The sequence below is a fragment of the Mycolicibacterium novocastrense genome (assembly GCF_001570485.1).
Classification (GTDB): Bacteria; Actinomycetota; Actinomycetes; order Mycobacteriales; family Mycobacteriaceae; genus Mycobacterium; species Mycobacterium novocastrense.
Genome location: NZ_BCTA01000038.1, coordinates 1 through 211,643, shown reverse-complemented (window position 1 = coordinate 211,643; position 211,643 = coordinate 1). Strand labels below are relative to the sequence as shown.

Here is a 211,643-nt window from a genome sequence, read left to right as displayed (position 1 = left end):
GCCCGGACAACAGGCCGGCACCCCAGCGCGCGCACACGACTCCACCCCAGAAACCGCCACCTCAACCCGGCCATCAGCTGAGATGCTCAAGCACCACCGCCGCACAAGAAGGGGCAGCCCACCGTTGACCGAGCCGCCACACATCAAGCTCTCCGAAGTCGCCCACACCACCGGCATCCCCGCCGACATCCTCAAACTCATGGTCACCGACGACCTCCTCGCCGGCGCCATACGCGGCCGCGGCGGACACATCTACTTCCGCAACGACCAAACCCCCACCTGGAGCGACTGCATCGAGCTGCTCCGCGAACAACGCGACCGCCACCTACGCCGCGCCGCATCAGCGCTACGCCGCCTGGAGACCGAGCTGGAGGCCGTGCGCAACGACATCAACGAAGCCCGTGAACATCCCCGAGACGCCCTCGGTATCGACATGATGAGCTTCGGGCACTGGCCCCATGACCGGATCCAGTCGTCGCTGCGCGGCCAACCGCTCATCACCGCAGTTCTCGAACAGTTCACCATCGAGCGACTGGCGATCATCCGGTACCACGATGCGTACCTCGACGCACTGGCTTCCGAGAGCAAGCTGCCGCCGGCCGACGACTGATCTCCGGGCCTTGCGGGCCGGATGGCCCCGATTGAGATCACAGGGCCCCTGAGGTTCGCAGCGGCACGGTTCTACCCCTTTAACGCGGGTTTGGGCTCTCGGGCTGTCTGCACTCAAGTGCCGGTCGTCGGTGTAGGTGGCCTGTCTGGGCACAAGTCGGGTGCTCCAGCTTGATCCAGCCTCTGCCACGGAAGTCGGCACCGGCATCTCGCACCGACCCTGCCGAATGGGCCCGTTCGACCTCGAATTCATGGACCACATCTCAACTGGGCACACCACGTGGTCAGCGCTCCAGCTTGCCCGTCAGGAGCGTCGTCATGAACGACATCACCATCATCGTCCTGGTCGCCATCATCGCGCCGTGCGCCACCGTGGCATTCATCGTCGCGCAGACCGGATCCACCGATGGAATCGCCGAAATCCTCCAGGCCCTCGCAGAGATCCTTCGTGCGTTGTTCTCCTGGGGCAACGACAGGTAAGCGGCTGGAATGCCAAGTGCCAAGCCGGGCCGTTCAGGTCCGGCGGTGCTGGCGATCGCGTTCAACGCGCACGTGGAGCACCCAGCCCACCCACCACGCGGGACCTGGCTCCCTGCGCAACACGTTCATCTGATGGTGTGTCAGCCCGGCCGGGTGGCCGGCCTCATGGCCTGTGACAAGAGCTGGTCCCCGTAGGAGCGGGACGGTGCGCGCGGAGAAGTCCGACGCGGCGAGCAGGTTGAGCGTGGCCATGCGGTTCACCGCTCGGATGCCTGCTCCGGCGTCGAACCAGAACACAAGCCCATCGGTGGTGGTGACTGACTCCGCTGAGGCGCCGACATGTTCTTCCACGACACCGTGGGTGACGTGGACCAGGCGCATGGTTTCGTCGATCGGCATCAGAAGACCGACCGGGACTTGCGCCTCCAGGAGCGCGACGTCCTCAGGGCTGAGGTCACTCACACAGTGACCCTCACCCGCGGGGCCGCCGCCGCACGGTGTAGCTGGTCCAGTCGCTGAATTCGCGCATGACGACGGGCTCGCCACCGGCCTGGGTGCTGAGCACCTGCAGTACACCGTTGCGGGCCACAGCGACCACCTCGACCTCGGCCGGCAGGTAGCGAGTGCCCGCGATGATCTCGGTGCTGTGATCGTCGAGATGGACTTCGACGCTGCCGGCGCCGGTGATCTGGCACTCGCGGTAGTAGTCGACGGGCATCTCTTCCAGCAGCTCGGCCGCGGGATGGTTGAAGATGAACAGCTTCGTCGTGCTGCGCGCGGTGGTGGTTGTCATCGGGGTAGTCCTTTCATCTGTCCGGCGACGAGATTCGCGCGGATGGTCCTACCGTAGGAAATGACCGTGCACAGATTGTGCCAGAAACGCTCTGAGCAGCGGTTATAGCGCGCGGTAGCTATCGTCGAGGCCTACTGTTGTTTTGGGCTCGCGAACATTTCCAACGTCGAGACGACGCGTTCGGACACGCACCACAGGCCCCAGAGATGGGGCTGAACGTGCAACGTGGTGCTGTCCACCAGGTTGGGAAAGCGCACTTCGACGTCGACGAACTCCCCCGGCTTCGCCGCCTTCAGAGCAGCTTCCGCGCTCTTCGCGCCGTCTTCGGTGTTGTCGGCCAGCGCGTACAAGAGGAACTCGTTCGGCCTGGCGGTGGTGCCCTGCAACGCCAAGAACCACACGTTCATCGTCTCAGGAAAGCTCTGTGTCATGACATCTCCGATGCGCTGGCTGCTTCGATGACCTCGAATTTATTGGGCCGGGTGATCACCGTCTGGTCGACATCCCGGTAGGTCTCATGGGCCTTGACGGTGGCCGCGGCGATGGTGAACCGCTGGCCGGACTCGATGTCCAGCGCGCGGTGCGCTTTCCACACAAGCATGTGTCCGTCGTCGGCGATCGCCACCAGGAAAGTGGTTGTGCCCCAATTGCCTTCGTCGTACTTGACAGTCTTGGCGGTGGCCGCGATGTCCTTGATGCGTTCACCGACCTCTCCGAGGTAACCGGCGACGACGGGGTGGGCTTTGCGTTCGGCCTCGATCTGCTGCTGCCGCGCGTAGACCTTGACCAGGGATCCGAGGATGCCGACGTTCTTGCCGGTGACGCTCTCACCAGCGAGCAGGATGCGCAGGTTGCGGCCGTAGTCGCTGTCTTCGGAGGTCTCGACCACGGACGCCTTGATTGCGGCGATGAGGTCGGTGTCGGCCAGGTGGCCGGCCGCTTCGACGGCCTTGTCGCGGTAGTAGCTGCGGTCGGGATCCTTGAGCTTGTTGATGTCGAAGAACAAGCTGGTACGGACCATGCTGACGGTGGAGGTCTCGGAGTACATGCCGGACGGGACGTAGGCGCGGCCCTTGTCAGAGTGGGCGAACGCGTAGGCCAGCACGATGTCGACCGATGCACCGTAATGCCGCGGCCCGAACCCACCCTCGACGTCGTTGCGAGTGAAGGCTTCCAGCTCCTCGTCGAAGGTCAGCGACCACAACCCCTTGGGGCTGACGCCGGTGTAGAGCTCGATGCACGAGTGCCCGAGCTGGATGATGGTGCCGTCGCGATCGTCGCGGACGAGGTAGAGCCGAGACCGGCTGCGCTCGACCTGGCAGTGGTCGCAGGCGTTGTCCCCGCGGGGGCTGTAGCCGCCGAGTTCTTGTCCGGGTGCCGAGTGAACCGTGATGCCGGCTTCCTCGGGGACCAGGCGGGCAACGAACGTGAAGTGGCCATGGCGCAGGGTCAGCGGGCCGGTGAGCGTCGCGCGGATCCACGGTTCGTAGACGTAGACCGGGGCGTGGTTGCTCACCACCGCCTGATCGGCCTGGGTGACGTTCTTCTGGCGCTCGAACTCTTCGTAAGCAACGTCGAACCGGGCGTCGAGGCCCGCTCGCGCCAGCCGCTTGTTGGCCTGGGCGATCTTGGCTTTGAAGGCGTCGAGTTTGTAGGCCGGAATCTCCCACTCGTGGGTCTCAACGGTCTGCAATTCCATGGCGATCATGCTGTCCCCCTAGGGGATTGGGTGACCTGACGCGCACGCCCGGCCGGCTTGTCTGTTGTAAACCACTTTACACTTTCGGCCACCGTTTGGCTAGCGCCTGATGCACCTCTCCCCCGATTCTGCTGGAAGAACGCACGAGCTTCGGCCCGGGTAGCTGCACTGGCCGGTACCACCACCTCGGTATCGAGGTTGGGCGCCGCCGGCTGCACCGTGCGCGCCACCACTGGCCGCTGAGGCAGCCGGCGAAGCCGAGATGCCAGGAAGGCACCCGGACGGTCGATGCGGTTCGGCCAGGACCACCCGCGTTGGCGCATATCGGCGTTGAGCGCTGCGGTGATCTGCGCCGCTGTCCAGGCATCGAGGTCCAGGCCCGATCGGGTCAGCGCATCGCAGATGTGCCCGATGTGCCCACGGGTGAGACCTCCGCAGAGTCCTCGCCGGCCGTACTCGTTGCCAACCAGCTCGTCGGCGAGCTTCTGCACATGCAGGGCCCGCGGCGCGAAGCGCCGGGCCCGCTGTGCGGGTCGTTCCGAAGGAGATTTCCGTGATTGCGGCGCGCGCTTGCGCGTGCTTGGTGAGTTCTTACCAACGTGAGTTACCCGCCTATCCCTACGGGATGGCGGTAGGTCGCAAACGGCCGAGTTATCCACAGGCGCTTTGCGGCTCACCAGATGCCAGACCGAGGGCCGCCGCAGATCTATCGGCGCGTGGGCCGACCCGGTGCCGCGGCGGATCTCCACGGCCAGTCCAGCTTCGGCGAGCAGACGGCGCACCGTCGTCACCGTGCGCGCCGAGCAGCCGGCGGCCGTGGCCGCAGCAGCGTTGGTCACGGCGCAGTGCCGGCCGCTGCCGTGATCAGCATGGGCGGCCAGGACCTCGGCGACTCTCAGCAGCAATGCAGGCCGTAAATGTGCGCGGCCGCGAGCGGCATCGCCCTCGTCAGTAGCCAACCACCGCTCGAGTTCGTCGAGCCAGCCGGCCCGGCTGACCCACACCGGCATGGAGGCCGGCGCCTGCCCAATCTCAACAATCCAGCGGCGCCGGGCACGACCCTGCTTCGCGCGCAATGAACGCGGGGTGTGCGGTAACGGAATATCACGATTTAGCTCACGAAATAGCGCGTCCTGTAGCCCTGATTTTGGGTGTGCGCTACCGTGGCACCTGTCCGCCAAGACAAGTCCCTTCGGGGAAGGGCGCAAGCCCACGAGACGAGTTCGTAGCTCGGCTCGACAACTTCAGATCGAAGCCCTTAGCCCTGCCAGGCTGAGGGCTTCGATATTTCTCAGACCCTCCGTTGAGCGTGTGGGGTCTTGCGCCGCGTATTCAGATGTTCGTTTGGCCCCTCTGCCAGAAAGGGCCCACACCTTTTACATCGCCAGCGGCAAGCCCTCCTTGCGTCCGAGTTCGACAACGAGATCCTCGCGGCCGACATGCATCGCCAGCACATCAGCGACGTACTGGCTGACCGAAGACACTCCGGCCCGCTTCTGGCGTTCGTGAACCGCGGTCCACACCGCGCGGTGCGGACGCGTCTGCACCAGAGTGCGCCGACCGGGGTACGGGCCCGCCTGGGCCTCGGTGTCCTGATCGAGCGGTAGAGACTGCGTGTGTCCGAGTTCGGTCACCAGATCCTCGCGGCCCACGTGGATCGCCAGGACGTCGGCGAGATACGGGCTCAGCTCCTTGATGCCGGCAGCGTGCTGCCGACCGATGACGAGATGAAGCACCTCGTCGTACGGGCGAGTCTGGATGAGCGCCCGGTCTCCCTTATGTCGTCGGCCAGCCATGGCGTTCACCCTCTCACTCAAGATCGCAAATCTGATTCGGACACGCCGGAGACGGGCCCTGCAATCCGTAACATCACGCGCCTCCACCGCAGGTCCGGCCTCCTGCAAGTTCGCGCCCATAGGTGCCCTCTCACGGGAAAACGCACCCGGAGTGCAGAGTGCTCTGCACCCCACCCTGTTGGAATCGGCACGAGCTTTTCCAATACGTGCCACCTCGCGAATCGCACGGTGGCCGCAGAGCCCCCAACGGGACTCCGCGCGAACCGACCTTCCAGGAGGATCTCGTGGCCAAGACCCCGAAGTCTCGACCGTTGTTCACCGTGCGGACCGCCGTGGTGCTGCTGACCGCTCTTCTGCTCGCCGTGGTCGCCGGTGGTCTTACGTTCGCCGGCACCGGGAACCCGCCCTTCGCCGTGCTCGCCGCTGTCAGCGGGTTCCTGGGCGGGACGCGGTGGGCCCACCGCGTCATCGAGTGATGGCCGGGGCCGGGCCGCTCCCCTGCTCCTCGCGAGCGTTGGGACAGCCACTGTTGGCTTGCTGAAGCGCGGTGCTGGCCTGCCCGTACCCGCCGGGTGGGCTGATCTGTTCATGGCATCCGGGGCAGAACACCGACCACGTATGCAGCCCGCGGTATCGCGTGGGCACGACGCGAGGCTTGTGCACGCCGGCGGAGTATTCCTTCGCCATCTGGTCCGCCTCGGCGGTGGACATCGGGGCGTACGGCTCGTCAGCACCGATGCCGGCCAAGACCGCTGGATCCGGCGCACAGTCCGAGGCCGCATAGGCCTGCGCCCACTGGTGAGCATCGGCGGGACTGGTGAAGCCCCCCTCCGGCGTCACGAAGCGATCGCACCCGCCGCAGTGCGCGCCGAACGTGCGCAACCCGTACCACCTGGTCTTCAGCACCTGAAGGGTGTGCCCTGCGGCCGATGTCATCGGCTCGAACAGTGACTCGTCGGCCTCCACGCGCAGTGCGGCCTCTACGCGCTTCAGCGCTGATAAGTCGGCCGTCGATCGCTCCAGCGTCGCGCGAGCATCGCCACTGCATCGCTTCGGGCCGCCTGTTTCATGGGCTGCCTTGCACATCAGTACTTCCCCTTCCTGCTGTCCGCCCTCCAGCAAGGAAGGTGTCGAACAGGAAGTACCTGCCGATGACGCTGATTCCGTCAGCAGAATCAGGCCCAAGTGGGTGTCGCGCGCTTACCCGTTTGTCCCGAGGAGTGGATGGTCGAGACAAGTGATCTCGGAGATCGACGTCGACGCATACGCGCGCAGAGCCGCGCGCGCGTGCGCGGCGGCCTCGGCCAAGTCCACCGCGTCCCGGTCAGCGCCCGCGACGGCCGCAACAAGCCAGCCGCGGTAGAGGGCAGCAGGCTGCTGAACCTGTTCCCGCGCGCCCTCGTATGCAGTGGCCCACCCTGTGACGCCGGAGTTCAGGTGTGCGGCGGCGCCGGCGGCGTCCGTCTCAATCCACCCCGCGAAGCGATTTAGCATCGCAGCCGGCCGATCCCCGCTGCTCATCGCCGCGCGCAGAGTGCGCGCGCTGGCGTGCAGCGCGGAGGCGGCGGAGCGCAGCTGTACGACGTCGACGACGGGTGACTGTGCGCGAAAGTCTGCTCCCTGCGCGAGAAGCAACGCCTGGCTCAGCACGGCATGGAGGCCATCGGGCATACCCGGGGGCGGGGCAGGGGTGCCGGCGGAGCGCGGCGTTCGCCTGATGCTGGGATCGCTGGACGGTTCGAATTCTCCGATCTCAAGTCCCATCAGGGCCAGCTCTGTCCGCCGAGCGAGGGTCGCGCCGTCGTGGGCATAGGCGAGGATGGCGTGATGCCCATCGGCCCGTTCCTGGACGCGTCCGAGCAGTCCATCCGCACCTCGGTCGAGGTGAACTTCTACGGTGTCCTGACCGGCAGCCAGCTGGTGCTGCCGGAGATGGTGAAGCGCCGCAGCGGCCACATCATCAACATCGCCTCCCTCGCCGGGCTCATCGCACTGCCCGGACAGGTGGTCTACGCCGGCACCAAGTTCGCCGTCGTGGGTCTCACCACTGCGATGGCCGACGAGTTCGCCCCGCACGGCGTCAATGTCACCTGCGTCATGCCGACCTTCACCAACACCGACCTGACCTCGGGCACCAAGAACACCGGCGCCCAGAAGCCGGTGCAGCCGGAAGAGATCGCCGCGGGTGTGGTCAAAGCGCTCGACAACCCCAGGATCACCCACCTCTCGGTGCCGGGACCGCTGCGCTTCGTCGGGCTGCTCACCTCGTTGTTGCCGCCCAGGGGCAGGCGCTGGCTGACCAAGAAGTTCGGCAACGACGACGTGTTCCTCAAGTTCGACGCCACCGCCCGCGCCGCCTACGAGCAGCGCGCGCAGACCGCCATCGGGGTGGTCGAGGACTGATATGGGAGCAGTTTTGTCAAGGGGCAGGGTGAAGCGGCGTCCTCGACCGTCGCCGGGGACGCCGCTTCGTTGACCGAACAGAATGTGGTTGGGTGGCAAGCGTGTCGTTGTCGACGCGTCGTCAAGTCTGATATTCGCGGGTTGGATACCGCAGGACGGACTGTTCTGCTGGAGTGGATCGCTGGTCTAACATCGAGCGTGATTCATGTTGCAGCACAACTGAATTGCTCATAGTCCTATCGCGGGTCACTCCCAGGCGCTGCCGCCACCACCGGGTTCGTTCGGACAGTTATGTTGGCAGACTCAGGTGTCGAGCACTGCCAGCGACCAGCACCAGCCGGCCAACTCGCGAGCTATGGCGGTGTTGGCCACCACGGGCCGTTTCTTGCGGGCGTCGAAGACCTCCCAGCGGTGGTGTAGCCGGCGGTTGGCCACCTGCCCGCGGGCTCGTGCCGCTGGCGATGCGGCGTCCCAGCGCCGCCGCAGATCCACTCCGGGCCGATAGGGCTGGCGGTGATGCCAGGCCGCTTCGATCAACAGTCGGCGGGCATGCCCATTGCCGGTTTTGGTGATCGATCCCTGCGAGCGCGAATTCCCCGAGGAGTATTCGGTGGGGACCAGGCCGAGGTAGGCGCCGATGGACCGGCCGGTCAACCGGTCCCAGTCGCCGATCTCGACAGCGAGCCCGAACGCGGTCAATGTGGAGACTCCGCGCAGGCAGCCCAATCGGGTCACCACCGGCGTGTAGGCACTGTCGGCAGCCAACTCCGCGATCGCCTCATCGAGACGGTTACGCCGGTCGACGGTGGCCAGCATGGTGTCCAGCGCGGTGTCAAAGGCCAATTGCAACGGCATCGCGTCGAAGCGCTGCGTTCGTAACCACACCTGGTGCTTCCCGGTCCACGTTCGGCCGCCGGAATAGACGACTCCCTGTCGTAGAAGCAGTTTCGACACGCGATGCCGCGCGCTCATCAGATCGCCGCGGCAGTCCTCGCGCGCGCGTACCAGATCACGGGCTGCTTCCTGCCCGGCGGAGGGGATCGCCACTTCCACGATCTGCCCCAGGTGCAGCAACCGCGCCAGATGCGCGGCATCACGGGCATCGGTCTTGACCCGATCCCCAGACGCGCGCTGCAGCTTCGACGGTGCAGCCACCAGACACGCCATCCCGGCCGCGATCAGGAACCGAGCCAGCCCGAACCCGGTCGGGCCAGCTTCATAGGTCACGACGACCCGGCCCGGCAATGACCGTAGCCAATCCAGCATTTCCCGATAATCCGGCGTCAACCGGCGTTCAAACACCTCACCGGTCTCCCCGTCAAGAGCACATCCGACAACCGAACGTGCGTGCACATCCAAACCAACACTCGTACGATGACGTTTCACTGGGGCCTCCATCCACATCTGTGGCTCTACCGGCCAGGACCTCATTCCTGACGGCAACCCACGTTCACATGTGGCGAGGCCCCAGCCTCCCCATACCGTCTAACGGGCTGTGCCGTTGCCGCCGCGGCGCAGGATCTCGGCCAGCTCGTCGCGTGACGAGGCGCCGACCCGTTGGCAGGCGCGGTAGATGTGCCCCTCGACGGTGCGCACCGAGCTGTAGGTGCGCTCGGCGATCTGCTTGTTCGACAACCCCGCCACCACCAATTCGGCCACCTCCCGCTGCTTGCCGGTCAACGGCGTCGGGGTGGGCGGAGTTCGCGTGGCGGGGGTCGACAGCCCCCCGCAGTCGGCGGCCAGTTGCGTGGCGATGGAGGCGGCGAACAACCCGCGGCTGCGGGCCTGGGCGCCGGTGAAAATCACGGCAGCCTGCGCGGCGGCATCCGCTGCGGTGGCGCGGTCGCCCAGTTCCGCGTAGGCCTGCGATGCCCGCAGCAGCCCTTCGCCGTCTCGGCGCTGCAGCGACTCGGCGTGCAGCGCAACGGCATCGGACAACGGCAGCCGCAGCAGCCCGGCCAACGCCCGGGCCCGGACCGCGATCTCGGGCAGGTGCTCGGTGGCGCCCCACTGGGTGGCGGCCTGCAGGCAGGCCAGTTCATGGGTGAGCTGGCCCCGGTCGGCAGCCACCTTGGCCTCGGCCAGCACGGTGTCGATGGCCTCCGAGAGCGCGCCGGCCGCTACCAGAGCCCAGCCCTTCGCGGTGGCCAGACCCGTCTGCATGAACAGGAAATCCGGCCGCACCACTTTGGCCGCCTCGGCCAGCATTTCCGCAGCCGCATCGGCCTGTCCCAGCTTGGCGTGGGTCTCAGTCAGCGCGAACGTGCACGCCGGCCGCAAACCCGTTGTGATGCCGTGGTTCTCGACACCGGCCAACGCTTCGTGCAGCAGTCGCGCGGCAGCCTGCAGGTCACCGCGCATCAGCTCGGCGCTGCCGAGCAGAAACACCAGATTTGCATACGCCAGCCCCGGCATGTCCCGGGCCAGCTCCGAGAGCACCTCTGCTGCGCGCGTGCAGTCCTCGATGCGCCCGGTCAGACGGCACGCCCGCGCGTACACCCCGCCGAACCAGAACCGCATGTGGGCACTCTCATGGGAGTTGGCGGCACGGTCCAACGCGGCCCTCGCCGCTGGAGTGATGTCCTCGGCGTGGCCCAGCGCACCGCAGGCCATCATCAGGGCCACCGAGGCCAGCATGTGTTCTGAATCCGAGAGCAGATCCGAATCCAGTGCAGCCCTTGCTTTCTGCTCGGCGTCGCTACAACGGGCCAGTACCGCGTCCAGCCCGGCTTCCACCGAGTAGCGCGACATCCGCTCGGTGTCGGTCTCCGGCCCGGCCGCCAGTGCCGCCAGGATGTCCTCCGCCGCATGCGGATCGGCCATCATCCAGATCGAATTGGCGGCCCGCAGCACCGCCCAGCGGTGACGGTCCCGTTCACCGTCGCCGCTCAGCGCGCGCAGCAGCTCCTCGGCGTCGGGCCCGCGACCTGCCAGAAACCGGTTGACGGCCCGGATCTCGACCGCCTCCCCCACACCCGCTTTCGCAGATTCGGCGGCAAAGCGTTCGGCCAGGTCGAGATCCAGCAGCCGCATGGTGTGCCGCGCGGCCTCCAGGTACAGCCCGGGGTCGGGCGGCAGGTCGGATTCGAGAGTGAGCAACGCTCGGCGCACCACGGTCTGCGGATCGTCGTCCGCGGACAGCCGGCAGGCCAGCCTGCCGCGAACCCTCGACAGGTACATCTCCCCCGCGCGCGCCCGCCGTAACTCGCCGAACAGCGGATGGGCCAGCCGCACCAGCAGCGCAGCCCCGGTGCGCTCGACGGTGATCAGGTGCATCTGCTCGGCGATCTCGAGGTTCCCGCGGCCCACCAGGGCGGCCAGCAGCTCCACCTCCAGCGGCTCGCACTGCGACAGGCTGTCCACCACCGTGGCCAACTCCGCCGGCAGCTGGTCCAATTGGGTCCCCACCAGATCGCTCATGCTCTGCGAGACGGCCACCGGGCCGGGCCAGCTCCACACCCCGGCAACCTGACGCAGATGGCCCGCGGAGGCCTGGTCCTTGACCAGTTGCTGGAGGAACAGTGCATTACCTCCGGTCAGCTTCCAGAACCGTGCCGCGCTGCGCGCATCCAGGGGTCCACCCAGGATGGACTCCACCATCAACCTGGTGGAGTCCGGTGACAGCGGCTCGAGGTCCAGGCGGTCCAGCAGGCCGTCCTTCCACAGCGCCTTGATGGCGTCCGGGGCCGGCACGCCGGAGCGCACCGTCACCACCAGTCGCGCCTCGCGGGTCTGGGCCAGCTGGTGCACGACGTGTGCGGAGAATCCGTCGAGCAGATGGGCGTCATCGATGCCGATCAGCACCTTGCCGGCGCGCTGCCGGCCCATCAGCGCGGTGATCACCCGCCGGACACTCGGGGCCGGTTCGGTGATCGTGTCGCCCAGCTCTGCACTGAAGGCCCCCAGCGGGATGGGCCGCGCCGACGCGGTGCCGACAATCCAGCGGGTACGCACACCGGTGATGGCGGCCTGCGCGAGTTGCTCACGGGCCAGCCGAGTCTTGCCGACTCCGGCGGCACCGGCGATCACCACTCCGGCGTGGTGGCCCGCGCCGCCGAGTGCGCGGCGCATGGCCGTGAGTTCACTGTCCCGCCCGGTCAGCGCGTCACCGCTGAACACGCGCTCAGGATAGACGCCGGGCGCCGGTCGGTGTGCCGGACTAGGTCAAAGCCTGGTCCAGATCCTTGATCAGGTCGTCGGTGCCTTCCAGCCCCACCGAAATCCGCACCACGCCGTCGCCCAGGCCGATGGCTGCCCGGCCCTCGGGGCCCATCGCGCGGTGTGTGGTGGTGGCCGGATGGGTGATCAGCGACTTGGCGTCGCCCAGGTTGTTGGAGATGTCGATGATCTGGAGCTTGTCGAGCACCTCGAAGGCGCGCGCCTTGGTGCCCCCGTCGAGCTCGAAGGTGACCACCGTGCCGCCGCCGGACATCTGGCGCTGGGCCAGGTCATACTGCGGATGCGAGGGCAGGAAGGGGTACTTGACCCAGTTCACCGCCGAATGACCTTCCAGGAACTCGGCCACCCGCTGTGCCGAGGCGTTCGCGTACTGGACGCGCACGGCCAGGGTCTCGAGCCCCTTGAGCAGGGTCCAGGCGTTGAAGGCGCTGATGGCCGGGCCGGTGTGCCGCATCAGGGTCTGCACCGGGCCGTCGATGTAGTCCTTGTCGCCCAGGATCGCCCCGCCGAGCACCCGGCCCTGGCCGTCAATGTGCTTGGTACCCGAGTACACCACCACGTCGGCACCCAGCGGCATGCCACGTTGCAGCAGTGGGGTGGCAAAAACGTTGTCCAGCACCACTTTTGCGCCCGCCGCGTGCGCCAACTCGGCCACCGCGGCGATGTCCACCAGGGACTGCATCGGGTTCGAGGGCGTCTCGAAGAACACGGCCTGGGTGGGCACCGACAGTGCCTGCTCCCACTGCGCCAGGTCCTCGCCGTCGACGAAGACGGTCTCCACACCCCAGCGCGGCAGGATCTCGTTGCACACCACGAAGCACGAGCCGAAGAGGCTGCGGGCGGCCACCAGCCGGTCGCCCGCTTTCAGCAGCGCACCGAGCGCGGTGAACACCGCCGCCATGCCGGTCGCCGTGGCGAACGCCGCGGGCGCTCCCTCGATCAAGCGCAACCTCTCCTCGAACATCGAGATGGTGGGGTTGCCGTAGCGGGAGTAGACGTAGCGGTCGATCTCACCGGTGAAGGCCTTCTCGGCGTCGGCGGCCGAGGAGTACACGTATCCCGACGTCAGGTACATCGCCTCGGCGGTCTCCTGGAAACCCGACCGCAGCAGCCCACCGCGCACACCGATGGTGGCCTGACCGACCCCGTCGGGCAGCGGCGCCGGGATCCGCACGCTGGGCACGTCGGCCTTGTCGCCGCTCATGACTGCACCCACGGCAGACCGAGCGCACGCCATCCGGTGGTTCCGCGGTGGCGATGCTCGTCGAGGTTGCCCTCGAACCCGTCGAGTACGTTGTACGACGGTCCGATCCCGGCGGCGGTGGCCGCCTCGGCGGCGCCGATGGACCGGTTGCCGGAGCGGCACAGGAAGATGACCGGACGCTCACCGGGTTCGATCCCGGCGGCCACCAGGTCGTCGACGAAGTGCTCGTTGTGGGTGCCCGCGTAGGTGTTCCACTCGATGAAGACGGTCTGGCGGCCCAGCCCGCTGAGGTCAGGCACCCCGACGAACTTCCACTCGGCGTCGGTGCGACAGTCCACGAGCACCGCGTCGGGATCGTCGTTGAGAATCTTCCACGCCTCTTCGGGGGTGATATCGCCGGCATAACTCACGGAAACGAGTTTTCCACACCGCCGCGGCCGCCCGCGTCACTGTGCCGGCGTGCACACCTTCCACCGGCCGTCCTCCCGAACGAACGTGGTGGGGATGTCCACTTTGTCGTCGGGTGTCTTGTCGAAGTGGTAGGTGACCGTGCCGGTGGCCGTGTCGCCGTCGATGGTGACTCCGGAGATGCCGTCGATGTAACGCTGCCCGTCGATGGCCACCGAACGTTGTTGAGCGTCCAGGACTTTCGATTCCTCCCCGACTTCGGCCGCACAGGTGTAGGTGGCGTAATCGGCGAAGTCGGCTCGTTGCAACGCGTCGTTCTGGGCGATCGCGGCCTGAGCCACCACATCGACCTCCGGGATGTCGTCACCGTCGAGCCAGCGCACGACCGCGATGCCCCCGATCACGATCACGATGATCGTGAGAGCGATCAGGAAGGGCCACGGAGTGGACCCCACCGAGTCGGCCGGCTCGTCCTTCGGGGCCATCGTCATCTCTCCCAGAGTCGTCGCAGTGCCGTGGACACCTGTTGCACACGGTCCCTGGCGGTGGTCACGTCGGCGGCGGTGGACAGTGCCAGGCTCAGTCGGTGCCGGGCCGTCGTCGCGGGCGCCTGCGTCGCGTACACCCGGGCGTCGCTCTCGGGAACCTGCAGCGCCGTGGCCAGTCCGGCCACCAGGGCGGCGCGGTCGAGGTCACCGGTGCCGTAGACCAGCTCCGCAGCGGCCGGCGAGATCATGATGGTGTCCACCGGGAGTCCCAACACGGCCCGGGCGTGCAGCTCGTAGACGTCCAGGCGCTGGGAGCGCACCGTGACCACCGCACTGTCGGTGGGCCGGGCGGTGACGTCGGAAAAGTAGACCTCGTCCCCGCGGACCAGCAGTTCGACCGCGAACACCCCACGTCCGCCGAGCGCGTTGACCACCCGGGCCGCGATGGACTTCGCGGCATCCAGCCCGGCCGTGCCCATCGGTTGGGGCTGCCAGGACTCCACCACCAGTTCACCGGCGAAACCGTCCACCTGGCGGTGGCCGATCGGCTCGCTGAAGTGCAGCCCGGCCGGGCCGTCGCCGGTACGCACCGTCAGCAGGGTCACCTCGTAGTCGATCTCCACGACCGTTTCGGCGAGCACCCTGTCGTGGGGGAAGCGACCGCCCGCCGAGACCGCGCGCTCCCAGGCCGGTTCCACGTCGTCGGGCCGCAACAACACCGACTGGCCTTCGCCGGGCAAAGCCACCAGGGGTTTGACCACCAGCGGGAACCCGGCGTGATCGGCGATGGCCTCGAGCTCGGTCACCGAGCCCGCGAACCAGAACGGCGCCGTCGGCAGCCCCAGCTCATCGGCGGCCAGTCGCCGCAGCCCCTCGCGGTCCAGAGACAGCCGGGTGCTGCGCGCACTGGGTACCACCTCGATGCCGGCGGCTTCGGCCGCCTCCAGCGCATCGGCCGCCACGGCGTCGGTGGCACTCACCACGTAGTCGGGCCGCACCGCCGCGATGAGTGCGGACAGCTGCTCTCCGTCGGCCAGTTCCACCACCCGGGCGTCGTCGGCGACGGCGTGTGCGGGCGCGTCCGAGTGGGTTTCGGCGGCCACCACGGCAGCGCCCAGATGTTGCAGTGCCACCACCAGGTCATGGCCGTTCTCCCCGGCGCCCAACAGCAACACCGTCGGAGAACTGTGTGCCCGCGGATCGTCGGCGACCGTGGCTTCGGGTTCGGTGCCGGACGCGGGCTCGGCCGCGGCGTCAGCGTCCGACGACACCGGTGCCAACTTCCCCCTGGCTCACGCGCACCTCCTGGCTGTGTCCTGCATGCTGTGCGTCCAAGGATAGGTTGCGGACTCCAGGGGGTCGGTCGGACGTGGGTGCCCAGACGGTGGCCGTGCTCCTCGTCGCGGTGGCGGTGGCTGCGCTGGCCCGCCGGCGGGGCGTGTCGGCACCGCTGCTGCTGGTCGTGGTGGGCCTGGTGGGCGGGCTCATCCCCGGGGTGCCGACGATCACCCTGGAGCCGGATGTGGTGCTGTTCGTGCTGCTGCCGCCGCTGTTGTGGTCGGCGGGACTGGAGAGCTCGTATGTGAACCTGCGGCGAAACGTCCACCCGATCGGCATGCTCGCGGTCGGCCTGCCCCTGGTCACCACCTTCGCCGTCGGGGTGGTGGCCTTCGAGCTGGTGCCCGACCTGACGCTGGCCGCCGCCCTGACGCTGGGGGCCATCGTGGCGCCGCCGGACGCGGTGTCGGCCACGGCGATCGGACGCCGGCTCGGGCTGCCGCGCCGGATGATGACGCTGCTGGGCGGCGAGTCGCTGCTCAACGACGCCACCGCCCTGACCGCCTACAAGGTGGCACTGGCCGCGGCGATCGGCACCGCGACGGGCTGGGACCGGACGCTGGGCACCTTCGCGCTGGCAGTGGTGGGCGGCGTACTGGTGGGCGTGGTCCTGGGGCGGTTGATCGACGCGGCCCGGACCCGGCTCGACGACCCGCTGGCCGAGAGCGCGCTGGGACTGGTGGCGCCGTTCCTGGTCTATCTGATCGCCGAACAGGTGCACGGCTCCGGGGTACTGGCCGTGGTGGCCGCAGCACTGGTGGTGGGGCAGCGCTCCACCTCGGCGAGCTACGCCACCCGACTGCAGGACGACGCGGTGTGGAAGGCGCTGCAGCTGTTGCTGGAGTCGTTCGCGTTCCTGCTGATCGGGCTGCAGCTGCCCACCGTGATCGGCGAGCTGGCCGGCATCTCCGCGGCGACCCTGGTGGTGGCGTCGGCGGGTGTGCTGGCCACGGTGATCCTGGTGCGGATCGCCTGGGTGTTCCTGATCGCGTACACGCCGCGGCTGTGGGGAAGGTCGACCGCGCCGGCGTCGCATCTGTTCATCGTGGCGTGGGCCGGGATGCGCGGCGTGGTGTCGCTGGCGGCGGCCTTCGCGGTGCCCGTGACGACGCTGCCCGGCGACGCGTTCCCGGGCCGTCCGCAGCTGGTCTTCCTCACCTTCGTGGTGGTGATCGGCACGCTGCTGCTGCACGGGTTGACCCTGCCGTGGCTGGTCCGTGCCCTCGGGGTGGGCGGTGGAGAGGCCGAGGTCGACGCGCAGCGGGCGGCCATCGCGCAGTACCGGGCCAGCACCGCGGCGATCGAGCGGCTGGAGCAGCTTCTCGACGAGCAGCGCCGCAGCGACCGGCCTTCGGAGGTGCACGAGCGCGCCGGGGAGGTGCTGCGCCGGTGGAGCACCGCCCGGGGCGATGCAGCCCTGCACCCCGGGGACACGGCGGCGCCGGTGTTCCGCGACCTGCGCCTGCAGATGCTGGCCGCCGAGCGTGCCGCACTGATCCAGGAGCGCGACGACGGCCGCATCGACGACGAGGTGCTGCGCACGCTGCTGCACGGCCTGGATCTCGAGGAGGCCACCCTGAACCGGGAGTGAGGTCAGCCGGCTTCGAGCCCGGTCTGGAATGCGCGCATGGCTGCGATCAACGCCGTGATGACGCGGTGCGCCGCGGCCAGGTCCTCATCCGGCAGATCGACCAGTGCCGCGCGGGTGTGCTCGGCCAGCGGGGTGAAGAAGTCGCGTGCGACGGCCATCCCGTGTTCGTCGTAACGCAGGATCACCTTGCGCCGGTCCTCGGGGTCGGACTCGCGACGCAGATGACCCGAGGCGATCATCCGCTCCACCAGGTAGGTGATGGCACCACCGCTGAGCCCCATCCGCTTGCGCAGTTCGCCGGCGGTCAGCGGTGCGCCGAAGTCGTCGGCGACCAGCACGTGCACCAGGGCCCGGAAATCGCCGGCCGACAGGTCGTGCTGGCCGGCGAACGTCCGGCCGATCTGTTCCGACTCCGCCGAGAGCGCGCGTACATCGGCAGCCAGCAGCCCTTCCAGCTGCGCGCGGTCGGTCATGGTCCGATCATAGTTCACTTGCTAAATGTTTCAGTAACTGAAATAGTTTTGAGCATGAGTTGGAACCGCTTGGCCGACATGGTGACCGGCCGTCGCTCGTGGATCCTCGCCCTCGTCATCGTCGCTCTGTCAGGACTTCTGATGGGACTGGCCGGCAACGACGAATCGGCGGGCCAGTCCCCCGTTTCACTGCCCCCCGACGCCGAAGCAGCGCGAGCAGCGGCCCTGCAGACCGAGTTTCCCGGCGGCGACCAGGCTCCGGCCGTCGTGGTGATCACCCGCACCGACGGCGGCGTCCTCGATCCCGCCGACCGGGCCGCGTCCGGAGCGAGCATGTTCTCCGAGGACGGCAAGGCCGGTCTGTCGGTGGTCCCACTGGACGGTGAGCTGTCCGGGTTCGCCCTCGACGACGCCATCAGCTCGCTGCGGCAGACCACCGCGGAGAATCTGGCGCCGCAGCTGCAGGCCGAGGTCACCGGCGGGCCGGCCTTCGGCGCCGACATCGCCAACGCCTTCTCCGGCGCCAACATCACCCTGCTGGCCGTGACGGCGGCGGTGGTGGCACTGCTGCTCATCCTGACCTACCGGTCGCCGGTGTTGTGGTTGGTGCCGCTGGCGGTGATCGGTTTCGCCGACCGGTTGGGATCGGTGGTCGGGGGTCGGGTGACCGCGCTCGCCGGGCTGATCGCCGATGGGTCGACGGCGGGGATCACCAGTGTGCTGGTGTTCGGGGCGGGCACCAACTATGCGCTGCTGTTGATCTCGCGCTACCGCGAGGAACTGCACCGCGACGCCGATCACCGCGCGGCGCTGCGCACCGCCGTGCGGACCGCGGGCCCGGCGATCGTCGCGAGCAACGCCACCGTGGTGCTGGCCTTGCTCACCCTGCTGTTCGCGGTGTCGCCGAGCACCCGCAGCCTCGGACTCCAGGCCGCATCGGGACTTGTTGTCGCAGCGGTGTTCTCACTACTGGTGTTGCCGCCGCTGCTGGCATTGTGCGGGGTGCGGCTGTTCTGGCCCTTCATCCCGCGCAGCGGCGGCCCGGAACTGGTGGAATCCGGCGCCTGGCACCGGGTGGCCGCGGCAGTGGCGCGGCGGCCGGTGGCGGTGCTCACCGCATCGGTGACCGCATTGGCGGTGCTGGCGTGCGGCCTCATCGGCCTGCACATCGGACTGTCGCAGACCGAGCAGTTCCGGGTCGAAGCCGAATCCGTGAGCGGGTTCGAGACCCTGGCCGCCCACTTCCCGAGCGGCCTGACCGACCCGGCGACGGTGATCGGCAGCGGTGATCTGAGCGCCGCCATCGCGGACACCCCCGGCGTCGTCTCGGTGAACGAGGCGGGCCGGTCGGACACCGGCCTCACCCGGTGGTCGGTGGTGCTGGATGCCGCGCCCGCCACCGATGAGGCGTTCGACAGCGTTGCCGCTCTGCGAGATTCGGTGCGATCGGTGGATCCCAGCGCCGTGGTGGGCGGTTCCGACGCTCAGGCCCTGGATGCCCGCGACGCCGCCGTGCGCGACCGATGGGTCATCATCCCCGCCATCCTGGCCGTCGTCTTGGCGGTCCTGCTGGTCCTGTTGCGTGCGGTGGTGGCCTCGGTACTGCTGGTGGGTGTGACCGTGTTGAGTTCTGTTGCCGCCCTGGGTCTCGGCGGCTGGCTCAGTGTCCACGTATTCGGGTTCCCCGCTCTGGACAACAGCACCCCGCTGTTCGCCTTCCTGTTCCTGGTGGCGCTCGGCGTCGACTACACCATCTTTCTGGTCACCCGCGCCAAGGAGGAGACGGTGGGACACGGGACCCGCGCCGGAATCGTGCGGGCGGTGTCCGCCACCGGTGCGGTGATCACCAGCGCCGGCATCGTGCTGGCCGCGGTGTTCTGCGTGCTCGGCGTGCTGCCCCTGATCGTCTTGACCCAGCTGGGCATCATCGTCGGACTGGGAATCCTGTTGGACACCTTCGTGGTTCGCACGGTGGTGATCCCGGCCCTGTTCACATTGATCGGTCCGCGTATCTGGTGGCCGGCTCGACTGGACGCCGCCTGAGCGGCGCCCGAGAGAGCACTCAGGGTAACTTCTTGGCGATCTCCGCAGCTCCTGCGATCACCTGTGCCCCAGCGTGTTCCAGGCGTTCGGGCGTCAGCCGGTGGGTCAGGAAGCTGATGCTCAGGGCGTAGCGGGACGGCCCGCCGCCGGCCACCGGCACCGCCGCGGCCACGCAGGTCAACTCCTCGGCGGCTTCCTCCCGATCCACCGCGAAGCCGCGTTCACGGACGTCGGCGATCTCGGCCGCCATCTTCTTCATGGTGGTGATGGTGTGCGGCGTCAACTCCGGCAGACCCGCTGACGCCACGATGTCGCGCCAGACGCTGTCGGGCATGGTGGCCATCAGCGCCTTGCCCAGCGCCGAGGCGTGCCAGGGGTCCGACTGCCCGACGTTGCTCAGCTTGGTGACCGCGCGCCGGCCCTCGACCACCTCGAGGATGACCACGCTGCGCTCCTTGTTCGCGGCGAAGTTCACCGTTTCGTTGAACTCCAACATCAGCCGCTCCATGGTGGGCAGCACCGCGTCTCCTGGGACCTGCCCGGAGAAGGCACGTTGCCCCAGCCGGAAGATCTCCCAGCCCAGCCGGTACTGCGCGGTGTTGAACCGCTCCACGTATCCCAGTGCGGCCAGGCTGTTCAGATAGCGCAACACCGTGGCCTCGTTGAGGCCCGTCCGCCTCGCGATCTCGGTCAGGTTGCCGTTCTCCGCATCGGCGACCGCGCTGAGGATCCGGGCGGTGCGCTCCACGCCGATCAGATTCGACCCCTTCTCGGCTTTGGCCTCGTTTTTCACCCAGTGAAGGCTACCAGCACCCAGCGAGAGGCCGGTTCGGTTGCTTCCTCTTGACAGCCGGGTAGCCATCTTCTAAATTTTTCATTCAGCGCAGTCAAATGTCACTCAGTGAAATTGCGCTTCGCACCGCCGCTTCCCCGAAGGAGAATCCATGTCCCCCGCAGCCGAGCGCCGCACATCCGAGGTGAACGGAGCCGGCATCCTGGCTTCCCAGGGCCTCTTGTCGGCCGATGAGTACACCCTGGCCACCTCGTCCGCATCGTTCGACGACGGAGGCAAGTACCGTCTGGAAATCTCTGGCGTGGAACGTCTTTCGACGCTGGAGGTGCTGCTGGACGAAGCCGCCAAGCAGGACGTCTTCATTCACCGCATCATCGCGTTCGGCGGTGGCACCACGCTGTTGAACACCTCCGAGCTGCGTGACGTCGGCACACTCGCCGCGGAGAACGGCATCGAACTCATCGCCGTCCCCGGCCCGCGGACGGGTTGGGACACCGGCCGTCAGGCGCTGAGCACCGAAGGCCAGGCCGGCGGGCGTCGAGTCCGGGGCCTGGACAACATCCGGTATCTGCTCGACGACTACCTGCGCATCTTCTCCACCGGAATCCGCGGTGTGCTGGTCTGGGACGAAGGGGTGCTCGACATCCTCAACAAGGCCCGCGACGCGGGCCACATTCCGGCTGACGCGAAGTTCAAGATCTCCGTCTACGCCGGCCACGCCAATCCCGCCTCGATCAAGATCCTGCAGGAGCTCGGTGCCGACAGCGTGAACCCGGTGGGCGACCTGAGTCGGCCCATGCTGGGCGCCATCCGCCGCAATGTCGATGTGCCTCTTGATGTCTGGGCCGAGACCTTCGAGTCGTTCGGCGGGATGAACCGGCTCTGGGAGGCCGGCGACATCGCCCGCGTCGCCGGCCCGGTCTACTTCAAGATCGAGCCAGGTGAGTCCGAGGCCGTGATGTACAACGGCTGGGTCCGGCCCGAGTTCCACGAGGAACTCATCCGCCACAAGGTGCGGCACGCCGCCATCCTCAACGAGCTGGTCGCCACCAGCACCCCCGGCGTCGCCGTCTCGCCCCGGCCCCGCCTGGCCGCTGCGGCGCTGACGAACTGACGTCACGGATGCACACCACGCGAAGGCGCCCCGCTGCCGCCGTCATCGGCTCCGGGAACATCGGGACCGACCTGATGTACAAGCTGCGACGGTCGGAGGTGCTCGACATCGCCGCCATGGTCGGGATCGACCCGCGCAGTGACGGTTTGGCCCGGGCGGCAGGCCTGGACGTGGCGACCACCGCCGACGGGGTGGAGGGTCTGCTGGCGATGAACGTCTTTGATGACATCGACGTCGTGTTCGACGCCACCAGCGCCTACGCCCACCGCCACAACGACGCCCGGCTGAAACCCACCGGCCGGCTCGTCGTGGACCTGACCCCCGCCGCCGTCGGCCCGTACGTGGTGCCCGCGGTCAACCTGTCCGGGCTGGCGGGTCGGCGCAATCTGAACATGGTGACCTGCGGCGGCCAGGCGACGGTGCCGATCGTCGCCGCGCTGTCGCGGGTCACCCGGGTGCACTACGCCGAGATCGTCGCGTCCATCTCGTCGCGGTCGGCAGGCCCCGGCACCCGGGCCAACATCGACGAGTTCACCCAGACCACCTCGCGCGCACTGGAAACGGTGGGCGGCGCCGCGCGCGGCAAGGCGATCATCGTGCTGAACCCGGCCGAACCGCCGATGATCATGCGCGACACCGTGGCCGCGCTGGTGTCGAGTGTGGACCACGCGGCGATCAGCGCGGCGGTGACCGCCATGGTGCGCGACGTCGCCCGGTATGTCCCCGGTTACCGGCTGCGCCAGGACGTCCAGTTCGCCGCCGTCCCCGCAAGGGATCCGCGCAGACGGCTTGTCGCCGAGCCGGATCGGGCAACCGAGCTCACCCACGTGACGGTGTTCCTGGAGGTGGAAGGGGCCGGCGACTACCTACCGCCCTATGCCGGAAACCTGGACATCATGACCGCGGCCGCGGTTCGGGTGGCCGAGCATGCGGTCTCCGGGGCGGGGGTGGCGCTGTGAACGGGCTCTACATCCAGGACGTGACCCTGCGCGACGGGATGCACGCGGTAGGGCACTCGTTCACGCTCGACGACGTGCGTCGTATCGCCCAGGCACTCGACCAGGCCGGTGTGACCGCCATCGAAGTGGCCCACGGTGACGGCCTGGCCGGCGGCAGTCTGACCTATGGAGCCGGTGCCCACAGCGACGCCGAGTGGATCAGCGCCGCCGCGGAGGTCATCGACAACGCCCGGCTCACCACTCTGTTGTTGCCCGGGATCGGCACGGTCGACGACCTGCGCGCCGCCGTGGATCTCGGCGTCACCTCGGTGCGGATCGCCACCCACTGCACCGAGGCCGACATCGCCCGCCAGCACATCGGCACCGCAGTCGACCTGGGTCTCGACGTGGCCGGCTTTCTGATGATGGCGCATCTGACCGATCCGGGAACACTGGCGGCACAGGCAAAGATCATGGAGGACGCCGGCGCGCACTGCGTGTACGTCACCGACTCCGGCGGCCGGCTCACCATGGCCGGTGTGCGCGACCGGGTGCGGGCCTACCGCGAAGTTCTCGACCCGACCACCACCATCGGAGTGCACGCCCATCACAATCTGGCTCTGGGCGTGGCCAATTCGGTCACCGCCGTCGAGCAGGGTGCCCACCGGGTCGACGCGTCCCTGACCGGGCTGGGCGCCGGGGCGGGCAACTGCCCGCTGGAGGCGTTCATCGCGGTCGCCGAACTCAACGGCTGGCTGCACGGCTGCGACCTGTTCGCTCTGATGGATGCGGCCGACGACCTGGTGCGCCCGCTGCAGCAACGGCCCGTGCGGGTGGACCGCGAGACCCTCACGCTGGGCTATGCCGGGGTGTACTCGAGTTTCCTGCTGCATGCCGAACGGGTTGCCGCCGACATCGGTGTCGACACCCGGGACCTGCTGGTCGAGGCCGGCCGCCGCGCGATGGTGGGCGGCCAGGAGGACCTGCTGACCGATCTCGCGCTGGACATGAGGAGGTGAACAGTCGCTTTCTCCACCGTGCTCAGCGATCGGTCGCCGGGCACCTGGAAACGGATCCAACGCGGATCCGCCCCCCTACGATCGTCCCAAGCCACGAGAGATGAAACACCATGGAGAATGTCACCGCGCCTGTACCTGCCCGACGGCCGACCACGACGGCGCCCCCCTCCCCCGAAGCCGGCGGGCGCCGTAACCACGGCCTGAAAGAGAACACCCTGGGTGTTCCGAGCATCTTCTTCTACATCATCGCCGCCGCATCCCCGCTGACCGTGGTGGTGGCGCTGTTCCCGATCATCATCGGCGCCGGCAACGGCGTCGGCATGCCCGGCGCCTTCGTCATCGCGGCGGTGGTGCTGATGATCTTCGCCGTCGGTTATGTGGCGATGAGCCGCCACGTCACCAACGCCGGCGCCTTCTACGCGTACGTCACGCTGGGGCTCGGCCGCGTCGCCGGCCTCGGATCGGCATCGCTGGCGATCTTCGCCTACAACGCAATCCAGGCCGGCCTCTACGGCGGGTTCGGGTACTACGCAGCCGAACTGCTGAACCCGGCACTGGGTATCAGCCTGCCGTGGTGGGTGTACGCCTTCGTCGGGCTGCTGCTGTGTCTGGGCCTGGGTGTGCAGGGCGTGCATTCCGGCGCCCGCGTACTCGGGGTGTTCATGACCCTCGAAGTCCTCATGATCACCGTCCTGAGCGTCTTCAGCCTGTTCGGCGACGCGGTTCCGGTCTCGGAGTTCAGTTTCGAGCCCTTCAACCCAAGTGTGGTGCTGGCCGGCGCTCTCGGAGTGGCGCTGATGTTCGCGCACGCCTCCTTCATCGGTTTCGAGGGTTCGGCCATCTACGGCGAGGAAGCCCGCGACCCGGCCCGGACCATCCCCCGGGCCACCTACCTGTCGATCGCATTCATGGGCGTGCTCTACGCCGTGTCGGGCTGGCTGATCATGAACGCCCTGGGGCTGAACGACGTGGTGGCCATCGCCACCGAGACCGGCGGCAACTTCATCTTCGTGGCCAGTGACACCATCATCGGCCACAACATCTCGCTGCTGTTCCAGATCCTGATCGTCACAGCCACTTTCGCGGCAATCGTGACGTTCCACAACAACGTCTCGAGGTACCTGTTCTCGCTGGGTCGCCAACATCTGGTGTGGAAGCCGCTGGGGTGGACCCTGCCGCGCCGGCAGACGCCCTGGGTGGCCTCCATCGTCCAGAGCCTGATGGTGGGTGTGGTCATCGTGGCGTTCGCCATCGCGGGCCAGGATCCGTTCGCCACCCTGTTCACCTGGGCCACCGGCATCGGCACCATCGGCGTCATCGCCTCGCAGCTGGTGGCCGGGATCGCGATCTTCGTGTTCTTCCGCAAGTCGGATGTGGACAAGCGGCCGTGGAACACCGTGATAGCTCCGCTGCTGGCGATCGTCGGGCTCAGCGGGTTCTTCATCCTGACCCTCAACAGCCTCGACGTGCTGCTCGGTGTGCAGGGCGCCACCGCGGTGCTGATGGTGTCGCTGGTGTTCCTGGCCCTGCTCGGCGGGGTTGCCTACGGCCTCTACCTGCGCTTCTTCGCGCCGGATCGTTATGAGCTGGTGGGCAAGGCGCTCAACGAGCGCGACCTCGAGGACCCCGCTCCCGAGGCCGTCTAGGACAGGTTCAGCGGAAACCGAGCACGCCGGGGCGTCGATAGGTACGTTTGTCCTTATCGATACGTACAGACGTTCCTAAAGGAGGGTCCGATCATGGCCACGGCTCCCCGACGCGCTCGCCGCCACGACCCCGACAGAAAGGAGCGCATCGTGGAATCGGCGCTGGCGGTGCTGGCCCGCGATGGAGTCGCGGGCATCACCCACCGCGCCATCGGCGAGGCCGCCGACGTTCCCCTCGGTTCCATCACCTACCACTTCAAGACACTCGACGACATCGTGCAGCTCGCCTTCCGGACGCACGTCGACAAGTTGGCCACCCGCTTCGAAAACCGGCTGGCGGCCTGCGATTCGGAGTCGGATCTGATCGAGTGCATAGCCCTGGCCATCACCGACGATCTGGCCGCCAACCCCAACGAGCTCGCCGTCACCTTCGAACTGTACGGCGACGCGGTGCGCCGAGCTGACACCAAGCGCATCACGCAGGAGTGGATGGAGCGGGCCGAGGATGCCCTGGCCCACCACTTCGACCGCGCCACCGCCCGCCTGATCGACGTCGTGGTCGAAGGCCTGATGGTGCACATGTCCATTGCCCAACAACCGATTTCGAGGGACGCGGTACGCGCCCTGCTGATCACGGCCGCCAACCCCGGCCCGAACTGAACTGGAGCCATCATGACCTTTCACGACAAGATGTTCGTAGGCGGAACCTGGACCGAAGCCTCCGGAGGAGCAAAAGACCAGATCCTGGCACCCGCCACCGGTGAAGCGTTTGCGGAGATGGCCCACGGCACGCCCGCCGACGTCGACCGCGCCGTCGCCGCCGCCCACGCCGCATTCCCGGACTGGGCCCGCACTCCCGTCGGCGAACGAGCCCGCGCCTTCCTCGAACTCGCCGACCGCATCGAAGCCGACGCACGCACCCTCGCCGAGATCGAGTCCCGCAACGCCGGCAAGCCCATCAGCGGCGCGCTCGAAGAGATGGAGATGATCCCCGACCACCTCCGGTTCTTCGCCGGGGCTGCCCGCACCACCGAAGGCCGCGCCGCCGGTGAGTTCGTCCCCGGCACCACCAGCATCATCCGGCGTGATCCTCTCGGGGTGGTCGGCTCGGTCGCCCCATGGAACTTCCCGCTGTTGATGGCCATCTGGAAGATCGCCCCCGCCCTGCTCACCGGAAACACGTTGGTGCTCAAACCGTCTGAGCACACCCCGTTCTCGGTGCTGCGGCTGGCCGAGCTGGCCGCCGACCTGTTCCCCGCCGGGGTCCTGAACATCGTCACCGGTGACGGCGAGGATGTCGGTGCGAGCCTGGTGTCGCATCCGCTGGTGCGGATGTCCTCGCTCACCGGTTCGGTCGAGACCGGCCGGTCGCTCCTGCGGGCCTCCGCAGATTCCAACCTCAAGCGTCTGCACCTCGAACTCGGTGGCAAGGCACCGGTGCTGGTGTACCCGGACGCCGATGTGGCACTCGCGGTCGAGAAGATCATGCAGGGCGCGTTCGGTAACGCGGGCCAGGACTGTATGGCAGCCTCGCGCATCTACGTCCATGACTCCCTGCACGACGACCTGGTGTCCGGACTCGAGAAGGCAGTCAAGGAATTGAATCTCGGCGACCTCGCCGACGAGAACACCGTCATGGGTCCGGTCATCTCCGCCGCGCACCGCGACCGCGTGGAAGGCTTCGTCTCCCGCGCGAAAGCCACCGGCCACACCGAACTGCTCCAAGGCGACAATCCCGGTACCGGCTTCTACACCGCCCCCACCGTGGTGGTCGGCACCAAGCAGGACGACGAGATCATCAGCGCCGAGGTGTTCGGGCCGGTCACCTCGGTGACCCGGTTCGGTGACAACGACGACGTGCTCGCCTGGGCCAACGACACCGAATACGGCTTGGCGGCTTCGGTGTTCACCCGCGACGTGGGTCGAGCCATGGTCACCTCCGGTGCGCTCCAGTTCGGCACGGTGTGGGTCAACGACCACGCTCCGGTGACGCCGGAGATGCCACACGGCGGCTTCAAGCAGTCCGGCCACGGCAAGGACATGTCGGTGTACGCACTCGAGGCCTACACCGAGATCAAGCACGTGATGATCAACCACGCGAGCGCCTGACATGACCGTCAGCGCCATCAACACGTTCCGCCTACGGCCGGGTGTTCCGGTCGCCGAGTTCGAGCAGTTCTCCGCTGAACTCGACCGCCCGGTGTGCCTGCGTTTCGACGAGGTGCTGGGGTTCGACGTCTATCTCTCCGACGACGGCGTGGTCGTCGAGGTGATGACGGTGACCTCCTGGCCCGACTGGGAACAGTTGCGCGACAACGCACCCGAGCTCAAACCCGTCGTCGCACGCTTCGACGAGCTCGTGGAACCGGGCAGCGTCAGCACCGTCTTCACCCGCCATTCCCCACTCAGGAGTTCCGATGCCCACTGACTACGACGCCGTCATCATCGGCGCCGGCCACAACGGCCTCGTCACCGCCAACTACCTGGCCCGCGCCGGCAAGTCGGTGCTGGTGCTCGAGGCCCGCGACCTGGTAGGAGGCGCCTGCGTCACCGAGGAGCTGATCCCCGGCTCCAAATGGTCGTCATGCGCCTTCATCGCCGGCCTGCTGCGTCCCGAGATCATCACCGAACTGGAGCTGGAGAAGTACGGCCTGGAGCTCTACCAGGGAGATGCCCTGTCCTTCAGCCTCTTCCGCGACGGCACCTCCTTCACCATGTGGAAGGAGACCGACCGGACACTGCGGGAGCTGGAGAAGCTCAACAAGAAGGACGCCCAGGCGTTCCTCGACTTCGGTATCCGGTTGCAGCGCTTCGCCGGACTGGTCACGCCATACCTGCTGAAGCCGCCGCCGGAACGCTCCGAGGTGTTCGCCGCCTTCGAAGCCGCCGGAGAGCAGACGCTGTTCGACGAGTTCACCCTGCTCTCGGTGCGGGATCTGCTGGATCGGTACTTCGAGGACGAGCGGCTCAAGAGCATGCTGACGTTCTTCGGCATGGTGTCGATCTTCGGCGGCCCCTCCACACCCGGCACCGCCTACACCTACGGCCACCACTCCTGGGGTGAGTTCAACGGCAACTTCGGCCAGTTCGGGATGGCCCGCGGCGGCATGGGTGCCATCAGCGAGGCGTTGGCGGCCTCGGCGCGGGCACACGGGGCCACCATCCGCACCTCGGCGCCGGTGGACCGCGTGCTCGTCGAACGCGGCGTCGCCACCGGGGTGCGGTTGCGGGACGGCTCCGTGATCACCGCCGGGCAGGTGTTCTCCAACGCTGACCCCAAACGATCCCTGCTGCAGTTGCTGGAACCAGGCGTGCTGGCACCCAAGCTGGTGCGCGATGTGCAGAACATCGACACCCGCGGTTCGATGGCACGGATCCACCTGCTGATCGATGAACTGCCGCAGTACCTTCCGTTCACCGACGCCGCAGAGGGACCCCAGCACCACGGCCACCAACTGCTGGGCCCCAGCCGGGAGGCGTTCGAGGAGGCCTACGAAGCGCAGCGACGCGGCACGTTCCCCAGCACCTTCGTCATCGAGGCCGTCACCCAGTCGGTCACCGACGACACACTGGCCCCCGCCGGACAGCACACGATGACGCTGGGCATCCAGCAGCTGCCGTCGGAGCTCACCGGCACCACCTGGGCCGCGGAGAAGGAGAAGTGGGCCGACCTGGTGCTCGAGGACCTGTTCACCTACGCCCCGAACCTGCGTGAGCACATCCTCGACCGGGTGATCATCACTCCCGATGACCTGCACAACGAGTATCTGATCACCGACGGGAACATCTTCCACGGTTCGATGATGCTCGATCAGCTGTTCGGCGCCCGGCCCATCCCCGAGCTCGCGAATTACCGCACGCCCGTGCGTAATTACTACCTGTGCGGTTCGGGCACCCATCCCGGCGGCGGGGTGATGGGGGCCAACGGCCACAACGCCGCCAAGGCGGCACTGGCCGACGCCGACGGTGTGGCGCCGGCCGCACCTCTGCGCCCGGTCGGGACCAGAGCACCCTGGCAGCAGCGGATGGTCGGCACCCTGATGGGCACCAGACCGGGCCGCTGGTTCGGATATCAGGCCGCACGCCAGCCGGCACTGCGCAAGATCACCGCGTACGCCGCCCGCGTCCGATGAGTCCGCTACGTAGCGCCAAATGGTTTGCTGGACAGGATGTTCCCGGATTCGTGCACCGCTCGGCGATGCGCGCGTCCGGGTTCTCCCGGATGGCGTTCGAGGGCAGACCCATCGTCGGGATCTGCAACTCCTGGTCGGAAGTGGTCAACTGCAACATGCACTTTCGCGGGCTGGCCGACTCGGTGCGCCGCGGGGTGCTGGCCGCCGGCGGGTTCCCGCTGGAGTTCCCCACCATCTCCCTCGGTGAGCAGTTGATGAAGCCGACCACCATGCTGTTCCGCAACCTGATGGCCATGGACGTCGAGGAGTCCATCCGGGCGTATCCGTTCGACGCCGTGGTGCTGCTGGGTGGCTGCGACAAGACGGTGCCTGCGCAGCTGATGGGTGCGGCCAGTGCAGACGTCCCGGCCATCGTGCTCACCGGAGGGCCCGCCGCACCGGCGGTGTTCGACGGCAAGCAGATGGGCGTGGGTACCGACCTGTGGCAGTACATCGACGATGTGCGGGCGGGCCGGATGTCGATGGTCGACTACGAGCGTCTCGAGGCCGCGGCCGGCCCGTCCCGCGGGCACTGCCCGGAGATGGGCACCGCATCCACCATGGCCACGATCGTGGAGGGGCTGGGCATGACACTGCCCGGCGCCGCCGCGGTTCCGGCCATGGACTCGCGGCGGTTGCAGGTGGCCGAAGAGGTGGGTGCGCGTGCGGTGGGCCTGGCCGCCGAGGGGGTGCGGCCGTCGCGCGTGCTCACCGCTGAAGCGTTCGACAACGCCATCACTCTCATGCTGGCGGTCGGCGGGTCCACCAACGCAATCGTGCACCTGCTGGCCATCGCCGGCCGCGCCGGGGTGCCACTGACCCTGGACCGCTTTCACGAATTGTCCTCGCGTACACCATTGATGGTCAACGTGCGGCCTGCCGGCGAGCACCTGGTGGAGCAGGTCTTCCACGCCGGCGGCATCCCCGCGGTGATGAAGTCCATCGAGACCCTGCTGCACACCGACGCACTGACCGTCAGCGGCAAGACCGTCGCCGACAACCTGCCCAACAGGATCTCCACCGCCGCGGACGTCATCGCGACCATCGACGCCCCGTTCCAACCGCCGCAGGGTCTGGCCGTGGTGCGCGGCAACCTGGCACCCACCGGCGCGGTCATCAAGTGCAGCGCGGCCACCCCGGCGCTGCTGGTGCACCAGGGACCCGCGGTGGTGTTCGACGACATGCGCGACATGATGGCCCGCTTCGACGACCCCGATCTGGAGGTCACCGCGGATTCAGTGCTGGTGCTGCGCAATGCCGGCCCGCGCGGCGCGCCCGGCATGCCCGAGTGGGGCCAGCTGCCCATCCCCAGCAAGCTGCTGCGCCAGGGCGTCACCGACATGGTGCGCATCTCCGATGCCCGAATGAGTGGAACCGCCTACGGCACCTGTGTCCTGCACGTCAGCCCCGAGTCGGCTGCAGGTGGTCCGCTGGGCCTGGTACGCGACGGCGACATCATCGCGCTGAACGCACACGCAGGCACACTCGACCTGCTGGTCCCCGACGATGAACTGGCCACGCGCCAGATCCCATCGCCGCGCAGCCGACTGCCCCGTGGTTACGCGGCGATGTACGTCGACCATGTCCTGCAGGCCGACCAGGGATGTGATTTCGACTTCCTGGTCGGCCGCTCCGAGCATCCCGAGGACGAGCCGGACGCCATCTTCGACGGCTGGGTCGGCGGCTGGTGAGCTGATAATTTCTTGGCGATCCCGCCCTGGTCAACCGCCTGATCGACGATTTCCCAACACAGGCCCAACAGCCCCGCGTGTAACGTCGACACCATGACCCAGGCACCTGCCTCACCCCCGCTGCACATGCAGCGCGTCGACTTCGACCCCATCCCCACCCTCGGCGAGATCCGGGAGACCGAGGGGGTGCGCACCGTCCTCAACGCCTTCGGCATGCCGGTGTACCTGGTGACCCGCCACGACGACGTGAAGACCGTGCTCTCAGACCCGGAACGGTTCTCCAACGAGCGTCCGCCCGGATTCGTCGTTCCCGGCGCACCCGAGGTGTCCGAGGAAGAACAACGCGCCGCCCAGTCCGGCAATCTGTTGGGCCTGGACCCACCCAGGCACACCCGGTTACGCCGCATGCTCACCGGCGAGTTCACCGGCCGCCGGATGAAGCGCCTGGAGCCCCGGATCACCGAGATCGTGACCCAGCATCTGGACGCCATGGAAAAGACCGGTCCACCACGTGATCTCGTGTCCGACTTCGCGTTGCCCATCCCGTCACTGGTGATCTGCGAGTTGCTGGGCGTGCCGTATGACGACCGCGACGATTTCCAGCACCGCACCAGCCGCCAGCTCGATCTGTCCATCCCGATCGAGGAACGCTTCGAGCTGCAGCGCGCCGGGCGCACCTACATGCAGGCGCTGGTGGCCGGCGCCCGCCGTTCCCCCGGCGACGACATGCTCGGAATGCTGGTGCGCGAGCACGGTTCCGAGCTCACCGACGATGAGCTGGTGGGCATCTGCAACCTGCTGCTGCTGGCCGGCCACGAGACCACCTCCAACATGCTCAGCCTCGGCACCCTGGCTCTGCTGCAGCACCCGGATCAACTGGCCCTGGTGCGCGATGACCCCGATGCTGTGAGCCCGGCAGTGGAGGAGCTGCTGCGCTGGCTGTCGATCGTGCACTCCGGCATCCCCCGCATCACCACCACCGAGGTCGAGATGGCCGGGGTGCAGATTCCCGCCCACCAGCTGGTGGTCGTCTCGCTGCCGTCCGGCAACCGCGATCCGGGCTTCATCGACAACCCGGAGGCATTCGACGTCCGCCGCGGCGCCATGGGACATCTGGCGTTCGGCCACGGCGTCCATCACTGCCTGGGCGCACCGCTGGCACGGATGGAGATGAAGATCGCGTTTCCTGCTCTGCTGCAACGCTTCCCAACCCTGCGCCTCGACGAACCCTTCGACGACGTCGCCTTCCGATCGTTCCATTTCATCTATGGGCTGCAGTCGCTGCAGGTGGCCTGGTGAGGGTGCACGCCGACCGCGACGTCTGCATCGGCGCCGGGGTCTGTGTGATGAACAGCGAGGCGGTCTTCGATCAGGACGACGACGGGATCGTGGTGCTGCTGGTCGACGACGTGCCCCCATCCGAACAGGACAACGCGCGGAAAGCCGTGCAGCTCTGCCCCTCTGGAGCGCTGAGCATCGTCGAGTGAACGAGCGTTGACACTGCGCTCACCGTGACAAAGTGCGAGTGACCGTCGCGGTGAGTGCAGTCTCGATGAAGCACCAAAACCCCTGTGTCACTTGAGCATCTGATGCAACATCGGCGCATTTTCTGTCGGTGGTCACCTATATGTTCGAGTCATGGGTTCCCCAGCTGTCGCCGATCGTGAGGCGATGCTGGCTGCCCTGGCCCAGATCGAAGAGCTGACCGCGCAGATGAACGGGTTGTCGATCGACGCGTTCACCGATGCCGAGTTGCTGGCCTTGCAGCAGCGCCGCGAAGCCGTGCACCGCGCCCAGCCGGTGCTCGATCACCGGGTGTATCAGCGAATCACCTCCCAGAGTTCACCGATATCTCTGGGTGCGAAGAGTTACGCCTCAGTGCTGTCGCAGCGGCTACGGATCTCCACCTCGGAGGCGCACCGGCGGCTGGAGGAGGCGGCGTTGTTCGGCCCCCGCACGTCGATGACCGGTGAACCGATGGTGCCCACGATGCCGAGTTTCGCCCGCGGTCAGGTTCAGGGGTTGATCGGCGCCGAGCACATCAAGCACGTGCGCTGGTTCTTCGGCAAGCTGCCGGTGTCGGTGGACTTCCAGACCCGGGAGAACGTCGAAGTCCAATTGGCCCAGCACGCCTGCGAACTCGGACCCGCCGAGTTCCGCGCCGCCGCCGCGCACCTGCTCTACCTGCTGAACCAGGACGGCGAACTGTCCGATGAGGACCGCCAAGCCCTGGCCTACCTCCGGTTCGGCAAACAGCGCCCCGACGGCATGCGCCCCTTCGAGGGACTCCTGACCCCGGAAGCCTGGGCCGCCCTGGAGCCGCTGATGGAGAAAAACGCCGCCCCGGGGATGTGCAACCCCGCCGATGAAACCCCATGTCTTGAGGGCGAACCGTCGGAGGAGCAAATACGCAACGACACTCGCACGGCGGGTAAGAGGAATCACGATGCGCTGCTGGCCCTCTGCAAACGCATGCTCACCACGGCGACCGGCACCATCAACGGCCTGCCCGCCACCGTGGTCATCACCGCCAGCCTCACCGATCTGGAGAAGGGCACCGGCCACGGCCTCACCGCCGGCGGCACGAGGCTGCCGATCACCGACGTGCTCAAGTTCGCCGCCCACTCCCGCCCCTGGCTGGCCTCCAGCGCCCTACCCAGCTCGTCGGCCGCCGACTCCAGAAGGTAGGCAAGCCGACGTGACTCCACGCTCACGCCGCGACTCAGGTGGATCGTCAAAGCGTCTGTGGCGGGCGGCATCGTAGGTACTCGCAGGCGTATCGCCTGAAGTGCCAGGAGGCCAACGACCTCCACGACCCGAGTTGCGACATCGCGTACTGCCGCCATGTCGAGCTGTAGCGTGGTGGACATGAGCCCTATCTTGCCCCTTCAAGGGTCACGGATTGCTCTCTGCCGCCCTACCAACCTGCACAAACAGCGACTCACAACGCATTCACAAACATTGTGAATCGTCCGTGAACAACGACTCACGAACAGTGAATATGATGATCACGCAGGCTTCACGTCGGGACATCATCGGCCTAGCAACGACATATTGTTTACTTCATCATCGGTCTATGTCGCCATCACGATAGGCACTCATCATTTGTACGTAGAGACCATGATTTTGTAGCAGGAAAGTCATGCTCAATTGATGTACAGCTGGGGTGACATAAACATTGAGGTTGCGTAATGCACACGTAGGAGGCACGTGTGCAGAACGTATTGATCGCGTAGATCTAACATCAGAGGAATGTTGGTGGCACGTGAGGTCTGCGTCATGGTCATGCGGACTACACAGCACGTTCACCAAACAAAGGTGCAATGACCACATCACACGCATGGCAGGTTCACATCAGAATCGCATTACATCCACATCAGATGATCACAGCGCGATCCGTCACTGTGACAGATCGCCGCCATTCATGCTTCATATGAGAATCACGCAGACTGCGCGATCGCTTTACGGAAATCTGATGTCGAGCACCGGTGAGTCGTGCGCAGATTGCTCGCACAGCGCGCTCACAATCCGCGCACAATTTATGTGTGCTGCAGAAAGACTGTTAGGCACTCTGAACTGCGCGTATCGTTCGCCAGCGAGTTAGCTCGCGGAATCGTGAAGGCCCGTATTGCCGCCTTGTGAGGCCGCTGCGGGGCGCCAGGGCGGTAGGGGGTGTCGTTACATGCGGATGGCCGTTCTAGGCCCGCTACGGGCCTCTCAGGGCCGGTTTTCTTCGGCGTCCACAGTTGTCGTCCGAGTCACTTGACGCTTCGGTCGCGGCGAAGTCCGGTTTTGGCAGCGACCAAACAAGCCTTCTAGCAGGACGAATGGCGAGAATTAGGCTTTGGCGTTGCGCCGTAACGCGCGTGCCAGCGTCTCGCGGATGCTGCGTTGTGCTTCTAGGCGCGCCGGGGAGGGCTCCGCCGGCGGTCGCGGTGTGGGGGAGTGCCAGGGGTCGCCATCGTTGGCGGTAGTAGTCACTGGGCGGGGCAGGTCGGCCGGTGGCCGCGAGGGGAGATGGCGAAGACGCTGCGCGAGGAACGGTCCGGGACGAGTGATCTGATCCGGCCAAGTGAACCCGCGCTGCCGCATGTCCTCGTTGAGCGCCTGGACGAGCTGGGGCCCGGTCCATGCATGCAGATCCAGGTGGCTGGCTTGCAGTGCGTCACAGAGCTGTCCTACGACGTGATGCCCATTGCGTGCTCCAAGGCCGGTCGCGGTCGATGCAAGCCAACCGGCGAGCCGCTGAGTGTGCAGCGGCCGTGGTGCTCGGCGCTGTCGGTGCTGCTTTTTGGGAGATTGATCTCGCCGCGGGGCGCTGTGCGCCTCGCTTGGTGTCTTTGAACTCACAGGACTAGACCCCGTAACCCTTCGGGAACGGGGTAGGTCGCAAAATCCCGCTTTATCCACAGGCTGCCGGCGCGAGGTGAGGTGCCACACCGAGGGTCGGCGCTGGTGAACCGGGGTGCTGGCCGATCCGGTGCCGCGCCGCACCTCGACGGCGAAGTCCGCGGCGGCGAGCACGCCCCGCACGGTGGTCACGGTGCGCGGGCTGCAGCCGGCCGCCAGGGCGACGCGAGCGTTGGTGACGGCACAGTGACGGCCGCTAGTGCCGTCGGCGAAGCGTGCCAGGGCTGCGGTGACGCGGCTGAACAGCCGCTGGGTGAGGTGGACGTGGCGCAGCATCTGATGCCCGGCAGTACTGGCGGCCCAGGCGGCGACTTCGCAGGTCCACGAGGTTCGAGAGGTCCACATCGGTGTGCTGGGGGAGACGGCACCAGCGGCTCGAATCCACTCGCGGCGCCGGATCCGGTAATTGGCCTGTTCAAGGCGGGTGCTGCGGGCCTTCGGAGACTGCGTGGCGAAGTTCGATCCGTGACGGTCCTGTGACCGCGCGGACGCATTTTCGTCGCATCCAACGTTTGCCAAACGTGCTGGTAGCACGCTAAAATGGCGGTGTCGCCAAGACATCCGCTTCCCTTCGGGGGAGCCCGCCGGTTGGTAGTGCCAGCTACCAACCGGTTTTTGGTTTTCTGGGGTAGGTATTCGGTTGTCCGAGCGCTGCCAGGCGCCCGATGAACGCAAATCGTGCCATGAGTTACCAGTAGCGGCAATGTTCGTCGATGCAACCCCAACCCGTTCAGGGTGCCTCATGGCGCAAATCTGATATGCCTGACCAGCGCTTTTGGGTGCCTGTGACAGGAGTGAAATTAGCCCGTGTCGGCGTGTTGCGCCGTCTCGGTACCTGTGCCGGGAACATTGCGGCGGTTATAGTCAACGTGCCAGTAAGAGATCGTCGGGTCAGGGAAGGGAGACGCGCTTATGCGTTCCACGCCGGCAGCCATGCCCGGGGTCTTCAAGTACCGCAAAATGCAGGACCTGGCCAAGAAGCAGGGACTCACCAATCGCGCGCTCGCGGCCGCGGTTGATGTCAACCAGGGCACAGTTACTCGGTGGGTCAAGGGGGAGGCGGCGCCGTCGCCGAAGTACATTGCGCGGCTCGCGGAGCTTCTCGGCGTCGAGGCCAGCGAGCTGTACGTCGTCACCGAAACAGCCCGCAACCTCGCCTACTACCGCATCCTGGCTGGTTACAGCCTCGCGCAGCTTGCGCCGCTGATCGGCACCAGCCCGGTGCACCTGGGGCGGATGGAAGCCGGCCGCAGCTCGATTCCCCCGCAAGTGCGGGACAAGCTCAAAGAGCATCTCAACATCGACGAGGATCGTCTAGCAAAGGCAATTCGCCGATCGCAGACCCGTCGCCGCGCACCGGTCGCCCGCCCGTTGGAGCCGTACGAGTTCGTCCCGGCCGCTCAGCCAACCAGGCGCGAACTCATCGGCGCCTAAGTTAAGCCAGTCGCTAGCGCGGAGCCTTTCGGTCGCCGCGTTACTTCGTCATGCCATGAAGCGGGCGCCTCACCGTGGCGTCGCGGCCAGTGTTTCGACTTCCCAAGTTTCCCGTCAGCGGGGAACATCGTCAGCGACGGAATCCGCAGCAGGGAGTCGATGACCGTTGGCTGGAGTTGATCAGGATGCGCTGGCCGCGGCGATGCCCTGGCATGAGAACCCCTTCACGGTGGTCGACCCCGGCGACACGAGCGCCCGCGCGCAGATCCCGCCGGCCTGGTGGCCAATCCTGGACTGCGGTAGCCCCGCCGAACGCAGCAGCGCGGCACGCACCTTGTGGAACAACGAATTCCTCGCTCTAATACCACGATTCACCCAGGCGCTCGACAGTCGCCTTCTCGATGTACGGGTAGTTCGGCACGCCGGGCTGACGGCACCGGCGCTCGATTATGTGTTCGTGACCGACGCCGGCGGCCGCGAGGTGTGGATGGGGGAGAGTCCCGACACTTTCGGCCCTCACGACCCGCCCCTGTTTTCATCGCTACCGGCGCCGGTGCGAACGTTTCTGCAGCGCGTGCATGCCGGCTTCACCACGTGGGACGGAGAGTCTTGCGGGCTGGCCCCGCCAACGCTCATGCAGACCCTGGCATCGCGCCGCGACGACCATGGGGGGCAGGCCAGGATCGAGTGGTACGAGACAGCTCACGAACCGCCGACGATGCAGCGCCTGCTCCGGGTCACCGGCCGCGGCCCGCATGCCGACCTGTTCACCTCTCCGGACCTCCCGCCAGGTCTTGCGGTCACCTACTTCGAGCCTGATTTCGAGCTTCGAGCGTTCGGCGAGGCGCTGGACCTGTTCATGATGATGCCGCTTCAGGCCTGACCGTCGGTCTGGCTACTCCACCGGGGTGAGTGCCTGCGGTTCCACCCACAACTGCATACGCAGGCGAGATTGGCCGTTGGTACTTGTCGGCCAGCAAACGCATTGCGCGAGCCATCCGCCGTCTGCTCGCCGGATCCATGCGAGCTGACGGCCCGGGATCTGCAGCTCTAAACGTAGACCGCAGGCACGCACCCACAGCGGCAGCTCGTCCTGGCGCCGCGTGACGTCTCCCAGGCCGGGGAACGCTCGGGTGAGGTCGACGTACACCTGTCGGTCCACCTTGAACAGCGTGGGATACGTCGCCGAGGAGACCCACTGATCAAATGTCGGGTCCATCACGCTCCCGGATGGCGTCGTCCGGCTGCTCCATGGGCCGCTGATCCATCTCGCGCAGTTCGCACTGCCTACCAAGCGGCGGGAAGTAGGCCACGAAATCACACGAGCAGCACGCATGGGTGCGATGCATGTGCCCGCAAGCGCAGTGAGCTACTCCGACAAGCACCTGATACGGGCCCAGCGGGTGGCCGCATCGTCGGCAGGAAGTCGGCCGCGGCTCAGCCCACCCTCGACGTGTGCGACGCAGCTTCACAATCAGAAATCGTACATGTGTTCGAATGCGCCGATGGCTGCGTGAGGTGCTGCGAAACTGGGGTCCGTGAGATCGGCGTCGGGCGCGCCGTGGGGAATCGGAGGCCACCGAAAATGACGTCACCACCGGGGCGCCACCGCTATCGCCCGTCGCGCGACGTGATGAGAGCCGGCGGGGCGTTTGTCACCTTGATCGGGTTCGCCTCTGCCGCATACGCCTTCATGCAGGCCTTCGGCTGGCTGCGCGGGGGCCTGCTCCTCCTGGCAGCGGCGGCGCTCGTAGCCGCTATCAGCGCCTGTTTGTTCAGTGGCCCGACGATGAAGTCGAAGCCCACCCGCGGCGGTGCCGCGCTTGCTGGACTGTCCGTAGTCCTCGTCATCGCCAGCGTCGCTGCGTTCGTGCTCACGCACACCGATGCCACGCAGCGCCTCATGCAGGAGGTGGACGGCAAGTTCGCCAAAGACGTCGACGACGGGTGCGGCCAGGGCCTCGACGCAAGTGTGCCGGTTCCGGGCCTGAAACCAGAAGTCATCGGACCGGACGGCACGGCCATCGCCGAGATCCACCTACGCGAATTCTCGCGGCGGGACTGCCCGCCCGCGGTCTGGGCATGGGTGCCCTGGGGCGGGGACCCCGAGGTTAAGCGGCCGGTGCCGAAGGGCTGGACCATCCACGTAGTGATTCGCCGCGACAAGACCTCGACCAAGATCGACGACACCGAGTCGCATTCAGGGCTGCCGGTCCCATACCCGATCAGCAGAATCCTCATCGCCACCCCAGAGGCCGGATGCGTCGCAGTTGACGTGTACTTCACCAAAGATGACGGCACTGCTCCACCCACTCCGACGGCCACGACAGGATGCGTGACCGCCCACTAGCTGACCTCCCGGCCGCGATGGGATTCGTGCGGCGACGCGTCGTCGGCAAGGGGGAGCAAGTCGTCCTCACCGCGCCGCTGGAGGAACTCGTCCAGCTCGTGGAGTTGGCAGCCCACCGCGTGCGCCAGTGCGGCGCGGGGACTGGGTGTCAGTGTGCCGACCAGCGCGGCTAGGCGGCCGCGCCGGTCGGCAAGGGCGATCCGCTGCACGACTACGGTCGCGTCTCGCGCGTTGAAGACGAACACGAGAGTTTCGCCGAGCTGGGCCTCCAGGGCAGCGGCGATCGGGCGCAGCGATCCCACGCCGGCGCCGGTGGCGGAAAACAGCCTCCAGTACACGGTGACGTCGCAGGGTGTGCCAGTGAACGTCCGCTCGCTGCCGGGGTGCACTCCGAGGGCGGTCGCGGGTGCTGCGTGCAGCTTCTGCCCTGAGCCGCGCAGCAGGTCAGCGGTCACCGGGAACGCGATGCGAAACTCATCCGGACGGGGGTGAAAGACACCACGAACCGAGTTCAGCGGCGGCACCGGGGGCCACCCGTCGGCGGCGGTCCGCCGCCGCACCGTGCGCTTGTCGACGACGAAGGCCGGGGCGCCCATGTAGCTCCGTATGGAGCTTTCATTGACGTCCGGCACGGTGGCCGAGATGTCAGCGATGACGTCCGCCGTGGCGATGGAGCCGCCGGCCGCGTCGATCCGCGTGGCGATCTCGGTGAACAATCCGCCGTACTCGTCGAGGCCCCATCTCCTCAAAGCCCAGGTGGTGCGGGTGGCGCGGCTGAACCGGGAGTTGTCGTGCAGCGCCTGGCGTATTGCCGCCTCCGCGTGAAGAGCCCCGGTGAACTCGGCGATCGCCGCCGGTGACATCGGCTCCCCGCAGACGTTCAGTGCCGCCTGGGCCAGCTCGGCGGCGGTGGAACCCCACCGGACCCACTGTTCGCCGAAGCGGCGCAGGCCTGGTCGACTTTCGACGAACTCGAGTGCCGTTTCTGGCTGAATGCCTAAGCCGCCCAGCTTGGTTGTCAGCGTGGTGGTGGTGGGGGCACCCCAGCGGGTGAGCGCATCGTCGATCACGGCGATCGCCGAGTCCACGACGTCGGTGGTGGTCACCGCCAGCCACCCACCGTTGGTCTCGGCGTACGGGCCCGCCAGGTGCAGCAAGATCTGCCCGGCGTCACCTGACTGGTCCACACCGAAGCCCTGTAGCGCCGCCTCGGCAACGGGCCTTCGCGTCAACGTGCCAAGGAGCCGGCCCAGCTGTTCGGCGCACTCGGTGATGACCGCGTGCGCAAGCTCGGGGAGCAGACTCTTGAACCTGGCGTACGCCCGCGGGAGGTTGCGGGTCACGTTGATCTGGGTGACACCGAGCTGCTCGGCGGTCACCGGCACCGTCGTGGGATGCAGTGCCCAGCCCCGCGCTGCCAGCAGCTGGTAGTCGTAATCGGTCAGCCGATCGACGAGCAGCGACACTGCTGTGGTGACGTCCGCCGCGGCGTCGGGCGGCAAGATCGCCTGCGCGCGGGCAGCCGCCTCCCACCCCGCGATCAGGATGGCCCGAACGGTCCCGATGCCACCTTTCGGACGGTTGACCAACGACTCGATGGTCTCGTCCGCGAGATCGGACCACACCTGGAAACGGTCGCCGTAGAACGTCTCGGCGCGGCCAGGGAGCCAGTCGTAGGGCACAGGCAAGGGTGCGATCTGGTCGAAACCGTCGAGCAGCTCACGCACTGGGGTCTGCGTCGAATCGCAAACTGAACGCCACCACTGGGCTGCATCGGGACCGATGCCGGCGGCGGTGTTCACCGTGGCAATTCTTCCAGCCTCGCCCCCCTACACCCCGCCGTCGCCGAGCCGCCATTCATCTCAGTCCTTGGTGGCGGCCCACTCTTTAAGGCGCTCCGGTCGCAACCGACGTTTGTCGAACTGGAGCTGCTTGCCCTTATTCAGATCGAGCGCGATCTGCCGCAGTTCCTCGGGCCCGGCGCCGCCCCATTCGTTGCGCAGCGCCTCCACCATCAACGCGTCAGGATCGAGCTCAAACCCGCGGCCGCGCAAGTAGGTCAGCGCGTGGATCACTTCCGATCGCTCGCGCTTGTCGATTAAGCCTTGGTTGCCGACCGCGAGACCGGTGAGATCACGGATGGCCGCCCGCAGGGCTGCCGGCGCCGCCGCAACAGGCGCGATCTCTTGTCCACCGAGGTGTTCGGGGTTGAAAGCAGTCACCCACGGGCCGTGGTGCGGCACCCCGGGAAAGCGTGACGGTCCGTTCGCGTGAACAACGACCAGGCCCTCGATTCCGCCGCGGCGCTCGACCTCCAGGACCTCGGAAAGGTTCAAGAACGTCGCAACGACGGTGCCTTCCGGGCGGCCATAGAACCGCGACTTCGACGACGGCGACGTCACCCTGATCCCCATCTCGTGGAGGCGGTTCTCCTCGATGCTGCGGGTGTCGGGTGCGTGGATGGTGGCGCCGTCACCGGCCCATCGCAGAGCCTGTGCGAGGGCTCGGGGGAAGGGCTCATGGGATTCGACGTACGCGCGGCGCATCCCTTGACCCTAGAACCGGCCGCCGACACGGCCGTGACGGCTACGCGGCGCGGTGGCCGATGATGCTGATCGACGACACCGCGAAGTCGTTCAGGTCACCGGTCTTGGGGGTGTCGGAGGCAATGACACCACCTTGCCCGGGGATGGTCGTGGTGTCGGCAACCGGACCGGTGGGTGTGCCGAACTCGGTGACCGTGATGGTCATCGCAGATGCGAGAACCGGCGGCTGCACCGGCGTGACCACTTCATCGCGCAAGTTGTTGGTCTGCTGCGTCAACCGCGTCTCGTCGGGATCGTTGAACTGGTACTCGACGGTCGCCGCGGTTTTGTGCTTCAGCCACTCATCCGAGCCATCCGGATTGACCCGGTTCCAGCCGGGCACGATGGAGACACCGGTGACGACATACCAGTTGTCGAACTCCACACGCAGCACCGTGCCGGGAACTCCGTATGCCGGCACGCACATCCACGCGGTGTTCACGTCGGTGTCGAAGGCCTGCATCGGATCGGTCGATCCGGCGGTGCACCGACTGGCGGCGGACTTGATCCCGATGGGCCCGTCAGCAGCCGATGCACCGGGATCCGCCGGAGCCGGAGAGGCGGGCGGCTGCGCAGTCATTGTCGGCACCGAGTACGCCGGCGTCGTTGATGCGGTGGTCGACGATTGCTGCTCTGCACCACTCGGCAGGACCAGAACGACCACGACCAGAACAACCACCACCGCGGCGGCGATCGCACCGAGCCGATGCGAGCGCCGGCTCCCGTCGAACCACCCGAACTGCCACCACGGCTTGTCCTTGCCGCCATCCAGATCGACATCCCCAGCGCCCGGGTCAGGCACTGCAATGTCGTCGTCGTCGCGATGGACATAGGCGCCCCGGCCTGTTCCCGTCAACAGACCGTGATCGGCGGGACCTGTCATCACGCGGCCCAGCTCGGCCAGATCGGACTGCTCCTCATCGGTGAGGTCGCGATCGCGGCGATCATCACCGTCGTACGCCGCGTAGGCCGCGTCGTACTCCCCGGCACCAGCACCGAGATCGGCGTCATCGGTGTTCGGCATCCACTCGCCGTAACCTTCATCGGAGTTCGACGCGAACTCAGCGCTCACGTCCTCGAACAGTTCCGGGTCTGCGAGCAAGTCATCGGCGATCTGGTCTGCATGGCGGTGATACAGATCGGACATATCGACATCACTTTCGGGGCCTGGAGCCGCACGCCACTCCGAGTCGAGAGCGTTACCAGCGTCGGGAAATTTTATCCCGTCCGGCCCAGAGAACCCGGTCATGCGGCCGCACCAGTTCCGGCGAACGCATCGGCGTCGACGCGGCCCCACCGCGCCTCAACACAGGCCCGATCCAGATCGTCGCGGTCTGACTCCACCGCCTCGCGCAGTCGAGTCAGTGCGCGCCGCAGACGCGACTCCAGTTTGTTCTCCGTGACACCCAACACCGCCGCGACTTCACGCACCGGCAGTGCAGCGTCGCCACCGAACCGGATCTTCAGCGCACGGTGATCCTGCTCGACCAGAACACCGCGAGCCAGCGCCCAATCCAGGAGAACATCGGCGGTCAGGTAGGTGTCGACTTCGGCGTGCACATCCTCGCCGGCGACATCTTCGAACGACGGCTCCGCGGAGCACAGCGGCGCCTCATGCAGCTTCGTGACAGTGCGCAAAGTGATCCAGTACAGCTGCGCATCGGCATGCTTGTGCGTCGGCTTCACCGCCGGCAAGGCACGGGATAGGAACGCATCAACGGTGACCTGGAAGCGCTCCTCCAGGGAATCGCCGGGAGCGTGCCGCGCAACCGAGGACAGCATCACCGCCTTGGCTCCGAGCAGCACGGTCGCGGCCAGGCCGACGCCGCGGCGATGCTCAGCAAGAAGCAGCGCCGTCGATGTGGTGTCCCGGCCACCGAGTGCGTCGAAGAGTTGCTCGATGCTGACGACATCTACGGCGCGCAGCCAGTCGGTGACGTGCGCGCGGTGGGAGCGCATGCCGGCAGTGCGGAGCGCATGCTCACGAAGCGCGGCGGCCGGGCGGGGGAGGGCAAGAGGTTGAGTGGTCATCGCCAGTCTCCTGAAGGAGTCGTGGTGCGCCAGTGCGGCGCAGCTGATGACCACAGCCTCTGAACCAGTTGTGAGCTAACCGTCAGCTACGACGTGAGCGACGGCGTGAAAGCGCCCCCAGGGAACTTCTCACAGGTGTGATCTACACCACAAAACGAGGTGTCACACGCCGCTGAGCAGCGTGCATACAGTGCCTGAGGGGTGCGCGACCATAATTCCCAGTTCTCACGCGACGGAAAATCCGGGGCCCGATTTTCACGCTCACAGCACACTGATGATGGACGTGCGCCCAGCGTGCGCGTTGATGAGCGGGCGGCGTGCACCCGGTCGTGCGCGTCATGTGCGCGGAACGTGCGCGGCTCCGCTGATAGCTGGTCACGCGCCCTGTGCGCGGGTCGTGAGCGGTCGCGCACAATTCATGTGCGCGACCTGCGAGGAAGTTATCGGCAACGGTTGTGAGGTCACATTCACACGGTTGACCTGCGAAAATAGCGCCAGCTACGTTCCCTCGTGGGGGCACCGCTGTCCTTATCGCTCCGCTGCACGGCCAGCGTACCCCCCCTGTCAAGGGGGGTATAGCAAATCAGATTGTATTTCGTTAGGCGAACTAAAGACTTGCTGGGGACGCGCTATTTGCGATAGCGGGGTAGCCGCCTGGCTCCTGGCGGCCTAATTCACTCCACCCACACGCGACGGAAAGCGCCCCTGCGGTCGGTACTTCACGGATAGAGGCGGCACCCAGCCCCACTCCCATTCCGAGAAGGACACCCACCCATGGCGACCTCCGCATCAGCTCGCTCGCGCAACCTCGACATCAGCCCCGCGATCGCCGCAGTGCGCGCCTACTCACGCGACGTCAAGATCGCCTGCGACGAGCTGCACGACGACCCGTTCGACATGAACGCGCGCGCCGCTCTGCTCAAACTCATCGTCGATGACAGCCCCGAAGCGGACGCCGCATTCACCCGTGCGCTCGCCGAGAATGGCGCCGGGACTGTGGGAGACTGATTTACCGTGACAGGTAAACTTCCCTCTCAAAGGAAGCACTTCGACGAGCTGGTCAAGCCGCTCGATCGAGGCCTACTCCTGAACCGCGCGGTCAGTGTCCTCGGCGTCATCGGCGGAATCTTCGCAGTAATCACACTCCTCACATCACTGTGGCCCGATGCCGACCAGAGCGACCCCACACCAGGCAACACATCTGTGCCGGCGTCCACACTCGTCACCGGTTTCGCGCGCGATTACGTAACCACCTACCTCACGGCGAAAGCGGGCGACGAACAGAAACTCGCCCACTACGTGACGCTCAAAGACGTGAAGCTGCCGCCCATCGCCGGGCAGTTCACCGACACCGACGTGGCCTTCGCCAAGCAGATCACCACGACCGGCGACGGGGTGGCTCTGTGGACAGTCACGGTCTCCGGACTGGTCAACGGAGCGACCACCACCACACCGCAGCGGACCTACTACCGCGTGCCGATCACCGTGCTCGACGGCGCTCCGCGCGCTACCGCGCTGCCGATGCAAGTGGCCGGGCCCGGAGTCGGCGTCGACTTCCGATTGGGCTACCGCTACACCGTCGCGGCCGACTCGCCCCTGGCGATGACCGCCACCGGATTCGTCCGCTCCTACCTGACCGGCGGAGCCGACTTCGCGCGCTACGTCACCGCCGACGCCACCGACAAACCCATCCAGCCGGCCCCCTACGCCAAGGTCGACACCGTGTCCATCGACGCGGACGTCAGCGGCAACGGCAGCGGCGCCGACACCGCCGAGGTCTACATCACCGTGGCCGCGCGCACCAAGAACTACACCCTCACCCAGCTCGCCTACCCCCTGACACTCAGGTCAGTCGAAGGTCAGTGGCAGGTGGTCTCGATCGCCTCCGCGCCGCTGCTGCAGACACGGCCCGACACTCCGCAGGACGACAACACCACCACCTCCACATCGACGACTCCGCCGCCACCACCGACGCGCGGCTGAACCCTCCACCGAGATCGAAAGGAACACTCCAATGACCGACCTCCAGGTCCTCCTTGAGAACATCCGCGTCGTCGCCGTGGGCTGCGCCGGCACGCTGCTTCTGCTGTGGGGAATCTTCTACTTCTTCCGAAACCTGTTCGGCGAAGCGGGCCGCAATCCGGTGAAGATCGCCGTCTCGGCGTTGGCCATCACCGGAGCCGCCGGCGTCTTCGCCATGATCCCGTCACTGATCAGCGCCGGCAGCAACACCGGCGAGCAGATCGGCGGCGGTGGCGGCTACTCGATGCCCGCGCCGGCCCCGCTGCTGCCCGCGGCGACCGACCTGACCGGCGACCTGGCGGCCGCATGACTTGGGTGCGCTGGGTGCGTGTCGCCACCTCGGGACGACGCTTCCGGACCTACGTCGGACGCCTCCCCGGTGGGCGCCGACTCCCCGGCGGGGCTCGCCCCATCGAGCAGATCGTGGGGTTCACGGCGACTCTCGTCGCGACCATCTTCGCGACCCGGCTGCTGCCCTACAACGCGATCGCCGTGTTCGGAACCGGACTCCTGCTCGCCTTCGCGGTCACCGCGGCCCTGAGCCTGATCAAGTACGACGGAGTGCCCGTCCTGGGCAAGGCCGCCCGTGTAGTGAGCCTGATCGTCGACCGCAAGCCGACGGTCCTGGCCCGCGAAGAGCTGGATCGGCAAGCCTCAGCCAACCCGCACGCATTCGTCATCGACGACACCCCCCTCAACGCCAGCTGACCTCCACAACGCCACACCTGCATACGAAGGACCCGAGCGCACCGTGAAGCTCCGCCAGCCGACCGCAGCCCGCCGCCACCATCTGCAGTGGACCCACCACGGCGGCGTCTTCGCCACCTACTTCGTCGAGGCAATCGACTACGGCCTGCGCCAACCCGAAGACAAAGCCGGCGTCGCAGACGCGCACGAATCGCTCATCCTCAACTGCCCCGACAACACCTTGCTGCTGAGCCTGCAGGCGCCGCTGGATCTCGTCGACGTCATGAACCGATCACTCGATCGCGTCGACCTGCACCGCACCCCGGACTACATCAAGGAAACCCTCGCCGGCTACAAGCGCATCGCCGAGATCGCCCCGCTGACCCGCATCTACACCATCACCTTCCCTCTCGGGAAGAGCGCGCTTCGCGGAGAACCCTCCGCCCGCGACGTCGCCGAGCAGCTCGCCGCCGCCGAGGAGCTGCTCACCGTCATCGACCCCGAATCAAACTTCCGGTTGCAGCCCGTCCCCGAGGGGCTGCTGCCCTTCATCTGGAATCACAACCTCATGCGAGGATCGGCACTCGAACACGCCCCGCACAACCCAGCCAACGCCTCACCGAGCACGACGGCCCCCACCCCGTACTTCCTCCCAGGCATCCTCGACGAAGGCGCCCGCACCGAGAAGTCCTTCCGCCGCAGCTTCGACCCCATGCTCAAAGCCATGATCCGGCTCGACGAGGGCGAGGTCATCAACAGCTACCAAGCCATGTTGACCCCGATGTCGTTCCCGCCGGCGATGGGATTTCCCGGTCATTCCGAGTTTCTGTCCGTGCTCGACGGGATCCCCGATGTCAGCGTCGGCTGGGCCATGCGCGTGCGCCGCCGCGACCGAGAGTCCGCGATGCAACTCAACGAAAAGGTGCTCGGCAAGCTCGGCGTCCAGCTCGGCGAACGCGACACTGACGTCGGCTTCCACACCCAAGAGCTGCGACGCAAAGTCGACACCCTGGCTGCCTACAACGACAGCCTCGCCACCAACGAGAACGCTGAAGAGGTCGAGTTCACCACCGTCCTGGCCGTCGGCGCCCCCACCCAAGCTGACCTGACCCGCAGCATCGGAACGCTCAAAGCCAAATTCCGTCGCCTCGGCATCCGCGTCGACACCCCCCGCGGAGCCCAACGCAAGCTCTGGATGATGCTCAACCCCGGCGCGCCGACCGACAGCGTGTACACCGACTACCAGCACGTCACCGCCACCCCCGACTGGGCGGGATTCGTTCCCTTCACCACCGCGCGGCTGCTCGACGACACCGGCCCGATCATCGGCGTCAACCTCCTGTCAGGACTCTTCGAGCCGCTGCACTTCAACTTCCTGAACAAGGTGCTCTCCGACATCAGCCCGGCCATCGCCATCGCCGGCGAACTCGGCTCCGGCAAGAGCTACTTCACCAAGACACTGATCAGCATCATCGCCGACCTGCTCGGACAGTTCCTCGTCATCGACCGATCCCAGCAAGGCGAATACATCCCACTGCTGCAGTCGATCCCCGGCTCGGTCCTGATCACCCTTGACGACCCCCGGTTCACCCTCGATCCGCTGCGGCTATTCACCGACCCGCACAAAGCCCGACGCATCACCCTCGACACCATCCTTCCGCTGCTCAACATCCCGGTGGTTTCCGCGCCAGGCACGCTGCTGGCCGAAACACTGCAACCCGAACACCGCGCCGCCCACCAGCTGCGCTCCCTGGCCGACGTCCGCGACTACCTGGCCCGCCAGGCCGAGCGCTCCACAGGCCGCGACGCCGACGACCAACACGCACTCGTGCGCGCCATGGACGCCGTGGAAGCCCCAGTGCTCTTCGACCGGTCACTGCCACCCATGCCGCTCACAGCCACCGCGACCGTCGTGCGGACCCACACCCTGGCGCTGCCCACCGTCGACGAACTGACCTTGACCCACGCCTACGCGAACCTGCCGTGGCGCAAACGCCTCGGCCATACGCTCTACGAACTAGTCGGGCTCTTGGCGCGCGATCAGTTCCTCAAGCCGGGCCGCTTCGGCGCCCTGGTCGTCGACGAGGCCTACCACTTCACCGCCACCACCGTCGGCAAGCAGATCGTCGAAGAATTCGTCCGGGACGGCCGGAAACACGCCGCCGGCATCATCTTGTCCTCGCAAGATCCCAAGGCCGACTACGCCTCCACTGCGCACAACCTCATCCCCAACCGCTTCGCCTTCCGGCAACGCCACACCACCTTGGCGACCAACAGCCTGGAGTGGCTCGGCGTCGACATCGAACGCGACGCCTACCTCATCAAGCAGCTCCGCGAGAACACCTCGCCGCCAGTGGGACGCGGCGAGACCGTCGCCCCCAACCGCCGCGGCGAGTGCTTCATCGCCGACGGCCGCGGCCGCATCGGCCGGGGAAAGATCTTCGGACCCGCCCGCGAAGACCGCGCACGCGCGGTGTCCACCACACCCGAGCAGGTGACGATCTAGTGCTCGCCGCCGCCTTCTTCCGACCCGGCTGGGACCCCACCCTGCCCACACTCGGCCAGCTCTTCGCCCGCGGCTGGGCACTGTCGAATGCCACCCGCCTGCGCCGGTTCACCATGCTGCCGATCTACCTGCAACTGTGCCTGTGCCTGGTCGCGCTGATCTTTCCCGCTGAAGCGCACGCCGCGATCGGACCCCAAAGCCCCCTGCTCTACGTCCTCGGGGTCACCGACTCCTACGGCGTCCCGCTGTCGCGCTACGCCATCTCCACCGACTACGGATCCGTCCTCGACGGCGGGTCCCAAGCCGTCCTGGCCACCCTGCTCGAAGCAGAAGCCGGACTGTTCGTCGTCATCGGCGGCGTCGCCATCTGGTTCCTCATGTACGTCATCAGCTTCGGGTTCCTGCCCGACCTCGTGCAGCCCGTGGCATCCGTCGTCCAGGACTACGCCGGCCAGATCCTGCCCGGCGTCGCCGCGATCGCCGCGATCGTCGCCGCCACCTTCGTCGCGGTGAACATCCTGCGCGGAAACCTGCCCCGCGCCGCCTCCCAGGGCGCGGCCGCCGTGCTCATCGCCCTCATCGGCGGAGCCCTGGTCTACTCACCCATCAGCTGGGTCATCTCCGACTCCGGGCCCCTGGCCCAAGGACGCGACGTAGCGGTCAGCCTGGGCTCGAACTCCGTGGCAGGCCTCGACAACACCTCCGACACCCTCAACCGCCTCGAAGGGACGCTGGCCACCTCGTTCGTCCGCCGGCCACTGCAGACCTGGAACTTCGCCGGGCAGCCCGACAGCACGCCGAGCTGCGCGGCGGCCTGGAGCGAAGGAGTGAGATCCGGGGACCCCGACAACATCAAGGACGGCATCCGGGCATGCGGTGCCTCCGATTCGGCCGCGATGAAAGCGACAGCTGACAACCCCAGCCCCGGGCAGCTGGGCACCGGCGTTCTGATGCTGATGTTCATCGGCATCTTCGCGCTGTTCTGCGCCGTGCTCGGATTCCACATCGTTCTCGAGTTCTTCCGTGCCGTGGCCAACGCCTTCAAGCTGTTGTGGGGCTTCGCTGTCGGCGTCATCCCCGGGGGACCCCAGGCGTCACTGGTGAACACGTTCGTCGCCATGCTGTTCTCCGGCGTGGCGATGTTCGGCTACATCACCATGACGATCTTCATCGGCGAGATCGTGACCGTCGTCTTCCGCCAACAAGGCAACGGCGTCGTGGCGATGATGTCGGCCCTCATCCTGATGATGGTCGCCATCCGGCTGGTCTTCGCGATGTCCAAGAGCCTCAAGAAATCCAGCGCCAACGTCGCCTCAGGGGTCATCAGCAGCGTCGGCGCCGCACCACCCCCGCCGACCACGAACATCCTGCAGGAAAAGGCCGGAGGATTCCTTCGCGACAGCAGCGTGGTCGCCATGGGCCTCGGCGCCACCATGGCCGGCGGCGCGCTCGCCGCCCGCTCACCGTCGGCCTCGCACGCCCTGCACGTCGTCGCACCGTTCGTCCGCGGGGGACGCAGTTCGATGGTCCGCCATCTCGACCGTGGCGCCGACATCTACGAGAACAAGAAGGCCGCCGAAGCTGCAGCAGCCGAGAGGGCCGCCAGAGAGGCCGAGAAGGAGCAGAAGAAAGCGGCCAAGCAGGGCAGCGCCCCACCCACCGCGTCCACGGCGACGGCGCCGCCGGCGACAGCAGCATCTACACCCAGCAACGCGGCCCCCGCGGCGACCGGTAACGGTGGGGGACCAGCGCCAGCACCGCAGAGCGGATCGGCGCCGGCGACCACGCAGTTCAGCGCCGCACCCGACAGCGGGGACGTGGCATCGTCGCAGGCCACGCCGCTAACGGCCAACGACCTCCAGCCCCCGGCGCCCTCAGCGCCGCCATCGGCACCCAGCCCTGGGTACAGCCCGCCAGGAGGCAACCCCGCCGGCTCCGGGCCCCACGACGGACCACCCCCTGCGCCCAGAACAGGATCCGCGGCACCGCTTCCCGACTGGGGCAACGGTTCTACCAGCGGCGATGACACGTCCCCACCGTCGGGGCCAGCGCCCGGGCCCGCCGGCGCCGACGCGGCGCCACCCTCACCGTTCGAGCCGCCAGCGCACCCCGCACCGCCACCCGCTCCGCCGGTCACACCGCCTGCCACCGGATCCACCCGGCCCCTGCCGCCACCCCCAGGGCCCCGACACAGCGATGAAGGAGACGCCCCGTGACCTCACCGGACAACGAACCACGTCGCCAGTCGCCGCTACGCGGACTGCTCGGCGCCGCCGCCGTGCAGGGGACCCGCAAGGTCGCCGTCTCCGCGGGATCGGCCGTCGTCGGCGCCGTCGGATGGCCCGTGATCCTCGCCGTGGCCGCAGTCCTGATCCTGCTGGCCCTCGTCCTGGTCATCACTGCGATCGTCGCGCTCAGCCGCATGTCCGATCAGCAGCAAAACTTCGCCTACCAGTGCGAATCCCGGCTCGGCTACTCCGTCGGCAACACCGCGGCACTGGCCGTCGTCCCCCGCCTGGCCACCTCGGTGCCCTTCGATCAGGCCCCGGCGACAGCGTGGGAGACCACGGCGCTCCAGCCGGCGACGACCACCAGCGCCACCACCACGACCGCCACTCCGACGTCGACCCCCACCACGGCCACCACCAGCGCAAATAGCACGTCCCCCGCCAATCCGTACGCAACGCTGACCCCACCACCCACCGCGGACGCCAACACCACGGCATGCGCAAACGCCGTGCGTAACGGCGATGTCGTCGGGCCCCCGCTGACCACACCAGGCGATGAGATCGGCCGACAAGCGGCCACCCTGGCCAACAACCAGGTCGGCCTACTGGCAACCGACGCCGACGGAAGTACCGCTGGCCCCACGAATGAGGCCTTTTCGGCAGCTAACTTGGTCAGATACGCCTACTACCAGGCCACCGGGGGAGAGGTCACCTTGCCCAAGGACGTCGCACAACAGATCGACACTGGCGATCGCGTCGACCCGAGCGCGATCAGCCCCGGCGATCTCGTGTTCTTCAACTTCACCCCCACCCAGGGACCGACCGCCGTCATGATCGCCATCACGCCGACCCTCGGCATCGACGCCACCACCGTGAACCAGCCGATCGCCGTAGGAGTTCTGCCCACCGGCAACATCATCATCAAACGACCCCGCACCCAGACCCACCAGGAGGTGCCGACCCCGTGAGTGAAGAGCAGCTCGCCGAGACCTCCGCACCCCCGCTGCCTCCAGGCATCGGCACATCCCCTGACACCGGCCCCCGCGACAACCGACGGGCCCCGATCCTGCCGATCACGCCGCGCCTACCCGGCGGCCCGGCCGCACCACCAGCACAGCAGCAACCGCCGGCCACCACGCCGACCGCCCCCGCGGCCGCGCAACCCGCACCCACGAGTACACCCGCACCAGGACAAGCAGCACCGGTCCCGCCGCCGGGCACACCGGGCGCCGTCCCTCCGCCGGCCGCCGGCGACCCCACCGCCGCGGCCGACCCCGCCGGCGGCACCGACGATCACGGCCACGATCACTCAGAAGGCGCCGACGACGCAGCGGCCCCCGCCGACGACGCGGCGCCCGACGCCGCCAAGCCCCCGATCAACGCGCAGGACGCCGCCGGAATGCTCTCCGGCCTGGCTGAACCGCTAGCCAGCCTGCCGTCGGCACTGATGGGCATCGGCTCGGGCCTGCTCGCGCCGTTCGGCCAAATCCTCAACCAGTTCGGCCAAGGCAACCCGGCCATGCCGAACTCCAGCGGCTTCCCGCAAGGAGTCCTCGATCGACTCGGCTCCACCGATGCCAGCACCGGCATGCAAGGACAGGCCGGAGACGCCTACCAGTCCGACGTCGACAAACAAGCCAACCAGGCCCGCGCCATGGACAACCTGGAACGCAAACTACGCTCCTCCCTTGAAGATTCGGCGTCGAACTCCACACTCGGCCGCGACAAGATCGAACAGATCATCAACCAGGTCAAGTCCGCTCTGCAGGCGATGGGACCCATCGCCAACACCCCAATGGGCCAGTTCGGCGTCCTGACCACCATCGCCCAAGGGCTCCAGCAAGCTGGAGCGGTCCTTACCGACGCGATCGGCAAGGACTCACTGAACGCCGGCACCATCAAGTCGATGTCCGCGGACTACCTCAAGGACCTCAACGCCAGCGGGCCCGACGACCAGGAGCAGCAGCAGCTGCTCGCCGCCGGCGGACCCAAAGCCTGGGCGATCAAAGCGCTCGCCGCCAACGGCATCACCGACCCCCGCGCGGTCGCCAACTGGTTGCCCGGCCTGATGACCATGGGGCAGCGGGAGTCAGGCAACAATCCCCGCGCCGTCAACGGCTGGGACTCCAACGCCGCCAAAGGAACCCCGTCCATGGGGTGGATGCAAACCATCCGACCAACCTTCGAATCGCACTGGCGCCCGGGCACCTCGCAAGACATTTTCGATCCCGTCTCCAACGCCGCGGCCGCCATCCACTACATGATGAGCAGGTACTCGGTGTCCGCAGACGGATCAGACCTGATGTCCAAGGTGCAGCAAGCCAACCCCTACGCATCGCCGAAGGGCTACTGACATGCCCAAAATGGAAACAGCGCAACGTAACCCAGGGCTCGCCGCCATCGTCGCGGTGCCGGTGGTAATCGGCGCGTTGTGGTTCAGCGGCGCCGCCACCGCGACGTCGTGGGCACTGCGCAACGGATACTTCAGCTCCACCAACCCGCTACTGGCGCTGCCCGGAGCCAACCCCCGCGGAGCCGGCCCCACCGTGCTGACCGTCGCCGCACTGGCCGCCATCGCCATCGGCATCGTCGCCGCGGTCATGATCGGAATCCGGATGGCCGCACCAGTTCAGCACGACCCCGACGACCGCCGTCCCGTCCCGTCCGTGGCCGCCCCCGTCCTGGCCGCCACCGCGCTCACCGGTGGCGTCCTCATCCTCGCGCTGATCCCGTTCATCCCCGACCTGATCGCCGCAGCGATCGGAGTCATCGCGGCCTACGGCCTGGCCGACCTGCTCACCGAGAAGCTGCGCGAGCGCCGCGAACGCGCCCGCTACCTCAACGAAATCGAATGGGCGCTCTACCCGTATCTCGGCTACGACGAGCTGCCACGCCGACGCCTGGTCGCCATCACCGAATGGGACGAGGAAGTCGAAGGGCAACCCGAGAAACCCAAGACAATCCTGCTGGCCTATCGCGGCCGCCGCGAAGAACTCAAGCCCGAACTGAGCCGCCGACTCGACGATGCGGTCGGCTCGCACTACACGCTGTCCTACGCGACCACCGACCAACTGATCACCGCCAGCCTGGCCAGCGTCAACACGGAGTCCCCCACCGTGCGCGGACTTCGCGAGCAGATCGCCAGCACAGAACTGTTCGCCTCCGGCGCCACGGTCACCGATGTGCAGTACAGCGAAAGCGGCGACATACGCCAGTTCACCGTCCATCACCAGATTGGCGCGAAACTGTCTGGCACAGACCGCATTCGGTCAATCGCCCGCAAGATCAGCGACCTGCTTCCCGGCCGATGGCGCGCCACCCGCTGCGACCACCTCGCCGGTACCGCCGTCTTCGAACTGCGCCCCGAGCTGCCCACCAAGGTCTACCCGCCCGTCCAGGCGCCGGTGTCCACCGTGGAGCAAGCATGCGCTACGTACGACCACGCCGCGATCCCGCTGGCCGTCGACGAAGAAGGCACCGTCATCGAATGGAACCTCAAAGTCAACCCCCACATGCTGCTGATGGGACCCACTGGCACCGGCAAGACCGCCACCATCCACAACGCGATCGTGCAGGCCGCCCGCCTCGGTGTCCGCATCTTCATCATCGACTTCAAGGGCGGCGAATTCACCAGCTACCGCACCTATCCCAACGTCGTCGCCGTCCTCACCGAACCACACGAAGCGATCGCCTTGGTCAACACCATCTACAAGGAGATGCAGCAGCGCTACAACCTGTACAAGCGCAACCGCCGGGCCCTGTCCACCAAAGAGCCCTTCATGATCGTGTTCGACGAGTACACCGAATTCCAGGAAGCCATCAAGACCTTCTACGCCAACACCAAGGAGAAAGGCGCACCCCGGGACTGCCCGACGCTGCGACAGTTCTCCTCGCTGCTGCGCCTGGGCCGCACCAGCCGCTTCCACTGCGTAGCCGCCCTACAGCGCGCCGACGCCGACTTCCTCAAAGGTGAGGCCAAAGACAACTTCACTCAACGACTTTCGCTGGGCAAGCTGTCCACCCAGGCCGCGATGATGATCCACAACGACGCCAACGCCGGACGCACCGTCCCGATCGGCGTCCGCGGCCGCGGCACCGCCCTCAACCGCGCCGGCTGGCCCACCGAAGTGCAGGCCTTCTACGTCCCCGACCCCTCAGACCCCGCCGACGAGGACGAGAAGCAGATCGTCGACGAGCTGCGCCCCCCGATCGCGCTCTACGAACGCGGCATCGTCATGCCGCCGGAAACCGATCCCACCACCGAACCGGAGGGCTTCGGCACCTACCAGAACCTGCCCCTGCTCAAGGCCGCCGACTACCCCCACTTCGACCCGCACGCCGCCGGCTACGCACCGCCGGGATGGTTGGACTTCCAGGACCGCGGCGTGGAATCCATCTTCGGCAACGCCCCCGGTGGCCCCCGACCCGCGTCCGCTGCGGAGCTGGCCGAAAGCTACGTCGACCTCGACGTCGAAAGCCGACGCGTCGACGTCAGCGAGTTGGAGATCGGCGATTACCTCTGCCACCCCGAGACCGGGGACTGGGCCATCCTCGACGAGGAACCCAGCCCAGGAGAGGACCCGGACACCACCGTGCTCATCCTGCGCGACGCCTTCTCCGGCGAGCGCGAGGAAACCGAGGTCGCCAGCGACGCGACGATCGAGGTCAAAGACCTCGCCGAAACCCATCTGGCGGCCGTATGAGCCCCCCGACCGACTCGGCAAATCCAACCATCAAGAAAACACGCGTTGACGTGCAGAAAATTGCCGGGTATCGCCAATAATGGAAAAATCAGGGTTGATGAAAGGAGCCTCCACCGGTGGCTAAGCAGAACGACTTCACCAAACGCGCCAATGAGCTGCTCACGGCGCGGCTGGATCCGGTGAAACGCCTCGGCGAGCTGCTCGACGCCAAGGCCGAGAAGGAGGCCGAACTCAGGAGTCTGGACTCCGACATCGAGAAGGCCGCCCAGTCGTGCATCGAGGCAGGCTGGAAGCCGGCCGAGCTGACCGATCTCGGTGTCCCTCGGGCGGCCCTCCCACGCCGGCAGACCCGCACGGCGGCCCTGGAGCCGCGCACCGACAGTAAGGACCAGCCCAGCAGCGGTGAGGGCGCCGCCGCTGGCGGCCCCGCACCGAACCCCACCCCGTAAATGACGTCAGGCGGCGCAACTCGTGACGAGATCACAGCCATCCTCAACCAACTCCGAGGCCTCCTCGGAGAGGGGACACCTGTGACTGCGCCGCTGCCCTCGACCATCCCCGACGACGTTGGCCAACGCCTGGAGGCGCTGCCCAACGGCCTCGGCGACTTCATCGAAAACCTGGTGATCTCGCGGAAGAGTCAGGCCCAGATCAGTGCCGCGCTCGCCGAGGTCGACCCGTCACTGGTGCCGGTCGTCGACGAATCGGGTGCCCACGTAAACGCCGGCCGCGAGGACATCGACAACACCACCAACCAGTACGTCAGCCGCGACGACGCACTCACACCGGTGGAGAACACCCCGATGGGGGCCATGGCGTCGCTGCAGAACAAGGCCGACGCCGTGGCCAACGGCTCCAACGCCGTACGCACCCAGATGCCGCCGGCCGAGATGCGCCGTGTCCTCGTCGACGCCTTGGCCCAGAAGTACTACCAGCAGGCCAAGTCCGCCGGCTCTGGCATGCCGGGCATGGGAGGTGGCTCCGGTGGCGGCATGGGCGGCGGACCCGGTGGCGGCATGGGCGGCGGATCTGGAGGAGGCGGCGGTAACCCGCTCAGCGCCCTGTCCGGGCTGTCCTCAGCGCCGGCCAGCATGCTGTCATCGCTGTCGTCGGGCAAGGGCGGATCCGAGGGCACCCGCCTTGCCGCGCGGGCCACCCCAGACGGTGCACTCCCGCAAGGCGTGGCCCCCGAGAAAGGCCTGCAGCGCAACACAATTCTGCTGGCCCGCGCGATCAGCGCCGCGTTCCCTGAGATCTCCGACATCGGGGGCTACCGCCAAGACGCACTCAAGTGGCACCCCAACGGCCTGGCGATCGACGTCATGATCCCGAACTACTCCAGCGCCGAGGGCAAAGCGCTCGGGGACCGCGTACTGGCCTTCGCGATGCAACACGCATCCAGATACGGCCTGGATCATGCGATTTGGCGACAGACGATGTACACCCAGGGATCGTCGCCGCGGGGGATGGACAGCCGCGGGGGAGACACCGCGAACCATTTCGACCACGTGCACATCGCCACAGAAGGCGGCGGCTACCCCACCGGAGGGGAAACCTATGCCCTCTAACCGCTCCGCACTCCCCAGCTCCCGCGCTCACCGCTTCACCGCACCCGGAGGTATGTAGGCCCGTGACCGACAACAAGTTCAGTGACCTGACCCATTGGGAACCGCTCCAAAAGGTCGGCTTCGGGATGGGTTGGTCACCCGGATGGCGACCTGAGGGCCAGTCGTGGAACATCGGCACCAACGACACCTACTGGGACACCGTGCTCGGGCGCGCGCGAGAGGCGTACGGCGACCCCAACATCCGCTTCGACAACACCGACGACACCTCATCCGAGCGCCACCTGGTCTTCGGCGATGGCACCAGGCTGCCCGCCGACGGCACCCTGGCCTACCGGGACAGCGCCAGCAATCAGAACTGGATCAACAACGGTGACGGCACCTTCACCAAAGCCGACCAGAACTTCCAGCCGGTGGGACAACCGTTCCCGCCCGCGGGTTTCCGCAGGATGGCAGATGGCAAGTACGCGCCGGTGGATGCGCGTGGCAATCAGGTAGGCCCGCTCCACAGCCAGGCACCCCCCAACTTCCCCGGCAGCCCGGCCTGGCACCATTCACCGCTCACTGACGTCTTCACGCCGGTGAACGCCAACGGCGACTACTACGAAATCGATCCCGCCACCGGACAACACAAGTACTTCGACAAGAGTGGCAACCCGATCAGCAAGGAGAAGTACTCCGCCGGGGCGCCGTCGCCCCAGCAGACACCCAACGGACAGCCCGCACCCGCACCGGGCGCCAAGCCGCCGCTGCAGAGCACCCAAGTCAGCGTGCCCGAGGGCATGAGCACCCCGGAGTACCCCGCCTGGGCCACTGACGTCGACCCCGACGTCCCCAACCAGATGACCGGCGTCGTCGTGCGCCTCTATGAACTGTTCGGCAGCGGGACACCGGCCACCAGCGAGCTGCCCGAGTTCCCGTTCAGCACCGACACCGGCGAGCAATCCGGTATCGACGCCTACGACAACGTCAAACCCGACTTCAAGCGCATCGAGTCCGAATTCGACGCCGCAGCACAAGCATTCAAGACCGCGGTCCAGAACTCGGCCAACGTCACCCAGGCCGGCCGCGACGCCATCAACAACGCCATCGGCACCTTCAACTCCACCGCCAAGGCCCTCGACGAGGGCGACTGGGACGGCCTGCTGCAGGCCGAGTCCACTCTGCTGGACACCGTGAAGACCGCAGTGGAGAACGCCGCCAACACCCAGCAGAACGTGCCCTCCAACCCGGCCGGCGGCCCTCCCACGCCGATGGGCCCGGGAGGCGCACCCGCGCCGGGAATGCCACCCGCGGCGGGGGACCCCTCACTGAGCGCGCCGCCCGCCGACGACAAGAAGAGCCTGGAGGATCTCCTCAACGGAGGCATGGGCTCACCGTTCGGAGGCGGAATGCCGATGGGCGGCAACCCCTTGGGCGGACTCGGCGGCATGAACCCGCTGGGCGGGCTCGGCGGTGGCGGCAACCCGATGGGTGGCGGCGGCAACCCGCTCTCAGCACTGTCGGATGCGGCCAAGCCGCTGAGCAAGCTCTCCGAGACCGACACTGCCAAGCCCGACGACAAGAAGTCCCCGATCACCCCGCTCAACGCCGGGCCCCAGAACGCCCCTCCGCCGCCAGCTGCGCCGGGTGCAACGCCGGCCGAGCCGGCCGCGGTCGCCGGTGCCACCCCGGGACCGGCCGGCGCGAACAACCAGCCGGCCACCGCCACACCCGCAAGCAACCCCAGCGGAGCCAAGCCCACCGTCACCCTGCCCGACGGCAAGGTCATTGAGGCGCCGAACAAGCAGGCCGCCGACGCGGCCCAGAACGCCATCGACAAGGCCTCGCCGGGCGGAGACGCCGCGCAGAAGGCCTACAGCCCGACCGGTCTGGAGCTGCCCGGGGATGGCAAGAACCTCGGCGCCAAGGTCGACCCCTCCGACATGCAACCGGGGGACGTGCTGAAGTGGCAGGACAAGACCATGGTGGCGGTCGCGCCGGGTCTGGTCGCCGACCCGAGCGAAGCCGGCAAGATCCACACGCTGGAGGAAGTGTTCAAGGACCAGCAGGGTTTCGAAGGCGTCTTCCGGCCCACCGAAACCGACCCCACGCTGTCCACGCACACCTCAGCCCCACCGCTGACAGATCCCCAGGCCCCACCGCAGCAGCCGGGCCAAACCCCTCCGGAGCCCGCAGCGCCGCCATCGGACGAGGCGCCGCCGCGGCAGCCGCAGACGCCGCCGCCCACCTCGGTGCCGGCCGAGCCGCCACCGGATAGCGTCCCGCTCTCCGGCCCCGGGCCGGCCGGCGCCCCGGCACCCCAGCAGCCCGCGCCGCAGCCCAGCTCAACGGTGCCCCAGGCCGCGCCCCCGTCGCCGTTCGAAGACGACGCTCCGCCGCCGGCAACGCGCACCACCAAGCACGAACGCATCGCAGCAGGACTGGAGTAGAGCCCATGAACGCCATTGAAGATCGGAGAGAACTATGACCACCTTCGACATCGCTGACATCGTTGAGCTCGATCCCAGCGAGCTTGGCCCGACCAACTCCATGGAGCTGATGCCGGGCCTGTGGATCCCCGACCCCGGCGTCAACCAGATGAAGCCGGGTGTCGTCTCGGACGAGAACGTCCGAATGCCGCTCTACGCCAGCGACATTTACGTCACCACCCCTGGATCCCTCGGCCCGTACGGCATGCAGGAACTCGGCAAAGGGACCGGTGTCTGGATTCCTCACCCGCGCTCTAATGAGTTCCGGCCCGGCTCCTACACCCCACCCCAAGGGGAGAAGCCCATCCAGATCGAGGACATCAAGTTCCTCCCCCCGGGCGCGCTGGGCCCGCGCGGCTACATCCCCCTCGGTGACAGCGGGGCGTGGATCCCTGGACCCGACACCGTGAAGAAGGGGGTCCGCCCGGCCAGCAACACCACCGAAGAAGGCGAGAACGCACAGTCCGACAAGGATGTCTTCGCGGTCAACTACAACCAGCTGGAAGGGTTCGCACAGAATCATGACCAGCAGGCAGATCAGGTTGCGCAGTGGGCGAAGACCGACACCGACTTCGCGGAACGTCTACTGGCCACACACGGCAAAGTTGCCTACGCGACATACCTGAATGTGAAGGGCTACAACGAGAGTCGCGTGGTCGAGGCGGGCGCCTACGCTCAGCGCAACTCCGACACCGCTGTAGGCCTGCGCGGCGCGATCGACTCGACGAAAGCCACCGACGAGAACGCGGCCAGCGCCTTCCGCGCGCCGACCATCAATACCTAGACACCCGAGGATGTGAGACACGATGTCCGACAACGACTGGTTCGACTCGCCCAACTGGCATGACGCCAACGAAGCGATAGACCCGGGCGGCGCTGCTGCCGGCCCGGGCGCGATCGGCCCCGTCCCGGCCCAGCTGATCAGCAACACTGGCACCGGTGACTGGCACTGGGAACTCGGCGACGACGGCCTGATGAACTACGTGCAGGACATCGAGGACCCGGGCGGCGCCGGCCCCGGCCCCGGCGCGGGAATCGGGGGCCTGGCCCCGGTCAGCAACACCACCACCGAAGGCGGCCCCGCCGGCACCCCGGCAGCTGCCTCCGGAGCGCCGTTCCAGGTCAGCTACTCGGAGTTGGAGAAGTTCGCCCAGGAGCATGACCTCAACGCTGAAGAGTTGGCGCAGTGGGCATCCGGGGACCCGGATTTCGCCGAGCGGTACCTCGCCACGCACGGCAAGGTGAACTTCGGCACCTACCTCAAGATCAAAGAGTTCATGGCCAGCAAGCAGATCGCCGGCACCGCCTTCGCCGAGCACAACGCGCAGACCTCCAACGCGCTGCGCTTGGCCGTCGCCTCGACCAAAGCTCAAGAAGAGCGCAACGCGGCAGCCATCGATGCGACGAGGATGGTGTAGGAAACAACCATGGCCGTCATCCACCCTGATGTGAAAAACACGCTGGCGTACGCAGATACGGTCTATGACCACCTCCTCCGGCACATCGAGAAGATGAAAGGCATCGCCGCCGAACGCCTTTCGGAGGACAAGGACATCGCCGTCAAGGTCGACATGAACGGGCAGCTGCAAGACCTGTGGCTCAAGCCCGGGATTCTGGACCGCAAGACTGCCGCCGAGATCGCCAAGGAGATCACCCGACTCGTCACCACGGCCGGGCAGGAGACCGCCGACCAGATCGCCGCGATCTTCCAGGCAGCGCACGACCTCCCCGACTTCGACGAGGTGGTCGCCCAGCAGGAAAACGACCCCGGCGCGGAACCCGAAACGGCCCGTCAACCTCGATAGACTCACCTGCGTGAACGAGCAAGCAGCCAAGCTGACACGGTGGCTGCTTGCTGGGAACGGGGCGCTGAAGAACGTCGCCCAGCTACTGACCGAGGCGTTCGGGCCCGTCGGCGCGGTCGCGGCCTCCATCGACGCCTCGACAATCACCGCCTACCCCGTCGACCCGGCCACCGAGCCACAAGGGCAGGACTGGACCCGGACCGAGCAGGGGTGGACCCATCCGCTGCGCTCGCAGCTGCTGCCACGAAGCATCTCGGCCTCACACCACGTCGTCGCCGGCATCACCTCACGCAACGAAGTCCTGGTGATCAACCTGGCCGCGGCGGCCTACATCGGCATCGAGGGCGGCAACCCCACCTTGATCATGCGGTCCTGGCTCATGCAGGCACTGTCGAAGACACCTGCAGCGGTCGTCGCAGTCACTGACCCGGCGCTCGCTCTGCCCGGCGCCGAGCGGCTGCACCTCGTCGACGACCCGCAGCTGATCCCGGAGGGGACGTCGCTGCTCCTGAGCACGGAGCACACCAGCGCCCCCACCCCTGGGGAGCCTCACCCGATCATCGTGTCCTCGCAGGCCGTCGACGCTGCCAACGTCGTGCTCTGCAGCGAGGCGGTCGCCGGTATCTACCTGGCCAATCGCTACTGGCCGATTTGGCGGCGGATGGAAGTCGCCGATCAACAGTGGCAGCACCTCAAGGGTGTCCTGACCCCCACAGCGGCGGCGGCGCCCGAGGACCTCGACGCGACGTCGGCCGTACAGGGCGCGGCGTCCGCCGGCGCCGAGGGGATCCTCGAGGAGGGCCCGTCCACGCAACCGCCGGCTACCGCCTTGACCAGCGACGATGCCATGTCCCCAGCGCCGGTGGCCACCCCGATGTCGCCGTCGGCCGGTCCGCACCACAACCCCCTGACCAGCGGAAACGACACGTCCCTGGCGCCGGTACCCGACGAGGATCCCGCCCCCACCTTCACCGCCCACGCGGCGGCGCCGGGCCCCGCCGAGCCGCGCGAAGCAATTCCGGCAGATCTCGAACCCACACCGCAGCCCACCCCGGAAACAGCGCCCACCAGCACAAACGACACGTCCCCAAGTGTGGACGGCCCTGCCGTACCCGCGGTGACCCATTCGGCCGCGCCATCGGTGCCGGCACCCGGGGCGCCGCTGCTCGTCCCCGACGTCCCGGCACCGTTCGCCGACTTCACCGACGACGCCGACGACAGCCGCGTCGACGCGATCGCCGCGCTGCCCGGCCGGCCCGCCGAGGAACCCACCGAACCCGGCCTCTACGTCCTGGGCCCGGTGTACGCCCTTGGCCGCGACCCAGAGACCAACGAAGCGGTCAAGCACTCCGCGGTGACCCGTCAAGGCGTACGCAAACCCGTCAAAGCCCTGATGGCACTGGCCACCTCCAACGGCGTCACCTCCACGGAGTGGGAGGAGAAGATCCTTCAGGTCACCCCGTCCAACCGCCGGCAGCTGCGCACCCAGATCCGCAAGATGATGGGCGGAACCGACCCCATCCGCAACGACACCCGCGGCCTGCTCATCGTCGACATGTTCTGCGACTGGAAGGAATTCAACCGCCTCGTCGGCCAGACCCCCGAAAGCGCAACGACCGAAGCGCTCACTGCCGCAGTGCACCTCATCCGCGGCGCCCCGTTCGAAGATGTCCCCGACGAGGACTACGCCTGGCGATCCGTGCAGCTCCTCAAAGACGAACTCATCGACCGCTGCAGCACCGCCGCCACCGAACTTGCCCAACGCCAACTCGCAGCCGGCGCCCATGCCGCGGCCTACCAGACAGCCCGCCTCGGCCTACGGGTCTACGCCAAGCGCGAAGACCTCTGGCTCGTGGCCGCCGGCTCGGTCACCGACACCGAACGCAAGGCGCTGATCTGGGACCTCAAGCAAGCCATCCCCGTGCCCACCCACCCCGAACTGAAGCAGCTGCTCGCCGCTTCCCGCGCATCGTGACCCCCACCCGCCAGGAGACACCATGACCTCACCCAAGGATCAGACCCCGCAGCAGCAGGACCGCTACGAGATCTTCAACCGCAACCGCACCATCGGCGTCTCCACCGTCCCCGGCGGCGCCGTCAACGGCGTCTTCCTGCACGAGAGCGTCCGACAGATGAACGAACGCAACCTGACCCGAGAGATCCTCTCCGTCGCCAGCGTCGCCTCCATGCGCGGCCGCCTGGGCGTGCGCGAACGCATGGAAGCCGCCGCGGCCGCCAACGGAACCACCGTCCCCGCCTCAGCGTTCGAGGTCCTGCCCGACGCCCCAACCGCCGAGGAGTACGAGCAGTACAAGCGAGAAACGTTGCGGTACTGACCATGCGCCGAATACTGACCGCCCTGGCCGCCGCCCTGATGGCCACCATCACCGCGCTGGCCACCGCCACGCCGGCCAACGCACTGGCCATCACCGCCGGCTTCATGATCACCAGCGGCGGCCGGTGGTGCACGGTCAGCTTCCCCGACCCCCAGAACCCCACCATCGTCTACACCGCAGGCCACTGCTACAAAGACGGCATCACCGAAGTCAGCCTCGGGAACATCAAAATCGGACAGTTCATCCCCGAGATCCACGACCCTGCAACCGATCTGATCGCCATCCGGCTCTACTCCAACATCCCCAGCGAGTACAGCCTCATGTCACGCGAACCGCTGCTGAACCCCTGGGTGCCCAACGAAGGCTCCACGGTCTGCAAATACGGGGCCACTACGCAGGAGACCTGCGGAACCGTGCTCTCGGTCGACGACACCAAGTTCGCCGTTCAGATGCCGGCTGACCACGGCGACAGCGGGGCGCCCATCTACGAACGACTCAAGCCAGGCAGCAAGGGTGTCCACGTGGTGGGCACCGTCATCTCCGAAGACCCCCGCCGGCCGGGCGTCATCTACTGCTCCACCATCGGCGCCATCAACAATTTCCTGTCCCAGACCTGGGGCACCGACTGGGATATGGACTGACCAGCGCCGATAGCACGTCCCCACCCGCTCAGTACGCCGGCGAACAACCCTCTGACATCGGAAGCGGCAGCGGCACAACGGTTCCCCCGTTCTCCTCCGCGAAACTGCGGGCCTCGGCTTCCTCATCTGCAGTGAACGCCCGAAACGTGGCCGGCTTAGTCGGTATCCGCACCAACATGGTGAAATCTGCGACCGTCACCTCGGCGGAACGCTTGCGCGGGCCCTGGCGAACGTGGTGGCTAGTGGGTGCATCGGTCACGCCACTCATTGTCCCCGCCAGGTCCGACACCGACGTCGAGGCGCCGTCAGTCGGCGAGTTCGGTCAGCCACCGGCCGAGGTCGAGCACATCCACATGTGCGGCCGGGCCCGCGGTGAACTCTGCGATCGTCATCGCCGGGTCGAACCGCGCCTCGAACCGTGTCCGCGTGCTGGGAGCGGCACGGCCGAGCGCCCAACTCACCGTGGTTGTCGTGGTCTGCAAGAACCTGACCGGCCGGGCCCCGACCACGTAGAGCTGGGCGCGGCGCCCCGAGTCGTCGAGGGCCAGGTGGACCAGATCACTAACCAGCGTGCGCTTGCGCATGGTGTCCTTGCCCTTCCACTGCGCGACCTTGAATTCTGCGACGCGGCGGTCGGTTTCGAGGTCGAAGGGACGTGAGGCGTCGTTGCCGGCCCCGAGCGACGGCCGCACTGCGATCTGTTCGTCCGGTTCCAGGATGTGCGGCAGCGCCAGCGCGATGGTGCAGGCGTGGATGACGTCGTTGAGTCGGCCCACCTGCGAACGCACGGTTAGTGCCGCGGCGAGCAGCTCGCCGGTGAGCCCGCGGCCGGCGGCGGCCTCAGCTCCCGCCGTGCCGGAACAGCCCACCAACGCTGATTCGACTCCAGCCAGGCGCTCGGTCAGACCATCGGCACGCAGGAAACTCATCAGGGCGGCCACGGCCGCCAGGTCGTCCCCGTGCTCCATGCTCTCTGTCTACCGGCCGTTTGCAGCCGGCGCGGCGAGGAAGCTCTGAGCGGCTCCCGGCGCGTGGCGTAGGGCCTTGGCGTATCGGGGCTCGAACCGCGGGGTCATCTTCACCGCGGCCCAGTAGCTGGACCCGGTGTGGGCGGCACCGATGACTGCGCCGGCGATGCTTGCGATCGAGTCGGAGTCCCCGTTGCTGGTGGCCGCCCACGCGAGGCCTTCGCGGCCGTTGAGGGGTGCGCGCCGCCGCCCGGGCGCGGTGGCCATGTCTGCCACGAGCAGCCCGACCGCCACGGCTGAGCCCGATTCCCAGCCCTCGCCGATCCCGGTGCAGGGGTCGCCGTAGTCGGCGGGGGACAGGGTGACCAGCTCCTGCTTGACCGTGAAGGCGTCCAGCAGCGCATCGAGCAGCACGTCGCGCACGCCCTCGGCGAGCATGCCGGCGACGTCGGAGGTCATGGGGGAGAGCACGTCGAGCAGGAATTCGTCACGCAGCCAGGGGCTTTCGCCCGTCACGATCGACATGGCCGCGCTGATCGCGTGTTCGAGGAAGTGTCCGCGCATCCGTGGTGCCGATCGGATCGCGTCAGCGAGCACCAGCGCGGAGGCGATCGCGCGGGGATGCTTGTGGGTGAGGACGGCCTGCAGTGCGGTGATGCCGAGCCATACCGGCTCCGGGCACAGCGCCGCCGGCGTCAGCCGCATGACCGCCCCGCATCCGTATCGCGGCAGCGCCCCGTCGGCGTCATGCCAGTGCGCTCCGTGACGCAGCCGTGTCAGCGACCCCATGCAGGTGGCTCCCGGGGCACGGTTGTTGTCCGGGTCGACCTGCCACTCCAGGAACCGGGCGGTGATGGCCTTGGTCACGACGTCGATGTCGTCGAGCTGGTCGCCGGCGTCGACGAGAGCGTCATGCAGTGCCAACGTCATCTGGGTGTCGTCGGAGATCCGCCACACGTTCTTGGGGGCCGGCACGGGGTAGGCAGGCATCTGCGCGTACTTGCGGAACTCGACCTGATAGCCCCAGGCGTCGCCGGCGGCCAGGCCGATCAACGCGTTGCGGTACCGGGCCTGCGTCGCTGTTCGAGTCGTCATTGTGCACCTCACCTTCCTGCCACCAATGTAAAGCCCTTTACATCAGAATGCAAGTGGCTTACACATCTGGCGTGAACGGGGCGCCACGCTTCCCGGGGTCCCCGTGACGGAAACAGCCTTCCCGGCCGGTACTTCAGGGATAAGACGCACACCAGCTCTCCTTGCCGGGCTGGCGCTACTCCCAGTAGCGGTCCCCGCGTCCAGCCCGAGGAGGTACCAACCGTGTGTCGCGCCACCACAGACCCAGGAGGGCCACGCCGTTGCTCCGGTGACACCCGAGTCGCCTACAGCCACTCCGCCCACGCCGTCGAGGTCCTGGAAGAAGCCGAGGCAGTCCTCAAGACCGCACTGGCCGACACCGCGGCCGCGCCGGCGCCCACCCCACCCAAGACGGTGAGCTTCGCCGACAAGACCACCCGACTGGAAGACATCCGCCGCGAGATCGACGACGCGATCGCCAACCTCAACACCGGAGAGCAATGGCAGGACTGGCTGCACTACGCCAGCCAGTTCCACCACTACTCGCTGCAGAACCAGCTGCTCATCAAAATGCAGCGCCCCGACGCCACCTTCGTCGGCGGACTCAAGAAGGTCTGGAACAAGAAGTTCAACCGCAACCTCATCGCCGGCTCGAAGGCGATCTGGGTCCGCGCACCCCAGATCATCAAGAAGAAGAAGGCCGACGGCACCGACGAGGAAGTCCTGGTGGGCTGGCTCAGCGTCCCGGTCTACGACGTCGGTGACACCACCGGACCGCCCCTGCCGCAGCGCCCCGAGGTCACCTACACCCGCGAAACCGGCGTCGCACCTCCGGAGATGCACACCGAACTCGAGAAGCAGCTCGCCGCACACGGCTACACCGTCGAACGCGTCGAACTCCCCGAGGACGGCCCCGAGGCCTACACCCAGGACAAGCCCACCAAGAAGGTCGTCATCAGCACCCGGCACTCTGATGCTCACGCCGCAATGTGTTTGGCCCACGAGTTGGCTCACGTCCAGATGGGGCACATGGAACGCCACCACGACTACCACAGCGGCCCGGGCGGGCAGCGCCCCACGATGGAAGTCGAAGCCGAAAGCGTCGCCTACGTCATCGGCCGCCACTACGGACTCAAGCCCGGCGGCAGCGCCTTCGCCTACATCGACGGCTGGGCCAAGGGCGATCCCAAGAAGGTGCAGGAGACCGCCGATCGCGTCAACAAGGCCTGCAAGGCCATCATCGGCGCACTCCCGCAGACCGCTCCCGCGGTCGTGAAGTAGAAGGACACCCACCATGAGCACCCCCGATCAGCACGCCCAGGTTGAGATCGAGATCGAAGACCCCGACACCGGAGAGCGACACACCTTCACCGCGGCCACCGAAGAGGAGGCCACCGCCGCCGCCGAGGACTACTTCGGCGTCAACGAAGCCCAGGAGCGAGACAATGACTGACACCATGACCCAGGAACCCACCCGCGAAGAACTGCTGCGGGAACTCGGCAAAGTCCAGTCCAAGCTGGAGAAGGCCCGCCGCCGCCGCGACGCCGACGCGATCGCCTACGCCTCCACCCCCGACGGCGCCGCCGAAACCTTCCGCCGCTACGAACTCGCCCGCGACGACCGCGAACGCAAAGAACTCAAGACCACCTACCTGTCCGGGCTGGCCATGGCCGGCGAGGAGTACGAAGAACGACTGCGCCGCGGCAACGCCGGCGACAACGATGGACCCCTTGCCGTCATCCCCGTCGGCCCATTCCGCGACCCACTCACCAAAGCCCTCGTCGAGCAACGCATCATGGGAACGTTCCGCACCACCGCAGCATCAGTGGACTCCAACACCGTCACCGTCACACTGCTGCGTCTGCTGCCCGACCAACAGACCCGCAAGCGGCTGCGCCTGGACACCACCGCCGAACTCGGCGTCCTGACCGCAGACCTCACCGAGATCATCGCCACCGCCTGGACCGATCCGGCCACCCAAAAGCGCCTGACCGCGTTCCTCGACGACGCCGCCGCACCCATCGACACCGCAATCGCGCAGCGAGACCAGCGATGAGCACCGATCTCGTCTTCCAGGAACCCGGCATCGCCGAGACCCGCCAAGAGCGTGCCCTGCGCCGAGCCCAACAGCTGCAGAACGCCTTCCAGACGGCGTTCGAGGTGCTCGCAGAGATCTACCGCGACGAAGACTGGCGCTTCATCAACGACGGCGCCGGCCGCCCCTACACCGGCTTCACCGCGTTCGTCCAAGACCAACTCGGATGCGCAGCATCCAACGCCCGCCGCTACCAGCAGGGCATCGTCGGGCTCATCCTGCCCCTGCAAGAACTCACCGCCCCGGGAACCCGCATCCCCGTCACCTCCTCCGACGTCGCCCGCCTCGGAGTCACCGGCGCCCGCGTCGTCATCGAGCAAGCCCCCAGCGCCCTGGACGGCATCACCGAACCCGACGCCCAGACCGACGCCCTGCGCGAACTGATCGACTCCGTGACCCAACGCACCACCGACCCTGGCTTCGGACCCCTCAACGAATCCCTCGCCCCACCAATCGAATCCCCACTCGGCGCTCTGGTCCCAGCATCCGTCCCCGATGACGACGACCACGCCCCCAGCGCATCAGACAGCCATGGCTGGGATCAGCCCGCGCCGGATACACCGCCCTGGGACGACGACGAACCCGCCACCCCCGCCACACCCACCCCGGTCCCGGCCGCCCAGGAGCCCACCGCCCCAGAGTTCACGCCCGCCGCGTCGAACGAACCGCCCGCCGCGCCGCCCACCTCAGACCAAGCCGCTCCAGCTGCCCAGGTCATGATCGACCTGGAAGCCGCGATCGCCGCCGTCATGGCCGCCGGTGAACCCACCGCCCTCGCCGAGCAGCTCTCCGGCGGACCCGGCGCCGCCCTCGCCCCGAAGTGCCTGGCATCAGGCCAGCGCCTCGTCCGGCTCGGCCAGCTCCTGCGCAGCCTGACGTGAGGTGTTACACGGGCGCTTCGCCCCGGCCATTCGCCGCCGCGGCGCGAAGCACGATGGCCACGCGTTCGAGATAGAGCTCCAACTGCTCCTGTCCCGCGGGCGTGTCCAGAGACGGTTGTAGCCGGGCAACCTCAGCAGGAATGCTGCGCGAAAGCCACCCGCCCGGCAACATCCGAAGTGCCTCGAAAATCTCTGCAATGAAACGCAATTGCGATGCCTGCCTGTAAAGAATGGTCATGGCGGGCACCATATGAAGCCACGAGGTTCGGCGTCCACAACCGTAGGCAAGATAGCGGAAAACTATTCTCCGCCCACCCGTAGCCGGGCCACCGCGATCGGACCGACCGCGCGACGGGGACATGCCATCAGGCCAGCTAGCGCCTACAACGGGTTCCAGGATCGGCGATCGGGATCCCACGTGCCGGCCTGAACCCGCCCGTCGAGCACTGCCCCCACGAACCGGTCGGCCTCGACGAGCGCAGCATCGGCGTCCCGCAGCTCCGCCGGCAAGCCCGCCTGCGCAACCCGCGCCGGATAGCTGCGTCGCCACTGCTCGCTCGGCAGGGACAGGGGAGTGGGCACCACCAGCCCGCGGCGCTGCTCCTGCCCGCGTACCGCGGCCCGCAACTCCTCGGCGTCAACACGCGCGCACCGCGACAAGATCACGATGTCGGCCAGGTCGTGGGAGCGCGTCGACGGCGACTCGCCGCTGCTGCCATGCAGCTCGTACATCGCCGCGACCTTATCCGCGACGTGGGAACTGACCGAGTACGTCCGGACCGCCGACATCGGCCGCACATCGTCGATCGCCACCACGGGATCGGGTACCAGCGTGTCCGGCTCGAACGGAAACTGCCGTCCGGCAGCAACATCGAGCTTGGCCACCGAGAACCGCGACCCGTTGAGCAGGTAGGTGATCTTGCCGGTGAATGCTCCAGGCCCACTGCCGGGACTGACCGTCACCACGAACTCCCCGTGCTCGCCGGCGCGACGTCGAGCCGCCGCGGTCAACGCCGCCGTCAGGTCCTCGACACCGCGGGTCGCCGCCAGATCCAGATCCGCGGTCGCCCTCGCCTCGGCGGTGCGGTATTGCAGAGCCGTGCCGCCGGTCACCAACCACGACTCGGGATCCCGATCGAACAAGCGGGACACGAACTGCTGCAACGCAAAGCGTCGCGCCACCTCTGCGGAATCAACCCCGGTCGTCCGCGCGATCTCCCGGATCCGGGTGTTCAACGCAGCCCGGAACGCAGCCTCGGACCCGTAGGTGCGCCGTGCGTCGAGCAGCTCCCCGATCTCACGCTCACGTTGCTCCAGCGCCGCCACCCGGTCATGGGACTCCTGCGCCCGGGCCCGCATGTCGGCAGAGCAGCGTTTCGGTCCGCCGGGCTCGTTACTGGCCTTGCACATGCTCCGCCGCTACACCGACGACGACAGCCGCAACGGGCGCTCGGCGGCCGCGGCAAGCCGGTGCGCCAACGCGATCCCGTCCCGCTCACCCCACCGGCCGGCGAACGGCTCTAGGCGGGCACCCACCTCGGGCAGCGTCAACAGGCCCTGCTCCAGGACGTCGGCGATCACCGTGCCCTGATGGGAGCCATCCAGATCGTCTCGGGCCAAGTCGGCAATGATCCGACCGGGTGTGGCCACCGGAAGACCCTCGGTGATGTCCCAGTCGATCCCGCGGGCCCCGATGTCGCGCCGGTACGCATGCACCCGCGGCGATCGCGTGTTGATGCGCCGCGGGCTGGTCAAGAACAACCCACGCGAGACCAGCGTGCCCAGCTCGCGGATCACCGCCGCGCTGTCGTGGCTGATCACGCAGTCCGGATCCGCGCGCCGCCGCTCAACGTCGTCTTCCGGGCGCAGCGCCAGCCACTGGGCTGCCCAGTCCTCGAAAGCGAACATGCCGGCGGAATCCTCGGTGAACCCGTACACGCCGTGGTGGGCCCGAAACAGCTCACCGGAGTCGGCACGGCGAGCCAGCTCGTAGCGGGCGACACCGTGCTGGCGGGCCTGGGCTGCAGTGAACAACCCGAACTGGCCGGCGGCCAGAGCATGCAGCCGGCCCCACACCAGCTCGTCGGCCATGCAGCAATAGTAGCAATCGGGGGACGTGGTATCGGGGCTGCTCAGGGCTGCTTTCGCTAGTTGCCACAGCCGCCGCGACCTCACCCGCCGCTCCTGTTCCGCGGTCGGGTAGCTCCTTCGCCCAGCCAGGAATCCAGCGTCGGACGGGAAACGCCCAGCGCCTCGATGATCTCTCGCTTGGTCCGGCCCTCGTCGAAGTACTTCCGCGCCAACTCCCGGGCGGCCTGCTTCTCCGCGCCCAGCCGAGACTCGGCCTCCATCAGGCGTCGTCCTTGCTCGGCCAGCCTGCCCAGACTGCGCTCGACGACGCGGGCATGGACATAGGGCTCGCCGACGATCTCCGGGCCGCCGCGCTGCACGGGCTCGGCGCCGGCCGCGGCGGCCAGGACCTCGGCATCGCTGGCGCTGTCGTCGAGATCGGGCAGGTCGTACTCGGCGACCAACTCCGCCGGCGTCCGCACAATCACCCTCACAGCGAGCCTCCCGTTAGTGGGGCGCGCAGGCGCACCCGTTTCGCGGCCGGTCGACTACCCGGCGGCATCACAGTACTTCTCAACCTGAACCATGGAAGCCACTTTACAACAAATGTAAAGAGGTTTACAGTGGGGAAGACGAGAACTTGGGAGGCACGATGACCAACACCACCCCGCCCGCCGGCTGGTACCCCGACCCCACAGGCGCTGCCCAACAGCGGTATTGGGACGGACAGCAGTGGACCGAAGCCCTGGCCGCGCCCACCGTCGTCCACGTGCCCGTCGCGGCCCCACCGGCCAAAGACTGGTTCCAGCGCCATCCCGCCTGGACCACCCTCATCGTCTTCTGGGTCGCCTGCATGATCTGGCAGTGGGAATGGCTGGTCCCCGTCATCGCCATCGTCGCCGCCACAGTGTGGACCTTCCGCTGGATCGAGCGCCGCAATAACCGCCTCGCCGCCGACGCCGACCGCCAGAACAAACTCGCCGCCCTGGGCGACAAGCGCGGAATCTTCGGCGACTACCCACCCGCCGACGCGGCCTGACCCACCACCACAGGACAAGGAGTACTTCCCATGCCCAGCACCCCGAGCTGCCACTTCCGAGCCGGCGACTACCTCTACGCCGGCCAAGCCCACGACGACGCCATCGCCCGCCTCGACGGCTTCGACGACACCGCCAAGACCGTCGCCCGCAACTCCGTCACCGAACTCATCGACCTGCAGAACGGCACCATCACCTGCCACCAAGTCGCCGTCATCGCCAGCGCCATCGCCAACGCCCTCCAGGGCAACACCTACGGAGAGACCCTCTGATGACCGACCTCACCACCCAGACGCCCGCCCAAATCGACGCCTTCCTCAACGAGTTGGGATTCCAACGAGCCAAACTCATCGCCCACGCCGACAGCCTGCGCAGTTCCGCACACCACGCCCGCACCGGCCGCTACCCCGACCCGGCGCGCGCAGCCCGCCTCGACGCCCAGGCCGACGAGTACGCACCCAAGATCGCCGCGATCACCGACCAGATGCGCCCATACAACGACGAATACGACCGCCGAGGCGGCTGGACCCGAGCCTTCCTCGTCCAGAACACCGGCGGCCACGTCCACAGCTCCATGGGCTGCACCACCTGCTACCAGAGCACCCAATACGCCTGGCTCGTCGACTACAGCGGACATGATGAGGACCAGATCGTCTACGCCGCCGGCGAACTCGCCTGTACGGTCTGCTACCCCTCAGCCCCAGTGGAAGTCCTTGCCCGCGTAGGCGAAATCCGCCGACCCACCGACCTTGAGCGCGAACAACGCGCCGCCGAGAAGACCGCCAAGCACGCTGCGGCCGCCGCAGCCGCCGTGGTCAACCCCGCCACCGGCAAGACGCTCTTCAAGACCGAACGCGCCGCAACCAACGCGATCGCCTCAGCACTGGACAGCCTGCACTGGTACGGCGACGACCACCCCTCCGCGGTTGAATGGCAGAGCACCGTCGATACCACCGTCGCGGCCCTGGCCGCCAAACTCGGCCGCGACGCCGACGCCATCATGACCGAATGCCGCCAACGTGCCGACAAGAAGTTCGCCGGCACCGCCCGCAAGACGTTGCGTGAACTCAAGCGCCAGCGCGGCGACATCATCGTCGAAGACCTCATGCCAGGCCTGCAGACCTGGATCGAGCAGAACGGCATTCCCGCCTAAAGCGCTGTGGGCAAACGGGTTTCGCTGACGTGGACCGAGCGCAGCCCTTTCCAGCTCGCGTGGCGAAGACCTCGCCCCGGGGCCCACTCGCGGAAGGCCACCTCGCCCACGTGATGCGGCCTCACCCACCGCCAACCCTGCTGTTCACCAGGATTCACCACCGGGGGGACCTCGCACACAAGCGGATGCAGCGCCTCGAACAGCTGCCGACGCATCACCGCGCTAAACCCCGTGCCGACCTGGCCGACCAGCTCCAGGGCGCCATCGTCGCGGTACCCGGCCACCAACAACGCTCCAACCCGCCCAGGTGGACCGGCGAACGCCACCAATGCAAGCTCCGCTGTCTGCCGCACAGGGCTTTTCACCCACCAGGGCGAGCGACCCTCCCGATAAGGGGAGTCCACCCTCTTCGAGACAATGCCCTCCATCTGGTGCTCCCGGGCCACCTCAAGCATGTCCGCAGCCGGCACACCGAAGAACGCTTTCGGCACCGTCAACACCCCAGGCTCATCGGACACTAACGACTCCAGCGCCTCGCGTCGCTTCACGTACGGCTCGCCAGTGAGATCACGCCCGTCGGCCGAAATGACGTCAAAAGCCATAAGCCGCACAGGAACCTCACGCAAGAGGGTGGGTCCAGGCCGCCGCTGCTGCGGCCAGCGCCGCTGCAACCGCGTGAATGACGGGCGTCCCTGCGTATCGAGCGCGACGATTTCACCGTCGAGTACCACCGATCGCGCGCCGACGACCTGACTCACGGAAGTCAATTCCGGGAACGTACGGGTGATGTCAGCGCCGTTCCTGGAGAAGATCAGGACCTCGCCACGGTCGGCGATCAATGTGGCCCGTCTAGTTGACTGAACTTCGGCGAGCCTTCCGGTGGGGTGGGTGCGGCGGGCGGAGGATCCGGTTATGGGCGAGCTGGGTCGAGTGGAGTCAGCCGAGTCGGGCCTGCCGTGGCGGGTGATCTTCCCTGACGACGAGCACCTCGGCGCCTCGTCATACCTGCGGGAGCTGGCGGCTTCGGATTGCAGTCCACTCACAGTTCGAAGTTACGCGTTCGACCTGCTGCGGTGGTTCAGGTTCCTCCACGAGCGCCTGGTCAATTGGGAGCAAGCTGAACGCGTCGACGTCCGTGCCTTCGTCGAGTACCTCCGCGAGACGCCGAACCCGCAGCGCCTGCGCCGGCGCCCGAACAGACCTGCGCCCGGTTCGGTGAACGCTCTGACCGGCAAGGCCGAGCTGCCGGCGAAGTACGCGGCAAGGACGATCAACCATCAGCTCTCGGTGTTGTTCGGCTTCTACGAGCATGCTTGCGCAGCCAACCTGGGACCGCTGGTCAACCCGGTGCCCGCGCAGCGGACTCGTGGCGGCGGCCGTCCGCATTCGCACCATAATCCGATGCAGGACTTCGTCATTCACAAGCGTGCGAACTATAGGCAGAAGACGCCTCGTCCGGTCTGGCGGGGTATTCCGGACGAGGCCGCGACGACGCTGTTCGATGCACTGCGTAGCCACCGTGACCGCGCTCTGGTGAGTTTCTACCTGTCGTCGGGAGTTCGGGCGTCGGAGTTGTTGGGGCTGTGTCACGGCGATCTCGATGCCGGCCGCTATACGGTCACGGTGACCAGTAAGGGCAGCCGGGCGCGGGAGGTGGTGCCGGCGTCGGTGGACTCGTTCGTGTGGTTGGCGCTTTACTTCGCCGAGCAGCAGCCACCCATGAGTCCGGGCGGTCCGGTGTGGTGGACGCGGCGATCGAAGCCTGCGCCGTTGAATTATCACGCGATGCGCGCGGTGCTGCGCCGGGCCAATGACAGCTTGGGGACGAACTGGTCGCTGCACGACTTTCGCCATACGGCCGCGACGCGGTTGCTAGCCGATCCGGCGTTCACGTTGGTGGACGTGCAGACAGTGCTGCGGCATGCCAGCGTTACGACGACGCAGATCTACACCCAGCCGCGACTCGAGGATCTGGTCGGCAAGGTGCTTGAGCATTACGCCCGACCGCCGGTCACGGGGCCGACGATCGAACCGAGCTACGACGCGGCCGCCGTGCGCGAACTGCTTGGACTCCCGCTGTCGTGACGGCCGAGGACGAGGACACGCGGCTGCAGCGCAGTCAGCAGGCCGCGGCGACCCGCGCGGCGGCGGCTCCGTCGATTCAGCTGCTGTCACGGCCCGATTCGCCGCACCTGGCGGCGATCCCACCCGACGATCGGTTCGGACGCACCGGGCGATTGCGAATCATGAAGGGCTACGACGCAAGTCAGCCGCCACCCGAGCTGCCCGCCCAAGCTCACGGCGCCGCGATGCAGCACCGCACCGTGGATGAGCTGTGTGACGCTGTCCGCCGCCATCACCACTCCTACAACCAGAAACGCCGACAGGCGATCGTGCGCGGATCCCGGGCACTGCTCACCCGACTTCACGGCTACCCCGGTGACACCTGGGAGCAGCGCTGGCTGGCCAGCGGCTCGGACGCCGCCCCAAGGACCTGGATGGACCATGCGGACCTGCCCCAGTACAACCGGTGGTCACCCACCCTGCTTGGAATGAACGCGCTGCTGCAACTGCGTGTTCTCCGACCGTCCTACAGCTGGATGCTCGACTCCCGGACGAAGCTCAACACGGCCCAATTCATCGAGCACAACGGCGGCAACGCCCTCACCGAGTTGCGGCAGCTCGACGAGTATCAGTCAGCGCTACTGCGCCATCAACGCGACGCAGAAGCCGGTCTGTCGCGAGTGATGATCCGCACCGGCAAAGCCATCGAGCAGGTCACCGGCGACGACCTGCTCTACTACGCCGACGTGGTGAAGACCTCAGGGAGGCAACGCCGCGAACATCTACTGTGGGAACTGCTGGTGCGCCTCGGTCCGCTGGCCACTGAAGCCCCGACGTTGCGGGCCGCCTGGTCGGCAAAAGGCAATACACGACAGCACTCGACCGCCACCCTGGTCGACCGCTACGGCATTCCACCTTCGGGCGTACGGGATCTGCTGACGGATTACTTCGAAGAGATTCGCCCCGGCATGGATTACGGCTCGCTAGAAGGCTTGGCCTACCGGATCGTGCGTCTGTTCTGGTGGGAGATCCTACAGATCAACCCCGAGCAAGCCGACCTACGGCTGTCGGCGGACGTCATTACGGCGTGGCGTCAACGACTGTCCGTGACGACCGACGGGCGCGACCGCCGGGATGTCCACTCCGTTTTGTTCGCGATCCGCGGCTTCTACCGCGATTTGGCCGAATGGTCCCACGACGACCCAGTGCGCTGGGGCGTCTGGGTGGCACCTTGCCCCGTCCCGCGAGAACTGAGCCGAGCGGCTGCCAAGAACAAGCGGCGCCAACAAAGTCAGATGCAAAGCCGTACCCGCGTACTGACGCCGTTGCTGCCGACGTTCCTGACCGCCGTGAACGAACACAAGCAGCGCAGCGCGCTGTTCCTGGAGAAGGCTCGCGCCGCCGAGCACGATATCCAGTTCGAGATCGACGGCTACGTGTTCGTGCGGGATGCGCCGCCGGAGCGTCTGGCAATCGACGAGCGCGCGCGGGTGTGGGCCCGGCTGGCGCCGGGACAACCGCGACCGAACTGGATCCGCGGCGAGGCCAAGCGCATCGATGTCACCGGTGTGGAGGATGACGGATTTTGGTGCTGGGCGGTCGCCGAGACCCTGCGCCACACCGGTATTCGCGTCGAAGAGCTGATGGAGCTGACGCAGCTGTCGCTGCGCCACTACACCGCATCGACCACCGGAACACTGGTACCGCTGCTACACATCGTGCCGAGCAAGACCGACTGCGAACGACTGGTGCCGATGACCCCAGAGCTGGTGCAAGTGCTGCTGGCGGTACTGCGGCGAGCCAAGGGCGGCGGTGATCACGTGCCGCTCTCGGTCCGCTACGACGTCACCGAGAAGGTGCACGGTCAACCGTTTCCGCACCTGTTCTCCCGCAGGGTCGGCGCCCGCCAGGAAGTCCTCTCCGGGCACTACTTGCGTGGCATCCTCAGCCATTTGGCGGTAGTGGCCGGACTCAGCGATGCTGGCCAGCCGATCCGGTTCACCCCGCACGACTTCCGCCGCTTGTTCGCCACCGACGCCGTCAACGGCGGCCTTCCGCTGCACATCGCCGCTGCGCTGCTGGGTCACCTGAACCTCGACACCACCCGCGGCTATACCGCGGTGTTTCCCGAGCACCTCATCACCGCCCACCAGGCGTTCATCGAACGGCGCCGGCAGTTGCGCCCGATCGGCGAGGACCGGGTCGCCGAGGCCGACGAATGGTCGGAGTTCGAGAACCACTTCCTGCTGCGTCGGGTGGCCCTCGGTGAGTGCCACCGCCCCTACGGCACGCCCTGCGTGCACGAGCACGCCTGCACGAGATGCCGGTTCTTGCGCGTGGACCCCGCCCAGTTGGGGCGCATCAACGAGATGACCGAGAACGCCGAACAGCGCCTCGTGGAGGCGAAGGATCGTGCATGGCTCGGCGAGGTCGCCGCGCTCGAAGAGAGCATCAAGCATCTGCGCAGCCGGCAATCCGAGGCGGAGCAACGACTCTCAAACGGCAGCAACCCGTTCACCGAGCAGAGACCACAATGAGGCGATGAAGCTCCCCGTCATGCCGCCGGTCTCGCCGATGTTGGCCAAGTCGGTACCTACAATTCCTGCCGACGCCTCCCTATGACGAAGTGGTGTTGACGGCTTCCACTCGATCTGCTTCGGTCGCGAGGAAGTCGGCTAGGGTACTTCGCGACGCCAGAACGGTTCACCGATCAGCATCAGGCCACCGGGACGGAGACTCTTGCTCAGCAGTTCGACGATACCGGCCACACCGCCGCCGATCCAGGTGGCGCCCACGCACGCGGCGACATCGACCACCTTGCCCGCAACGAAGCTGGAAGCGTCGGAGTGCACGAAGGTGGCCTGGTCAGCGACGCCGAGTTCGGCGGCACGGACACGGGCTTGCTCAGTGAACACCGTGCTGATGTCCACCCCAATCCCGGTGACGCGGTGGTCGCGGGCCCACGTGCAGAGCATTTCGCACGACCCGCTGGCGAGATCCAGCACGCGCGTCCCGGGTTCCAGATGCAGTGCTTGGCCCAGGGCGGCGAGCTTGCTAGAGCTAAACGGGTTGTGGATCCGGTGGCTACTTTCGCGAATGGTGAAGATGCGTGGAAGATCCACGAGAGATACTCCTTGGGTTTGATTCAGTCCTGGCATGCGCGGAGGACAGTCGACCTGAGTCGGCTGCCGTTGCTCGGACCGTCACCAATACACCTCGTTCGGACGCATGGCTCTTCAACCGGATGAACCTAACCTTCCGTGTTAGACGTTTCCACCCAATATCTGAGAGATGGTCAATCCCGTGGAACGGGTCCGAGCACCGTCGCGAACGATCTCATCGAGCAGCGACCGCTGGCCGCCATCGCTGTCGTTGGCCTGCTGAACTACGGTGAGCATGGGCGTACCTTCCCAACCGGATGAGTGTCGCGGGGATCGATGGCCGCCTCGGTGGTTACGGCTGACCTTCGTTGAGCAACTGGACCATCTTTTTGATGACCACCAATCCGTCAGCGAGCGAGTCGATCTCGTTGTCGGAGAGCTGGTCGAGGATTCCCGCCAGAGCCGTACGCCGGGCCTTGCGGGAATTGTCGGCGACGCGCTGCGCATTGGCGCTGAGCCGCAGTCGGCCCACGCGCCGGTCCGTCGCGTCCACCTCGCGGATCACCAGACCGTCACCGGACAGCTTGGTGACCAGCGTGGAGGCGGTGTTGGCCGCCATGCCGAGTTCTGCCGCCGCGGCGCTCACCGAGATCCCAGGCTGTCGACCGATGAGCCGCACGAGGTCAGCTTGCGACTCGGGCAGTCCGGTGGTGAAGGCGCGACCGGCCGTCCGACGCACCTGACGACGGAAACGCCCGTGGGTGTCGAAGATGTCAGCTGCGATCTCGGAGTGGGTGGCCACACCTTGCATAATACCTCTGGGTCCGAGCTATTATGCGCATGGCTCGGTGTGTGCGTACCTAGGAAGGAGTTGCGCGGCCGCCCATCCAGAAGCCATGCCTACCGGGCGGAGACGCCATCGCTCGGTTCTTGCCGGCGCCCGTGAGTGGTGACTGCTTCAGCCGGTGCAGCGCGCCGTGCGCGCATGCACGGCGCTCGGCGTTGACCGTTCGGCAACGTGAAATCTCTTGACACAACCGAAGGAATCACATGTCATACCCTGATACCGAGACCCTGACAGTCACCGAGGGTGGCCAGCCAATCCAGTTCACCTTCGATGAGATGCTGCGATACCACGGCTTCGGCTTTCCCGGCGGGGTGGCCCATGCGTTCAAGGTCATGGAACGCGGCTTCCCGCTGTTGGACGACGGTAAGGCGCCCGAGCGGGCGGACCTGTCCATAGAGACTGCGTTCCCCGGTCCCGGAGGCCGCGACGCATTTGAGATCGTCACTCGGGTCGTGACCGGCGGGCGCTATCACGTCGACGTGGCGCTGGCCGGCGACGATATTCTGCAAAGTCCCAAGGGCAAGTATCTTTTCCGGTTGAAGTACCGGGGCCGGACCGTCGACCTCACGTTGCGTCCCGGACTTGTTGCCGACGAGTTCATCACGCTGGCAAGAAAAGTAGAACGTAGCCCTGAAGAGGAAGAGCGTCTCGTCTGGCTGAAGAAGGATATGGCTCAACGCCTTCTGAGCCACCCGGCAAAGGACGTCTACGACGCCACAATTCGGTGATGTGATCCTGTGCTGAAGGCGATCCGTCGGATGCCGGACCGTCTGGGGCAGTGCGCTTTTGGTGCGTGCGGTCGCCGCCGCCATCGATTTCGCGTTGCCGTGCCTGGCCTTGGACGGTCCGACCCGTCCGAGTGGAGAAGTGCCTAAACGCCGGACGTGATCCGGCAATACAGACTATTGACCTTCACACCGCTAGTTCTGCACCGCAATGACTTTCGCGTCGACACCCTGTCGGCCGGCACGAAGTTGCAAAGTGCGTCGGGCGGTGTGACGTGCTATTCGCGAGACAACTGTCCGGCTCTCCTGCGCGCGCAATTCAATTGGCTCCGGCCACCTTTCGTCTCTACGGAGAGGTAGCCGGAGCATTGTTCGCGTGCTAAACAGGACAGGTAGCTTCGCCTAACCTAAGGAAGTTGACTTGACCTGTTACCTCAGGCTGCATGAAGTCGCAATCGCAGTGCACCCGACGCCTGGGCCGGGCCAGAGCGGTGAGATGGACTGGGACGAGATCCACCGTTTGTGGACCCTCGCCGGCGGGGTCGACGGCCGCGATGCCGCGCTTGACGCGATGCCGGTCACGCTGCTCGACATGGACGACCTGCCCGACGCCGACCTGGAGGGGTTTGCCGGTCTGATCATCGCGGGTCGCGCGGACCAACTGCTGCTTGCCCGAATGAAACAGCGCATCGCCGGCCTGCTCGACCGGGGTGGTGTCGTGGTGTTCAGCGGCCAACTCGCGGAGGACTGGCTGCCCGAAACCACGACATTCGAGTGGCATCAAAGCAACGCGGACACCGCGGGATCGCCGGTGCTCGCCGACCACCCGGTCTTCGCCGGCGTCGCGCCCGCAGAGCTCGGGCACTCGTTCCTCTACGCCAATGGCTGGCATCGGCCACCGGAGCATGCCGAAGTGATCGCGTGGCGAGCCGACGAGACACCGGGCACCTACGTCGCGAAGGCGGGGAGCGGCACGGTTCTGGTGCACAGTGGCAACAACCTGATCGCGAACGGCGTCACCACCACCACGGCTGCACGGATCATGCCGCAGCTGGTCCAGTGGATCGCGGGAGCCACCCGATGACCGGACTGGTTGCGCTGACCAGCGGATCGGCCGCGGAAACTGCGACATTCGCCGAGCCGCACCACCGCGCACACCTCGATGCGGTGGTGTACACCGGCGCGACGGGATACCCGGCAATTGACGACGCGGAGGCGGTCTGGGTGCCCGAGGGGACCCCCAGACGCCGGTTGTCCCGACTGGCTCCGCAGCTGGAGGCATTGCTGAACCGCGGGGGGATCGTGCTGATGTTCGGTGAACAGCAAGGGGGATGGCCACATTCGCTGCGCTGGACCTTCCGTCCGGTCGGTGGCGCGGGACAGACCCGCATCGGCGGGACCTGGTCGCACACCGAGGTAGGCGCCGCCGGGCAGGCCCTGCACCACCACGGTGTGCTCGATGCACCCGATGGCGCCGAAGTGTTACTCAGCGCGCCCGACGGGTCGGCCGTCGCCTACCTGGAGCGGCCCGCCTCGGGCGGCACGCTGATGGTCAGCACCATCGATCCACTCGCGCATTACGGCCACACCAGGGCGCCCGCCAGCGCGCGGTTCCTGGCCGCCTTTCTGCCGTGGGTGACGACGACCCTGCTACCCGGGAGTGTGCGATGAAATACCGGTGGGGCGCACTGATGTGCGCGTCTGCGTTGCTGGTGGGCGGATGTGCCGATAAGGGCTCAGGACCCAGTGCCGGCCCGGACACGGTTGACCGGCTCACCGTGGCAATCCCGTTGGACGTCGGCCCGGTCAACGTCTTCGTCGAGCACGAGGAATGGATCAGCGAGTTGGTCTACGACAAGCTCGTCGCACCGTCTCCCTTTGTCGACGACCCGCAACCGTGGCTGGCCTCGGAGGTCACCATGGTCGATCCCAGCACCTGGGAAGTTACCGTCCGAGACGACGTCACCTGGCATGACGGGGAGCCGTTCACCGCCGCCGATGTGGAGTTCACCTTCGCCTACGCCCAAGAGGCCGACACCGGCCGCTGGACGCACCACATCACGGAGATTCCTGAGATCTCCTCGACGACCCGAATCGATTCCGACACAATACGTTTCGAATGCGCGTTTCCCTGCCCGGAGCTCGGCACGGTGACACTTGCCGACCTCCCGATCCTGCCCAAACACATCTGGTCGCAGATTCCGCCGGAGAGCGTCAAAAAGGTCACCGCACTGCCGATCGGCACCGGCCCATACCGGCTCGCCGAGTACGACCCCGTCACCGGTTACCGATTCACCGCATTCAGCGAATATTTCGGTGGCAAGCCGCGGGTGAACGAACTGGTGATGCCGGTCATCGAAGACCCCTCGGCCACATTCACCGCGTTGCGCGCGGGTGAGATCGACGTGGCCGCCCGTCAGGTTCCGCCGGAGTTGCTGGACGAGTTCGAGGCCTCCGACACGATCGAGGTCGTGAACACCACCCCGCTCGAACAGGTCGACCTCCGGATGAACTACACCAAACCGATGTTCGCCGACGCCCGGGTGCGCAGCGCGGTATCGCTGGCGCTGGACAAGGAGGAACTGCTCGACGTCGTTGTGTTGGGTCGCGGACGCGCAGCGACGATGGGACGCATGCATCCCGACTCACCGTGGGCCGATCCAGAGGCCTCCACGCCGACCGACCCGGAGCGGGCACGCGCGATCCTCGACGAAGCCGGGTATCGCGACACCGACGGCGATGGTCTCCGGGAGAGCCCCGATGGCGCTCCGCTCACGCTCACCGTGGAGGTGAACGGCGCCGAACCCACGCAGGTCCGTGCCGCCGAGGTGGTCGCCGAACAGCTCGGTGACGTCGGGCTGGCAGTCAATGTGCGGCCCCTGGACGCCGGCCGGCACGCTGCATCCGGCAAGGACATGGAGACCTTCGACCTCCTGGTGCGGGACGGAGTCCCGCATACCGTGGCCGACCCCACTCAGTATGTGCTGAGCCTGTTCTCGGGCTCCTCCTGGAACCTCGACGAATACCCGTACCCGGAACTCCAGCAGAAGATCGACCGCTGGAAGCAGACCGCCACGCTGGAAGACCGGCGCGAGGCAGGCTTCGAGATCCAGCGACTGTTGAACGAGGTGCCGCCGGTGGTTGCGCTCTACCATCCCGACAAGTACTTCGCCTACCGGATCGGTAGCTACGGCGGGTTCGTCGACTCACCGGGGTACGGCATCATGCACAAATGGTCGTTGATTCCGCGAGACCGGGCTGAGGCGGCCAACGCCGTGGTGACACCGTGAGGCACCCGTACCTGCCCGACGTAGCACGGACGACGGTCCCGGACGGATGAGGCCCGGCCGGCTACTGGCGAGGGCCGGGCAGTACGCGCTGGTGTTGTGGGTCGCGGCCACACTGAATTTCGCGCTGCCACACCTCTCCGGTGGCGATCCGGTCGTCTACCTGTACGGCGAGAATGGCGATCTGGCACCGGAACTATTGGAGGAGATCCGGGCCAGCTACGGATTGGACCGGTCCATCCTCGAACAGTACGGCGCATTTTGGGCTGACTTGGTACGGGGTGACCTGGGGACATCGGTCGAGTTCAACCGGCCGGTGGTCGACATTCTGCTGGACTACCTGCCCTGGACGGTTGCGCTGGCCGCCGTATCGATCCTGCTGGCTTTCGTCATCGGCACCCTCCTGGGCGCTTGGGCGGCCTGGCGGCGCGGCACCCGTCGCGACGCGGGCTCGGTCATCGGGGTCCTCCTGCTTGACGCCATGCCCAGCTTCTGGATCGGCATGATCCTCGTCGCAGTATTCGCGGTGCAGCTCGGGATCTTCCCGTCCTACGGTGCCGCGGCGATCGACGGCGACGGCCTCGGATGGCTCGCCGACGTCGCCGCGCGCATGGTGTTGCCGGTGGCCACGCTGGTACTCGCCACGCTCGGCGGATTCTTCCTGCTGGCCAGGGCGACGATGACAACCGTCCTGGACGAGCCCTTCGTCCGGCTCGCCCGGGCCAAAGGCCTCTCCGAACGACGGATCGTGATCACCCACGCCCTGCGGAACGCGCTGCTGCCGGTGTACACCAACGTGACGCTCGCCGTCGGGACGCTGGTATCCGGGGCTGTCGTCGTCGAAACGGTCTTTGCGTATCCCGGGATCGGCCGGTTGATCTTCAACGCGGTCACGGCGAGGGACTACCCCCTGCTCCAGGGCGGGTTCCTGTTGATCACGGTCGGCATCGTGGCGGCAAATCTGTTGGCAGACCTCACCTACCCACTCCTCGATCCTCGGGTACGACCCGAGCGGCGAGAGTCCGCCGTGACGACAACGGGCACCGCGGTGCCGTCATGAGGACCCGCTCGCGGCGGCTCGCGATGGTCGGCCTCGCCCTCCTCGGGGTGCTGGTATTCGTTGCCTTGGCGGCACCGCTGCTGGCGCCCTACGCGCCGAGCGATCGGGTCGGGCGGCCATTCTCGGCCCCGTCGGCCGCGCATCTGCTGGGCACCAACGACGTGGGGCACGATCTGCTGTCCGAGCTGATCTACGGCGCGCGCATCTCCCTGCTCGTCGGAATCGTTGCGGCGCTGGCGGCGACGGTCATCGGGGCGAGCGTCGGACTGCTCGCGGGCTACGCCCGAGGCTGGGTGGACACCGTATTGATGCGCTTCGTCGACGTGGTCTTGGCACTGCCGGTGCTGCCGTTGACCATCGTCATCGGGGTGTTTGCCGGGCCGGGCCTAATCACCCAGGTCATCGTCATCAGTGCCGTGATCTGGGCCGGTATCTCGCGCGAGCTGCGGGCACAGGTGCTTTCCCTGCGCGAACGTGACCACATCCAGGCCCTGCGCGCGATGGGCGCCGGAGCAGGCCACGTCCTCCCTCGACACATTCTGCCGGCGGTTGCCCCGCTGCTGGTGCCGCAGTTCGTCCTCGCCACTAAGTCCGCGATCCTCTTGGAAGCGTCCCTCGCCTTCCTCGGACTTGGTGATATCACCGCCAAGAGCTGGGGTTCCATGCTCTCGAACGCACACGCCCGCAGCGCCTTCCTCACCGATGCCTGGCTGTGGTGGGTGGTCCCACCGGGCCTCGTGATCGCACTCACCGTCCTGGCCTTCGCACTGCTCGGCTACGCGTTCGAAGAACGCGCCCGGCCCTCGCTGCGCGACGGTCAGCCGCCTCGATCCGCGCCCACCCGTGCTGCCGGCCCGGTCGACTTGGGTGCGCCGCCACTGGTGATCGAGAATCTGACCGTCACGTATCAGTCCGACCGTGGTGTCGTCACAGCCGTGGACGGTCTGAGTGTCACCGTCGAGGCAGGTGAGCTGGTCGGCGTGGTCGGGGAGTCCGGTAGCGGCAAATCCACGGTCACCGCGGCCGCCATCGCGCTACTGCCGCCGGCCGCGACGGTGATCGCGGGCACCGTCGCGGTACAGGGCCGAGACCTGGCGACGCTCACAGCCGAGGAGCTGCGGGCACTGCGCGGGGACCGGATCGCGTTGGTGCCGCAGGACGCGATCAGCGCGCTGAACCCGGTGCGCACTGTCCGCGCGCAGCTCGCCGAGGCAGTTCGCGCACACCGGTCGGTCACGCGGGCCACGGCACGCGCGCGTGCCGACGAGCTGCTGAACCTGGTCGGGCTCGACCCGGCTCGGGCCGGGAGCTATCCGCACCAGTTCTCCGGCGGCATGTGCCAGCGCGTCGTCATTGCGATGGCACTGATCAACGACCCCGCAGTGGTGATCGCCGACGAACCGACCAGTGGTCTCGACGGCGTCGTTCAGGGTGAGATACTCGACCTGCTCGATGACATACGTCACCGGCTGAATCTCGCATTGCTGATCGTGTCGCACGATCTGAGCGTGGTCGGGCGGATCGCCGATCGGATCGCGGTGATGCAGGCCGGTCGGATCGTGGAGGTCGGCCCGACCGAACAGGTGCTCACCGCATCCGCGCACCCCTTCACCCGAAGTCTGGTCGACGCGGTACCGCGCCTCACGACCGCGGGAACACCAGCGTGATCCGCGAGCAGTCACCCGCGCTCGACGTCAAGGGGCTCATCGTGAGCTTCGGTGCGGTGCGGGCTGTCGACGAGTTCGATCTCCAGATCGCGGCGGGGGAAACCGTCGGCCTCGTCGGCGGGTCCGGCGTCGGCAAGTCAACCGTCGCGCGGGCCGTCGCCGGACTCGTCACGCCCGACTCGGGAGCCATCCGGCTGGACGGGGTCGACCTCGTAGGACTGCGCCAACGGGCTGCGCGGCGCCAGCGGCGGCGGTTGCACCTTGTGTTCCAAGACCCTTACGCGGCCCTGCCCCCGACGCTGCGAGTCCTCGACATCGTCGCCGAACCGCTGGTCATCCACCGCATCGGCGACCGGGAAGAGCGCCGGGAGCGAGCCGCCGATGCTCTGAACGCCGTCTACCTGCATCCTCGCCACCTCACCCGATACCCGCATCAGCTGTCCGGCGGCGAACGGCAACGAGTGGCTTTCGCCAGGGCGCTGGTGACCGAGCCTCGGCTGGTGCTCGCCGATGAGCCCACCCGGATGCTCGATGCGACGCTGCGCCGCGACATCGTGGACCTGCTCAGCGAAATGGCCGCCACCAAAGGTGTCGCGATCCTGCACATCACCCACGACCTCGCCCTGGTCGGGCACGGCTGTGAACGGGTGGCCGTCATGCGGCGGGGCCGGGTCGTCGAGCATGGGCGCACCACCGAGGTGTTCGACGCGCCTCAGCACCCGTATACCGCCGCGCTGATCGCGGCCGCTCAACGCAGGAGGGCGAAGCAATGACCTTCGGAATTCTCGGCATGGACACCCATTCAGCGAAACGGCCCGCTCCGCGGATGTGTTGCAGCAGCTTCGTGGCTTCGACGGTCGCGTCACGGTGAACCGTCCGCTTCCTGCTGCACTCCCGCTACCACGCCTGAGGCGAGTTGATGTTTCTACGCCGCCGCCTGCTCGAAGACTTCTCTAGCTAGTTCTCCAGTCACCAAATCGGGTTGACAAGTTCAGTGAAGCTGGCCGTCGAACTTCCATTCCACCGCCCACTGGTCGCCGGTAGGTGGGGGACCGAGGGTGGCCAGCATCGGCGCCGGCGTCGCCCGCCGGCGCACTACAGAACGCGCAGCGGCCACCTATCGACGCTACCCACCGCCAGCCGAACCTGGTCTGCGCTTCGCAGCGGGCTAAATCCCCAGCTCACCCGGTCGAGCGCCCCGAGGCGAAGTCGAAGTCGGTCAGCACATCAGGGCCCTGGACCCGCCGCACCCCGTCCCACCGTCCACGCGTGCGCAGCGTCCCGCGGCCGTCGCCGCGGTTGAAGATCGCCGCCGTCGTCATGCTGGCCAGTAGCCCGTTGCCCAGCGTCGCGGTGTGCACGACGCGTTCGAGCACCCACGCTGGGGACATGTCATCCGCCGAGGTCAAAGCGGTGGGCGGGGCGATCGGCGTCCCCACCACGAGGTTGATGCCGGCCGACCGACTCACACGCAACCAGCGCGCCAACTCCTGCGAGCGCGCCCAGATGCCGTCACGGTCCTCGACCAGCACCACCGTCGTGGACGCCTGATGGCCGTGCTCACGCGCGTCCTCGATGTCGCGCGCGCCGATCGACCGGAAGAACTCGTACCGCGACTGCAGCAGCTCGTCGACGAATGCGGCCAACTCGCCGGCGTCGACCCGGCGGTGCGTCACCTGTAGCTGCACGTCCTCGTCCGCGCAGAGCACCAACTCGAGGTCACTCGGAGCTTGCCCGGCGGCGAGCCCGGCGGCCAGCACGGTCAGCAGGGACGACACCTCATCGCCGACAACGACGCAGTGTGGACCGCTCCCGCCGCGGCTCTCCCACTCCAGGTTCACCTCGACCGCCTGGCCGTCGAGGCCAGTGCCGAGAACAGCTGTCAGGGGCCGCCGGATCCGCCCGTGCGACACCTGCCGCAGAGCGCGGGTGTAGGACGTGCCCGGATTGGCTGCCTGAAACTCACGCGCAGCACGCTTACGGGACTCGTTGTCAGACAAGGGAATCTCCCATCCAAAGTCGTTTCTTCCGCGTCGCCCACATCTGCGCGGAAGTGCCTTTGCTGGGTAGCTACACGGAACCCGTGGGGTCTTGTCCCGGACTGGAGTGACTGTCCGATGTGGGCGGGTGCAGTCGATGCCGGGATTCACGCCACCGCGTGCGGCGATACGCAGAGTCTAGGACCGGCGCTGGCACGAAGAGGTGGCCGCCGCCCAGGAATCTGAGCGGGAAATGGTGCGCCCCCAGCCGCAGGGGGGGAGGAGCGGCCAGGGGCGCGGTGACGTCCTCCGGGGGGTCGAGGACGTGCCTCCACGCTAACAGCGGCCAGAGCCAAAATCCGGCCCCGAAACAGCCCTTTTCCAGGACCAACCGAAGGCCAGGGAACCTGCCGCAAGCTCGGCGACGGAAACCGCGCCGCCGGCAGGTACTTCTCCATCGAACGACCACAGAAGGAGAACCCCGGTGTCCGGCGACCGCGACGCACCCCAGCACTGACCATGTGCCTGGCCACCAATGACCCCGGCGGACCCCGCCGATGCTCAGGCGACACCCGCGCCGCCTACCAGAAGTCCGCGGTCGCCGCCGACGCCCTCACCGCGCAGGCCCAGCAGCTGCACACCGAACTGACGGTCCGCACGGTCACCGAGCACCTCGGCGCCGCCCACGGCCCCCAGCGTGACGAGCTGCTCGCCACCCTCACCGACACCGACGTCGACGCGCTCATCACGGCATGCCGCGCAGACATCCGTCCAGACGTCGACGCCGCCTTCGCGGCCCTGCCACCGCACCTGACCGGCGCCGTACGTGACACCACCATCGCTGAGCACGCCCAGATCCCCATCCACCGTCCCGGCGGCCTCGTCGACACCACGCCGGCGACCCTGCTCGACGCCAACACTGCGGTGTACCGAACCCGCCGCGGCGACTACGCCATCGCCTACCGCGACGGTGAGGCCTACAAAACCCTCGCTACCGCCTCCAAGTACAAGACCGCCATCACGATGGCCAACCGCATCCCCGTCCTCACCCCACTCGACCACCCCCCAGGCGGCATCGACGATCTCCAGCAGCAGGCGTACCAATCCCACGCCGACACCGCGCTGCAGCTGGCCACCCAGGCGGCCTACGGCCGGCTCCCCAGTCCCGACGAGCAGCAGGCGTTCCTGGCAGAACACCTGATTCATGCCCGGGACGAGATCGTCGATGCCGCCGCCACACCGCTGCGCACCGAGCTGCTCGACGCCACCGCCCGACACCACCACCGCCAGCGCCTGGCCGCCGCAGAAGCCGCCGGCCAGGCCGCCCGCGAGGCCGCTACACAGTCAGGGGACGACCCCGAGCAGGCCTACGCCACCGCCTACCACCACGCCCTGGGCGCACCGACCCGCGGCGGCGCACGCATCCCGCACTTCGCGCACCACACCTTGCCCGCACCCAGCCTCGGCGACGCCACACACAATCTGCTGCAGCACAGCGGAATCCGCTCCTATGGCACCGAATCCGCCCGCGACTACACCGTCATCACACGCCGGGGCGGGGACCTGAAAGCCTGGGAACTGCACGATGTCTACGGCACGCTGCGCACCACCCCGATCGGCGACCTCGCCAAGACCCACGCCCGCTTCGTCAACACCGTTCTCACCGCCGACGAACGAGACGCGCTGCGCACGTACACCAGCGGCCGGCACATCGGATCCGGGGCCTACATCCAGATCAACGACGTCTTCACCGGCCGCACCACCTCACCCACGCCAGCGATCGCCAACACCTGCACCCACCTGCGCAGCGCATTCGACAAGTACGCCCGCCACAACACCACCCGCGAACCCGTCACCGTCATCCGCGGCACCCGCGTCCCCACCGACTACACCGGCACGCCGGCCGACTACCTCGCCACCGCGTTCCCCGTCGGCGCCAAAGTCGAACTGGGACAGGTCGCCTCAGCCACCACCCGCACCGCCACGGCCACCCGATTCGCCGACCGCGGGCCCGGCTCCTACTTGATGGCCATCCGCACCCGTGACGGACTGCCGGTGAAGGCGATCTCCGCCAACGCCGGCGAAGACGAGGTGATCATTCCGCCCGGCACCGCACTGCGCTGCGTGCGCGTCGAGCCAGCGTCCGGCGTCGAGCGTCGACCGACGGTGTACCTGGTCGCCGAGGACCTAGTGGCCGAGGCCGAATCCCAGGCCCTCAAGAGCCGCCAAAAAGCATCCTGAACAGCGACAACGACACGTCCCCGCGTCATCGTCAGCCACGTTCGCCCGCGGCCCCGCCGACTACCCAGGCGCCGGGCGCCGGGCTGCGGCGCTGGGAGCTGCCGCCGGCGGCAGGGACATGTCATCACCCCAGCTCAGCGCATTTACGGGGCAAGCGCGAGTGGGGGAGCGCCGCGGCCGCCGGCATCCAACAACGCCACCAACACCTCGCCGGCAGCCCCACGAACCTCCGACGGCCGGCCACACCGCTGCCACACCTGGTGCTCGGCCGAGTACCGCCACGGCCGGCGGAAGAACTCGACGACATCGACAGGGGACACCAGGAAGCCGGCCGCGGCGAGGATCTCGGCGAACCCACACAGCTCGTCGAAATCGGCGAACCACCGTCCATCCAGCTGCGCCGCGATCGAACGGGCCTGCTCCACCAACACCGCGTCATCGCTCACCCCGATCACGCAACCAGCAGCGCCGCCCGGCACGCCACCCCAGCACTGATAAGTCCACTAATCGGCGGGCATGCCAGACCGCCGAACAGCGGTGATGCCACGTCCCCACCTTCCGCATGCGCCCGCAGCCCTATCCTTGAGCCCATGCCGCCGGCGTGCGGCTGCACTCCTCGAACGGACGCCCCACACCGGCACCGCCTCCAGGACAACGCCCCCCGGGCGCCGCGCCCGAGATGCCCGTTGCACCGCGGCCGCCGCGGAAGGTGTGGATCCGCACCCACGGCCGCGCGCACAACGAGGAGATCCGCCATGACCCCCAACGCGCGCAAGAACGCCGCACGCGCCTACCAGCGCCGACACCACGTCCCCTACACGGAAGCGCTCCGCGCGGTCACCCCCGCCGGCGCCCTCGACGACAACGCCCCCCACCGCGGCGTCCCCTCTCCCGACCGCCGGCTCCTCGACGCCCTCCAGATCGCCGATCCCGCGACCCACACCCCGCAGGCCGCCTGGCACCAGCACGCCGCCGACCGAGACCTGACCCTCCCGATCGCCACGGCGATAAACGAACCCACCACCGCGGCGACCCTGCACCTGGACGCCGCCAACAGCGTCATCGCCCTGCTCGCCATCCCCGGCACCGGCAAGACCGCCGCACTGAGGACCATCACGCTGGCACTGTGCGCCCACTACCCGCCCGAGCGCGTCACCTTCGCCTGCGCCAGCGGCAAATGGGGCTTCCTGCACGACATCACGGCACTTCCACACCTCGCGGTCCAATGCTTCGACACGTGGGACTACCGCAACGACGTACACCCCGACGTCGCGCAGTGGTGCGCCTACATCGACGACGAAATCGATAGACGGACCACCACAACCCGCGCGCGCCTCGAACCCGAACTCGTGGTCGTCGTCGACGACCTCGACGAATTCCTCGAACCCAACCCCGCGGCCGCCGCCACCGTGCAGCGGATCATCGACCGCGGCCGCCACCTCGGGATCCGCCTCATCGTCTCCATCAAGCAGCTCCACCACAACGACGACGGGGACCTCTGGACCGTGCCCGCCGTCGGCCCGGCAGTGCGCTTCCGGCCGGACACAGTGGTCGCCTTCTCCACCTTCCGACGCGAGGAGTCGATGGCCGCCCTCGGCCACCCGGGCGCCTGGAGCCTGCAGCGCGGCCAGGGCCACGCCTACATCCGACCCGCCACCGAACTCGGCGACACCCCGGCGCACATCCTCACCGTCAACAGCGACGACGCGGCGACCCTCTCCGCGCAGATAGCCGCCTACCAGCGCGGATAGCACGTCCCCGGCCTCCGGCCCGGCGCCCCGGGCCGCTGGATCGAGTTGAGACGGCCAGCCACCCCACCAAAGTCCGCCACCTCGACGCCCACACTCCGCAACCCTCTGACCATGGCAAACGACACGTCCCGCGCCAAGCCGTTCCCAGCTGACCACCGCGAGATACGTTGACGGTGCGCACCTTCGACCGACGGACAAAGGGCCCGACCATGATTCAAGTACTTCACGCCAGCCACAACGACGAGCTGTACAAGCGCCGCGTCCTGTCCGTCGACGACATCGCCGACCTCATCCGCGAGACCAGCCTGGAGACCCTGACCAACACGGCGGGCATCGACTTCTGGTTCACCCCCTCCACTCACCGAGCACACCAGCGAGTCAACCGCAGCGCCACCGAACTCCTCCTGGCCACAACGCGATTCACCGCCTCGAACGTGCCGCTGATGCGCGGCATCGTCGTGCTGGCAGCCCATGACGGCGCCGGCGAGCTGGCCGGCCTGAGCGACGCCCAGATCAACGGCCTGGCCGACACCCTCCGCCGCCTCTCCTGGCGCGAGGACCTCGTGCTGTCCCGCCGCATCGCCCGGGACCAGCGCAGCCAACTGCGCGCCAGCCGCACCGCCTCCAAGGCCGAAGCCGCCAGCATGTCGTGGATGGCATGAACCCAGAAGCGCCCCAGCTGGTGCGCCAGCTCGCCGATCAGCAGCCCGAACAGGCGCTGCAGCTGGTCACCCAGAACGCCCAGCCGGTGACTCAGGCGACCTGGTGGCGCAGCTACTGAAGTAAACCGCCGCTGAGCTGCGGAGATAGCACGTCCCCCCGAGTGGTCGCGCGTGGTCGGCGCCCGTCGGCGTCGACGATCTCGAACTGCCCGCCCATGCACGTGACCTGCGGCGATGGCATGGCCCCCATCCCCGGACGTCATACGTCGAGAGACCGCCCAGCGCAAGGGGCAAATTTCACTCCTTGGTGAAACCCCGGAGATAATCACCGCCATTGGTAAGTTTCCCGCACCAGGTAAAAACCTGGGATCCCGCCCGCTCGCAGGAGACCCCTATGTACGCCGCCGCTTCCCGCCGCTCGCCCCTTCCCGCCCTCGCCCTGACCACCGCCGCAGCCCTCACCCTGACCCCACTGGTGCTGCCCCAGCCGGCAGCACCGCTGCACCTGTCGCTGCCCCAGGTCTCGGCCCCGCGCCTGGAGCTGACCGCCGCCATCAACCCCGCCGACGTCACCGCGTTGATCAACAACCTCAACGCCGCCCTGGAGTCCGCCTCCACCACCGTCACCGGCCTCGTCGGAACCCCCGGCCAAACCCTGGCCAACGCCCTGGCCTCGGCCGCCACCCTCAACGACAGCCTGTGGGACGGCCTCATCGACGCCACCGACAACCGGACCCTGGCCGCCATCCTCACCACCCTCAAAGACACTGCAGGCAACGGCCTCTCACGCCTGTCGAACTCCGTCGACGCCGCCAACGGCACCATCGTGCTGACCACCGGGCAGCTCGCCGACCTGCTGACCTCCACCCTGACCGGCTCCCTCGGCACCGCCCTGCACGCCGTCGCCACCGTCATCAACAACCCGCTAGCACTACCCAGCTACACCGGCCTCATCAACACGCCCCTCGACATCGCCGGCCTCCTCGTCACCGGCGGCATCGGCGCCGTCAACAACCTCGGCGCCAACGTCCTCACCGTCACCAACACGGTTGTCACCGGAGTCACCGCCCAGGTCGACAACGCCCTCGACACCTTCAACGGCCTCCTCAGCGCCGGCAAGACCCTCACCGGCATCGGCCTCATCAACGGCCTCCTCACCGCCGTCCAAGGCATCGTCTCCGCCCCCGTCACCGCCGCCGTCGCCGGCGTCAACGGCGCCTCCACCACCATCACCAACGCCGCCGCCACCACCCTCGACAAGATCGCCGACGGCGCCTCCGACGCGATCGCCACCTGGATCGGCGACGGCACCCGCTCCGGCGCCATCCAAGAAGTCATCAACACCATCGGCTCCGCACCCCTGAGCCCCGCCAGCTACACCCACGCCGTCTCCGTCCTCGTCGGCGCCGGCATCACCACCGTCACCAAGGTCGCCCACACCGCAGGATCCCTGGCCTCAGTGCCATTCACCGCCGCCGCCGACATCACCACCGCCGCCGCCGACGTAATCACCGCGCTCACATCAGGATTGGCCACCGCCGCCAGCGGCATCATGCAAGCCGCCGGACTACCCTCCCTCGTCTACGGCCTACCCCACGCCATGGCCGCCACCGTCAACGGCCTCGTCAACGCCGCCGCCTTCACCACCGCCACCGGCCTGCGCACCATCGCCGCGGCCCTCGACTTCGGCTCGGCCATCACCGGAAACCTCACCTCGGCCGCCGCCCCCACATCCAGGGCAGTCACCCTCACCCTCGCCACCGACACCACCACCGCCACGGACGACGCTGAACCGACACCGGGGGACAGCGCCGCCGCAGAACCGGCCACCCACAGCACCGACGCGCCCGCGGCCTCGACCGAACCCGCCACCGATGCGGTCGCCGTCACCGAGCCCGCCGCCGAGACTCCTCCCGCGGCCGCCGAGCCCGACGCCGAAACCCCCGCGGCCGCCGAGCCCGACGCCACCACCGACATCGACGCCGAAACACCCGTCGCTGAGACCGAAGAACCCACCACCGCGCCGACCACGGACACCACCACGACGCCGGCCGCCGGATCCGAGACCGCGGAAACCGAGCCGGCCGCCGAGGCCAAACCCGCCGCCAAGGACGACGCCGCCACTGCCAACTCCGACAAGCCCGCCACCGCGGCGCCCAAGAAGAAGCCCCGCGGCACCGATCGCGCAACCGACACCGACGACGACGCCAGCGAATCGACCAGCGCCGCCGGACGCGCCACCCCGGACCGTGACACGACGTCCGCGACGGGCAGCAATTCGACCAGGACGCCCAAGCACGCCTCCGAGACCTCCCCGCGCCACGCAGCCGCAAGCACCGACGCCCCGAAGCACGCCGCCGCGGCGTAGCTACGGCTCGATCGGTTCCACGCCGACAAAGGCCGCCAGGTCGGTCACGTCACGATGGGCGTCGTAGGTGCGCAGCAGCGCAACGTAGCGCTGCTTGTCGAGGTCCCAGTCGTACTGCTCGACGGTCGGATCCTGCGCCGCCGCAAACACCAAGTCGGCGAGAAGCCGTGTGGTCCGGCCATTTCCATCAACGAAAGGATGAATGCGGACCGTCTCGGCGTGCACCGCGATGCCCAGCTGCCGAGGCGTCCAATCATCGGTATGCGCCCACCGATAGGAGATGGTGTCGAGTGCATTGCGCAGCTCGACAGCGATCTGTTCGGGAGCAACTCCGATGCTGACTTCCAGCTGTCGTTGCCGACCGCCCCACTGCCAGATAGGCCCGAACAAGGCCCGGTGGAGATCGCGGACGAAGTGGTCGCTCAGCAGCTCGTCGAGTGTGAGTGAGCCGTCGAGCGCGGCCGGCATCACCTGATCGAACACTTGCTCCTGGAGGCCTTGTTCCACGTCGTAGACGTCCGCGCGAGTGATCGGGGAGTCCAGGACCTCGACAATCTCGGGCAGCAGGGCATCAAGCTCGTCGTGCGGAAGAGGGGTTTCCCCGTACCCGGGGGACAGGGCCATCAACGCTTGGGTGGCTGCTGCTTCGCCAGATAAGCCTTGACCGCTGCGGACCGGCGGTGACCAGCGGGCACGACCCGGCCCTCCAACTTCGCCGACGCCTTGGTGGCACGCGCTCCGGCCTTCTTGACGGCAGCCTTCGACACCACCACCTTCTTCGGCGTCTGGCGTTCCATCACTGCACCTCCACGAGCGTCGACCGTCGCATCGATCCTACCGGCCCCGCACCCCCGATGACCACGGCGTTTACCTGCTCACCGCCGGTTACCGACGACCGCGTGACACCGTTCGAAGGCCGGGCCACGCCTCACCCCAGCAGAGCCGCCACCCACCGCTCCGGATCGAACAACTCATCCGCGGACAAGCCCGTAAACGATTGCAACGCACCGGGATACACCCGCTCATACATCGCATTCCACCGCGTCGCCATCACAGGCGGCGCCAGCATCCACTCCGCGGCCGCCTCGCCGAGATACCAGCGTCCACCCTCCCGCGTCGCCGAGATCAGACCCCGCCGGCACAGGCCCTCCCACAACGCCTCCAGCTGGCGCGTGCGCGGATGCAGCGGCTTCGCCAAACGCTCCACGTGCACCCGCCCCAAAACCCACGGCAGGCCCCACACCCGGGCCGCATGCGCACGATGAGTGCCACTCAGAACCTCATAGACCGGGCCCGCCGGTCCCTCCAACCGGTGCAGCAGCATCGGATCGTGGGCGAACATCTCCGCCATCCACCCATCAACCGTCCCGCCCGCGACCGCGGCGCGCAGCCACTCGGACACCTGCACGATCGTGTCCCGCCGCGGATTCCGGTCAATGTCTCCCCAGGCCTCGGAGTTCGTCGACGTCAACAACCGCGGCGGCACCCACTCCGCCCACGTCGCCCACCCACGCGTCGCCGCATCAGCGACACCGAGTGCGCCGGCATCGGCATCGTTGAACGGCGGCATGAACACCCGGTGCGAACCGACCTGCGGGGCAGCCGCATTCAACTCCGCCGCCCGGGCCCGCGCGAGGACCTCCCGCTCACCAGCGCTGCCCGGAATGCCGGCCGCCACCGCCCTCAGCTGCTCCGCCAGGCCATCCGGCCGACCGGAACCCAGCTGCCGCGCGAAATCCGCATCGAGGTCGGTCGCCGCCTCGGACGCCTCCGACGTCCACCCGAAGTCGACCACCTCGTGATTGGGCCGGGCCCGGTACACCGGGCCATCAGCCTCCAGAACCCCGCCCCGGCGCAGCAGCTCGGCCACGGCCTCGGCGTCACTGGCCACACCGCGCACCGTCACGCCATCGCAGCGCTGCGCTCGGAAGAAGCCATCGGCGCGCCACTGCAGCGCACCCTCGTCGTCGAGGCCTCGTAGGTCGGCGCATCCAAAAGTCAACTCCTGCAATGCCATACTCCGAATGTAGCACATGTGCTACCGTGGTGGGTATGGAAACCGTAGGAGTCCGCGAACTGCGCCAAAACGCCTCCGACCTCGTGCGCCGCGTCCAAGACGGCGAGGAAATCACCATCACCGTCTCCGGCCGCCCCGGCGCCCGCCTCGTCCCCGCCAACCCCAACACCTGGCGCCAATGGACCGACATCGCCGACCTCTTCAACGGACCCGCAGACACCGACTGGGACACCGACCGCGACCTCATCGACCAACAGATCACCGACCCCTGGACACCACGATGAAAGCCATCCTCGACACCAGCGTCGTCATCGCCACCGACCTCCAACCCCTCGCAGGCGACCTCGCCGTCAGCGCAATCACCATGGCAGAGCTGCACTTCGGCGTCCTCGTCGCCAAGACACAACCAATCCGCGCCGAACGCCTCCGCCGCCTCCTCAAACTGCAGCAGGACTTCGACCCCATCCCCATCGACCAGGCCGTCGCCGCCAGCTACGGCCAGCTCGCCGCGGCCGTCGTCGACGCCGGCCGCCAACCCCGCGCCCGCGCCATGGACCTCCTCATCGCCGCCACCGCACACGCCCACTCCGCCCGCCTCTACACCCGCAACGCCGCCGACCTCCAAGGCCTCGAAAACCTCATCGACATCACCCCCGTCTAACCCCGCAAGGAACCCATGAAAACCGCCAAACTAACTGTGCGACAGCAAGAAGCGCTCGAACTCGTCGAACAAGGCCGCGTGCAATACGGCCACGAATTCCCCAACATGGCACGCCGCGGCCACGCCACCTACCCGGTCTTCCTCATCGACGGCCACGCCGCCTACAACCAGCAGGGCCACACCTTCGCCTCACTCGAAGAGCGCGGTCTCCTCGTCATCCGTCACGACCTCGTGCCGCGTGAACCCAAGCCGGCGACGACCAGGACATCACGCACACTCACCGGCGAAAGCACGATCACCATCCCCGCCCACGATGCCCCAGTCGACCCTGGCTGGCGCACCGCCGTCGAACTCGCAACGCCGGCCGACAGTGCCCAAGGGTGAGCGGAACCGGCGGCCGCAGCGGAAAGTGAAACTACGAAACGCTGTTTCAGCGACGGCGGACGATCTCGGCGTACCGCGAGTAGATCGCTTGATGCGAAACGCCAAGCGTCTTGGCGATAGCCGGGACGGTGACGCCGCGGCGGCGGGCATCCGCAATCGCGGGCGCGGGATCGCACACCGGAGCGAGGATCCGCACCACTAGCAGTGACCACGGCTTCTCGAACGCGTGCAGCAATTCGAAGCGCGGGTCCGTGTGGTCTGCAGCCAAGAGAACAGCCAGAGCATCCTCGGCGTTGGTACCTGCACCGGAGCCTGGGCCAGCCAGCAATCGCTCGGTGGCTTCCAGCCTGGCGGCGTTCAGGGCGGCCTGCGCAACAGCGTTCGATGCTGCGGCCAGCGCATCATCGGACAGGTCGTCGAACGCCACGCAATGACAGTATCCCCTTGGTGGCAACCATCAATGCAGCCACACCCGTAATGCAAGGATGACATGATGTACGCTGCAAGCACAGATTGCACTACGCGATGTCCCCGAGGGAGCGGTCCATGTCCGACCCACACACCACACAGATCAAAGTGGCCTGCGACGACCTGTACTGCTCACCCCTGGACCCCGTGGCCCAAGCCAACGCTCGCGATCTTCTCCGACAATCCACACCCGCCCTGGATGAGCGGAACCTCGCCCGCCGGATCCGGATCGCCTGCGACGAGCTGCACGACGACCCCAACGATCTCGATGCCCGCCACGCCCTCCTGGCCCTGATCGACCCGACATCCCCAGCGGCGAACCGCCCCGGTGTCACAGCCCGGACTTAGCATCACGAGCGATGGCTGATCAGTTGCGCGCGTACCGGTTCGCGCTGGACCTCACCGAGGTCCAGGCGTCTGCCGTCGCGCAAAACGCCGGCGCCGCACGGTGGGCCTACAATCACGCCCTGGCGGCCGGCCAAATTCGTCGCACTCGACGAGCGCCACACGGCCATCACACTGGCGGTGAACGCCGGTGCGGATCAAGCGGACGCAGCCAGGCGAGCGCCGAAAGTGCCTAACAAGCCTGACATTCAGAAGGCGCTCAACACGGCTAAGGGCGACGACCGACGCGGCGAGGACGGACTCTGCCCGTGGTGGCACACCGTCAGCACCTACACCTTCCAATCCGCCTTCGCCGACGCCGACCGCGCCTGGAAGAACTGGCTCGACTCGCGCACCGGAAGACGGAAAGGCCGCCGGGTCGGTCGCCCGCGGTTTAAGACCAAACACCGCAGCCGCGACAGCTTCCGCATCCACCACAACGTCAAGAACCCCAGCATCCGACCAGACGCCGGCTACCGCCGAATCATCCTGCCCCGCCTCGGCTCCCTGCGCGTGCACTCATCGACCAAACCGCTTTGCCGCGCCCTCGGCCGAGGGGCCGTCATCCAATCCGTGACGATCTCCCGCGGCGGCCACCGCTGGTACGCCAGCATCCTTACCAAGCAACCCCACACCGAGGCCACCTCCACGCACCGTCAACGCCAAGCCGGCATCGTCGGCGTCGACCTCGGCGTCCACACCCTCGCAGCGCTGTCTACTGGCGAGACGATCGACAACCCACGGCACCTGAACGCCGCACGAACCCGTCTCACAAAGGCGCAGCGAGCGCTCTCACGCACCCAAAAAGGCTCGAAACGCCGTCGCCGCGCAGCTCGACTCGTCGGCCGCCGGCACCACGAAGTCGCCGAACGCCGCGCAACGACGCTGCACACCCTCACCAAGACGCTGGCCACACAGTGGTCGATCATCGCGATCGAGGACCTCAACGTCGCTGGCATGACCCGATCCGCCCGCGGCACACTAGACCAACCCGGCCGAAACGTCCGAGCGAAATCAGGACTCAACCGCGCCATCCTCGACGCCGCCCCCGGACAGCTGCGCCGCCAACTCGAGTACAAGACCAACTGGTACGGCAGCAGCCTCAAGGTCATCGACCGGTTCTTTCCGTCCAGTCGAACGTGTTCAGCGTGCGGAGCGAAAGCCAAGCTCACCCTCGCTGATCGCGTATACCGATGCGCTGCATGCGGATTCACCGCAGACAGAGATGTCAACGCAGCCATCAACATCGCCGCCCAGGCGGCCGTCGCCCCCGGCATGGAGGAGACGTCAAACGCCCGCCGAGCCGACGACCACCCGCAACCCGCGGGGTCGAGGCCGTCGTCAGCAATGAAGCGGGAAGGCCGCCACACCATGGTGGTCACTCCAGCCCGGCAACAGGCTGGTCACCAATCCGAAGCGGAAACTGACCCGACCGGCGCGCCTTCGTGCTGGTCACCTTGGGTCGGTTCCACGCGCGGACGGGTGAGCCCAGATACTCATCAAGGTTGAGTGAGTGGACCAGCTAAGTCGGTTTCACGCGCAGACGGGTGAGCCCCAACTACTCCGCACGCGTCGTCCGAGATCCTTCAGGTCGGTTCCACGCGCAGACGGGTACGCCCACGTCGCAGCAGCAGAATCTGTTGCCTGAAAGAGTTCCAAGGCGAAGTCGTCGTCAATCGGCGCCCAATCGGGATCATTTCTGCAGCTAAAATGGCCGGCATGAGCCAGCCGATGGGATTTGAGGTTCCGGCCTTTCGGGGTGGGTCCGATTCGATGGGCCAGCAGGGCCAGCAGGCGGCGTCCGACCTGTCCAGCGGCGTGTCCTCGGCGCTGTCTCCACCTGGTGCGTCGAGCCCTGTCGGCAACCAGATCTCCATGCTCACCGGCAGCCTGCAAACCGGCCTCTCGCCTGCCGGACCTGCCCTGTCCAGCGGTGCTCAGGACCTCAATCAGACGACGCAGGGTGCCATGACGGGCATCCAGAATCAGGACGCGAAGAACGCGGCCGGGTTCGAACACACCGGCACCCCTGGCCAGGGGTTGGCCGGCTCGGATGTCCCCGGTCAGCTCGATCCGGAGTCCATCGATCAGGAAGCCAAGGCTAAGGCCGAGGAGATGCTCGGCGGCGATCAATCGCAGCAGATGATGCAGCAGATGATGCAGATGGGCATGCAGGCCGGCATGCAGATCCCGCAGCAGATCATGCAACAGCTGCAGCAGATCACCAGCAAAGTGGGCGAGGCGGTCGGCAAGGCCGGCGAGCAGGTGGGCCAGCTCGTCGGCAAGGTCGCCGAGCAGGCCACAAAGGCCGCGACCGAAACTCCGGACCTTGGCCTCGACGGACTCGGTGGCGCCGGCGGCGGATTCGGCGGCGGTGGCGGCGGCGGCGGAGGTATGGACCCCGGCACCACGATCCCGGCCGGCCTGGAGACACCGGTGACCCCCATGAACACCTCCAGCGCGCTACAAGGCAGTGCGCTGCAGGCACCTGGCGGTGGATCGTCGGCAGGTGCCGCGGGCAGCCGGATGCCGATGATGCCGATGATGCCGATGCACGGCATGCACGGCGGCGGTAAGGGTAGCGGCGAAGGTACAAAGCGGGATCCCGCAATTTTCCCCGAGGACAAGATCTACGACGCCCCGGGCGGCGTCGAGCAGACCTTCGGCGCGATCCCCGAGATCGAATCCGAAGAGCCGCCGTTCGGCAATGCCGGCGGCTCACACTCCTCCGGTCACTAACCCCCGGGGCCCTGCCATTTCCAGTGGTCGCCGCACCCAAGATCAGGGTCGAGGCGGTGTTAGCCTTCCAGTGTGATGAGCGCTGGCATTGTGCGCCAGCACTATTCGGCTCATCGACGCGCATAAACACACCATCTCGCCGAGCCTGAGGACGCCATGACTGTCGTCGACGACGCCCCCCTGGACACCCACCCCACCCGCAACGGCACCGCGTTCTCCACGGGCTCGATCGCGACGCTGACCGCCCAGCAGCCGGTGCTGTCGCCCGGAGACGACGATCTGGTCCTGGCCGACGGCGAAGAGGTCCTGGCGGCACCCGGTTCAGCGAAGATGCTGCGCGTCACCCGCTTCGCCGCGGTGTCCATCACCGCTGTCATCGGCATCGCCTCGTTCATCCTCAGCTTCGCGTCGCTCACCGACCTCGCAATCCGAGCCGGATACCCCCGCAACCTGGCACCGCTCTGGCCGATCATCGTCGACGGGACGATCCTGGCGTCCACCATGGCAGTCCTCGCCCTGGGCGCGTACGGGGCGCAGCAGCGAGCAAATCGCCGATTCTTCTGGTGGGTCCTTGCCTTATCGGCGATGGTCAGCGTCGGCGCCAACGCGCTACACGCGACCATCGAGCCCGGTATCGAACTCGCGCCGTGGCTGAAAGCGGCGATCGGGGTGGTCCCACCAGTCAGTCTCTTGGCCACAGCCCACGGCGCAGCCATTCTCTCAAGGGTCCGCCCCATGACCGTGAAAGCCGTTCGCCTGCAACAAGAAGTGCAGCAAGTTCAGCAGGAGCAGGATCGTCGCCGCTACTGGCTTGAGGCTGCGCGCACAGTCCAGCAACAGAACCCGTCCGTGAAAGCCATCGCAGATCGGCCGGTCGAGCAGATCGCCGAAGTGCTGGAAGCTACACACAACGGCGTTTCTCAGCGCGGCCTGAGCACGGCGACGGGTTTGCATCACGAGACGATCCGGAAGATCCAGCAAGCCGCCGCGGCGGCGGCTGCTGAAGGCGCATCGAGCTAAGGCGCAATTAGCTGGACGGTCCGGGCGCGGCCGGCCCTGGACCCGTGAGGCGGGCGGGGGCGTCAGTCAGGGACGTGTCGTCAGGCCAGGTCAGGCCCGCTGTGGGGGTATAACGCTATGCGACAGTGCAATTCGATCATCGGCGCAGCCGGATCTGTCGGAATCCGCCGATAGTCTGAACAGGCAATACACAACCGGGGGAGGTACGGCATGCGGATTCGACGAAGCGGTGCAGTGGCAGTTGTCGGTGCGGCGATCGCGATCGCTGCCTGGCTGAACCCGAGCTTCGATCTCGGCTACCGCGGGGACACCGTGGCGATCGCCGCCCCAGAAGCGGCCGGCAACTTGGCAACACTGCTGGACCAGGTGAAGGTGGTCGACCGCATCAACGACGTCCCCGGTTACGAGCGCAGCTGCAAGCGCGGCGACGCGTGCTCGTTTGGGCCTGCATGGAACGACCCCACGGATACCACAGGGTGCGACACGCGAAATCGTATGCTGGCCAGGGATTTACGAGACGTCGTGTTTAAGGACGGCACGCGCAACTGCAAGGTGATCGCGGGGTGGCTTCAGGACCCCTATAGCGGCGAGCGAGTCGACCGGATGGACGTCGAACTCGATCACACAGTGGCCCTCCACCGTGCGTGGAATGCTGGTGCGTGGCAATGGGATTCGCGTAAGCGGCAGATCTTCGCCAACGATCCGATGGAGCTACGCGCGCTGTCGGCGAGCGTGAATCAGGCCAAATCTGATGCTGCGCTGGACGAATGGATGCCACCCCTTCCGGAAAGCCGTTGCCCGTTCGTCATCGACTACCTGTCCGTCATGGCGAAGTACGAGCTGCCCATCACGGTCAGCGAGCGAGACGCGGCTGCGGCGGCCTGCACGACTGCGCCGCTCAGCTGAACGCCATTCAGGACTATACGGCGGCGCGCATACCCTGCACGCGCACGGCATCCCGAACGGCGCTCATGAGCCCGTCAGCAGTGTGCTCGCTGCAGGCCGTGGTGTGGGCCAGGCCGGATACGTAATCGTCACGGTGTGACCAGATCTCGACAAGCCAGTCGTCTGGTGCCGCAGCTGGCCGAGCCAGCTTCCGCAGCCCGAAGCCGCGGTGGTCGGACACGTGCAGCAGGTGGCCGTCGCTCAGTCGGCATTCGATGGCATACCGCGCCGGCGGCGGGCCAGGCAGCTCGTCCGGGCCCAGCACATGCGGGGGATAGGGCTCGTCCGCGTCCGCCGGCCCCACACGCACCACCTCAGCATCGCCAATCTCCTGGCGGAGCAGGCTGAGAAGCGCGGAGTACTTCGACGACAGAAGAGCGCAAGTCAGCGTGGCGCTGGCCACCGCTCAGCGCCCGACGAACTGCGGCGGCGCCGACGTCGGCTCAGGAGACTGCACATCGAGCAGCATGCTCCACGAGTAGGTAGCGTCAGCAAGCGCACGTAAGGCCACCGGGTTCCGCATCGCCAGCGCCGCCTCGGTGGCGTACGCCTGCGCCAGCAGCGGCCGGCACGCGCCACCCTCGGTGTCCAACTGCCCGACGGGGACGTCGCGGACGTCGACGCGGGCCGCGCGCTCCTGGACGCACAGCTCGTGGTGCTCCTCTTCCAGCTGCTCCCACGGCAAGGACGCCACCCAACGAGGCTGGTCGATCCGTCCTAGGTTCGAGCGGCACATCGACAACAGTTTGTGCCGGGTGGCGGACGAGCCAGCCTTCTCGTCGGCGCTAAACGCCAGCCACAGCACCTGCTCTCGCTGCTTGACTGGATCGACGATGTGTTTGACCGCGCGCCGGCGAGTGTCGGACACCTGCAGCTCGAATCGCGTCACCACAGGGCCGCTGAGCAGCTCCGGATGGGCGCGATCGGTCCCGTCCACGTATGCCCACGGCAGGCCGGCGGTGACCGCTGGGGCGCTCGACATGGTGGAGGCAAGAGCTGTCAGCTGCCCGCCGGCCGCGGCGGCGTACTCGACGATGACGCGAGCGGGGTCGAGGGCCCCTTCCCAGCAGGCGGAGTCTTCGTGCGACCACGGCATCACCACATCTGCGGGGAGGAATGCCTCGGCGGGGACCCAGCCGCGGCCGCGGTCGGACGTCACGACAACCTGCCGGCGGCCACTCGTCACGATCATCCCCGCCGCCCAATGAACCGCGGAGGCGCCGCCGGCTGCTTCCACCACCGATCGCACGGTTGCCAGATCCTGATCATCCGATGCCTCAAGCGGATTTAGCGGAGGGGTGAAGATTGCCGGGGCAATGATCGGGTCAGATGCGCTGAGTGGGGCAATGATCGGGCCACCGACCCCACCGCCGACTGGCCCGCCCGAGGGCGGCACTGACGGATCCGGATTCTGCTGCTGTGACGAGTTTGACACCGGCGTCGACGACGGCGGCGCAGCGTGCGCACCAGGTGCAGGGCCCGGCGGAGGTCCATGGCCCGGAGCAGGCGCAGGGGCAGGGGAAGGAGCTGGCGCGGGCCCCGGCGTTGCAGTCGCAGGCACACCGGCAGCGGGTGGGGGCGCGGCCATCGCCGGGGGAGGCGGGGGAACCGCCCCGCCGGGCGCTGCCGGCGCCAGTGGGGCTACAGGAGGTGGCGGCGGTGCGGGCGGTGGTGCAGGGACCGCGCCTGCGGCCGCCGAAGCCAACGGGGCGGCTGCGGATAGAGGAGCCGCGGACATCGGAGCCGCAGCAGCAGGAGCAGCTGCCGCGGGCGCCGCCGCCGACATCGGACCTGCCACGGCCGACCCAGCCGCTGGTGCCGCCTCAGTCGCCGAAGAAGTAGCAGCCGACTGCACTGCCGGCGCAGCTGAAGCGGCCGGTGACGCTTCACCTGCCGTCGGGGCCGAGGACTGCGAGATAGGTTGCGCGCCAGCAGGAGACGTCGTGCCGGAGCCTGCTCCGGAAGAGGCACCTTCTGCTCCAGAAATGCCCGTCGTGGAAGTGTTTCCGGTTGGCGACGGAGTGCTGGTGCCGGCGCCAGAAGGTGTCGCGGAGCCTCCCGTGGAGGCCGCGGGGGAGGTCGCTGGAGTTCCGGCGGATCCGGGAACCGAACTACTCGGCGAACCACCAGAGGGCATTCCAGGTCCTGACGTGGACGCACCACCACCGCCGGCTGTCTGGTTAAAGCCCGCGGGCGTAATTGCGGCCTGTCCCGGGCCAGTCGTCACGCCAGCGGGATCGGATACGCCGGAGCCCCCGCCTTCACCGACCTGACCGGGCCCTGAAGTGACCCCGGATGGATTGCCCAAAGCCTGGGTGCCCGAACTGCTCTGACCTGGGCCGTTGGTCACCTCGGATGGGGGCGCGCCGCCGGTACCAGTGAGGGACGCAGGTGCCTGGCCAGGGCCTGCCGTCACCTCTGAGCCTGTGCCAGGCATTCCGCCCGGCATGGGCATCGCGGTGGGGACCTGGCCCGCCCATGACGGGACAGCCGCGAGGGCGCCCTGGGCGGCACCTGAAATATCGGAGATCAACTGCTTGCCTTGGCGCTTAACCTCTTCGATCGCGTCGTCGATCTCTTGCTCCTTGCCCGCCAGTATCGCTGCGGGGCGAGCGGCCTCGAGTGTGCTGATGGCGGACTCCACCCAGCCAACTACTCCGGCCATTTGGGCAAGCATTGCGCCGAGAGTGGTGGCCCAGGCCTCCAGGCACGCAGCTGCCTGGGCCACCTGAGCCCCGACCTTCCCGACGTTGATGAAGTATTGGCTCCAGCTGCTGGAGATGACTTCTGCGAGGGTGCCTTGGCCGTGATTAAGCAGTCGGCCGGCGGCGACTTGCCCGTCCTGCGAGGTAGCAATGAGTTGGGTAGACAGCTTCGTCATCTCGACCGAGCGCCGCATCAAATCCGCAGGCTGAAGGCTGTCCTCCCAGTAATTTTGAAGGATCTCGGACGCGTGCGGCGTTGTCGGCTTCGGAGTCACTGATCCGGCTGACCGCTTAGCTCACACCACACAGCTGATCGAGCCGTGCGGACGCGGCCGTCGCGGCCACACCATCGGCCTGCGTATAAGTGCGATTGCGCAGCAACTCGATTTCGCTACGCCGCTCCGCGACATACTGGCGCGCGACTGATGCAGTACTGGCTGGCTCGGCGGAAATCTGCGGCTCAAACAGGTCAAGGGCCTTGGCGATCGCAGCGGTCCGATTCCCGATGTAGGTATCGATATTCGGCGTCGACCAATCCCAGCCCGGAGGTAGCTGAGGGATAGCCGTCAGCGCGGCCTTAGTGGAGGGCCATGCCTCGCAGGTGGAGCTGCTCTCTGCGACGCTGCCCTGTGCCGGCACATTCTGGGCAGCCGTTGGAGCCGGGCCAGCGGGTGCTGCGGTATCGGGGCCGCGGCTCAGCAGGACAGCTGCGATTACCGCGGTGGCGATGATGATGGCCGCGACGATGATGGCGACGGGAAGCCACCGCCGTGCCGGCTTGGCAGGCGGGTAGTACGGCGGCCACTGGGGCGGAGGCCCGGGCGGCGCGCTGATGGGGCGGTTTCCCTCCATAGGGGAATCGTAGCGCCCTGGGATCGCTCCGTCACTGGTGATCGGGGCGTCAAGCTGCGCATTTCGTGCCATGGCGAGCCCCCTTCCTGGCTATTTGCCCGGTCAATAGCTGGCCGGACTCCTGTCGTATCAGTGTGATAGCCCCATGCTAGCACATTGCAACAGTGGTGGTTCTTGGGTTATTTCGCCAGGGAACCGGCCGATGGCTGTCGTTGGTTCGAGCCTATGAGGACGAGGTGTGGTCACTGGGCTGCGCGGTGGGACGTGCTATCGGTGCAGGTGAGCAGCTTCGTTGACGTGATGGCCGCTTGCCAGCTGCGCTGGAAATTAGATGATCCGCGGCAACCGATTTGGGGCTTGGTCGCTGTTAGCTTGCTTGGTATAGCCGTTCTAGTCAGGGGAGTTGAATGCGCGTGAGGAATCGGAATCTGGTGGCCGCCACAGCTGCTGTGGTGTGCCTGGGCCTTGTCGGGGCGCCGGTCGCGGTGGCGGACGATGCAGCGGTGCACACCCTGGGTCAGTCCGCTGAGCTGGTCAACGGCGATGTCGTGCAGGCCTGGACGATCAAGGACCTCAAGCCCAGCTCCGACGTCATCCCCTACCGGGCGGCGGGGACGTTGTGGGAGGCCACGGCGACCGATTCGGCGGTCCGCGGGACTGTGCAGCCGATCGTGTCGAACCTGAACGCCCGGGCGCGCAGTGGTCAGACCTACCGGGTGCTGTTCGGGGTGGCGACGCCGCAGGGTGTGAATCCGGCTGCGCTCGCTCAGGGGCAGCAGACCACGGGCAAGGTGTACTTCGACGTCACCGGTGATGTGCCGGACAGTGTGGTCTACAACGCGGGTGGTTCGGATCTCGCGGTGTGGGTGCAGCCGCCGCCGGCTCCGCCGCGGCCTGTTTCGTCAGGGTCGGGTTCGTCGTCGTCGGGTTCGTCGAGCGCGGGGTCTGAGGCGACGGCGGCGCCGGCCGAGGAGGGTGCTCCGGCGCCGGCTGATGTGCCGGGCGTTGCGCCGGCCGTGGCAGGCCCCGAAGAGGTTCCGGGCAGTGTGGGGACCCCGGTCGCTCCTGGTGGTGTCGGTACCCCGGTGGAGTCGGGGAGCGCGGGTACGCCGCTGCCGTCGGGTAGTGCTGGGACGCCGATCCCGCCGACTGCGGGTGCTGCGACCCCAGGTGGGGTGGCTGCTCCGAGTCCTGCGGCTGCGGCTCCTGCGGCGGCGCCGGCTGAGGTGCCGTCGGCGCCTGCGGGTAGCTCGGGTACTCCGGTGCCGCATGGTCAGGGCGGTCAGGCTGTGGTGCCGACGACGCCGGTGGTTCCCCCCGCTTAGCAGGATTGTTGCACTCTGCTAGCATTGTGCAACATGGCGACTGTTTACCTGCGCGATGTCCCCCAAGAAGTCGCAGACCGGCTCGCGCTGCTCGCGGCCCGAGAGCGCATCTCGGTGAACGCCTACGCCGCGCGGGAGCTGGCCGAATCGTCCCGACGGGCCGACAACGCCGACCTGCTCGCTGCACTCCCGGACCTCGGTGTCGCCACGGAGGAGATCGTCGCGGCGGTCGACGAAGGCCGCGCGGAAAGGTGATCGTCATGGATGCCTCGGCGGCCGTGGCCGCGCTGCTCAACGACGGCCAGGCACGCGAGCGCCTGGCCGGCGAGCGCGTCTGGGTGCCGGAAGTGATTGACGTCGAGGTGGTCAACGGCTTGCGCAGCTGCCTGGCTCGTGGCCGGATCGACGAGGCCGCGGCGCAGGCGGCGTTCACGGCGTGGCAGGGCCTGGGGATCCGGCGGGTCAGCGGCCGCGGGCTACTGCTGCGGGTGTGGGAGCTGCGCGAGGTCCTCGACACCGCCGGCGCGTCGTATGTGGCGCTGGCCGAAGCGCTCGACTGCGCGGTGGTGACCGCTGATGCGAAGCTCAGCGCGATCACCGCGGCGCGGTGCCCGGTACTACGTGTAGCGAACTGATGAGGAGGTGGAGAAGTGTTGAACATACTGCAGCGCAACGTGATCCGCGGCTTCCTGGATGAGGGCATGGACCCGGACGGGATCGCCGACTATCTGGGCCGACTGAATGACCTGGATCCGCTGGAGGTCGTGACCATCCGGTCGGCCGCCTACGACATGCTCAACGAGCAGCCAGCTGACGCGCCGGACGTCGCCGGCGGCCGGCCAGTGCTGACGCTCATCGCCGGCGGCGCCGCGTAACAAGCATGACCGGCGGTGTGGACAGCCGACAGCGCGTCGCGGCCTACGTGATTCGCCGTCTGGGGCGTCGCAGTGAGCTGCTCGTTTTTGATCAAGTGGGCATTCCGGAGGCTGGCATCCAAGTCCCTGCCGGCGGAATCCGGCCGGGTGAGTCGGCCGAGGGTGCGGTCGTGCGTGAGGTCACCGAGGAGACAGGTCTGGCCGGGGCTGCGATCCGCGCTCGACTGCACACCGAAGACAAGCCGCACCCCGTCACAGGGCAGCCGCGCACCACGCAGTTCTTTGTTCTTGATGCGCCCGCGCATTGTCCAGATGCGTGGTCGCACCGAGTATTTGGGAAGGACTGCGATGCTGGGTTGACCTTCGATTGTAGGTTCGCGGCTTTGCCGCTGCAGGTGCCGCTTGCTGACGAACAGGATGCCTGGCTTGGGTTGGTAGATCCGACGTTCGCCACCGTCCGGCCGCACACCTGTCGCCAAGGACGAGCGTGAGCAGGCTCTCGGCTATGACCCGATCTCCGGGGTCTGAGAGGGCTATTGCTGGGCGCGGCGGGCTAACTGCGCTGGTTCGACGATCAGGATGGTCTTGCCGGTGACGCGGATCCAGCCGCGGTCGGCGAACGTCGATAAGGCTTTGTTGACGGTTTCGCGGGAGGAGCCGACGAGCTGGGCGATCTCGGATTGGGTGAGGTCGTGGTCGATGCGTAGTGCGTCGCCGGCGCGGATTCCGAACCTTTGGGCCAGGTGCAGGAGTTGGCCGGCTACGCGGCCGGGGACGTCGGTGAAGATGATGTCGCACAGGACGTCGTTGGTGCGGCGTAGACGGCGGGCGAGCACCCGCAGGAGTTGCTCGCCGATCTCGGGGTGGGTGCGGATCCAGTGGGCGAGGGCGGCACGGTCGACGGTGACGGCTTCGACGTGGGTCAGGGTGGTCACGGTGGAGGTGCGTGGGCCGGGGTCGAAGAGGGCCAGCTCGCCGAACATGTCGGCGGGTCCCATGATGGCGATGAGGCTTTCGCGGCCGTCGGCGGTGCAGCGTCCGATCTTCACCTTGCCGTCGATGATGATGTAGAGCCGGTCGCCGGGATCGCCTTCGGCGAAAATGGTGTGACCGTCCGGGATTTGGATCGATTCGAGTTGGTTGGTGAGGGTGGCCACGGTGTCGTGGGCGAGGCCTTGGAATATGCCGGCTCGGGCCAGGACCTCGATGCCGTGCATGGTTCTACCTCCGGTGTAGGCGCAGTCGTAGCGCGTCCGGCTTGAGGGTAAGGGTCTCGGAGACTTTGAGCTGGTAGCCGCGCTCGGGTTCGAGGGTGAACTGGTGCAGGACGGCGGCCAGGGTCAGCATGATCTCGTGGAGGGCGAACTGGCGGCCGATGCAGGCGCGGGCCCCGGTGCCGAAGGGCTTGTAGATGTGCGGGGGCAGGGCGCGGATGTTGTCGGGCAGGAAGCGGTCGGGGCGGAACTGGTCGGCGTCGTCGCCCCAGGTGGCGGTGTCGCGGTGCGCGGCCAGTAGCAGGACGAAAACCCAGTCGCCCTTGTCGAATTGGTACTTGCCTTCGCCGATCGCGGTGTCGGTTTTGGCTTGCCGGAAGTAACCGGGCGCGACAGGCCACAGGCGCAGCGTTTCGTCGACGATGCGGCGCAGGTAGCGCAGACGGGCTACGTCGTCGAAGGCGATGTCGGGGAAGGACCGCTCGGGCCAGCGCTGGTCGATCTCGGCCTGGGCTTCGGCGGCGATGTCGGGATGGTTGGCCAGGTAGTGCAGGGCGAAGCCGATGGCGTTGGCGGAGGTTTCGCTGCCGGCGACGAGCAACGTCAGGATCTGGTTGGTGATGTTGGCGTCGTCGAGGGTCGCACCGGTGGCGGGGTCGGCGGTGTTGAGCATGTAGTCGAGCATGTCGGCTGGGCCGGTGTGGGGGCCGGCGTTGCGGCGGTCGTTGATGATGGTGGCGATCTGTTCGCGCAGCCACTTCTTGTCCCGCTGATGCTGTTGGCGTTGGCCTTTGCCGAAGAGCTTCTCGTAGAACGGGATGGCGTCGGTGCGGCGGTTGGCGTACTTGAGCTCGCGCAGCACGGTAGTGATGAAGGGGTCGTCGCTGGTGTCGTCGAGCTTGTTGAAGGAGTGGCCGATGCCGGCGCGGGCGACGATTTCGGTGGTGAGCCTGTTGGATTCGGCGGGGACGTCGATCCAGGCGTCGGTGTCGGCGCGGCTGCTCCAGGCGTCGACCAGTTCGGCGACGGTGGCGGTCATGGTGGGGTGGTAGGACTCCATGGCGGCTTTGGTGAATGCCGGCATGAGGATGGCGTGTGCTGTGGCCCAGTTGGGTTCGTGGTTGTAGGCGGTGAAGAGGCCGTCGCCGGCGACGGGGCGCAGCTTGCGCAGCGAGTGCCCGACGTGCTTCTCCCAGCGGGTTTCGTCGTTGACGTCGTTGATGAGTCCGTTGTCGGACAGGACGATGACGGGGAAGTCGAAGATGCGTTGTTCGACGATGCCGTTGTGGGCGGTGATGTCGCGGGCCAGGCCTTGGCTGGGTTTGGCGAGATCGATGGTGAGCAGGTCGCCGAGGATCGGCAGGCGCCATCGGGGATGTGGCAGCGGTGTGGTCGCCGTGGGGGTCATGGGTGTTCGCTCATCTCTGGCTGTCGGGTGGCGGCGGCTTCGGCGTGTGGCCACCATCGGGCAAGGCGGAGCAGCTCGGCGGTCTCTTCGTCGAGGTTGGTGGAGCGGGAGTTGAGGACGACGCTGGCGTCGATGGGTGCGGGTGTCGCGCCGGCGGCTTTGGCCTGCACGGCGCGGGCGAGTTGCAGGGCGTCGATGGCGCCCTGGCGGTGCCGGGCCGGGACGTGGGTGGTGAAGTTCTCGGCTTCGGCCGGGGGCACGTCGCGGAAGTAGGGGCGCAGTTGCAGGATGGCGTCGCGGATTTGGACGGTCGTCTGGTGCAGATCCAGGGACGTCTTGCGGCGTGAGGGGTTGGGGGCGCGCAGCTCGAATGCGGCTTCGGGTACGGCGGTGATCATGGTGTCGCGCAGCGGTTGGAGTCGGCGCCAGTGGCGGCTGGTGACGTCGTAGCCGGCGCGGGCGAATGCGGCCAGCAGGAAGGGCATGGCGGCGAGGAAGTTCGCGCCGACGGATTCGGAGAAGAAGATGAAGCCGTGCAGGGTGATTCGGTAGTCGCGGCTGTAGAGCCAGCCCAGTTCTTCGAGCGCGGCGAGGATGGGTGCTTCGATGCTGGTGATGCCGATGGACAGGCCGATCATCAGGCCGCTGGCGGCGACGAGGCGTTCCTGTCGGCGAGCGGTGGGGCGTCGCAGCTCCCGGACGCACATGGTTGTCAGCTGGACGGCGAGCACGCACAGCAGCAGTACGTAGATGGCCCAGGCCAGCACGCTGGACCAGCCGCCGTAGACCTCTAGGGTTTGGCCGGCGTTGCGGGCGGGTGTGGCAGCGACGAAGAATCCGGCGGCCAGGACGACGGCGGCGAGGCGGTGGTAGCGCTGCCGGCGGCGTGCCTCTGCGTCGGAGAGTTGGGTCCACATGGTGATGAAGCCCATGAACTCGGCGGCGGTGAAGATCATCAGTGCAAGCGAGATCTGTTGTGCCGTCGTGACGGTCATGATTCCGGCGGACGCGAGGGTGTCTTGGACGGCCTGTTCGCGAATGAGGTTGGAGGCGAGCATGAACGCCAGGGTGTGGTTGAGGTAGCGCTCCCACTGGCTGTGGTTGAAGAAGACGTAGCGCAGGCCGACGACAGCGGCCATGAACGCCAGCAGCGGCCAGGCAAGGATGGCCGGGACGGTGGCGGTCATCGTCTCCGGAGAAACACGCCGCGCATCACCGACTGCTGGTCGGATACTTCGGCGGCCGCGATCATCAGGATGTTGGCGAACATTTCGGCGTCGCGTTCCTGGTCGGAGGCGTAATCGGTGCGGCCCAGAACGGCCTGCACAGTTTCGGGGTCGATGGCGGGAAGTACCTTGCGGCACAGGTCTTGTTCGCGGTCCCGGTCGGGTCCGAATGCGCGGTTGCGGCCGTGGCCCAGCATCATGTGGCCGATTTCGTGGCAGACGATCTGGTCGATGTGGTACTCCGACGTGCCGATCTCATGCAGGATCAGGTCGTCGTGTTCGCGGGTGAGCCACAGCCCGCAGGGGCTGCCGGCGAGCGCCGCGGTGTCGGTGGGGATCAGGTGGATTGGGCGGCCACGCTGGGCGGCGATGTTGGCGATGAAAACATCGCGGTCCCAGGGGACAGGGATGGGTAGCTCGCGTGCCATCGCGAGCATGTCCTCATTCGAGACCGCCATAGCTTCTATTCCCCGGTTGCTTGCACGGGCGGCAGCTGCTCCAGCTGCCGCGCATGGTCGACCATAGCCCGCAGGCTGTTGAGGGCCTGTGGGGTGAGTCCGGAGGCGCGCATGGCCAGGTCGCGGACGCCGGCGTCGCGCATGGCCTGGAGGAGGTTGAGCTGGGCGTCGATGTCGGGGTCGATGCCCGGGTCGACGAGGTAGGAGGGGGCGACGCCGAAGAACTGGGCGATCGCGCGCAGGTGTGTGACTGTGGGGTTGGTCTTGACGCCGGTGCGGAGCTGCCAGAGGTAGGCGGAGCTGATGGAGACGCCGGTCTTGCGGGTGATGGCCTCGGCAGCCGCGGCGTTGGACAGCGGCGGGTCGGACGGCTTGCGCATGGTGTCGAAGAGCTTGTTGAGCTTGATCGACAGCTCGGACAGCTCAGCGCTCTCGGACGCTGCTGCTTCAGCCAATGTACTCTCGTTTCATATGCCGACCCCGAACGTGTACTGATGTTACTACAGGGTCAGTAGCTTGACGTTTGTGCTGTTCACAGGCCTGCTGCAGCGGGGTGGCGGGACGTCGGCGGAGGGTCTGGAGCCCGTCGAATCGCGCTTTCTGACGCCTCCGTTTACGTGAGTACACGTTGCGACCGTACAAAAGTATGGCTATAAATGGCGGCATGGTCAGAAAGTCGCCTCGCCTCCAGTCCTTGACGGCGCTCGGATCCAGCCGCGACAAGCCCACCGCGACCCAGGTCGTGCAGCTACCCACGTCGGACTCCGACATGGCTCTCGTGCGCGGATACTCCCGCGAGCTGAAGATCGCGTGCGACGAGCTGCACGACGACCCGTTCAACCCGATCGCGCGCCAGGAGCTGATCCGGCTCATCCTGCAAGACAGCAAGAGCGCCGACGCGGCCAAGGAACGCCTGTACGCGGTGTAAGGCGCGTAGCGAGTCAGCGCGCGTCGGTGGCCACGGTGGCGGGGGACGCATTCTTCGCGCCGGCACCCTCTGCTGGCGCCGCGCGTCGGCGCGGGGGCTGACGGACCGAGGCCTGCGATGGCCGCGTTACGCCAGTGCTGAGTGCAGCTGAACTGGTAGTTTCGTCTGAACGTCGCTGACGTGCGGCGGACTCTCGGAACGTCCCGGCATACGTGATTCGGTCCCACATCGGCCGGACAGGGGGCCTCCGAGACCAGCCCCATCGGGGCACGCGTTGATCCCAGACGATGCAGTGCACGCTCGCGGATGTGGGGCGGGCTGTGCCGTATGCACGTTTGGAGGACCGATCGAATGCCGCGCAAGATGCGATCCCACAACGCCGTCAAGGCGGCAGCTCGCCAGTTTCAGCAGGCGAACCCTGGTACGCCCTATCCTGCCGCCAAGAGGGCCGTTGAGAACAAGCAGCCTCGGCTCCGGCTCGAGTTCGTTCCATTGGAAGAGCGCGAGGCGGGGAGGCTGGCAGCGCATCAGATCTTGGGTGCTGACGTCGATGCACACCTGCGGATGGCGCAGCGCACGGTCGCTTTGGCGATCGGGGTCAATCGGCGGGATCAGGACGGAATTGCTCCGCGCAGGCTGCCTGCAGGTATCACCACCGCCTTCTGGCTCGAAGACGGCGGAGAGTTCCTCGACAGGTTGGTTGAGCTTGGACTGTGGGCGTCTGACCCGAGTTGTTACCGACTGATGGACGCGGAATGCCTCGCGTTGGCGCGCTCCATGGTTGAAGAGGAATGGCTGGATTATCAGCGGCTGGAGCGCATTTGCGTTGAGCGTGGATCACACGTCGTTCAGATGTGGTCGGACAGGTATCCCGAAGACAGCACGGTGTGTAAGGACTGCAATTTGTGCGTGTGCGATGTCAGTGAGTGCGACCTCCCGCACAGCCCCACGGAAGTGCTTCTCTTCGAGCATCACCTCGGAAAGCCGGCGCCCCGCCGCCCTGAGTCACAGTTGTTCGAAGTTCGGGTTCCGTACGGATCGCGCATCAAGATTGCGGGTCGAATCTCCGAACGCTGGGCGGCCAACTTCGAGTTGGGCTGATGCCGCCGGCCGGCGCGGTTCGAGGGACGTGGCGTCACTGCTGGTAGGCGCTTCGGTCTAACAAATAATTACCCAGTAGCGGGAAACAAATCCTGGCATCTTGCGAAGATTGCCAGTTGGCGCGCCATAAAAGCAGTGTCGACCGTTGTTACGATTTGCGTCATCTCAAGGAGGTGTCGCCGATGCGCAACCGCAATCCCATGCCCTGTCCGCCGCACTCCGGGGTCCGGGCGCTCACGGTCCAGCAGCCGTGGGCCTGGGCCATCGTGTCCGCCGGCAAGACCACCGAAAATCGGACCCAGATGTGGTCCTTCCGAGGCCCACTGCTGGTGCACGCGGGGGCTCGTTGGTCCGAGCGCGGCGATCGCTCACCGCTGATCGAGCAGGCCGCCCAGGGACGTTCACTTGCGGGCACCTTGGACATGTCGGCCATCATCGGTGTCGCCACACTGGTCGACTGCCACCCAGACGCGGGCTGCTGCAAGCCATGGGGTGAGTCGTCCTACGTCGAACACGGCGGCCGACAGCGCCGCCGCGTCGTCCACCTGACCCTCGAAGATGCCCGACCGCTGCCGGAGCCAATCCCGTGCCGCGGGGCGCAAGGGCTATGGGTACCGCCAGCAGACATCGTGGAGCGCTGCGGAGTGACGCTGTGAGCGCCAGCGTGGACGTCGAAGTGCACCGCGCCGCGTTGCGCAGCGGTCTGGCGTGGCTCTACGACACCGAGCAACCCGAGATGGCGATCCTGCAGCATCACGGCGAAAGCCTTGCCTCCCAAGACAACCGCAGGGTGCGGTTCATTCCGTCCGGTTGGGCCGGCCGGGTCGTAATCGTCGTCGACGTCACCAAGGTCGAATATGGGACAGACCCCCGGGCCCGCGGTCCGCTCAATCCGCTCACCGCGGGGGAACTGGACGCCTTCACCGGGCTGCTGGCTGACCTCGGCCGCACCGTGGTGCACACCTGGAACGGTCACCCGGCCGCGACCGGCAGCCTGGCGCTGGCCGAGCCGGCGCACCCGTCGCTGCAAGCTGCGGTCTCGCGCTACCTCGCGGGCTGCCCCCGTCATCACACGACGTTGTGCCGGTGCGGCTGGTACGGCGAGGGCAACCGCCACGTCATCGGTGCGCGCGCCGTGCACCACCAACTCCAATCAGCCGCTACCGCAGGAGGTGTGCATGAGTGACCCACGTGGGCTGGAAGGGGAAACGGTGACCGGCGCGAACGCGATGTCGTTGTCCGACAGGTTCGGCGTCGGGCCCGGGCGCCACCGCCGCCACGCCGTGGACCTGCTGGAGGCGCTGCCGGCGATCGACGCCGGTGCGCGCGCCGGGCACACCGCACGCGATGTCGCGGTGTTCGGGGTGTGCGGGGAACGGGTCACGCTGGCGCGTAAGTGGGGCCGGTTCGAGTACGGCAACCCGCACCTGAACTCGCGCCGCTGCGAGCGGTGCGGGTGGATCGTGGCCCTGCACCACCACAGCATCGAGCAAGAGATCGACTACTACCGCGCCGATCCCACCGACCGCGCATTGATCAGCAGCGGCGGGCACGATCCCGAGCTGCTGCCCAATGTCCTGCGGGCGGTCCTGGCCCGGCACCAAGGCGAGGTCCCCGACCGGCCGGAGGCGGGGCTGGCCTCAGATCTACTGGCCCACATCTGCCGACATCGCCCCATCGGGGTCATCTGCGCCGGCTGCTGGGACGGCGGCATTGAAGAGGCGCACGGCCCAGGGGTGACGGTATGCCCGCAGTCGGTCGTGGCGTGCTGGTCGTGCACCTTCGTCGCCGGGGCGTGGGCCGGCGAGCACGAAGACACGATCGGATCCGCAGAGTGCGTGATCGCTGCGCCGTGCTCGGTGCTCACCGCGGTCGCAGCCCACCACCACATCCCCACTGCAGCAGGAGGATCCGATGAACGACGTTGAACTCAAAACCGCGAAAGGGGTCGACGGCGAGATCACGACGAGCGGTGTGGTGGGTGTGCTGGCGTTCATCGCCCACCGGCGCCGCCAGGCCTGCTGCAGCTGCGGGTGGCGGGGCCCAGTGCGCTGGCTGCTGCCGCGCACGTCCGCGGTGGACGCCCTGACCCACGCCGGGAACCGCGGGTGCACCCCGGCGGTGCCGCTGGTGGCGCGCGTCGCCCCCGTCACCGGCGGCCTCACCGCGGGTGTCGAGGGTGAAGGAGCGCGCTGATGGGTGCGCGGAGCAAGATCGAATGGACCGACTCGACGTGGCCGGTGGTCACAGGATGTACCCCAGTATCCGAAGGGTGTGACCATTGCTACGCCGCCACCCACGCCCACCGCTTCACCGGTACCAAGGCGTGGCCCAACGGATTTGACGTCACCCTGTGGCCCGATCGGCTTGACCAGCCGATGCGGTGGCGCGCACCGCGCAAGGTGTTCGTCTGCTCCACCGGGGACCTGTTCCACGACAAGGTGCCCGACGAGTACATCGCCGAGGTGTTCGCGGTGATGCAGAGCTGCGCCACCCACACGTTCCAAGTGCTGACCAAGCGGCACGCTCGGATGCGGTCCCTACTCAGGAGCCAGAAGTTCTGGTCCGCGGTCACCCTGTTCGGTGAGGACGTGATGGCCCGGCGGCCCTCGCGTGCGCAGTTCTGGCCCAATCACGGCCAGCAGCAGGGGTTTCTGCCGAACGTGTGGCTCGGTGTCAGCGTCGAGAATCAGTACTGGGCCAACAGGCGGATCCCGGCGCTGTTGGACACCCCCGCCGCCATCCGATACCTCTCGATGGAGCCATTGCTCGAATACGTCGACCTTCGCCAGGCCTTTCGCAAATGGGCGCCGCCGCAGGACCATCCGGCCTGGGATGGCAGCCGTCTTCGGGTACGTGAGGTGCTCCACTGGGTCATCGCGGGCGGCGAGTCCGGGCCGAACGCCCGGCCCATGCATCCGGACTGGGCCCGAGCGGTGCGCGATCAGTGCGTGCAGGCCGAGGTCGCCTTCCACTTCAAGCAGTACGGCGAGTACCGGCCGGTCCCGGTCGTCGACGACGACAGCTTCGCCTTGGGCCGGGCCTACGACCATCCCGCCGGCGGGCGGATGACCCCGGCGGTGCGGGTGCCCGCGCCGGGCGCATCCGGGATGCGCGGAGCACAGACGCGGCTCCTGGAGCCCGGGGAGCGGACCACCAACACGGTGCTGCTGGACCGCAACACCATCGCGGTGCGGGTCGGCAAGCGCCGCGCCGGCCGAGATCTGGACGGGCGGACCTGGGACCAGTACCCGCCCGCGGCGACGGAAACGGTCGCACGCGCCGGTACTAGCCCAGTAGGAGCCATCGCAGCCAGCCAGGGAGGACCGTCATGACAACCGACACCATCACCAACGTCGAGCGCAGCGCGCAGGGGCGGTACTACCAGGCCGAGCCGCTGCCGCCGGTGGCCATGGCGGTCGGGCAGCGGGTCCGGCTCGACGCCGAGCGGCAGTGGTGGTCGGTACGCGGGGTAGCCGGAGAAGTCGTCGTGGTCCTCACCCGGCAGGCGCCTTTCCAGCGACGCGGCGCCCTGGAGTACACCGTGATCGATTGGCGGTCAGGGGTCCGCGGCCCGGTCAACGTCATCGGGCAGGGCTGGGGTGTCGACACCAATGAGCAGTGCCAGGAGCTGGCTGATCTCGTCCGTGACGAGAGATGGCTTGTGTCCATGCGCAATTGGCTTCCGATCGACGTGACTGACGTGAGGTGAGACGGCGATGGCGGCGAAGCGTGACACCTCGACGATGACGGCCGGCGAGCTGCTGGGCCGTCTTCGGCGCCACTACATCGAGCCGTCTCGGCGGCTCCCCGGGGGCATCTTCGTTCCCGAGGTCGGGATGAACGGCGGCTACGGTGCGGGGCGGCGCTGCGACGCCATCTACGTCGGGTTCACCACCACCAGCGGCCGCCAGCTGATCGGTCACGAGATCAAGGTGGCGCGCTCGGACTGGGTGGCCGAGCTGGGACGCAAGACCGGTAAGGCTGACGCGTGGGCCGATCAATGCCACCAGTGGTGGCTGGTGGTCTCCGATCCGGACATCGTGCGCCCCGGGGAACTGCCCGACGGCTGGGGCTTGATGTCGCCTGGGCGGTCGGTGACCCGGATGGCCGTTCACCAGCCGGCCGCGGCCAAGACCAACCACCACCCGGACTGGGATGCGGTGCGGTCGGTGTTCGCCCGCTACGACACCCTGCGCGCGGAGGCGGTGGACGCCGAGCAGAAGGCTGTGCGGGTCATCGAGCAGCAGAAGGCGCGCGAGGAAGCCGATGCACGGGTGGCGCGGCGCATCGCCGAGCTGCCGGACGTCAGTGAGTTGGAGCAGCAGCTGCAGCTGGTGCACGAGGCGCTGGGGGCGCCCATTGACTGGAAGTCAGGGGACCGGCCGCCGCGGCCCGGGGCGATCGGGCTGCAGGCGTTGCGTGAGATCGCCGCCTTGGTGGCCGCGCACGGAAGCGTGGCCCGCGTGGCACACCGCATCACCGAGGGGTTCGCCAATCCGGTCGCCTCGGCGCAGAAGGCCGTCGACGACCTTGCCGGCGCCCTGGCCGCTGTCCACTCCGCCGGAGAGCGGGCGTCGGAAAACCATTGCAGCGCAGCACCTGTTAGAGCGTCAGCATAGGAGGTCAGGGTCGTGGACACAGACGTGGCGAGTGCGCGGCGATGCCGCGAGGTCGCAGTGGCCATGGACGACGGTGTGAGCCTGTCGGTGCGCGACATCGGTCGCCGCGACGCCGAGCACACCGTGGTGTTCGTGCACGGACTGTGCCTGTCGCAGGTGTGCTGGGCACGCCAGATCGACGCCCTGGTGGATCGTTTCGGGGACGCGGTGCGGGTCATCAGCTATGACCATCGTGGGCACGGCCGGTCGGGTCAGGCGCCGATGTGCACCTATCGCATTGAGCGGCTGGCGGAGGACCTCGCGCAGGTGATGGCGGTGATGAAGGTGAGTGGCCCGGTGACGCTGGTCGGGCATTCGATGGGTGGGATGACCTCGCTGGCCTACCTGGGATTGGCGGCGGGTCGCCGGCCGGTCGAGCCGGCGGGGCTGGTGCTGCTGGCGACCGCAGCCGGCAAGCTGCGTCAACGAGGGATGGGGCGGCTGCTGGGGACACCGGCGACCACGGCGCTGTTCGGGGTCGTCGACCGCGCTCCGGAGCAGGCGGTCAAAGCACTGACCGGTCCGCTGTGCGCGACCCTTGGCCGGTGGCGGCGCGGCGCAGCGTCGGCGGTGACGGTCGCCGCGGTCGCAGCTGACGCGCTCGCGGCGGTGTCGGTGGCCACCGCAGTGGGTTTCCTGCCGGCGTTGCGGGACTACGACCAGTACCCGACGCTGGCCACGATCCGGGCCCGCACCGTGGTGGTCTCCGGTGGAGCTGATCCCATGACTCCGGCTATCCACGCTCGGGACCTGGCCGCGGGGATCCCCGGGGCCGAGCATGTGCACGTGCCGGGCGCCGGGCACATGCTTCCGCAGGAGGCGGCGGCTGTTGTGCACCAGGCCATCCGGCGCGTGATCGGCATCGACGCCGCGCTGCGCCCTGATGTCGAGACCATCGCCGTCGAGCCCGGTTCGGTGCTGGCCGGGGTGGCGTCATGACCGTCTACGTTGACGATGCGCGGATCCCGGCACGCGTGGGCCGCTTGAGTAGCACCTGGTCGCACCTGTTCGCTGACACCCAAGACGAGCTGCACGAGTTCGCATCCCGGCTGGGACTGCGGCGCAGCTGGTTTCAAGACCCCACCAAGACAGGGAAGCCGTTCAAGGCCAAGCCGGGCAGCCGGGCCGCGCAGAACTGGCACTACGACGTGACAGAAGGGAAGCGGCGGCAGGCGGTGGCCCTCGGCGCGGTCGAGGTGAGCAGTCGCGAGGCTGTCGCCATCATCGACGCCCGCCACCGAGCAGCGATGGAATCCGTTCCAGCGCAGGGAGAGTCCGCATGAACGACGGTGGTGCTGCGTTCGAGGCGTGGCGCGATGGTCTGCTCTCCCCGCGCGCGATCACCGCCGCACTGGACATCCGCGCTCTCTACGGGCCCGAGGTGGACCGCGCGTGCGGAGTGGAAGAGCCGGCGGTCGATCAGTGGGAGGCAGCGCAGCTGTATCCGAGTTGGGAGCAGGTCGAGGCGCTGGCGCGGCTGACCGGGTTCGGTGTGCAGTTCTTCACCCGCGCCTACGACGGCGAGGTCACCGGCGGATTCCTGTGCCAGCGCAGTGGGCGTGGCCGCGGCTGCCACCCCTTGTCGAATGTGCGTGGGCCGCGCGAGTTCCCCCAGGAGGTGGTCGCGGCGACTCCGGGGACACGCTGGCACGTCATCGCCCTCAGCGACCAGCCATGACGGCACGTCCCCACGGTGGGCGTCGGTTGCGCTGACTACGCTGACCACCCACTGCCCGGTCGCGACACTCCACGTACGGCAACCGCAACTCTGCTGCGAGACAACCCAATCCAGGATTGAGGAACCCTATGTCGATCGATTCCCTGTTCACCGATGGCCAAGCCAGCCCCGTGCTCATGGTGGCGCTCGGCGCGGTAGCAGTGCTCGTCGCGCTATCGCTGCTGCGGCTGCTGCGCCGGATCCGCCGCATGATCTGGACTGCGGCAGTATTGGCCGCGGCCGGCAGCGCGGGCGCCGGCGGCGGCTGGGCCGTCCTGGACGGACTCACCACATGGCACTGACAGTCGAGGGGACAGCGATGAGCGGGGCAATGCCCAGCGGACGGCACAGCAGCGACGAACGCTTTCTCAGCCAGCTACGAGAGGTCAGGGTGCTCGTCCGCGAACTCGCCGACGACGCGACCTACCGCGGCCGGCGCGCACGCTTTGACACCCTGACCGGCACCATCGACGGCCTGGCCGCAGCGGCCGTAGACAGTCAACAGGGCTCGCCTGACCGGCCGACGATGCAGCTCGTACTGATCGACGACTTCGGTCAAACCCACCGGGTGGACTTCGGCGCTCACGACTACGTGACGCTGCTCGACTGAAGCCGCCGTCGGTGCGATGGGTCCGCCGCGGGAAAGGGACGTGTCATCGGGCCTGGTTGAAGGTGTTTGCTGTGGGTCGCCCCCGGGGGGAGCGCTCAGCGCTGCGCGTTCGCCAACGTGTCTGCGATCGTGCGTGCGACGTCCTCAGGGGTCTGGGTCGACGTGTCGATGACCTCTGCTTCGTTGTGGAGCCACGTGTGCGCGGCCTCGGCGTAGGCGTCCACGTAGTCGAGCCGGAAGGATGAGGGGCCCATTGCCGTATCTCCGTTGATCCGGTCCAGCAGTGTCTGCCGATCGGCGTGCAAGACGAAGTGCCGCAACGGGATGCCGTAATCGGCCAGCCCGGCGCTGATCTCGCGCCAGTACTGCTCGACGAGCACTGTCATTGGCACCACCAAGGTGCCGCCGACGTAGCCCAAGATGTGCCGCGCGGTCTCGACCACCAGAGGCCGCCAGGGCGGCCAGTGCTGGAAATTGTCGGTCTCAGGTAATCCTGGCGTGACGTCCATCAACGTCTCGCCGACCTTCTCTGCATCGAACACTCGCGAATCGGCAACGAGCCCCTGCACGAGTGCGCTCGTCGTTGTCTTGCCCGAACCGTGTGTGCCGTTGATCCAGACGATCATGAACCGAAACTACTGGGTGAGCGCGGGGCAAGGCGGCAGCGCCAGTCCTTACGCCCGTAGCCGCGGCGGGCAGCCAGGGGACATGCTATTGCCGCAGCTCAACGCGCCATACGTGCGATCTTTCGGCCCAGACGACGGAAACCGCTCCGCACGCCGGTACTTCCTGGGTGTACCTGCCAAAGACACCCGAAGGAGGCGCGCGGTGTGCCGATCGACGAAGCATGGTGGCCGGCGCTGCCCCGGCTGCGGAAGCTACGGCGCCGCGGCCAAGGCCAACGGCAATCGCCGCCTGGGCCGGCTGGCCCGCAAGAAGGTGGTCGACCACCTCACCGAGCAAGGCCTGGTGGCCACCGCGAAGGCCATCCTGGCTGCGCCGCCCAGCGTGCTGCCGGAGTTCATGAAGGCGATGGGGATCGAGGAGTCGGTGCTCGGTGACACCCCGCTGCCCAGCACCCACGCCAACCCGCCTTCGGCCGGCCTGTTGATCGCCGCGGCGAAAGCCGAGCAGGCCGCGCTGGCCGGGCCCCAGATCTCCCCGGAGGAACAGGCCCTGGAAGACGCTGAGGACGCGCTGGCCGCGGCCGAGAAGGCCGCCGATGACGCCCGCAAGGCCGTGCAGCGCGCCCAGGCCCGCAAGCGCAAGCTCGTCAAGGAGATGGGTTCGGCCGACGGTGACCAGCTGTCCGCCGAGCAGCTCGCCGAGCTGGCCGCAGCCGGAGATGAGATCGACGCTGCCAAGGCGGCCTACGAACAGGCCAAGCTCGCCATCCCGGCCGCCGCAGACGACGTGGTGGCCGCCAAGTACGGGGTCGCCACCACGCTGCCCGACGAGGAGCGAGACGCGTATTGCGCCAACCTCAGTAGCGAGGACGTCGAGGCGCTGGCTCGATCGTTGAACCGGTCGGTGGCCGCCGAGGCGGCCGGGGCGCTGGACGCTGGGCCGCAGCCCTCGCTGATCGCCGGCGCGGTGCGTGACACCTCGGTGTACACCCCGGGCAAGTTCCTCATGGAGACCGGTTCAGGGGCGGTCGAGGTCGAAGGGCGGCTGCTCGACGGGGGAACTGCGATCCACCGCCGCGGGTCGGGGGACTTCCTGATCCTGCAGAAGCGCGACGGGGTGTACCACGGTGTTGCCGCGGCCGGCGGCAAGTCCGCGGCGCTGAACAAGGCCAACCGCATCCCGATGCTCGACGAGCTGCCGGCGCTGCACGAGGGGGCCAGCGACACCGAAGCCCAGGCCCATCACATCAAGTCCCAGGTGCTGATGCAGCTGGCAGGCCAAGCCGCAGAACATCATTGGAACACCGAACAGCATCAGGGATTCCTCGACGACAAGATGGGCGAGGCCCGCGACAAGCTGGTCGACGCCGTGGGTGCCGGCCCTGTCCGCGCCGACATCTACGACGCGACCAAGCGGCACAAGAAGCTGGTGCGCGAGAAGGCGGCCGTGGCCGCGGGCGAGGCGGCGCGCGCCGAGGCCCTGGCCGCTGGCAAGGGAGCTGCCGCCGCGGCCGAGGCCTACGCGGCCGCCCATCGTCGTGCGCTGGGCACACCCACCCGCGGCGGCGGGGTCATCCCGCACTTCGATCACAAGATTCCGCCGGACAGTCTCGGCGAAGAGAAGCACAAATCGTTGTGGCGCAGCGGTATCCGCGCCTGGGGTAAGGAAACCGCAGACGACTACTCGGTGATCGCCCAGCGCGCCGGCAACCTCAAGGCGTGGGGGTTCTCCACTAGCGGTCCGGGTGTGAAGACATCAAGCATCAGCGAGCTGACGTCGGCGAACTCCGCGTTTGTGCAGAAGTCGCTCGACGGCAAGGAGCGCTCGGCGCTGACCACCTACACCGGGGGTAGCTACACCGCGATCAATGCGGCCATCTGCGGGCGTGACGGCGCCAAGCCGTCGGGTTCGATCAAGACAGTGGTCTCGGGTATCGAGTCGGCGTTCGACAAGTTCCGTGAGCACAACCCGAACATGAGCCCGATGACGGTGGTGCGCGGCACCAAGGTCCCCAGCGGGTGGAAGGGGACGCCGGGGGAGTACATCGACGCGGTGTTCAGTGTCGGTGCGCGCATGGAGGTCGGGAAGGTGACCAGTACGACGACCAAGCAGTCCACGGCGTCGGCGTTCGCCGGGCATCCGCCGTATTACATGGTGGTGCGCACCCGCGAAGGGCTTCCGGTCAAGAGCATCTCGAACTTCTCCGGGGAGGACGAGGTGATCCTGCCGATGGGGTCGCACCTGAGGTGCGTGCACGTCGAGCACAACGGCATCGCGGGCAAGCCGACGGTGTACCTGGTCGGTGAGGACCTGGTGGCCGAGGCTGAAGACACCCATGCCGGCGGCGGCTGGAAGAAGGCAAGCTGATGATGACGGCGCTAGCAGCGGCACCGGGCGTGAGCTGGGGCAATAGCATGTCCCTCAGGTGCTGGCGGGCGGGCGTTCACGAGAAGGGGCGGACATGGCGGCATTGACCAGGGCGCAGATCGACGAGATCCAGCAGCGACTGGACGAGGGGATGACTCCGGAGGCGGTCGCCGACTCGATCGGACGGCTGGCCGATCTCGACGAACTCGAGGTCGTGGTGATCAGGTCGACGGCCTATGACCTGCTCAACGGAGAGCCGGTGCGCGCCTCGGACGACTAACAGCGCTCGCGGGGGCAGGGGAGGACGTGTCATCGGCGCTGGTCAGAAGGCGTGTGGTGATCGGGTGACCCGCCAGAAGCCCGGATCCAGGCGGTGGGCGAGCGTGGCGAGGTCCTCGACGAAGGAGTCGGCGGCAGACCCCTCCACCCGGATCGTCAGGTAGTCGTTGCCTCCGCGGATGGAGGTGGTGGCGGCGTCCGGTGCCGGCGTCCACGCCGCGGCGGTCAGGGCGTTGATTCGGGCCAGCTCGTCATCGGTCTCGGGGTCACCGGTTGCGACCGAGAGGTAGCGCACCCCGTGGGTCAAGTCCTCGGCTTCGGCGAGCAGTGAGGCCACCGCCAGCTGTTCGAGGAGGCCGGCGCCCTCGCCGGCGGGAAAGGCGCCGTCACTGTCGGAGGTCGGTGCGCTGCGAGGGTCATCGGTCATCGGGGATCTCCCTCCAAAGTCGGCACGGCGTTAGCTCGATCCTGCCTGCTGGCGCCGCGGCCGTGGGCGCGCCGCGCCGGGTGGCACATGCACTTTCCGCCATGCCGGCTGCGGAGTATTCAGAAGTGCCGAAACAGGCTTACTAGCAGCCCTGACAGGCCCGTATGAGCACTTATGGCGACCATAAAGGCGAATCAAAACTTACCAAGGGTGGTGAACTTCCCGAATGTGGGTTAGTCTGGCCATGCCAAAGACACCTTCACCGGAAGGGAAACCATGATTCGTCGTATTCCCCGAGCGATTGCAGGGGCCATCTGATGTGCCGCTCGCTCAAGGGCGGCCAGCGTCGCCGTTGCCCCAGTTGCACAAGCTATCCCGCCGCGGCGCGAGCCAACGGCAACCGCCGGCAGGGCCGCCTGGCCCGCCGCAAGGTCGTCGACCACCTCGAAAGCCTCGGCCTCGTCGAGACCGCCGCCGCAGTCCTCGCAGCGCCGCCGAGCGTCCTGGCCACCTTCATGGCCGCCACGGACATCGACCCGGCCATCCTGGGTGAGGTTCCCATGCCGGGCACCGGACCCAACGGCGCTGACGTCAGCGCCCTGGTCGAGAAGTCCACATCCGAACGCGCACAACAGAAGCGACGCATCGTCGTCTCGGTCGGTGCCGCACCCGCGGCCGCCAGCACTGCGCCGCAGCAGCGTCCCGCGCCGAGCGCCGCTACCACAGCACCTCCGGTGCACGCCGGCGCCGCTACTCGGCTGGCTGCCGCCCTGGCGCGCGGCCGCGCCGGACGTGCGGGTGCACCCGCGCCCGCGGCGAACGTGCCTAACTGCAAGAAGAACATCTCCGTGGTCATGGACTGGGAAGACCGCGCCGAGGACGTCTTTGCTGCCGGAGCGTCCAAAGCGCAATGCCGGATCGCCTGCGCAGAGGCCGAGATGCTGTGCAAGGGCTGCCCGCTGATGGAATCCTGCGCCCAGGAAGCCAAGACCACTCACTACACCGGCGTTGCCGGAGGCCGCATTTTCGTCAATGGTCGGCACCGGTTAACCCCCTCTGCCCCGGCTAGGATCGTCGCATAACTGCACTCCAGAGGGGTGCATGTTCCGCTGCGGTGAGAAGGCTTGGTGAGCAATGACGGCAGGTGTCGGACTGAAACCACTCGATGTGTTCACGCTGGGGTTGAGGTACCTGCGCAACAGTCAGACCGATGAGGCGCGCGAGGCGTTCCGCCAAGCCGCCGAGCGCGACCCCGGGATGTGTGACGCGTGGCTCGGGATGCTGGCCACCGGTTCCACATCGGCCGACGTCACTGCCGGCGCCTACCGGTCGGTGTCCAACCTGGGGGTCGCGCTCAAGACAGCCGGCATGACTGTCGCCGACCTCAGCGTCTTCACGTCGATGACGTTGGGATCGTTCGGGCTGCGGATGCCCACCCACACGCGGTTGCACGTCGCTGTCGCCTACGCGGTGGCGTTGGCCGAGGCGCATCCACCGCAGCTGGCCAAGGCCGAAGAGGTCATCACGCGGGAAAGCCGCCTGCCGAACATGTCCGCGCTGGATCTGGACCTGCTCGACTACGTGCGGCTGGGTCTGCTGGGCCTGGCGCGGCGCTGGCCGGATGTGCTCAGCTTCGAAGGCAAGCAGCAGTGGCGCTCCCAGGAGAGCAACCCAGAGTTCGTGAAGTACCTCAACGCCGGGATGTTGGTGTGGAAGGTATGGGCGCTGGTCGGCACCGGGAACCCCGCCGAAGCGCAGCGCTACGCCGAAAGTGGGCTGTCCACAGCAGGGCTGCCCAACGACGTCCACGCCAAGCTGAGGCTCGGCCGCGGCTACGCCATGCGGGCCCAAGGTCAGCGCGATGAGGCGATGGCGGCGTTCAAGGAACTGCAGGCCTGGATCAACAGCCCGGAGGTGCAGGAGGCGATTGAGGACCCGGAGAAGGTCATCGAGATCGTCACGGCGTCATCCTTGGCGACCCGCAGCGATGTCTGGGATCCCGAGTCGGGCAGCTCGGCGGCCTCACTGGAGGTCGAGGCCCGCGAGAAGCGCCGCGACGGTGTGCGTGCCGAGGCAATGGCGCTGCTGGACAAGCAGATCGGCATGCACGGGGTCAAGGAACAGATCCGCCGGCTGGAAGCCAAGGCGATGATGGACCAGAAGCGCGCCGAGATGGGCATCGCCAAGAAGGACGTTGGCGCGGCCTACATCTTCACCGGTCCTCCCGGCACCGGTAAGACCACGATGGCGCGCATCCTGGCGCAGCTGCTGTTCGGGCTCGGGGTCATCGCCCGCCCCGAGGTGGTCGAGGCCTCGCGCCCCCAAATGGTGGACCAGTACCTCGGCAAGACCGCGCAGAAGACCAATGCCGTCATCGACAAAGCGCTCGGCGGTCTGCTGTTCATCGACGAGGCCTACTCGCTGTACCAGAGGGGCTACTCCGACGGCGACGCCTACGGGCAAGAGGCCGTGGACACACTGCTGGCCCGGCTGGAGAACGAGCGCAAGACCGAGGACCCGAACAAGAAGCTGGTGACGGTGATCGCCGGCTACGAGGCCGACATCAACCGGTTCCTCACCTCCAATGAGGGTCTGGCCACGCGCTTCACCACCCGCATCCACTTCGACTCCTACACCCCCGAAGACCTAGTGAAAATCGCCGACCTGATGGCCAGCACCGAATCAGCTCTGTACTCCTCGCAAGCGCAGGACCTGATGCTGACCAACCTGCAACGGTTGGCGCAGCTGCAGGTCGATGACGTGGACTCCAGCGGCAACCCCCGCCGGGTGTCGGGCATCGACAAGGCCGGCAATGCCCGCTTCGTGCGCAATGTCACCGAAAAGGCCACCGAAATCAGGGATTTCCGGCTCTCATCGAGCACGGACATCGACCTGTCGATCAAAGAAGTGCTCGTCACGATCGAGGCTGAGGACGTGGCCTCGGCGTTCCGTGAAGTCTGCTCCGTGCAAGGAGTTCCGTTCCATGAATAGTCGGGAGGATCGGCGTGGCTGAACTGGAGGGCCCCGAACAGCGGCGCCGCCGCGGGTTCCGGCTCACGGCGAAGTACCAGGTCAGCGGCTGGCGATTCCTGTACCGGCGACTGCAGCACGCCCTGGTGCGCCGCGACACCCGCATGATCGACGACCCGCAGCGTGCACAGGCCTCGCCGCTCGTGCTCGGTGTCGCCCTGGGCGTCGTGGTGTGCATCGGTGCGGTGGTGTGGGGGCTGTTCTCCCCGGCCGGCCAGGTCAAGGACGCCAAAATCGTCGCCAACAAGGACACCGGCGCGCTCTACGTGCGGGTCGGAGACCGACTGGATCCGGTCACCAACCTGACCTCTGCTCGGCTGATCGTCGGGCAACCCGACAACCCGGTGCGTGCCAGTGCCGCCGAGATCGACAAGTACCCGAAAGGTTCGCTGGTCGGTATCACCGGTGCCCCCAACGACATTCGCGACACGCAGGACCCGTGGTCAGTGTGGACGGTGTGCGACTCGACGATGACCGGTGCCGCGGTGCCCCTGGACCCGGTGTCCGGCCTGCCCACCACCGCGCGCTCCCCGGTCACGACGACTGCCATCGGCGGGCCGCTGACCAAGGGTGCGGACACCGCCACCATGGGCGGTAATCAGGCCCGGCTGGTGGGCTACGACAACCGCACGTGGCTGATCTACTCGCGGCCCGACGGCGTGGTCGTCCGCTCACCGGTGGACATCACCGACCCCATCGTGGCCGACGCGCTGGGTCTGCGCGCTGATGATCTCGTGCTGCCGATCTCGCAGGGACTGTTCAATGCGATCCCCGCCGAGCCACCGCTGATCGCGCCGGCGATCGCCGGGGTGGGCGAGCGGCCGGCGTTCGCGGGGGACAAGCCGTTGACCGTGGGCACGATCCTGAGCGCTCGGGATCTGGGCGGGCAGAAGACCTACTACGCCACCCTCGCCGATGGCGTGCAGGAGGTCAGCCTGACCGCGGCGACCATGATCCGGGCCGCCAACCCCCAGGTTGGCACCGAGCCCGTCGAGGTCGGTCCCGACGACCTGGCCGCGTTCCCGAAGTCCACGCAGCTGGCGGTGTCGTTCTACCCCAAGGACACCGTGACACTCGTCGACGCCGACAACGAGCCGGTGACCTGCTGGTCGTGGTCACACTTCGGGGATGAGCCCACCTCGCGTACCGAGGTGATCACCGGGCGGACCCTGCCGTTGGCCCCCGAGCAGGTCAAGGCGCTGGTCCCGATGGTGTCGGCCGCCACCTCGGAGGGCATGACCGCCGATCAGGTGTACATGCCGACCACGACCGGTCGATTCGTTCAGGTCACCAGCGCGGCAACCGATTCCCGGCTGCGTGAGTCCTACTTCTGGGTCGCCGACAACGGGGTGCGGTTCGGCCTGGACACCTCCGATCAGCAATCCGGAGACGTCACCCTGACCGCACTGAAACTGCACTACCCGGTGCCGGCGCCGTGGGTGGTGGTCTCGCTGTTCGCCGCGGGGCCCACGCTGTCGCAGAAGGATGCGCTCATCCGTCACGACGGTGTTCCCCCCAACCCCACAGTCGCCGGCCTGGACGTCAAAGGAGCGAACTAGTGCGTACCAGCTTCAATCGACCGTTCACACCGGTTGCACCGCCGCGGATTTCGCGTGACGAGATCAATGTCCCTGCGCCCAAGGAGATCGAAGAGGGCGAGCCGGTATCGAAGCTGCGCACCATCGGTGTGCCGCTGCTGATGGTGGTGGTGCTGGCCGGGATGGTCGCGATGATGATGCGCACCGGGCGGTTCAACCCAATGTTCCTGATGTTCCCGCTGATCATGCTCATGGGCATGGGCACGATGATGTTCGGCCAGAGTGGTGGCGGTGGCACCTCGCGCGCGCAGCTGCTGTCGGACCGCAAGGCCCAGACGCGCGGGCTTGGCGTGACGCGGGAGAAGGTGTTCGACCGGGGCCTGAGCATGCACGAAGGTTTGCAACATGCCTTCCCCGATCCGGTGATGCTGCCCAGCCTCATTGGGACAGAACGCATGTGGGAAGTCACGCCCACCAACGACGGATTCACCGCTCTGCGTTACGGGCTCGGTGAGGTGGAGCTAGCTGCGCGAATCGTCGCCCCTGAGGCGCCCCCGGGGGAATTCCTGGAGCCGGTCGGATGGGTTCAGACCGTTCGATTCCTGCGCCACCACTCCACGGTGTCGTCGATGCCGCTGGCGTTGGCGACCGCCCGGTTCCCGGTCATTGGGTTCTCCGGGGACCGGGAGGTCTCGTTGGGGATGCTGCGGGCGATGCTGCTGCACGCCGCGATCACCCATGGGCCCGACAACCTGGCGATGATCGTGCTTACCGACGAGCCGGATGGACCGCAGTGGTCGTGGATGAAGTGGCTGCCCCACACCCAGCATCCCTCCAAGCTCGACCGGCTCGGCAGTGCCCGAATGATGTACTCGGACTGGTCGACACTGACCGCAGACGTCGGCGGCGAGGACGAGGACGATCCCGCCAAGATCATCGACTTCATGATGAACTTCGACCCGCACGTCGAGTTCACCAATGACAAGTACCGGCACGTGCTGGTGGTGGTGGACTCCGCGGTCACCGACAAGCTCATCGACTCGGTGATCGAGCCGCGGGCCGGCGTGACGTGGCTGATGGTCAACCCGCCCGAGGACGCTCTGACCTCACGGGAAGGGATCGTGCTGCGCTGCGATGCCGACCGCACGGTGTGGCGCACCGAGGCCGACAAGCCCCTGGCTGAGCCCACCAAAGTGGCCGTGGCCGACCAGATTTCGCTGACCGATGCACGCACCATGGCACGCCAGCTCGCCAAGTACGAGGTGGCGTCGCTGACCAGCCTGGGACGTCAGGCCAAGCAGTCCGAGCGCGGCCGGGATTGGGGCACGCTGATGCGTGTCCGCGATCCCGGCGCGCTGGATGCGATGGACACCTGGAGCGCGATCAGCCGGTACGGCGACAAGCGGCGCTTGCGGATCCCCGTCGGATTCCTCTCCAATGGCGACCGCCTGGACCTCGACCTCAAACAGGCCGCCGACGGTGGCACCGGCCCGCACGGGCAGCTGCTGGGAACGACCGGCTCGGGTAAGTCGGAGTTCCTGCGCAACCTGGTGATCAACGGGTGCGTCTCGCACTCCCCGGACATGCTCAACATGCTGCTCGTCGACTTCAAGGGCGGCCCGACGTTCCTGGGCATGGGTGATCTGCCGCATGTCAGCGCGGTCATCACCAACATGGAGCAAGAAGCCCACCTGGTCACCCGCATGAGCGAGATGATCGAGGGCGAGATTGCCCGCCGCTTTCAGATCCTGCGTAACGCCGACGAACTGAGTAATCGATACGACGTCAAGGACATTCGCGACTACGAGCAGCTGCGCGAACGCGGTGTGGACCTGCCGCCGCTGCCGTCGCTGTTCGTCATCATCGACGAGTTCGCCGAGCTGCTCGCCGAGTACCCCGAGTACGGTGACCTGTTCAAGCGCATCGGCCGGGTGGGTCGGTCGCTGGGCATCTACCTGCTGTTCGCGTCGCAGAACCTCGACATCTCCGGGCGCACGAGCGGCCTGGAATCCAACATCGGCTACAAGATCGGTCTGAAGACCCAGACCGCTCAGGAATCGCGGGCCCTGCTCGACAGCTCCGATGCCGCCTACCGCCTGCCGGGTACCCCCGGGCACGGCATTCTGCTGGGCAGCGCTGGTGATCGCGCTGGTGAGCTGACCCAGTTCTACGCTGGATTCACCGGCGCCGCGTACTTCCCGCCAGCCTCGGAAGTGATCGTCGAACGTGCCCAAACACGTTCCGAAGACGGCGGATTCGTCGGCCCGCAGGCGTTCACCGCGATCGAGGCGCCGCTGCCCAAGGATCCGGCTAACGGCGCCGAGGTGGTCAGTGAGCCCGAGCGCACCGAAGAGGAACTCGAGAACGCCCCGACGATCTTCACCACCGTCGTCGAGCGACTCCGCTCGGCCGACGCCGCGCCGGCCTACCGGATGTGGCTGCCGCCGCTGGAGGTCAAGACCCTCGATCAGGTCGAGCCGGACCTGCAGCACTGGGCGGTGCCGGCCAACACCGCGCTGCCCAAGCTGAAGGTGCCGATGGGTCTATTCGACGACCCCGCCAAGCATTCGCAGCCGCTGTGGAGCTTGGACACCACCGACCAGAACATCCTCATCATCGGTGGCGCACAGTCCGGCAAGTCCACGGCCATCAAGACGCTGGCCTGCTCGCTGGCCCTGCACAACACCCCTGAGCAGGTGCAGATGTACCTGGTTGACTACGCCGGCGGCGGCCTGGGCCCGTTGGCGGATCTGCCCCATGTGGGCGGCGTGGCCAGTCGGTCGGAACCTGATGCCATCAACCGGATGATCGCCCAGGTACGGACGTTGATCAGCGACCGTGAGCGGATCTTCCGCGACCACAAGATCGGCACCATGGCCGACTACCGCAAGCTGCGCACCAACCCCGATTACCCGCTGCTGCGCGATGACCGCTACGGCGACGTCTACATCATGATCGACGGCTGGGACGCGGCGGTGGCCGAAGGGCAGGTGCTGCAGTTCCGCGGCAGCGAGATCGAGTCGCTGATCGTGGGTGCCCTCAACTACGGCGTGCACCTGGTCCTGTCGACGGCGCGCGTGGTGGAGATGCGCGGCATCGAACCGCACATGAAGGGGATCGTCGAGCTGCACTCCGATACGGAGTTCTCGCGCATCAGCAACGCGCTGTCGAAGAAGCGGCGCAAGGAACCCGGTCACGTCATGGTCGCGGGGTCCGAGCTGTACGGGTTGGTGGCGCTGCCGCGCATCGACGGGATCGACGAGCGCACCACCGTCACCGAGGGCATGACCGCCCTGGTCCGCCAGATCGCTGAGCAGTTCGCCACCAGCTCGGCCGAACGGCTGCGCACCCTGCCGACGTCGTTGACCCACGAGCAGCTCGCGGCCATGGTCATCGAGGCGGACGAGAAGTCGATCGAGCAGAACAATGGCCAGTGGGATCCGCGCCGTAATCTGCGCATCGCCTTCGGCATCCAGGAGGAACGGCTCACTCCGGCCTACGCCGAGATGTGGCGCGAGCCGCACCTGCTGGTCGTCGGCGCCGCCAAGTCCGGCAAGAGTGAACTGGTCGGCTCGTTCTACGACAGCCTCACCCGCCGGTTCAGCAGGGGTGTAGACGAGGCGGCGGTGATCTTCATCGACCCGCGCCGGCGCCACCTGGGCAAGATCAGCGACAACAATCTGTTCGCTTACGTCACCAACGAAGACGAACTGATCGTCGCGGTGTCCAAGCTCTGGGAGCGCTACGACATCTCCGGGCGCGAGCTGCCACCGAACATCGACGCCGAGACGCGGGCCGCCCGGTCATGGTGGAGCGGGCCGGAGATCTTCGTGATCGCCGACGACTACCACCTGTTCGCCAACACCCGGAACCTCGCCGAGACGCCGAAGATCTTCAAGATGCTGCCCCAAGTGGAAAACGAGCCGCTGGCTCAAGGCTGGCACTTCGTGATCGCACGAGCGGCCGAGGAGTTCTTCATGGGAGTCAACCGGGACCCGATCCTCAAGCGCCTGATCAACGATGCCGCCCCGACCGTGATGCTCTCCGGCCAGAAGTTCGACGGACAGATCGGCGAGCACAAGTTCGAGAACTTCGGCATCCCCGGCCGAGCCCGCTACCTAGAGACCGCCTTAGCGCGCAAGGGCCGCATTCAAAGCGCCTGGTCGGGAATCCGCTACAGCGACGACGACAATCTGGGGGACTGATGCGTCAGCGACCGCGAGCCCCCGAGCAGGAAAAAGTGCGACACCACCCCCCAACGGTGGCGGTATGCTGTTGGGGAGATTTACCATCACAGGTAACATTGCCGCGAAAGCGCCTTTCACGGCACCGGGGAAGTGAGGTTTGCTAGTGATCACCAATGTTTCGTCACCGGTCATGATGGCCAGCGTGGCTGACGTCGTGAGCAACGCCGCCGCAACCGCCGGCGTCATCGACGGAGGGGCGCCCGTCATCATGGCGCCCGCGCCCGCGGGAACCGATGAGGCGTCCGCGCTGGCCACCGCCAATACCAGTGCCCACGCTGCCGACCTGCTTGGCACCGCGCATCTCGGCTTCCTGGAGCTGGCGCGGTTCGCCGGCACCCTGGCCATCACCGACGCCAGCTACACCACAGTCGACGCAGCCAACAGCACGCAGTTCCTGTAGCTGAGGGCGCAAACCAGACCATGACGGCGGGCGTGCAGCTCCGCGGAGAGGGCACCATGCCCGCTCCCACGACGGCGTTGCACCACGACGGAGGGGAGGAAAACTGTGTTTGGACCTCCTGAAGTGATCACCGGACGTCTCATGTCCGGGGCCGGTGCTGCCCCGATGACCGCGGCATCAGCGGAATTCACCGCCGCGGCGGTCGCCTACGAGATCTCCATCGACCGACTAACCGCCATGAGTGCCTACCTCTCCGCGTCCTGGCAAGGCCCCGCCGCCCAGATGATGCAGGCCACCCTGATGCGGTTCATCATCATCTGCCGGCTCCTGCAGGCCCAGATCATCACCTCCGGCGCGCGCACCGCCGCGCAGGCCGCGTCTTTCGCCGAGGCCTACACGACGATGGCGCAGATGGTCGAGATCGTGGAGAACCGGGTCACCACCGCCACCCTGCACGCGACCAACTTCCTCGGGTTCAACACCATCCCCATTGGCATCAAAGAGGGCCAGTACCTCGAAATGTGGATGCGCGACGTCGCCGTGCAGACCAACTACCTGGCGCAGACCGTCGCCAACACCACGTTCGACCCGTTCGCCAAGCTGCCCCCGCTGTCGACGAACGTCAGTTTTCCGTCGGTGGTCAACCAGGCCATCGGCGCGGCGCTGGCAGCCACCGATCGTGTGCGCCTGCAGGCGGCCAAGGCCCAGAACACCGCCTCAATCCTGAAGAGCAAGCTGGGCATTGGGATGGCCCAGGCCGCCGGGATGGCGCAACGCGCCGCGGACGGCGCGCAGAAGGCCGAAGCCCAAGCCGCCGTGGCGCGGTTCCGTGAGGGCAACGCGCAGCGCCAAATGGAAAACCAGATGACCCAGCAGCTGATCCAACAGATTCCGCAGCAGGCGGCCCAGGCCGGCCAGCAAGTCATGCAGGCCCCCCAGCAGGCGATGCAGCAGGCCCAGCAGCTCGGTCAGCAGTTCGGCTCGCAGATCAGCAACCTGATGAGTCAGGTGTCGCCTGAGCATCGCCTCGACAACCCCGGCTTCTTCGACACCCAGCCCTCCTCGTCAACGCTGGACCGCCTCGCCGGCAGCTCGGGCGGGGCCGGGCTGGCCTCCGCGATCCGGGTTCCGAATCTGGGCGGATTGTCCGGCGCCTCAACGGGATTCCGATTCCCAGGCGGATGGGATGGCGCCATGCCGGGATCGGCGCCTCCGCAGGCGCCCGCGTCGCCGAGCGGTGCCCCCGCGGCCCGCCCCGGTGGATCGGGCATGCCGATGCACGGTGCCCGTCGCCGCGACGACGAGAAGCCCGCCATCGTCAAACGGCCTGACACCGAACTCATTCCGATGTGGGGACACACCCCGGAGGACGAGGAAACAGTCTCTGCCGGCGCGCTGGTGGCCGAGCGGGAGACCGATGACAAGAAGGAGGCCAGCTGATGACCGGCCTCCTCCCACACTTGCGCTCAAGGCTGTTCGGAGCGCGGCGCGCCACGGTGGCGTGTGAGTCCAGGAATGGCAGTTCCACCACCACCTACAGAAATGGAGATCCTCATGTCCGGTAGTGGCTCACCGTTCAGCATGGACATGGCCGTTCAGGCCGCCCAGACAGCCAGCTTCCAGGGGCTCGTCGACTCGGCTCAGGCGAACAACAAGCAGATGATGGCCATCGCCGACAGCGCTCAGGGCGCCAACCGCGGCCAGATGTCGGCGTCGTTCCAGACCTGGATCGCCGACGTCCACCAGACCGCGGTCACCAACAACCAGGTGCTCGACTCGATCCGCGAGGCGCTGCAGTTCGGTATCGGCTCCACCGACGCCCAGGAAGCGTCCGCTGCGGGCGACTTCCAGCAGATCACCGGCGTCGTCAACCCGTTCCACTGATCGTCCTCTGCCCAGCCTGAAAACCACTGAACCTCAAGGAGATACGAAATGCCTGCAGGAAGTCCTGACGACGTTTACTACAACTATCCGCTGATGGAGTCCATCGCGATGCAGATCCAACAGTGCGGTACCACCGCCCAGGGTCTGCTCGACGCCGGGATCGCCAACAAGCAGACCCTGCTGGGGAGCTTCACCGGTGACACCGCCATGGTGTTCGAGGAGAGCTTCACCAAGTTCCAGCACGTCTGCCAGGACACCATCGAGGTCACCGGCCGCGGCGGCGTCGCCTACAGCCGCGGCGCCTCGGAGATGGGGACCAACGAGATGAACATGAGCAAGCAGTTTCCCTGATCGGTCTTCACCGCCGCTGTCGGTAGGGCGCCTCGATTCCACCCACGAGTGGACGAGGCGCCCTACTGCGTCTTGAAGGTCATGCGAATCGCTGGGCAGCCACGAAAAGGGCTGTCCGACAAGCAAAATAGCCGCCATCCGCCGGTAGCATCGGCGGTTATGGCACGCGACATCTTGGCTGCAGCGCACTTGAGCGTGGATTCTGCGTTGTTCATCAAACGGCTGATGGACATCGACAGCTTGCCGCCGGTGCTGGCACTGATGAACAACGTCTACTACCCCGAAGACCAGGCGCGCGTCGACGACGAAACCGTCCCCTTGCTCGTCAACTCGGGGCTGATTGACCTCGACGCCAACGTCGACCCCACCTTGGCGTCCTGGATGCGGGTGCTGGAACGCCCCGACATCGAGGTCACGCTGCGGGGGATGCAAGAAGACCGCATGCGGCGTGCCGTTGTCGCGCGCCGCGGCGACACCCACGTCATGGCGCTGCGCCGTAACGACGAGCTGGTCCTGCAAGCGGTGTGGTCGACCACGAACTCTCTCGACGACGTGGTGTCCACCCCGATCTGGTCGGCGATGCGTGAGTCCGCTGAAGTGCTGGCGCCCCTGCCGGCGCAGTTCGAGCCGGTGACGCTGCCCCTGGATCAAGTCGCGGAACTGTCGGCGTCATCGACCCCCGGAGACATGCTGCGCACGCTGCGCGGGGAACTCGGCGTCGACGTGCAGACCGCCAAAATCCTCAACGAAGTGTCCGCCTACACCGGGCAGCGTTGCGAGATCGTCATGCGCGAGAACCGCGGTATCCAGACCGTCGACACCAAAGCTGCGGTGGGGGTGGCCGACACCTCGTTCGGGCGGGTGGTGTCGGCGGTGGGCGGACATGGCTCACGTTCCCGACTGTGGGTGACTTTCGGTCCCGGGACCTACGCCCGATTCCGGGCGGCCATGGCTGATCTGGTGCAGCTGACCCCCAGCCGGGACTGGTTCGCTGCCCGCGGTGACCAGAGGTGATAGGCCGGTGCATCGGTGCAGGAAAATGGGCCCTCTTCGGCCCCGAGTTCGACCAATTTGGTGCGCTAGTGTGCTGGTGAACGCTGGGACAATGGCCTCGGGGCAAACCCAAGGCGACAGCAGTCAAGCGACCGGAACACTGCCCGGTCACGCCGTCAGATTTTGCGGGGAGAGGTGAGCCGAATGGCCGAAAATGTGGAAACCGGTAACGGCCGGCACTGGTCGGAGCCGGAGAGTTCTGCAGAGCCTGCGCAGTCCACACCATCAGAACTCGAGGCCAAGCCCGAGGATCTGCCCGGGCCCCCGCCCACGACGATCGCGCCCTCGGGCGCCGCGGACTGGGGTGCACGGCCCAGCGTTCCGCCGGCACCTCCGGCCGCGCCGGCACCCGCCGGTGACCGCAGCTTCGGCGGCGACGGTGGCTCTACGACGCCCTACCCCAAGCAGCAGCAGCCCCCGTGGGGCGCTCCGTCTGCGCGTCCGGCCAATGGGTTGCCGCAGCAGCCCGATCAGCGTGCCGCCAACATCGCTCAGCAGCCCGATCAGCGTGCCGCCAACATCGCTCAGCAGCCGCAGTGGGGCGCCGCCTCCCCGGGACAACCCTGGGGGCAGCCTTCCACGGCCCCGCAGGGCCAGCACTCAGGCCCGCAGATGGCCCCCCGGCGCTCGCAGCCGCAGACGCAGCCCGAGCAGTATCAGCGGCCCGACGTGACCCAGCAGATCCCCGTCACCCCCGACGTCGACCGGGTGCGCCAGGCGGTGCCCGATCGGCAAGCAGCGACGGGACGTGGCGTCGAAGCAGATCAGTACCGCCGCCCCAGCGCGCCGATCCAGGCGGCCTCGGCCGGCATCCGCCAGGACTTGATCCAGACCGCCAACGAGGACCGCGCGCCGGTGGCCAACACCGGTTGGCGCGGCGCCATGAACAAGAGCGGGTTCAAGCTCAAGCCCGGCAAGAAGGAAAGCCGCCGCCGAGAGGTCTACAAGCGCATCCGCGCACCCAAGGACACGATGTACGCCATCACCGTCCTCACCCTCAAGGGCGGGGCCGGGAAGACCACGGTGACCGCGACGCTGGGTCAGGTGTTCTCTTCGATCCGCGCCGATGGAGTCATTGCCGTCGATGCCGACCCTGATGCCGGTGACCTGCCGCTGCGGACCGCGGTGCACCCGAACAACCTGTCGATGATGGAGATGCTCGACACCGAATCCGACGATCTGCGTCAGCACGACCAGGTGCAGCGGTTCCTGTCGACGACCGACACCGACCTGCACGTGCTGGCCAATGGGTGGCGGCCTGACGGTGAGCGCGTGCTCGTCCCCGAAGACATCCGCGACGTCTACGAGATTGCCTCGCACTACTACAGCATGCTGCTGTGGGACGGCGATAAAGCACTCAACTCGCATGTGGTGCGCGAGATGCTCGACAAGTCCAATGCCCTTGTGCTGCTTGTGGAAGCGTCAAACCCGGGCGCCTTCAAGGCCGGCCAGGCCATCGACTGGCTGCGCAACCACGGCTACGAGGGCCTGCTGGCCCGCACGGTGCTTGTGGTCAACGAAACCACGGCCAACACCCGGCTCGACATGAAGGCGCTGACCACAGTGCTGGCTCGCCAGCAGCTGAAGCTGCACCACATCCCGTTCGATGCGCACCTCGACGAGGGTCTCAGCGTCGACCTGGACAAGCTCAAGAAGAAGACTCGGCACGCCTTTGAGAATCTGGCAGCGATGCTGGCCGACGACTTCTCCGTGCCCCAGCCGCCGGCTCCGGTAGCCGCAGCGAGCTAACGCCAAGGGAGGCAACGTATGTCAGTCGTCTTGCCGGTCGAGTCACTGCCCGCCGATCCCGGTAGGCAGACCGAGACCACGGGCACAGCAGTCCAAGCGGTCCCCGAGCAGATCCGAGTCGCCATCCACGTCGGGAACTACAACGTCGACACGTCGCTGGCCGCGCACGCGCCGCTGTCGATCGTCATGGAGGGGCTGGTGCCCTTCCTGGCCGAGACGCTGCGCAACGAAGGGCTCAACGTCGACTTCACCACTACCGGGGTCTACACCCTGGCCGTCGAAGGCGGTATGCCGTTCGCGCGCACACTGTCGCTAGCCGAGGCCGGTGTCCTCGACGGCGCGCGCCTGCTGCTGCGCGAGGTGCACTCCAACGAGGTCTTCAAACCGATCATCGAAGACGGCAGCGACGCCCTGGCGGAATTCAACGCCGTCAAATTCGCGTCCTTCACCGCCGACACCGCCCGCACCCTCGGGCTGATCGCCATCGTCGGTGGTGCAGCTCTGACTGCCGCACTGACGATCGCGGCATGGTGGTCCACCCCGTCGAGTCTCTGGTGGGCGCCACCGGCCGGGGTGTTGACACTGCTGGCGATCATCGGAGCCATCGTGGCGTCGCGCCGCTCGATCCGGCAGGTGTCCTACGCCGCCGGCATCGCCGCAGTCCCGCTGGCGTTCTCCCTGGGATGGGTGGCGGTGCCGGCCTACGAGAACACGCCCGGCCACTGGACGGCGGCCAACGTGTTCGCCGCGGCCTTCGCGACCGCAGCGGTATCCCTGATCGTGTTGTGGCTGACCGGCATTGGCATCAGCGTGCACACCACAGTGGTCACCATGGCGGTGATCGGCGCGGCCGCGGCCGGGGTGCGCACCTACACCGGGTTCGACATGCGCCAGATCGGCACGGTCGCCGTCGTCGTCGGCATGATCCTGGTAGCCATGGCGCCGGGTCTGGCCCTGTCCCTTGCCGGGGTCAAACCCCCGAGCCTGCCGGTGCCCGGTGAGGACATCGACCGCACCGAACTTGACGAAGCCGCGATGGTCGTCGAGGTGTTCGACGACGGCAACGATGTGCGCACCGTGGCGCTCTCGGAGGACGAGGACGCCCAACTCGAACGCCAGTCGCGCGTTGCGAACAAGTACCTCACCGGCTTGTTCCTCGCCGCGGTGACCACCATCGTGGCTGGCGCGGTTGTGGCCACCGAGCCTGCGACGCACTACTTCTGGGGTGAAGTTGCGGTCGCCATCCTGTCGATTCTGGTCCTGGTCTTGCGTGGTCGCTCACTTCCGGATCGGGTCCACGCCGTGACGTTCTTCGTGGGCGCGTTCGTGTTACTCGTCGGCTTCACCCTCACCGTGATCACCGGGACCTCCACTGCGGTCGCCGAGATCAGCGTCCTGGGCGGGGTGGCGCTGGTGACGGTCCTGGCCGCGCTGGCCGGGATGATGCTGCCCGGGCGGATCAAGTCGCCGATCCCGTTGCGGCGCATCGAGTATCTGGAGTTCTTCGCGAACTTCGCGGTGGCGATGCTGGCGTTCTGGATTGTCGGAGCCTTTAACTTCTTCCGGAACCTGCTATGACCGTGCGCCCGATGCTGCTGGCGGCGCGGACGGCGGTCGTCCTGACTGCGGTCATCTCGTTGGTCGCGGTCGCGCCGCTGGGAACCGCCGGCGCGGTCACCCCGCCCAACCCGGATGTTGCCGCAGCGCCGCCGGACGGACCGCCAGGTCCCGAAGGGCCCATGCGCAAGAACGGTGCCTGCGTCGTTGGGGGTGTGCTGCCGAACTCCGATCTGGCCAAGACGCCGCCACCGTTGACCGCACTGCAGATTGAGCAGGCCCATAAGTTTTCCACCGGCGCCGGAGTGATTGTGGCGGTCATCGACACCGGTGTGCGGCCCCAGCCGCGGCTGCCCGGCATGATCGCCGGCGGCGACTACGTGGACCCCGCTGCAGGGGCCAACGGCTTTGAGGACTGCGAGGGACACGGCACGATCGTGGCCGGCATCATCGGTGCCGCGCCGGCGCCGACCGACGGACTGATCGGTGTCGCGCCCAACGCCCAGATCCTGGCGATCCGGCAGACGTCGTTGGCGTACATGCCCGAGAACCAGTCCTCAAACCCCGACGACCCCAACCAGTCTCGCACCGCAGGTGACATCCGCACCCTGGCCCGGTCGATCGTGCACGCCGCCAACATGGGTGCGCGGGTCATCAACATCTCTGTGGTGTCGTGTGTGAAGGTGACCACTCCCATCGACCAGGCGATGCTCGGCGGCGCACTCAAGTACGCCACCGAGGTCAAAGACGCGCTTGTCGTTGCCGCCGCCGGCAACGTCAACTCCGCGGTCGACAGCGGGGCGGGCAACCAGAACTGCAAGAGCAATCCCGACGCCGATCCGACCCGCCCCGACGACCCCCGCAACTGGGGTGGGGTCACCGTGGTGTCCACCCCGTCCTGGTTCGACGACCTGGTGCTGTCGGTCGGGTTCGTCTCGCCTGAGGGCGCACGCGCCGAGAACACCATGTCCGGTCCGTGGGTCGACGTGGCTGCTCCCGGATCGGGCATCGTGTCGCTGTCGTCGAGCGGCGAAGGTGTGATCAACGGTGTCCCCGGTGAGGAAGCCGGGCTCGTGCCGATCGCGGGCACGTCGTTCGCGGCAGCCTACGTCTCCGGGACCGCTGCACTGCTGCGCTCGCGATTCCCGCAGATGTCGGCCCGCGAGGTGGCCACGCGCATCATCACCACCGCCCACGCGCCGGCACGCGGGGTGGACAACGCCGTGGGCCGAGGTCTGATCGACCCGGTGGCGGCGCTGACCTACGACATCCCGGTCGACGGGGCCCCGGAGGTGACCGTGCAGGCCGCAGAGCTGTCACTGCCGGCGCCGCCGCCTCCGCCGGACTCCGCGCCGAAGTGGACCGCGGCGATCGTGATCGGCGCGGTGACCGCTCTGGTCGTGGCCGTGCTGATCGTCGTGGCCGCGACCGGCGTGCGAAGGAGGCAGTGATGGCAGGCCCCAGGCGCGCCCGCGGGCGGTGGATCCGGGTTCCCATGGTCTCGGCGCTGGTCTACGGCGTCGCGGTGTGGGTGACCGTTGCCTTCGCGCTGAACAAGGCGCTTCCGGTGTGGGCGGCCGTGACCATCCTGGTCGCCGCGGCGATCGCGCTGTTCATTCCGATCCGAGGTCGGGTCCTGCTTGTCGAGTGGTTCGCCGTCGTGTGGGCGTTCCTGCGGCAACGCCGCCGGCCGCTGCCCCCGGAACTGCCGGCGGCCACCGACATCAACGTCATCTCCGGCAACGCCGGCGTGCGCTGGGACGGCAAGACCCTGGTCGCCGCGGTCGAAGTCGGCCCGCAGCTGGCGATCACCACCGAAGCCGGTGGACGCACAGTCAGTGGCAGCGAATTGCCGCTGTCGCTGGTGGTTTCGCTGATGACCCAGTACGGGCTCAACATCGACATCGACGTCATCGAGGCGGGCTGCCACGTCCCTCCCGGGACGGCCTACCGCACGGTGTACTCCCAGTTCGTGGGTCCGCGTCACTTGGTCGGAGAGCGCCGCACCTGGCTGGTGTTGCGGCTCAACTCCTTTGACAACCTCGACCGGATCATCGAGCGCGGTCCGTCTCGAACCGCTGGACCTAAGGCGTTGGCGGCCGCGGCGCATCGGGTCGTGCAGCGCCTGCAGCAGGAGCAGATCCCGGCGCACGCGCTGTCGGCGGAAGATCTCGACGCGATGGGGGACGTGCTGTTGGCCCCGGTCGGGCCGGTCGACAACCAGGAGAAGTGGTCCTACATCCGGTCGGGACCGAACTTCATCACCACCTACGTCGGCAACCCCGAGCTGCTCGCCCAAGGCCAGCTGGATCGCTGGTGGTCCTGGCGCACCGAGGAAACCATGACGGTGATCCGACTGACCGGCGCCGGAGGCGGCGCAGAGGTCCAGGTGGGTGTGCTGATCCGCTACGTCCACCACGGCAAGGCCTACAAGCCGCTAGCCGAAGCAAAGCTCGCCCGGCCCACCGGGATCCAGCGGCAGATGCTCGATGCGGCCATCCCCGCCGGGGACCGCAGCCTGCATGCCACGTTGCCGACCATCGCGTTCTCCGCGGTAGAAGATGTCCGGGTGCCGATCGGGCCGTCAGGGCAGATCCTCGGTCAACTCGACGAAGGCACGCTGGCGGCGGTGCCGCTGTGGGATCAGTCCGGTTCGCCCAAACGGCGCCGCATCGACGCGCGCGTCGGCGTCGAAGTGGCCCGCCAGCTGGTCCTGCGTGCAGTCGTCACCGGTGCGGTGGTGGCGATCCACACCGACGACCGTCAGCGCTGGGACGGGCTGGTCGCCACGGTCAACGACGACCAGCGACTGTTCTACGCCACCGCGGGTGCCCGCACGAGTGACGTCGCGGTCTTCGACGGCCGCACGGTCACCACCGTGCCGACCCGCACGGTGCTGCGCCTGCTGGGGCCCGACACTGTGGGCGGGGGCGCGGACATGACCATTGTGGAAGGGCCCGGCCAGGTCCTGGAGGTCGCCATCGGCAGTGCTGAGCCGATCACCGTGTGGACGATTCGGACCCGCGAAGAGGACCGCTATCTCGGCCTGGGTCACAGCGACATTCCGCAGCCGCGGCGCGTGGTCTCCACCGCACCGGTCCTGTCTCGCACCGGCCGACGTTCGGCAGCTGCAGCACCGGCTCCCTCCGCCGCTGCTCCCGGGCCGGCGCGTCGCAGCGCTCCGGTTGTGCAGCCGTCGGCCACGCCGCCGCCGGCGGCGGCTCCGGCAGCCGCACAGCATGGCGGTCTTAACCGCGTGCATTCGAATGGCAACGGCGCCAACAGCAATGGTGCGAACGGTAACGGGGCCAACGGCGATGGCGGCGGCCGGCACCGCGACTTGGGTGGGCCGCAGCGCATTCGGCGCAGCCAGCGCTCCGCAGAGCCGGCCCCGCCGCCGCCCCCGCGGCGGCCGCCGCGCAACTATCGACCCGAGGAGTGACGGGCCGCCAGGCCGAACGCACTGTGCCCCGCTACCGAAGTGGCGGGGCACAGTGCTGTGTGGACGGGGTTACGGCGCGGAGCTGCTGCGGCGCATCAGGCCGGCGCGCAGCCGGTCGTGGCGCGCCTTGGTGTCCTCGTCGAGGTCGTAGGCGAGCTTGAGGCAACGGGAGGCCTCGGTGCGCTGGTCTGCGGTGCTCGCCGGGTGCCACCACACCTCGGCGGCGTAGTCGGCTGCGGTGCGCGCATATTGCCACCGTCGCCACTGTTCGTCGGCGGTGGAGGCTTCACAGAGGGCGGCCAACGCCGCGCTGAGCGCGCCGGCCGGAGAGGTCAAGTCGTCGCCGCGATGGCTCATTGGCCAATCGTATGGCCGTATCGAGGGCCGATCCCGGCGCGCGGAGGGGGCGATTTGCGTGAGATCGCGCGTGACTGTCGCGGCGTGTCGCAGGGAGAGAACCGGCGGGGGGCGGTGAGATGAACTGCGGGTGCCGCGTCCTCGGGCCGGTGACCAGCGGTGACGTCGCCATTCTGGCCGTGAGAACTCCGTGAATCTGCTCTCAGTGGTTCGTGAAAGCAAGCCCGCGTGTCGCGCACAACCTTTGTGAATTATGCTTTGACCTGCGGAGACAGTATGGCCCCTGGTGGCTGGCAGTTTTTTACCGCAGCAGAGGCATTCCCCCAGCCCTGGAAGGTTATGATTTGCGCATGCCAAAGACTCCGAAGCTGGTCCGGGCCCTGAATTCCCCGCCCGTGGTCATTGCGGTCGCCATGCGGAAGGGCGGGGTGGGTAAGACCACCACCGCGGTGAACCTGAGCTACGAACTGACTCGCCTGCAGGTGTTCGACGAGGCCGAGCAGCAGACGCGCCCGATCCGCGTGCTGCTCATCGACATGGATCCGCAGGGCAACGCCACCTCCGGACTGGGCTTGGAGGTGCCGCCCGACGGTGACCCGACGCCCACGATGTTCAACGTGCTGCACCCCGAGAAGCACCGCCGTATGCCGCTCAACGACGTCATCCAGGGCACCGACTTTGGAGTCGACGTCGCGCCGTCGCGTGAAGCGCTCGACGAACTCGACAAGGGCCTCGGGCCCGGTGGGCAGATGCGACTGCGCCGCGAGGTGGAGACGTTGCCCGCGTACGACTTCATCGTCATCGACTGCCGCCCCACGCTCAATGAGCTTGCCTCAGCAGCGCTTTCGGCGGCGACATGGGTGCTGGCGGCCGTGGGGACCGGGCCCGACGAGGTGGGCGCGCTGGCCTCACTGGACGCAGCGGTGGAGAACGTGGATCTCAACAACCCGGGCATCAAGATCACCCACGTGCTGCTCACCAACTACCTGGGTGGATCGCGGGCTACCAAGTCCATCCGCCGAGCTGTCGAAGAAGCCTGGTCCAAGGAGTATCTGGGTTACATCTCCCGCACGATCCGCGTGACGGAGGCCAAGGCGCACTGCCAACCCATCTCGGTGTATGACCCGACGTGCACTGCTGCTGAGGACTATCAGCGCGTCGCGGTGCGTATCGCGGAGGAAGGACTGATCTCCCATGGCTAAAGACATGCCACTGCCGGCCGCTCGCGGTCGGGCGGTATCTCAGGATGCGGCGCGGATGCGAGGCGTTCCCTCCAGCGCTGCGGCCGCCGCGGCGCCAGCGGCCCCGCCCGCCGCGGCGGGCAACCAGGTGGCCGACTTCGTGGCCCACGATCCCGCCCTGGAGCAGCTGCGCAGCCGCAAGGTCAAGCGCACCGGAATCAACGTGCACATCAATACCAATGTGCACAACGCGTTTGCTGCATTTATCGACGAGTACGAGTTGCCCAAAGGGGACGCTGCGTCGCTGGCCATCCAGGAGTTCCTCGAACGCCGGGGTGTGCAGATCCCCGGTGTCGCCCGGGCGCTGCCGCCGCCTGTGACTGCTGTCCCAAATATGACCGATCAGCAGCCCACTGGTGGCGATTCGGCCTCCACTGGATAGGCTAGAGATTAGTGCTGGTAAAGAAGTTGGGGGATCGGCCGAGTGGCATCAACGCAGGATTGGGTGACCGATGACCAACCATATGGACAACATCGCCGACGTCGAGGCCGAGGACGTCGACGAGGATAAGCCGGACAGCGTGGCGCACGAACTGGTGCGCGCCGAACAACGCGGCAAAGCCGCTATCGATCCTCCGCATGTCGCAACGGAGTACTTCGCCAAGAAGTTCCAGGAATTAGCTGGAAGCATGAACGTGCGCATGCTCGACACCGACCGAGTACGCAAGCTCACGCCGCTGCGGATCCAACGGATGCTCAAGGAGCAGGCACCGGACCTGCCGGTCTCGCAGACGCAGATCTACCGCTACTTCCATGGCGAGGCACCGCCGCGTCTCGATGTCGTCTACGAGCTGGCGCGCCTGTTCGGCGTGCCCCCGTCCTACTTCATGCCCGATGAGTTCCTGCCCGAATAGGCACTGACGCAGCCGTCTGTTTGGCACGCGCGATGTTGTGAAAAGCAACCCCTTCGCGGCAGGCGATCCGGGCCGATCGTGGCCATAGACTGAGGCTCGCAACTCCGGCATGGTGCTTTACAGGGGTCTTTGGCAAGAGGTTTCCCGGTAGCGGTGCGGCAACGTGCCCCATGCCGGAGTTGCTTTCTCCGAGGGACTTTCACTCCCCGGAACGGGAGAGGGGCCTGACGTGGACAGCGAACACGACGCGCTGAGGGCCCACATTCGAATGAGGCTCGCGTTCTGGCAAGCGCAAGACCGCCGCAGCATCACCGCCGGCCCGGGCTGGCTCTGGCGCGGCCGGCACCTCGCCCCCTTGCGCCAAGCCGATCTCAGCGGTCGCACCGGGGAGCTGATCGCCCAGCGCGCGGCCGCCGGCATGTCGCCCGCCGCGCTCTACGGCCAGGCCGGACCGCGCCAGCAGCGGCTCCCACGATGGGTCACCCGGCGCACTACGGTCACCTGGGCCGCCGCCGCGGTCCTCCTCGCCCTCGTCGCGATCCTGTGCGCGGGCGCCGCCGACGACCGCGCCGGCATCGGAGCCCTCGCCGGCTGGAGTGCGGCCGGATGCGCCGTCGTGGCGCTGCTGCACGGAATCCTGCTGTGGTGGGTCCACCGTGACCCCCTCAACCTCAGCGCGGCCCAGGCCGCCGAGGTCAACGCGTCCCAACGGGCCCTGGACTGGAACCCGCTGGCTGGAGCAGGCGCCATCTCCGCCGGCGGCGCCTTCCTGCTCGAAGGGATCGCGATCGTCACCGAGTTAGATCAGAGTCCGGCATGGAAACTGCCGGGGCTCGACGTCGTGCGAACTCGATTCGACGCCGACGAGGAGATCTTCCAGATCGCCCGCGCCGCCTTCAGTCTCGATGAGCACGAGGCCAACAGCGTCAAGCTCAAGCAACTGACGGAACCCAGCGGTTACGCCAACGCCATGCTTCGGTCTGAACGCCGGCACCTGACCGAGGCCCTCCTGGGCCGTCTGCTGGTACTGCACCGATGTGTGGCCACGCTGGAGAGCCTGCAGCTGCGCGCCCGGCAGGCCAATGCGGCCGGCATTGAGTCCGCCGGCAATGACTTCTTCACCGCCGCCGCCGAGAACGAGCTGGCCGCCGCATCACTGGACGAGCTGAACACCGACCTGCTGGTGATCTCGGAGGTCTACGGAGAAGTCGGTGCCGCAGTCGGGTTTCCGTCCCGCTCGTAACCGCCCGAACCGCATCAGCGCCCCTGCCAGCGCAAATGGCAGAGCCCCCTACCGGCGGCCTCACTGAGGCCGCCGGTCGTCGTTGAGGGCGAGCGCCGCAGGGACATGTCATCGCCGCAGGCCACGCCGCGTCCCGTCGACGACATCCTGCGGACACTGCGCAGTCGCTCCTCAAAGTCACCATCACAGACAATGTTTCCTGTAGCGGGAAGCCTGTTTGTCGTAGTCAGGAACTAATCTGGGCCAAGAGATACGCAAATCGTAACTGGTTGGATTTGCGCAATCGGGACCGCGAAAGCGACTGACCTCGGGAGGTAGACGCCATGTCTGAAGCCGCCGTGATCGAGCTGATCACCATGCTGGAAGCCCAGCCGCAATCACCCACCGACGAGGACTGGTACGAGCGGGCCCTGTGCCCGCAGACCGACCCCGACGCGTTCTTCCCCGAGAAGGGCGGATCGACCAAGGAAGCCAAGAAGATCTGCCTCGGCTGCCCGGTCAAACAGCAGTGCCTGCAATGGGCACTCGACAACGACGAGCGCTTCGGCATCTGGGGCGGACTGTCCGAACGCGAGCGACGTCGCCTCAAGCGCGGTATCGACATCAGGCCCGCACAGAACGACGAACCGGAACACGTCGCAGCGATCGCCGCCACCAACGGCTACGACCAGGGCGCGAGGTTGGCAGGATGACCCGGCCCGCGCAGCGCGCCGCCGGCCGTCAGCAGATCCCCGGGTTCGGCAAGGACCAGCCGCCGGCCGAGGTGGTCGACGCCTACTGGACCGCAGTCGATCTCGCCGCCTACGGCTGGCATGCCAAGCGCCTCGAATTCGACGCACACACCGCCACCGCCTTCGTCACCGCCCACACCCCCACACGGCGTACGGTCACCGTGAGCTGGGATCTACGCGGCAATCGTGCAGCGCGCCAGCAAGTTCCGGGAAACACTTCAGCGCGCCGACTGCTCGAACTGGCCCGATCCGTGGCGAGCCTGGGCCAAAACGACGCCGAGACCGGTGACGAGTGGCTCACCCAACTGTGCTGGCTGGTGCAGTCCCAGGTGGGCTCTCCGCATCGCCACCACCGCAACTGGCGTCGCGGCGACGTGCTGCCCACCCTGCCGGCGGGCCAACAGCCCATGACGCGGGCGCGCACCGCCGCGTGGTTGCTCGCTCGCCTGGTCGGCAAGTACGGCTGGGAGATCCAGCACCTCGGTGAGGACATCGCCGGTGGGGGATTCATCGCCAACATCCCCGGCGATGTGCAAGCAATCTTCCCGGCCTCCATGGAGTACGACGGCACCGCAGCGGCCGCCCTGGCCCGGATGCTGCCGCAGGTCCCGGCCCGCGAGGTGCGTGTGCTCGCGCACCTGGACTACCGGGCGCTCTGGGCGGCAGGACAAGCAGGGACCGGTCGACGATGACCACGCCCGCTGCTGTGGCGGTTCCCGCGTCCTGGGTGCCGGACTACCTGCACGGCTCGCTGCGGCACTGGGATGCACCCAGCGGGCCGCAGTGTCGCTGCCAGCGCTACGAGGGCACGTCGGTCATCCACTGCGTCGGGCGGCTGCAGCACCTGCTCGACGTCGCCTTCGGTCGGCCGCCGCGGTCCCGATGCGGGGTGCGCCTCATCCAGGCGACGCCGACGGCACTACTCGAGGACGGCGCACCACTGTGCCCGGCGTGCGCGGCCATCACACATCCCCCCGCGGTCCAGGTCGAAATCTTCAACCACCGCGCCGACGAGCACCCGGCGTCACGATGAGTAGCCACCGCCTGGATCCCGAGCTGGTGCGCAAGCACCTGCTGGACGTCCTACCCGAGACCGGTGGAGACCTGACCACCGCTGAGATACGCCAACTGCTGCTGCGCTGGGCGCCGGGACTGGTCAACGAGACCGTCTACCGCAACCTCCTCGTCCTCGAACACCGCGGCGAGGTCCGTCGCCTGCGCCGGCCCGGGCGCCGCCACGTCGCCTGGGCCATCGCCACCCCTGCCCAGTAACCCTGAAGAAGGCATTCCGAATGACCGCACCGCACCCGGCCGCTCCCTACGTCCTGGCCGTCCCCGTCACCGACCTGTTCGTCGACCACACCTACCAGCGGCCGCTGGATCCCCAGCGCGTGCGCACCATGACCGAAACATTCGACCCCAGGCTGCTCGGTGTCATCGAGGTGTCCGACCGAGGACCCGAACACCACCCCCGCTACGCGGTCATCGAAGGCCAACACCGCTGGGCCACAGTGACATCCCGAGATCCGCGCGCCTCCATCGCCGCCCGCGTCCACAGCGGCCTGTCCGTCGCCGAAGAGGCCGAACTGTTCCTCGGCATCGACATCCACCGCCGGCGGCTGAGCACCTGGAACCGGTGGAAAGCCCGCCGCGCCCAGCACGATCCTGACGTCGCCGCGATCGAGGCCACCGTGGCCCGGGTGGGCCTGCGCGTCGACGACGCACCCAAGGACGGACACATCAGGTGCACCGCCATGCTGGAGAAGGTCGCTCGCAGTCGCGGCGGACACGCCCTGCTGCGCGACAGCCTCAGACTGCTGCACGACACCTGGGGCCCACAGCAGAGCGCCTACGACGCCCCGATGGTCGGCGGAATGGCCGTGCTGCTCGACGCTTTCGGCGACGACGAACAGTTCGAGTGCGACATCCTCGTGGACGCGCTGATCGACCTCGCCCCCGAGCGCATCGGCGCCTTGGCGCGCGCCAAGAAGTCCAATGGCAAGCACGGAGGCGGCGCGCTGCCCAAGTTCGTTGCCCTGACCCTGCATGAGCGCTACAACCTGCACCGGCCCGCCGGCGCCCGTCTGGTCATGCCGTCGAGCTTCCGCGGTGTCCTACGCCCGGCCGCGGCCACTGCGCGGCCGGCCGCCGCCGCAGCCGCTGCGTAACTAGAGGGACCTGCCGTCGTACCAGCTCACAGCGTTGCGTGGAGCGGCGGCGACGGAAACGGCCCGGTCGGCCGGTACTCACCGGATGACGGCACAGGAAGGAGACATGCGATGGGCACGACCGCCAGCACTGCGCACCCGGACAGCCCCCTGTGCGTGCTCCCCAGCTGCGGCAACTACGTCGAGTGCTGGGGTCAGCCCTGCCAGGACTGCCGCACCGCGTTCGGCCCTCGCCTGCGTCCCACCTCCGTGCCCGCCATGACCCGCGAGCAGATCGCCGAACGCGATCGCGACGTCGAGCGAGTCCTGGCCCTGCGCCGGCAGGTGCGCGCAGACCACCGGGCGACGGACGAGCCGCCACGACCGCCAAGGAGGAGCGCATGACCGCCCTCGATCACCGACCCGCTCAGGTCAGCGAACGCACCGCCGACAGCGACTACGGCAGGCTGCCCCCACACGACGAGAGCGCAGAGCAATCCGTGCTGGGTGCCATGCTGCTCAGCAAGGACGCGATCGCCGATGTGCTCGAAGTTCTGCAGCCCGGTGATTTCTATAAACCGCGCCACCAGAGCATCTTTGACGTCATCCTCGACCTCTATGGCCGCGGGGAACCGGCCGACGCAGTAACCGTCGCCGCCGAACTCGATCGACGCGGCACCCTGCGCCGCGTCGGGGGAGCGCCCTACATTCACACCCTGCTGTCGGTGGTCCCCACCGCGGCCAACGCCAGCTACTACGGGCGCATCGTGGCCGAGAAGGCGACGCTGCGCCGCCTCGTCGAAGCCGGCACCCGCGTTGTTCAGTACGGCTATGCCGGCGCCGAGGGTGCCGAGGTCGCCGAGGTCGTCGATCGCGCCCAGGCCGAGATCTATGACGTCAACAACCGCGACCGCCGCGAGGACTACGTGGCGTTGGCCGATCTGCTGCAACCGACGATGGATGAACTCGACGAGCTGAGCAGCAATGGTGGCCTCGCCCGTGGTGTGCCCACCGGGTTCTTCGAACTCGACGAGCTGACCAACGGGCTGCATCCCGGCCAAATGATCACCGTCGCGGCGCGACCCGGTGTCGGAAAGGCGCTGGCGCTCAACACGTCTCTGCCGACTCCGACCGGCTGGACCACGATGGGTGAGGTCAAGGTCGGAGACCAGCTGCTCGGTGCCGACGGCTATCCCACCCGGGTGGTCGCCGCAACCGAGGTGCTCTACAACCGGCCCTGCTACGACGTCGAGTTCTCCGACGGCACGGTCATCACGGCCGATGAACAGCACCAGTGGACCACCCGGCGCGGGACCCTGATCACCGCGCAACTGTGTGTCGGTGATGCGCTGCCCACCGCCGCGCCTGTCGAGCTGCCTGAGATCGCCACCCAGGCCGACGACCCGTACACCGTCGGCTGCTGGCTGGCCGGAGACCGAAGCGTCGTACTCAACGGCTACGACACGGTGGTGTCCCGCTATCTGCGGGGGTCGCTACGCCAACGCCGCGCCATGCTGCGCGGGCTGCTGCAGGCCAGCCACGTCACCGGCGGTCCCGGTGACAGCTTCACCATCGAGGCGGCCTGGCGTCTGCCCGAGAACCGCACCCTGGCCGTGGACCTGCTCAACGCCCTGGGCTACGTCGTGGCCCCGGAGTGGCCCGGCGCACCGATCCACGTCGTGGCCGGCGACCGCACCGTCACGGCCGTCCGCGCCCGCGCCAGTGTGGCCGTACGGTGTGTGCAGGTCGACAACGCCGACCACCTGTATCTGGCCGGCAACGGCATGGTGCCGACCCACAACTCAACGCTGGCACTGGATTTCATGCGGTCCTGCTCGATCCAGCACCGGATGGCCAGCGTCATCTTCTCGCTGGAGATGAGCAAGTCCGAGATCGTGATGCGGCTGCTGTCCGCCGAAGCCAAGATCAAACTCGCCAGCATGCGCTCCGGAAAGATGAGTGACGACGACTGGACGCGGCTGGCCAAGAAGATGAGCGACATCAGCGAGGCCCCCCTCTACATCGACGACTCACCCAACCTGACCATGATGGAGATCCGAGCCAAGGCCCGCCGCCTGGCGCAAAAGGCCGATCTGAAACTGATCGTTGTCGACTACATGCAGCTGATGACCTCCGGCAAGAAGGTGGAGAGCCGTCAGCAGGAGGTCTCGGAATTCTCCCGCACGCTCAAACTGCTGGCCAAGGAACTCGACGTGCCCGTCGTGGCCATCAGCCAGCTCAACCGCGGGCCGGAACAGCGAACAGACAAGCGGCCCATGGTTTCTGATCTTCGCGAGTCGGGCAGCATCGAACAGGATAGCGACGTGGTAATGCTGCTGCACCGCCCGGACGCCTTCGAACGTGACCACCCGCAGGCCGGGGAAGCAGAGATCATCATCGGCAAGCACCGCGCAGGACCCTGCCGATCAATCACCGTCGCCAGCCAACTCCACATGTCGAAATTCGCCAACATGGCCAGGGGCGACTACAGCGCTGAACCGCCTACAAGAGCGGCAAATTGGTGACCAAAACAAGATCAAAGCCGCGATATACGCGTAGCCTACAGCAAACCGAAGGGGAGGGGAAGGCGTCATGGGCGTCTATGACACCGCCTGCCTGATCACCGGTGTGAGCTTGACCAACATCGACGCAACCGCGGTACTGCTGCGTCGCACCGCTGACGGCCAATACCATCCCATCTCGCTCGGCACCTACGGCTTCTACGATGGGTACGGATGCCTCGACGCGATCACCGCCAACCACCACACTGAAGCGTTAACAGCGTTCGCGTCCAACGTGTTTCGAGACGGCCGGTTTCACGCTCACGACTACACACATGCCGGCGATCCGCACTGGTTCGATCCCGACATCGCCATCGAATCACTGCTCTATCTCTGCGAGCGGACCACCACCTGCTCGGACCTCTACGGCGGCACCTACCCGCCCTGCACCGTGCTCGACGGCGACCCGGTAGTCCTGACGATGATCGCCCAGCCCGTCTGGGACGCCATCACCGCATCCCGCAGACCTGGCCGCCGAAACCTCGCCGCCATGGCCTTCGGCGCCGGCCTGCCCACCGCCACCGAGATCTACGGGCCCGACCTGAACGGACCCCTCCAGGAGCCGCTACGCCAACTCGCGGTGATCTCCCACTTCATCGCCACCCATCCGCCGCTGCGGTGGGCCCCGCCAGGAGAACCCGGACAGCGCTACCCGCGCGGCGCCGGCCGCCAGTTCCGTCCCGAGGAGCGACGACAATTCCTCGACGACGCACGCCGCGACTACCGCGCGGACGACACCATCCAAACCGCCCTAGACGTGTACATCAAGGCCGTCGATTAGCAAGCGGCACAACGCGAGCAAGCGCTTCAGTTAGACGATCGCTATCGTGCGGACGAAGGGACACCGTGGCCAAAAAGCTCACGATCAAACTGCCTGACCCGGGCCTGCCCGCGGATCACCACCGCGACGATCAGGTGGTGTTCTACCACGGGCAACACGGAGAGTTCCTCGTCAACGGAAAGGTGGCGGACCCCCCGGTGCGCACGCCCATCACAGACGAGCGCGGCAACAGCTACACCGTGAAGGAACTGCGTGATCTGGCTGCCGCGGCGTTAGCAGTAGTCGATCTCGCAATGTCAATTGGGCATCAGGCCACGTGAGCATGGCCCGGACGCAGGCCGTAGGTTGTGCGGCATCGCCAGGCGGTGCGCGATACGGCCTGCGGTGTTAGCCGTCAAGCGCGTGACTTGACGTCCTCGCTCGCTGACGCCAGCATTCCTCTATGGATGCCCTGTCGTTCGTCGAGAACTTTTATGACGGGGATGCACTGGAAGTAGGTAATCGCCTGCTCCGTGACTTTCAGCCAGAGGGGTCGACTCAACCTCCCAAGTGGTGGTGCGTTGACGAGTTCTTTCATCAGTGGCGTGAAGCCAAACAGTCTGGCAGTTACCGGTGGGAACCGGCTATGGATCTGGAGGGGCGGTCGGCTCTACGACCGCTCTATTTGGGACTGGGCGCTCAACGAGTAATCGAAATCGAGGGCAGCGAACACAACACAGCTGAAGAACTGGTGCCGCAGTTTGCCATGAGTAAGTCTCTCGGGCGCCCACTAATATGGGACGACCGAGAGGCGCTCGGTGAGTTGAAAGCGCTGCTGCTGTACGCGCATTCAGTTGTCGTGATCGACCCAGTGCAAGACTTCATTGACCACTACATCGAGAAGCGGCTACCTAATGGGTTAGGTCAGCAGAACGACACGCTCGCACTGCTTTATTCGCTTCGTGAGGGTATCGCTCTAGAGAAGGTGAGCAACCGCGAACGCCAACTCCTGCTGATCGCCTTCGCGAGGCTCATGTTGTTTCTCGGCCACATGGCGCCCTTCATCCGCGCTGGGCTCGTGGAGGTAATCGACAGGCCGCCGTTAGCTTCATTAGGCGAGGTGCGTGAGGCACTGGCCGGAGATTCGAAGCGGCGCACTGAGAACCTGCCTCGGCATGAACTGCGCGCTGAGTTGATCCTCCGCGTCCTGCAAGCGGAACAGTGGGTCGATGGCTACGCCCCGTACGGGCGCGAGCTGGAACTCATTACTGGATCGCTGACGCGGGGCGATCACAACGCCGTCCGACTTCGACAACTGGCGAATCTTGAGCTACCGAACTTGTACACGTTGTCGATCGGACAAATGCGCGCTGTGCGCGAGCGCGACGAATTCGCCTCTTGGAGAAGGACCCTGCGTGAGGCATTGGAATTGCTGGACGCGAACGATCTCGGGTCGGCAAACGAGATTGTCGGCGAGGCGGCCCGCGGCCTGAGATTTTCCTGGTCGGACAGGCTCCCCGGCCCCGCCTTGGGCTTCGGCGTGACCAGCCTTCTCAGCGCTGCTGCGCACATACCGATCGGCTGGCCCTCAGCCGTCGGTATCACAGGGGGATTGTTGGTGGACCAGGTTCGACAGAACGCGTCCTCGCGCCCCTTGCGGCGTCACGTCCTGGCGCTCAAAGGGGTGACTAAGAAGGCGAGCCCTCTGCGACGCGACTCTTGAATGCTGCTCTAGCGGCGCCACACGTGAACGCGGTCGGTCTTCAGTGGAGCATCGTCTGGGCCCTTGACGTACGGGGCGATCCACTTCGGCCGGCGGTCGGCGTGATTGGGCCCGCAGGCCTGCTGGCGCCAGTGGCCACCCACCCACCACCGGTGCCGGTATTTGCGGTCAGGCGATGATCCGTCGGGTTCGCGCGGCGGGCTCATCGGCCGGCGCAACTCGATGATGCTCACCCGGTCCGGGCTCGGCGAGTCCGCGACCGGCTCTTCAGAGCGGTTCCGCGGCGGGTCGTCGAAGACACGGGTGGCAGTGACGGTGGGCTGACCCATCAGCAGCCAGGCCGCGCCGATGACGCTGACCAACGGGGACGCGTCAGCGGCGCCCGCGACCTCCGCGGTACGCGGGGCCAACGGCTGCACCATCAGGGTTGGGTTGGTCGCCCACAGTGGCGAGGACACCTCGTAGGGGGCGATCAGCGCGGGGTTCTTGGCCAGGCGCGACAGCGGCTGGAGCTGAAGTACTCCGTCAGGTCGAGACCACCACCACAGGCCGTCCCAGGGAACCTCGGTGGGGTCCGTTGAGCTCAGCGCATTCCACGGGACGCTGCCGGCCGGCTTGGCCCAGCACAGCACTCCTGTGGGAGCGGGGGCGGCGATCGCGGGCGTCCACTCGGGAAGGGAGTCGGCGGCGTCGAGCGCGACGTCCACCATGTCGCGGGAAACCCAGTACAGCTCCGCGCCGCGGATCGCGTCGGCCTCTGTGCTCATCTGGCTCAGCGACTCGGCCAGCTTGGCCTGCAGCCGCTGCAGCCGCCGGGCGCCCTCGCCGGAGGCGTCGGAAGGCTCGGCCAGCGCTGCGGACTGGCGTTCGACGAGGGTGTCCAGGGCGTTGCACCACTGGCGGCGCATATCGGGCACGCAGTTCGGCGCCCACGGAAGACTCTTGCGCTTCACCATGGCGTGTCTCCATGCGCCCACACCGGCCGCCTCACAGCAGGGAGCGTAACCGGTATTGAGCGCGCTCAGGCTCGGGGACGTGGCATCGGTGCAGGTCCATAGCTGTGGCGAGGGTGGTGTGGGGCTGCGCGGTCGCAGCCCCACACCACGGGGTCAGGCGGCCTGTTCGCCGCGCGGGCCGGTCTCGGCGTCGAGGATCTCGGCCTTGATGGTGGTGCTGACCTCGGCCAGCTCGACCTCGGCGGCGACCAGTTCGGCCGGGGCAGACAAGTCTGTGCCGGCGGCCGCCGCGCGGGACTGCGCGGCACGATCGCGTGCATCCTGCGCCCGGGCCGCGGTGGTGGCGGCCTCGTCGGCCGCGCCGTCGAGCCACCCGGTGATCACCTGGTGAGACCACGCGGCGACGGCATCGGCTCCGCGGCGGCGCACCTTGGCGGGCAGCATCAGCGTCCACAGCGTCCGGTAGCCGAAGCTCACCTGCAGGTGCTGGTCGCCGTGCTCGGAGACGATCTCCACCAGCAGCGGGCCGCTGTACCAGCGGGCGCGGTGACCGTTGCCGCTCACCGCGGCCTCGGCGCAGCGCGACAGGTCCAGGGTGGCCAGCTGCGGGCGGTACTCGATCAGCTCGTCGAGGCGTTCTGCACGCGACTGCAGAGCGTCCGCGCGGCGCTCGGCTTCGGTGGCGGCGTGCAGTGCGGCGTTGACGTTCTGTCGTGCGGTCATGTGCGTGAGGCGCAGCTTGCGGACGGTGACCTGCAGCTCGTGCTGGCGCAGCAGCAGCGAGTTGCCGGCGGCCGCGGCTTTCAGCTCCCCGAAGCTCAAGGTGCCGTCCCCGCCCAGGTCCTCGATCTCGCGCACCTCGCTATCGGCGCGGTAGAGCTGTTCGAAGCCGCGGCTCTTACGCTCGGCGAGCTGGAACATGTAGGCGTCGAAAGAGCCCTGCACCGCGTAGCAGTAGATGTCGATGTCGCCGTGCAGGTTGCCGGTGCGCACACCGCGGCCGTTGCGCTGATCCCAGTCCCGAGCTGTCCACGTGGGGTCCACGTGGTGAAGGGCGACCATGCGGTTCTGAATGTTTGTGCCCACACCGACTTTCGGCGTCGATCCGAACAGCACTGAGACACGGCCGTCGCGGCATGCGGCGAACAGCGCTTCGCGCGCTTTCGAGCTGGTCGCCTCATGGATGAACCGGATCCGGTCGGCCGGGACACCTCGGGCAATCAGGCCGTCGCGGATCCTGCCGTAGCTCTGCGCATCGCCAGGATGCGGTGTGCCCAGGTCGCATAGGACGAGCTGAAACGCGCCCGGCTCAGATGAATTCGGGTACACCGCATCTCGGGTGCGGTGATAGATCGCCGCGACGTTCTCGGCGACGGCCTCTAGTTTCGGGGCCGCCTCGGCGAACCCGACCAGGTTGGGATCCAGCGCCACCTTGCGGCCGTCCCCGCAGATCGCCAGCATGTTGTCCGCATCCGGCTGGACGCGGCGGGCCCGCAGATCGTCGGCACGCTTGACCAGGGTGGTCATGAAGGCGCGAGTGTTGTCCGTGGGCTGCACGACGATGGTGTGCTGGTGCGGTGTCGGCAGCTTGAGGTCGGTCATCGAGCTGCGCACCATCGACATGAACGCTCCGATTTGGGTGCGGAGTTCTGGCACGTTCTGGATCACGACCGGGCGGCGGCGGCTGCGGAAGCCTGAGCCGTCCGGGCTGACCTCCACGAGGGTTTCGTAGCGGACGAACTGCGCCGCCCAGGCGTCGAAGTGGCCCAGTCCCGAGTCTGTAAGGCGGTCAGGGTCACAGAACCGTTGCCACACATACGCTTCGGCGAGCGTGTTGGTGTAGGGGGTGCCGGTGAACAGGCTCGCATGCGGGCGAGAAGGATTGGCGCGGCGCAGCATCGACAGCTTCAGAAGCAGGTCGGTGGCGCGTTTGGAGGCGCCCATGCTGAACCCTTCCGCGCGCGTGGTGATCGGGAGCCGGCGAAACCGGTCTGCCTCGTCGACAGCCAGGTAGTCGATGCCGAGCATGTCGAAGGTGATCGCGTCGTCGTCAGTGGCGACATCGCGCAGTCGCTCGATGCGGCCCTCCAGCGAGCGCACGGCCGCGGCGATGCGCTTACCGTTGTTGCCCTGGCTGCGCTTGTAGTCCTCCAGCTCGGCGAGCTGGTCGTCGAGCCATTCACGTTCCACCTCGGCCGGGACCGGCATGGACGCGAACGTCTCGTGGGTCATGATCACCATGTCCCAGTCGCCGGTGGCGCAGCGGGCGGCGAACAACCGCCGGCCGTATCGGGTCAGGTCCTCGCGAGTGACCACCAGAATCTTGCCCGCCGGGGCGGTCTGCAGGGCCTCTCTCTGGGCTTGTTCGATGAGGTGGTTGGGCACGATGTAGAGCGGACGGTTGGCAATCCCGAACTGCCGCAACGTCATGCACAACGCGATCGCGGTACGTGTCTTGCCCAAACCCACGGAATGGGCAGCGAACGCGGCGGGGATGGACAGGGCGCGGTCGACGAAATCGCGCTGCCAGGACCACAACTGCAGATCATCGGCCAGGGCGGGGAAGGTCAGGTACGAGCCGTCATCGCGGCGCAGTACATGGGAGTTCATCGCCTGGTTGTAGCGATCGAGAAGGCGCTGTTCCCGTTGCGGCGACTCCCACACCCACAGTGAGAAACGCTGCCCGATGGCCGTCAGTGCCGCCTGGGCGGCCTCGGTCTCGTCGGCGTTGCGCACCCGACGGGTCGTGCGGGCCGCAGGGTCGTACACCTCGTCATAGACAGTGGGGGAGGTGCTGTTCAAGCCTGCCTGCAGTAGGTCGAAGGCAGACTTGCGGGTCGTGGTGTAGGTGATCTTGGCGTCGGGGGAGATGTTGTGGGCGTTGCCCTCGACCTCCCAGGCTGCCAGCGGAGCGATGTGGTGGACCCTGACCCAGGATGCGCCGAACACCTCGCGGCAGAAGTCCTCGATGTCACCTGCGGCCACCCACGGGGAGCCCAGCTCGATGCGCACCTCATCGCGGCCCAGCCAGCGCGGCTGAACCTGTTGCAGCGCCGACACATTGCGTTCGTAGGACGCGTCGGTTGCTGCGGCCGCAAGGGCGTCTTGCAACTTGGTCCGGACGTCGCCGCACAGGTAGTCGCGGGCGGTGTGCACCCGGCCAGTGGCCGGATCGCGGTAGGCCAGGTCGCCGAGGGCGGCGAACGCGGCCTCGGCCGTGGGCAGCCCCAGGAGGTCGGCAATCCGGGTCAGGTCCAAGCCGCGGCCCTCACCGAGGGAGACGGCCATGGCCTCCCCGGCGCTGTCGGCCTTAGTCGCCGGAATGGGGCGCCGGTTGACTCGCCGCTGCAGGATGGCTGCCGGCGCGGCGTCCCCGGTCTCCTGATCGAATCGCTCCAGCGCGAACACCAAAGCGGAGTCCGGGTCGCCCCGGAACCCCGACATGGGCGGCACGCGCCAGCTCAGCTTGGGCAGGCCGGTGTCGGGGTCGGTCTTGCCCTCGACCAGCGTGCCGCGGTTGAGCGCGCCGAAGCGCTCGACGTAGGACAGGTAGGACTCACGGCAGAGGGCGCGCAGCGGGTCCAGCGCCGAGTCGGGCGTGTCCCAGTTGGCTTCTGCGGTAACAAGGTCGACCGTGGCGTCGCGCAGCGCGACCAGCGCGTGCAGTTCCTTGCTCGGCCGCGTGACGGGCTGCAGCTGGCCGTCCACGACGCGAGCCATCGTGCCGTCGACGAGATGAAACGAGCCTTCCTTGCGTCCGTCGGCGTCGGTGAGCGTGACGTCGGTGAAGTGGTGGCCGGCCGCGGCGCTGGTCGGATAGGGCAGCAGGAGGCGGCGCGCAGCGGCGAAGGCGGCGGCGACTGCGGTGTGCGGGTCGTCGGCGTCGACGGTGACCGGGTTCTGATGAAACCCGGTCAGTCGCATCGTGCCGGCGACGAGTTCAGGATGGTCTGACCAGAACCCGCCTACTCGAGCGGAGTCCGTGCGGCCATGCCGGTCGGGGCTGCTCAGGTGAAGGTGGGGCGTTCGGGTGTCCCAACCCTGCCGCGGCTCGTCGGCGCCGCGGACCCGCAGCACCAGGACGTCGGCGACCACATCGGTGCCCTCGGCGGCGAAATAGCCGGCGGGCAAGCGGATAGCCGCCAGCAGATCGGCGTGCGAGCGCACCGAGTAGGACAGACCGCTGGCCGCATCCAAGGTGTGCCGCGAGGTCACCATGACCACGTAACCGCCCGGTCGTACTGCGCGCACGGCGCGCACCAGGAAGTACTCGTGCAGGGGACCGTAGAACGCGATCGCCGAATCGGAGACGTTGGCCGCCGAGAACGGGACATTGCCCACTGCGGCGTCAAAGCGGTTGGCGGACAGAGACACCTGCTGTAGCCGCTGGTTGAGGATCGTCGCCTCAGGGTGCAACACGGCTGCGATGCGAGCGGCGACCGGATCCACCTCGACGCCGGTGTAGGGGATGGGCAGTGCAGTAGGGGCGTGGCTCAGGAAGCGGCCGTTGCCGCACCCGAGGTCCAGGACGTCTCCGCCTCGGAAGCCTGCGTGCTGCAGCAGCGCGTAGATGTGGCCGATCAGCGCCGGTGGGGTGTAGAACGACGTGTCCACCACACGTGCGGCAGCTTTCATCGCCGCCGGATCCGCATCGTCGAGTTCGTCGGCCAACGCCGCCCACGAGTTGGCGGGCTGGGGATCGAACAGCGGGGCTGCTGCGCCCCAGCCGGGGAACTGCTCCAGGTGGGCGCGTTGTTCAGCGGCGGGGGTGGCGCCGTGGCGCAGAGTCTTCAAGACCTGCACGGCCTGGACTGCGGCGCGGGCGGCGGAAAGAGTGGGAGCCATCGGGGCACCTTTCGGTTCGGTGACCAGCCCCTCAAGGCCGGCCGTTTCTCAGCGCCAGAACATGTTCCGGCGTTCGTTGGGCACTGTAGCGGCGGGCTCTGACAACTTGGGTCGGCCGCGCTCGGTGCCGCGCGACACCCAACCTATCACTCAGGTATCGCGACTGTAATACCTGAGGGGTGATAGGCTGCGAGGCGAATACAGACGCACCGTCGAACAACCCAGGGGGAACCGCTGATGAGCACCGCGCCACAGGAGCTGAGCGGCCGTCTGGCGGGTGCGGCGGTGGCAGCGTGAGCGCCATGGACTACGACGGCGGTTTCGCCGAGGGGCGTCGCGAGGAGCGTCGCCGCTACATAGAGCGCCGCGCGGCACGCACAGCGGTTCCGGGTCGCGCCAAGAACGTCAAGAAGCCGTGGAGCGTCGACGAGGCCAAGACCGCCCTCAACCTGAACCTGACCGTGCCGGAAGCAGCGTTGAAGGTCGGCCGTACCGCCAGCGCAGTGGAATCGCTGCGGCTGCGGTGGCGTCAGGGCCGCCTGCCGGACGTCTTGGCCATGCACATCCCTCCGCCGCGCAAAGACCAGCGCTGAACAGAACGGGGAACCTCATGATCTACCGACTGACCGTTGGCGGCCGCACGTACCGCATCGACGCCGACGACGAGACTAGCGACATTCTGCAGTGGTACATCGAAACCAAGGGCACGCCCGAGGACCTCGCAGGCCTGTCTCGGCAGCAGGTGGTGGCCCGGCTGGGTCGCAGCGCCCTTCCGACCGACTTCCCTGCCTCCGACATGACGATCGGAGACAAGAGCCGCGAAAACGGTTTCTGGAGAGGATGGTTCGAATCCACCGTCCGCGACTATGAAGAGCAAGTCCTCGACACCGCCGTCGAGGCCGAGAGCGCCGGCCAGGAGCAGGCCGCCACCAGCGACGACGGCACGTCCCCCTGGACACCCAAGACCCGGCAGTGGACCGACACCCCAATCGTCGCCGACGGCCGCGTTGCCATCGTCACCAGCAGAGGCATCGTCAAGCCCTCAGGCGTGGTCGTGGCCGGCCCCATGCCTGGCGGTGACGCGCTGCACAAGTTCCTCGTGTGGAACTGGGGCCCCAAGCCAAAAGAACAGCCGCAGGTGTGGTTCACCTACGAAGCGCTCATCGGGCTCGGCGTTCCCATGGACAACCTGCCCGACGATCTCGCCGGCCTAGTCGCCAAGACATTCCAGTGTGAAGTCACGTGGAACCAATCGGGTTGGTTCACATGCCGTTTCGAGGACCACGACGGTACGAAGCGCAAAGCGCAGATCGTGCTCGCGCCGCTGCTGTACCTGGACCCGCCCCCGCAACGTCCCGGTGACATGGGAGTAGCCGGGATCGAGGGGACACCCACCGAACTGCCCGAGGAGGAGACCGAGGCCGTCAAGATCCTCGCCGACCGCATCGCATGGCTCGCCGGCATCGGCGATGCCGGGCTCGTACCCGCCTCGCGGTGGGCCACCGTCGGAGCGCAGCTGCTCGACCGCAAACGGCAATCAGGACGCACCAAAGCGATCGACGCCTGCCCGCTGCCCACCGAAGTGACCGTCGAAGCCGGCGCAGACCTGGAACCCACGCTCCCGGTGAAGTGGGACAACCGCCCGCACCGCGGCCGCGAAGACGCCGTAGACGTCCAGGTGGACCAACGCGCGGCCTACCTCGCCTCCGCAGGCCAGGTCGAACTCGGCTTCGGCAAGCCCAAGGAACTGCACCAGATCAAGGTCGACGTGTTCCACGAACAGCGCCCCCCGTTCGGCCTGTGGCGGCTCAATCTCCCCCCGGCCGAGCAGATGGACGGACTCACCACGAAATTGCCGCTGCCGCACCCGAGCATGCACTGGAAAGAGCCCACCACCTTGTGGGTCACCACCCGCAGCATCCAGCACCTCACCGCACCAGTGGAATCCGGCGGCGCCGGCCTGGCCGTCGAAGAACTCGACATCGACACCGCCTGGGTGTGGCCGGAGCAGTCCCGACTGCTCCGTGGATGGGCTGATGCCCTACGCAGCAAGCTCCAGGAGGCCCGCGAGGCCGAACGCCTGGACTACCAGCAGATGATCAAAGCCATCTACACCACCTACCTGGGACGCATGGCCAGCGACAAGTGGCCCCCCTATCAGCGCGAGCATCAGCAACCCGCCTGGTACGCCGCGATCCGCGCCGACACCCGGTTCCGGGCACTGCGCTACGCCGCCGGCATCGCCACCCAGCATGGCCTCTATCCGATCGCCGCCGAACTCGACGCATGGATCTACCGGGTGCCCGCCGGGACCGATCCGATGGTGCTCGACGAGAAGTCCACTGCCAACGGCAAATACCGCATCAAATGGACCAGCGCCGACAGAGCAGCGGACACCGCAGCCGAAGGCGCGGACCAGTGAAGAAAGGCCGCTTCGCCAGCTCGTCACCGACGCCGCCACCCACGCCGTCGTCCCCGGCCGGTCCAACCACCCCGCCGCCGAGCGGCGGCCCAGGGCCCCAACAGTCGGCCGGCAAGGGATTCGGCGCTGCAGTGCGCGCGCTCGTCGAACGAAAGTTCCGCGAGCTGAGCAAAACGCAACGCTGGCAGGGTGTCTCAGAAGCCAAACGCCGAGCCGAAGCGCGCCGACGCGGTACCGAGGAGATGCGCAAGCGCCTTGAACGCGAAACTGGGAAGCGACCAGCGTCGAGCACAGTGACCCGTAACGCGTCGAAGGGCAAGACCCCGCAGGGGGCAGACCAACAGCGCCTCGACCGCCAGGCCGCGATCGACCGTGCCGGCGGCCTCAAGCAGTTCGCGTCCAAGGCCAAGATCAGCTCCCACCAGGCGCGCCGGTGGCGCGACTCCGGAGGGCCCATCCACACCTCGGAGACCGTCGTCGTCGACTTCAACGTCACCGGGGATCTGCAGCACGGGCAGCGCAGCGAGAACGAACCGGAGACCCTCGACGTCGACAAGCAGCTCGTCGACAAACTGACCCTCGACGGATCCGCCGCTGACGACTTCATCGAGGCCTACGCCGCCGACGACATCGACACCCAGAAAGAGATCCTCGGCGAACAAATCGCCCAGCAGATCCTGACCGACTGGAACGGCGAGATCACCCGCATCTACACCGTGCGCACCATCATCACCCTGAGCATCGGCGACTGATCGGCCGCGGTCCTGTCGGTGCCCCCGACTAGAGTCGACGCCATCACCAGTTCCACCATTCGGCCAGACACGCGTGTCAGGTCACCTATCGAAAAAGGATGTCTCCCATGAGCACAACACGTACAGAACCCACCCAGACCGCCGTCGCCGGCGATGCCCTCGCCCTGGGGTCGACGCCGATCCAACCGGAACCGAACGGCACGATCTGGGTCGACTTCGGAGACGGCGGATCGGCACGCTGGGCGGGGCTAAGCATGGCGACCATCGACCAGGTGTGCGCACACCTGGAGACCGTCAAGAAGCCCGACACCCTGACCTGAGGACGCCCGACCGTACAGTCTCGACGCCCAGTACAGTGAGCCACGAAGAATCCGCCGCCAAGGCGCCCCACAACAGCAACCGGCCGGGTATGCGTACCCAGTCCCACAACCCCGATGGGAACCACCACATGCAGCTCACAGAGGACGAGATCGCGATCCGCGTCGGCCTGCCCGGGCCCGTCATCGCCGAACTCCTCCAGCCCGCCAACAGCACCGCATCCACACGCTGCTTCGCCGACAGCGACGTTCTGCGCGCCCAGGTCGCCGCGCTCATGCTGGCCTACGGAGTGCGCTGGCAATGGGTCCAGACCGCCATGCGCGAGTCACCGACCCATCCCGACGCCCTGCACGCCGCGCTGGACTATTGGACCCGCGTCGCGCCCACCCCCATGAATCCCCGGCACTGGCCGTTCGCCGCCACCGCGCTGGCGACCGCACTGATGGTCCTGGCGCTGCTGACCGGCATCATCCTCGGCCTGCACCTGAGCCCGCAAGGATTGCTATGACCATCAACGGACACCCTGCCCGCACGCGGGGACATGCCATCGACGCAGCTAGTCCCCACCCCCGAAGCGCAACCCGGCCTTGCCGGGACGACCCACCCATACCGAAGGAGCCTCGATCATGACCGACAGCCGCGTGTACACGCCGGCCCAGCCCTGGTACCCGCCGGCGACGCCCGTGGAGTTCCCCGAGGGCCGCCTCACCCCAGCCTGGGTGGGCAAGGTTGCCAAATCCAAGCACGGCGACATCGTGATCCGCTCCCACCTCGTGCCTCGGCACCCCCAGGACAAGCGCTACATGGGCGCCTTCCGAACGTTTTGGCGCGCACTGGCATTCGCCGACCGCAGAGGTGTCTACGCGATGCTGGAACGGTGGCTGGCCGACGCCGATGCCGAACTGGCCGGAACCGGGCTCAGCGACGACGACGCCGGCGTCCTGCGCCGCTTCCGCGGGGACGTCGACGGTGCTCTCAACCGGCTTCGGCGCGCTGACGACGAACCCATGGCGTGGGCGGGTGCGGAGTTCTCCAAGTACGCACCCGAAGAACGCGTCATGCTCGAAGCGCTCATAGGGGCCATCACCCTGCATCGCGCCGGCGACCTGTCCGACGACGAGCTGTACAGCATCCTGGGCAGCCTCGACGTCGACCCCGCCGACCGCGACACCGGCATCACGAAGGCGGCCCTGGCCAAGATCCGCACCGCGGCCCAGACCGGCGAAGCCCTCGAACTGGAGTCCACCTACCGCCGCTCCTGACGGCTCCCCACCCTCATCGCGGCCGGCTGCGCCCACCGGACGTGTCAGTGGTCGTTGATAGCGTTGTCGTGTAACGCCGGATGCACCGTCCGACAACGCAAACGGCCAACCCCGTGGGGTCGGTCACCAACGAAAGGGCCACCTTAATGGCTGACACGAGCACCCACTACGACACCGACGACTGCCTGGACGGCCCCGAACAGTGCAGCGGGGACGTGTTCCCGCGGCCTGCGCTGTCGGGCAGCGGTGAGCACTACACCCGGTGCGACCACCACTGGGAGGTCTACTACGAGCGCACCGCACCGAAGATGGACGCGATCCGCGCTCGTTACCCCGAGACGGCGCCGCCGGACTTCGACCCCCTCGCGGCAGGTGAAAGGTGGTCGGAGGACGACCCGTGGCCGTGACGCCCGACCAGCTTGTCGGTGCCCACCGGTAGAATCAGATGTAACGCGAATCGCGCAGCGCGATAACCCAATCGGCCCCACCTGAGGGTGGAGCCACCGAACCCCGAAGGGGCGATGACAATGAACGACACCTTGGGATCTGCACGCTTCGTCGGCCCGGCCGCCGGGGTCGTCCACGACGGCCAGCAGGTCGTCGAATGGTTCGGTGACGCCGGGCTGTACGTCCTGGACCCGCCGCTGCGCGGCTACCGCACCGTCGTCGCGTCCACGCTGGAGCGTGCGCCGCGCATCGCCGCCTCCGGCGGTGCCGAATACGGTGTCGAGACGTTCCTGTGGGGCGTCACCGGAGAGGACCTCCAGCGCGGGTTCGACGCCGACGAACTGCCCGGCAGCGGTTGGGGCAACACCTTGGCCGACGCCCTGGCAGAGGCGGGCTACACACTGGCCTGAGGGCAACCTCGGCGCGACCTGTCAGTACCCCCCAATAGAGTTCCTCCCGTAGGGCAAACCACCTGTCCTGCACCACCAAACGGCCATCCCCGCGGGGGCGGTCACCAACTGAAAGGGCCACTGCAATGGCTGACATGAACACCACCGTGACCGTGATCGACGCGTGCGGCATGGCGAAAGTCCCGGCGCTGCTGCTGAGCCGACCCGGCAAGGGCAAATCCAGCCTGATCCGCGGCCTCGCTGCCGCACAGACGATCCCCTGCGAGGTCGTCCTGGGTTCCCAGTACGAACCCGCCGAAATTGGCGGGCTGCCCTACCTGGACCCCAACGGCAGCGGCGTCCAGCGGGAAGCCCCGGCGTGGGCCAAACGGCTCGTCGAAGCCGGTGCGGGCATCGTCTTCCTCGACGAGCTGACCACGGTGCCCGAGAGCGTCCAGGGGCCGATGCTGACTGTCGTCCTCGATCGCGTCGTCGGTGACCTCCAGCTGCCCGATGACGTCCGCGTGGTCGCCGGCGCGAACCCTCCCGACCAGGCCGCAGGAGGCTACGACCTCGCCCCGCCGATGGCGAACCGGTTCTGCCACATCAGCTATGAGCCGACCGTGGACGACTGGCTGCACGGCATGAGCACCCGGTGGCGGACCCTGCCGCTGTCGCGCGCAGTCGTCGCCAGCACCGAACGGATTTCGGCGACAGTCTCAGCGGTCATGGGCTTCATCCACCATCGCCCCGATCTGCTCGACAAGTTCCCGCAGTCCCCGGAGGAACGGGGCCGCGCCTACCCCTCGGAGCGCAGCTGGGACATGCTCGCCCGAGCGCTGGCCTACGTGCGCGCCGACGACCAGCCCGCGATCCAAACGCTCGCAATGGGTTTGGTCGGGGAAGGGGCTGGCATGGAGTTCGTGCAGTGGTTGCAGCACGCCGACCTGCCCGACCCCGAGGCCGTCACCGCAGACCCGTCGCTGGTCGACTGGGCTCACGAGCGCCCCGACCGGGTATGGGCGGTTCTCAACGGCGTGGTAACCCTGGCCGCTGAGCGCGGCACGGTCGAGGCGTTCCGCAAGGCGTGGAAGCCCCTCGGTGCGGCCTCGGACGCGGGTGTGAAGGACTTCGCCGCCGCCGCGGCGCGCACCCTGGCGACGTTCCGGCCGGCCAACGCGCGCATCCCTGCCGAGATGCGCAAGTTCGAAGCGCTACTCAAGAGCGCCGGGTTGCTCAGTGAGGACGCAGCATGAGCAACGCGGCCGTGAGCACCCAGGCCCGCCCGCTCACCACTGAGGAACGCGAGGCGTTCCGGGTGGTGCGCCTGGTGGCGTTCCAACAGATGCCCTACTACGCCGCCGGATTGTTCAGCCTCATCCCGGTGGCCGTCCCCGGCTACGGCACGTGGGCGGTGGACCGTTGGTGGCGGCTGTATCTCGACCCCGAACTGCTAGTGGGGGAGAGCGCGTGGACGGTGCGTGAAGCCGGAGGTGTGCTGTGCCACGAACTCAACCATCTGCTGCGCGTGCACGCTGAGAGGGCGTCGGGGCTGCCGCAGCCCTACCGGCACGATGTGTGGAATCTCGCCGCTGACGCCGAGATCAACGACGACCTGCTCGACGCTGGTGTGGAGCTGCCAGAAGGGGTGGTCACACCCGCAGCGCTCGGCTGCGCGGACCACGGCTTGGCCGAGGACTACTACGAGCACCTGATCAACGACCAGGACAACCCCGACGACCCGGACGACACCGCCTCCGCCGAGGACGGAGAACCGGGCTGCGGGTCCGGAGCGGGCCTCGCCCCGGTGCCCGGGGAGCTGCCCCCGAGCCACGCCGTCGACGGGCAGAACGGGGTCGACGAGGCGACCGGCGGGTTGATCCGCCGGCAGATCGCCGAGGCGGTCCGCGAATCTGCCGGGACAGGCCGGGGAACCGTGCCCGCCGGGCTGCAACGGTGGGCCGACGGGGTGCTCACCCCACCCAAGGTGCCCTGGCACCGGGTACTGCGGTCAGTGACGAGACAAGCCGTCGTCGAAGCCGCCGGCCGGGTGCAGTTCACCTACACCCGTCCGTCCCGCCGGCAGAGCCCCGGCCTGATCCTGCCGTCCATGCGCGGCCCCAAGGTGCGCGTCGCCATCGTGCTCGACACCTCGGCGTCCATGACGAACGCGGACCTGCTCGCAGGTATGTCGGAGATCCGCGGCGTGCTCAAGTCGACGGGCATCAGCGGCGATCGGCTCACGCTGCTCACGTGCGATGCCGCCAACGGAACGCCGCAACGGATCAGCCGCGTGGAAAACGCGGTGCTCACCGGCGGGGGAGGGACCGACATGCGGGTAGGTATCGCTGCCGCCGACGCCCTGCGCCCACCGCCGCACGTGACCATCGTCGTCTCCGACGGGGATACCCCGTGGCCCGACCGCCCACCCCGCTCGAAGCTGGTCTGCGTCATCGTGGGAAACGAGCACGCCGCCACGCGCACACCAGGTTTCGCGCTGACGGCCACAGTGCCCAGTGGAGCTGGCTCCTAGCGGTCGCGTCGGACTTGTCGGTGGGTCGCGCTACAGTTCTGGTGTAGCGCGGCCCCCCGGGCCGCCCAGAGACGGCCAGGCTTGCGAGCCCGGTCACCGAGCCCCGATAGGCGGTACCCACCATGGCTGAGAACAGCGATCATCCCAGCGGCGCACTGCACGCCTACGCCCACCAGGTGCTGGCCGGCACCGGCCTGACCGAAACCGACGTCTACGCCACCCCCACCGACGACGAGGGATCAGCAGCACACGCATTGCAGCACGGATGGGAGCTGGCGCGACGCGCTGCCAAGGTGGCCGCTCAATGACCGTCGAGTTCTACGACCTCGCGCAACGCCTCGCAGCCGAGAAGGCCGGAAAGCCCGTCCTGCGGGTCGCTCAAGCACTCTTCACGCTGACCCCCGCCGCAGTGTTCGTCGAAGCACACACCACCGAAAAAGGCGCTATCCGAGCCACTCTCACGCCTCCGGTCGGTGCGCCTACCACCGTCACCGGCAGTGCCGTCTTGCCTGCCCTGGCCCGAGCAGGCGCACAGATGGACCCCACGCAGCCGCCCGCCCAGCTCGTCATGGCGGACGGGGCCACCCTGGCCGTGCTGGCATCCGTGGCACGCACCCACCACAAAGACGCCGACCCGAGCGTTCGCGCGGCGTCCGCAGTCATCGGATGGTGGGTCGACAGGGCGGGCTATCCGGGCACCAACGCCGTCATCAACCTGCTGGCGCACAGCCGCCAGCGGTTCATCACCGGCGCGCCGCCGGAAGCCGAACGCCACGCCGCGCACTGGCGATCCGCACTGGCGGTGACCGGCCTGCGGCAGTGGGCTCAGCGCGTGGGCGCTGGGGTCCCACTCGACGCGCTGACCCCGATCCGGGAGGACGACGCCTACACCTTCACCGCGGCGTGCAAGCGATTCGACAAGGGCTACAGCTGGACCGCGCCCGAGCCACCGCCGGTCGCGGCCATGGGGCTGCGCGCCCGCTGCGACACCGCCGACCTATGGGAGGCGGCGCTGTTGTCGGATCGGCTCTGGCGACACCGGGCCGTGCATACCGGACACGTGACCGGCGGGGAGGTCGTTGCGACAACCAAGGCCACCTTCACCGTCCGCTGTCGCCGCCTGGACGCCCGGCTACGCAGCGGATCAGACGTCCTCGGATGGTCCGGCGGGCTGGACTCCTACGACCGCTCCACCCACTTCTACGGCGACGTCCACGAGGCGACGGCACACAAGGGTGCCCTGCTGCTCACCGTCGCACGGGTAGCCGCAGAACAGCGCCCATCGACCGGGCAATGGGTCTCGCTGATGCCCGCACCCCCCAACCCCCGCACCGTCAGCATGGGCCGATCCAAGTACCGGCGGTTGCAGTTCCGCGCCGACTCGTGGATCGCTTCGGGCAAAACCCCCGGTCTACGCCGCCGCGATGTTCCCCTCGACGTCCTCTGTGCCGCAGCAGAAACGGAGTAAGACCATGCGAATCCTCAAGCCACGCAACACCAACACCGCGCAGGATGGTGGCGACAACGCGGCCACCGCGCCCGCCGCCGCACCGAAACCGAAGCCCCTTCCCAAGCCAGTCGCCTGGCCGGGGATGGAACTGCTCAACGACCCGATCAGCGCCCAGGTGCTCATGTCGGTCTGGAGCGCAGATCTCGTGGTCAACGTTCCCAGCCCACCAGGGGCGGGCAAGACCCGACTGACCGTGCTGCTGGCTGCGGCGCTGTCACACCGTGCCGGCTTGCGGGTCGGTATCGCCGCCCAGACCCGCGCCCAGGCCATCGACATCGCACGGCGACTGTCTGCGGTCTGCGAGCACCCCAAGATCGGATTACTTTGGGGCCGAGGCAATATCAAACCTGACGCCCACGGATGCCCCGTCCTCGACGGGGCTACCAAGATGTGGCCCAACAGCGGAGGGGCGGTCCGGGTCGCCACCAAGGCGCGGTGGCTGTTCTCCGAGCCGTCCAAAACCAAGGCCGACGTCTTGATCGTCGACGAGGCATACCAGTGCACCTACGCCGATCTCGGTGCGCTCGGATCCATGGCCGCACAGGTGGTTTGCGTCGGAGACCCCGGCCAAATCGACCCCGTGGTCACCGGTGACACCGCGCGGTGGGCCGACTCGCCCACCGGCCCGCATGTGCCAGCCCCGCACGCACTCGCCGCCGCCCACCCAAAGGTCGTCAACACCGTCGCGCTGCCCTACACATGGCGGCTGGGGCCGGACACCACCGCGCTCGTGCAGACGGCGTTCTACCCCGACCTGCCGTTCACCTCACGACGACCCCCCGAACACATCACCGTCAACGGCCAGCCGCTGCCAGAACTGACGCACCGGGCCATCACCGTCGCCAACGGCAGCACCGACACCGCGCTGATCGCGGCGGCGGTGACGCGGGTCCGGACGCTGCTCGACGGCGCGCAAGTCTGCACCGCCGAAGGGACACGCCCGCTCACCGAGGACGACCTGGCCATCGTGGTGCCTCACGTGCCGCAGGCCGCGGCGGTGCGCGCCATGCTGGCCGACTACCCGGGACTGCTCTGCGGTACCGCAGACGCTCTGCAGGGCCTCGAACGACCCGCGGTCGTCGCCGTCCACCCGATGGCCGGTAAACGCGTCGCCGACGAGTTCTCCCTGACAACGGGGCGGCTGTGCGTGATGCTGTCTCGCCATCGCAGCCACCTGTCGCTTCTGGTGGACGAGCAGACCCACACCGTGCTGCACCAAGCCGACTCCGAGGCCGCCGCCGCCGCAGCCACCGTCCTCGACCGGCTGGTCGCGACCGAAGAAATCTGACCGCGCGGCGACGGAATCGCGCCCCGGCGGCGGTACTTCCGCGGTATGGACGCCAAAGACCCCTACCAAGACCGACCGCCCAGCCCGCCACCCGAAATTGTCAGTGCCCCGCGATACACTGAACGCAGCGACTCACACAGAGAACGCACACCAACCGGCCAGGCCCGCGGGCCCGGTCACAGAGCCCCCGAAGGGTGACACCACCGATGTATTACGTTGACGGCGAGGCCTTTCCCCTCGAAATGCTCTCCGCGGACGAAGCCCGCACCGTTCTGCAGGACCTGCACGCACAGGCCGCCGCGAACACCCCCCAGGACCGCGCCCTGACCGCCCAGATCGACGAAGTGACCGCGTGGCTGGACACCCTCGCCGCCGAAGAAGCCGCCAACCTTGCAGTCGAGGCCGCCGCCGATCACGCCGCCGACCTCTACACCGACCAGCTCGCCGGGATCTACTGATGACCACCGCGCCAGCCACCGAGAGCGCCGACACCGACACCGACGACATCTGCTGCGACCCCTACGAAGAGGGCTGCACCGCATCGCTGACAGACGGCGAGGGATGGAACGGAGCATGCGGAAACTGCGCCGACCGCCAATACGCCGAGGAGGAAGGCCAGTGGTGGCTCGACGAGGACGACACCAACGTCCCGCCGGCCAGTGGGGAGAGCACGCGATGACCGTCGCCCTCCACGAGATGCCGGCCGCCCTGGCCGCACGGCCACACGACCCGCGCCGCGGCATCCCCATCCCGTTCGTCAACGAAACCGACGATGGAGGTGTCGATTTCGCGGCCATCCAAGCGAGCCGAGTGTTGCAGTGCGCTCGCGAGCGGCTGTGCGGCTCCTGTGGACAGCCCCTGGGGTGGTGGGTCGCGTTCCTAGGAGGACCCGAATCAGCCAGCCAGCGAGCGTATCTCGACCCCGGGATGCACCCTGACTGCGCAATTTCGGCGCTGAGCCTCTGCCCTCACATCGCGCGCCGGCAACACCGCCGCGCCCCCGAACACCGGCTCGCCGCCGACGTCATCACCCCCGACACCATGACCGACACCAAGCCCCAGCGCTGGGTGCTGGGAATCTGCCGCGACTACGACGCCACGATCATGGCCGCGCGCACCCCGCAAGCGCACGTGCTGTTCCTGCCGCGGCCCTTCAAACGCACCCGCACCTGGAGCTACACACCCGAAGGACGACTCACCGAACAGACCCCCGCGCCGCCTCGCTGACCAGCACGGACGACAGGTCCCCGCACCCGGCCCGACAACGACCCGCTCAAAGAAGGAGAAGACAACATGCGCGCACTCCGCATCAGCGCCGACGGATGGTGGCAGACCATCGACATCGACCCCGCGCCGGCGAACCAAACCCAGACCGACACCCTCGATCTGCGACACAACATCGCCCTCTGGTACAGCGCCGACGACACCGCCGGCGCCGAACCCAACATGGCCGCCATGACCCTGCTCACCGGCGTCACCGAACTCGAACCCCACACCCTGCCGATGATCTACGGAGAGGCCATCGTCGTCGGAGTCCACCCCGCCACCGGGACCCCGACCCCGATGACCGATCAGCAGTACCACGCCATCAGCTACGCCCTGCTGGCCTCGCTCGCCGCCTAAGGAACCCACCCAAAAGCACACCGACAGAGGCGCTTCAAACCCTCACATGCCACACGGCCGGTCCTGAGGGGCCGGTCACCAAGCCCGACCCGGGAGCCCGCTATGCCGATCGACGACCGCTTCTACACCCCAGTGCAAGACCCCGACAGCACCGAGATGACATGGGCGACGTCGCTGGGAGAGTTCCAGTTGGCTGACCGAGTGGCTCTGCGACCCGAGTCGCAATGGCACAACGCCGGCGAGCGCACCGGCATGGTCGTCGGTGTACCCGGCGGGTGGGTCCGGGTGCTCCTGGCCACCTCCGGCCGCAAAGTCAAGATCCGCTGCTGGGACCTCGCCGTCGTCGCCATCCCCATTCGGTGCCGCGCAGTCACCATGGCGATCATCGAATCCAAGGACTTCCGTTGACCGAGCACGTGCTGATCCTTCTGGCCTGCGGCGCAACCAAACTCGATCATCCTGCGCCCGCCGAATCCCTCTACTGCAGCAGCCACTTCGCGCTCATGCTGGCCGCTGCCCGCAGCGAAGCAGCCGACACGATGCGCGTCTGCGGCGGCACCGCCAGCGTCGCCATCCTCTCAGCGCTACACGGGCTCGTCGACCCCATGACCGTCCTGAAGCCCTACAACCTCAAGATGGGCCAACCCGGGTCGGTCACCGCCACGCAGCTCGCCGCCCAACTCGCCAGCACACCACCGGACGAGATCGTCGCCATGCTGCCGTCCGCCTATCTGCGGGTCCTCACCGAAGCCGTCACAACACTCAACGAGGCGGGCCTGGCCGACATCACCGTACTCAACGCCTTCGAATCCGCACCCGGTATCGGCTATCAACGCGGCGTCGCCGCATCACTGCTGCGCACCGCAGGACGAATCGGCAGTGCAACACCGCAGGATCAGAATGTCACTGCCAGACAGTAGAATTGAAGAGCACCCAGGACATGGGTGCATCACCGGCCTGGCCTGCTGGCCCGGTCACCAACCCCGAAGGGATGCCATGACCTCTACTAACCAAGACGCCGCGCCCAGCGTGACCATGCGCACCGTGCTCGTCACATGGACCGAGATTTCTCAGCACACAGCACGCGTGCAGGTGCCCGTCGACGCCGACACCGACGAGCTGGACCTGGAGAACCGCCTCGCCGAACTCGACAACGACGGCTTCCAAGGACTGGAACGCGAGATCCAATCCGTCGTCACCGTCGAGCACGATCCCGACGCCGAAGTCCTCGTACCGCCCGACGAAGCGACGTCCCGGCGCGCCAGGCTGCGGCCCTGACCGGCTGAGCCGCAGCCTCGCCAAGGACATGCCGTCGTGCCTGCTCAGCACCCCCGTGCGGGGCGGGCACGACGAGCACCGGGCACCAGGCCGCCGGCCGCACACCGTGCCAGCGGCGACATGAAGGCCGAACTGGGCGGGCCGCGCACCCACAGAACCACGCCCGCCAGGTGCATACTCAGAAGCGAAGCACATCAGAGCAGGTCAACAGGGGTGACAGGGAACATGCGCGACACCGAACACGGCGACACGCAAGCGCCGCGAATCGCGTTGTCCGCAGACTTCACCATGCCCGTGGACAGCGTGACGAGCACGATCGCCATCCTTGGCAAAAAAGGGCGCGGTAAGACCCATACCGCCTCGGTGCTCGCCGAAGAATTGATGGACGCCGGCTGCCTGATTTGCGTCATCGACCCCACCGGCGTCTGGCACGGCCTGCGCTCCTCCGCCGACGGACGCGAGCCAGGATTCCCGGTGGTCATCTTGGGCGGCGACCACGCCGATGTCGCGCTGCGCCCCGATCAGGGTGCAGCCATCGCCGAACTGATTGCTCACCAGCGCTTCGCGGCTGTACTGGACCTCTCCCTGATGCGTACAACGGAGCGACGTGCCTTCGCCGCTGACTTCCTCGAAACGCTGTACTGGCGCAACCGCGAACCGCTACACCTGATCATCGACGAAGCCGACGAATTCGCACCTCAACGCGCCCGCGCAGGAATCGAGCGGCTGCTCGGGGCTACCGAAGACATCGTTCGCCGCGGCCGCGTCAAAGGTCTGGGAGTAACCCTGTGCACTCAACGCGCTGCCGCGCTGCACAAGACAGTTCTCAGCCAGGTGGATTCGCTTATCGCACTGGGAGTTACGGCACCCCAAGACGTCAACACCATCAGCGATTGGGTCGCTCAGCACGCCGAGGAAGGTCAAGCGCGCGAAGTGCGCCAGTCCCTGCCCGCGCTACCGGTGGGGCAGGCCTGGGTGTGGTCACCGGAGTGGCTCGGCGTCACCCAGCGCATCAGCGTCCGCCGCCGCCGCACCTTCGACTCCAGTGCCACACCGAAGGCAGGGGCGCGTCGGCACGCCGCGATCACTTGGGCGCCGGTCGACGTGGAAGGTCTCCGGCGACAGCTCGACAGCGCCGGCGATCAGGACGAGCGGGCGACCGCCGCCAACCAGAACGACGCGTTGGTCGAAATCGAGAGGCTGCGGCGACAGCTCGCTGCCGAACAGGCGCGCGTCGCCCAGGTGCAGCGCGTCGAAGTCCCGATGCTGTCGGCCCAGGACCTGCAGGCGCTGACCGAGGCCGTAGCGCACCTGCGCAGCGTCGGCGAGCAGATCAGCGCCGCGGCGTCCACCGTCGAACGAGCCCTCAGCACCGAACCCGCCGTGACCAGGGCATCTGACACGTCCCCCGCGCAGCAACCCACCGAACCAAAGCCCCCGGAACCCGTGCCCGCTCCGCCGGCAGGGGAGGGGGCCAGTGACGGCCGGCTCGGGCTAGCACAACGTCAGATCCTCACCGTCTTGGCACAACACGGGCAGCGGACCACCAACCAGGTCGCCTTGCTGACCGGACGTAGCCACAAAGGCGGGGGATACCGCAACGCCCTGTCGACACTGCGCAGCGGCGGCCTGATCGAGGGCCGCGGCGACATCCGCATCACCGACGCCGGCCGCGCCGCGTTGGGCAGTTGGGAGCCGCTACCGCCGCCGGGGCCTGGACTCATCGACTGGTGGGCCCAGCAACTCGACAAAGCGCCCCGGTTGATCCTGCAGCACCTGGCGAGCACCCCGCACCGCGATGTCCCCATCGCCGAGATCGCCGAAGCCACCGAGTACAGCTCCGCCGGTGGCGGGTTCCGCAACGCCATCTCCCGGCTGCGCTCCCTCGACCTCGCCACCGGCCGCGGCGAGCTGCGCATCAACCCCGACTTGCTCGCCGCCGGCGACAGCGACCGTCGACGACAGCGGTGACCGGGGGACCTGTCATCCGCGCAGCTAGAGCGTGCGACGGCACAGGCTCACGCCCGATCTGCGCAGAACGGCGACGGAAATCGGCGCGGCGGCCGGTACTACCACCACAACACCATCGCTCACGACACCCGGAGGATCACCATGCAGTTCCGCAAGACCAAGACACTGGGCCCGTTGCGCTTCACCTTGACCCAGCGAGGCCTGTCGGTGAGCGCCGGCGCAGGCCCCCTGCGGTTCAGTCGCGCCGCCGACGGCACGGTGCGCCGCACACTGCGGCTGCCCGGTACCGGCATCTGGGACACGAAAGTGGTTCGTCGCCAACGTCGCTGACCAGAACGGTTGTCGTAGCGCCCCGATAGGATCACACCCGAACAACGATCACCCGGCCGGTGCTCGCGAGCCCGGTCCTCACGCCCAGGAGGGCCCGATGGACGCACCCGCGTTCCAACAGCACCCGTCGCCCCCGACGATCCTCGACGCCTTCGCCGGCCCCGGCGGCTGGGACGTCGGCGCCGCCATCATCGGTATCCCCCGCTCCGAGATTCTGGGCGTGGAGATCAACGCCGCCGCCGCGGCCGCGGCCACGGCGGCAGGACACCAGCGAGTCCTGGCCGACATCCTCGACATCAACCCGGCCGACTATCCGCACACCACCGGATTCATCTGCTCAAGTCCCTGCCCGACATTCTCCTCAGCAGGACTTCGCAGTGGAACGGCCGACCTCCAGATCATCCTCGACGCCATCACCCATGCCGGCAGCGTGGACTGTGAATGCCCCTGGGAAGACATCGCCGAGGAACTGATCGAAGCTAGCGACCCACGAACAGCACTGGCAGCACAAAGCATTCGCTTTGCGCTCGGGCTGCCCAACCTCGAATGGCTCGCCTTGGAACAGGTCGCCACCGACGCTACCCAGTACATGTTCGAGGACATCGCTGCGGAGCTGATGGCCGACTTTCAGGGAGTCAACGTCTTCACCATCGACGCCGCCCACCTCGGTATGCCGATGCGACGCAAACGAGTGTTCTTAGTGGCCAACCGATTCGAACCCACCGGACGCCGCGACCACTACCCGGCCACTGTGCGCTGGCCCGAACGCACTATGGCCCAGGTGCTGGGATGGCCGGAGGACGAAATGATTCGCACCCGCGGAAACCGCCGCGCCACAGGAGGAAACCTATTCCCTGCGAACAGAATTGGGTGGTGCCTGACTGAAAAAGCGCGGTCCTGGACCCGGGAAAGTACCGGTGAGCGGCTGACCGAAGCTGACGCCGGCTACCTGCAAGGCTTCCCGCGAGACTATCCCTGGCACGGCAGTCGCACCGCCCGCTTCCATCAACTTGCCGATGTCGTCGTCCCACCCGTCGCCGCCGCGGTCCTGGGTACCGCCGCCAACCGGCCGTGGAGCGCCGCCACCCGGCAGTACCTTGCCGACCTCTACGACCAGCCCGCTACTGCATCGACCGCGCTGGCCGGATGAGCGGCCCACCCGGCCCAGCTCAGCAACACTGAAATCAAGTGTTGTCGAGACGCTGAAGTGGGCAAACCCGCAGCTAACCTAGACACCACGCGCCGACCGCCGAAGACGCCCGGACCCGGGAGCGGCCCGCCGACGCGCACGAGAGGACAGAGGGGAGACCAACGCCGATGACCGTTCGCGGGAATGAGCGTCCGCCGGCACCGCGCCCTCCGCACGCCAGACCCACCCAGGTGGTCATCGTGCATGACCTGCAAGAAGGGGACTACCTCCCCGACTACGGCAGCACAGTCAGAGCCGTCGACGTTCGCACCGAACGCCTCGGCATCGAGTGGGTCGATCTGCAACTCTCCGACCAGCGTCAACTCACCCTCGACGGTCACGACGACATCGCCGCCATCCCTGCGATGGTCGAGTCAACCCCGTCAGGGCGACGGTAGGTTCTGCGCTGTGTCACGGTTCTTGATCAGCAATCTTCGGGAAGGGCCCGAAGAGTTTCGCCGGCAGCTCCCCATCAGCGGGGAGACCATCGAGATCCGGCTGGGCCCCGACGGCCAGACCTACTTCTCGGCCCGTCTCGACGAGCAGATCATGCACCGCCTCGACCCGAGCGCCGACACTGCTGCCTTGCCGGCCGAACGCGTCGGCGCTGACGACTTCGGCCCCTTCCTGTGGGTAAGCGACATCGTGATGCGCCCCAGCCGACCAGGTGATTCCCCGCACTACGGGATGCAACGATTCCCCGTCGACGTGGCCTACGTCCTGGACCTCAGCTACCTGGACGACCAAACCGTGGACTTCACGAAACTGCATCCCGTCGCCGCCATCGACATCGACGACCTCCCTGAGGATGCCGAGCCCATCCACCAAGACGACCAGCTGAGCGTCCCGCCGCCCCCGGCTCCCACCAACCTGACCGAGGACCCGGCCGACGACGACAGCCCCACGACCGACGGCACGCCCGTTGAACTCGCCGCTGACGATCTCCCCGCCGACCCGGCAGCGCCCACCGTCGCCGACGACCACGAGATCACCGACAACCACGAAATCACCGACGACCACTCAGCCCCAGCGGCCGATCCCGACCGCGTACCCGGCGCCAGTCGTCCCAGCGATGACGGCGCGACTCCGCCCGACACCGCACCGGTTATCCCGGCCGCGGCCGCAGAGCCAAGCCCGCTCGCGACGCAGACTGAGCCCGCACCGGTGCTGGACGAGCCCGCCGCCGACGACACCCACCGTCACACCGACGTACTGCCTGATCCAGAACCCGGCGCGGCTGGAGCAGTCCACGACGAGCAATCAGGCGCAGCTGCTCCTCGCAACGGTGAGGACACTGGGCCTGTGCGAACAGCCACAACAGCACGTCCCCCGGCATCGCCCACCGCCGGCGCAGACACCGCCGCCAAGGCGCCGCGGCGGCCGTTCGACGCACCACCGGCCCCGCCGGCGCCCAGGGCACCGTTCGGCGCCACGCTGACGGCCCCGCCTACGCGGCCCCCTCACAACGGTGGCCCGCCTGTGCTCACGTCGACCTGGCCTGAAGGCGCACGCTCGCCGCACCCAGGCACCGCGCGGCAGACACCGCCGTGGAACGGCGCGCTACCGCCGCCGATCATCCCCACGACGCCCAGCCGACGCGCACCCTCGGCGAAGGCACTGACGATCGGCGCGGTCGTGCTCACCGGGGTGGTCCTCGTCGGTGTCGCGGTCTGGAACGTTGCAGGATCTGACTCCGGCACCGACCAGGCTCCCACGACTACTCAAGCGAGGCCGACCGCAGAGGACGTGCAGCGCCTCAATGACGCTCTGCCCAAGGGGTATTCGGAGACCAGCTGCACTACCGACGAGACCTCGGCCAACGCCTCGGTTACCTGTGGGCCCAACACCGATCCCGGCGGGCCGACGACAGCCACCTACACGCTCTATCCCGACCAGCAGGCACTCGCCCAGGCCTTCACTGACACCATCGCCACCTACACCCGCGTGACCTGCCCCGGCAATATCCAGTCACCTGGGCCGTGGCGTCGCAACGCCGCCCCCGACGTCGTGGCAGGGACACTGTTCTGCGGCACACAGTCGGGCCAGGCCGTGGTGGCGTGGACCAGCGACGCCGAGTCGCTGCTCAATGTCGCCGAAGCCGGCGCCCAAGGGCCCTCCATGGACCAGCTCTACACCTGGTGGGGAACCCACTCCTGACGCCCTAGCAGCGCGGGGACCCCCGGCCGTACCTCCGGTCTTGCGCGGATCGGCCGACGTGTCGTAGCCGGCAGATACAATCCAACTCTGCATCACCGCAGCACAATTCGGCCCGGCATGCGTGCCCGGTCACCGGCTCGAAAGGCGCGCCATGCCCAACCGCGACGTTGCACACGACATCCACCGACTGCCGCACCATGTCCTGGTCGCTGCGCTACCCGAGCTACGAGGGACGGACGTATGGCATGACCTGCGAACCGAGTTCGCCAGATGGGCAGTGGGTCAGCCCGAACAGTTCGCGTCCTGGCAGCACGCCTGGAACCGCTGGACCCGCGCATCGCCGCACCAGCCTGGCGCCATCGCGCTGACGGTGACCTGCCCGGAATGTCGAGGCCGTCTGTTCAGCACCAAGCGTGGCATCCCCGCCGCCTGCACCACGTGCATTGGCCGCCGGCGCATCACGGTGCACAGCAGAGCGACCTGGCAACCAGAGACCAACCGCGCTGCACCGTAACGCTTCTCGACACACCCGACCTGCAATCCGGCCCGGCCCGCGAGCCCGGCCCTCAACCTCTCCGGCAAGGACAACTGATATGACCGACCTCGACACCCTGATGCGACGACGGGAACCACTCGACTCCGAACTTCAGGGCTATCTCGTCGACTCCCTCCTCGGCCCCGTCATCAAACACCCCCTTGTGTTCTCGATCCCGCACAGCCCTCAGCTCAACGCCATGGCCAATGCGCGGCTGCGCGCCAAACAAGATGGATGCCGGCACGCCGCCGAGAACAAGCAGTGGACGCAGTACTTGTTCCTGCATGAGCGACCATTCCGGGTGTACGCGTTCACCCGCATCGCAGCCCAGCTCAGCGACGTGGACTACTGGACGTTGCTTGCCGACCTATGGGTCGACGCCGAGAACATCTACGAAGACCAGCAACTGTGGGAATCCCTGCTGCAGGACGACGACCGATTCCCGCGACGGCACCTGATGATGACCGAGGCGGAGCGCCAAGTCCTCGCCGCTCACCCCGAAACGCTCACGATCTACCGGGGATTCAACGTCGATGGACGACAGTCGGGAATGAGCTGGACGCTCAACGCCGACACCGCCCGCAACTTCGCGTTGCGCTTCGGAGGTCACGGACGCCCCCAGGTGGCCTCGGGAGCCGTCAGCACTGCCGCGGTCATCGCCTACCTGGGTGGGCGAGGTGAAGACGAAATCGTGGTCCACCCAACTGATGTGACCAACATGGTCGTGGCCGAGATCTGATCGTCGGGTGCCCAAAGCTAGGAGCCCGCGGCCATGGTCAGCAGGTGGCGGCGCGTCAGCTCGACGTCGCCGAGCGCCCGGTGGCCGCCGCCGTTGCGCAGCCAGCGTGACGCGCCCTCAAAGTCGCTGCGCGGAGCCATCACATCGGCCCACCAGTGCGCGTGCGACATCGACCCAGATGCGTCCACGCCGTAGCGGCGGCAGTCATCGGCGACTACCTGCCGGTCGTAATCGGCGTTGTAGGCCAGGACCACCTTGCCGCTCACGATCTGCGCGAACCGGTCATGAACGGCGGCCCACGACGGCACGTGCGCGGCGGTGACCTCGCGCTCGGAGATGCCGTGCACGGCCTGCGCCGCCGGCGTCATCGGGCATCGCGGATTGACCAACGTGTTCAACAGCGGCCGGCCGGTGTGGGCATCCACCACGGCGATCTCGCAAATCGCGCCGCCCATCGAGACCGTTTCAGTGTCCACGATGACAGCGACCCCCTCCCGAAGGACAGACCGAGCGAACCGGGTGGCCGCCACCCGAGGAGACATCGCCTCAGCATCGGCTAGGTACTGCCGGCGCAGCTCGACAGCCCGACCCCACCCAGGGAGAGCGTCCCCGGCGAACGGCGCGGTGATCAACGCGTCCCGATCGCGTTCCAGCTGCGCCACCGCGCGCAGCGACCCCGCGAGCGCATGCCGTGCGTCCCCGCTGCACCGTTGCGGGCCACCGGGGGCGTGGCTGGCCTTGCACACGTGTCTTCACTCCGCTTCGTCGTCACACCACGACGCGGCCCGGCGGCCGACGTCTCCAGCTCGGTAGTACCGGGCGCCGCCGACATTTCCGTCAGTGCACCAGCGCACAAATTGCCCCCGGTCGCGACGGAAACGGGGCCCGGCGCCGGTACTACCGCTACGAACACGCCCGCAGCGATCCGTCGGAGGAACCATGTGCAAAGCAAGTCACGAGCCCGGTGGCCCGCAACGGTGCAGCGGTGACTGCCGCGCCAAAGCCGCCCGGTCGGTAAACGACGTCGCCGCGCTGGAGACCCACGAGCGCGCACTGCAGGCACGCCTCGCGGAGTCCTCCCCGCCGGTCGTCACGGCCTGGGGGCCCCACATCGGCCCGCCCCCGTTCACCCCGCCGAACGCGCCAGACTTCGACCAGTGGTACACCGCGCAGCGCGCGCACAACCCCGACTACCGTCGCGAGGACGCCTACGGCCATTTCTACAACCTGGCCGGCGACTGCAGTGGCCAGCCTGGCTACACCGACGCAACGCCCGGACAAGGCGAGCGCGCAGCCTCGAAGAGCCCGACAACCTCTTGAGCAGCTTTCGAGTAGCAGCATCTAGCCAGCTCAACGCGCTCGATCCGGGGCGATGGTTATACAGCTGCTTCCGAGTAACGGCCGGCCAGAGCATCTGCGCGCACCCGATTCTGTCGGTCGGCTCCACTAGACTGGCACCAGTCGAGCAGCACGCCGACACGCCTTCGGCCGGACACGAGTGCCCGGTCCCACACAGCAGGAGACCCCGCATGCCCACCGCCACCGCACCCGCTTTCACCGTGACCCTCACCGCCACACAAGTCACCCTGTTCAGCATCAACGAGGAAGCCTTCGACCGCTGGTGCGCAGCCAAGGCCGACGAGCTGGAATGCGACGTACCCAAGTGGACAGACCGGGGCGCCGGGTCAGCCCTGTCAGACCTCATCCACGACGCCCTCCACGCCGGCGTCATCATCGGTGACCCCAGCTTCGACCTGCAAGTCAACGGCGACGACGACGCCGAAGTCAGCGGCTTCTACGCCGTGCTCAAGAACGCCGCCGGAGACCAACGCCTCATCGGACTCACCAGCGGATGGACCGAAGTCCTGCGCGTCGACGACGGCACCGACGCCCGCCAGAGCGCTCACGAACACCTCGACGAGATCTGCAACGTCGCCAACAGCGTCCTGCGCACCATCGGCATCGCCACCGAGACCACCTCAACCAGCGCGCACCGCCACTTCGGCTACTGGATCAACCGCGCGCTGCGCACCGCGCGGTGCTACGAGTGCCAGTTCCAATTCGTCGGCACCGACGACACCGCCGAAGACTGGAATCCGCCATGACATTCCGATGCGCCGAGGATGTCAGACCCACCCCGTAGACTCGTAAACACAGTAGAGCGCAACGCTTTACAACCCATACGGCCACGTGTGCGCACCTGGTCACCGACACCCACGAGGGGGACCACCACCATGGGATCAATCAGCTACGCCATTCCTCACGGCAGCTCAGCTCGCGCCGAAGTCGCCCAGTACGTCCGCGGAACCCGCGCCGAAGTCATCGCCTCCAACAGTGCCCCCGGCGACGGGTGCGATTGGGGCGGAACGTACTTCGCCGCACACCGCGAAGAATCCGGGCAGGTGTGGGCCTCCATCACCCTGTTCGCCCAACACCGCGGCGACGTCGTAATCAAAATGATGGACGAAACGATGGGGCCCACCGCTGTCGGCGTCGGCGCCACCGTCCTCGCGGCACTGACCGACCCGCCCGAGGGCGAGTACGCCCGCCAGTGGCGCCGCGAAGCCGCCCACTACCAACAGCAGCGCAGCGCAGCGCTGGCAGCCCGAGGGCAGTGGATCGCCCTAGCCACCCCGGTCACTCTGCGAAGCGGAGCCCACATCGACACCGTGCGCGTGGAGAACCTACGCCTCTGGAAAGCACAGTCCGGGAGCAGGATTCGTCCCCACTGGGACTGGTTCATGGCCGAGTGGGCGACCACCCACCCCGGCAGCTGAGCCCCGGCGATCTCCACCTCCAGCCACGATCCGAAAGGACTCCCACCATGACACCTCACCAGCACACCCCCGCCCCCGGCGAGACCGCCGACGAACACCGACGACGCGGCCTGTCGGTGCGCTACCGCAAGGCCCACACCCGCGGCGCCTACCGCGTGCGATGGGACGCCTACGACCTCGCCGTGCTCTACCTGAGCACCGGCCGAGCGCACCTGGCCACGCCGAAACAGATCCATGCGCAGATCAACGGAGGACGGTGCGCGTTTGCCCCCGTGCGCGCCGCGATCGCCGATGCCCGCCGCGACTGCGCCCCCGCGCAGACGCCGGCCGCCGACGCTGCGGCACAGGATCCACGCGACCTCACCACCTGCACCGAATGCAGCGCCCGCCTCATCCGGCACTGGACCTCCGACGGCATGGACTTCACCTGGCTCGACGAGGCCGGCAGCCGCCAGGCCGGCCAAGGCGGGCCCCCCGGAATCGACTCCATCGAGGACTACCTGGACTGGCTGCGCGCCCACGACATGCGCGGCTACTCCGCATTCCTCGCGCAGGTCACCCTCGGCGCCGGCCTGCTGCCCTGGCAGCACTGGCACCTCCCGGCACCGGTCATCGAGACCGGGGCCGGATTCCCGCCCCTGCCGTGGTGCTGCGGCGAACCTGCCCGCAGAGTCCGCGACGGCTGGATCTGCCGCGAAGACCCGCAACACCGCCCCGCCGCAGCACCTGCGGTGTAGCTGTCGGGTGTCGGTGGGCGCCAATACAATTAGAGACAGCAGCAATGCGCTGCATCCCATCCGGCCGGTCCCGCGGGCCCGGTCAACTACGAGGAGCCCTGATGAGCACGCACCCCACCGAATCGGCCAGCTACACCCACATCCCGGTCATGTTCCGCGACGAGTATTCCGACAAGACCTACGGCACCATCGTGCTCAACGGCACCATGAGCGAGGCTCAGCGCGCCGAACTCGACGGCTACCTCGTTCGGGGCACCGAGTACCGGCCCGCCATCTTGGAGCTGGTCGGCCTGGAGATGAACCGCGTCGACGACGAATGGTTCGACATGAACCTGACCGAGATGACCATCGAGCAGACCGACCGACTGGGCTGGGACGGCGAACTCGACGAACACCCGCAGGCGTCGATCGAGGAGTTCATCGCCGGGTTCAAGGCTGCCGCCGAGCGCCAGTGGAGATTGCGTGGCACTCTGCACGTCGAGATCGACGCCAGCGCCGAACGCGGCTGGCGAGAAACCGCCTCAGCCCTGAAGAAGGTGATCTCGCGCGTCGAGGAGCAGCTCGCCCGCGGAGAGCTGCGCGAGCTGCCCTTCACCGCGGTAACCAACCAGGACGGTCACGCGATCGGCCGTGTCTGGGTAACCGACTAGGTGACCCGTGCAGCGCCGCGCCGGACCGACCTGCGCGGCGCTGCGTGTCACACCCTGGCGCTATCATTAGTTCAGCGGCACAACAGAAATCGGCACCACAACGGCCCGGCTCGCGAGCCCGGTCCCCAACCGAAAGAGACACCCCTATGAGTGCTTCAGACCCACTGCTTTCGGCGCTGGTGCGCCACCGCGACGAACTCGACCAGGCCATCAGCCTGCGCGCCACCGAAATCGTGCGCGCATGGATGATCAAGACCAGTCGCGCGCACCTGTGCGTTGACGAGGAGAACCGCAGCCTGGCCCTCACTGACGACCGCTCCGGTCTGCTCGACGAGCGCGACGAAGCCCACAACCACGGGTTCAGCTTCGACGGCCTCAACGACGCGATCGGCAACCTCCCGCGCGAACTGATCCGCTGGGACAAGACAGCCCCCAGCGGCTACACCGTCATCCTCGCCGACCTCAACACCCACCTCGGCCGCGTGTACAACGATCGCAACGCCAACCCGATCGCCTCGACCGACCCCTGGGAGGTGCAGTGAACACCCCCAAGCCGCATGCACCGATCACCGACCTGGTGGCGCTGGCCTACCGCGGCGCCAAAGCGGTTCAAACCGGCTTCCGCGCCCCCACCGACGACTGGCAGCCCATCCTGCTATTCACCACCGCTGAGGGGCGCCAGCACATCATCGCCGCCCCCCACACCGACAACCAGAAGCAGGCGACCGCCGACGCCATCACCGCACTGCTCAAGCGCAGCCACGCCGTGGAAGCCCTGTGGCTGTCCTCGGCATGGGAGGTCGTGCCCGAGGTGACCGACACCGCCCTGTCAGACATCAGGCCCGCTCGCGACCCCCGGCGGCGGGAGACCCTGGTCCTGGTGCACGTCGGCACCGACTTCGCCGCGGTGCACCGTGCCCCCATCCGGCGGCACCGAGAATGCGGCCCCACACTCGGTGAACTCGCCGAGGCAGACTGCTACATCGACGGATTGATGAGTACCGCGCTGCGCCGCGGCATCGAGTGACACAGGCAGGGCGCGGGCCCGCGTTACGTGACCCGCGCCCGTTGTCACACCCGGCCGATACACTTACTTCCGACGCCGCAGCACGATCGCGGCCCCCACACCGGCACGGCCTGAGGGCCCTGTCACCGACGACAAGGAGACGGCGATGCACTGCAACGCAGACGATCTCGCCACACACGTGGATCACCAGGAGAAGATGCGCCGACGCGCCCGCGCCGAGCAGCGACGCTCCCCAGCGCAGCGGACGCCACGCAGCCGCAACAAGGCGCGGATGCACAAGCGCCCCGGCAAGGGCCACCGCCACGCCTGGCGACGCGAGGTCTGCGCATGAACACCGCCGACAGATACCGCGACACCCGCCGGTTGATCGACACCCACGGCTGGGCCGTGATCGGTGTCTTCCCCACCTGCGCCGAGGACGGGCCCCCGTTCAGCTACACCACCGGTCTCACCGATCGAGGACTGCCCGAACTGGCGATCTACGGTCTGGCGCCGCACACCGCCGGCGGTGTCCTCAACGCAGCCGCCCGCTACGCCGTCGACAACGGGGAACTGCCCTGCGGACAACCGATCTCCGGCCTGCTGGCCGGCGGGCTGTCAGTCGTCGCCGTCGCCATGGACGACACCGACGACCTCACCACCGTGCGGGGCCTCTACGGCGTCGTGCTGGCCGCCCAGCAGATCGTCTGGCCCGATGCGCGCGGCCGGATGCCCTGGCAGGGATGGGATCTCGGAGCGGCGCAACCGCTGCATGGCGGTCAGCCGACATGACCACCAACACTGCACGACAGGTACTGCTCGGTGGCTACGCGGCCAAGCAGTGCCCGGTACGCACTCAACATGACTTCGGCCCACATCCGCAGGCATGGGTGCCCGACACCGAGGACCAGGCGCGGCTGGACGCCGGTATCGCCTATGAAGCCGAGATGTTCACCGCCCTGACTCGAGTCCACCCCGGCGCTGTCGTGATCGGCACCCGGCTGCGACGCGACGACGCGATCGCGGCGACGCTGGCCGCCATGGACGCCGCAGCGCCACTCATCCTGGGCGGTTGGCTACCCGACGACAACGACGGCGCCCGCACCGGCAAGCCCGATCTGCTGATCCGAGTCGCCAGCGGCTACCTGCCCGGCGACGTCAAGCACCACCGCACGCTGGAAGCCAAGAAGACCAAGACCGCGCAGGTGTCCGGCTTCGGCACACCGGGACTGCGCCGGCCCGCAGCGGGCTGGACGTCGGCGACGACTCACCGTCTTCACGACGGAATTCAACTGGCGCACTACACCCGGATGCTGCAGGCCTGCGGACGCCATCCCGGGCCCGACCATCTGTGGGCCGCCATCATCGGCACCAGCACCCTGCCCGGCGAGGCAGGGGAGGAGCGGGTCCTGGTCTGGCATGACCTGACCGAACCGCTGGGCCACACGTACTCCCGAAGCCGCGGCAAGGCCTCCCGCACACTGCTGCAGCGATACGACCACGAGCACCAGTTCCGGGTGGACGTCGCCGCGGCCGCGGTCACCGGGGACACCCTGCTCGTGGAACCCGTCGGGCAACCCGAGTGCCGCACCTGCCCCTACGAGCAGGTCTGCGCAGAGCAGATGGGCGATGACGACGCCTCCCGAGCACTGACCGTGGGCAGCCTCGACACCCGCGAATGGCTGACACTGCGCCGCCGGGGCATCACCACCACCGCCGCGCTGGCCGACGTCGACCCCGACGACGACCGGTTCTTCGACAGCTACTACGCCGAGACCTCACACCGCGGCCGCGACCACGCGCGGTCCCGGCTGCGCGGTGCCGTGCAGCGCGCAGCGATGATCACCGCCGGGACTGCGCTGACCCTCATCGCCGGCGAAACCGTCGCGGTGCCTGGAGCCGATGTCGAAGTCGACCTCGACATCGAATGGGACACCGAGGGCCGGGTCTATCTCTGGGGCGCACGTGTGCGGCGCGGCCGGGACGAGACCACCGCCCAGTTCCACGCCTTCGCCGACTGGAGTGTCGACGACGCCGCCCAGGAGCGGGCACTGGCGCAGTGTTTCGTGCGCTGGCTGCGCGAGCTGCACGGCCAAGCCCTCGCGGACGGACACACGGTGCGCGTCTTCCACTGGTCAGCCGCCGAACCGTCGCGGCTACGACGCATCCTCGGCGGCGACATCGCCGACCTACTCCACCCCGACGACGGAGTGTTCACCGACCTGGAGCGCGTCTTCAAGGAACAGTTCCTCACCGTGCACGGCACCAGCATCAAAGTCGTCGCACCGCTCTTCGGCTTCGGCTGGCAGGCCACCGACGCCGGAGGTGTCCAGTCGCAGACCCACCGCGACGAGGCGCGGGACGGGCACCCCCGCGCTGCCCGCGCCCGGCAGTGGCTGCTGAGCTACAACGCCGACGACACCGCGGCCATGGCCGCCATCCGCGACGGAATGCGTGACTGGAACGCCGAGCAATGACACAGCAGTGTCGGTGCCCTGCAATAGAATTGCGGTAGTCAGTCACCAGGGATGACGGATACGGCCGGGTGCGAGCACTCGGTCACCAAACCGCACAACGGCAGGGAGAAACGCATGGCGGATTATTACGGCAAAGGCCGCACCAACATCTTCAAGGTCAAAGACATCGACGCGCTCAAGACCGCCCTGGCGGGCGCGGAGTTCATCGTCGAAGCCCGGCCCGACCGCGGAGCGGACGCAGTGGTCATCTGCGTCTCCGACAACGACGCCGCCGGCAGTTGGGGCCAGCTCGTCTATACCGAGGACGACGACGCCGAGCCCACCGAACTGTTCGTCCCCGACATGATCGCCGAGCACCTCCAGGACGGGCAGGTCGCGGTGTTCGTCCACGCCGGATCGGAGAAGCTGCGCTACCTCAGCGCCTACAGCATCGCCGTCCACGCCAACGGCCAGCAAGTGCGCCTCGACCTCGACGACATCTATCAGCGCGCCGCCGAGGAGTTCGGTGTCGACGTCAACGAAATCGACTGGGCTATGTACTGATTGGCATCCGCATCGGAGGCCACCGACACAGCGGCTTGTCGGTGGCTCCCGATACAGTCGAAGACGAACCACCCACCCGGCCGAGCGTGCACGCCCGGTCCCCACAGGCCAGGAGGCCCACCCGACATGCTCACCAACACGCACCCCGCAGCCGTCCTGCGCTCCGATGACATCACCAACGACCACCGGCCCGGCGCGGCCGTCGGCGTCGGGCAGGCACTGCTCATCGGCATCGACGCCAGCATCGAGACCATCGACCTCACCCCCTGCGACAGCGGCACTTTCGGGGCGACCATCCGCCAGGCAATCGGCTGCCGGCTCTACACCGTCACCGACGCCACCGAACACATCGACATGTGGACCGACGACGAGAGCTTCCCCGATTTCGATGATGCCGAGCTGATCGCAGCGACTCTCAACCCGCTGGCGACCCTGTTGCTGGCGGAGTATCGCTCCATTCATCAGCCTTACTTCGGTGCGGCCCTGTTCACCGGCCGCAGCGGCGAACACACCGCCGGACTCGATGCCGCGCAGCTCGCGGATCTTCGCGCCCGAGCGGAGCTGATCGCGGGGAGGCCGGAGTGGATCGAAGCATTCCGACAGCGGGTCAACGCTGCTGCGGCCCGCCAGCGGTGACGGCGCCGGCCGGGGGGAGGGGCGCTCACCTCGAAAGGTGAGCGGGTTGCCTCCCCCTGCCAGTCACCGCTGCCTCACTCCCATGGCACCGGCCCTGACCGGCGATACTGCAGCACCGTCTCGTCCGACGGCGGATCCGGATCCACCAGCGGGATGATCTCGATGGGGCCGTGCATCTCGCCGCGGGTCGTGCGGGGCGGGTGGAGGGCATAGATCGCCGCCACGTCTGGGCGCTCGCTGGAGCCGCCGCCGTCCCGCATCGGCAGCACCTCGAACTCGACGACGGCGCAGGCGGCGTGATGGCAGCGCATGCGGATGCGCCCGGAATCCCCGGCGACGTCTCCGGGGGCCACTGTGCAGCTCAGGGCTCCGCAGAACAGACACGGCATCCGCTGACCGGAGGCACGCACATGCGGGGGCGTCCCCGCAGCCCACGTGCGGCGCGGGTCTGGGTCCCACCACCGCGGCCGGTCAGTGACCGGAGGGTAGTGAGCCAGGATGCGCACATCGGAGCGCTTCCTGGTCGCCTCGGTGCCGTCGTCGACGACGATGACCTCGACCTCGCGGGCGTCGCACTGATGGTGCTGGCAGTACATCTGCACGCGGCCGTGGTCGACTGCAAGGTCGCCGAACGAGACGATGCTGGAGGTTCGCCCGCACAGGTAGCAGCGGACGGGGGTCTCCTCGGCCAGGGTGCGCACCCACAGTTGCTGGCCGTGAGCCCACGCGTGACCGGGAGGGGGCGGCGCGGAGCGGTCGAGCGCAGCCATAGCATCGTGGAAATTCAGGCCTGGATTCGCGGCCTGGAGGGCGCGGGCATTCTTCTTGTGAAACGAATTCTTCGTCATGACAGTGACTTCCAATCACGTACTCGATCGGCGCAGCCCCGCACCCCACGCCTACCAATAGTGATCGGTGTGTGTCGCAGATCCAAAGGACCTAGCCCTTACTGTCGTCGGTGATGCGGGCACCTGAACGACGCGGGGTCAGCCATGCGACGCGGCTCTAGCGTCCAGTATATGCCCGATCGGGCGACAGGCCTCAACATCGGCCACCACCCACCCCCGGGGTCGTGCTGCCCTGCCGGTTCGTCGATCACAGCGTGTCGGGCTTGGGTGGCTGCGTGTGGACAGGCCCGCGCGGTCACCGGCGAGATGGGGGCCGCGGAACCACACCGTGAATGTCGGTGCCCCGTCGTAGAATTACGGTGTTCGTCCAAACGGGCAGGCGTGCGCGTCTGCTCACCTACGAAGGGAACTTCAGCATGGATAACTGCGCAGAATCGGCGACCCTCTACTTCAAGTCCGGCTCCAGCGACAAGGTGTACCGCGCGCAGATCGACGCCGCCGACGGCGGAGGCTACGTTGTGAACGTTGCCTACGGTCGTCGAGGTGGAACCTTAGCCACCGGAACCAAGACCAAATCGCCGGTCGATCACGCCGCGGCGCTGCGGATCTTCGACAAGGTGCTGTCAGAGAAGCGATCCAAGGGATACACCGACGGGGAGGCGGGAACCCCCTACCTGCACAGCGAGAATGCGGGCCGCGTCAGCGGGCTGGTGCCGCAGCTGCTCAACGTCATCGACGAGGCCGAAGTCGGCCGCGTCGTGGCTGACCCGCTGTGGGTCATGCAGGAGAAGTTCGACGGACGGCGGCTCATGCTGCGCAAGGTCGGCGGCACCGTCGAGGGCATCAACAAGCTCGGTCTAGTCATCAACGTCGCAGCACCTATCGCCGCTGCGGCACAGGCGATTCCGGGTGACTTCGTGCTCGACGGAGAGGCGATCGGAGACCGCTTCCATGTGTTCGACATGCTCTCCCACGACGGTACCGAGCTGCGTGAGCAGCCCTACAGTGCCCGCTACGGCGCTCTGACTGCCCTGCTCGACACCGCAGGCCCGTCAGCGCACCTCGGGTACGTCGACTGCTGGACCGACGCCGCCGATAAGGCCGACCAGCTCGCAACACTTCGGACGCGCAACGCTGAGGGGGCGGTGTTCAAGCGATGGGACGGCCCCTATCGGCAAGGACGCCCAAGCAGCGGCGGCACGCAGCTCAAGCTGAAGTTCGTGGCCACGGCATCCGCGGTGGTCACCACCATCAACCAACAGCGCAGCGTGGGCGTGAGCCTGCTCGATAACGGTGACTGGCGCAGCGTCGGGAACGTGACGGTGCCCGCGAATCAGAACGTTCCTCAGCTCGGCGATGTCGTCGAGGTGCGCTACCTCTACGCCGCCCAGGTCGGCGGCGCGCTCTATCAGCCCGTCCTGCTCGGTGTGCGCGATGACGTCGAACCCACCGAGTGCGTAGTGGCTCAACTCAAGTTCAAGGCCAGCTGAGCACGGCGGCGGTGCCCCGAAAGGGTGTGTCAGGCACCCCTCGGGGCACCGCCCGAGCCGGCGCGGTTGCCGGCGGAGTAGGTGCCACCGGTCAGCAACGGTGCACCATCCTCAGCGAAGAACGCTGTCTTCAGCGCCGCGGCGGTGAAACCGAGGAAGTGAGACAGCGGAACGAGCGCCAGGAGGCTGAGGGTCGGATCCGGGGCTGCAGCGACAGGGACGCCGCCGCGGCGCAGTGTTCGGTAGCCACGGTCGAACTCTCCAAGGGTGAACCCGGCAGCGAGATCATCAGCAGCCCAGGGCAGTTCGAGGTAGGGCAGGCCAAGGTCATCGCGGATGTCATCGCCGAACACGCCGTAGAGGAACCGTTCGAGCACTTCCCGGTCCGCGGCGTACAACAGGGTGCGTTCCTCGGCGTCGTCGTCGGCCTGGGTCAGCCGCAGCCGGTCTCGCACCTGGCGGATGAGATACCGCGTCGTCGGTGGACCCATCTGCGATCGCAGCACGAGGGTGTCAGTGGAGTCGTCAGTGCTCCAGGCGTAGCCGGCGGCGCGCGCCCAGCCCAGACAGTCGGGGCTCAGTGCCGGCGCCGCCATGGTGAGCAAATGTAGCCTGCCGGCTGACCGGGGCGAGCCCATCGGCCTTGCCGCCGAGCGTGCGGAGCCCCCTGACCAGCGACTATGACACGTCCCGCCAGTGGCGATCGCAAGCCCGGCCCTGAGCTGTGGTGCAGTGACCAGGCGGCCGGCGTAGCGCGCCCGGCGCCGCCAGTCTGGTGCCCCACGCTGCGGGGACGTGACACCTGCGCTGGTCAGGTGCCAAAAAAGATGTGCAGAAATAGCCCGGCGCCACGTCTTATGGTGGAGACCATGGCCGACAACGTGCTGCCGATGCACCGTGCTGGCCGCGGGCGCCGCGCCCCGGTCTCCGGGCATCTCTTCACCGTCAAAGACGTCGCCGACGCCAGCGGACTACCGCAGCCCGCCATCGGCCAGCTCGTCGGTCGCACATGGACTGACCAGGGGTGGATGTTCACCGCCGACCAGATGCAACTGGCGATCGACATCGCTGCCGAACGCCGCGGCCAGGCCTCGCCCGCCGGTTCGGACACCAGGTAGCAGCGCAGCAACCCCAGCGCACGCGGGGCGCCTGGCCGGTTCACTGCAGCGTCGCCGTCGACCGCAGACTGTCCACCGCCGAGGAAGAAAACCAGTGCTCGCGGGCAGAAACCGAGTGAGCCGACGGTAAATTAACCAAGGTGTCGCGATTCGTGATCAAGCACGTACAGACCGGTCCGCCGGAACTGGCTTCACAGGTGCCAGCTACCGCATCAACAGTGCATCTGCGCCTCGACGAGACCACGGGCGACCCGGTGTTCCACGCCGCCCTCGACGAACCGTGGAAAATCTATCTCCACGACACTGCTGCCGCGGCCGGCCTCCCCGCCCAGCGACTAGGCCGCGACGACGCTGGAGCGTTCGCGTGGGTTACCGAGGTGACCGTGTGGCCGCACCGGCAAGGGGACCAACCGCATCCCGGCATGACCGACTTTGCCATGAACCTCACTTACGTCCTGGATGCCACCCAGGCCGCCGAAACGCCCAACGAGCATCCCCTCGCCGTCATCCTCATCGACGATCTCCCCGACGAGCTGACCGCGGACCCCGCCGCCGCATCAGGCGACACCCACGTGGTCACGCACACCGACACCGGGCAGCGATCGCACGTGACCGCAGGCAGCGAGGAGGCCCAGAGGTCGACAGTCATGACTGCGCAACCCAATTCGACGGCATCCGCCGGCGGTCTCATCCTGCACAGCCTGAGGACCAACGGCCAACTGAGCATCGATTTGCCGGTCGACGCCACCTTGGTGCGCCCCCTCGACCCCGCCGATGACACCGCGCAACGCTGGCTCGTGACACTCGGCCGCCCCGCGCGCTACGTCGCGCAGGAACACACCGGGGCGCAACGCGCCAAAACCATCTCCGATGTGGTGATCACCGCCGACACCGATGCCGCTACCTGGATCACCGGCGACCGGAATCGCACCGTACGCATCGCCGTGGTCACCGGTGACGACCTCGGCCCAGGTGGCCCGACCGTGACCGAGATCGGCACTGCCACCGTCGATATGGTCGGGCAACCGCCCCGCCACCAAGACGCACGAGGTGACCAAGACCTGCCCGGAAGGCTACGTGAGCGCAACGCCAATATCCGTGCCCAACTGAGCATCTGGATCGCCCGTCTGACCGTCGTCGCCGGAGAGCGGCCCCGCGGCGCCCCACTGGAGATCCCCAGCGCGCTCGCTCAGCCAGGCTATTGCCTCGATCAGGACAAGCTGATCTACCGGCCGACCGACCAGCCGGCGGTGAGCACGCACAACGAGGATGAGCTGCTCTACTGGATTGTCTCCGACGTCGCCCAGTCACTGGCCAGGACCTGGGTTCGGCGTGCGCCGTCCTACCGCGGCGACGGTGACGAACGCTCCCGAACGCTGCTTCATCAGAGGTGGTGGACCCTGATGTCGGCGCTGTCCGCCGACTGGGGCGACCGCGCGGCGGATAGCCGGGTGTGACCGGCGCTCCTTCGCAATCGGTCAGCCGGCGACGGAAACAAGCGTGCGGCGAGGTACTTCTCCAGTAGCGCAGGCCGCGGGGCTTTCCGATGCTCCCGTGAGGTGACCCAGCCTGACGCTCACCGCGAGGAGGAGCACGCGCATGGCGCCAAACAGGGCATGCCCCCGGCTATCGAGACACCGGCTCGGGTCCGCCGCAGTGGACGCCCGGGGCAGACCATGGTCGCCAGTGCGACCCATCATGTCGGCCACGTCGAGGGCGCATGTGCAAGGCAGCTGACGAACCCGGCGGGCCGCGGCGGTGCGCTGCAGAAGCGCGCACGCACTACCAACGGTCGGCGCAGCGCGTTGCCGAGCTGGAGCGTGAGTACGACCGCCTGACCGCCCAGCTCGATGCGCTCACCGCGCAACGCGAGTCCGTGGTGGGGGACATCGACGAGCAGGGGGCCGTGCTGTTCGAGCAGCTCACCGGACACCGACCCGTCACCATCACCAATACCCTCGGCCACGAAGTCACCACCAGCTTCACCGTGGGCGAGCACACGCCGAGCGTGAATCTGCGTTGGGAGGGTCCACTGCCGTGGGGCTCGTGGAAGGAGGCGGCCGACCTGGAGCCTGCGATCGCTCACGCGCTGGCAGTAGCTCTTCAGCGTGGACTCTGGAAACAGGACGACCGATTGCAGCGAATTCGTCTGCCGCACTGCAGTAAAGAGATCAGTCTCGGCGCCAGTTCCAAGATCAAGAACGGTGCATCGTTCATCGTCATCGACACGCGGGAGACCCACGAGTACCGCGGCTCGACGAGCTTCCTCGAACTCGACGGCAAAGCGGCCAAATGGCTGGCAGCCGAACTCAAGGCGGGCAGTCAGCGGTTGCTGGACCTAGAGCAGAAGGTTTCGTAAGGCGCTCGCGCACAATCTATGTGGCGAAGCGTCCGGTTAAAAGATGCGCTTGACCACGACATCGGTGGGCATCGCCGCGATGCGCACCACATCACCGCGTTGCGGGGCGTGCACCACCTGACCGCCGCCCAGGGCGATCTGCACGTGCTCGGGGCCGCGGCTGCTGAACCGGGAGAACACGAGGTCGCCCGGCTGAGCATCGGCTGGGTTGATCCGCGTGCCCAGCTTGATCTGGTCGTAGGTCGTGCGGGGGATGTTCTCTCCGGTTGCCTGCGCGGTGGCCCACTGCGACAGCCCCGAGCAGTCGAACCCGCCGCCGGTGGGGCCGCTGGCGTTGCCGCCGCCCCACACATACGGCAACCCCTGCGCGGTCAGCGCTTTCTCCGCCATCCGCCGGCCGGCCTCGCTGCCTCCGCGGCCGGACGGCAGCGCCGAGGCCGATCGCTGCTCACCGGAGGAGCTGTCCTTCGTCGAGGACGCCGGCGAGAACGCTGACGCCAAGCTCGCCGCCGGGGAAGACAGCGCACTCAACGGTGAACCGCCCCCGCCACCGGGCATCCCGCCGCCACCGCCGGGCATGCCGCCACCGCCAGGCATGCCGCCGCCGGGCATGCCGCCCCCGGCGCCCTGCATCGCCGCCTTGGCCTGCTCGTAATAGCGCTGGGCGAGACGGTCGACGAGCACCCGGCGCAGATCAGCCGGCGGCATTTGTGCCCGCACGGTGTTGGCGCCATTGCCGACGGCATCGACCTTGGCTTGCAGCACGCCCATCTGCCCCATGGGCGTGCCCTCCACTGGAGCCAACTGGCCGCGCCGGTCGGCGTAGGTGTCCTGGGTGCCGTTGAGCTCATCGCGGGCTGCGGTCACATTGGCCGCCGATTCGTCGACGACAGGCACCAGCGAAGGGTCGACCTCGGCCAGGGCGGCGCTGATCTCAGCCTGGCTCTTGCGCTCGTCGATCAACTTGTCGATGAAGGTGCCCAACCCGCCCGGAAGGGCATTGAGACGCTGCTGGATCTGGGCGGGTACCTGCGACGGCAGTGGGGCCGTGACCGGCGTGCCCTCGCCCAACAGCCCCCGCAACTGGTCGAGGATCTGGGTTACCTCATCGCCGGTGCTCATCGCAGAGTGACCTCGATGGCGCAGAGGATGAGCGCCTGGCGCGCTCGATCAGCTGTGTCAGCCACGCGGTGCTCCCTCCCGTGTCGAGATCAATATTCCCACGACTGGGGATCATGTCGTGGTTGTCGCACGTCACGTCTTCTCGCGGGTGTGGTTCGATTCGCCACTCTCACCGAGGCCCAGTTATCGAAAATCGTCAGCTGTCGGGGCCGGGTTGAGTCCACAACCTGGGGCATCATGAGGCGAACACGGTCTCTCGCGGACCGGTCATGCACACGCGTCGGGCTCCGCCGCGGCGAGCACACTCAAGGAGAACCCACGATGACGGCAACAGGCGATGCGAAAGCAGAACTGAGCCAGCTGGTGGTGCGCTCACCCTCGGCGCGCAAAGCCGAAGTCTCGGCCCTGCTCCGATTCGCCGGCGGTCTGCAGGTCGCCCACGGGCGGCTGGCCGTCGTGGCCGAGGTCGACTTGCTGGGTACCGCCCGGCGGTTATGCCGAGACGTCCACGACCTCTTCGGACAGACCCCCACGATTCGGCCGGTCGCTCCGGCCGGCGGCCGCGGTGAGAAGTATCTGGTGCGGGTCACCGACAACGCCGAGGCCCTCGCCCGCCAGACCGGGCTGCTGAACCCTCGCGGTCAGCCGGTGCGTGGCATGCCCGCCCACGTGGTAACCGGTCAGCTTCCTGACCTGGAGGCGGCGTGGCGTGGAGCGTTCGTCGCGCGGGGGTCGCTGGTGGAGAACGGTCGCACGCGCGGCATGGAGGTCAGCTGCCCAGGCCCCGAGGCGGCGCTGGCTCTCGTCGGCGCCGCGCGCCGACTGGGTGTGCAAGCGAAGATGAACGAGATCCGGGGCGTCGATCGCGTCGTTGTGCGCGACCCCGAAGGCGCCGGCGAGATGCTGCGGCGCATAGGGGCGGTCCAGACACACCAGACCTGGATGCAACGCCGTCAGCGCAGCGTCGAACGCGTCCCGCTCGATCGGCCGTCCAACTTCGACGACGCCAACCGCAGACGCTCAGAAGCAGCCGGCGCAGCCACCGCAGCCAGGGTGTCCCGAGCGCTCGACCTCCTCGGCGCCACCGCACCGGCACATCTCGCGGAGGCGGGGCACCTGCGGATCGCGCACCCCGGCGCATCGTTGGAGGAACTGGGCCGCATGGCCGAGCAGCCGCTGAGCAAGGACGCACTTGCCGGTCGTCTGCGGCGGCTGCTATCCGTCGCCGACCGGGCCGCGCGCCAGGCCGGGCTGCCGGACACCTCGGAATACGTGCTTGGCGACAATGCCGGCGCCTCTGATCTCGAAGCACGACGGTCAGGCTGACCGCGCCTCCTCGAGTGACTGTCGCGGCCGCGTCATGTGAAAGGCCAGCTCACAGGCGGTATCCGGGCGTCGAAAATTGGTGCACGTGACCCTCCTGGCGGCGTGTGAGGATCTACGTAGCGACCAAAAGGTCCCACGTTCGACGTGGTGGCTGGTCGCGACGAGGCGAGAGGACGGTCAGGCCATGGACGCTGCGACGGGAACGTCGGGAACCAACGACCCGGACTGGACTGTAGTGCGCGACTTCATCCGCGATCTCAAGATCGCGTGCGATGACCTTCACGCTGAGCCGTTCAACCCTCAAGCGCGAGACACCGTACTGCGCCTACTTCAAAAAGGCAGTCCCGCAGCCGATTCCGCGCTAGAGCGCGTTGCGCGAGCACGCCAAGACCCAGACGCTGGTCACCTTCGGCTGCTCTCCGATCGGTAATCGGGGCGCGCGGACTTAGACCTGCTGAGTACGCCACCGCGCCTGTTCGAGTTCGGTGGTGTGTTCACGAACCGCCACGGTCAGATGGTGGACTTGCGCCGTCAGCTCGATGACGGCCGCAACGGCAGCCAGCCCGATCATCTCGCTCGCCGGAGGATCGGGGGTGGATTCGGGCGGGTGGCCCAGAGCCCGTGAGTGCGCCTCGTGGGCGTCGTCTCGGGCTATTTTCCGCGCTTCTTCAAGCGCCGCGTCGAGTTTTCTGATGTCGGGTTGGGGTGTAGAGGTGGTCATGGCGCGATCCTCGCTCATGATCGAGACACGGAACAGAATTCGCAGGTCGCAGCACCGCGCCGGCCGCCGCGTGGCCGCACCGTCATGGTTAGGTCGAACCCGGCCAGAGGTTGTGAACGCGGCCGCCAAGGGGAGGACGAGATGAGCTACCAACACGACGACCAGGCCGCGGAAGAGGCCGCACGCCATGCCCTCGCCGCGGAGCAGCTCGACACCCTGCGAGACCGACTGGCTGCAAAGCGCCGCGCGCTCGGGGAGGGCGGAGTGCGCGGGCACCGCATCGACATTGGCACCAACTGGGGCGAAGCCCTGCCCCCGGCGCTGCGCGACACCACCAGCGTCTCCCGCGGCGATGTGTTCGACTTGGCCGCCACAGGTGACTGGCCGGCGGTGTTCGCTGCCAGCTTCATCTGGGGCACCGGACGTATCGGCTACGGGCCACACCGCTACCGCGAAATTGTCGAGGGGACCCATGGGCGACTCGGTGAAATGCTCACGGCCGCTGCAGAAGCCGCACAGCACGACGTCATCGCGGGGTACGCGCAGTTCTACGGGGGGTACGACCCAAAGCAGCGCGCGTCCGCCAACGCCGACGGGTGGTCGCGGATCGACAACTTCGGCCCGGCGTTCTTCACCAAGTTCCTCTACTTCACCACCCCCGGCGCACTGATCCTGGACAACGTGCTCGCCCGCAGAGTGCGCGATTTCGCAGGCATCCCGCACCTCGTCGTCGGCCGCGGCCGATCAGTGGCGTGGAGCCCGTACCGATACGCGGTGTACCTGAAGTGGATGCACCAGACAGCCCGCGCGCTCGACGCCGAACCCGACGAGCTGGAGCTGACACTGTTCACCCTGAAGTGACGGATCGCCGGCGCCGCGGCGGGGAAGAAAACCTGCTCCGCGCGATCGGATCGACTATCCCGTTCGGGCGGGCCGATGTCGGTGGCCATACGTATCATTAATGCTGTCGGACAACGACATACAGCGAACCGGCCGAACGCGAGCGTTCGGTTACCGAACCCGCGAAGGGACGCAACAGATGCTGAACTTAACCGCCACGACGCAGCCCGCACACACCGCCGCCCACGAGACCGGCCCCACCGCCCCCGGTCGCACGAGTGGCCAGGAACGGGAGGCGATCGCCAACGCTGCCGCGCGCATGGCGGCGCTGGGAATTGACCCCAACGCAGCGGTCTACGTCGATGACGAGAACAGGCTTCCGTCCTACGCGCGGCATCTCGGCGCCGCGTGGGGCGGCCAAGAGCTGGATGACGAAGAGCTGGACTACGCCATCGGATGGCTGCCCGCAGAGGCGTTCCTCAACGACGACTCACCCTGGCCCGGGTCATACAACCCGTACATCACCCTCGCCCACCTGCGAGCGCTCGCCGGGGAGTGAACCGGCCCGCGCCAGAGCCGGTGGCGTAGCTTGCCAAGGAACACTAACGACCAGGGGGTTGAGCATGAAGCGCAGTCGGGGACGGCATGCCCGAATCGTGTGTGGCGCGGTCGGCGTAGTCGCCATCGTCGCGGGATGCGGAAACGCATCCGAGACACCAGAGGCCTCAACCTCCGACGCACCCGCTGCCACCGTCACCACGTCGGTGAGCCTGCCGATCTCCACGACCGATTCACCCGCCGCGGCCCCTCCTGCTCGTGCAGCACCTCCCGCAGTGCCACCAGGCAAGGTACTGGCTGGCCCGCAGTCCTCGTGCACGTCGACTGTCTCCGCCACACCGATCGACCTCACCGCCGTCGACGTCAAGGTCGGAGAGATGGCCGGCCGCGCCGGCACCAGCGCTCAGGTGACCATGACCTATACCGGGGACGTGCCGACGACCGGGACCGTGCTCTGGTCCCTGCTGGCCACCAACCCAGATGGCGCGAGCGTGCAGCTCGGCTACAAGACACTCGACGGGCAGAAGATCGGCTACTTCTACTTCCCCTTCGCCGAAGGCACCCAGCACAACATGGACGGCTTCGCCGACACCGATACCCCCGGCGAGATCGGCATGGTGCTACCCCAGGCCGGCCTCGACGCCCTGGGCCCGGTGTGGTGGTGGTCAGCCACGGTCAACGTCGACGGCAAGGACATCGACTTCTGTCCCGACCCGGCCTGAGCCCGCGACCGGGCACAATGACAGGTCCCCGGTCAGACGACCCACGGGCCGTCCGCCGCGGCAGCACGAACTGGGTCGAAACCGGGGAGGAGTGACTGAGTGGCCTCGCTGACGCGATACGGCACCGAAGTGGGATCGGCATTCAGCCTGCTCGGCCAGAACGAAAACGACCTGACCGCAGCACTCGGCTTCACCATGGCGCGCTGCACCGCACTCAGCGATGCAATACTCCGCCGCGTCTGGCCGACGCTCGGAGAAGGCGAAGACATCAGCTTCGCGCTGGAAGTCCGTGCCGAGATCGGCCGCACAGACCTTGAGGTGCGACTGCCCTCAGCGCTGGTCATCTTCGAGGCCAAACGGGACTGGCTGCTTCCCACGAAGATGCAACTGGCGCAATACGTCTCGCGCATCCACCGATCCGGGTCGGGCGCACTGGTATCCCTATCCCAGGCCTCCACTGCGCTTGCCGAGACGCAACTGCCCACCGAGATCCAAGGTGTCCCCGTGGTGCACCTACCGTGGCGCGACGTCCTCGCCGACATCGCCGCCACCCGATCGATATGCCGTGGGCGAGAACGTATCTGGCTTGAAGAGCTGCACACCTACCTACTGGAAGTGATACGCATGCGCACAGTGGCCGACAGCCTGGTCTACAGCGTGGTGCTCAGCGAAGACCCGCCCGGGCGGCGAGGGCACCCCGACATACCGCGAGTTCGTCACCGATCACCTCTGCTACTTCCACCCCTACGGCGTCGGGGGATGGCCCACCGACCCGCCGAACTTCATGGCGTTCCGGTGGGCCGGCGCCGTGCAACGCATCCACCGGATCATGCACGCCGATGTCGTCCCCACCATCCGCGACCGATACCCGTACCTACCCGCGAACGACGCCAGCGACCGACCGCACGCCGTGTACGACCTCGGTCCAAGACTTCCGCCGCTCGAACCCGTCCCCAACGGCGCCGGCATCTACCCGTCGTCACGACTCTGGGTCCTGCTCGATCAACTGCAGACCGCACCGTCACTCAAGGACGCGATCGCGGGGACGCGTGCACTCCAGGACAACTGGGTTAAAGGCTGACCGCGACACGCAAGAAGCTGAGACGCATTGCAGCCGGAATGCAATGTTCAAACTCTTTCCGTACCACACCGCACGGTGCTAGCCTTGCCCCAGTGGCAAAGGGTGTTTGCCGATAAAACGTCTATGTAGATGCGCCGCGCAGCGACTGCACTGACGCAAGGTTCTCAGAATCGCACCTAGGGCGAAGACACCACTCGCAATCGAGTGAGGTCGGGATTGCGCGGGATTTCGGCCTTACGAACTGCGAGGAGTGAACGCCATGACTAGAGACAATCGCCGCAAGAAGGCGGCTCGCGCGTACCAAGCCGAGCACGATAGCGGCTATACCGAAGGCCGCCGCGCCACCGAACGGTCCCCAGGAAGCGATCGCCGCAGAAGGGCCGCAGTAATGCTGGCCGTTCCCCGCCCCGATGTGTACACAGAACTACTGCGAATCCTCACCATCCCGATGGGTGACCCGTTCGTTCGAGGTCTCATCGACAAGATGTTGGATAAGGCAAACGCAGTGCCTCTGCAGAAGGACGCTGACACAGGGCAGCTTTGGAATGTAGTGATGGCCGGCGGGTGGGGAACCGTCGGCCAGGTGGACTCCAGGCACGCTCACGAACTGGCCGACTTCATTCGGACGCTCGTGGACGAACTCAATGATGATGCATTAGTCGCTGCGGCAACAGGACTCGGCATCACTGAGGGCGGTGTGAGCACTCTCGCTCGAATCGGCTACGAGATCGGCGCTGGAGAGGACGGTAAGGCGCGAATGGCGGGGGCGATCATCAGTCAGCGGCCTGGCGCTTCCGCAGAGGTGCGCGCCCAGGCGACCCAAGTCGCTGCTGGGGTACGGGAACATCTACGTGATAAGAGCGGCAAGGCGTGGGATGACTATGACCGAACAGTGCTGCGGCAGAATGTATTGGAGGCCTTCGCCAGGGTGGGCGACGCGTACCTGCAAGCGAGCGATTCCACAGAGGTGCGGGGCCTGACGTGGCGTCGTTTACCCGACGGTTCCCTGCGCGCCGATACCGCGGGACCCGATGGAAACACCGTCTCGGTGCTGCTGGAGGCACTTAACGAGGACGAGGACGAGGACGAGATTGTCGAGGGGCTGGAGCCAGAGATGTACACGGAGTTCTACCCGACAGGGCGGAACCGAATCGCCCAAACGTACATGTGCTTTGTCGGAATTTTCGATGAGGGTGATCGTGAATCAGACGTTGGCGCACTAAGTTTCGAAGAGCTGTACTCGTCGGGTCCCCACGGCCAGCTTGATGGGCAAAGAACCGCGATCGAGGTTCTGGCGGAGGTACTCGCCGACGCCTAGGTGCGAAAAGGGGGGTCGAGGAGGCCCGCGCGGCGCTTCGGCTCGCGCGGGCGCTTCGGCCCGTCGCGAGGGGCGGCAGATTTCGCGCCCGTTGCTATGGATCGCGGACCGTAGGGTTCAGTCCGTGCTCAGCGTTGACCGGAGTGGGTGGGTACCACCGCAATTCGTAGTGCCAGTCGACTCCCTGGGCGCCCTGCAAGCTGCCGACAACTCGGCCGGTGGCGTTTCGTTCGGCGATCCGGACGCGGTGCCAGTGTGCCTTGCGGATGTGGGCGGGTAGGCGCCGGCCGTGGGAACCCGGTGCGCCGGCCGTGGCAGTTGGCTGGCCGGTTGGTGGCGTCCGGTGCTGACGTAGAGCCGCCCCAGTACGCCAGCCGAGGTTTCCGATGTCAGTGGCCTTGATCTGGTGGGGCCGTGCGATCTGCTCGGGTGGGGGCCAATCAAGGTCAGGATCAGTGGCAGCGGTATAGAGCAGCAACGACAGCGACAGGGTGATCAGGGTGGGCAGCTCCCGGCCCTGGGATTGTTCAAAGTCAGTGGCCATTGAGACCGAGGCGTCGATCAGCTCGGTGAGGGTGGTTGCGTGGTCGGCCAGCTCACCGCGCAATTGGAACGTGACCGTCTGAAGCCGAGGGCGCGGGTCGCCGTCCTCTTTGAAGACCCAGAGGCAGCGCACCCCGTCTGACCCCGCAACGTCGACATAGCGCGTGAACTGTGCGCCGTCGAGTCGCCAGCGGTCCTCGCTCGTCGCCGCCTCCGATCCGCGATGGAGCCCGGGGGTGCCGGCGGCGTCGACCGAGCGGATGCCGGTGGCGATCATGCCGGTGTAGTGGCACAGACGAATGCCGTCGTGCAGCGAGAGCGGTTCGGCGAGGCTGTAGGCGATGGCGTCGAAGGGAAACCGGTCGAGCCAGTCGGGCACCAGCTCGACATCCGTGTGCGAGTCGATGAGGGCGGAGGCGAAGTCGCCGTCGACGCGCAGGACCACGGGACTGGCGTCCCAACGGTTCAACATCGCGGTTGTTGCAGCGCGCATCCATTGGCCATCGGGGCCACGTGTGCCGCCGCCGCCTGCCCACAGTCGCAGCGCCGCCACGACGTCGGCGGCATCATCGACCTTGATGTGCCGCTTACTGCGGCGGTCTAACCGAGCGCGCTTCCCCACGGCGTTCATCCTGCACTGCTGCTGCGACACGCTCAGCTGCGAAGGCGGCCCACCGTGGCCGTGCGGTAGCGATCAGCCGGGCGCTTGAGTGCACATGGTGCCGCGGGCCGCACCCACCAAGCTCGCAGCCTGGGCAGGGCTCGCCCCATACTGGCCTGCAGTGGCGTCGATGACCGCCTGAGCGGGCTGCCCGGTGTAGAGCAGTCGGCACGCCTGCTTGCCGGCGAGCAGCAGCTGGTCATCGTTGCCGGGGAAGTTACCGCGGACACCATTGAGGAAATTGGTCTCATCGGCGCTCAACGGGATGGGCCACGCAGCGGCCGGCCCCGTCGCGGCCCCGAGGAGCGCCCCAGCCGCCACCACGGCCACCAGCGCCTTGATTCCTGCTCGCCTCATCTCGGTACCTCCCCTGTTGGTCCGTTTGCTCTCGACCAAGAGCCTACGGCGCTCCAGAGGGGCCCTGATGCACCAAAAGCGCCGGGGTCAGGAAAGGTAATCGGGGCCGGTCTGCCAGCACGGCGGAGCGATGAAGAGGGTGCTGGGGTCCTCGTGGTCGGGGTCGTAGTCCGGCGGCATGAAACTGGACCAACCCAGCGATGCCCAGAACTCGTCGGCGCGTTCGCTGTAGGCCAGGAGGCGGCGGTCAGGGTGGCGGCGCGCGAACTGTTCAATGACTAGCGTGCCGACCCGCTTGCCCCGCGCCTCGGTAGCGACCTCGAAGAAATCGATCTCCAAGCCTTCAGCACCCAGATCGGGCACCCCGGCGTAGTGATCAATCTCGATGCGGTCGCCGAGCTTGATCCGAGCCACCTCGGTACGCGCATCGAGCACTTGGACGTACCAGGGGTCGTCGTCTAGCTCACGCACCTCATCCCACCAACGGTCATGGTCGTAGCGCTGCGACTCATCGAATGGGGGGACCCACGAGTAGCGGTTCGCGGTGCCGCGACGGAGGTCGACGAACTCAAAGGTCACCTGGAAGAGCCTATGACTCGGATGACCCCGGCGGATCCGCTCCTCTTGGAGATGACGGAAACGAGCGGCTGAGCTGGTACTTCAACATAGGAATGTCTCACGACGCTGGGAGGACGGCAGTTGATGACGAGTCAGGTAGGGGCCCTGGAAGGTCGTGCAGTGCGCGCTGACAGTCACTCAAAGCGGAGGTGGCTCAGTAAATTTCGGTTCGGTCCGGCGTACTGCGCGGTGGTGGCGTGTGTGCTGACAGCAGGATGCACGGTCAGCACCAATGGCACGGTCGTCGCGGCCCCCACGCTGGGCCAGGCTCCGCGACCGGTCCCGACCGCAGCGCTGTCCAGTGTCCTGCTCAGTCCCCGCGAGGCAAGCTCGGTCATGGGCGCCTCACTCAGCGTCGCCAGCTCCAGGCAGGGGCTGTACGAGAACCGGCCACTGGACGATGGGTGCTTGGTATGGGGCCAGGCGCAGCGCCACACCTATGAGGGCAGTGGGTGGACCGCGGTGCGGGTCGAAGAGCTGCGCGATCGCCCCGATGATGCCGACCACATCGTCTATCAGGCAGCAGTGGCGTTCCCCGATGCGGCCAGCGCGCAGGAACTCTTCGCCGGCCAGGAGGCGGCGTGGTCGCGGTGCGATGATCGGCGGGTCGACCTCCGGGACCCAGGCGACCCCGATGCGCACTATTGGTCGCTGAACACCGCTACCGAGCAGCAAGGCGTGCTCACCATCACCCGCTCCCAAGAGGACAACCCAGGTTGGTCATGCCAGCGGGCGATGACGGTAACGAACAATGTGGTGGTTGACCTGGCGGCATGTGCCATGGACGTCAACGACCGCGGCGTCGAGCTGGCGCAACTCATCGTCGACAAGATCGCCCACGAGTAGTCGATCACTGAGGCTGAACCTGGCCCGCCCCTCCTACTGGTTTCGCTGCGTGCGATGGGAGGGGAGCGGATGATTGCCAAATGGGTGATGGTGACTCCGGCATCGATGACGATGACTTCATGGTCGAACACGCGGCCTGGCCCGATTACACAAATCGCGATAACTGGACTGAGGACGAGGCTAAGTATGCAGCCGAGTTCGAAGCGAAGCGCGAGCACCAGTCGAACGAAAGGAACCTGAGGCTGCACCCGTTGGCCGAACGCCCGTTCTCGGAGGCGTGGCTTCGTGGCGTTGCACTTTTCCACGATTACGCCGGCATCTTCGACCATTCTGGCAAACCGACACCAGAAAGCTACCGCGCCTGGCCGCCCGATGTCGTCTCGATCAAGAAGCACATAGATGAACTGTCGTCGAGTGACGCAGTATTTATCGCCGCAATGGTGAGCTTCTTCAATGGCGACGCCGGCGGCAAACTCTTGCGCGGGCTGGGGGCATCGGGGCTGAGCGACATAGCTGCCAGCTTGAACAAAGAGCGCCGGCAGATTCTCGCTGATTTATTGGTGAGCTACCCGGGCTGGTGAAAGTCCGTCGACGTCGGCTTAGCAGCGTTCTGCAGCGCCTCTTGGATAAGTGCTTCGCCAGTCGCACTGAGAGATTGCTGGCGCCGGTCTGCTTCGGCGTACAGGGCCTCAGCCGTTTCTGGGTGCAGTCGCACCTCAACCCGCACCCGTGTCAGTTTGTGAAGCTGTGGTCTTTGCCATGGCGTCATCTCTCCCTCTCCCTCTCCCTCGATGTGGTCCATGGATGGCGAGCTTAATGTGAAATGCGTGAATTGCATTGGCGCAAAACGCATACGGGACTTAGCGGTGTCAAGTCCCCGGCGCCCATCGGAGGCAGGCTGAAGCCACGGATGGGCTCATATGCACTCGCCGAGGCGACCGCGGTTCCCGACCGTGTAGGCGCGTCGGCCCAAAACTGCTAGCGGTTGGTGTGGGCGACTTCGGAGAGCTTGATGTGTGGCGGCTCGGTCAACGGTGGGCGGCCCCTTCTGTGCGGCGGTGGTTGCTGAGCATCTCAGCTGACGGCCGGGTTGAGGTGGCGGTTTCTGGGGTGGAGTCGTGTGCGCGCGCTGGGGTGCCGGCCTGTTGTCCGGGCTTTGGTGGCCGGCGGAGCCGGGCGCCGGCAGTGGATGGGCAGCAGTGGTGAGTCGCCGGCGGGGCCCAGGGGGTCGAGGTTGTGGGGGAGGGGCCAGTAGGAACATTGACCCTCAGGTATTGCAGTCGCACTAGTGCGGGGCAACGTCCGTGCGGGAGTGGGCGGGCTCGCGGTAGCAGCGACTCCTCGATGCGAGGAACTGCAGCCGGGGAGCGCCGTAGGCGCCGCTGCATGCAATCGAATACTGCTGCCCCGCAACGCATATGATGGGTTAGGGCGCAGCCCGGGCGCTAAGTCGAGATGCCAAGTCGGGCAACGACCTCGAGTCAGATCCGCCGGCCGGCACCCATAGCCCACCCACCACGGTCGAGGCGAAGCCGAGACGGAGTAGCCGAAAACCACTGCAATACAGTATGATTGAAGAATGACCAATGGCGAAGCCATCACCACCAACGGATACCAAAACCGTTGCAGCACAACGGCAAAGCGACCGCCGGCGATGGCCGCAGGCCATCCAACCCAACCCGTCAACTCGAAAACCGTTGCCTAACAACGACACCCAACCCGGCACATAGGCGCCGCCAGGCGCCGGCCTCGATGCCCGCCGCAGGCGGGCTCCTTCCACCCGGCGAAGCCGGGGGG

General features: G+C 67.4%; 226 protein-coding genes and 3 pseudogenes. 169 read left to right on the top strand and 60 right to left on the bottom strand.

Translation table 11 applies throughout. The features are described 5' to 3' along the window. Both RMCN_RS17720 and RMCN_RS31085 read left to right on the top strand, forming a co-directional pair. Positions 1–610 (top strand): hypothetical protein (locus RMCN_RS17720; protein ID WP_234787699.1); only part of this gene is annotated, 610 nt, incomplete at its 5' end. Positions 611–927: 317 nt separating this feature from the next. After that, a complete protein-coding gene (locus RMCN_RS31085) occupies positions 928–1,089 on the top strand; it encodes a hypothetical protein (RefSeq protein ID WP_165604454.1) in 162 nt (53 codons plus the stop codon). A gap of 33 nt (positions 1,090–1,122) precedes the next feature. On the opposite strand, the gene RMCN_RS17715 is transcribed toward RMCN_RS31085, so the two are convergent. The 6 genes from RMCN_RS17715 to RMCN_RS31555 form a co-directional block, all read right to left on the bottom strand. Next, a complete protein-coding gene (locus tag RMCN_RS17715) occupies positions 1,123–1,551 on the bottom strand; it encodes a hypothetical protein (protein ID WP_067391805.1) in 429 nt (142 codons plus the stop codon). Positions 1,552–1,561: 10 nt separating this feature from the next. Next, complete coding sequence (locus RMCN_RS17710) at positions 1,562–1,882, bottom strand: hypothetical protein (protein ID WP_067391802.1); 321 nt, start codon at positions 1,880–1,882, stop codon at positions 1,562–1,564. 131 nt (positions 1,883–2,013) lie between these two features. Continuing rightward, complete coding sequence (locus tag RMCN_RS17705) at positions 2,014–2,313, bottom strand: hypothetical protein (protein WP_046364670.1); 300 nt, start codon at positions 2,311–2,313, stop codon at positions 2,014–2,016. Then, the gene (locus tag RMCN_RS17700; protein WP_234787698.1) at positions 2,310–3,581 is read right to left on the bottom strand and encodes a hypothetical protein; all 1,272 of its coding nucleotides are present in this window, start codon (positions 3,579–3,581) and stop codon (positions 2,310–2,312) included. The genes RMCN_RS17705 and RMCN_RS17700 overlap by 4 nt, the downstream gene beginning before the upstream one ends. Before the next feature lie 5 nt (positions 3,582–3,586). Continuing rightward, positions 3,587–4,591 (bottom strand): hypothetical protein, encoded by a 1,005-nt coding sequence (locus RMCN_RS17695; RefSeq protein ID WP_201028858.1) that lies wholly within the window; start codon positions 4,589–4,591, stop codon positions 3,587–3,589. Between the two features lie 366 nt (positions 4,592–4,957). Continuing rightward, complete coding sequence (locus RMCN_RS31555; protein ID WP_234787697.1) at positions 4,958–5,377, bottom strand: hypothetical protein; 420 nt, start codon at positions 5,375–5,377, stop codon at positions 4,958–4,960. Between the two features lie 284 nt (positions 5,378–5,661). Here RMCN_RS31555 and RMCN_RS17685 point away from each other — a divergent pair, with 284 nt between their 5' ends. Further along, positions 5,662–5,853 carry a hypothetical protein gene (locus RMCN_RS17685; RefSeq protein WP_067391797.1) on the top strand — a complete coding sequence of 64 codons (192 nt, stop codon included), beginning with the start codon at positions 5,662–5,664 and terminating at the stop codon, positions 5,851–5,853. On the opposite strand, the gene RMCN_RS17680 is transcribed toward RMCN_RS17685, so the two are convergent. Together RMCN_RS17680 and RMCN_RS17675 are read right to left on the bottom strand one after the other, a co-directional pair. Then, positions 5,843–6,313 carry a hypothetical protein gene (locus RMCN_RS17680; protein ID WP_131808578.1) on the bottom strand — a complete coding sequence of 157 codons (471 nt, stop codon included), beginning with the start codon at positions 6,311–6,313 and terminating at the stop codon, positions 5,843–5,845. The two genes, RMCN_RS17685 and RMCN_RS17680, sit on opposite strands and share 11 nt — an antisense overlap. Before the next feature lie 264 nt (positions 6,314–6,577). Then, the gene (locus RMCN_RS17675) at positions 6,578–7,141 is read right to left on the bottom strand and encodes a hypothetical protein (protein WP_165604446.1); all 564 of its coding nucleotides are present in this window, start codon (positions 7,139–7,141) and stop codon (positions 6,578–6,580) included. Between the two features lie 27 nt (positions 7,142–7,168). Between RMCN_RS17675 and RMCN_RS17670 the strand changes: the two are divergent. Then, positions 7,169–7,780, top strand: a pseudogene (locus RMCN_RS17670) (SDR family NAD(P)-dependent oxidoreductase); the annotation flags it as partial. Between the two features lie 303 nt (positions 7,781–8,083). Here the strand turns inward: RMCN_RS17670 and RMCN_RS17665 are convergent. The 6 genes from RMCN_RS17665 to purT all read right to left on the bottom strand — a co-directional run bounded on the left by RMCN_RS17665 (position 8,084) and on the right by purT (position 15,330). Next, on the bottom strand, positions 8,084–9,166 hold the full coding sequence (locus RMCN_RS17665) for an IS110 family RNA-guided transposase (RefSeq protein ID WP_457920656.1): 1,083 nt from the start codon (positions 9,164–9,166) through the stop codon (positions 8,084–8,086). A gap of 99 nt (positions 9,167–9,265) precedes the next feature. After that, on the bottom strand, positions 9,266–11,899 hold the full coding sequence (locus RMCN_RS17660; RefSeq protein WP_201028857.1) for a helix-turn-helix transcriptional regulator: 2,634 nt from the start codon (positions 11,897–11,899) through the stop codon (positions 9,266–9,268). A 40-nt stretch (positions 11,900–11,939) separates the two neighbouring features. After that, a complete protein-coding gene (locus tag RMCN_RS17655; protein ID WP_067391786.1) occupies positions 11,940–13,163 on the bottom strand; it encodes an O-succinylhomoserine sulfhydrylase in 1,224 nt (407 codons plus the stop codon). Next, positions 13,160–13,573 carry a rhodanese-like domain-containing protein gene (locus RMCN_RS17650; protein ID WP_067391783.1) on the bottom strand — a complete coding sequence of 138 codons (414 nt, stop codon included), beginning with the start codon at positions 13,571–13,573 and terminating at the stop codon, positions 13,160–13,162. The genes RMCN_RS17655 and RMCN_RS17650 overlap by 4 nt, the downstream gene beginning before the upstream one ends. A gap of 36 nt (positions 13,574–13,609) precedes the next feature. Beyond that, positions 13,610–14,062, bottom strand: a complete 453-nt coding sequence (locus RMCN_RS17645; RefSeq protein ID WP_308206347.1) for an Rv0361 family membrane protein — start codon at positions 14,060–14,062, stop codon at positions 13,610–13,612. Next, positions 14,059–15,330, bottom strand: a complete 1,272-nt coding sequence (purT, locus tag RMCN_RS17640) for a formate-dependent phosphoribosylglycinamide formyltransferase (RefSeq protein ID WP_308206346.1) — start codon at positions 15,328–15,330, stop codon at positions 14,059–14,061. The genes RMCN_RS17645 and purT overlap by 4 nt, the downstream gene beginning before the upstream one ends. Positions 15,331–15,428: 98 nt before the next feature. On the opposite strand from purT, the gene RMCN_RS17635 reads away from it, so the two are divergent. Further along, positions 15,429–16,988 (top strand): Na+/H+ antiporter, encoded by a 1,560-nt coding sequence (locus tag RMCN_RS17635; protein ID WP_067391777.1) that lies wholly within the window; start codon positions 15,429–15,431, stop codon positions 16,986–16,988. 2 nt (positions 16,989–16,990) lie between these two features. On the opposite strand, the gene RMCN_RS17630 is transcribed toward RMCN_RS17635, so the two are convergent. Continuing rightward, complete coding sequence (locus RMCN_RS17630) at positions 16,991–17,461, bottom strand: MarR family winged helix-turn-helix transcriptional regulator (protein ID WP_067391873.1); 471 nt, start codon at positions 17,459–17,461, stop codon at positions 16,991–16,993. Between the two features lie 81 nt (positions 17,462–17,542). Here RMCN_RS17630 and RMCN_RS17625 point away from each other — a divergent pair, with 81 nt between their 5' ends. Beyond that, positions 17,543–19,504 (top strand): MMPL family transporter, encoded by a 1,962-nt coding sequence (locus tag RMCN_RS17625; RefSeq protein ID WP_067391870.1) that lies wholly within the window; start codon positions 17,543–17,545, stop codon positions 19,502–19,504. A 19-nt stretch (positions 19,505–19,523) separates the two neighbouring features. Here the strand turns inward: RMCN_RS17625 and RMCN_RS17620 are convergent, their stop codons facing one another. Continuing rightward, positions 19,524–20,297 carry an IclR family transcriptional regulator gene (locus RMCN_RS17620; RefSeq protein WP_067391774.1) on the bottom strand — a complete coding sequence of 258 codons (774 nt, stop codon included), beginning with the start codon at positions 20,295–20,297 and terminating at the stop codon, positions 19,524–19,526. A 151-nt stretch (positions 20,298–20,448) separates the two neighbouring features. Here RMCN_RS17620 and RMCN_RS17615 point away from each other — a divergent pair, with 151 nt between their 5' ends. The 15 genes from RMCN_RS17615 (at position 20,449) to RMCN_RS17545 (ending at position 37,604) form a co-directional block, all read left to right on the top strand. Next, the gene (locus tag RMCN_RS17615; RefSeq protein WP_067391771.1) at positions 20,449–21,411 is read left to right on the top strand and encodes a hypothetical protein; all 963 of its coding nucleotides are present in this window, start codon (positions 20,449–20,451) and stop codon (positions 21,409–21,411) included. Positions 21,412–21,419: 8 nt separating this feature from the next. After that, positions 21,420–22,370, top strand: a complete 951-nt coding sequence (locus RMCN_RS17610; RefSeq protein ID WP_067391768.1) for an acetaldehyde dehydrogenase (acetylating) — start codon at positions 21,420–21,422, stop codon at positions 22,368–22,370. Continuing rightward, complete coding sequence (gene dmpG, locus RMCN_RS17605) at positions 22,367–23,368, top strand: 4-hydroxy-2-oxovalerate aldolase (RefSeq protein WP_084377522.1); 1,002 nt, start codon at positions 22,367–22,369, stop codon at positions 23,366–23,368. Before RMCN_RS17610 ends, dmpG begins: the two co-directional genes overlap by 4 nt. A 110-nt stretch (positions 23,369–23,478) precedes the next feature. Further along, complete coding sequence (locus RMCN_RS17600) at positions 23,479–25,014, top strand: APC family permease (RefSeq protein ID WP_067391765.1); 1,536 nt, start codon at positions 23,479–23,481, stop codon at positions 25,012–25,014. A 93-nt stretch (positions 25,015–25,107) separates the two neighbouring features. Further along, positions 25,108–25,674 carry a TetR/AcrR family transcriptional regulator gene (locus tag RMCN_RS17595; protein WP_067391762.1) on the top strand — a complete coding sequence of 189 codons (567 nt, stop codon included), beginning with the start codon at positions 25,108–25,110 and terminating at the stop codon, positions 25,672–25,674. A 12-nt stretch (positions 25,675–25,686) separates the two neighbouring features. Next, complete coding sequence (locus tag RMCN_RS17590) at positions 25,687–27,123, top strand: aminobutyraldehyde dehydrogenase (RefSeq protein WP_084377520.1); 1,437 nt, start codon at positions 25,687–25,689, stop codon at positions 27,121–27,123. Between the two features lies 1 nt (position 27,124). Next, entirely contained in the window at positions 27,125–27,442 is a 318-nt protein-coding gene (locus RMCN_RS17585) for a RedY/HapK family protein (RefSeq protein ID WP_067391758.1), read from the top strand. Next, positions 27,432–29,147, top strand: coding sequence for a phytoene desaturase family protein (locus RMCN_RS17580; RefSeq protein WP_067391756.1), 1,716 nt, complete (start codon positions 27,432–27,434; stop codon positions 29,145–29,147). The genes RMCN_RS17585 and RMCN_RS17580 overlap by 11 nt, the downstream gene beginning before the upstream one ends. Next, entirely contained in the window at positions 29,144–30,877 is a 1,734-nt protein-coding gene (locus RMCN_RS17575) for a dihydroxy-acid dehydratase (protein WP_067391753.1), read from the top strand. Before RMCN_RS17580 ends, RMCN_RS17575 begins: the two co-directional genes overlap by 4 nt. Positions 30,878–30,970: 93 nt before the next feature. After that, entirely contained in the window at positions 30,971–32,176 is a 1,206-nt protein-coding gene (locus RMCN_RS17570; protein WP_067391750.1) for a cytochrome P450, read from the top strand. Then, positions 32,173–32,364 carry a ferredoxin gene (locus RMCN_RS17565; protein ID WP_067391748.1) on the top strand — a complete coding sequence of 64 codons (192 nt, stop codon included), beginning with the start codon at positions 32,173–32,175 and terminating at the stop codon, positions 32,362–32,364. The genes RMCN_RS17570 and RMCN_RS17565 overlap by 4 nt, the downstream gene beginning before the upstream one ends. A gap of 151 nt (positions 32,365–32,515) precedes the next feature. Then, positions 32,516–33,565, top strand: a complete 1,050-nt coding sequence (locus tag RMCN_RS17560) for a DUF222 domain-containing protein (protein ID WP_067391745.1) — start codon at positions 32,516–32,518, stop codon at positions 33,563–33,565. Positions 33,566–35,342: 1,777 nt separating this feature from the next. Next, positions 35,343–35,477, top strand: coding sequence for a hypothetical protein (locus RMCN_RS31870; RefSeq protein WP_256387049.1), 135 nt, complete (start codon positions 35,343–35,345; stop codon positions 35,475–35,477). A 722-nt stretch (positions 35,478–36,199) separates the two neighbouring features. Next, on the top strand, positions 36,200–36,721 hold the full coding sequence (locus RMCN_RS17550) for a helix-turn-helix transcriptional regulator (RefSeq protein WP_067391739.1): 522 nt from the start codon (positions 36,200–36,202) through the stop codon (positions 36,719–36,721). A gap of 166 nt (positions 36,722–36,887) precedes the next feature. Continuing rightward, a complete protein-coding gene (locus RMCN_RS17545; RefSeq protein WP_131808577.1) occupies positions 36,888–37,604 on the top strand; it encodes a hypothetical protein in 717 nt (238 codons plus the stop codon). A 12-nt stretch (positions 37,605–37,616) separates the two neighbouring features. Here RMCN_RS17545 and RMCN_RS17540 read toward each other — a convergent pair whose 3' ends face one another. After that, a complete protein-coding gene (locus tag RMCN_RS17540) occupies positions 37,617–37,940 on the bottom strand; it encodes a hypothetical protein (protein WP_067391733.1) in 324 nt (107 codons plus the stop codon). Between the two features lie 366 nt (positions 37,941–38,306). On the opposite strand from RMCN_RS17540, the gene RMCN_RS17535 reads away from it, so the two are divergent. After that, positions 38,307–39,071, top strand: a complete 765-nt coding sequence (locus tag RMCN_RS17535) for a hypothetical protein (protein ID WP_067391730.1) — start codon at positions 38,307–38,309, stop codon at positions 39,069–39,071. On the opposite strand, the gene RMCN_RS17530 is transcribed toward RMCN_RS17535, so the two are convergent. The 4 genes from RMCN_RS17530 to RMCN_RS17515 all read right to left on the bottom strand — a co-directional run bounded on the left by RMCN_RS17530 (position 39,068) and on the right by RMCN_RS17515 (position 43,687). Further along, positions 39,068–40,873 (bottom strand): hypothetical protein, encoded by a 1,806-nt coding sequence (locus RMCN_RS17530; protein ID WP_234787696.1) that lies wholly within the window; start codon positions 40,871–40,873, stop codon positions 39,068–39,070. The genes RMCN_RS17535 and RMCN_RS17530 overlap by 4 nt on opposite strands. A 60-nt stretch (positions 40,874–40,933) precedes the next feature. Next, a complete protein-coding gene (locus RMCN_RS17525) occupies positions 40,934–41,617 on the bottom strand; it encodes a DUF1889 family protein (protein WP_067391727.1) in 684 nt (227 codons plus the stop codon). Between the two features lie 40 nt (positions 41,618–41,657). Beyond that, entirely contained in the window at positions 41,658–42,803 is a 1,146-nt protein-coding gene (locus tag RMCN_RS17520; protein ID WP_067391724.1) for a hypothetical protein, read from the bottom strand. Between the two features lie 98 nt (positions 42,804–42,901). After that, entirely contained in the window at positions 42,902–43,687 is a 786-nt protein-coding gene (locus RMCN_RS17515; protein ID WP_131808576.1) for a hypothetical protein, read from the bottom strand. Between the two features lie 774 nt (positions 43,688–44,461). Between RMCN_RS17515 and RMCN_RS17510 the strand changes: the two genes are divergently transcribed. The 18 genes from RMCN_RS17510 to RMCN_RS17420 all read left to right on the top strand — a co-directional run bounded on the left by RMCN_RS17510 (position 44,462) and on the right by RMCN_RS17420 (position 64,651). Then, positions 44,462–44,695, top strand: coding sequence for a hypothetical protein (locus RMCN_RS17510; protein ID WP_067391718.1), 234 nt, complete (start codon positions 44,462–44,464; stop codon positions 44,693–44,695). A 6-nt stretch (positions 44,696–44,701) separates the two neighbouring features. After that, the gene (locus tag RMCN_RS17505; protein ID WP_067391715.1) at positions 44,702–45,670 is read left to right on the top strand and encodes a conjugal transfer protein; all 969 of its coding nucleotides are present in this window, start codon (positions 44,702–44,704) and stop codon (positions 45,668–45,670) included. A 31-nt stretch (positions 45,671–45,701) separates the two neighbouring features. Beyond that, entirely contained in the window at positions 45,702–46,019 is a 318-nt protein-coding gene (locus tag RMCN_RS17500) for a hypothetical protein (RefSeq protein ID WP_067391712.1), read from the top strand. Next, positions 46,016–46,417 (top strand): hypothetical protein, encoded by a 402-nt coding sequence (locus RMCN_RS17495; protein WP_067391709.1) that lies wholly within the window; start codon positions 46,016–46,018, stop codon positions 46,415–46,417. Before RMCN_RS17500 ends, RMCN_RS17495 begins: the two co-directional genes overlap by 4 nt. A gap of 43 nt (positions 46,418–46,460) precedes the next feature. Continuing rightward, the gene (locus RMCN_RS17490) at positions 46,461–48,902 is read left to right on the top strand and encodes an ATP-binding protein (RefSeq protein WP_067391706.1); all 2,442 of its coding nucleotides are present in this window, start codon (positions 46,461–46,463) and stop codon (positions 48,900–48,902) included. Then, positions 48,902–51,118, top strand: a complete 2,217-nt coding sequence (locus RMCN_RS17485; protein WP_067391703.1) for a hypothetical protein — start codon at positions 48,902–48,904, stop codon at positions 51,116–51,118. The genes RMCN_RS17490 and RMCN_RS17485 overlap by 1 nt, the downstream gene beginning before the upstream one ends. Beyond that, positions 51,115–52,098, top strand: a complete 984-nt coding sequence (locus RMCN_RS17480) for an NlpC/P60 family protein (protein ID WP_067391700.1) — start codon at positions 51,115–51,117, stop codon at positions 52,096–52,098. Before RMCN_RS17485 ends, RMCN_RS17480 begins: the two co-directional genes overlap by 4 nt. Then, positions 52,095–53,483 (top strand): DUF4226 domain-containing protein, encoded by a 1,389-nt coding sequence (locus RMCN_RS17475; protein ID WP_067391697.1) that lies wholly within the window; start codon positions 52,095–52,097, stop codon positions 53,481–53,483. Before RMCN_RS17480 ends, RMCN_RS17475 begins: the two co-directional genes overlap by 4 nt. 1 nt (position 53,484) lies before the next feature. Then, positions 53,485–55,833, top strand: a complete 2,349-nt coding sequence (locus RMCN_RS17470) for an FtsK/SpoIIIE domain-containing protein (RefSeq protein ID WP_067391694.1) — start codon at positions 53,485–53,487, stop codon at positions 55,831–55,833. A 116-nt stretch (positions 55,834–55,949) separates the two neighbouring features. After that, positions 55,950–56,282, top strand: coding sequence for a hypothetical protein (locus tag RMCN_RS17465; protein WP_067391691.1), 333 nt, complete (start codon positions 55,950–55,952; stop codon positions 56,280–56,282). 81 nt (positions 56,283–56,363) lie between these two features. Further along, the gene (locus RMCN_RS32005) at positions 56,364–57,401 is read left to right on the top strand and encodes a VldE C-terminal domain-containing protein (RefSeq protein ID WP_165604445.1); all 1,038 of its coding nucleotides are present in this window, start codon (positions 56,364–56,366) and stop codon (positions 57,399–57,401) included. A 62-nt stretch (positions 57,402–57,463) separates the two neighbouring features. Continuing rightward, on the top strand, positions 57,464–59,830 hold the full coding sequence (locus RMCN_RS17450) for a hypothetical protein (RefSeq protein ID WP_067391685.1): 2,367 nt from the start codon (positions 57,464–57,466) through the stop codon (positions 59,828–59,830). A gap of 34 nt (positions 59,831–59,864) precedes the next feature. Next, positions 59,865–60,653 carry a WXG100 family type VII secretion target gene (locus RMCN_RS17445; protein ID WP_067391682.1) on the top strand — a complete coding sequence of 263 codons (789 nt, stop codon included), beginning with the start codon at positions 59,865–59,867 and terminating at the stop codon, positions 60,651–60,653. A gap of 22 nt (positions 60,654–60,675) precedes the next feature. After that, positions 60,676–61,287, top strand: coding sequence for a type VII secretion target (locus tag RMCN_RS17440; protein WP_067391679.1), 612 nt, complete (start codon positions 60,676–60,678; stop codon positions 61,285–61,287). A 9-nt stretch (positions 61,288–61,296) separates the two neighbouring features. Continuing rightward, a complete protein-coding gene (locus RMCN_RS17435; RefSeq protein ID WP_067391676.1) occupies positions 61,297–61,674 on the top strand; it encodes a hypothetical protein in 378 nt (125 codons plus the stop codon). A gap of 10 nt (positions 61,675–61,684) precedes the next feature. Then, on the top strand, positions 61,685–63,649 hold the full coding sequence (locus RMCN_RS17430) for a hypothetical protein (protein WP_067391674.1): 1,965 nt from the start codon (positions 61,685–61,687) through the stop codon (positions 63,647–63,649). 22 nt (positions 63,650–63,671) lie between these two features. After that, complete coding sequence (locus RMCN_RS17425; RefSeq protein ID WP_046361212.1) at positions 63,672–64,010, top strand: hypothetical protein; 339 nt, start codon at positions 63,672–63,674, stop codon at positions 64,008–64,010. 2 nt (positions 64,011–64,012) lie between these two features. Beyond that, on the top strand, positions 64,013–64,651 hold the full coding sequence (locus RMCN_RS17420; protein WP_067391671.1) for a chymotrypsin family serine protease: 639 nt from the start codon (positions 64,013–64,015) through the stop codon (positions 64,649–64,651). Positions 64,652–64,679: 28 nt separating this feature from the next. Here the strand turns inward: RMCN_RS17420 and RMCN_RS17415 are convergent, their stop codons facing one another. The 3 genes from RMCN_RS17415 to RMCN_RS17405 are packed head-to-tail and all read right to left on the bottom strand — an operon-like array spanning position 64,680 to position 66,714. Beyond that, positions 64,680–64,910 (bottom strand): hypothetical protein, encoded by a 231-nt coding sequence (locus RMCN_RS17415; protein ID WP_067391857.1) that lies wholly within the window; start codon positions 64,908–64,910, stop codon positions 64,680–64,682. 46 nt (positions 64,911–64,956) lie between these two features. Further along, complete coding sequence (locus RMCN_RS17410) at positions 64,957–65,619, bottom strand: hypothetical protein (RefSeq protein ID WP_067391667.1); 663 nt, start codon at positions 65,617–65,619, stop codon at positions 64,957–64,959. A gap of 9 nt (positions 65,620–65,628) precedes the next feature. Next, positions 65,629–66,714, bottom strand: a complete 1,086-nt coding sequence (locus RMCN_RS17405; protein WP_067391665.1) for an ADP-ribosylglycohydrolase family protein — start codon at positions 66,712–66,714, stop codon at positions 65,629–65,631. A 222-nt stretch (positions 66,715–66,936) separates the two neighbouring features. On the opposite strand from RMCN_RS17405, the gene RMCN_RS17400 reads away from it, so the two are divergent. From RMCN_RS17400 to RMCN_RS17390, 4 genes are read left to right on the top strand one after another with little or no spacing between them, the layout of a single operon-like run. Next, positions 66,937–67,974, top strand: a complete 1,038-nt coding sequence (locus tag RMCN_RS17400; RefSeq protein WP_067391662.1) for an ImmA/IrrE family metallo-endopeptidase — start codon at positions 66,937–66,939, stop codon at positions 67,972–67,974. Positions 67,975–67,987: 13 nt separating this feature from the next. Next, entirely contained in the window at positions 67,988–68,146 is a 159-nt protein-coding gene (locus RMCN_RS31075; RefSeq protein ID WP_165604453.1) for a hypothetical protein, read from the top strand. After that, a complete protein-coding gene (locus RMCN_RS17395; protein ID WP_084377512.1) occupies positions 68,139–68,750 on the top strand; it encodes a hypothetical protein in 612 nt (203 codons plus the stop codon). The genes RMCN_RS31075 and RMCN_RS17395 overlap by 8 nt, the downstream gene beginning before the upstream one ends. Further along, positions 68,747–69,670, top strand: a complete 924-nt coding sequence (locus RMCN_RS17390) for a RodZ family helix-turn-helix domain-containing protein (protein WP_067391660.1) — start codon at positions 68,747–68,749, stop codon at positions 69,668–69,670. Before RMCN_RS17395 ends, RMCN_RS17390 begins: the two co-directional genes overlap by 4 nt. Before the next feature lie 4 nt (positions 69,671–69,674). Here RMCN_RS17390 and RMCN_RS17385 read toward each other — a convergent pair whose 3' ends face one another. The 4 genes from RMCN_RS17385 to RMCN_RS17370 all read right to left on the bottom strand — a co-directional run bounded on the left by RMCN_RS17385 (position 69,675) and on the right by RMCN_RS17370 (position 72,234). Beyond that, positions 69,675–69,908, bottom strand: coding sequence for a hypothetical protein (locus RMCN_RS17385; protein WP_131705455.1), 234 nt, complete (start codon positions 69,906–69,908; stop codon positions 69,675–69,677). A 143-nt stretch (positions 69,909–70,051) separates the two neighbouring features. Next, positions 70,052–71,029, bottom strand: a complete 978-nt coding sequence (locus tag RMCN_RS17380) for a nucleotidyl transferase AbiEii/AbiGii toxin family protein (RefSeq protein ID WP_067391657.1) — start codon at positions 71,027–71,029, stop codon at positions 70,052–70,054. A gap of 60 nt (positions 71,030–71,089) precedes the next feature. Continuing rightward, entirely contained in the window at positions 71,090–71,761 is a 672-nt protein-coding gene (locus RMCN_RS17375; RefSeq protein ID WP_067391654.1) for a type IV toxin-antitoxin system AbiEi family antitoxin domain-containing protein, read from the bottom strand. An 80-nt stretch (positions 71,762–71,841) separates the two neighbouring features. Next, positions 71,842–72,234: a hypothetical protein gene (locus RMCN_RS17370; protein WP_067391651.1), complete on the bottom strand. Its 393-nt coding sequence runs from the start codon at positions 72,232–72,234 to the stop codon at positions 71,842–71,844. Between the two features lie 158 nt (positions 72,235–72,392). Here RMCN_RS17370 and RMCN_RS17365 point away from each other — a divergent pair, with 158 nt between their 5' ends. The 3 genes from RMCN_RS17365 to RMCN_RS17355 are packed head-to-tail and all read left to right on the top strand — an operon-like array spanning position 72,393 to position 73,930. Beyond that, positions 72,393–72,779, top strand: a complete 387-nt coding sequence (locus RMCN_RS17365; RefSeq protein WP_067391648.1) for a DUF2510 domain-containing protein — start codon at positions 72,393–72,395, stop codon at positions 72,777–72,779. Positions 72,780–72,809: 30 nt separating this feature from the next. Continuing rightward, on the top strand, positions 72,810–73,049 hold the full coding sequence (locus RMCN_RS17360) for a hypothetical protein (protein WP_067391645.1): 240 nt from the start codon (positions 72,810–72,812) through the stop codon (positions 73,047–73,049). Further along, the gene (locus RMCN_RS17355) at positions 73,049–73,930 is read left to right on the top strand and encodes a hypothetical protein (RefSeq protein WP_067391642.1); all 882 of its coding nucleotides are present in this window, start codon (positions 73,049–73,051) and stop codon (positions 73,928–73,930) included. Before RMCN_RS17360 ends, RMCN_RS17355 begins: the two co-directional genes overlap by 1 nt. On the opposite strand, the gene RMCN_RS30845 is transcribed toward RMCN_RS17355, so the two are convergent. Continuing rightward, positions 73,927–74,769 (bottom strand): ATP-dependent DNA ligase, encoded by an 843-nt coding sequence (locus RMCN_RS30845; protein ID WP_165604452.1) that lies wholly within the window; start codon positions 74,767–74,769, stop codon positions 73,927–73,929. The genes RMCN_RS17355 and RMCN_RS30845 overlap by 4 nt on opposite strands. 73 nt (positions 74,770–74,842) lie before the next feature. Between RMCN_RS30845 and RMCN_RS17345 the strand changes: the two genes are divergently transcribed. From RMCN_RS17345 to RMCN_RS32110, 3 genes and pseudogenes are all read left to right on the top strand, one after another. Continuing rightward, on the top strand, positions 74,843–76,015 hold the full coding sequence (locus tag RMCN_RS17345; protein WP_067391639.1) for a tyrosine-type recombinase/integrase: 1,173 nt from the start codon (positions 74,843–74,845) through the stop codon (positions 76,013–76,015). Continuing rightward, complete coding sequence (locus RMCN_RS17340) at positions 76,012–78,531, top strand: tyrosine-type recombinase/integrase (protein WP_084377508.1); 2,520 nt, start codon at positions 76,012–76,014, stop codon at positions 78,529–78,531. The genes RMCN_RS17345 and RMCN_RS17340 overlap by 4 nt, the downstream gene beginning before the upstream one ends. 4 nt (positions 78,532–78,535) lie before the next feature. Further along, positions 78,536–78,613: pseudogene (locus RMCN_RS32110) on the top strand (hypothetical protein); the annotation flags it as partial. 56 nt (positions 78,614–78,669) lie between these two features. On the opposite strand, the gene RMCN_RS17335 reads toward RMCN_RS32110, so the two are convergent. From RMCN_RS17335 to RMCN_RS17330, 3 genes are all read right to left on the bottom strand, one after another. After that, the gene (locus RMCN_RS17335) at positions 78,670–79,116 is read right to left on the bottom strand and encodes an SAM-dependent methyltransferase (protein ID WP_234787695.1); all 447 of its coding nucleotides are present in this window, start codon (positions 79,114–79,116) and stop codon (positions 78,670–78,672) included. Between the two features lie 141 nt (positions 79,117–79,257). Further along, entirely contained in the window at positions 79,258–79,392 is a 135-nt protein-coding gene (locus RMCN_RS31865) for a hypothetical protein (RefSeq protein WP_263987605.1), read from the bottom strand. Positions 79,393–79,447: 55 nt separating this feature from the next. Further along, positions 79,448–79,906, bottom strand: coding sequence for a MarR family winged helix-turn-helix transcriptional regulator (locus tag RMCN_RS17330; protein ID WP_067391637.1), 459 nt, complete (start codon positions 79,904–79,906; stop codon positions 79,448–79,450). Between the two features lie 239 nt (positions 79,907–80,145). Here RMCN_RS17330 and RMCN_RS17325 point away from each other — a divergent pair, with 239 nt between their 5' ends. From RMCN_RS17325 to RMCN_RS17300, 7 genes are all read left to right on the top strand, one after another. Then, positions 80,146–80,670: a hypothetical protein gene (locus RMCN_RS17325; protein WP_067391634.1), complete on the top strand. Its 525-nt coding sequence runs from the start codon at positions 80,146–80,148 to the stop codon at positions 80,668–80,670. 418 nt (positions 80,671–81,088) lie between these two features. Further along, complete coding sequence (locus tag RMCN_RS17320; protein WP_131808574.1) at positions 81,089–81,751, top strand: hypothetical protein; 663 nt, start codon at positions 81,089–81,091, stop codon at positions 81,749–81,751. After that, positions 81,748–82,338, top strand: coding sequence for a hypothetical protein (locus RMCN_RS31070; protein WP_067391627.1), 591 nt, complete (start codon positions 81,748–81,750; stop codon positions 82,336–82,338). The genes RMCN_RS17320 and RMCN_RS31070 overlap by 4 nt, the downstream gene beginning before the upstream one ends. Continuing rightward, positions 82,335–83,957 carry an ABC transporter substrate-binding protein gene (locus tag RMCN_RS17315; protein WP_067391624.1) on the top strand — a complete coding sequence of 541 codons (1,623 nt, stop codon included), beginning with the start codon at positions 82,335–82,337 and terminating at the stop codon, positions 83,955–83,957. Before RMCN_RS31070 ends, RMCN_RS17315 begins: the two co-directional genes overlap by 4 nt. Before the next feature lie 46 nt (positions 83,958–84,003). Then, positions 84,004–85,014, top strand: a complete 1,011-nt coding sequence (locus RMCN_RS17310) for an ABC transporter permease (RefSeq protein ID WP_067391621.1) — start codon at positions 84,004–84,006, stop codon at positions 85,012–85,014. Then, positions 85,011–86,681 carry a dipeptide/oligopeptide/nickel ABC transporter permease/ATP-binding protein gene (locus RMCN_RS17305; RefSeq protein ID WP_084377504.1) on the top strand — a complete coding sequence of 557 codons (1,671 nt, stop codon included), beginning with the start codon at positions 85,011–85,013 and terminating at the stop codon, positions 86,679–86,681. The genes RMCN_RS17310 and RMCN_RS17305 overlap by 4 nt, the downstream gene beginning before the upstream one ends. Then, complete coding sequence (locus RMCN_RS17300) at positions 86,678–87,454, top strand: ABC transporter ATP-binding protein (protein WP_067391616.1); 777 nt, start codon at positions 86,678–86,680, stop codon at positions 87,452–87,454. The genes RMCN_RS17305 and RMCN_RS17300 overlap by 4 nt, the downstream gene beginning before the upstream one ends. Positions 87,455–87,672: 218 nt before the next feature. Here the strand turns inward: RMCN_RS17300 and RMCN_RS31860 are convergent, their stop codons facing one another. Continuing rightward, the gene (locus tag RMCN_RS31860) at positions 87,673–87,798 is read right to left on the bottom strand and encodes a hypothetical protein (RefSeq protein WP_263987602.1); all 126 of its coding nucleotides are present in this window, start codon (positions 87,796–87,798) and stop codon (positions 87,673–87,675) included. Between the two features lie 64 nt (positions 87,799–87,862). Further along, positions 87,863–88,681, bottom strand: a complete 819-nt coding sequence (locus RMCN_RS17295) for a hypothetical protein (RefSeq protein ID WP_067391613.1) — start codon at positions 88,679–88,681, stop codon at positions 87,863–87,865. Between the two features lie 498 nt (positions 88,682–89,179). Between RMCN_RS17295 and RMCN_RS17290 the strand changes: the two genes are divergently transcribed. Then, positions 89,180–90,901: a hypothetical protein gene (locus RMCN_RS17290; protein WP_067391611.1), complete on the top strand. Its 1,722-nt coding sequence runs from the start codon at positions 89,180–89,182 to the stop codon at positions 90,899–90,901. 143 nt (positions 90,902–91,044) lie between these two features. Here RMCN_RS17290 and RMCN_RS17285 read toward each other — a convergent pair whose 3' ends face one another. Further along, entirely contained in the window at positions 91,045–91,347 is a 303-nt protein-coding gene (locus RMCN_RS17285) for a hypothetical protein (protein WP_131808573.1), read from the bottom strand. A gap of 309 nt (positions 91,348–91,656) precedes the next feature. On the opposite strand from RMCN_RS17285, the gene RMCN_RS17280 reads away from it, so the two are divergent. From RMCN_RS17280 to RMCN_RS17270, 4 genes are all read left to right on the top strand, one after another. Continuing rightward, a complete protein-coding gene (locus RMCN_RS17280; RefSeq protein ID WP_067391605.1) occupies positions 91,657–92,652 on the top strand; it encodes an FtsK/SpoIIIE domain-containing protein in 996 nt (331 codons plus the stop codon). Between the two features lie 209 nt (positions 92,653–92,861). Then, positions 92,862–93,314, top strand: coding sequence for a hypothetical protein (locus RMCN_RS17275; protein ID WP_067391602.1), 453 nt, complete (start codon positions 92,862–92,864; stop codon positions 93,312–93,314). After that, positions 93,311–93,433, top strand: a complete 123-nt coding sequence (locus RMCN_RS31855) for a hypothetical protein (protein ID WP_263987601.1) — start codon at positions 93,311–93,313, stop codon at positions 93,431–93,433. The genes RMCN_RS17275 and RMCN_RS31855 overlap by 4 nt, the downstream gene beginning before the upstream one ends. 275 nt (positions 93,434–93,708) lie before the next feature. Next, positions 93,709–95,682, top strand: a complete 1,974-nt coding sequence (locus RMCN_RS17270; protein ID WP_067391599.1) for a hypothetical protein — start codon at positions 93,709–93,711, stop codon at positions 95,680–95,682. Here the strand turns inward: RMCN_RS17270 and RMCN_RS17265 are convergent, their stop codons facing one another. The 3 genes from RMCN_RS17265 to RMCN_RS17260 all read right to left on the bottom strand — a co-directional run bounded on the left by RMCN_RS17265 (position 95,683) and on the right by RMCN_RS17260 (position 97,699). Further along, on the bottom strand, positions 95,683–96,306 hold the full coding sequence (locus RMCN_RS17265) for a Fic family protein (protein WP_067391595.1): 624 nt from the start codon (positions 96,304–96,306) through the stop codon (positions 95,683–95,685). It abuts the gene before it with no gap. Continuing rightward, positions 96,306–96,479 carry a hypothetical protein gene (locus RMCN_RS31065; RefSeq protein ID WP_165604451.1) on the bottom strand — a complete coding sequence of 58 codons (174 nt, stop codon included), beginning with the start codon at positions 96,477–96,479 and terminating at the stop codon, positions 96,306–96,308. Before RMCN_RS31065 ends, RMCN_RS17265 begins: the two co-directional genes overlap by 1 nt. Before the next feature lie 131 nt (positions 96,480–96,610). Then, on the bottom strand, positions 96,611–97,699 hold the full coding sequence (locus RMCN_RS17260; RefSeq protein WP_067391592.1) for a hypothetical protein: 1,089 nt from the start codon (positions 97,697–97,699) through the stop codon (positions 96,611–96,613). Positions 97,700–97,734: 35 nt separating this feature from the next. Between RMCN_RS17260 and RMCN_RS17255 the strand changes: the two genes are divergently transcribed. Genes RMCN_RS17255 through RMCN_RS17245 form a run of 3 tightly spaced genes read left to right on the top strand, consistent with a single transcriptional unit; the run spans position 97,735 to position 98,744 of the window. Further along, positions 97,735–97,983 carry a type II toxin-antitoxin system Phd/YefM family antitoxin gene (locus RMCN_RS17255; protein WP_067391589.1) on the top strand — a complete coding sequence of 83 codons (249 nt, stop codon included), beginning with the start codon at positions 97,735–97,737 and terminating at the stop codon, positions 97,981–97,983. Continuing rightward, the gene (locus RMCN_RS17250; RefSeq protein ID WP_067391586.1) at positions 97,980–98,360 is read left to right on the top strand and encodes a type II toxin-antitoxin system VapC family toxin; all 381 of its coding nucleotides are present in this window, start codon (positions 97,980–97,982) and stop codon (positions 98,358–98,360) included. Before RMCN_RS17255 ends, RMCN_RS17250 begins: the two co-directional genes overlap by 4 nt. A gap of 15 nt (positions 98,361–98,375) precedes the next feature. After that, complete coding sequence (locus RMCN_RS17245) at positions 98,376–98,744, top strand: hypothetical protein (RefSeq protein ID WP_067391584.1); 369 nt, start codon at positions 98,376–98,378, stop codon at positions 98,742–98,744. Positions 98,745–98,790: 46 nt separating this feature from the next. Here the strand turns inward: RMCN_RS17245 and RMCN_RS17240 are convergent, their stop codons facing one another. Further along, a complete protein-coding gene (locus tag RMCN_RS17240; RefSeq protein WP_067391580.1) occupies positions 98,791–99,171 on the bottom strand; it encodes a hypothetical protein in 381 nt (126 codons plus the stop codon). 119 nt (positions 99,172–99,290) lie between these two features. Between RMCN_RS17240 and RMCN_RS30840 the strand changes: the two genes are divergently transcribed. From RMCN_RS30840 to RMCN_RS17220, 6 genes are all read left to right on the top strand, one after another. Next, positions 99,291–99,560 carry a hypothetical protein gene (locus RMCN_RS30840; protein ID WP_067391577.1) on the top strand — a complete coding sequence of 90 codons (270 nt, stop codon included), beginning with the start codon at positions 99,291–99,293 and terminating at the stop codon, positions 99,558–99,560. Between the two features lie 11 nt (positions 99,561–99,571). Beyond that, complete coding sequence (locus tag RMCN_RS31545) at positions 99,572–99,793, top strand: helix-turn-helix domain-containing protein (RefSeq protein WP_234787694.1); 222 nt, start codon at positions 99,572–99,574, stop codon at positions 99,791–99,793. Continuing rightward, the gene (locus tag RMCN_RS17235; protein WP_234787693.1) at positions 99,786–101,105 is read left to right on the top strand and encodes an RNA-guided endonuclease InsQ/TnpB family protein; all 1,320 of its coding nucleotides are present in this window, start codon (positions 99,786–99,788) and stop codon (positions 101,103–101,105) included. Before RMCN_RS31545 ends, RMCN_RS17235 begins: the two co-directional genes overlap by 8 nt. A gap of 210 nt (positions 101,106–101,315) precedes the next feature. Continuing rightward, on the top strand, positions 101,316–102,335 hold the full coding sequence (locus RMCN_RS17230; protein WP_131808572.1) for a hypothetical protein: 1,020 nt from the start codon (positions 101,316–101,318) through the stop codon (positions 102,333–102,335). Between the two features lie 156 nt (positions 102,336–102,491). After that, on the top strand, positions 102,492–103,355 hold the full coding sequence (locus tag RMCN_RS17225) for a DUF2637 domain-containing protein (protein ID WP_067391568.1): 864 nt from the start codon (positions 102,492–102,494) through the stop codon (positions 103,353–103,355). 234 nt (positions 103,356–103,589) lie between these two features. After that, complete coding sequence (locus RMCN_RS17220) at positions 103,590–104,261, top strand: HNH endonuclease family protein (RefSeq protein ID WP_234787692.1); 672 nt, start codon at positions 103,590–103,592, stop codon at positions 104,259–104,261. Between the two features lie 13 nt (positions 104,262–104,274). Here the strand turns inward: RMCN_RS17220 and RMCN_RS17215 are convergent, their stop codons facing one another. Together RMCN_RS17215 and RMCN_RS17210 are read right to left on the bottom strand one after the other, a co-directional pair. Next, positions 104,275–104,604: a hypothetical protein gene (locus tag RMCN_RS17215; protein WP_131808571.1), complete on the bottom strand. Its 330-nt coding sequence runs from the start codon at positions 104,602–104,604 to the stop codon at positions 104,275–104,277. A 102-nt stretch (positions 104,605–104,706) separates the two neighbouring features. Then, the gene (locus RMCN_RS17210) at positions 104,707–105,540 is read right to left on the bottom strand and encodes an EspK C-terminal domain-containing protein (protein WP_131808570.1); all 834 of its coding nucleotides are present in this window, start codon (positions 105,538–105,540) and stop codon (positions 104,707–104,709) included. 179 nt (positions 105,541–105,719) lie between these two features. On the opposite strand from RMCN_RS17210, the gene RMCN_RS17205 reads away from it, so the two are divergent. Then, positions 105,720–106,142, top strand: a complete 423-nt coding sequence (locus RMCN_RS17205) for a hypothetical protein (RefSeq protein WP_067391559.1) — start codon at positions 105,720–105,722, stop codon at positions 106,140–106,142. 1,154 nt (positions 106,143–107,296) lie between these two features. On the opposite strand, the gene RMCN_RS17200 is transcribed toward RMCN_RS17205, so the two are convergent. Then, entirely contained in the window at positions 107,297–107,929 is a 633-nt protein-coding gene (locus tag RMCN_RS17200; protein WP_067391556.1) for a hypothetical protein, read from the bottom strand. 359 nt (positions 107,930–108,288) lie between these two features. On the opposite strand from RMCN_RS17200, the gene RMCN_RS17195 reads away from it, so the two are divergent. The 5 genes from RMCN_RS17195 to RMCN_RS17175 are packed head-to-tail and all read left to right on the top strand — an operon-like array spanning position 108,289 to position 110,548. Then, positions 108,289–109,182, top strand: a complete 894-nt coding sequence (locus RMCN_RS17195) for an MPT63 family protein (protein WP_308206345.1) — start codon at positions 108,289–108,291, stop codon at positions 109,180–109,182. Between the two features lie 33 nt (positions 109,183–109,215). Then, positions 109,216–109,437, top strand: a complete 222-nt coding sequence (locus RMCN_RS17190; protein WP_067391550.1) for an antitoxin — start codon at positions 109,216–109,218, stop codon at positions 109,435–109,437. A gap of 5 nt (positions 109,438–109,442) precedes the next feature. After that, complete coding sequence (locus RMCN_RS17185) at positions 109,443–109,817, top strand: type II toxin-antitoxin system VapC family toxin (protein ID WP_234787691.1); 375 nt, start codon at positions 109,443–109,445, stop codon at positions 109,815–109,817. Between the two features lie 15 nt (positions 109,818–109,832). Beyond that, the gene (locus RMCN_RS17180; protein ID WP_067391544.1) at positions 109,833–110,057 is read left to right on the top strand and encodes a hypothetical protein; all 225 of its coding nucleotides are present in this window, start codon (positions 109,833–109,835) and stop codon (positions 110,055–110,057) included. Positions 110,058–110,062: 5 nt separating this feature from the next. Beyond that, positions 110,063–110,548 (top strand): NUDIX hydrolase, encoded by a 486-nt coding sequence (locus RMCN_RS17175; protein WP_067391541.1) that lies wholly within the window; start codon positions 110,063–110,065, stop codon positions 110,546–110,548. Positions 110,549–110,590: 42 nt separating this feature from the next. Here the strand turns inward: RMCN_RS17175 and RMCN_RS17170 are convergent, their stop codons facing one another. The 5 genes from RMCN_RS17170 to RMCN_RS17150 are packed head-to-tail and all read right to left on the bottom strand — an operon-like array spanning position 110,591 to position 114,818. Beyond that, a complete protein-coding gene (locus RMCN_RS17170) occupies positions 110,591–111,274 on the bottom strand; it encodes a Crp/Fnr family transcriptional regulator (protein WP_067391538.1) in 684 nt (227 codons plus the stop codon). A 4-nt stretch (positions 111,275–111,278) separates the two neighbouring features. After that, a complete protein-coding gene (locus RMCN_RS17165) occupies positions 111,279–112,679 on the bottom strand; it encodes a cytochrome P450 (RefSeq protein ID WP_084377494.1) in 1,401 nt (466 codons plus the stop codon). Beyond that, complete coding sequence (locus RMCN_RS17160) at positions 112,676–113,866, bottom strand: MAB_1171c family putative transporter (protein ID WP_067391535.1); 1,191 nt, start codon at positions 113,864–113,866, stop codon at positions 112,676–112,678. The genes RMCN_RS17165 and RMCN_RS17160 overlap by 4 nt, the downstream gene beginning before the upstream one ends. After that, a complete protein-coding gene (locus tag RMCN_RS17155) occupies positions 113,863–114,363 on the bottom strand; it encodes a hypothetical protein (protein WP_067391532.1) in 501 nt (166 codons plus the stop codon). The genes RMCN_RS17160 and RMCN_RS17155 overlap by 4 nt, the downstream gene beginning before the upstream one ends. Positions 114,364–114,368: 5 nt before the next feature. Continuing rightward, on the bottom strand, positions 114,369–114,818 hold the full coding sequence (locus RMCN_RS17150; protein ID WP_046361155.1) for a helix-turn-helix transcriptional regulator: 450 nt from the start codon (positions 114,816–114,818) through the stop codon (positions 114,369–114,371). A 209-nt stretch (positions 114,819–115,027) separates the two neighbouring features. Here RMCN_RS17150 and RMCN_RS17145 point away from each other — a divergent pair, with 209 nt between their 5' ends. The 14 genes from RMCN_RS17145 to RMCN_RS17080 all read left to right on the top strand — a co-directional run bounded on the left by RMCN_RS17145 (position 115,028) and on the right by RMCN_RS17080 (position 123,380). Continuing rightward, on the top strand, positions 115,028–115,291 hold the full coding sequence (locus tag RMCN_RS17145) for a hypothetical protein (protein WP_067391529.1): 264 nt from the start codon (positions 115,028–115,030) through the stop codon (positions 115,289–115,291). Between the two features lie 351 nt (positions 115,292–115,642). Then, positions 115,643–116,392 (top strand): hypothetical protein, encoded by a 750-nt coding sequence (locus RMCN_RS17140; RefSeq protein WP_067391526.1) that lies wholly within the window; start codon positions 115,643–115,645, stop codon positions 116,390–116,392. Positions 116,393–116,574: 182 nt separating this feature from the next. Continuing rightward, the gene (locus tag RMCN_RS17135) at positions 116,575–117,048 is read left to right on the top strand and encodes an ASCH domain-containing protein (RefSeq protein WP_201028855.1); all 474 of its coding nucleotides are present in this window, start codon (positions 116,575–116,577) and stop codon (positions 117,046–117,048) included. Continuing rightward, a complete protein-coding gene (locus RMCN_RS17130) occupies positions 117,045–117,578 on the top strand; it encodes a hypothetical protein (protein ID WP_067391524.1) in 534 nt (177 codons plus the stop codon). The genes RMCN_RS17135 and RMCN_RS17130 overlap by 4 nt, the downstream gene beginning before the upstream one ends. After that, complete coding sequence (locus RMCN_RS17125) at positions 117,571–118,320, top strand: hypothetical protein (protein ID WP_131808569.1); 750 nt, start codon at positions 117,571–117,573, stop codon at positions 118,318–118,320. Before RMCN_RS17130 ends, RMCN_RS17125 begins: the two co-directional genes overlap by 8 nt. Then, a complete protein-coding gene (locus RMCN_RS17120) occupies positions 118,307–118,588 on the top strand; it encodes a hypothetical protein (RefSeq protein ID WP_067391521.1) in 282 nt (93 codons plus the stop codon). The genes RMCN_RS17125 and RMCN_RS17120 overlap by 14 nt, the downstream gene beginning before the upstream one ends. After that, on the top strand, positions 118,588–119,727 hold the full coding sequence (locus RMCN_RS17115) for a DUF5131 family protein (protein ID WP_067391518.1): 1,140 nt from the start codon (positions 118,588–118,590) through the stop codon (positions 119,725–119,727). Before RMCN_RS17120 ends, RMCN_RS17115 begins: the two co-directional genes overlap by 1 nt. After that, positions 119,724–120,104: a hypothetical protein gene (locus tag RMCN_RS17110; protein WP_084377490.1), complete on the top strand. Its 381-nt coding sequence runs from the start codon at positions 119,724–119,726 to the stop codon at positions 120,102–120,104. The genes RMCN_RS17115 and RMCN_RS17110 overlap by 4 nt, the downstream gene beginning before the upstream one ends. A 7-nt stretch (positions 120,105–120,111) precedes the next feature. Continuing rightward, positions 120,112–121,014, top strand: coding sequence for a hypothetical protein (locus tag RMCN_RS17105; protein ID WP_067391515.1), 903 nt, complete (start codon positions 120,112–120,114; stop codon positions 121,012–121,014). 12 nt (positions 121,015–121,026) lie between these two features. Next, a complete protein-coding gene (locus RMCN_RS17100; protein WP_067391513.1) occupies positions 121,027–121,992 on the top strand; it encodes an alpha/beta fold hydrolase in 966 nt (321 codons plus the stop codon). Next, positions 121,989–122,336, top strand: coding sequence for a DUF4031 domain-containing protein (locus tag RMCN_RS17095; protein ID WP_067391510.1), 348 nt, complete (start codon positions 121,989–121,991; stop codon positions 122,334–122,336). Before RMCN_RS17100 ends, RMCN_RS17095 begins: the two co-directional genes overlap by 4 nt. Further along, on the top strand, positions 122,333–122,731 hold the full coding sequence (locus RMCN_RS17090) for a hypothetical protein (protein WP_067391507.1): 399 nt from the start codon (positions 122,333–122,335) through the stop codon (positions 122,729–122,731). Before RMCN_RS17095 ends, RMCN_RS17090 begins: the two co-directional genes overlap by 4 nt. Positions 122,732–122,859: 128 nt before the next feature. Beyond that, complete coding sequence (locus RMCN_RS17085; RefSeq protein WP_067391504.1) at positions 122,860–123,072, top strand: hypothetical protein; 213 nt, start codon at positions 122,860–122,862, stop codon at positions 123,070–123,072. After that, positions 123,063–123,380 (top strand): hypothetical protein, encoded by a 318-nt coding sequence (locus tag RMCN_RS17080; RefSeq protein ID WP_131808568.1) that lies wholly within the window; start codon positions 123,063–123,065, stop codon positions 123,378–123,380. Before RMCN_RS17085 ends, RMCN_RS17080 begins: the two co-directional genes overlap by 10 nt. 95 nt (positions 123,381–123,475) lie before the next feature. Here the strand turns inward: RMCN_RS17080 and RMCN_RS17075 are convergent, their stop codons facing one another. Beyond that, complete coding sequence (locus RMCN_RS17075) at positions 123,476–124,006, bottom strand: P-loop nucleotide/nucleoside kinase family protein (protein ID WP_067391498.1); 531 nt, start codon at positions 124,004–124,006, stop codon at positions 123,476–123,478. A 202-nt stretch (positions 124,007–124,208) separates the two neighbouring features. Between RMCN_RS17075 and RMCN_RS17070 the strand changes: the two genes are divergently transcribed. Together RMCN_RS17070 and RMCN_RS17065 are read left to right on the top strand one after the other, a co-directional pair. Further along, positions 124,209–126,374, top strand: a complete 2,166-nt coding sequence (locus tag RMCN_RS17070) for an ADP-ribosyltransferase (protein ID WP_067391495.1) — start codon at positions 124,209–124,211, stop codon at positions 126,372–126,374. Positions 126,375–126,468: 94 nt separating this feature from the next. Beyond that, complete coding sequence (locus RMCN_RS17065) at positions 126,469–126,654, top strand: helix-turn-helix domain-containing protein (RefSeq protein ID WP_046361146.1); 186 nt, start codon at positions 126,469–126,471, stop codon at positions 126,652–126,654. Between the two features lie 42 nt (positions 126,655–126,696). On the opposite strand, the gene RMCN_RS17060 is transcribed toward RMCN_RS17065, so the two are convergent. After that, on the bottom strand, positions 126,697–127,080 hold the full coding sequence (locus tag RMCN_RS17060) for a hypothetical protein (RefSeq protein WP_067391492.1): 384 nt from the start codon (positions 127,078–127,080) through the stop codon (positions 126,697–126,699). 317 nt (positions 127,081–127,397) lie between these two features. Between RMCN_RS17060 and RMCN_RS17055 the strand changes: the two genes are divergently transcribed. The 13 genes from RMCN_RS17055 to eccE all read left to right on the top strand — a co-directional run bounded on the left by RMCN_RS17055 (position 127,398) and on the right by eccE (position 146,331). After that, complete coding sequence (locus RMCN_RS17055; RefSeq protein WP_067391489.1) at positions 127,398–128,162, top strand: hypothetical protein; 765 nt, start codon at positions 127,398–127,400, stop codon at positions 128,160–128,162. A 52-nt stretch (positions 128,163–128,214) separates the two neighbouring features. Further along, positions 128,215–130,071: an AAA family ATPase gene (locus RMCN_RS17050; protein ID WP_067391486.1), complete on the top strand. Its 1,857-nt coding sequence runs from the start codon at positions 128,215–128,217 to the stop codon at positions 130,069–130,071. A gap of 14 nt (positions 130,072–130,085) precedes the next feature. Continuing rightward, complete coding sequence (gene eccB, locus RMCN_RS17045) at positions 130,086–131,669, top strand: type VII secretion protein EccB (RefSeq protein ID WP_165604450.1); 1,584 nt, start codon at positions 130,086–130,088, stop codon at positions 131,667–131,669. Further along, positions 131,669–135,853 carry a type VII secretion protein EccCa gene (gene eccCa, locus RMCN_RS17040; RefSeq protein WP_067391483.1) on the top strand — a complete coding sequence of 1,395 codons (4,185 nt, stop codon included), beginning with the start codon at positions 131,669–131,671 and terminating at the stop codon, positions 135,851–135,853. The genes eccB and eccCa overlap by 1 nt, the downstream gene beginning before the upstream one ends. A gap of 172 nt (positions 135,854–136,025) precedes the next feature. Then, positions 136,026–136,295 carry a PE domain-containing protein gene (locus tag RMCN_RS17035; protein ID WP_308206349.1) on the top strand — a complete coding sequence of 90 codons (270 nt, stop codon included), beginning with the start codon at positions 136,026–136,028 and terminating at the stop codon, positions 136,293–136,295. A gap of 105 nt (positions 136,296–136,400) precedes the next feature. After that, positions 136,401–137,735 (top strand): PPE family protein, encoded by a 1,335-nt coding sequence (locus RMCN_RS17030; protein WP_308206344.1) that lies wholly within the window; start codon positions 136,401–136,403, stop codon positions 137,733–137,735. Positions 137,736–137,849: 114 nt separating this feature from the next. After that, positions 137,850–138,179, top strand: a complete 330-nt coding sequence (locus RMCN_RS17025; protein WP_131808566.1) for a hypothetical protein — start codon at positions 137,850–137,852, stop codon at positions 138,177–138,179. A gap of 48 nt (positions 138,180–138,227) precedes the next feature. Further along, positions 138,228–138,530: a WXG100 family type VII secretion target gene (locus tag RMCN_RS17020; RefSeq protein ID WP_067391471.1), complete on the top strand. Its 303-nt coding sequence runs from the start codon at positions 138,228–138,230 to the stop codon at positions 138,528–138,530. A 159-nt stretch (positions 138,531–138,689) separates the two neighbouring features. Next, entirely contained in the window at positions 138,690–139,544 is an 855-nt protein-coding gene (locus RMCN_RS17015) for an ESX secretion-associated protein EspG (RefSeq protein WP_046365664.1), read from the top strand. Between the two features lie 183 nt (positions 139,545–139,727). Further along, positions 139,728–141,332: a CpaE/TadZ family protein gene (locus RMCN_RS17010; RefSeq protein ID WP_084377480.1), complete on the top strand. Its 1,605-nt coding sequence runs from the start codon at positions 139,728–139,730 to the stop codon at positions 141,330–141,332. An 18-nt stretch (positions 141,333–141,350) separates the two neighbouring features. Continuing rightward, entirely contained in the window at positions 141,351–142,910 is a 1,560-nt protein-coding gene (gene eccD, locus RMCN_RS17005; RefSeq protein WP_067391465.1) for a type VII secretion integral membrane protein EccD, read from the top strand. Further along, on the top strand, positions 142,907–144,340 hold the full coding sequence (mycP, locus tag RMCN_RS17000; RefSeq protein ID WP_084377478.1) for a type VII secretion-associated serine protease mycosin: 1,434 nt from the start codon (positions 142,907–142,909) through the stop codon (positions 144,338–144,340). The genes eccD and mycP overlap by 4 nt, the downstream gene beginning before the upstream one ends. Then, positions 144,340–146,331, top strand: coding sequence for a type VII secretion protein EccE (gene eccE / locus RMCN_RS16995; protein WP_084377477.1), 1,992 nt, complete (start codon positions 144,340–144,342; stop codon positions 146,329–146,331). The genes mycP and eccE overlap by 1 nt, the downstream gene beginning before the upstream one ends. Before the next feature lie 69 nt (positions 146,332–146,400). Here eccE and RMCN_RS16990 read toward each other — a convergent pair whose 3' ends face one another. Then, positions 146,401–146,688 (bottom strand): hypothetical protein, encoded by a 288-nt coding sequence (locus RMCN_RS16990; RefSeq protein WP_067391459.1) that lies wholly within the window; start codon positions 146,686–146,688, stop codon positions 146,401–146,403. A 350-nt stretch (positions 146,689–147,038) separates the two neighbouring features. On the opposite strand from RMCN_RS16990, the gene RMCN_RS16985 reads away from it, so the two are divergent. The 13 genes and pseudogenes from RMCN_RS16985 to RMCN_RS16920 all read left to right on the top strand — a co-directional run bounded on the left by RMCN_RS16985 (position 147,039) and on the right by RMCN_RS16920 (position 157,948). Beyond that, a complete protein-coding gene (locus RMCN_RS16985) occupies positions 147,039–147,890 on the top strand; it encodes a ParA family protein (protein ID WP_067391456.1) in 852 nt (283 codons plus the stop codon). Further along, positions 147,883–148,311 (top strand): hypothetical protein, encoded by a 429-nt coding sequence (locus tag RMCN_RS16980; RefSeq protein WP_131808564.1) that lies wholly within the window; start codon positions 147,883–147,885, stop codon positions 148,309–148,311. The genes RMCN_RS16985 and RMCN_RS16980 overlap by 8 nt, the downstream gene beginning before the upstream one ends. A gap of 70 nt (positions 148,312–148,381) precedes the next feature. Continuing rightward, positions 148,382–148,783, top strand: coding sequence for a helix-turn-helix domain-containing protein (locus tag RMCN_RS31540; RefSeq protein ID WP_084377475.1), 402 nt, complete (start codon positions 148,382–148,384; stop codon positions 148,781–148,783). A gap of 229 nt (positions 148,784–149,012) precedes the next feature. Further along, on the top strand, positions 149,013–150,026 hold the full coding sequence (locus RMCN_RS16970) for a hypothetical protein (RefSeq protein ID WP_131808563.1): 1,014 nt from the start codon (positions 149,013–149,015) through the stop codon (positions 150,024–150,026). Between the two features lie 323 nt (positions 150,027–150,349). Beyond that, a pseudogene (locus tag RMCN_RS16965) lies at positions 150,350–150,625 on the top strand (WhiB family transcriptional regulator); the annotation flags it as partial. 89 nt (positions 150,626–150,714) lie between these two features. After that, positions 150,715–151,449: a hypothetical protein gene (locus RMCN_RS16960; RefSeq protein WP_067391446.1), complete on the top strand. Its 735-nt coding sequence runs from the start codon at positions 150,715–150,717 to the stop codon at positions 151,447–151,449. Further along, positions 151,446–151,790, top strand: coding sequence for a hypothetical protein (locus RMCN_RS16955; protein WP_067391443.1), 345 nt, complete (start codon positions 151,446–151,448; stop codon positions 151,788–151,790). Before RMCN_RS16960 ends, RMCN_RS16955 begins: the two co-directional genes overlap by 4 nt. Continuing rightward, a complete protein-coding gene (locus RMCN_RS16950) occupies positions 151,787–152,029 on the top strand; it encodes a hypothetical protein (protein ID WP_067391440.1) in 243 nt (80 codons plus the stop codon). The genes RMCN_RS16955 and RMCN_RS16950 overlap by 4 nt, the downstream gene beginning before the upstream one ends. Positions 152,030–152,049: 20 nt before the next feature. Beyond that, positions 152,050–152,925: a DUF6551 family protein gene (locus RMCN_RS16945; protein ID WP_067391437.1), complete on the top strand. Its 876-nt coding sequence runs from the start codon at positions 152,050–152,052 to the stop codon at positions 152,923–152,925. 380 nt (positions 152,926–153,305) lie between these two features. Next, positions 153,306–155,429 carry a replicative DNA helicase gene (gene dnaB / locus RMCN_RS16935; RefSeq protein WP_067391432.1) on the top strand — a complete coding sequence of 708 codons (2,124 nt, stop codon included), beginning with the start codon at positions 153,306–153,308 and terminating at the stop codon, positions 155,427–155,429. Between the two features lie 67 nt (positions 155,430–155,496). Further along, positions 155,497–156,246, top strand: a complete 750-nt coding sequence (locus RMCN_RS16930) for a hypothetical protein (RefSeq protein WP_067391430.1) — start codon at positions 155,497–155,499, stop codon at positions 156,244–156,246. 65 nt (positions 156,247–156,311) lie between these two features. Next, complete coding sequence (locus tag RMCN_RS16925) at positions 156,312–156,566, top strand: hypothetical protein (protein ID WP_067391427.1); 255 nt, start codon at positions 156,312–156,314, stop codon at positions 156,564–156,566. A 122-nt stretch (positions 156,567–156,688) separates the two neighbouring features. Further along, positions 156,689–157,948 carry a hypothetical protein gene (locus RMCN_RS16920; RefSeq protein ID WP_067391424.1) on the top strand — a complete coding sequence of 420 codons (1,260 nt, stop codon included), beginning with the start codon at positions 156,689–156,691 and terminating at the stop codon, positions 157,946–157,948. A gap of 8 nt (positions 157,949–157,956) precedes the next feature. On the opposite strand, the gene RMCN_RS16915 is transcribed toward RMCN_RS16920, so the two are convergent. Continuing rightward, positions 157,957–158,904, bottom strand: a complete 948-nt coding sequence (locus tag RMCN_RS16915) for a hypothetical protein (RefSeq protein WP_067391421.1) — start codon at positions 158,902–158,904, stop codon at positions 157,957–157,959. Positions 158,905–159,057: 153 nt separating this feature from the next. Then, positions 159,058–163,749, bottom strand: a complete 4,692-nt coding sequence (locus tag RMCN_RS16910) for a DUF8437 domain-containing protein (protein ID WP_067391417.1) — start codon at positions 163,747–163,749, stop codon at positions 159,058–159,060. A 302-nt stretch (positions 163,750–164,051) separates the two neighbouring features. Between RMCN_RS16910 and RMCN_RS16905 the strand changes: the two genes are divergently transcribed. From RMCN_RS16905 to RMCN_RS16775, 26 genes are all read left to right on the top strand, one after another. Then, a complete protein-coding gene (locus tag RMCN_RS16905; protein ID WP_067391414.1) occupies positions 164,052–164,342 on the top strand; it encodes a hypothetical protein in 291 nt (96 codons plus the stop codon). A 17-nt stretch (positions 164,343–164,359) separates the two neighbouring features. Beyond that, a complete protein-coding gene (locus tag RMCN_RS16900; protein ID WP_067391411.1) occupies positions 164,360–166,171 on the top strand; it encodes a hypothetical protein in 1,812 nt (603 codons plus the stop codon). Positions 166,172–166,464: 293 nt separating this feature from the next. Beyond that, a complete protein-coding gene (locus RMCN_RS16895) occupies positions 166,465–166,923 on the top strand; it encodes a hypothetical protein (protein ID WP_131808562.1) in 459 nt (152 codons plus the stop codon). Between the two features lie 107 nt (positions 166,924–167,030). Next, entirely contained in the window at positions 167,031–167,243 is a 213-nt protein-coding gene (locus tag RMCN_RS16890; RefSeq protein WP_067391405.1) for a hypothetical protein, read from the top strand. A 128-nt stretch (positions 167,244–167,371) separates the two neighbouring features. Continuing rightward, positions 167,372–167,749, top strand: a complete 378-nt coding sequence (locus RMCN_RS16885) for a hypothetical protein (RefSeq protein ID WP_131705485.1) — start codon at positions 167,372–167,374, stop codon at positions 167,747–167,749. 118 nt (positions 167,750–167,867) lie between these two features. After that, positions 167,868–168,503 (top strand): hypothetical protein, encoded by a 636-nt coding sequence (locus RMCN_RS16880; RefSeq protein ID WP_067391402.1) that lies wholly within the window; start codon positions 167,868–167,870, stop codon positions 168,501–168,503. Positions 168,504–168,649: 146 nt separating this feature from the next. Then, positions 168,650–168,910, top strand: a complete 261-nt coding sequence (locus RMCN_RS16875; RefSeq protein WP_067391400.1) for a hypothetical protein — start codon at positions 168,650–168,652, stop codon at positions 168,908–168,910. A 120-nt stretch (positions 168,911–169,030) separates the two neighbouring features. Beyond that, positions 169,031–169,360: a hypothetical protein gene (locus RMCN_RS16870; RefSeq protein WP_067391397.1), complete on the top strand. Its 330-nt coding sequence runs from the start codon at positions 169,031–169,033 to the stop codon at positions 169,358–169,360. A gap of 134 nt (positions 169,361–169,494) precedes the next feature. Next, entirely contained in the window at positions 169,495–170,595 is a 1,101-nt protein-coding gene (locus RMCN_RS16865) for an AAA family ATPase (protein WP_308206343.1), read from the top strand. Then, positions 170,592–171,872: a vWA domain-containing protein gene (locus RMCN_RS16860; RefSeq protein WP_067391391.1), complete on the top strand. Its 1,281-nt coding sequence runs from the start codon at positions 170,592–170,594 to the stop codon at positions 171,870–171,872. The genes RMCN_RS16865 and RMCN_RS16860 overlap by 4 nt, the downstream gene beginning before the upstream one ends. A 122-nt stretch (positions 171,873–171,994) precedes the next feature. Further along, entirely contained in the window at positions 171,995–172,180 is a 186-nt protein-coding gene (locus tag RMCN_RS16855; protein WP_067391388.1) for a hypothetical protein, read from the top strand. Next, positions 172,177–173,340 (top strand): hypothetical protein, encoded by a 1,164-nt coding sequence (locus RMCN_RS16850; RefSeq protein WP_067391385.1) that lies wholly within the window; start codon positions 172,177–172,179, stop codon positions 173,338–173,340. Before RMCN_RS16855 ends, RMCN_RS16850 begins: the two co-directional genes overlap by 4 nt. A gap of 4 nt (positions 173,341–173,344) precedes the next feature. Continuing rightward, on the top strand, positions 173,345–174,670 hold the full coding sequence (locus tag RMCN_RS16845) for an AAA family ATPase (RefSeq protein WP_067391382.1): 1,326 nt from the start codon (positions 173,345–173,347) through the stop codon (positions 174,668–174,670). 206 nt (positions 174,671–174,876) lie between these two features. Beyond that, complete coding sequence (locus RMCN_RS16840; RefSeq protein ID WP_067391379.1) at positions 174,877–175,128, top strand: hypothetical protein; 252 nt, start codon at positions 174,877–174,879, stop codon at positions 175,126–175,128. Further along, positions 175,128–175,349, top strand: a complete 222-nt coding sequence (locus RMCN_RS16835) for a hypothetical protein (RefSeq protein ID WP_067391376.1) — start codon at positions 175,128–175,130, stop codon at positions 175,347–175,349. Before RMCN_RS16840 ends, RMCN_RS16835 begins: the two co-directional genes overlap by 1 nt. Next, positions 175,346–175,897 (top strand): hypothetical protein, encoded by a 552-nt coding sequence (locus RMCN_RS16830; RefSeq protein WP_067391373.1) that lies wholly within the window; start codon positions 175,346–175,348, stop codon positions 175,895–175,897. Before RMCN_RS16835 ends, RMCN_RS16830 begins: the two co-directional genes overlap by 4 nt. 66 nt (positions 175,898–175,963) lie before the next feature. Next, on the top strand, positions 175,964–176,293 hold the full coding sequence (locus RMCN_RS16825) for a hypothetical protein (RefSeq protein ID WP_067391370.1): 330 nt from the start codon (positions 175,964–175,966) through the stop codon (positions 176,291–176,293). Between the two features lie 102 nt (positions 176,294–176,395). After that, positions 176,396–176,701: a hypothetical protein gene (locus tag RMCN_RS16820; protein ID WP_067391367.1), complete on the top strand. Its 306-nt coding sequence runs from the start codon at positions 176,396–176,398 to the stop codon at positions 176,699–176,701. Further along, entirely contained in the window at positions 176,698–177,213 is a 516-nt protein-coding gene (locus RMCN_RS16815; RefSeq protein WP_067391364.1) for a DUF6884 domain-containing protein, read from the top strand. Before RMCN_RS16820 ends, RMCN_RS16815 begins: the two co-directional genes overlap by 4 nt. Positions 177,214–177,289: 76 nt before the next feature. Beyond that, on the top strand, positions 177,290–177,571 hold the full coding sequence (locus tag RMCN_RS16810; RefSeq protein ID WP_131808561.1) for a hypothetical protein: 282 nt from the start codon (positions 177,290–177,292) through the stop codon (positions 177,569–177,571). Positions 177,572–177,784: 213 nt separating this feature from the next. Beyond that, the gene (locus RMCN_RS16805; RefSeq protein ID WP_165604448.1) at positions 177,785–179,542 is read left to right on the top strand and encodes an ATP-binding protein; all 1,758 of its coding nucleotides are present in this window, start codon (positions 177,785–177,787) and stop codon (positions 179,540–179,542) included. A 141-nt stretch (positions 179,543–179,683) separates the two neighbouring features. Beyond that, positions 179,684–179,872: a DUF4236 domain-containing protein gene (locus RMCN_RS16800; RefSeq protein WP_067391354.1), complete on the top strand. Its 189-nt coding sequence runs from the start codon at positions 179,684–179,686 to the stop codon at positions 179,870–179,872. Between the two features lie 97 nt (positions 179,873–179,969). Then, entirely contained in the window at positions 179,970–181,022 is a 1,053-nt protein-coding gene (locus tag RMCN_RS16795) for a DNA cytosine methyltransferase (RefSeq protein WP_067391351.1), read from the top strand. 239 nt (positions 181,023–181,261) lie between these two features. After that, entirely contained in the window at positions 181,262–181,459 is a 198-nt protein-coding gene (locus tag RMCN_RS16790) for a hypothetical protein (protein WP_165604447.1), read from the top strand. Positions 181,460–181,469: 10 nt separating this feature from the next. Further along, entirely contained in the window at positions 181,470–183,218 is a 1,749-nt protein-coding gene (locus RMCN_RS16785; RefSeq protein ID WP_067391345.1) for a hypothetical protein, read from the top strand. Between the two features lie 593 nt (positions 183,219–183,811). Further along, positions 183,812–184,492: a hypothetical protein gene (locus RMCN_RS16775; protein ID WP_067391339.1), complete on the top strand. Its 681-nt coding sequence runs from the start codon at positions 183,812–183,814 to the stop codon at positions 184,490–184,492. A gap of 17 nt (positions 184,493–184,509) precedes the next feature. On the opposite strand, the gene RMCN_RS16770 is transcribed toward RMCN_RS16775, so the two are convergent. Next, the gene (locus RMCN_RS16770; protein WP_084377471.1) at positions 184,510–185,238 is read right to left on the bottom strand and encodes a 3'-5' exonuclease; all 729 of its coding nucleotides are present in this window, start codon (positions 185,236–185,238) and stop codon (positions 184,510–184,512) included. A gap of 193 nt (positions 185,239–185,431) precedes the next feature. Here RMCN_RS16770 and RMCN_RS16765 point away from each other — a divergent pair, with 193 nt between their 5' ends. The 12 genes from RMCN_RS16765 (at position 185,432) to RMCN_RS16710 (ending at position 193,318) form a co-directional block, all read left to right on the top strand. Continuing rightward, positions 185,432–185,812, top strand: a complete 381-nt coding sequence (locus RMCN_RS16765) for a hypothetical protein (RefSeq protein WP_067391336.1) — start codon at positions 185,432–185,434, stop codon at positions 185,810–185,812. Between the two features lie 209 nt (positions 185,813–186,021). Next, positions 186,022–186,597, top strand: coding sequence for a hypothetical protein (locus RMCN_RS16760; protein ID WP_067391333.1), 576 nt, complete (start codon positions 186,022–186,024; stop codon positions 186,595–186,597). Positions 186,598–186,726: 129 nt separating this feature from the next. Continuing rightward, on the top strand, positions 186,727–187,269 hold the full coding sequence (locus RMCN_RS16755) for a DUF6927 domain-containing protein (RefSeq protein ID WP_067391330.1): 543 nt from the start codon (positions 186,727–186,729) through the stop codon (positions 187,267–187,269). A gap of 47 nt (positions 187,270–187,316) precedes the next feature. Further along, entirely contained in the window at positions 187,317–188,006 is a 690-nt protein-coding gene (locus RMCN_RS16750) for a hypothetical protein (RefSeq protein ID WP_067391327.1), read from the top strand. A gap of 101 nt (positions 188,007–188,107) precedes the next feature. Beyond that, positions 188,108–188,656 carry a hypothetical protein gene (locus RMCN_RS16745; protein ID WP_067391324.1) on the top strand — a complete coding sequence of 183 codons (549 nt, stop codon included), beginning with the start codon at positions 188,108–188,110 and terminating at the stop codon, positions 188,654–188,656. Positions 188,657–188,802: 146 nt separating this feature from the next. Beyond that, complete coding sequence (locus tag RMCN_RS16740; protein ID WP_067391320.1) at positions 188,803–189,198, top strand: hypothetical protein; 396 nt, start codon at positions 188,803–188,805, stop codon at positions 189,196–189,198. Then, complete coding sequence (locus RMCN_RS16735) at positions 189,195–189,683, top strand: hypothetical protein (RefSeq protein WP_067391317.1); 489 nt, start codon at positions 189,195–189,197, stop codon at positions 189,681–189,683. Before RMCN_RS16740 ends, RMCN_RS16735 begins: the two co-directional genes overlap by 4 nt. Positions 189,684–189,828: 145 nt before the next feature. Further along, complete coding sequence (locus RMCN_RS16730; protein WP_067391313.1) at positions 189,829–190,014, top strand: hypothetical protein; 186 nt, start codon at positions 189,829–189,831, stop codon at positions 190,012–190,014. Then, the gene (locus RMCN_RS16725; protein ID WP_067391310.1) at positions 190,011–190,454 is read left to right on the top strand and encodes a DUF4262 domain-containing protein; all 444 of its coding nucleotides are present in this window, start codon (positions 190,011–190,013) and stop codon (positions 190,452–190,454) included. Before RMCN_RS16730 ends, RMCN_RS16725 begins: the two co-directional genes overlap by 4 nt. Then, a complete protein-coding gene (locus tag RMCN_RS16720; protein WP_067391307.1) occupies positions 190,451–192,139 on the top strand; it encodes a ribonuclease H-like domain-containing protein in 1,689 nt (562 codons plus the stop codon). Before RMCN_RS16725 ends, RMCN_RS16720 begins: the two co-directional genes overlap by 4 nt. Before the next feature lie 114 nt (positions 192,140–192,253). Continuing rightward, positions 192,254–192,682 (top strand): hypothetical protein, encoded by a 429-nt coding sequence (locus RMCN_RS16715; protein ID WP_084377536.1) that lies wholly within the window; start codon positions 192,254–192,256, stop codon positions 192,680–192,682. A gap of 126 nt (positions 192,683–192,808) precedes the next feature. Beyond that, on the top strand, positions 192,809–193,318 hold the full coding sequence (locus RMCN_RS16710) for a hypothetical protein (RefSeq protein WP_067391303.1): 510 nt from the start codon (positions 192,809–192,811) through the stop codon (positions 193,316–193,318). A gap of 74 nt (positions 193,319–193,392) precedes the next feature. Here the strand turns inward: RMCN_RS16710 and RMCN_RS16705 are convergent, their stop codons facing one another. Further along, positions 193,393–194,166, bottom strand: a complete 774-nt coding sequence (locus tag RMCN_RS16705) for a hypothetical protein (RefSeq protein ID WP_067391300.1) — start codon at positions 194,164–194,166, stop codon at positions 193,393–193,395. A 416-nt stretch (positions 194,167–194,582) separates the two neighbouring features. On the opposite strand from RMCN_RS16705, the gene RMCN_RS16700 reads away from it, so the two are divergent. Continuing rightward, the gene (locus RMCN_RS16700; protein ID WP_067391818.1) at positions 194,583–195,656 is read left to right on the top strand and encodes a WGR domain-containing protein; all 1,074 of its coding nucleotides are present in this window, start codon (positions 194,583–194,585) and stop codon (positions 195,654–195,656) included. A gap of 29 nt (positions 195,657–195,685) precedes the next feature. On the opposite strand, the gene RMCN_RS16695 is transcribed toward RMCN_RS16700, so the two are convergent. After that, complete coding sequence (locus RMCN_RS16695; RefSeq protein ID WP_067391815.1) at positions 195,686–196,252, bottom strand: Imm61 family immunity protein; 567 nt, start codon at positions 196,250–196,252, stop codon at positions 195,686–195,688. Positions 196,253–196,525: 273 nt separating this feature from the next. Between RMCN_RS16695 and RMCN_RS16690 the strand changes: the two genes are divergently transcribed. From RMCN_RS16690 to RMCN_RS16680, 3 genes are all read left to right on the top strand, one after another. After that, positions 196,526–196,774: a hypothetical protein gene (locus RMCN_RS16690; protein ID WP_234787689.1), complete on the top strand. Its 249-nt coding sequence runs from the start codon at positions 196,526–196,528 to the stop codon at positions 196,772–196,774. A gap of 152 nt (positions 196,775–196,926) precedes the next feature. After that, positions 196,927–198,231: an Imm63 family immunity protein gene (locus RMCN_RS16685; RefSeq protein ID WP_131808558.1), complete on the top strand. Its 1,305-nt coding sequence runs from the start codon at positions 196,927–196,929 to the stop codon at positions 198,229–198,231. A gap of 263 nt (positions 198,232–198,494) precedes the next feature. Next, a complete protein-coding gene (locus tag RMCN_RS16680) occupies positions 198,495–199,133 on the top strand; it encodes a hypothetical protein (protein ID WP_067391291.1) in 639 nt (212 codons plus the stop codon). A 36-nt stretch (positions 199,134–199,169) separates the two neighbouring features. Here the strand turns inward: RMCN_RS16680 and RMCN_RS31535 are convergent, their stop codons facing one another. Then, positions 199,170–200,255, bottom strand: a complete 1,086-nt coding sequence (locus RMCN_RS31535; protein ID WP_067391288.1) for a C40 family peptidase — start codon at positions 200,253–200,255, stop codon at positions 199,170–199,172. A gap of 321 nt (positions 200,256–200,576) precedes the next feature. Here RMCN_RS31535 and whiA point away from each other — a divergent pair, with 321 nt between their 5' ends. Next, positions 200,577–201,581 (top strand): DNA-binding protein WhiA, encoded by a 1,005-nt coding sequence (whiA, locus tag RMCN_RS16670; RefSeq protein WP_067391285.1) that lies wholly within the window; start codon positions 200,577–200,579, stop codon positions 201,579–201,581. Between the two features lie 445 nt (positions 201,582–202,026). Here whiA and RMCN_RS16665 read toward each other — a convergent pair whose 3' ends face one another. Next, positions 202,027–202,302, bottom strand: coding sequence for a hypothetical protein (locus tag RMCN_RS16665; protein ID WP_131808557.1), 276 nt, complete (start codon positions 202,300–202,302; stop codon positions 202,027–202,029). A gap of 141 nt (positions 202,303–202,443) precedes the next feature. Here RMCN_RS16665 and RMCN_RS16660 point away from each other — a divergent pair, with 141 nt between their 5' ends. From RMCN_RS16660 to RMCN_RS16640, 5 genes are all read left to right on the top strand, one after another. After that, a complete protein-coding gene (locus tag RMCN_RS16660; protein ID WP_067391279.1) occupies positions 202,444–203,163 on the top strand; it encodes an 8-oxoguanine DNA glycosylase OGG fold protein in 720 nt (239 codons plus the stop codon). 178 nt (positions 203,164–203,341) lie between these two features. After that, on the top strand, positions 203,342–203,701 hold the full coding sequence (locus RMCN_RS16655; RefSeq protein ID WP_131808556.1) for a hypothetical protein: 360 nt from the start codon (positions 203,342–203,344) through the stop codon (positions 203,699–203,701). Between the two features lie 64 nt (positions 203,702–203,765). Continuing rightward, the gene (locus RMCN_RS16650) at positions 203,766–204,422 is read left to right on the top strand and encodes a hypothetical protein (RefSeq protein ID WP_067391272.1); all 657 of its coding nucleotides are present in this window, start codon (positions 203,766–203,768) and stop codon (positions 204,420–204,422) included. A gap of 784 nt (positions 204,423–205,206) precedes the next feature. After that, positions 205,207–205,503, top strand: coding sequence for a hypothetical protein (locus RMCN_RS31530; protein WP_234787688.1), 297 nt, complete (start codon positions 205,207–205,209; stop codon positions 205,501–205,503). A gap of 259 nt (positions 205,504–205,762) precedes the next feature. Next, positions 205,763–206,821: a hypothetical protein gene (locus tag RMCN_RS16640; RefSeq protein ID WP_131808555.1), complete on the top strand. Its 1,059-nt coding sequence runs from the start codon at positions 205,763–205,765 to the stop codon at positions 206,819–206,821. 94 nt (positions 206,822–206,915) lie between these two features. On the opposite strand, the gene RMCN_RS16635 is transcribed toward RMCN_RS16640, so the two are convergent. The 3 genes from RMCN_RS16635 to RMCN_RS16625 form a co-directional block, all read right to left on the bottom strand. Continuing rightward, positions 206,916–207,986 carry an AcrVA2 family anti-CRISPR protein gene (locus RMCN_RS16635; protein WP_131808554.1) on the bottom strand — a complete coding sequence of 357 codons (1,071 nt, stop codon included), beginning with the start codon at positions 207,984–207,986 and terminating at the stop codon, positions 206,916–206,918. A gap of 72 nt (positions 207,987–208,058) precedes the next feature. Further along, entirely contained in the window at positions 208,059–208,382 is a 324-nt protein-coding gene (locus RMCN_RS16630) for a DUF732 domain-containing protein (RefSeq protein ID WP_067391262.1), read from the bottom strand. 87 nt (positions 208,383–208,469) lie between these two features. After that, complete coding sequence (locus tag RMCN_RS16625) at positions 208,470–208,961, bottom strand: N-acetyltransferase (RefSeq protein WP_067391259.1); 492 nt, start codon at positions 208,959–208,961, stop codon at positions 208,470–208,472. Positions 208,962–209,201: 240 nt separating this feature from the next. Here RMCN_RS16625 and RMCN_RS16620 point away from each other — a divergent pair, with 240 nt between their 5' ends. Together RMCN_RS16620 and RMCN_RS16615 are read left to right on the top strand one after the other, a co-directional pair. Continuing rightward, entirely contained in the window at positions 209,202–209,846 is a 645-nt protein-coding gene (locus RMCN_RS16620) for a sensor domain-containing protein (RefSeq protein WP_234787687.1), read from the top strand. An 80-nt stretch (positions 209,847–209,926) separates the two neighbouring features. Further along, positions 209,927–210,427 (top strand): hypothetical protein, encoded by a 501-nt coding sequence (locus RMCN_RS16615; protein WP_110765869.1) that lies wholly within the window; start codon positions 209,927–209,929, stop codon positions 210,425–210,427. Positions 210,428–211,643 lie beyond the last annotated feature (1,216 nt).

Coding starts and splice junctions, on each gene's coding strand:
- RMCN_RS31085 (WP_165604454.1), top strand. CDS start 928: ATGAACGACATCACCATCATCGTCCTGGTCGCCATCATCGCGCCGTGC.
- RMCN_RS17710 (WP_067391802.1), bottom strand. CDS start 1,882: ATGACAACCACCACCGCGCGCAGCACGACGAAGCTGTTCATCTTCAAC.
- RMCN_RS17705 (WP_046364670.1), bottom strand. CDS start 2,313: ATGACACAGAGCTTTCCTGAGACGATGAACGTGTGGTTCTTGGCGTTG.
- RMCN_RS17700 (WP_234787698.1), bottom strand. CDS start 3,581: ATGGAATTGCAGACCGTTGAGACCCACGAGTGGGAGATTCCGGCCTAC.
- RMCN_RS17695 (WP_201028858.1), bottom strand. CDS start 4,591: ATGCCGGTGTGGGTCAGCCGGGCCGGCTGGCTCGACGAACTCGAGCGG.
- RMCN_RS31555 (WP_234787697.1), bottom strand. CDS start 5,377: ATGGCTGGCCGACGACATAAGGGAGACCGGGCGCTCATCCAGACTCGC.
- RMCN_RS17680 (WP_131808578.1), bottom strand. CDS start 6,313: ATGACATCGGCCGCAGGGCACACCCTTCAGGTGCTGAAGACCAGGTGG.
- RMCN_RS17675 (WP_165604446.1), bottom strand. CDS start 7,141: ATGGGACTTGAGATCGGAGAATTCGAACCGTCCAGCGATCCCAGCATC.
- RMCN_RS17655 (WP_067391786.1), bottom strand. CDS start 13,163: ATGAGCGGCGACAAGGCCGACGTGCCCAGCGTGCGGATCCCGGCGCCG.
- RMCN_RS17645 (WP_308206347.1), bottom strand. CDS start 14,062: ATGACGATGGCCCCGAAGGACGAGCCGGCCGACTCGGTGGGGTCCACT.
- RMCN_RS17630 (WP_067391873.1), bottom strand. CDS start 17,461: ATGACCGACCGCGCGCAGCTGGAAGGGCTGCTGGCTGCCGATGTACGC.
- RMCN_RS17615 (WP_067391771.1), top strand. CDS start 20,449: ATGTCCCCCGCAGCCGAGCGCCGCACATCCGAGGTGAACGGAGCCGGC.
- RMCN_RS17610 (WP_067391768.1), top strand. CDS start 21,420: ATGCACACCACGCGAAGGCGCCCCGCTGCCGCCGTCATCGGCTCCGGG.
- RMCN_RS17600 (WP_067391765.1), top strand. CDS start 23,479: ATGGAGAATGTCACCGCGCCTGTACCTGCCCGACGGCCGACCACGACG.
- RMCN_RS17595 (WP_067391762.1), top strand. CDS start 25,108: ATGGCCACGGCTCCCCGACGCGCTCGCCGCCACGACCCCGACAGAAAG.
- RMCN_RS17590 (WP_084377520.1), top strand. CDS start 25,687: ATGACCTTTCACGACAAGATGTTCGTAGGCGGAACCTGGACCGAAGCC.
- RMCN_RS17585 (WP_067391758.1), top strand. CDS start 27,125: ATGACCGTCAGCGCCATCAACACGTTCCGCCTACGGCCGGGTGTTCCG.
- RMCN_RS17580 (WP_067391756.1), top strand. CDS start 27,432: ATGCCCACTGACTACGACGCCGTCATCATCGGCGCCGGCCACAACGGC.
- RMCN_RS17575 (WP_067391753.1), top strand. CDS start 29,144: ATGAGTCCGCTACGTAGCGCCAAATGGTTTGCTGGACAGGATGTTCCC.
- RMCN_RS17570 (WP_067391750.1), top strand. CDS start 30,971: ATGACCCAGGCACCTGCCTCACCCCCGCTGCACATGCAGCGCGTCGAC.
- RMCN_RS17560 (WP_067391745.1), top strand. CDS start 32,516: ATGGGTTCCCCAGCTGTCGCCGATCGTGAGGCGATGCTGGCTGCCCTG.
- RMCN_RS17550 (WP_067391739.1), top strand. CDS start 36,200: ATGCGTTCCACGCCGGCAGCCATGCCCGGGGTCTTCAAGTACCGCAAA.
- RMCN_RS17540 (WP_067391733.1), bottom strand. CDS start 37,940: ATGGACCCGACATTTGATCAGTGGGTCTCCTCGGCGACGTATCCCACG.
- RMCN_RS17535 (WP_067391730.1), top strand. CDS start 38,307: ATGACGTCACCACCGGGGCGCCACCGCTATCGCCCGTCGCGCGACGTG.
- RMCN_RS17525 (WP_067391727.1), bottom strand. CDS start 41,617: ATGCGCCGCGCGTACGTCGAATCCCATGAGCCCTTCCCCCGAGCCCTC.
- RMCN_RS17520 (WP_067391724.1), bottom strand. CDS start 42,803: ATGTCCGATCTGTATCACCGCCATGCAGACCAGATCGCCGATGACTTG.
- RMCN_RS17515 (WP_131808576.1), bottom strand. CDS start 43,687: ATGACCACTCAACCTCTTGCCCTCCCCCGCCCGGCCGCCGCGCTTCGT.
- RMCN_RS17510 (WP_067391718.1), top strand. CDS start 44,462: ATGGCGACCTCCGCATCAGCTCGCTCGCGCAACCTCGACATCAGCCCC.
- RMCN_RS17500 (WP_067391712.1), top strand. CDS start 45,702: ATGACCGACCTCCAGGTCCTCCTTGAGAACATCCGCGTCGTCGCCGTG.
- RMCN_RS17495 (WP_067391709.1), top strand. CDS start 46,016: ATGACTTGGGTGCGCTGGGTGCGTGTCGCCACCTCGGGACGACGCTTC.
- RMCN_RS17470 (WP_067391694.1), top strand. CDS start 53,485: ATGCCCAAAATGGAAACAGCGCAACGTAACCCAGGGCTCGCCGCCATC.
- RMCN_RS17445 (WP_067391682.1), top strand. CDS start 59,865: ATGACCACCTTCGACATCGCTGACATCGTTGAGCTCGATCCCAGCGAG.
- RMCN_RS17440 (WP_067391679.1), top strand. CDS start 60,676: ATGTCCGACAACGACTGGTTCGACTCGCCCAACTGGCATGACGCCAAC.
- RMCN_RS17435 (WP_067391676.1), top strand. CDS start 61,297: ATGGCCGTCATCCACCCTGATGTGAAAAACACGCTGGCGTACGCAGAT.
- RMCN_RS17425 (WP_046361212.1), top strand. CDS start 63,672: ATGACCTCACCCAAGGATCAGACCCCGCAGCAGCAGGACCGCTACGAG.
- RMCN_RS17420 (WP_067391671.1), top strand. CDS start 64,013: ATGCGCCGAATACTGACCGCCCTGGCCGCCGCCCTGATGGCCACCATC.
- RMCN_RS17410 (WP_067391667.1), bottom strand. CDS start 65,619: ATGGAGCACGGGGACGACCTGGCGGCCGTGGCCGCCCTGATGAGTTTC.
- RMCN_RS17405 (WP_067391665.1), bottom strand. CDS start 66,714: ATGACGACTCGAACAGCGACGCAGGCCCGGTACCGCAACGCGTTGATC.
- RMCN_RS31075 (WP_165604453.1), top strand. CDS start 67,988: ATGAGCACCCCCGATCAGCACGCCCAGGTTGAGATCGAGATCGAAGAC.
- RMCN_RS17395 (WP_084377512.1), top strand. CDS start 68,139: ATGACTGACACCATGACCCAGGAACCCACCCGCGAAGAACTGCTGCGG.
- RMCN_RS17390 (WP_067391660.1), top strand. CDS start 68,747: ATGAGCACCGATCTCGTCTTCCAGGAACCCGGCATCGCCGAGACCCGC.
- RMCN_RS17385 (WP_131705455.1), bottom strand. CDS start 69,908: ATGACCATTCTTTACAGGCAGGCATCGCAATTGCGTTTCATTGCAGAG.
- RMCN_RS17380 (WP_067391657.1), bottom strand. CDS start 71,029: ATGCGGGCCCGGGCGCAGGAGTCCCATGACCGGGTGGCGGCGCTGGAG.
- RMCN_RS17375 (WP_067391654.1), bottom strand. CDS start 71,761: ATGGCCGACGAGCTGGTGTGGGGCCGGCTGCATGCTCTGGCCGCCGGC.
- RMCN_RS17365 (WP_067391648.1), top strand. CDS start 72,393: ATGACCAACACCACCCCGCCCGCCGGCTGGTACCCCGACCCCACAGGC.
- RMCN_RS17360 (WP_067391645.1), top strand. CDS start 72,810: ATGCCCAGCACCCCGAGCTGCCACTTCCGAGCCGGCGACTACCTCTAC.
- RMCN_RS17355 (WP_067391642.1), top strand. CDS start 73,049: ATGACCGACCTCACCACCCAGACGCCCGCCCAAATCGACGCCTTCCTC.
- RMCN_RS17345 (WP_067391639.1), top strand. CDS start 74,843: ATGGGCGAGCTGGGTCGAGTGGAGTCAGCCGAGTCGGGCCTGCCGTGG.
- RMCN_RS31865 (WP_263987605.1), bottom strand. CDS start 79,392: ATGCTCACCGTAGTTCAGCAGGCCAACGACAGCGATGGCGGCCAGCGG.
- RMCN_RS17330 (WP_067391637.1), bottom strand. CDS start 79,906: ATGCAAGGTGTGGCCACCCACTCCGAGATCGCAGCTGACATCTTCGAC.
- RMCN_RS17325 (WP_067391634.1), top strand. CDS start 80,146: ATGTCATACCCTGATACCGAGACCCTGACAGTCACCGAGGGTGGCCAG.
- RMCN_RS31070 (WP_067391627.1), top strand. CDS start 81,748: ATGACCGGACTGGTTGCGCTGACCAGCGGATCGGCCGCGGAAACTGCG.
- RMCN_RS17315 (WP_067391624.1), top strand. CDS start 82,335: ATGAAATACCGGTGGGGCGCACTGATGTGCGCGTCTGCGTTGCTGGTG.
- RMCN_RS17310 (WP_067391621.1), top strand. CDS start 84,004: ATGAGGCCCGGCCGGCTACTGGCGAGGGCCGGGCAGTACGCGCTGGTG.
- RMCN_RS17305 (WP_084377504.1), top strand. CDS start 85,011: ATGAGGACCCGCTCGCGGCGGCTCGCGATGGTCGGCCTCGCCCTCCTC.
- RMCN_RS17290 (WP_067391611.1), top strand. CDS start 89,180: ATGTGCCTGGCCACCAATGACCCCGGCGGACCCCGCCGATGCTCAGGC.
- RMCN_RS17280 (WP_067391605.1), top strand. CDS start 91,657: ATGACCCCCAACGCGCGCAAGAACGCCGCACGCGCCTACCAGCGCCGA.
- RMCN_RS17275 (WP_067391602.1), top strand. CDS start 92,862: ATGATTCAAGTACTTCACGCCAGCCACAACGACGAGCTGTACAAGCGC.
- RMCN_RS31855 (WP_263987601.1), top strand. CDS start 93,311: ATGAACCCAGAAGCGCCCCAGCTGGTGCGCCAGCTCGCCGATCAGCAG.
- RMCN_RS17270 (WP_067391599.1), top strand. CDS start 93,709: ATGTACGCCGCCGCTTCCCGCCGCTCGCCCCTTCCCGCCCTCGCCCTG.
- RMCN_RS17265 (WP_067391595.1), bottom strand. CDS start 96,306: ATGGCCCTGTCCCCCGGGTACGGGGAAACCCCTCTTCCGCACGACGAG.
- RMCN_RS31065 (WP_165604451.1), bottom strand. CDS start 96,479: ATGGAACGCCAGACGCCGAAGAAGGTGGTGGTGTCGAAGGCTGCCGTC.
- RMCN_RS17260 (WP_067391592.1), bottom strand. CDS start 97,699: ATGGCATTGCAGGAGTTGACTTTTGGATGCGCCGACCTACGAGGCCTC.
- RMCN_RS17255 (WP_067391589.1), top strand. CDS start 97,735: ATGGAAACCGTAGGAGTCCGCGAACTGCGCCAAAACGCCTCCGACCTC.
- RMCN_RS17250 (WP_067391586.1), top strand. CDS start 97,980: ATGAAAGCCATCCTCGACACCAGCGTCGTCATCGCCACCGACCTCCAA.
- RMCN_RS17245 (WP_067391584.1), top strand. CDS start 98,376: ATGAAAACCGCCAAACTAACTGTGCGACAGCAAGAAGCGCTCGAACTC.
- RMCN_RS30840 (WP_067391577.1), top strand. CDS start 99,291: ATGTCCGACCCACACACCACACAGATCAAAGTGGCCTGCGACGACCTG.
- RMCN_RS31545 (WP_234787694.1), top strand. CDS start 99,572: ATGGCTGATCAGTTGCGCGCGTACCGGTTCGCGCTGGACCTCACCGAG.
- RMCN_RS17230 (WP_131808572.1), top strand. CDS start 101,316: ATGAGCCAGCCGATGGGATTTGAGGTTCCGGCCTTTCGGGGTGGGTCC.
- RMCN_RS17225 (WP_067391568.1), top strand. CDS start 102,492: ATGACTGTCGTCGACGACGCCCCCCTGGACACCCACCCCACCCGCAAC.
- RMCN_RS17200 (WP_067391556.1), bottom strand. CDS start 107,929: ATGGCACGAAATGCGCAGCTTGACGCCCCGATCACCAGTGACGGAGCG.
- RMCN_RS17190 (WP_067391550.1), top strand. CDS start 109,216: ATGGCGACTGTTTACCTGCGCGATGTCCCCCAAGAAGTCGCAGACCGG.
- RMCN_RS17185 (WP_234787691.1), top strand. CDS start 109,443: ATGGATGCCTCGGCGGCCGTGGCCGCGCTGCTCAACGACGGCCAGGCA.
- RMCN_RS17175 (WP_067391541.1), top strand. CDS start 110,063: ATGACCGGCGGTGTGGACAGCCGACAGCGCGTCGCGGCCTACGTGATT.
- RMCN_RS17170 (WP_067391538.1), bottom strand. CDS start 111,274: ATGCACGGCATCGAGGTCCTGGCCCGAGCCGGCATATTCCAAGGCCTC.
- RMCN_RS17165 (WP_084377494.1), bottom strand. CDS start 112,679: ATGACCCCCACGGCGACCACACCGCTGCCACATCCCCGATGGCGCCTG.
- RMCN_RS17160 (WP_067391535.1), bottom strand. CDS start 113,866: ATGACCGCCACCGTCCCGGCCATCCTTGCCTGGCCGCTGCTGGCGTTC.
- RMCN_RS17155 (WP_067391532.1), bottom strand. CDS start 114,363: ATGGCGGTCTCGAATGAGGACATGCTCGCGATGGCACGCGAGCTACCC.
- RMCN_RS17145 (WP_067391529.1), top strand. CDS start 115,028: ATGGTCAGAAAGTCGCCTCGCCTCCAGTCCTTGACGGCGCTCGGATCC.
- RMCN_RS17140 (WP_067391526.1), top strand. CDS start 115,643: ATGCCGCGCAAGATGCGATCCCACAACGCCGTCAAGGCGGCAGCTCGC.
- RMCN_RS17135 (WP_201028855.1), top strand. CDS start 116,575: ATGCGCAACCGCAATCCCATGCCCTGTCCGCCGCACTCCGGGGTCCGG.
- RMCN_RS17125 (WP_131808569.1), top strand. CDS start 117,571: ATGAGTGACCCACGTGGGCTGGAAGGGGAAACGGTGACCGGCGCGAAC.
- RMCN_RS17120 (WP_067391521.1), top strand. CDS start 118,307: ATGAACGACGTTGAACTCAAAACCGCGAAAGGGGTCGACGGCGAGATC.
- RMCN_RS17115 (WP_067391518.1), top strand. CDS start 118,588: ATGGGTGCGCGGAGCAAGATCGAATGGACCGACTCGACGTGGCCGGTG.
- RMCN_RS17110 (WP_084377490.1), top strand. CDS start 119,724: ATGACAACCGACACCATCACCAACGTCGAGCGCAGCGCGCAGGGGCGG.
- RMCN_RS17105 (WP_067391515.1), top strand. CDS start 120,112: ATGGCGGCGAAGCGTGACACCTCGACGATGACGGCCGGCGAGCTGCTG.
- RMCN_RS17095 (WP_067391510.1), top strand. CDS start 121,989: ATGACCGTCTACGTTGACGATGCGCGGATCCCGGCACGCGTGGGCCGC.
- RMCN_RS17090 (WP_067391507.1), top strand. CDS start 122,333: ATGAACGACGGTGGTGCTGCGTTCGAGGCGTGGCGCGATGGTCTGCTC.
- RMCN_RS17085 (WP_067391504.1), top strand. CDS start 122,860: ATGTCGATCGATTCCCTGTTCACCGATGGCCAAGCCAGCCCCGTGCTC.
- RMCN_RS17080 (WP_131808568.1), top strand. CDS start 123,063: ATGGCACTGACAGTCGAGGGGACAGCGATGAGCGGGGCAATGCCCAGC.
- RMCN_RS17075 (WP_067391498.1), bottom strand. CDS start 124,006: ATGATCGTCTGGATCAACGGCACACACGGTTCGGGCAAGACAACGACG.
- RMCN_RS17065 (WP_046361146.1), top strand. CDS start 126,469: ATGGCGGCATTGACCAGGGCGCAGATCGACGAGATCCAGCAGCGACTG.
- RMCN_RS17060 (WP_067391492.1), bottom strand. CDS start 127,080: ATGACCGATGACCCTCGCAGCGCACCGACCTCCGACAGTGACGGCGCC.
- RMCN_RS17055 (WP_067391489.1), top strand. CDS start 127,398: ATGTGCCGCTCGCTCAAGGGCGGCCAGCGTCGCCGTTGCCCCAGTTGC.
- RMCN_RS17050 (WP_067391486.1), top strand. CDS start 128,215: ATGACGGCAGGTGTCGGACTGAAACCACTCGATGTGTTCACGCTGGGG.
- RMCN_RS17035 (WP_308206349.1), top strand. CDS start 136,026: ATGATGGCCAGCGTGGCTGACGTCGTGAGCAACGCCGCCGCAACCGCC.
- RMCN_RS17025 (WP_131808566.1), top strand. CDS start 137,850: ATGTCCGGTAGTGGCTCACCGTTCAGCATGGACATGGCCGTTCAGGCC.
- RMCN_RS17020 (WP_067391471.1), top strand. CDS start 138,228: ATGCCTGCAGGAAGTCCTGACGACGTTTACTACAACTATCCGCTGATG.
- RMCN_RS17015 (WP_046365664.1), top strand. CDS start 138,690: ATGGCACGCGACATCTTGGCTGCAGCGCACTTGAGCGTGGATTCTGCG.
- RMCN_RS17010 (WP_084377480.1), top strand. CDS start 139,728: ATGGCCGAAAATGTGGAAACCGGTAACGGCCGGCACTGGTCGGAGCCG.
- eccD (WP_067391465.1), top strand. CDS start 141,351: ATGTCAGTCGTCTTGCCGGTCGAGTCACTGCCCGCCGATCCCGGTAGG.
- mycP (WP_084377478.1), top strand. CDS start 142,907: ATGACCGTGCGCCCGATGCTGCTGGCGGCGCGGACGGCGGTCGTCCTG.
- eccE (WP_084377477.1), top strand. CDS start 144,340: ATGGCAGGCCCCAGGCGCGCCCGCGGGCGGTGGATCCGGGTTCCCATG.
- RMCN_RS16990 (WP_067391459.1), bottom strand. CDS start 146,688: ATGAGCCATCGCGGCGACGACTTGACCTCTCCGGCCGGCGCGCTCAGC.
- RMCN_RS16985 (WP_067391456.1), top strand. CDS start 147,039: ATGCCAAAGACTCCGAAGCTGGTCCGGGCCCTGAATTCCCCGCCCGTG.
- RMCN_RS16980 (WP_131808564.1), top strand. CDS start 147,883: ATGGCTAAAGACATGCCACTGCCGGCCGCTCGCGGTCGGGCGGTATCT.
- RMCN_RS31540 (WP_084377475.1), top strand. CDS start 148,382: ATGACCAACCATATGGACAACATCGCCGACGTCGAGGCCGAGGACGTC.
- RMCN_RS16960 (WP_067391446.1), top strand. CDS start 150,715: ATGACCCGGCCCGCGCAGCGCGCCGCCGGCCGTCAGCAGATCCCCGGG.
- RMCN_RS16955 (WP_067391443.1), top strand. CDS start 151,446: ATGACCACGCCCGCTGCTGTGGCGGTTCCCGCGTCCTGGGTGCCGGAC.
- RMCN_RS16950 (WP_067391440.1), top strand. CDS start 151,787: ATGAGTAGCCACCGCCTGGATCCCGAGCTGGTGCGCAAGCACCTGCTG.
- RMCN_RS16945 (WP_067391437.1), top strand. CDS start 152,050: ATGACCGCACCGCACCCGGCCGCTCCCTACGTCCTGGCCGTCCCCGTC.
- dnaB (WP_067391432.1), top strand. CDS start 153,306: ATGACCGCCCTCGATCACCGACCCGCTCAGGTCAGCGAACGCACCGCC.
- RMCN_RS16930 (WP_067391430.1), top strand. CDS start 155,497: ATGGGCGTCTATGACACCGCCTGCCTGATCACCGGTGTGAGCTTGACC.
- RMCN_RS16920 (WP_067391424.1), top strand. CDS start 156,689: ATGGATGCCCTGTCGTTCGTCGAGAACTTTTATGACGGGGATGCACTG.
- RMCN_RS16915 (WP_067391421.1), bottom strand. CDS start 158,904: ATGGTGAAGCGCAAGAGTCTTCCGTGGGCGCCGAACTGCGTGCCCGAT.
- RMCN_RS16910 (WP_067391417.1), bottom strand. CDS start 163,749: ATGGCTCCCACTCTTTCCGCCGCCCGCGCCGCAGTCCAGGCCGTGCAG.
- RMCN_RS16905 (WP_067391414.1), top strand. CDS start 164,052: ATGGACTACGACGGCGGTTTCGCCGAGGGGCGTCGCGAGGAGCGTCGC.
- RMCN_RS16900 (WP_067391411.1), top strand. CDS start 164,360: ATGATCTACCGACTGACCGTTGGCGGCCGCACGTACCGCATCGACGCC.
- RMCN_RS16890 (WP_067391405.1), top strand. CDS start 167,031: ATGAGCACAACACGTACAGAACCCACCCAGACCGCCGTCGCCGGCGAT.
- RMCN_RS16885 (WP_131705485.1), top strand. CDS start 167,372: ATGCAGCTCACAGAGGACGAGATCGCGATCCGCGTCGGCCTGCCCGGG.
- RMCN_RS16880 (WP_067391402.1), top strand. CDS start 167,868: ATGACCGACAGCCGCGTGTACACGCCGGCCCAGCCCTGGTACCCGCCG.
- RMCN_RS16875 (WP_067391400.1), top strand. CDS start 168,650: ATGGCTGACACGAGCACCCACTACGACACCGACGACTGCCTGGACGGC.
- RMCN_RS16870 (WP_067391397.1), top strand. CDS start 169,031: ATGAACGACACCTTGGGATCTGCACGCTTCGTCGGCCCGGCCGCCGGG.
- RMCN_RS16865 (WP_308206343.1), top strand. CDS start 169,495: ATGAACACCACCGTGACCGTGATCGACGCGTGCGGCATGGCGAAAGTC.
- RMCN_RS16860 (WP_067391391.1), top strand. CDS start 170,592: ATGAGCAACGCGGCCGTGAGCACCCAGGCCCGCCCGCTCACCACTGAG.
- RMCN_RS16855 (WP_067391388.1), top strand. CDS start 171,995: ATGGCTGAGAACAGCGATCATCCCAGCGGCGCACTGCACGCCTACGCC.
- RMCN_RS16850 (WP_067391385.1), top strand. CDS start 172,177: ATGACCGTCGAGTTCTACGACCTCGCGCAACGCCTCGCAGCCGAGAAG.
- RMCN_RS16845 (WP_067391382.1), top strand. CDS start 173,345: ATGCGAATCCTCAAGCCACGCAACACCAACACCGCGCAGGATGGTGGC.
- RMCN_RS16840 (WP_067391379.1), top strand. CDS start 174,877: ATGTATTACGTTGACGGCGAGGCCTTTCCCCTCGAAATGCTCTCCGCG.
- RMCN_RS16835 (WP_067391376.1), top strand. CDS start 175,128: ATGACCACCGCGCCAGCCACCGAGAGCGCCGACACCGACACCGACGAC.
- RMCN_RS16830 (WP_067391373.1), top strand. CDS start 175,346: ATGACCGTCGCCCTCCACGAGATGCCGGCCGCCCTGGCCGCACGGCCA.
- RMCN_RS16825 (WP_067391370.1), top strand. CDS start 175,964: ATGCGCGCACTCCGCATCAGCGCCGACGGATGGTGGCAGACCATCGAC.
- RMCN_RS16820 (WP_067391367.1), top strand. CDS start 176,396: ATGCCGATCGACGACCGCTTCTACACCCCAGTGCAAGACCCCGACAGC.
- RMCN_RS16810 (WP_131808561.1), top strand. CDS start 177,290: ATGACCTCTACTAACCAAGACGCCGCGCCCAGCGTGACCATGCGCACC.
- RMCN_RS16800 (WP_067391354.1), top strand. CDS start 179,684: ATGCAGTTCCGCAAGACCAAGACACTGGGCCCGTTGCGCTTCACCTTG.
- RMCN_RS16795 (WP_067391351.1), top strand. CDS start 179,970: ATGGACGCACCCGCGTTCCAACAGCACCCGTCGCCCCCGACGATCCTC.
- RMCN_RS16775 (WP_067391339.1), top strand. CDS start 183,812: ATGACCGACCTCGACACCCTGATGCGACGACGGGAACCACTCGACTCC.
- RMCN_RS16765 (WP_067391336.1), top strand. CDS start 185,432: ATGTGCAAAGCAAGTCACGAGCCCGGTGGCCCGCAACGGTGCAGCGGT.
- RMCN_RS16760 (WP_067391333.1), top strand. CDS start 186,022: ATGCCCACCGCCACCGCACCCGCTTTCACCGTGACCCTCACCGCCACA.
- RMCN_RS16755 (WP_067391330.1), top strand. CDS start 186,727: ATGGGATCAATCAGCTACGCCATTCCTCACGGCAGCTCAGCTCGCGCC.
- RMCN_RS16750 (WP_067391327.1), top strand. CDS start 187,317: ATGACACCTCACCAGCACACCCCCGCCCCCGGCGAGACCGCCGACGAA.
- RMCN_RS16745 (WP_067391324.1), top strand. CDS start 188,108: ATGAGCACGCACCCCACCGAATCGGCCAGCTACACCCACATCCCGGTC.
- RMCN_RS16740 (WP_067391320.1), top strand. CDS start 188,803: ATGAGTGCTTCAGACCCACTGCTTTCGGCGCTGGTGCGCCACCGCGAC.
- RMCN_RS16730 (WP_067391313.1), top strand. CDS start 189,829: ATGCACTGCAACGCAGACGATCTCGCCACACACGTGGATCACCAGGAG.
- RMCN_RS16725 (WP_067391310.1), top strand. CDS start 190,011: ATGAACACCGCCGACAGATACCGCGACACCCGCCGGTTGATCGACACC.
- RMCN_RS16720 (WP_067391307.1), top strand. CDS start 190,451: ATGACCACCAACACTGCACGACAGGTACTGCTCGGTGGCTACGCGGCC.
- RMCN_RS16715 (WP_084377536.1), top strand. CDS start 192,254: ATGGCGGATTATTACGGCAAAGGCCGCACCAACATCTTCAAGGTCAAA.
- RMCN_RS16710 (WP_067391303.1), top strand. CDS start 192,809: ATGCTCACCAACACGCACCCCGCAGCCGTCCTGCGCTCCGATGACATC.
- RMCN_RS16705 (WP_067391300.1), bottom strand. CDS start 194,166: ATGACGAAGAATTCGTTTCACAAGAAGAATGCCCGCGCCCTCCAGGCC.
- RMCN_RS16700 (WP_067391818.1), top strand. CDS start 194,583: ATGGATAACTGCGCAGAATCGGCGACCCTCTACTTCAAGTCCGGCTCC.
- RMCN_RS16695 (WP_067391815.1), bottom strand. CDS start 196,252: ATGGCGGCGCCGGCACTGAGCCCCGACTGTCTGGGCTGGGCGCGCGCC.
- RMCN_RS16690 (WP_234787689.1), top strand. CDS start 196,526: ATGGCCGACAACGTGCTGCCGATGCACCGTGCTGGCCGCGGGCGCCGC.
- RMCN_RS16680 (WP_067391291.1), top strand. CDS start 198,495: ATGTGCAAGGCAGCTGACGAACCCGGCGGGCCGCGGCGGTGCGCTGCA.
- RMCN_RS31535 (WP_067391288.1), bottom strand. CDS start 200,255: ATGAGCACCGGCGATGAGGTAACCCAGATCCTCGACCAGTTGCGGGGG.
- whiA (WP_067391285.1), top strand. CDS start 200,577: ATGACGGCAACAGGCGATGCGAAAGCAGAACTGAGCCAGCTGGTGGTG.
- RMCN_RS16665 (WP_131808557.1), bottom strand. CDS start 202,302: ATGACCACCTCTACACCCCAACCCGACATCAGAAAACTCGACGCGGCG.
- RMCN_RS16660 (WP_067391279.1), top strand. CDS start 202,444: ATGAGCTACCAACACGACGACCAGGCCGCGGAAGAGGCCGCACGCCAT.
- RMCN_RS16655 (WP_131808556.1), top strand. CDS start 203,342: ATGCTGAACTTAACCGCCACGACGCAGCCCGCACACACCGCCGCCCAC.
- RMCN_RS16650 (WP_067391272.1), top strand. CDS start 203,766: ATGAAGCGCAGTCGGGGACGGCATGCCCGAATCGTGTGTGGCGCGGTC.
- RMCN_RS31530 (WP_234787688.1), top strand. CDS start 205,207: ATGGCGTTCCGGTGGGCCGGCGCCGTGCAACGCATCCACCGGATCATG.
- RMCN_RS16640 (WP_131808555.1), top strand. CDS start 205,763: ATGACTAGAGACAATCGCCGCAAGAAGGCGGCTCGCGCGTACCAAGCC.
- RMCN_RS16630 (WP_067391262.1), bottom strand. CDS start 208,382: ATGAGGCGAGCAGGAATCAAGGCGCTGGTGGCCGTGGTGGCGGCTGGG.
- RMCN_RS16615 (WP_110765869.1), top strand. CDS start 209,927: ATGGGTGATGGTGACTCCGGCATCGATGACGATGACTTCATGGTCGAA.